This window comes from Haloplanus aerogenes (assembly GCF_003856835.1).
Taxonomy (GTDB): domain Archaea; phylum Halobacteriota; class Halobacteria; order Halobacteriales; family Haloferacaceae; genus Haloplanus; species Haloplanus aerogenes.
In genome coordinates, this window is record NZ_CP034145.1 from 1 (window position 1) to 221,747 (window position 221,747).

General features: G+C 67.2%; 230 protein-coding genes, 1 tRNA gene and 6 pseudogenes. 120 read left to right on the forward strand and 117 right to left on the reverse strand.

The genetic code is table 11. The features are described from left to right. Positions 1–110 precede the first annotated feature (110 nt). Positions 111–503, forward strand: coding sequence for a winged helix-turn-helix domain-containing protein (locus DU502_RS00005; protein WP_121921308.1), 393 nt, complete (start codon positions 111–113; stop codon positions 501–503). A gap of 505 nt (positions 504–1,008) precedes the next feature. Then, complete coding sequence (locus DU502_RS00015) at positions 1,009–1,884, forward strand: outer membrane protein assembly factor BamB family protein (RefSeq protein WP_449271745.1); 876 nt, start codon at positions 1,009–1,011, stop codon at positions 1,882–1,884. A 525-nt stretch (positions 1,885–2,409) separates the two neighbouring features. Here the strand turns inward: DU502_RS00015 and DU502_RS00020 are convergent. Then, entirely contained in the window at positions 2,410–4,518 is a 2,109-nt protein-coding gene (locus DU502_RS00020) for a (Fe-S)-binding protein (protein WP_121921306.1), read from the reverse strand. Between the two features lie 88 nt (positions 4,519–4,606). Here DU502_RS00020 and DU502_RS00025 point away from each other — a divergent pair, with 88 nt between their 5' ends. Together DU502_RS00025 and DU502_RS00030 are read left to right on the forward strand one after the other, a co-directional pair. Beyond that, complete coding sequence (locus tag DU502_RS00025) at positions 4,607–4,825, forward strand: DUF7557 family protein (RefSeq protein WP_121921305.1); 219 nt, start codon at positions 4,607–4,609, stop codon at positions 4,823–4,825. Continuing rightward, positions 4,825–5,223: a PIN domain-containing protein gene (locus tag DU502_RS00030; RefSeq protein WP_121921304.1), complete on the forward strand. Its 399-nt coding sequence runs from the start codon at positions 4,825–4,827 to the stop codon at positions 5,221–5,223. The genes DU502_RS00025 and DU502_RS00030 overlap by 1 nt, the downstream gene beginning before the upstream one ends. Positions 5,224–5,226: 3 nt before the next feature. On the opposite strand, the gene DU502_RS00035 is transcribed toward DU502_RS00030, so the two are convergent. The 3 genes from DU502_RS00035 to DU502_RS00045 are packed head-to-tail and all read right to left on the reverse strand — an operon-like array spanning position 5,227 to position 7,207. Beyond that, a complete protein-coding gene (locus DU502_RS00035) occupies positions 5,227–5,931 on the reverse strand; it encodes an energy-coupling factor transporter transmembrane component T family protein (protein ID WP_121921303.1) in 705 nt (234 codons plus the stop codon). Further along, a complete protein-coding gene (locus DU502_RS00040; RefSeq protein ID WP_121921302.1) occupies positions 5,928–6,626 on the reverse strand; it encodes an energy-coupling factor ABC transporter ATP-binding protein in 699 nt (232 codons plus the stop codon). The genes DU502_RS00035 and DU502_RS00040 overlap by 4 nt, the downstream gene beginning before the upstream one ends. Then, entirely contained in the window at positions 6,623–7,207 is a 585-nt protein-coding gene (locus DU502_RS00045; RefSeq protein WP_121921301.1) for a biotin transporter BioY, read from the reverse strand. The genes DU502_RS00040 and DU502_RS00045 overlap by 4 nt, the downstream gene beginning before the upstream one ends. A gap of 93 nt (positions 7,208–7,300) precedes the next feature. Between DU502_RS00045 and DU502_RS00050 the strand changes: the two genes are divergently transcribed. From DU502_RS00050 to DU502_RS00085, 8 genes are all read left to right on the forward strand, one after another. After that, complete coding sequence (locus tag DU502_RS00050) at positions 7,301–7,810, forward strand: conditioned medium-induced protein 4 (protein ID WP_121921300.1); 510 nt, start codon at positions 7,301–7,303, stop codon at positions 7,808–7,810. 61 nt (positions 7,811–7,871) lie between these two features. After that, the gene (locus tag DU502_RS00055; RefSeq protein ID WP_121921299.1) at positions 7,872–8,648 is read left to right on the forward strand and encodes a class I SAM-dependent methyltransferase; all 777 of its coding nucleotides are present in this window, start codon (positions 7,872–7,874) and stop codon (positions 8,646–8,648) included. Positions 8,649–8,698: 50 nt separating this feature from the next. Further along, positions 8,699–12,943 carry an LAGLIDADG family homing endonuclease gene (locus tag DU502_RS00060; RefSeq protein ID WP_121921298.1) on the forward strand — a complete coding sequence of 1,415 codons (4,245 nt, stop codon included), beginning with the start codon at positions 8,699–8,701 and terminating at the stop codon, positions 12,941–12,943. After that, the gene (locus DU502_RS00065) at positions 12,943–13,224 is read left to right on the forward strand and encodes a DUF7854 family protein (protein ID WP_121921297.1); all 282 of its coding nucleotides are present in this window, start codon (positions 12,943–12,945) and stop codon (positions 13,222–13,224) included. Before DU502_RS00060 ends, DU502_RS00065 begins: the two co-directional genes overlap by 1 nt. A 52-nt stretch (positions 13,225–13,276) precedes the next feature. Beyond that, entirely contained in the window at positions 13,277–13,615 is a 339-nt protein-coding gene (locus DU502_RS00070; protein ID WP_121921296.1) for a DUF7855 family protein, read from the forward strand. A gap of 6 nt (positions 13,616–13,621) precedes the next feature. Continuing rightward, positions 13,622–14,452 (forward strand): DUF7856 family protein, encoded by an 831-nt coding sequence (locus DU502_RS00075; RefSeq protein WP_121921295.1) that lies wholly within the window; start codon positions 13,622–13,624, stop codon positions 14,450–14,452. Positions 14,453–14,469: 17 nt separating this feature from the next. Continuing rightward, positions 14,470–15,174 carry a DUF7857 domain-containing protein gene (locus DU502_RS00080; protein ID WP_121921294.1) on the forward strand — a complete coding sequence of 235 codons (705 nt, stop codon included), beginning with the start codon at positions 14,470–14,472 and terminating at the stop codon, positions 15,172–15,174. Beyond that, a complete protein-coding gene (locus DU502_RS00085) occupies positions 15,171–15,845 on the forward strand; it encodes a P-loop NTPase (protein ID WP_121921293.1) in 675 nt (224 codons plus the stop codon). The genes DU502_RS00080 and DU502_RS00085 overlap by 4 nt, the downstream gene beginning before the upstream one ends. Positions 15,846–15,892: 47 nt before the next feature. Here the strand turns inward: DU502_RS00085 and DU502_RS00090 are convergent, their stop codons facing one another. Continuing rightward, a complete protein-coding gene (locus DU502_RS00090) occupies positions 15,893–16,756 on the reverse strand; it encodes a transcription initiation factor IIB (RefSeq protein ID WP_121921292.1) in 864 nt (287 codons plus the stop codon). A 161-nt stretch (positions 16,757–16,917) separates the two neighbouring features. On the opposite strand from DU502_RS00090, the gene DU502_RS00095 reads away from it, so the two are divergent. Further along, on the forward strand, positions 16,918–17,433 hold the full coding sequence (locus DU502_RS00095) for a DUF7858 family protein (protein ID WP_121921291.1): 516 nt from the start codon (positions 16,918–16,920) through the stop codon (positions 17,431–17,433). Positions 17,434–17,496: 63 nt separating this feature from the next. Beyond that, entirely contained in the window at positions 17,497–18,495 is a 999-nt protein-coding gene (locus DU502_RS00100) for an Acg family FMN-binding oxidoreductase (protein WP_121921290.1), read from the forward strand. Positions 18,496–18,504: 9 nt separating this feature from the next. On the opposite strand, the gene DU502_RS00105 is transcribed toward DU502_RS00100, so the two are convergent. Next, the gene (locus tag DU502_RS00105) at positions 18,505–19,242 is read right to left on the reverse strand and encodes a DUF2270 domain-containing protein (RefSeq protein ID WP_121921289.1); all 738 of its coding nucleotides are present in this window, start codon (positions 19,240–19,242) and stop codon (positions 18,505–18,507) included. A 230-nt stretch (positions 19,243–19,472) separates the two neighbouring features. Between DU502_RS00105 and DU502_RS00110 the strand changes: the two genes are divergently transcribed. From DU502_RS00110 to DU502_RS00125, 4 genes are all read left to right on the forward strand, one after another. Continuing rightward, complete coding sequence (locus DU502_RS00110) at positions 19,473–19,697, forward strand: hypothetical protein (protein ID WP_121921288.1); 225 nt, start codon at positions 19,473–19,475, stop codon at positions 19,695–19,697. Between the two features lie 72 nt (positions 19,698–19,769). Continuing rightward, entirely contained in the window at positions 19,770–20,558 is a 789-nt protein-coding gene (locus DU502_RS00115) for a hypothetical protein (protein ID WP_121921287.1), read from the forward strand. Positions 20,559–20,648: 90 nt separating this feature from the next. After that, a complete protein-coding gene (locus DU502_RS00120; protein WP_121921286.1) occupies positions 20,649–21,095 on the forward strand; it encodes a peroxiredoxin in 447 nt (148 codons plus the stop codon). Beyond that, the gene (locus DU502_RS00125; RefSeq protein WP_124896980.1) at positions 21,092–21,358 is read left to right on the forward strand and encodes a hypothetical protein; all 267 of its coding nucleotides are present in this window, start codon (positions 21,092–21,094) and stop codon (positions 21,356–21,358) included. The genes DU502_RS00120 and DU502_RS00125 overlap by 4 nt, the downstream gene beginning before the upstream one ends. A gap of 252 nt (positions 21,359–21,610) precedes the next feature. On the opposite strand, the gene DU502_RS00130 is transcribed toward DU502_RS00125, so the two are convergent. Continuing rightward, positions 21,611–22,357, reverse strand: a complete 747-nt coding sequence (locus tag DU502_RS00130; protein ID WP_121921284.1) for a P-loop NTPase family protein — start codon at positions 22,355–22,357, stop codon at positions 21,611–21,613. Positions 22,358–22,455: 98 nt separating this feature from the next. Here DU502_RS00130 and DU502_RS00135 point away from each other — a divergent pair, with 98 nt between their 5' ends. The 4 genes from DU502_RS00135 (at position 22,456) to DU502_RS00150 (ending at position 25,003) form a co-directional block, all read left to right on the forward strand. After that, positions 22,456–23,010, forward strand: a complete 555-nt coding sequence (locus DU502_RS00135; protein WP_121921283.1) for a TlpA disulfide reductase family protein — start codon at positions 22,456–22,458, stop codon at positions 23,008–23,010. A gap of 2 nt (positions 23,011–23,012) precedes the next feature. Continuing rightward, on the forward strand, positions 23,013–23,747 hold the full coding sequence (locus DU502_RS00140) for a cytochrome c biogenesis CcdA family protein (protein ID WP_124896981.1): 735 nt from the start codon (positions 23,013–23,015) through the stop codon (positions 23,745–23,747). Continuing rightward, positions 23,744–24,514, forward strand: coding sequence for a DUF7537 family lipoprotein (locus tag DU502_RS00145; protein WP_121921281.1), 771 nt, complete (start codon positions 23,744–23,746; stop codon positions 24,512–24,514). The genes DU502_RS00140 and DU502_RS00145 overlap by 4 nt, the downstream gene beginning before the upstream one ends. 252 nt (positions 24,515–24,766) lie before the next feature. Beyond that, on the forward strand, positions 24,767–25,003 hold the full coding sequence (locus DU502_RS00150; RefSeq protein ID WP_121921280.1) for a TrmB family transcriptional regulator: 237 nt from the start codon (positions 24,767–24,769) through the stop codon (positions 25,001–25,003). 544 nt (positions 25,004–25,547) lie between these two features. On the opposite strand, the gene DU502_RS00155 is transcribed toward DU502_RS00150, so the two are convergent. The 8 genes from DU502_RS00155 to alaS form a co-directional block, all read right to left on the reverse strand. After that, complete coding sequence (locus DU502_RS00155) at positions 25,548–25,967, reverse strand: HIT family protein (protein ID WP_121921279.1); 420 nt, start codon at positions 25,965–25,967, stop codon at positions 25,548–25,550. Between the two features lie 67 nt (positions 25,968–26,034). Further along, the gene (locus DU502_RS00160) at positions 26,035–26,685 is read right to left on the reverse strand and encodes a uracil-DNA glycosylase (protein ID WP_121921278.1); all 651 of its coding nucleotides are present in this window, start codon (positions 26,683–26,685) and stop codon (positions 26,035–26,037) included. An 8-nt stretch (positions 26,686–26,693) separates the two neighbouring features. Next, positions 26,694–27,542, reverse strand: coding sequence for a ribose-phosphate diphosphokinase (gene prs, locus DU502_RS00165; RefSeq protein ID WP_121921277.1), 849 nt, complete (start codon positions 27,540–27,542; stop codon positions 26,694–26,696). 37 nt (positions 27,543–27,579) lie between these two features. Beyond that, positions 27,580–28,368, reverse strand: a complete 789-nt coding sequence (locus tag DU502_RS00170) for an HVO_0234 family beta-propeller protein (protein WP_121921276.1) — start codon at positions 28,366–28,368, stop codon at positions 27,580–27,582. A gap of 55 nt (positions 28,369–28,423) precedes the next feature. Next, positions 28,424–29,116 carry a type 1 glutamine amidotransferase gene (locus DU502_RS00175; protein ID WP_121921275.1) on the reverse strand — a complete coding sequence of 231 codons (693 nt, stop codon included), beginning with the start codon at positions 29,114–29,116 and terminating at the stop codon, positions 28,424–28,426. A 32-nt stretch (positions 29,117–29,148) separates the two neighbouring features. Beyond that, the gene (locus tag DU502_RS00180; protein ID WP_121921274.1) at positions 29,149–29,916 is read right to left on the reverse strand and encodes an alpha/beta fold hydrolase; all 768 of its coding nucleotides are present in this window, start codon (positions 29,914–29,916) and stop codon (positions 29,149–29,151) included. A 36-nt stretch (positions 29,917–29,952) separates the two neighbouring features. Next, positions 29,953–30,204, reverse strand: coding sequence for a hypothetical protein (locus DU502_RS00185; RefSeq protein WP_121921273.1), 252 nt, complete (start codon positions 30,202–30,204; stop codon positions 29,953–29,955). A 140-nt stretch (positions 30,205–30,344) separates the two neighbouring features. Further along, positions 30,345–33,116: an alanine--tRNA ligase gene (gene alaS, locus DU502_RS00190; protein ID WP_121921272.1), complete on the reverse strand. Its 2,772-nt coding sequence runs from the start codon at positions 33,114–33,116 to the stop codon at positions 30,345–30,347. A gap of 183 nt (positions 33,117–33,299) precedes the next feature. Here alaS and DU502_RS00195 point away from each other — a divergent pair, with 183 nt between their 5' ends. Further along, the gene (locus DU502_RS00195; RefSeq protein WP_121921271.1) at positions 33,300–38,501 is read left to right on the forward strand and encodes a tetratricopeptide repeat protein; all 5,202 of its coding nucleotides are present in this window, start codon (positions 33,300–33,302) and stop codon (positions 38,499–38,501) included. Between the two features lie 12 nt (positions 38,502–38,513). Here the strand turns inward: DU502_RS00195 and rfc are convergent. From rfc to DU502_RS18585, 3 pseudogenes are all read right to left on the reverse strand, one after another. After that, positions 38,514–39,128, reverse strand: a pseudogene (gene rfc, locus DU502_RS18945) (replication factor C small subunit); the annotation flags it as partial. 3 nt (positions 39,129–39,131) lie between these two features. Further along, positions 39,132–40,430, reverse strand: a pseudogene (locus DU502_RS00200) (NUMOD3 domain-containing DNA-binding protein); the annotation flags it as partial. A gap of 3 nt (positions 40,431–40,433) precedes the next feature. Then, positions 40,434–40,790: pseudogene (locus tag DU502_RS18585) on the reverse strand (AAA family ATPase); the annotation flags it as partial. 86 nt (positions 40,791–40,876) lie between these two features. Here DU502_RS18585 and DU502_RS18005 point away from each other — a divergent pair. After that, a complete protein-coding gene (locus tag DU502_RS18005; protein WP_166033591.1) occupies positions 40,877–41,053 on the forward strand; it encodes a hypothetical protein in 177 nt (58 codons plus the stop codon). A gap of 121 nt (positions 41,054–41,174) precedes the next feature. After that, entirely contained in the window at positions 41,175–41,849 is a 675-nt protein-coding gene (gene upp / locus DU502_RS00205; RefSeq protein WP_121921269.1) for a uracil phosphoribosyltransferase, read from the forward strand. Between the two features lie 101 nt (positions 41,850–41,950). On the opposite strand, the gene DU502_RS00210 is transcribed toward upp, so the two are convergent. Both DU502_RS00210 and DU502_RS00215 read right to left on the reverse strand, forming a co-directional pair. Then, the gene (locus tag DU502_RS00210) at positions 41,951–42,556 is read right to left on the reverse strand and encodes an IMPACT family protein (protein WP_121921268.1); all 606 of its coding nucleotides are present in this window, start codon (positions 42,554–42,556) and stop codon (positions 41,951–41,953) included. Next, entirely contained in the window at positions 42,556–43,056 is a 501-nt protein-coding gene (locus DU502_RS00215) for an amino acid-binding protein (protein WP_121921267.1), read from the reverse strand. Before DU502_RS00215 ends, DU502_RS00210 begins: the two co-directional genes overlap by 1 nt. A 135-nt stretch (positions 43,057–43,191) precedes the next feature. Between DU502_RS00215 and DU502_RS00220 the strand changes: the two genes are divergently transcribed. Genes DU502_RS00220 through DU502_RS00230 form a run of 3 tightly spaced genes read left to right on the forward strand, consistent with a single transcriptional unit; the run spans position 43,192 to position 46,128 of the window. Beyond that, on the forward strand, positions 43,192–43,500 hold the full coding sequence (locus DU502_RS00220) for a hypothetical protein (RefSeq protein WP_121921266.1): 309 nt from the start codon (positions 43,192–43,194) through the stop codon (positions 43,498–43,500). A 3-nt stretch (positions 43,501–43,503) separates the two neighbouring features. Continuing rightward, positions 43,504–45,114, forward strand: coding sequence for a methyl-accepting chemotaxis protein (locus tag DU502_RS00225; protein WP_121921265.1), 1,611 nt, complete (start codon positions 43,504–43,506; stop codon positions 45,112–45,114). A gap of 51 nt (positions 45,115–45,165) precedes the next feature. Further along, positions 45,166–46,128, forward strand: a complete 963-nt coding sequence (locus DU502_RS00230) for a C-terminal binding protein (RefSeq protein ID WP_121921264.1) — start codon at positions 45,166–45,168, stop codon at positions 46,126–46,128. Here the strand turns inward: DU502_RS00230 and DU502_RS00235 are convergent. The 3 genes from DU502_RS00235 to hisA all read right to left on the reverse strand — a co-directional run bounded on the left by DU502_RS00235 (position 46,125) and on the right by hisA (position 47,793). Next, positions 46,125–46,364 carry a hypothetical protein gene (locus DU502_RS00235; protein ID WP_121921263.1) on the reverse strand — a complete coding sequence of 80 codons (240 nt, stop codon included), beginning with the start codon at positions 46,362–46,364 and terminating at the stop codon, positions 46,125–46,127. The two genes, DU502_RS00230 and DU502_RS00235, sit on opposite strands and share 4 nt — an antisense overlap. Before the next feature lie 79 nt (positions 46,365–46,443). Then, entirely contained in the window at positions 46,444–47,028 is a 585-nt protein-coding gene (hisB, locus tag DU502_RS00240) for an imidazoleglycerol-phosphate dehydratase HisB (RefSeq protein WP_121921262.1), read from the reverse strand. Positions 47,029–47,070: 42 nt separating this feature from the next. Then, positions 47,071–47,793 (reverse strand): 1-(5-phosphoribosyl)-5-[(5-phosphoribosylamino)methylideneamino]imidazole-4-carboxamide isomerase, encoded by a 723-nt coding sequence (hisA, locus tag DU502_RS00245; protein ID WP_121921261.1) that lies wholly within the window; start codon positions 47,791–47,793, stop codon positions 47,071–47,073. A gap of 95 nt (positions 47,794–47,888) precedes the next feature. Between hisA and glmM the strand changes: the two genes are divergently transcribed. Continuing rightward, entirely contained in the window at positions 47,889–49,250 is a 1,362-nt protein-coding gene (glmM, locus tag DU502_RS00250) for a phosphoglucosamine mutase (RefSeq protein WP_121921260.1), read from the forward strand. Here glmM and DU502_RS00255 read toward each other — a convergent pair. The 6 genes from DU502_RS00255 to DU502_RS00280 form a co-directional block, all read right to left on the reverse strand. Beyond that, the gene (locus tag DU502_RS00255) at positions 49,247–50,371 is read right to left on the reverse strand and encodes a DUF7118 family protein (protein WP_121921259.1); all 1,125 of its coding nucleotides are present in this window, start codon (positions 50,369–50,371) and stop codon (positions 49,247–49,249) included. The genes glmM and DU502_RS00255 overlap by 4 nt on opposite strands. Then, entirely contained in the window at positions 50,368–50,736 is a 369-nt protein-coding gene (gene hisI / locus DU502_RS00260) for a phosphoribosyl-AMP cyclohydrolase (protein ID WP_121921258.1), read from the reverse strand. The genes DU502_RS00255 and hisI overlap by 4 nt, the downstream gene beginning before the upstream one ends. A 62-nt stretch (positions 50,737–50,798) precedes the next feature. Continuing rightward, positions 50,799–51,803, reverse strand: a complete 1,005-nt coding sequence (locus tag DU502_RS00265) for an A24 family peptidase (RefSeq protein ID WP_121921257.1) — start codon at positions 51,801–51,803, stop codon at positions 50,799–50,801. 102 nt (positions 51,804–51,905) lie between these two features. Continuing rightward, positions 51,906–52,295: a ferredoxin Fer gene (gene fer / locus DU502_RS00270; RefSeq protein WP_121921256.1), complete on the reverse strand. Its 390-nt coding sequence runs from the start codon at positions 52,293–52,295 to the stop codon at positions 51,906–51,908. 171 nt (positions 52,296–52,466) lie between these two features. Further along, complete coding sequence (lpdA, locus tag DU502_RS00275) at positions 52,467–53,891, reverse strand: dihydrolipoyl dehydrogenase (RefSeq protein WP_121921255.1); 1,425 nt, start codon at positions 53,889–53,891, stop codon at positions 52,467–52,469. Between the two features lie 64 nt (positions 53,892–53,955). After that, positions 53,956–55,863, reverse strand: a complete 1,908-nt coding sequence (locus DU502_RS00280; RefSeq protein WP_121921254.1) for a methyl-accepting chemotaxis protein — start codon at positions 55,861–55,863, stop codon at positions 53,956–53,958. A gap of 216 nt (positions 55,864–56,079) precedes the next feature. Between DU502_RS00280 and DU502_RS00285 the strand changes: the two genes are divergently transcribed. Beyond that, entirely contained in the window at positions 56,080–56,469 is a 390-nt protein-coding gene (locus DU502_RS00285; protein WP_121921253.1) for a hypothetical protein, read from the forward strand. Positions 56,470–56,567: 98 nt separating this feature from the next. On the opposite strand, the gene glyA is transcribed toward DU502_RS00285, so the two are convergent. The 7 genes from glyA to DU502_RS00320 form a co-directional block, all read right to left on the reverse strand. Further along, the gene (glyA, locus tag DU502_RS00290; RefSeq protein ID WP_121921252.1) at positions 56,568–57,821 is read right to left on the reverse strand and encodes a serine hydroxymethyltransferase; all 1,254 of its coding nucleotides are present in this window, start codon (positions 57,819–57,821) and stop codon (positions 56,568–56,570) included. A gap of 63 nt (positions 57,822–57,884) precedes the next feature. After that, the gene (locus DU502_RS00295; protein ID WP_121921251.1) at positions 57,885–58,358 is read right to left on the reverse strand and encodes a hypothetical protein; all 474 of its coding nucleotides are present in this window, start codon (positions 58,356–58,358) and stop codon (positions 57,885–57,887) included. A 58-nt stretch (positions 58,359–58,416) separates the two neighbouring features. Beyond that, positions 58,417–59,877 (reverse strand): aminomethyl-transferring glycine dehydrogenase subunit GcvPB, encoded by a 1,461-nt coding sequence (gcvPB, locus tag DU502_RS00300; protein WP_121921250.1) that lies wholly within the window; start codon positions 59,875–59,877, stop codon positions 58,417–58,419. After that, complete coding sequence (gcvPA, locus tag DU502_RS00305) at positions 59,874–61,202, reverse strand: aminomethyl-transferring glycine dehydrogenase subunit GcvPA (protein WP_121921249.1); 1,329 nt, start codon at positions 61,200–61,202, stop codon at positions 59,874–59,876. The genes gcvPB and gcvPA overlap by 4 nt, the downstream gene beginning before the upstream one ends. Before the next feature lie 72 nt (positions 61,203–61,274). Beyond that, on the reverse strand, positions 61,275–62,444 hold the full coding sequence (locus tag DU502_RS00310) for an iron-containing alcohol dehydrogenase family protein (RefSeq protein WP_121921248.1): 1,170 nt from the start codon (positions 62,442–62,444) through the stop codon (positions 61,275–61,277). A 189-nt stretch (positions 62,445–62,633) separates the two neighbouring features. Then, positions 62,634–64,103 carry a M81 family metallopeptidase gene (locus tag DU502_RS00315; protein WP_121921247.1) on the reverse strand — a complete coding sequence of 490 codons (1,470 nt, stop codon included), beginning with the start codon at positions 64,101–64,103 and terminating at the stop codon, positions 62,634–62,636. Continuing rightward, positions 64,096–65,550: an aldehyde dehydrogenase family protein gene (locus DU502_RS00320; protein WP_166033593.1), complete on the reverse strand. Its 1,455-nt coding sequence runs from the start codon at positions 65,548–65,550 to the stop codon at positions 64,096–64,098. The genes DU502_RS00315 and DU502_RS00320 overlap by 8 nt, the downstream gene beginning before the upstream one ends. A 198-nt stretch (positions 65,551–65,748) precedes the next feature. On the opposite strand from DU502_RS00320, the gene DU502_RS00325 reads away from it, so the two are divergent. Next, complete coding sequence (locus tag DU502_RS00325; RefSeq protein ID WP_121921246.1) at positions 65,749–67,071, forward strand: glutamine synthetase family protein; 1,323 nt, start codon at positions 65,749–65,751, stop codon at positions 67,069–67,071. Here DU502_RS00325 and DU502_RS00330 read toward each other — a convergent pair. From DU502_RS00330 to lipA, 10 genes are all read right to left on the reverse strand, one after another. Beyond that, positions 67,068–67,781, reverse strand: a complete 714-nt coding sequence (locus tag DU502_RS00330; RefSeq protein WP_121921454.1) for a helix-turn-helix domain-containing protein — start codon at positions 67,779–67,781, stop codon at positions 67,068–67,070. The genes DU502_RS00325 and DU502_RS00330 overlap by 4 nt on opposite strands. 109 nt (positions 67,782–67,890) lie before the next feature. Beyond that, positions 67,891–68,697: an ABC transporter permease gene (locus DU502_RS00335; protein WP_121921245.1), complete on the reverse strand. Its 807-nt coding sequence runs from the start codon at positions 68,695–68,697 to the stop codon at positions 67,891–67,893. After that, a complete protein-coding gene (locus tag DU502_RS00340) occupies positions 68,694–69,629 on the reverse strand; it encodes an ABC transporter permease (protein ID WP_121921244.1) in 936 nt (311 codons plus the stop codon). Before DU502_RS00340 ends, DU502_RS00335 begins: the two co-directional genes overlap by 4 nt. Next, a complete protein-coding gene (locus DU502_RS00345; RefSeq protein WP_121921243.1) occupies positions 69,629–70,690 on the reverse strand; it encodes an ABC transporter ATP-binding protein in 1,062 nt (353 codons plus the stop codon). The genes DU502_RS00340 and DU502_RS00345 overlap by 1 nt, the downstream gene beginning before the upstream one ends. A gap of 99 nt (positions 70,691–70,789) precedes the next feature. Continuing rightward, positions 70,790–72,022: an ABC transporter substrate-binding protein gene (locus tag DU502_RS00350; protein ID WP_121921242.1), complete on the reverse strand. Its 1,233-nt coding sequence runs from the start codon at positions 72,020–72,022 to the stop codon at positions 70,790–70,792. 172 nt (positions 72,023–72,194) lie between these two features. Next, positions 72,195–73,412, reverse strand: coding sequence for a threonine ammonia-lyase (ilvA, locus tag DU502_RS00355; RefSeq protein WP_121921241.1), 1,218 nt, complete (start codon positions 73,410–73,412; stop codon positions 72,195–72,197). A gap of 132 nt (positions 73,413–73,544) precedes the next feature. Beyond that, entirely contained in the window at positions 73,545–75,140 is a 1,596-nt protein-coding gene (locus DU502_RS00360) for a dihydrolipoamide acetyltransferase family protein (protein ID WP_121921240.1), read from the reverse strand. Next, positions 75,137–76,129, reverse strand: coding sequence for an alpha-ketoacid dehydrogenase subunit beta (locus DU502_RS00365; protein WP_121921239.1), 993 nt, complete (start codon positions 76,127–76,129; stop codon positions 75,137–75,139). Before DU502_RS00365 ends, DU502_RS00360 begins: the two co-directional genes overlap by 4 nt. A gap of 1 nt (position 76,130) precedes the next feature. Continuing rightward, the gene (gene pdhA / locus DU502_RS00370; protein ID WP_121921453.1) at positions 76,131–77,264 is read right to left on the reverse strand and encodes a pyruvate dehydrogenase (acetyl-transferring) E1 component subunit alpha; all 1,134 of its coding nucleotides are present in this window, start codon (positions 77,262–77,264) and stop codon (positions 76,131–76,133) included. 58 nt (positions 77,265–77,322) lie between these two features. Further along, positions 77,323–78,249 carry a lipoyl synthase gene (lipA, locus tag DU502_RS00375; protein ID WP_121921238.1) on the reverse strand — a complete coding sequence of 309 codons (927 nt, stop codon included), beginning with the start codon at positions 78,247–78,249 and terminating at the stop codon, positions 77,323–77,325. Positions 78,250–78,358: 109 nt separating this feature from the next. On the opposite strand from lipA, the gene DU502_RS18010 reads away from it, so the two are divergent. Then, positions 78,359–78,532, forward strand: a complete 174-nt coding sequence (locus DU502_RS18010) for a DUF5786 family protein (RefSeq protein ID WP_158601183.1) — start codon at positions 78,359–78,361, stop codon at positions 78,530–78,532. 1 nt (position 78,533) lies between these two features. On the opposite strand, the gene DU502_RS00380 is transcribed toward DU502_RS18010, so the two are convergent. Together DU502_RS00380 and DU502_RS00385 are read right to left on the reverse strand one after the other, a co-directional pair. After that, positions 78,534–79,247: a DUF7530 family protein gene (locus tag DU502_RS00380; protein WP_121921237.1), complete on the reverse strand. Its 714-nt coding sequence runs from the start codon at positions 79,245–79,247 to the stop codon at positions 78,534–78,536. Continuing rightward, positions 79,244–80,146 (reverse strand): NAD(P)H-binding protein, encoded by a 903-nt coding sequence (locus DU502_RS00385; RefSeq protein ID WP_121921236.1) that lies wholly within the window; start codon positions 80,144–80,146, stop codon positions 79,244–79,246. The genes DU502_RS00380 and DU502_RS00385 overlap by 4 nt, the downstream gene beginning before the upstream one ends. A 220-nt stretch (positions 80,147–80,366) precedes the next feature. On the opposite strand from DU502_RS00385, the gene DU502_RS00390 reads away from it, so the two are divergent. The 4 genes from DU502_RS00390 (at position 80,367) to DU502_RS00405 (ending at position 83,703) form a co-directional block, all read left to right on the forward strand. Then, the gene (locus DU502_RS00390; RefSeq protein WP_121921235.1) at positions 80,367–81,275 is read left to right on the forward strand and encodes a hypothetical protein; all 909 of its coding nucleotides are present in this window, start codon (positions 80,367–80,369) and stop codon (positions 81,273–81,275) included. 38 nt (positions 81,276–81,313) lie between these two features. Next, complete coding sequence (locus tag DU502_RS00395) at positions 81,314–81,523, forward strand: DUF7561 family protein (protein WP_121921234.1); 210 nt, start codon at positions 81,314–81,316, stop codon at positions 81,521–81,523. A 29-nt stretch (positions 81,524–81,552) separates the two neighbouring features. Then, entirely contained in the window at positions 81,553–83,397 is a 1,845-nt protein-coding gene (locus DU502_RS00400; RefSeq protein ID WP_121921233.1) for a helicase C-terminal domain-containing protein, read from the forward strand. Positions 83,398–83,520: 123 nt separating this feature from the next. Next, positions 83,521–83,703: a hypothetical protein gene (locus DU502_RS00405; RefSeq protein WP_121921232.1), complete on the forward strand. Its 183-nt coding sequence runs from the start codon at positions 83,521–83,523 to the stop codon at positions 83,701–83,703. Here DU502_RS00405 and DU502_RS00410 read toward each other — a convergent pair. Further along, positions 83,700–84,803 (reverse strand): 60S ribosomal export protein NMD3, encoded by a 1,104-nt coding sequence (locus DU502_RS00410; RefSeq protein ID WP_121921231.1) that lies wholly within the window; start codon positions 84,801–84,803, stop codon positions 83,700–83,702. The genes DU502_RS00405 and DU502_RS00410 overlap by 4 nt on opposite strands. A gap of 82 nt (positions 84,804–84,885) precedes the next feature. Here DU502_RS00410 and htpX point away from each other — a divergent pair, with 82 nt between their 5' ends. The 6 genes from htpX to DU502_RS00440 all read left to right on the forward strand — a co-directional run bounded on the left by htpX (position 84,886) and on the right by DU502_RS00440 (position 89,733). After that, complete coding sequence (htpX, locus tag DU502_RS00415; protein WP_121921230.1) at positions 84,886–85,758, forward strand: zinc metalloprotease HtpX; 873 nt, start codon at positions 84,886–84,888, stop codon at positions 85,756–85,758. Positions 85,759–85,762: 4 nt separating this feature from the next. Next, positions 85,763–86,374: a PspA-associated protein PspAB gene (pspAB, locus tag DU502_RS00420; RefSeq protein WP_121921229.1), complete on the forward strand. Its 612-nt coding sequence runs from the start codon at positions 85,763–85,765 to the stop codon at positions 86,372–86,374. Positions 86,375–86,493: 119 nt separating this feature from the next. Then, complete coding sequence (gene radA, locus DU502_RS00425; RefSeq protein ID WP_121921228.1) at positions 86,494–87,525, forward strand: DNA repair and recombination protein RadA; 1,032 nt, start codon at positions 86,494–86,496, stop codon at positions 87,523–87,525. Between the two features lie 203 nt (positions 87,526–87,728). Next, positions 87,729–87,965, forward strand: a complete 237-nt coding sequence (locus tag DU502_RS00430; RefSeq protein WP_121921227.1) for a sulfurtransferase TusA family protein — start codon at positions 87,729–87,731, stop codon at positions 87,963–87,965. 1 nt (position 87,966) lies between these two features. Continuing rightward, positions 87,967–89,106 carry an NAD(P)/FAD-dependent oxidoreductase gene (locus DU502_RS00435; RefSeq protein WP_121921226.1) on the forward strand — a complete coding sequence of 380 codons (1,140 nt, stop codon included), beginning with the start codon at positions 87,967–87,969 and terminating at the stop codon, positions 89,104–89,106. A 9-nt stretch (positions 89,107–89,115) separates the two neighbouring features. After that, positions 89,116–89,733: a DUF1641 domain-containing protein gene (locus DU502_RS00440; RefSeq protein WP_121921225.1), complete on the forward strand. Its 618-nt coding sequence runs from the start codon at positions 89,116–89,118 to the stop codon at positions 89,731–89,733. A gap of 43 nt (positions 89,734–89,776) precedes the next feature. On the opposite strand, the gene sufU is transcribed toward DU502_RS00440, so the two are convergent. Further along, complete coding sequence (gene sufU, locus DU502_RS00445) at positions 89,777–90,196, reverse strand: Fe-S cluster assembly sulfur transfer protein SufU (RefSeq protein ID WP_121921224.1); 420 nt, start codon at positions 90,194–90,196, stop codon at positions 89,777–89,779. Positions 90,197–90,288: 92 nt separating this feature from the next. On the opposite strand from sufU, the gene DU502_RS00450 reads away from it, so the two are divergent. Further along, positions 90,289–92,004, forward strand: a complete 1,716-nt coding sequence (locus DU502_RS00450) for an adenosylcobalamin-dependent ribonucleoside-diphosphate reductase (RefSeq protein WP_121921223.1) — start codon at positions 90,289–90,291, stop codon at positions 92,002–92,004. Positions 92,005–92,013: 9 nt separating this feature from the next. On the opposite strand, the gene DU502_RS00455 is transcribed toward DU502_RS00450, so the two are convergent. Both DU502_RS00455 and DU502_RS00460 read right to left on the reverse strand, forming a co-directional pair. Next, complete coding sequence (locus tag DU502_RS00455; RefSeq protein WP_121921222.1) at positions 92,014–92,997, reverse strand: transcription initiation factor IIB; 984 nt, start codon at positions 92,995–92,997, stop codon at positions 92,014–92,016. Between the two features lie 266 nt (positions 92,998–93,263). Then, on the reverse strand, positions 93,264–94,007 hold the full coding sequence (locus tag DU502_RS00460) for a DNA polymerase sliding clamp (RefSeq protein ID WP_121921221.1): 744 nt from the start codon (positions 94,005–94,007) through the stop codon (positions 93,264–93,266). A gap of 175 nt (positions 94,008–94,182) precedes the next feature. Here DU502_RS00460 and DU502_RS00465 point away from each other — a divergent pair, with 175 nt between their 5' ends. The 3 genes from DU502_RS00465 to DU502_RS00475 all read left to right on the forward strand — a co-directional run bounded on the left by DU502_RS00465 (position 94,183) and on the right by DU502_RS00475 (position 96,169). Beyond that, a complete protein-coding gene (locus DU502_RS00465; protein ID WP_158601182.1) occupies positions 94,183–94,833 on the forward strand; it encodes a helix-turn-helix domain-containing protein in 651 nt (216 codons plus the stop codon). Between the two features lie 82 nt (positions 94,834–94,915). After that, positions 94,916–95,278, forward strand: a complete 363-nt coding sequence (locus DU502_RS00470; RefSeq protein WP_121921219.1) for a DUF7344 domain-containing protein — start codon at positions 94,916–94,918, stop codon at positions 95,276–95,278. A 120-nt stretch (positions 95,279–95,398) separates the two neighbouring features. Next, positions 95,399–96,169 (forward strand): 23S rRNA (uridine(2552)-2'-O)-methyltransferase, encoded by a 771-nt coding sequence (locus tag DU502_RS00475; RefSeq protein WP_121921218.1) that lies wholly within the window; start codon positions 95,399–95,401, stop codon positions 96,167–96,169. Here the strand turns inward: DU502_RS00475 and DU502_RS00480 are convergent. Together DU502_RS00480 and DU502_RS00485 are read right to left on the reverse strand one after the other, a co-directional pair. Next, on the reverse strand, positions 96,166–96,921 hold the full coding sequence (locus DU502_RS00480; protein WP_121921217.1) for a queuosine precursor transporter: 756 nt from the start codon (positions 96,919–96,921) through the stop codon (positions 96,166–96,168). The two genes, DU502_RS00475 and DU502_RS00480, sit on opposite strands and share 4 nt — an antisense overlap. Next, on the reverse strand, positions 96,918–97,094 hold the full coding sequence (locus DU502_RS00485; RefSeq protein ID WP_121921452.1) for a ribbon-helix-helix domain-containing protein: 177 nt from the start codon (positions 97,092–97,094) through the stop codon (positions 96,918–96,920). Before DU502_RS00485 ends, DU502_RS00480 begins: the two co-directional genes overlap by 4 nt. 116 nt (positions 97,095–97,210) lie before the next feature. On the opposite strand from DU502_RS00485, the gene DU502_RS00490 reads away from it, so the two are divergent. After that, positions 97,211–98,515 (forward strand): PAS domain S-box protein, encoded by a 1,305-nt coding sequence (locus tag DU502_RS00490; RefSeq protein WP_158601181.1) that lies wholly within the window; start codon positions 97,211–97,213, stop codon positions 98,513–98,515. A 1-nt stretch (position 98,516) separates the two neighbouring features. On the opposite strand, the gene tatC is transcribed toward DU502_RS00490, so the two are convergent. Further along, positions 98,517–100,682, reverse strand: coding sequence for a twin-arginine translocase subunit TatC (gene tatC / locus DU502_RS00495; RefSeq protein ID WP_121921215.1), 2,166 nt, complete (start codon positions 100,680–100,682; stop codon positions 98,517–98,519). A 393-nt stretch (positions 100,683–101,075) separates the two neighbouring features. Between tatC and DU502_RS00500 the strand changes: the two genes are divergently transcribed. Both DU502_RS00500 and DU502_RS00505 read left to right on the forward strand, forming a co-directional pair. Beyond that, the gene (locus tag DU502_RS00500; RefSeq protein WP_449271755.1) at positions 101,076–102,272 is read left to right on the forward strand and encodes a twin-arginine translocase subunit TatC; all 1,197 of its coding nucleotides are present in this window, start codon (positions 101,076–101,078) and stop codon (positions 102,270–102,272) included. 83 nt (positions 102,273–102,355) lie between these two features. Beyond that, a complete protein-coding gene (locus DU502_RS00505; RefSeq protein ID WP_121921213.1) occupies positions 102,356–102,985 on the forward strand; it encodes a histidine phosphatase family protein in 630 nt (209 codons plus the stop codon). 83 nt (positions 102,986–103,068) lie between these two features. Here DU502_RS00505 and larE read toward each other — a convergent pair whose 3' ends face one another. After that, positions 103,069–103,935 (reverse strand): ATP-dependent sacrificial sulfur transferase LarE, encoded by an 867-nt coding sequence (gene larE, locus DU502_RS00510; RefSeq protein WP_121921212.1) that lies wholly within the window; start codon positions 103,933–103,935, stop codon positions 103,069–103,071. A gap of 101 nt (positions 103,936–104,036) precedes the next feature. Here larE and DU502_RS00515 point away from each other — a divergent pair, with 101 nt between their 5' ends. The 5 genes and pseudogenes from DU502_RS00515 (at position 104,037) to DU502_RS00535 (ending at position 109,354) form a co-directional block, all read left to right on the forward strand. Beyond that, positions 104,037–104,282 carry a hypothetical protein gene (locus DU502_RS00515; RefSeq protein WP_121921211.1) on the forward strand — a complete coding sequence of 82 codons (246 nt, stop codon included), beginning with the start codon at positions 104,037–104,039 and terminating at the stop codon, positions 104,280–104,282. 42 nt (positions 104,283–104,324) lie between these two features. After that, positions 104,325–106,328 carry a helix-hairpin-helix domain-containing protein gene (locus tag DU502_RS00520; RefSeq protein ID WP_121921210.1) on the forward strand — a complete coding sequence of 668 codons (2,004 nt, stop codon included), beginning with the start codon at positions 104,325–104,327 and terminating at the stop codon, positions 106,326–106,328. A gap of 57 nt (positions 106,329–106,385) precedes the next feature. After that, positions 106,386–106,742: pseudogene (locus DU502_RS00525) on the forward strand (YegP family protein); the annotation flags it as partial. 43 nt (positions 106,743–106,785) lie between these two features. Further along, on the forward strand, positions 106,786–107,910 hold the full coding sequence (locus DU502_RS00530) for an ORC1-type DNA replication protein (protein WP_121921209.1): 1,125 nt from the start codon (positions 106,786–106,788) through the stop codon (positions 107,908–107,910). Positions 107,911–107,968: 58 nt separating this feature from the next. Then, entirely contained in the window at positions 107,969–109,354 is a 1,386-nt protein-coding gene (locus DU502_RS00535) for a PQQ-binding-like beta-propeller repeat protein (protein WP_121921208.1), read from the forward strand. Here DU502_RS00535 and DU502_RS00540 read toward each other — a convergent pair. Genes DU502_RS00540 through DU502_RS00550 form a run of 3 tightly spaced genes read right to left on the reverse strand, consistent with a single transcriptional unit; the run spans position 109,351 to position 111,073 of the window. Next, on the reverse strand, positions 109,351–110,079 hold the full coding sequence (locus DU502_RS00540; protein WP_121921207.1) for an SDR family NAD(P)-dependent oxidoreductase: 729 nt from the start codon (positions 110,077–110,079) through the stop codon (positions 109,351–109,353). The two genes, DU502_RS00535 and DU502_RS00540, sit on opposite strands and share 4 nt — an antisense overlap. Before the next feature lie 42 nt (positions 110,080–110,121). Then, the gene (locus DU502_RS00545) at positions 110,122–110,634 is read right to left on the reverse strand and encodes a hypothetical protein (protein WP_121921206.1); all 513 of its coding nucleotides are present in this window, start codon (positions 110,632–110,634) and stop codon (positions 110,122–110,124) included. Next, positions 110,627–111,073 carry a hypothetical protein gene (locus tag DU502_RS00550; RefSeq protein WP_121921205.1) on the reverse strand — a complete coding sequence of 149 codons (447 nt, stop codon included), beginning with the start codon at positions 111,071–111,073 and terminating at the stop codon, positions 110,627–110,629. Before DU502_RS00550 ends, DU502_RS00545 begins: the two co-directional genes overlap by 8 nt. Before the next feature lie 81 nt (positions 111,074–111,154). Between DU502_RS00550 and rpiA the strand changes: the two genes are divergently transcribed. Further along, complete coding sequence (rpiA, locus tag DU502_RS00555) at positions 111,155–111,850, forward strand: ribose-5-phosphate isomerase RpiA (protein WP_121921204.1); 696 nt, start codon at positions 111,155–111,157, stop codon at positions 111,848–111,850. A gap of 136 nt (positions 111,851–111,986) precedes the next feature. Here rpiA and DU502_RS00560 read toward each other — a convergent pair whose 3' ends face one another. After that, complete coding sequence (locus DU502_RS00560; protein ID WP_049937578.1) at positions 111,987–112,154, reverse strand: DUF1931 family protein; 168 nt, start codon at positions 112,152–112,154, stop codon at positions 111,987–111,989. A gap of 152 nt (positions 112,155–112,306) precedes the next feature. On the opposite strand from DU502_RS00560, the gene larB reads away from it, so the two are divergent. The 3 genes from larB (at position 112,307) to DU502_RS00570 (ending at position 113,756) form a co-directional block, all read left to right on the forward strand. Further along, positions 112,307–113,065 carry a nickel pincer cofactor biosynthesis protein LarB gene (gene larB / locus DU502_RS00565; RefSeq protein ID WP_121921451.1) on the forward strand — a complete coding sequence of 253 codons (759 nt, stop codon included), beginning with the start codon at positions 112,307–112,309 and terminating at the stop codon, positions 113,063–113,065. 184 nt (positions 113,066–113,249) lie between these two features. Continuing rightward, positions 113,250–113,399 (forward strand): DUF7563 family protein, encoded by a 150-nt coding sequence (locus tag DU502_RS19150; RefSeq protein WP_251342124.1) that lies wholly within the window; start codon positions 113,250–113,252, stop codon positions 113,397–113,399. 105 nt (positions 113,400–113,504) lie between these two features. Continuing rightward, complete coding sequence (locus DU502_RS00570) at positions 113,505–113,756, forward strand: GIY-YIG nuclease family protein (RefSeq protein ID WP_121921203.1); 252 nt, start codon at positions 113,505–113,507, stop codon at positions 113,754–113,756. Here DU502_RS00570 and DU502_RS18015 read toward each other — a convergent pair. Continuing rightward, complete coding sequence (locus DU502_RS18015) at positions 113,743–113,904, reverse strand: FmdB family zinc ribbon protein (RefSeq protein ID WP_158601180.1); 162 nt, start codon at positions 113,902–113,904, stop codon at positions 113,743–113,745. The genes DU502_RS00570 and DU502_RS18015 overlap by 14 nt on opposite strands. 172 nt (positions 113,905–114,076) lie before the next feature. Here DU502_RS18015 and DU502_RS00575 point away from each other — a divergent pair, with 172 nt between their 5' ends. Together DU502_RS00575 and DU502_RS00580 are read left to right on the forward strand one after the other, a co-directional pair. Beyond that, complete coding sequence (locus DU502_RS00575) at positions 114,077–115,444, forward strand: phosphoglucomutase/phosphomannomutase family protein (protein WP_121921202.1); 1,368 nt, start codon at positions 114,077–114,079, stop codon at positions 115,442–115,444. Positions 115,445–115,522: 78 nt separating this feature from the next. Then, complete coding sequence (locus DU502_RS00580) at positions 115,523–116,221, forward strand: DUF7546 family protein (protein WP_124896982.1); 699 nt, start codon at positions 115,523–115,525, stop codon at positions 116,219–116,221. Here the strand turns inward: DU502_RS00580 and DU502_RS19155 are convergent. Then, positions 116,210–116,539, reverse strand: coding sequence for a GNAT family N-acetyltransferase (locus DU502_RS19155; RefSeq protein WP_121921450.1), 330 nt, complete (start codon positions 116,537–116,539; stop codon positions 116,210–116,212). The genes DU502_RS00580 and DU502_RS19155 overlap by 12 nt on opposite strands. Positions 116,540–116,596: 57 nt before the next feature. Beyond that, positions 116,597–116,797: pseudogene (gene samp2, locus DU502_RS19160) on the reverse strand (ubiquitin-like small modifier protein SAMP2); the annotation flags it as partial. An 82-nt stretch (positions 116,798–116,879) separates the two neighbouring features. Here samp2 and DU502_RS00595 point away from each other — a divergent pair. The 4 genes from DU502_RS00595 to DU502_RS00610 all read left to right on the forward strand — a co-directional run bounded on the left by DU502_RS00595 (position 116,880) and on the right by DU502_RS00610 (position 118,153). Then, positions 116,880–117,200, forward strand: a complete 321-nt coding sequence (locus tag DU502_RS00595; RefSeq protein WP_121921200.1) for a hypothetical protein — start codon at positions 116,880–116,882, stop codon at positions 117,198–117,200. A 16-nt stretch (positions 117,201–117,216) separates the two neighbouring features. After that, positions 117,217–117,627, forward strand: coding sequence for an SRPBCC family protein (locus DU502_RS00600; protein ID WP_121921199.1), 411 nt, complete (start codon positions 117,217–117,219; stop codon positions 117,625–117,627). 25 nt (positions 117,628–117,652) lie between these two features. Next, positions 117,653–117,856, forward strand: a complete 204-nt coding sequence (locus tag DU502_RS00605; RefSeq protein ID WP_121921198.1) for a hypothetical protein — start codon at positions 117,653–117,655, stop codon at positions 117,854–117,856. A 75-nt stretch (positions 117,857–117,931) separates the two neighbouring features. Beyond that, positions 117,932–118,153 (forward strand): hypothetical protein, encoded by a 222-nt coding sequence (locus DU502_RS00610; RefSeq protein ID WP_121921197.1) that lies wholly within the window; start codon positions 117,932–117,934, stop codon positions 118,151–118,153. Here DU502_RS00610 and DU502_RS00615 read toward each other — a convergent pair. Further along, a complete protein-coding gene (locus tag DU502_RS00615) occupies positions 118,150–119,529 on the reverse strand; it encodes a CobW family GTP-binding protein (RefSeq protein WP_124896983.1) in 1,380 nt (459 codons plus the stop codon). The two genes, DU502_RS00610 and DU502_RS00615, sit on opposite strands and share 4 nt — an antisense overlap. Positions 119,530–119,628: 99 nt before the next feature. Between DU502_RS00615 and DU502_RS00620 the strand changes: the two genes are divergently transcribed. The 3 genes from DU502_RS00620 to DU502_RS00630 all read left to right on the forward strand — a co-directional run bounded on the left by DU502_RS00620 (position 119,629) and on the right by DU502_RS00630 (position 122,814). Beyond that, positions 119,629–119,925, forward strand: coding sequence for a hypothetical protein (locus DU502_RS00620; RefSeq protein WP_121921195.1), 297 nt, complete (start codon positions 119,629–119,631; stop codon positions 119,923–119,925). Beyond that, a complete protein-coding gene (locus DU502_RS00625) occupies positions 119,925–120,875 on the forward strand; it encodes an ArsA family ATPase (RefSeq protein WP_121921194.1) in 951 nt (316 codons plus the stop codon). The genes DU502_RS00620 and DU502_RS00625 overlap by 1 nt, the downstream gene beginning before the upstream one ends. A gap of 115 nt (positions 120,876–120,990) precedes the next feature. After that, positions 120,991–122,814, forward strand: coding sequence for a carbon starvation CstA family protein (locus tag DU502_RS00630; protein WP_121921193.1), 1,824 nt, complete (start codon positions 120,991–120,993; stop codon positions 122,812–122,814). Here the strand turns inward: DU502_RS00630 and DU502_RS00635 are convergent. The 3 genes from DU502_RS00635 to DU502_RS00645 all read right to left on the reverse strand — a co-directional run bounded on the left by DU502_RS00635 (position 122,811) and on the right by DU502_RS00645 (position 124,586). Then, on the reverse strand, positions 122,811–123,482 hold the full coding sequence (locus DU502_RS00635) for a DUF6517 family protein (protein ID WP_124896984.1): 672 nt from the start codon (positions 123,480–123,482) through the stop codon (positions 122,811–122,813). The genes DU502_RS00630 and DU502_RS00635 overlap by 4 nt on opposite strands. Before the next feature lie 79 nt (positions 123,483–123,561). After that, positions 123,562–124,218, reverse strand: coding sequence for a hypothetical protein (locus DU502_RS00640; RefSeq protein WP_166033595.1), 657 nt, complete (start codon positions 124,216–124,218; stop codon positions 123,562–123,564). Further along, complete coding sequence (locus DU502_RS00645) at positions 124,215–124,586, reverse strand: cupin domain-containing protein (protein WP_121921191.1); 372 nt, start codon at positions 124,584–124,586, stop codon at positions 124,215–124,217. Before DU502_RS00645 ends, DU502_RS00640 begins: the two co-directional genes overlap by 4 nt. Before the next feature lie 102 nt (positions 124,587–124,688). Here DU502_RS00645 and DU502_RS00650 point away from each other — a divergent pair, with 102 nt between their 5' ends. The 4 genes from DU502_RS00650 to DU502_RS00665 all read left to right on the forward strand — a co-directional run bounded on the left by DU502_RS00650 (position 124,689) and on the right by DU502_RS00665 (position 128,428). Beyond that, positions 124,689–124,910 carry a hypothetical protein gene (locus DU502_RS00650; RefSeq protein WP_121921190.1) on the forward strand — a complete coding sequence of 74 codons (222 nt, stop codon included), beginning with the start codon at positions 124,689–124,691 and terminating at the stop codon, positions 124,908–124,910. 45 nt (positions 124,911–124,955) lie between these two features. Then, positions 124,956–125,642, forward strand: coding sequence for a DUF5828 family protein (locus DU502_RS00655; RefSeq protein WP_121921189.1), 687 nt, complete (start codon positions 124,956–124,958; stop codon positions 125,640–125,642). Positions 125,643–125,680: 38 nt separating this feature from the next. Then, positions 125,681–125,923: a ferredoxin gene (locus DU502_RS00660; protein WP_121921188.1), complete on the forward strand. Its 243-nt coding sequence runs from the start codon at positions 125,681–125,683 to the stop codon at positions 125,921–125,923. 75 nt (positions 125,924–125,998) lie between these two features. Continuing rightward, entirely contained in the window at positions 125,999–128,428 is a 2,430-nt protein-coding gene (locus tag DU502_RS00665) for a DEAD/DEAH box helicase (RefSeq protein WP_121921187.1), read from the forward strand. Here DU502_RS00665 and DU502_RS00670 read toward each other — a convergent pair. Further along, on the reverse strand, positions 128,425–128,991 hold the full coding sequence (locus DU502_RS00670) for an Sjogren's syndrome/scleroderma autoantigen 1 family protein (RefSeq protein ID WP_121921186.1): 567 nt from the start codon (positions 128,989–128,991) through the stop codon (positions 128,425–128,427). The genes DU502_RS00665 and DU502_RS00670 overlap by 4 nt on opposite strands. A gap of 147 nt (positions 128,992–129,138) precedes the next feature. Here DU502_RS00670 and mdh point away from each other — a divergent pair, with 147 nt between their 5' ends. After that, positions 129,139–130,053 carry a malate dehydrogenase gene (gene mdh, locus DU502_RS00675; protein ID WP_121921185.1) on the forward strand — a complete coding sequence of 305 codons (915 nt, stop codon included), beginning with the start codon at positions 129,139–129,141 and terminating at the stop codon, positions 130,051–130,053. A gap of 141 nt (positions 130,054–130,194) precedes the next feature. On the opposite strand, the gene DU502_RS00680 is transcribed toward mdh, so the two are convergent. Next, the gene (locus DU502_RS00680; protein ID WP_121921184.1) at positions 130,195–131,931 is read right to left on the reverse strand and encodes an excinuclease ABC subunit C; all 1,737 of its coding nucleotides are present in this window, start codon (positions 131,929–131,931) and stop codon (positions 130,195–130,197) included. Between the two features lie 110 nt (positions 131,932–132,041). Here DU502_RS00680 and DU502_RS00685 point away from each other — a divergent pair, with 110 nt between their 5' ends. The 4 genes from DU502_RS00685 to DU502_RS00700 all read left to right on the forward strand — a co-directional run bounded on the left by DU502_RS00685 (position 132,042) and on the right by DU502_RS00700 (position 135,704). After that, positions 132,042–133,598 carry a methyl-accepting chemotaxis protein gene (locus tag DU502_RS00685; protein ID WP_241966823.1) on the forward strand — a complete coding sequence of 519 codons (1,557 nt, stop codon included), beginning with the start codon at positions 132,042–132,044 and terminating at the stop codon, positions 133,596–133,598. 41 nt (positions 133,599–133,639) lie between these two features. Next, on the forward strand, positions 133,640–133,906 hold the full coding sequence (locus DU502_RS00690) for a hypothetical protein (protein WP_121921183.1): 267 nt from the start codon (positions 133,640–133,642) through the stop codon (positions 133,904–133,906). A 62-nt stretch (positions 133,907–133,968) separates the two neighbouring features. Continuing rightward, complete coding sequence (locus DU502_RS00695; protein ID WP_121921182.1) at positions 133,969–134,883, forward strand: ABC transporter ATP-binding protein; 915 nt, start codon at positions 133,969–133,971, stop codon at positions 134,881–134,883. After that, complete coding sequence (locus tag DU502_RS00700) at positions 134,880–135,704, forward strand: ABC transporter permease subunit (RefSeq protein WP_121921181.1); 825 nt, start codon at positions 134,880–134,882, stop codon at positions 135,702–135,704. The genes DU502_RS00695 and DU502_RS00700 overlap by 4 nt, the downstream gene beginning before the upstream one ends. Positions 135,705–135,708: 4 nt before the next feature. Here the strand turns inward: DU502_RS00700 and DU502_RS00705 are convergent, their stop codons facing one another. Beyond that, positions 135,709–136,821, reverse strand: a complete 1,113-nt coding sequence (locus DU502_RS00705; protein ID WP_121921180.1) for a pyridoxal-phosphate-dependent aminotransferase family protein — start codon at positions 136,819–136,821, stop codon at positions 135,709–135,711. Between the two features lie 92 nt (positions 136,822–136,913). Further along, positions 136,914–137,570: a hypothetical protein gene (locus tag DU502_RS00710; RefSeq protein WP_121921179.1), complete on the reverse strand. Its 657-nt coding sequence runs from the start codon at positions 137,568–137,570 to the stop codon at positions 136,914–136,916. Positions 137,571–137,711: 141 nt separating this feature from the next. Here DU502_RS00710 and DU502_RS00715 point away from each other — a divergent pair, with 141 nt between their 5' ends. The 8 genes from DU502_RS00715 (at position 137,712) to DU502_RS00750 (ending at position 146,418) form a co-directional block, all read left to right on the forward strand. Further along, complete coding sequence (locus DU502_RS00715) at positions 137,712–138,977, forward strand: O-acetylhomoserine aminocarboxypropyltransferase/cysteine synthase family protein (protein WP_121921178.1); 1,266 nt, start codon at positions 137,712–137,714, stop codon at positions 138,975–138,977. Next, positions 138,974–140,197: a homoserine O-acetyltransferase MetX gene (gene metX / locus DU502_RS00720; protein ID WP_121921177.1), complete on the forward strand. Its 1,224-nt coding sequence runs from the start codon at positions 138,974–138,976 to the stop codon at positions 140,195–140,197. Before DU502_RS00715 ends, metX begins: the two co-directional genes overlap by 4 nt. A 195-nt stretch (positions 140,198–140,392) precedes the next feature. Beyond that, entirely contained in the window at positions 140,393–141,658 is a 1,266-nt protein-coding gene (locus DU502_RS00725) for an ABC transporter substrate-binding protein (RefSeq protein ID WP_121921176.1), read from the forward strand. Between the two features lie 67 nt (positions 141,659–141,725). Beyond that, positions 141,726–142,667, forward strand: coding sequence for a branched-chain amino acid ABC transporter permease (locus DU502_RS00730; protein ID WP_121921175.1), 942 nt, complete (start codon positions 141,726–141,728; stop codon positions 142,665–142,667). Positions 142,668–142,673: 6 nt separating this feature from the next. Continuing rightward, on the forward strand, positions 142,674–143,537 hold the full coding sequence (locus tag DU502_RS00735) for a branched-chain amino acid ABC transporter permease (protein ID WP_121921174.1): 864 nt from the start codon (positions 142,674–142,676) through the stop codon (positions 143,535–143,537). Next, entirely contained in the window at positions 143,534–144,298 is a 765-nt protein-coding gene (locus DU502_RS00740) for an ABC transporter ATP-binding protein (RefSeq protein WP_121921173.1), read from the forward strand. Before DU502_RS00735 ends, DU502_RS00740 begins: the two co-directional genes overlap by 4 nt. Beyond that, positions 144,298–145,014, forward strand: a complete 717-nt coding sequence (locus tag DU502_RS00745) for an ABC transporter ATP-binding protein (RefSeq protein ID WP_121921172.1) — start codon at positions 144,298–144,300, stop codon at positions 145,012–145,014. Before DU502_RS00740 ends, DU502_RS00745 begins: the two co-directional genes overlap by 1 nt. Before the next feature lie 111 nt (positions 145,015–145,125). After that, positions 145,126–146,418, forward strand: coding sequence for an O-acetylhomoserine aminocarboxypropyltransferase/cysteine synthase family protein (locus tag DU502_RS00750; protein WP_121921171.1), 1,293 nt, complete (start codon positions 145,126–145,128; stop codon positions 146,416–146,418). Here the strand turns inward: DU502_RS00750 and DU502_RS00755 are convergent, their stop codons facing one another. Then, on the reverse strand, positions 146,419–147,378 hold the full coding sequence (locus DU502_RS00755; protein WP_121921170.1) for an asparaginase: 960 nt from the start codon (positions 147,376–147,378) through the stop codon (positions 146,419–146,421). An 83-nt stretch (positions 147,379–147,461) separates the two neighbouring features. On the opposite strand from DU502_RS00755, the gene DU502_RS00760 reads away from it, so the two are divergent. Further along, the gene (locus DU502_RS00760; RefSeq protein ID WP_121921169.1) at positions 147,462–147,731 is read left to right on the forward strand and encodes a hypothetical protein; all 270 of its coding nucleotides are present in this window, start codon (positions 147,462–147,464) and stop codon (positions 147,729–147,731) included. Here the strand turns inward: DU502_RS00760 and serB are convergent, their stop codons facing one another. Continuing rightward, on the reverse strand, positions 147,732–148,367 hold the full coding sequence (gene serB, locus DU502_RS00765) for a phosphoserine phosphatase SerB (protein ID WP_121921168.1): 636 nt from the start codon (positions 148,365–148,367) through the stop codon (positions 147,732–147,734). It lies immediately after the preceding gene. A 76-nt stretch (positions 148,368–148,443) separates the two neighbouring features. On the opposite strand from serB, the gene DU502_RS00770 reads away from it, so the two are divergent. Both DU502_RS00770 and serA read left to right on the forward strand, forming a co-directional pair. Next, entirely contained in the window at positions 148,444–149,490 is a 1,047-nt protein-coding gene (locus DU502_RS00770; RefSeq protein WP_124896985.1) for a histidine kinase, read from the forward strand. A 46-nt stretch (positions 149,491–149,536) separates the two neighbouring features. Next, positions 149,537–151,123, forward strand: a complete 1,587-nt coding sequence (gene serA / locus DU502_RS00775; protein ID WP_121921166.1) for a phosphoglycerate dehydrogenase — start codon at positions 149,537–149,539, stop codon at positions 151,121–151,123. On the opposite strand, the gene DU502_RS00780 is transcribed toward serA, so the two are convergent. The 5 genes from DU502_RS00780 to DU502_RS00800 all read right to left on the reverse strand — a co-directional run bounded on the left by DU502_RS00780 (position 151,120) and on the right by DU502_RS00800 (position 154,136). Further along, positions 151,120–151,446: a hypothetical protein gene (locus DU502_RS00780; RefSeq protein ID WP_121921165.1), complete on the reverse strand. Its 327-nt coding sequence runs from the start codon at positions 151,444–151,446 to the stop codon at positions 151,120–151,122. The genes serA and DU502_RS00780 overlap by 4 nt on opposite strands. Positions 151,447–151,618: 172 nt before the next feature. Beyond that, positions 151,619–151,891, reverse strand: a complete 273-nt coding sequence (locus DU502_RS00785) for a cupin domain-containing protein (protein ID WP_199722737.1) — start codon at positions 151,889–151,891, stop codon at positions 151,619–151,621. Positions 151,892–152,149: 258 nt separating this feature from the next. Next, a complete protein-coding gene (gene thrC / locus DU502_RS00790) occupies positions 152,150–153,415 on the reverse strand; it encodes a threonine synthase (protein ID WP_121921163.1) in 1,266 nt (421 codons plus the stop codon). 49 nt (positions 153,416–153,464) lie between these two features. Then, positions 153,465–153,845, reverse strand: coding sequence for a helix-turn-helix domain-containing protein (locus DU502_RS00795; protein WP_121921162.1), 381 nt, complete (start codon positions 153,843–153,845; stop codon positions 153,465–153,467). A gap of 54 nt (positions 153,846–153,899) precedes the next feature. Further along, the gene (locus DU502_RS00800) at positions 153,900–154,136 is read right to left on the reverse strand and encodes a hypothetical protein (RefSeq protein WP_121921161.1); all 237 of its coding nucleotides are present in this window, start codon (positions 154,134–154,136) and stop codon (positions 153,900–153,902) included. Between the two features lie 92 nt (positions 154,137–154,228). Between DU502_RS00800 and DU502_RS00805 the strand changes: the two genes are divergently transcribed. The 4 genes from DU502_RS00805 (at position 154,229) to DU502_RS00820 (ending at position 159,463) form a co-directional block, all read left to right on the forward strand. Then, positions 154,229–156,493 carry an ATP-dependent DNA helicase gene (locus DU502_RS00805; protein ID WP_121921160.1) on the forward strand — a complete coding sequence of 755 codons (2,265 nt, stop codon included), beginning with the start codon at positions 154,229–154,231 and terminating at the stop codon, positions 156,491–156,493. After that, a complete protein-coding gene (gene cgi121, locus DU502_RS00810) occupies positions 156,490–156,993 on the forward strand; it encodes a KEOPS complex subunit Cgi121 (protein WP_121921159.1) in 504 nt (167 codons plus the stop codon). Before DU502_RS00805 ends, cgi121 begins: the two co-directional genes overlap by 4 nt. Positions 156,994–157,137: 144 nt before the next feature. Then, positions 157,138–158,853: a formate--tetrahydrofolate ligase gene (locus DU502_RS00815; RefSeq protein ID WP_121921158.1), complete on the forward strand. Its 1,716-nt coding sequence runs from the start codon at positions 157,138–157,140 to the stop codon at positions 158,851–158,853. A gap of 292 nt (positions 158,854–159,145) precedes the next feature. After that, on the forward strand, positions 159,146–159,463 hold the full coding sequence (locus DU502_RS00820; protein ID WP_121921157.1) for a hypothetical protein: 318 nt from the start codon (positions 159,146–159,148) through the stop codon (positions 159,461–159,463). Here the strand turns inward: DU502_RS00820 and DU502_RS00825 are convergent. After that, a complete protein-coding gene (locus tag DU502_RS00825) occupies positions 159,460–159,813 on the reverse strand; it encodes a hypothetical protein (RefSeq protein ID WP_121921156.1) in 354 nt (117 codons plus the stop codon). The two genes, DU502_RS00820 and DU502_RS00825, sit on opposite strands and share 4 nt — an antisense overlap. Before the next feature lie 79 nt (positions 159,814–159,892). Here DU502_RS00825 and DU502_RS00830 point away from each other — a divergent pair, with 79 nt between their 5' ends. Then, a complete protein-coding gene (locus DU502_RS00830) occupies positions 159,893–160,549 on the forward strand; it encodes a precorrin-2 dehydrogenase/sirohydrochlorin ferrochelatase family protein (protein ID WP_121921155.1) in 657 nt (218 codons plus the stop codon). A gap of 1 nt (position 160,550) precedes the next feature. Here DU502_RS00830 and DU502_RS00835 read toward each other — a convergent pair whose 3' ends face one another. The 6 genes from DU502_RS00835 to DU502_RS00860 all read right to left on the reverse strand — a co-directional run bounded on the left by DU502_RS00835 (position 160,551) and on the right by DU502_RS00860 (position 165,292). After that, positions 160,551–160,889 (reverse strand): ferredoxin, encoded by a 339-nt coding sequence (locus DU502_RS00835; RefSeq protein ID WP_121921154.1) that lies wholly within the window; start codon positions 160,887–160,889, stop codon positions 160,551–160,553. Positions 160,890–160,922: 33 nt separating this feature from the next. Continuing rightward, complete coding sequence (locus DU502_RS00840) at positions 160,923–161,939, reverse strand: anthranilate phosphoribosyltransferase (RefSeq protein ID WP_121921447.1); 1,017 nt, start codon at positions 161,937–161,939, stop codon at positions 160,923–160,925. 22 nt (positions 161,940–161,961) lie between these two features. After that, positions 161,962–162,801 (reverse strand): uroporphyrinogen-III C-methyltransferase, encoded by an 840-nt coding sequence (gene cobA / locus DU502_RS00845; RefSeq protein WP_121921153.1) that lies wholly within the window; start codon positions 162,799–162,801, stop codon positions 161,962–161,964. After that, the gene (locus DU502_RS00850) at positions 162,798–163,076 is read right to left on the reverse strand and encodes a DUF6360 family protein (protein ID WP_121921152.1); all 279 of its coding nucleotides are present in this window, start codon (positions 163,074–163,076) and stop codon (positions 162,798–162,800) included. Before DU502_RS00850 ends, cobA begins: the two co-directional genes overlap by 4 nt. 2 nt (positions 163,077–163,078) lie before the next feature. Further along, complete coding sequence (locus DU502_RS00855; RefSeq protein ID WP_121921151.1) at positions 163,079–164,857, reverse strand: nitrite/sulfite reductase; 1,779 nt, start codon at positions 164,855–164,857, stop codon at positions 163,079–163,081. Positions 164,858–164,959: 102 nt separating this feature from the next. Continuing rightward, positions 164,960–165,292 (reverse strand): hypothetical protein, encoded by a 333-nt coding sequence (locus DU502_RS00860; protein WP_121921150.1) that lies wholly within the window; start codon positions 165,290–165,292, stop codon positions 164,960–164,962. A gap of 228 nt (positions 165,293–165,520) precedes the next feature. On the opposite strand from DU502_RS00860, the gene DU502_RS18020 reads away from it, so the two are divergent. Beyond that, the gene (locus DU502_RS18020) at positions 165,521–165,679 is read left to right on the forward strand and encodes a hypothetical protein (RefSeq protein ID WP_166033597.1); all 159 of its coding nucleotides are present in this window, start codon (positions 165,521–165,523) and stop codon (positions 165,677–165,679) included. A 65-nt stretch (positions 165,680–165,744) separates the two neighbouring features. Here the strand turns inward: DU502_RS18020 and DU502_RS00865 are convergent, their stop codons facing one another. Continuing rightward, the gene (locus DU502_RS00865; protein ID WP_121921149.1) at positions 165,745–166,857 is read right to left on the reverse strand and encodes a glycosyltransferase; all 1,113 of its coding nucleotides are present in this window, start codon (positions 166,855–166,857) and stop codon (positions 165,745–165,747) included. 73 nt (positions 166,858–166,930) lie between these two features. On the opposite strand from DU502_RS00865, the gene DU502_RS00870 reads away from it, so the two are divergent. Genes DU502_RS00870 through DU502_RS00895 form a run of 6 tightly spaced genes read left to right on the forward strand, consistent with a single transcriptional unit; the run spans position 166,931 to position 173,009 of the window. Further along, a complete protein-coding gene (locus tag DU502_RS00870; protein ID WP_121921148.1) occupies positions 166,931–168,916 on the forward strand; it encodes an aldo/keto reductase in 1,986 nt (661 codons plus the stop codon). After that, positions 168,913–169,644 (forward strand): CDP-alcohol phosphatidyltransferase family protein, encoded by a 732-nt coding sequence (locus DU502_RS00875; protein ID WP_199722736.1) that lies wholly within the window; start codon positions 168,913–168,915, stop codon positions 169,642–169,644. The genes DU502_RS00870 and DU502_RS00875 overlap by 4 nt, the downstream gene beginning before the upstream one ends. A 53-nt stretch (positions 169,645–169,697) precedes the next feature. Further along, positions 169,698–170,750: a zinc-dependent alcohol dehydrogenase gene (locus DU502_RS00880; protein WP_241966822.1), complete on the forward strand. Its 1,053-nt coding sequence runs from the start codon at positions 169,698–169,700 to the stop codon at positions 170,748–170,750. 29 nt (positions 170,751–170,779) lie between these two features. Then, positions 170,780–171,157, forward strand: coding sequence for a 6-pyruvoyl trahydropterin synthase family protein (locus DU502_RS00885; RefSeq protein ID WP_121921146.1), 378 nt, complete (start codon positions 170,780–170,782; stop codon positions 171,155–171,157). Beyond that, a complete protein-coding gene (locus DU502_RS00890) occupies positions 171,157–171,966 on the forward strand; it encodes a class I SAM-dependent methyltransferase (RefSeq protein WP_121921145.1) in 810 nt (269 codons plus the stop codon). The genes DU502_RS00885 and DU502_RS00890 overlap by 1 nt, the downstream gene beginning before the upstream one ends. Further along, a complete protein-coding gene (locus tag DU502_RS00895) occupies positions 171,963–173,009 on the forward strand; it encodes a lysylphosphatidylglycerol synthase transmembrane domain-containing protein (RefSeq protein ID WP_158601179.1) in 1,047 nt (348 codons plus the stop codon). The genes DU502_RS00890 and DU502_RS00895 overlap by 4 nt, the downstream gene beginning before the upstream one ends. Here DU502_RS00895 and DU502_RS00900 read toward each other — a convergent pair. Then, on the reverse strand, positions 172,991–173,347 hold the full coding sequence (locus tag DU502_RS00900) for a DUF7475 family protein (RefSeq protein ID WP_121921143.1): 357 nt from the start codon (positions 173,345–173,347) through the stop codon (positions 172,991–172,993). The two genes, DU502_RS00895 and DU502_RS00900, sit on opposite strands and share 19 nt — an antisense overlap. An 81-nt stretch (positions 173,348–173,428) precedes the next feature. On the opposite strand from DU502_RS00900, the gene DU502_RS00905 reads away from it, so the two are divergent. Beyond that, complete coding sequence (locus DU502_RS00905) at positions 173,429–174,151, forward strand: glycosyltransferase (RefSeq protein ID WP_121921142.1); 723 nt, start codon at positions 173,429–173,431, stop codon at positions 174,149–174,151. A gap of 84 nt (positions 174,152–174,235) precedes the next feature. Here DU502_RS00905 and DU502_RS00910 read toward each other — a convergent pair whose 3' ends face one another. Both DU502_RS00910 and DU502_RS00915 read right to left on the reverse strand, forming a co-directional pair. Further along, positions 174,236–174,475: a hypothetical protein gene (locus tag DU502_RS00910; protein WP_121921141.1), complete on the reverse strand. Its 240-nt coding sequence runs from the start codon at positions 174,473–174,475 to the stop codon at positions 174,236–174,238. 166 nt (positions 174,476–174,641) lie between these two features. Continuing rightward, on the reverse strand, positions 174,642–174,851 hold the full coding sequence (locus DU502_RS00915) for a hypothetical protein (RefSeq protein WP_121921140.1): 210 nt from the start codon (positions 174,849–174,851) through the stop codon (positions 174,642–174,644). A 115-nt stretch (positions 174,852–174,966) separates the two neighbouring features. On the opposite strand from DU502_RS00915, the gene DU502_RS00920 reads away from it, so the two are divergent. After that, complete coding sequence (locus DU502_RS00920; RefSeq protein WP_121921139.1) at positions 174,967–175,959, forward strand: type II glyceraldehyde-3-phosphate dehydrogenase; 993 nt, start codon at positions 174,967–174,969, stop codon at positions 175,957–175,959. A 45-nt stretch (positions 175,960–176,004) separates the two neighbouring features. Beyond that, a pseudogene (locus tag DU502_RS00925) lies at positions 176,005–177,318 on the forward strand (putative PEP-binding protein); the annotation flags it as partial. A 168-nt stretch (positions 177,319–177,486) separates the two neighbouring features. Here the strand turns inward: DU502_RS00925 and DU502_RS00930 are convergent. Continuing rightward, entirely contained in the window at positions 177,487–177,930 is a 444-nt protein-coding gene (locus tag DU502_RS00930) for a hypothetical protein (protein WP_121921137.1), read from the reverse strand. Positions 177,931–178,108: 178 nt separating this feature from the next. Next, positions 178,109–179,536, reverse strand: coding sequence for an Nramp family divalent metal transporter (locus tag DU502_RS00935; RefSeq protein WP_121921136.1), 1,428 nt, complete (start codon positions 179,534–179,536; stop codon positions 178,109–178,111). Positions 179,537–179,881: 345 nt separating this feature from the next. On the opposite strand from DU502_RS00935, the gene DU502_RS00940 reads away from it, so the two are divergent. Further along, complete coding sequence (locus DU502_RS00940; RefSeq protein WP_121921135.1) at positions 179,882–180,301, forward strand: universal stress protein; 420 nt, start codon at positions 179,882–179,884, stop codon at positions 180,299–180,301. On the opposite strand, the gene DU502_RS00945 is transcribed toward DU502_RS00940, so the two are convergent. Next, on the reverse strand, positions 180,298–181,503 hold the full coding sequence (locus tag DU502_RS00945) for an MFS transporter (RefSeq protein ID WP_199722735.1): 1,206 nt from the start codon (positions 181,501–181,503) through the stop codon (positions 180,298–180,300). The two genes, DU502_RS00940 and DU502_RS00945, sit on opposite strands and share 4 nt — an antisense overlap. 34 nt (positions 181,504–181,537) lie before the next feature. Next, entirely contained in the window at positions 181,538–181,927 is a 390-nt protein-coding gene (locus tag DU502_RS00950; protein WP_121921134.1) for a hypothetical protein, read from the reverse strand. A gap of 101 nt (positions 181,928–182,028) precedes the next feature. Between DU502_RS00950 and DU502_RS00955 the strand changes: the two genes are divergently transcribed. Genes DU502_RS00955 through DU502_RS00965 form a run of 3 tightly spaced genes read left to right on the forward strand, consistent with a single transcriptional unit; the run spans position 182,029 to position 186,179 of the window. Next, positions 182,029–182,697 (forward strand): ABC transporter ATP-binding protein, encoded by a 669-nt coding sequence (locus DU502_RS00955; RefSeq protein WP_121921133.1) that lies wholly within the window; start codon positions 182,029–182,031, stop codon positions 182,695–182,697. Continuing rightward, positions 182,697–183,533, forward strand: a complete 837-nt coding sequence (locus tag DU502_RS00960) for an ABC transporter permease (protein ID WP_121921132.1) — start codon at positions 182,697–182,699, stop codon at positions 183,531–183,533. The genes DU502_RS00955 and DU502_RS00960 overlap by 1 nt, the downstream gene beginning before the upstream one ends. A 51-nt stretch (positions 183,534–183,584) precedes the next feature. Then, positions 183,585–186,179: a GAF domain-containing protein gene (locus tag DU502_RS00965; protein ID WP_121921131.1), complete on the forward strand. Its 2,595-nt coding sequence runs from the start codon at positions 183,585–183,587 to the stop codon at positions 186,177–186,179. Here DU502_RS00965 and DU502_RS00970 read toward each other — a convergent pair. The 6 genes from DU502_RS00970 to DU502_RS00995 form a co-directional block, all read right to left on the reverse strand. Further along, positions 186,176–186,649, reverse strand: a complete 474-nt coding sequence (locus DU502_RS00970) for a redoxin domain-containing protein (protein WP_121921130.1) — start codon at positions 186,647–186,649, stop codon at positions 186,176–186,178. The two genes, DU502_RS00965 and DU502_RS00970, sit on opposite strands and share 4 nt — an antisense overlap. A gap of 49 nt (positions 186,650–186,698) precedes the next feature. Then, a complete protein-coding gene (locus tag DU502_RS00975) occupies positions 186,699–187,202 on the reverse strand; it encodes a hypothetical protein (RefSeq protein WP_121921444.1) in 504 nt (167 codons plus the stop codon). Positions 187,203–187,307: 105 nt separating this feature from the next. Then, on the reverse strand, positions 187,308–187,664 hold the full coding sequence (locus DU502_RS00980; RefSeq protein ID WP_121921129.1) for a DsrE family protein: 357 nt from the start codon (positions 187,662–187,664) through the stop codon (positions 187,308–187,310). A 62-nt stretch (positions 187,665–187,726) separates the two neighbouring features. Continuing rightward, positions 187,727–189,037 carry a TRAP transporter large permease gene (locus DU502_RS00985; RefSeq protein ID WP_121921128.1) on the reverse strand — a complete coding sequence of 437 codons (1,311 nt, stop codon included), beginning with the start codon at positions 189,035–189,037 and terminating at the stop codon, positions 187,727–187,729. After that, positions 189,034–189,606 carry a TRAP transporter small permease gene (locus DU502_RS00990; protein ID WP_121921127.1) on the reverse strand — a complete coding sequence of 191 codons (573 nt, stop codon included), beginning with the start codon at positions 189,604–189,606 and terminating at the stop codon, positions 189,034–189,036. Before DU502_RS00990 ends, DU502_RS00985 begins: the two co-directional genes overlap by 4 nt. Positions 189,607–189,616: 10 nt before the next feature. After that, entirely contained in the window at positions 189,617–190,903 is a 1,287-nt protein-coding gene (locus tag DU502_RS00995) for a TRAP transporter substrate-binding protein (protein WP_124896986.1), read from the reverse strand. A 457-nt stretch (positions 190,904–191,360) separates the two neighbouring features. On the opposite strand from DU502_RS00995, the gene DU502_RS01000 reads away from it, so the two are divergent. Next, on the forward strand, positions 191,361–192,335 hold the full coding sequence (locus tag DU502_RS01000; RefSeq protein ID WP_121921125.1) for an endonuclease/exonuclease/phosphatase family protein: 975 nt from the start codon (positions 191,361–191,363) through the stop codon (positions 192,333–192,335). Between the two features lie 9 nt (positions 192,336–192,344). Here the strand turns inward: DU502_RS01000 and DU502_RS01005 are convergent, their stop codons facing one another. Beyond that, a complete protein-coding gene (locus DU502_RS01005) occupies positions 192,345–193,259 on the reverse strand; it encodes a DUF5995 family protein (protein ID WP_121921124.1) in 915 nt (304 codons plus the stop codon). Positions 193,260–193,368: 109 nt separating this feature from the next. Between DU502_RS01005 and DU502_RS01010 the strand changes: the two genes are divergently transcribed. Continuing rightward, positions 193,369–195,438, forward strand: coding sequence for a PAS domain S-box protein (locus DU502_RS01010; protein WP_241966820.1), 2,070 nt, complete (start codon positions 193,369–193,371; stop codon positions 195,436–195,438). Positions 195,439–195,443: 5 nt separating this feature from the next. On the opposite strand, the gene DU502_RS01015 is transcribed toward DU502_RS01010, so the two are convergent. The 4 genes from DU502_RS01015 to DU502_RS01030 form a co-directional block, all read right to left on the reverse strand. Next, on the reverse strand, positions 195,444–196,589 hold the full coding sequence (locus DU502_RS01015) for a pyridoxal phosphate-dependent aminotransferase (RefSeq protein WP_121921123.1): 1,146 nt from the start codon (positions 196,587–196,589) through the stop codon (positions 195,444–195,446). Positions 196,590–196,689: 100 nt separating this feature from the next. Next, positions 196,690–198,933 (reverse strand): catalase/peroxidase HPI, encoded by a 2,244-nt coding sequence (katG, locus tag DU502_RS01020; protein ID WP_121921122.1) that lies wholly within the window; start codon positions 198,931–198,933, stop codon positions 196,690–196,692. A 115-nt stretch (positions 198,934–199,048) separates the two neighbouring features. Further along, complete coding sequence (locus tag DU502_RS01025; RefSeq protein ID WP_121921121.1) at positions 199,049–200,152, reverse strand: DR2241 family protein; 1,104 nt, start codon at positions 200,150–200,152, stop codon at positions 199,049–199,051. Position 200,153: 1 nt separating this feature from the next. Beyond that, complete coding sequence (locus DU502_RS01030; protein WP_121921120.1) at positions 200,154–201,026, reverse strand: CbiX/SirB N-terminal domain-containing protein; 873 nt, start codon at positions 201,024–201,026, stop codon at positions 200,154–200,156. 140 nt (positions 201,027–201,166) lie between these two features. On the opposite strand from DU502_RS01030, the gene DU502_RS01035 reads away from it, so the two are divergent. Next, positions 201,167–201,847: a TIGR00266 family protein gene (locus DU502_RS01035; protein ID WP_121921119.1), complete on the forward strand. Its 681-nt coding sequence runs from the start codon at positions 201,167–201,169 to the stop codon at positions 201,845–201,847. Positions 201,848–201,884: 37 nt separating this feature from the next. Next, entirely contained in the window at positions 201,885–202,082 is a 198-nt protein-coding gene (locus DU502_RS01040; protein WP_121921118.1) for a hypothetical protein, read from the forward strand. 36 nt (positions 202,083–202,118) lie between these two features. On the opposite strand, the gene DU502_RS18820 is transcribed toward DU502_RS01040, so the two are convergent. After that, positions 202,119–202,241: a hypothetical protein gene (locus tag DU502_RS18820; RefSeq protein WP_277872148.1), complete on the reverse strand. Its 123-nt coding sequence runs from the start codon at positions 202,239–202,241 to the stop codon at positions 202,119–202,121. 87 nt (positions 202,242–202,328) lie between these two features. Here DU502_RS18820 and DU502_RS01045 point away from each other — a divergent pair, with 87 nt between their 5' ends. Continuing rightward, on the forward strand, positions 202,329–202,565 hold the full coding sequence (locus DU502_RS01045; protein WP_121921117.1) for an antitoxin VapB family protein: 237 nt from the start codon (positions 202,329–202,331) through the stop codon (positions 202,563–202,565). Further along, on the forward strand, positions 202,562–202,948 hold the full coding sequence (locus tag DU502_RS01050; RefSeq protein WP_121921116.1) for a PIN domain-containing protein: 387 nt from the start codon (positions 202,562–202,564) through the stop codon (positions 202,946–202,948). The genes DU502_RS01045 and DU502_RS01050 overlap by 4 nt, the downstream gene beginning before the upstream one ends. Before the next feature lie 60 nt (positions 202,949–203,008). Here the strand turns inward: DU502_RS01050 and DU502_RS01055 are convergent. Both DU502_RS01055 and DU502_RS01060 read right to left on the reverse strand, forming a co-directional pair. Further along, positions 203,009–203,081 (reverse strand) — tRNA-Gln (locus DU502_RS01055). 83 nt (positions 203,082–203,164) lie between these two features. After that, positions 203,165–203,638 carry a FlaD/FlaE family flagellar protein gene (locus DU502_RS01060; protein ID WP_121921115.1) on the reverse strand — a complete coding sequence of 158 codons (474 nt, stop codon included), beginning with the start codon at positions 203,636–203,638 and terminating at the stop codon, positions 203,165–203,167. 89 nt (positions 203,639–203,727) lie between these two features. On the opposite strand from DU502_RS01060, the gene DU502_RS01065 reads away from it, so the two are divergent. Next, positions 203,728–204,303, forward strand: a complete 576-nt coding sequence (locus DU502_RS01065; protein ID WP_121921114.1) for an IMP cyclohydrolase — start codon at positions 203,728–203,730, stop codon at positions 204,301–204,303. Positions 204,304–204,352: 49 nt separating this feature from the next. Here DU502_RS01065 and DU502_RS01070 read toward each other — a convergent pair whose 3' ends face one another. Further along, entirely contained in the window at positions 204,353–205,990 is a 1,638-nt protein-coding gene (locus DU502_RS01070) for a thiamine pyrophosphate-binding protein (RefSeq protein WP_124896987.1), read from the reverse strand. A 350-nt stretch (positions 205,991–206,340) separates the two neighbouring features. On the opposite strand from DU502_RS01070, the gene DU502_RS01075 reads away from it, so the two are divergent. Continuing rightward, the gene (locus DU502_RS01075; RefSeq protein ID WP_121921112.1) at positions 206,341–207,018 is read left to right on the forward strand and encodes a metallophosphoesterase family protein; all 678 of its coding nucleotides are present in this window, start codon (positions 206,341–206,343) and stop codon (positions 207,016–207,018) included. A 40-nt stretch (positions 207,019–207,058) separates the two neighbouring features. On the opposite strand, the gene DU502_RS01080 is transcribed toward DU502_RS01075, so the two are convergent. Then, a complete protein-coding gene (locus DU502_RS01080; RefSeq protein ID WP_121921111.1) occupies positions 207,059–208,240 on the reverse strand; it encodes an aspartate kinase in 1,182 nt (393 codons plus the stop codon). A 245-nt stretch (positions 208,241–208,485) separates the two neighbouring features. On the opposite strand from DU502_RS01080, the gene fdhF reads away from it, so the two are divergent. After that, a complete protein-coding gene (gene fdhF, locus DU502_RS01085; protein WP_121921110.1) occupies positions 208,486–210,570 on the forward strand; it encodes a formate dehydrogenase subunit alpha in 2,085 nt (694 codons plus the stop codon). Positions 210,571–210,626: 56 nt separating this feature from the next. Beyond that, positions 210,627–210,890: a DUF7553 family protein gene (locus tag DU502_RS01090; protein WP_121921109.1), complete on the forward strand. Its 264-nt coding sequence runs from the start codon at positions 210,627–210,629 to the stop codon at positions 210,888–210,890. Positions 210,891–210,967: 77 nt separating this feature from the next. Here the strand turns inward: DU502_RS01090 and DU502_RS01095 are convergent, their stop codons facing one another. Both DU502_RS01095 and DU502_RS01100 read right to left on the reverse strand, forming a co-directional pair. Continuing rightward, entirely contained in the window at positions 210,968–211,582 is a 615-nt protein-coding gene (locus DU502_RS01095; RefSeq protein WP_121921108.1) for a transcription antitermination protein, read from the reverse strand. Positions 211,583–211,968: 386 nt separating this feature from the next. Next, positions 211,969–212,835, reverse strand: a complete 867-nt coding sequence (locus tag DU502_RS01100; RefSeq protein ID WP_121921107.1) for a sulfurtransferase — start codon at positions 212,833–212,835, stop codon at positions 211,969–211,971. Between the two features lie 231 nt (positions 212,836–213,066). On the opposite strand from DU502_RS01100, the gene DU502_RS01105 reads away from it, so the two are divergent. Next, a complete protein-coding gene (locus tag DU502_RS01105) occupies positions 213,067–213,858 on the forward strand; it encodes a sulfurtransferase (RefSeq protein ID WP_121921106.1) in 792 nt (263 codons plus the stop codon). Positions 213,859–213,876: 18 nt separating this feature from the next. Here the strand turns inward: DU502_RS01105 and DU502_RS01110 are convergent, their stop codons facing one another. Continuing rightward, positions 213,877–214,878 carry an AI-2E family transporter gene (locus DU502_RS01110; protein ID WP_121921105.1) on the reverse strand — a complete coding sequence of 334 codons (1,002 nt, stop codon included), beginning with the start codon at positions 214,876–214,878 and terminating at the stop codon, positions 213,877–213,879. Positions 214,879–215,055: 177 nt separating this feature from the next. Between DU502_RS01110 and DU502_RS01115 the strand changes: the two genes are divergently transcribed. Both DU502_RS01115 and DU502_RS01120 read left to right on the forward strand, forming a co-directional pair. Beyond that, on the forward strand, positions 215,056–215,514 hold the full coding sequence (locus DU502_RS01115; protein WP_121921104.1) for a DUF2391 family protein: 459 nt from the start codon (positions 215,056–215,058) through the stop codon (positions 215,512–215,514). 60 nt (positions 215,515–215,574) lie between these two features. After that, complete coding sequence (locus DU502_RS01120; RefSeq protein WP_121921103.1) at positions 215,575–216,168, forward strand: DUF7090 family protein; 594 nt, start codon at positions 215,575–215,577, stop codon at positions 216,166–216,168. 1 nt (position 216,169) lies between these two features. On the opposite strand, the gene DU502_RS01125 is transcribed toward DU502_RS01120, so the two are convergent. The 5 genes from DU502_RS01125 to DU502_RS01140 form a co-directional block, all read right to left on the reverse strand. Beyond that, the gene (locus DU502_RS01125; RefSeq protein ID WP_121921102.1) at positions 216,170–216,955 is read right to left on the reverse strand and encodes a DUF7089 family protein; all 786 of its coding nucleotides are present in this window, start codon (positions 216,953–216,955) and stop codon (positions 216,170–216,172) included. Further along, positions 216,955–217,044, reverse strand: coding sequence for a hypothetical protein (locus DU502_RS19165; RefSeq protein WP_449271746.1), 90 nt, complete (start codon positions 217,042–217,044; stop codon positions 216,955–216,957). Before DU502_RS19165 ends, DU502_RS01125 begins: the two co-directional genes overlap by 1 nt. Positions 217,045–217,498: 454 nt before the next feature. After that, positions 217,499–218,161 (reverse strand): OapC/ArvC family zinc-ribbon domain-containing protein, encoded by a 663-nt coding sequence (locus tag DU502_RS01130; protein ID WP_121921101.1) that lies wholly within the window; start codon positions 218,159–218,161, stop codon positions 217,499–217,501. 2 nt (positions 218,162–218,163) lie between these two features. Further along, the gene (locus DU502_RS01135; RefSeq protein ID WP_121921442.1) at positions 218,164–218,556 is read right to left on the reverse strand and encodes a DUF2073 domain-containing protein; all 393 of its coding nucleotides are present in this window, start codon (positions 218,554–218,556) and stop codon (positions 218,164–218,166) included. A gap of 5 nt (positions 218,557–218,561) precedes the next feature. Next, on the reverse strand, positions 218,562–219,203 hold the full coding sequence (locus tag DU502_RS01140; protein WP_121921100.1) for an Era-like GTP-binding protein: 642 nt from the start codon (positions 219,201–219,203) through the stop codon (positions 218,562–218,564). A 900-nt stretch (positions 219,204–220,103) separates the two neighbouring features. Here DU502_RS01140 and DU502_RS01145 point away from each other — a divergent pair. Further along, the gene (locus DU502_RS01145; RefSeq protein WP_241966819.1) at positions 220,104–221,624 is read left to right on the forward strand and encodes a Cdc6/Cdc18 family protein; all 1,521 of its coding nucleotides are present in this window, start codon (positions 220,104–220,106) and stop codon (positions 221,622–221,624) included. Positions 221,625–221,747: the final 123 nt, after the last annotated feature.

Consider the following 221,747-nt stretch of genomic DNA (forward strand, 5'->3'; position numbering starts at 1 on the left):
CTCGCCTCGGCGTTTCGACTCAGTAGTATATAAATCTCGGCGTTTTCAAAAATGTTCTACTAGAGAATATCTAAGTAGATGGCGCCCCTGGTCCAAGACAGAGCAACCAGATGGTAGAAACCGATCGACGAACGGAAAAGGGGGTCCGTAAACCGACGCCACTACTGCCCGATGACAGTGGCCTCACGCTGGAGGAGTATCTGGCGATGCAACAGGCAATTGGTCATCCCACGCGATTTCGCATCCTACGTACGCTCACCGCAAACGACGAGTTGAGTGCTACTGACCTCAAATCCGCCGTCGATGTGGAATCCCACAATTTCCACTACCATCTCGACGAGCTCGTCGATGTCGGACTCGTCGACAAACGCCAGCGACGAACCGCGAACAGCCAGGGATTTTACACGTATTATCGGCCGACTGCGATGGGTCGTGGAATCCTCGAATACGGTGTTGAGGAGTTAATGCGGCGTGAACGGGAGTTTAACGAGGCGTACTCCTGAGCGGCTTCACGAATCTCAAAGAGGAGGCCGACTCATGACATGGTGACAGGCAACCCACGAGGAGATTTATGCTTGCTACGCCGAGGAATTCCCCCACTACGTCGACAACCTCCCCGAATTCAGAACGTTTACTAGGCTAGCAAAAATGAGGCTGTTTTATGAATGAAATGTCACGCCGCCAAGCAATTAGTCTGCTTGGCGCGGGGGCAGTGACCGGATTAGCGGGTTGTAGCTCGAATGGTGAATCCACATCGACCGAGACAGCGACTGATGTGCCACCAACCAGTCCGACCGCGACACAGACGGCAACGCCAACGGCTGTGCCACAAACAAAGGATGAAATCACTACTCCTGAGGGGAACAAGAATAAACTATCGACTGGAAAACTACGGACTTCCCAGAAGATATCGCGTCTCTCAGCGTCCACAGAGATACTGTTTACGTTGGTTTGTTTGACAGCACGCTGCGTGCTCTCGACGCGGCGAGTGGCAAAGAGCAGTGGTCGGTGGAACTGGATAACTGGGAGACGTTGTTGGAAGCAACGGAAAGTGGCATTTATGCTGGTGCTGGCTCCTATTTAAACAGCGTCAACACAGACGGAACAGTTGAATGGGTGATCCACGCAGACGATCAGCTTAGGGGCATCACCGTTAATAATGGCACTGTATATGGCAGTGACGACGCAGGCTACGCTTACGCTGTTGACATTGGCGGGACTCTTCACTGGAAGACTGAGTTGATGTTCAGTACGGTTAGCGATGGCCAGAGGACAACCCACTTCGGGTCTCCCCTGGGAGCTCCAATTGTTCAGGGGGATACCGTGTATGTCACTGGAGGGAACTACCTCTGGAGTTTAGGAATTGACGACGGGTCAATTACGTCTCATCTAAAATTCGGCGAATCTGAAATCACGACGCAAGTTGTTGCAGCGGGCAATCGGCTGTTCTATGGCGGAGGGCCCACTGTTATCAGGGCTGTGAATCCTGATGACGGTTCGAGTGAATGGACGTTCACCCCGGAGGACGCTCGAGCGGCTGGAGCAGCGGCTCCGCCAGTTATTACCGGTGACAGTATGTTCGTCGCTGCGAACGAAGTGCGAGACAGTACGCCAATCCCCGCGATGTATCGTCTTGACACCGCTGACGGGGAGGTTGACCAGCGGACAGTTCTTCCGGGGCCGACGACGTGGCTCAAGTTCATTGATGGATTGTTGTATGCTCTCATCGACAAGGACGTGTATATTCTCGATTCCGAGACGATGTCGGTAGCAGGGTACTTCAGTCCCGACACTGAAAGCCGTCACTTCCTTCTGGTGCCCGCAAATGAAGAACTGTATTTCACTATGGGGAAGACGCTCTACCGACTGTCGACATCCGTATGACCACATCGTCATCCGCGGCTGTTGCCGCTGGTCTCCCCGACGAGTTATGCGGAAGGCCCCACGCACACCTATTTCCACGGTCTCCAGATGCAACGAATGTTCATCGGCACCGCCACTCACTGCTCACTGATCACAACGCCATCTCGACCAGAGCGACTATCGAATAGATATCTACGGATACTGTTCAGATTAGGATTGGATGTGGACCCCTCGAAAGCCCCCGGCGGCCGGTCGGCCAGCCGATGCGGGCGGGACTGAAAGGGGCGACTCGCTGGAGTCGGGGCTTTCGAGGTGGTCCCAGTGTCACCTGCTTATCTGAACACTACCACCGTGAGTACCGAAATGAAGCGTGACTATACTCGGTCCAGAACAGCGGGGAGTCGGGGGGGCGCAGTATGTCAGAGGCACCCGTTCCCCCTGTTGGCTATCGCTCCGCAGCTGGATATACCCTGTCTGTTCCCCAGATAATAAACAATCTACCAATATCGGGACACCCACGGAGGTGAACAGTTACGACGACCCGTATCAGTCCGCCGCAGCGCCCGTCCGACCAGTGTCGTCCGCGCCGTCGATGGCAGCTGCCTCCATCGCCTCCACCAACAGTTCGGTCAGGTCGACGATCTCCAGATCCTCCTCGTACCCGCCCGTCTTGCGGCCGTCCTCGAACATCGTCGTACACATCGGGCAGGCGACGACGAACTGCTCCACCGCGCCGTCGGTATCTTCCACCGCTTCGCGGAGGCGCTCCTCACTCGGCTTTCGCTCCTCCTCGACTTCGGTCCAGACGCCGCCGCCACCGCCGCCACAGCAGAAGGAGTCGGCCCGGTTGCGCGGCATCTCCGCGAGCGTCGCGCCCGTCGAGCGCACGAGATCCCGGGGTGCTTCGTACACGTCGTTCATGCGCCCGAGGTGGCAGGGGTCGTGGTACGTGACGGTCTGGCCGAGTGCGGGTGAGAGGGGGAGTTGTCCCTCGCGTACCAGCCGCTCGACCACCTCGGTGTAGTGGGAGACGGGGTAGTCGAACTCCTCGGCCATCTCGGGGTACTCGTGGGTGAACGTGTTGTAGCTGTGCGGGTCGGTGCAGACGATTTCGTCGAACTGAGCGTCGGCGAAGGCGGCGGCGTTGTCCTCGACGAGCATCTCGTAGAGGCCCTCCTCGCCGACGCGGCGCACGTCGTTGCCGTCGTGTTGCTCGTCCTCGTAGAGGATGCCGTAGGAGACGCCCGCCGCCTCGAAGATGCGGGCGAGCGACTGCGCGACGCGCTCGTTGCGCTCGTCGTAGGAGGGGTAGTCGCCGACGTACCAGAGCAGGTCCACGTCCTCCTCGCGGGCGTCGGGCACCTCGAACTCCAGTTCGTCGGTCCACTCCGGGCGCTTGCGCGCAGGGTCGCCGAAGACGTTGCCCTGCTGGAAGACGTTCATCATCGCGTCCTGCACGTGCGGGTCCATCTCGCCCGACTCGGTGAGCCGGCGGTTCATCCCCGTGAACTGCTTGACGTGTTCGATGTCGACGGGGCAGGCGTCCATACAGGCCATACAGGAGAGACAGGCGTGCATCGACTCGGCGTCGATGACGCTCTCACCCCCGTCGGCGACGATGGGCACCTCCTCGGCCTCGCCGGCCGCCCGCTCCTCGCGGTAGGCCTTCAGGTCGAGGATCACGTCCCGCGGGTCGAGGTTGCGGCCCACCTCGTTGGCGGGACAGACGGACGAACACCGGCCACAGGTGGTACAGGCGTCCTGATCGAGGCGTTCGCGCCACGTGAAGTCGTCGACCGAGCCGGTGCCGATTTCGTCCGGCGGCAGGTCGGCGGGGACGCCCGGCAGACGCTTGCCCGCCTGCTCGTCGCGGGTGACGATATTCGCCATCGAGGTGAGCATGTGGACGGGTTTGGCGTAGGGGAGGAGGGCGACGAAGCCGAGCGCCAGCAACGAGTGACTCCACCAGACGGCGGCGTAGACCGTCTCGGCCGTCGCGGGCGAGATGCCGGCTTCCTGCCCCAGGAGGGCGAGGGCGTAGCCGACGAAGCTCACCGTCTCGAAGTCGGGGAAGCCGGTGCCGAGGATGCGGAGTGCCTCGACGACGTAGCCGCCGACGCCGAGGGCGAAGAGCGTCCAGACGAAGGCGTCGTCCTCCAGGTCGGTGTGTTTGCCCCAGAGACGGGACTCACGGACGCCGTAGCGCCGCCAGAGCGCCATCCCGACGCCGACGACGAAGAGGAGGCCGAGTGCGTCCATCACCAGCGAGTACGAGAGGTAGAATCGGCCGACGAAAAAGGAGGGCTGACCCAACAGTTTCGTCCAGATGTCCATGTCGATGGCGAGGATGGTCGTCCCGATGAGCAGTGTGAGAAAGCCCCAGACGAGGAACGTGTGCATCACGCCGGCGTAGGTGTCGCGGTCGAACTGCGCCTCGTTGGAGAGGAGGAGTCGAGTCGCGCGGGCGACGCGGCCGGGCAGGTCGTCGAGACGGTCGAAGGGGTCCGCCGGCGCCGCGGCGTACTCCGAAATCCGGGCGTAGACGCCGTACAGGAAGACGAGGATGGCGACGGCCGCGAGGTAGTAGAAGGCGGCCTCGCCCACAGGGCCGATGGTCCAGAACGTCTCCCGCGTGACGGTTTGGAGGACGGGCATACGTAGTGGGCGGCGCAGGGGCGGGTTAAAGGTTGTCACACCCGTCCACCGAAGATTGATACGACATCGGAGTATACATCGTGTATACATGGCCGACAAGACCATCCGCATCTCCGAGGAGAACTGGCGTCGGCTGGAGGAACTGAAAGAGGAGGGTGACTCTTTCGACGACGTCGTCACCCGCCTCACGACCGGCGACCGCTGGAGCGGGTTCGGCGCACTCGCTGACGTGGGTATCAGCGAGGGAATGGCCGACGCCCACGACCGGTTGCGCGAGGAGATGGATCGGCGCGTCGACGAGTCCTGATGCTGTGTTTCGACACTAATCTCCTCGGTGACTACCTCGACGGCATCGCCGCCGCGAAGGTGTTTCTGGAGGGATACGAGACGGAGCCGTGGGCGGTTCCGAGCCTCGTGCTCTTCGAGGCCTATATGGGTGCAATCTACGGGCGACCACGCGGGACGATAGAGGACGTGTACGCGGCGACCCGCGAGTTCGAGGTGCTGGACATCGGTGACGACACCGTTCTCCGAGCGGCTCGCTTGCAGAAAGACCTCGAGTCCTCGGGCATCGAACTCGAATCCGTCGACGCGCTCCTCGTCGCCAGTGCCGACGAACACGGCGCGACGTTCGCCACGAACGACGGAACGCTTCTCGAACCGGCGGTGGGGGAACGCATCGATGTCATCGAGTACCCGCGCTAACGGTCAGAGAACGGCCCACACCACCAGCCCAACCCCCGCCAGCATCGCCGGCCCGTCCCGCCACGTCGCGTTCAACGGCGGCAGCGTCGGGTTCCACGCGAAACACCGGGCCTGCAGGGCGAGCGCGAAGCGGTCGGCGCGGTGGAACACGCGTCGGAGACCCGTCACACCGATCAGCCGGATTCGCTCGCGGAGCGAGCGCTCCGAGCCGAGGCGGGCGTCCATCGCCTGCCGAATCGTCGAGAGGTCGTCGCGGAGCAGGGGGAGAAATCGGAGGACGAAGCCGACGCCGGCACCGAGAACGACGCCCGCGCGGCCGGGGAGGAGCCACTGGATCGCCGCCCGCGACTCCCGGACGCGCGTGGTGCGGATGTACGCCGTCGAGACGAGCAGGAGGAGGACGACCCGATAGCTCGCCAGCGCGGGCGTGACGGCGTCGGCGGGGACGAACCACGGAGTCCCGAGCGTCGCGCCCTCCACGAGCGGCCCGGCGACGAGGAAGGGCAGGAAGGCGCGGTAGGAACGCAGACTGGCGAGAAGGGGCGTCGCGGCCAGCCAGCAGACGCCGAGGACGAACGCGGAGAGGAGAAGCAGGCCGCGAGGCGACGTGTGGGCGAAGGCGGCGACGGCGACGGCGGCCTGCACGAACAGCTTGGTCCGCGGGTCGAGGCGGTGGATCGGGGTGTCGCCCGCGACGTAGGTGATCATGGCGGGCGGACGCCGAGCGTCTCTAGCTCCTTCGGCGACGGGTCGTCCGAATCGAGCGCCACCTGTCCGTCCGAGAGGACGACCGTCCGGTCCGCGAGCGTCGAGAGGTCGCGCAGGTCGTGGGTGACGACGACGACGCTGACGCCGTCGTCGTTGAGTGCGCGGAGGCGGTCGAGCACCGACTCCCGCGCGCGCAGGTCGAGTCCGGTGAACGGTTCGTCGAGGACGAGGTGATCGGGGTCCATCGCCAGCGCGCCCGCGATGGCGACGCGTTCGCGCTCGCCGCCGGAGAGTTCGTCGATGCGGTCCTCGTGCCGACCAGCCATGCGCACGGCGTCGAGGGCGTCGTCGACGCGGCGGTCGATCTCCTGCCGCTCCAGCCCCAGATTCTCGGGGCCGAAGGCCACGTCGCCGCCGACCGTCGCGGCGACGAAGCCGTCACGAGGGTCCTGAAACACCATGCCGACGCTGGCGCGGGCGGCGACGAGGTCGTCGGTGACGGGCGTGCCGTTCACGCGGATTTCGCCGGCGTCGGGCGTCAACAGGCCGTTGAATCCGCGGACGAGCGTCGTCTTCCCCGAACCGTTGGGGCCGGCGAGGACGAGGAACTCGCCGGCCGCGACGGTGAGGGAGACGCCGTCGACGGCGAGTGTCTCCTCGCCGTAGCGGTACGTGTAGTCCTCGACGGATATCATCGAGCGACGAGCGCGTCGCTGCGGACGATGGCGACCGTCGCGGCGACTTTCAGCCCCGCAACCGGGAGGAAGGGGACGACCACGGCCGAGACGGCGGCGACGAGGCCGATGGCCTGCACGAGCGAGTAGCCGACGGCGCCGGCGGCGTAGACGACGGCGGTGCCCGCGAGTAGCGCGCCGACGAGCCGGGGGACCGGAATCTCGGACGGCGGCGTCAGCCCGTCCGTGCCGTGGGCGACGGCACCGATAGACATCGCGGCGAGGGGGAAGCCGATGAGGAAGCCGCCGGTGGGACCGAGGATGACGCCGAGACCGGCGTTGCCGCCGGCGAAGACGGGCAGGCCGATCAGGCCGGCGAGGAGGTAGAGGGTGAACGCGACGCCCGCCCACAGGGGACCGAGGACGATACCCGCGAGGTACACCCAGAGCGTCTGGAGCGTGATTGGCACGTTCGGCGCGAGGGGATGGACCATATCGACTGGCGCCGTAGCGCTGGTCGCCGCCGCGAACAGCACCGCCCGGGCGACGTTGCTCGTCGCCTCGTCGCCCACCAGTTCGACGGAGTCGGTCGATGTCGACATACCAACCACTCTCTCGTAAACCACTTAGTAGGTGTGGGTTGACGCAGGGCGCGCCGATGGATTTTTGCCCGCGAACGGCATCGTACACGTAGTATGGACGACAAGACCGCGGAGCTACGGGACATCTTCCTCGACGCGACGGGTGGTGAGGAGACGGTGACGGAGCGACAGGCCGAGCGCCGCGGGTCACTCGTCGACGGCGACGCCGACCCCGACGCGGTCGACGCACGCCTGCGCGAACTCGTGGCGACCATGCGCGAGCGCTACGAGTTCGACACCGACCTCGACCCTGACGCGTACGTCAGCCTGATTCGGGGGTTCTACGACGGCGCGGACGACGCGGCGCTCGCGGACGCGCTCAATCTGTCGGCCGATACCGTCCTGCAGGCACGTCTCGACTGTCACCTCGCCCGCGAAGACGACGACGAGACGCCCGCCGTCGAGGCGAGTCGGGAGCGCGCCGTCCGCGCCAACCACCGTTTCCGGGACGCCTTCGTCGAACTCCTGACCGACAAGGATCTGTCCGACCGCCTCGCCAGCGACTCTCGCGAGGACGGACTGCGGGAGGCGACGGAGGACATCGAGACGGACGTGTCGTTCTAGCAGTCCGTCCCGACCCAACGCTGAATATCGTCCCGTTCGGGGTTCCGGATCGACGGTCCCCATGCGCGACACCCGAACGACGAACCAGCGACTCTGGAACGAATGGAGCGACGCCTTCCAAGCGCTCTGGAACGCCGACACCGACGAGGGCGGCCTCCCGCCGGCTCCGTGTCCGTTCGCGTCGGACGCGCCGGGCGGGAGTCAGCCCGACCTCCTCCCGTCGGTGTCGGGGATCGACGTCGTCGAACTGGGGTGTGGCGGCGGGCAGGCGAGCGTCGGCACCGCGGTGGAAGGCGCCGAGACGGTCGTCGGCGTGGATTTCTCGGCGGCGCAACTCGAACACGCCAGGTGGCTCCGGGATCTGTACGGCGTCGAGGTGCAGTTCGTCGAGGGCGACGTCACCCGACTGCCGCTGGCCGACGACACCTTCGACGTGGCCTTTTCGGGCTGGGTCGTGCAGATGATCGAGAACTTCGACGCGTATCTGACCGAAGCCAGACGCGTCCTCCGGGCGGACGGAGTGCTCGTGTTCGACGTGCCCCACCCGTTCTACGAGTGCTTCGATCCAGCGACGGAATCCCTCGAACGGAGTTACCACGACGCCGGGCGGCGGGCGATCACCATCGACGAGGAGTACGACGCGGATCTGACCGTCTTCGACCGGACGGTGAGCGACCTCCACAACGCGGCGGTCGACGCCGGCTTCGACGTGCGCCGGGTGCTCGAACCCGGGAGTCCCGATCCCGACGACTACGACGACGACCCCCTCGACAGCAACCGGCCAGCGTTGATGGCGAAGGTGCCGCGGACGCTCCGATTCTGGGCCGTCGTGCGGTGAGCGGCGGCCCAAACGAAGACTCTTAGGTCATCCCGCGCAAGGGAATTGCAATGGCGCAGTCGTCGCCGAATCAGGAACTGGTCGACCGCTTCGTCCGGTTCTACCGGAACTACTACCGCGACGCAATCAGCCAACTCGCCCAGCGGTATCCCAACGAACAGCGTTCTCTCCACGTCGACTACGACGACCTCTATCAGTTCGACCCCGACCTCGCCGAAGACTTCATCGCACAGCCCGATCAGTTGCAGGACTTCGCGGAGGAAGCCCTGCGGGTGTACGACCTCCCCGCGGACGTGTCGCTCGGACAGGCCCACGTCCGCCTGCGGAACCTGCCCGACAGCATCGACATCCGGTCCATTCGTGTCCACGACAACCACGTCGGGCGCATGATCGCCGTCTCGGGCATCGTCCGCAAGGCCACCGACGTACGCCCGAAGATCGTCGAAGCCGCCTTCGAGTGCCAGCGCTGCGGCACGATGACCTACATCCCCCAGTCCGACGGCGGGTTTCAGGAACCCCACGAGTGTCAGGGGTGTGAGCGACAGGGACCCTTCCGGGTCAACTACGACCAGAGCGAGTTCGTCGACTCGCAGAAACTCCGGGTGCAGGAGTCGCCGGAGGGGCTCCGCGGCGGCGAGACGCCCCAGAGCATCGACATCGACATCGAGGACGACATCACCGGCGAGGTGACTGCGGGCGACCACGTCACCGTCACGGGCGTCCTCCACATCGATCAGGTGACGGACGGCAACGAGAAATCCCAGCTGTTCGACCTCTATATGGATGGCGTCAGCGTCGAAATCGAGGACGAACAGTTCGAGGACATGGAGATCAGCGAGGCGGACAAACGCGACATCATCGAACTCTCCAACCACAAGAACATCTACGACGAGATGGTCGCCTCCGTCGCACCCTCCATCTACGGCTACGATCAGGAGAAACTCGCGATGATCCTCCAGCTGTTCTCGGGCGTGACCAAACACCTGCCCGACGGGTCGCGGATTCGGGGGGACCTGCATATGCTCCTCATCGGTGATCCTGGTACGGGAAAATGCCAGAAATATAATACTAAGGTCGTTCTCGGAGACGGGACGGTTCGAATGCTCGGAGAACTCGTCGAATCGCGGCTGGAAAATCCTGTATCGGTCGACGACGGAGTATACGAGTCGGTCAATTTCTCCGTCCAGACGGTGACTGCCGACGGGAACATCACCGTCGGAGAGGCGACGAAGGTGTGGAAACGGGAAGCGCCCGAGCGGATGTACCGCATTCGCACCAAATCCGGCCGCGAGGTGGAGGTAACGCCGTCACACCCTCTGTTCGTTCCGGATGGAGGACACATGGATGCGATCAGAGCCGACGAACTCGAAGTCGGTGATCGTATCGCAGCAAGTGGAAGCGGCGTAGTTGACGGCGCGGAGAAGGAATCGACAACGCCGACTTCCGCTGTCCCGGACGGTGGTTCGACGACCGTCGACGGAACGGGTGGTCACGGCGGCGTCCACTGGGATCGCATCGAATCGATAGAAACCGTCACCCCCAACTACGACTGGGTGTACGACCTCGAAGTCGCCGAAACACACACGTACCTCGGCAACGGCATCGTCTCGCACAACTCACAGCTCCTGTCCTACATCCGCAATATTGCGCCCCGATCCGTCTACACCTCCGGGAAGGGATCGTCATCGGCCGGGCTCTGTGTGACCGGCGATACGCTGATCCACACGGCAGACGGGTTCGAACCGATTCGTGAGCTGGTCAAGCCGCACCATCCCGAGCCAGTTACTACGGAGACATCCGAACCAGCCGAGTACGATCTCTACACGTTCGACCGGACGAGCGGTGAGATGACCCAACGGACCAGTTCCTACGTCTGGCGAATGCCCGAAAAACAGTGCCGCCGAATCGAGACAGCTCACGGAAAAGAACTGGAAACGTCGACGAATACGCCAGTCCTCATCTGTGGCGACGATGGCATCGAGTGGCGCGAAATATCGGAAATCGAGGCCGGCGATTTCGTGGCCGTGCCGAAATACGAAGATCCTGAACGCTCGACGCTGTCACCGCGAGCGTTTTTCGAGTTCTCGGGGGAGAAACTGAAACCGGACGAGGAATCGATCACCTTCCTTCGGCGGCGCCTGCGTGAGCAGTTCGGTACCCTTCGGGACGCGGCCGCAGAACTGGAACTCACCGAAGATTTCATCTACGATTCGCTGTCGAACCGACACCTGCCGCTCTCACGACTCGATCGAATACTCGAAGCTATCGACGCCGACCGTTCGGACATCAACGTAGCGCGGTCGATGCTCGGTCACGGCAACAGCATCACCATTCCGGACTCGTTCGACGAGGATCTCATGTATCTCATTGGTCTCGTGTTCGGCGACGGCGACATCATGCTGTCTCGCCGTGGCGAAAATCGTGGGCACGTTCGCCTCTCCAACAGCGACGAGGAGCTACTTCGAAAAGCCGCACGGATCGTCGAGGAAACCTTCGACAAGTCGGTCGAGATCGAGAAACAGGACGAACGTGTCCCCTGTATTCGTATTCACAGTGCGACGATCGCTCGCTTCTTCCGGAATCTCGGGATGGAAACCCCGAAAGACGGCCTCAGTCTCGATCCGCGGTTGACGACCGCAGAACACGCCGATGCGTTCCTCCGTGGCCTGTTCGACGCGGATGGATCGGTCTCCGCCCGCGACGACGGCGGATCGAGTATTCAGTTCTCGACGATCAGCGACGAGTTCGCTCGCCAAGTCCAGTTGATGCTGGAGACGTACGGCGTTCGAGCGCGTCGGCGCGAGCGTGACAGACGTGGGACGTACGAACTGGAAAGTGGCTACGAAATCGAATCGAAGGCCGTACAGACGCATCTGGCGATGTACGGGCAAAACGTCGATGCCTTCGCCGAACGGATCGGATTCGAATCGGCGGCGAAGACCGAGGCACTCGACGGCATCGTTGGCGACGCAACCCGACGAGGCGAGCGGCTTCCGGTCGGGAGAACACTTGCGGCTGTGACCAGATCGGCCGGCGCCTACTACCAGAATATCCATCGTGGCGACAATCCGAGCCGAAAACGGGCACGGGCGATGCTCACGGAGCGTGACCTCGGACCCGTCGAATCGGCTGTCCGGGAGGCCGTCGACGCGAATCTCGTGTGGGACGAAGTCGTCGCCGCTGTCGATACGGAGGAGAAGGAGCTGTTTGACCTCACTGTCCCCGAGACGAACAACTTCGTCGGCAATGGCATCGTTACGCACAACACGGCCGCCGCCGTACGCGACGACTTCGGTGAGGGACAACAGTGGAGTCTCGAAGCCGGGGCGCTCGTGCTGGCTGATCAGGGGATCGCGGCTGTGGACGAACTAGACAAGATGCGCGCGGAGGATCGATCGGCCATGCACCAAGCGCTCGAACAGCAGCAGATTTCGATTTCCAAGGCCGGAATAAACGCCACCCTCAAATCCCGCTGTTCCCTCCTCGGCGCCGCCAACCCGAAGTACGGCCGGTTCGACCAGTACGAACCCATCGGCGAACAGATCGACCTCGAACCCGCACTCATCTCGCGGTTCGACCTGATCTTCACCGTCACGGACCAGCCCGATCCGGACGAGGACGCCGCCCTCGCGGAGCACATCCTGCGCACCAACTACGCGGGCGAGTTGAACACCCAGCGAGAGCAGGTGGCGAACTCGAATCACAGCCAAGAGGAGGTGGAGTCGGTCACCGACACAGTCGACCCCGAAATCGACCCGGAGCTCCTGCGGAAGTACATCGCGTACGCCAAGCGCACCTGTTTCCCGACGATGACCGACGAGGCGAAGGCGGCCATCCGCGACTTCTACGTCGATCTTCGCGCGAAGGGGGCGGACGAGGACGCGCCGGTGCCCGTCACGGCCCGGAAACTGGAGGCGCTGGTGCGACTCGCGGAGGCGAGCGCGCGGGTTCGGCTCTCGGACACCGTGGAGCGCGACGACGCCGAACGCGTCATCGAAATCGTCCGCTCCTGCCTGCAGGACATCGGCGTCGACCCCGAGACGGGCGAGTTCGACGCCGACGTGATCGAGACGGGCACCTCGAAGAGCCAGCGCGACCGCATCAAGAGCATCAAGGACGTGATCGAGACGGTCGACGCCGAGTACGAGGGCGAGGCGGGCGCGCCCATCGACGCCATCGTCGAACGCGCCGAGGCGGAAGGTATCGACGAGGACAAGGTGATGGATCAGATCGAGCAGTTGCGCCGGAAGGGCGACCTGTACAGCCCGAAACAGGACCAGTACAAGGTGGTCTGATGGACCGCATCTCCGCGATCCGCAACGTCGAAGACGCGCTCCGGGCGTTCGAGGAGGGAGAGACCGACCTCGCGGCGACCGAGGAACGCGTGTTGGCGACGCTCCGGACGTACGCCACGGAGTTCGACGACGAGACGGCGCTGGCGGCGTACGTCGGGAAGGGCGACGAGGCGGTCGAAGGCGTCGTGGTGGTTGCGTCGTCGCGCGCCGAGGCCCGAGAGCGGATTGCCGACCACGCCGTGGACGCGCCCGAGACGTTCGAGGTCGACCGACTGGAGTAGGAGACTGCCGGTACCGATACTGTTAGGTTATCCCTGTCGACATGGCAACGCGTTGCTACTCGTCGTCACGTACTCGCAGGGCGCTCGAACGACGCTCCGCAACGTCTGTCGGACCCACGAGTCGGCGGTCGTCCGGCGACTGGGTCGCGCAGCGCTTTTCGCGGAGACGGAACTGGGTGCGTTTCTCGCGCTCCGGCTCCGCGCGAAACACGGTGACGATGTACAGATCGAGCGCACACGTCCGTTCAACGAGTTCGACACGGTCCCCGAGTCGGTGCGGGAGGCGGCCGCAGCGTACGAGGACCGCGAGACGGCGAGTACGCCGTACGCCAAATTCGCCGCAGGGACCGACCATCCCGATCCCGAAACGATGCGCGATGCCGATCTGTGAGTAACGATGCGCGTACGAATCGACGGTCGGATACGCGAAGGGCGAGCGATCGATCTGACAGAGACAGACGTGTCCGCGGCGGCCGTCGTGCGTGCAATCGACGGCGAGAATGGTCGAATCCGGATCGACTGCCCGCCACCGAGCGATCCACACGACCACGTCGCACGCCTGCCGCCGATGACGTTCGACCGGCGGGCGGCGCTCGCCACCGCGGCGCGGGCGCTGGGGCACACGTCACCTGCCGAGTCACAGCTCGAAGCGACGCGGACGGAACTGGCCGATCTGTCGCCGCCGTCCGTCGACGTGGCGGCAGCGCGGCGACGCGTCGCCGAGACCGGCGCGGCGGAAGACCGACTCCGCGAACGGGTCGCCGAACTGCGTGGCCGACTACAGGCACGCCGGGAGACTGGCGCGGACACGACGGCCGTCGAGGCACAGCTGGACGAGGCGGTGAGTCAGCTCTCGGCGGCCGAAACCGAGCGTATCGCGGCTGAACAGGCGCTCGACCGGGCGGAGGAAGCGGCGCGAGCGGCGCGTGACCGCCGTGACCGTCGCCTCGAACTCGAAGACCGGGTGGCGAATCTCGAACGCGAGGTGCGGCGTGATCTGGCGAGCGCCGTGTGGGAGCGGTTCCGTGCGGCGCTCCGGGCAGTCCCGGGCGACGGGACGGTAGGGCCGTCGCCAGGAGCGTACGACGGCGACCCGGTGACCGCCGCGCTCGCCGTGGCTCGGCTCGCACCCCTCGACGCGCCGGTCGTCGTCGACGGAGTGGAACGGCTCGACGGCGCCGAGGCGGCCGCGTCGACGCTCGACGCGCCGGTGATTTATATCGGGTGACGCGGCCACTCCCGGCCATGGAATCCGACTGGTCAGTGACGCCGCTCGATGGCCACGACGGTGTGGTCCTCGTGACGGTCGACCTGCGGAACCCGTCGCCGGTCGACCGCCGCGTCCGCGTGACGAACCGTCTGGACGGTCCCGTCCTCCCGCCGCGACGGCAGGGCGTGCCCGAATCCGGTTGGAACGACGACGGATTCGCGGGCGTCGTCCCGGCCGACGGCCGCCGAAATCTCGGCTACGCCTGTCCAGCCCCGGCGACTCGGCCGCCCGTCTCGGTTGCCGACGAGGGGAGAGCCGATGGCGGCGATTCGGCCGACACGCCGGCCGCCGCCGTCCGGGAACTCGGCGATCCACGACCGCCGATCGACGCTATTCCGGGCGGCAGGGAAGTCGACGAGGACGATGGGGACCCTCGGAGGGAGTCGTCGGAAGGGATCGATGGCGACGGCAACGGGGGCGCCGACGCCGTCCCACCGGCAGTCGACTCGTGGCTGACAGCGGCCGCGGAGCGGATCGAACGCGGGGAGCGACTGACGGACGCATCGGTCGACACGGCGGCAGCGGCACTCGAAGCTGACGGAGGAGCGGTGTCCGAACTGGAGACGCGACTCGCCGACGACGCGGCCGCGCTCGAAGCGGTCGCGGAGCGATCGGCGGCGCTCGCCGATCGGGCGGCGGCAGTCGACGTGCCGGTCGACGCCCTTCGGAGGTTGGTATGATCGTCGCCGTCGCGGGCGGCAAAGGTGGCGTCGGGAAGACGACGGTCGCCTACAACCTCGGGGCGGCGCTCGACGCCGTCGTCGTCGACGCCGACCTCGGGATGGCGGATCTGCCCCGTGGCCGCGGGCCGGATCTGCACGACGTACTCGCGGAGCAGGCGGAGGCGACCGAGGCCATCCGCGGCAGCCCGGTGTCGATCCTGCCGTGCGGGCGGTCGCTGGCGGGGGCGCGCGGAGCGGACGTGGGGAAACTGGCCGACACGCTCCGGACAGTGGCGGACGAGCGGGGCGACGTGGTGGTGGACTGTCCGGCGGGCATGCGAGCGGACGTGGGCGTCCCGCTCGCCGTCGCGGACGCCAGCGTACTGGTGGCGTCGCCACGGCAGTTCGCGCTGGCGGATGCGGTGCGGACGCGCGAACTGGCGCGCGAACTCGACGCCGGACTGGTCGGCGTCGCGCTCAATCGAACGACGGATGCCGACGACCCGCCAGTCGACGTGTTTCGGCGGGTACTCGGCGCACCAATCTCGACGGTGCCAGCCGATCCGCGGGTGGGTCGATCCGTCGACGAGGAGCGGCCGGTGGTGACGGCGGCACCGGAATCGGTCGCGGCGGATGCGGTTCGCTCGCTCGCAGACGGCGTTCGGAAGGCACATCGACCGCGTCCATAGCGACTCGACGCCAGAAGAGCGAGTATCACTCGTGAGGGAACTACCGATCAGTCCTGTAACAGCTGGTAGGTGTTGCGGACGGTGACGGGCGTGACGCCGGCCACGTCCGCGGCGGCCTGCTGGGTGAGCGAAGCACCGGCTTCGCGGGCGGCAGTGTAGAGGCAAGCAGCGGCAACGCCGCTCGGATTCCGACCCGCGGTCTCGCCCGATTCGCGGAGACGGCGGGCGTACGTCTCGGCCCGCTGGCGGACGGTATCGCTCACGTCGAGTTCGCTCGCGTAGCGCGGAATGTACTCGGCGGGGTGGATCGGCCCGGTCGGGAGGTCGAGTTCCCGATTCAGCGCGCGGTAGGCCGCCCGGTGTTCGTCTTCGGTGGCCTTCGCGGCGTCGACGATTTCCTCGACGGTCCGGGAGACCGAACACGTCCGGCAGGTGGCGTACACCGTCGCGGCGGCGAACCCCTCCAGCGACCGCCCGCGGAGCAGGTCGGCCTCCTGCGCTGTGCGGAACAATGAACACGCCGCCTCGCGGACGTGCGTCGGGAGCGAGAGCGAGCCGACCAGCCGCCGAATCTCGGTGAAGGCGTACACCTGATTGCGCTCGCGCTTCGTCGAAATCTGAGCCCGGTTGTGCTGGGTGCGCATGCGCGACAGCCGCCGCCGTTTCCGGCCTTTCACGCGCGTCGACCGACCGATGTCGGTCGAGAGACCACGGTCGTGCCGCGAGTGGGTCAGCGGCGCCCCCGTTCGCTCCGGGTTCGTGTCGTCGTCCGCGAACGACCGCCACTCCGGACCGTGATCGATCCGGTACTCGTCGACGACGAGACCACACTGCCCGCAGACGGTTTCGGTTCCCTCGGTGTTCAGTCGACCACTGCACTCCGGACACTCGACCGCACGTGCCTGACTCATCACAGTCGAAACTTGGTCCCGATAGGGTATTTAAACGAGGGCGAGATCGGGGTGAATCGCCGCCGAACGCCGCGCCGAACGTACCGGTAACCGGTACGTTCTCGCCGCTGTCTCCCGATCAGGGCTAGCTTTTACATGGATCGGATCGGGAATGTGGGTCGATGGGACTGTCGGATATCGCCGCGGGGATCGAGGTACACGACCGCCAGCGTGATCGAGGGGTGCCGACCGTGGACGCGACAGGGGGGGATCTGGTCGGTCGTCTCGAAACGCACGCTGACGCGCTGCCGTGTACGCCCGAGGCTGCGGCGTCGGTCCTCGAAACGTACGCTGCGGGGACGAGCGTCGGCGACTGTGCCCGCGAGGCAGGCATCCCGCCGATGACGGCCGCCAAACTCCTCCACCGGTGTGGCATCACGGGCCTGTCGCCGCTAGCGCCGACCGCCCGCGACATCGTTCGCGACTGGCTGAACGGTGACCTCCCGCGCACCGAGGCCGTCGAACTCGTCGGCGCCGACGAGGCGGACTTCGCGCTGGCGACGTACGTCGAGACGCACGACCCCGTGCCCGAACTGGCCGACGCCGTCGCAGGCGTACTCGAACCCGAATCGAACGCGACGGTCGCCAAACGCGACGCGCTGGCGGAGACGATGAGTTCGGTCGGGGACCTGCGATAGCGGCGTTCTTCGTCACCGACGGCCACCCTCTGGAGTTATGTCGAATCGTACTGATGAACACACATGTCCGCTGCGGAACTCACGCGGTCCGTCTGGGACGTAGACGCCGACGACTTTCCCGGGAACGCAGGGATAGACGAGCAGGCTCGGTTTCTTCTGCGATACGCGATACTGGCGCCGTCCAGCCACAACTCGCAGCCGTGGCGGTTCCGGATCGACGGGAACGCGATCCACGTCGCCGCCGACGAGTCGCGGTGGCTGGCGGTGGCCGATCCGGACGAGCGCGAACTGTTCGTGAGTCTCGGTTGTGCCGTGGAGAACCTCGTCGTCGCTGCGGAGCGGTTCGGTCTCGATCCGATGGTGACGTATCCCGAGAAAGGCGGGGAGCGGGTGGCGACGGTGACGCTCGGAGGGAATGGAGACGGCGACGACGCGTCACCCCTGTTCGACGAACTCACCGCCCGGCGGACGAGTCACGACCCGTTCGATGGGGAGTCACTGGACGTGACGGCGCGGGAACGGATCGTGGCGGCCGCTGACGCGGACGCTGTTGCCCTGTCTCTCGTCGCCGGTGAGACGAAACGCGCCGTCGGCGAGTTGCAGGCGAAAGCAGATCGCCTGCAGATGGAAGATCCGGCGTATCGGAAGGAACTGGGCCGCTGGATCGGTCTGGGCGTGCTCGGACACTCGTGGCTCGCGGCCCGCGTCGGACAGGCCGTGGTCAGTCACCTCGATCTCGGTGATCGGGAGGCGGCGAAGAACTCGACGCTCGTCGAAAGCGCCCCTCTGATCGGCGTGCTGACGACCGAGACGGACGATCCGGTCGCTCGTGTCGAGACGGGACGTGTGTTCGAACGTGTCGCCCTACGCGCCAGTGCCGAGGGGGTCGCCGTCCACCCCATGAGCCAGATTCTGGAGCGCCCCGACCTCCGGGGACAGCTCGCGGACGAACTCGACCCCGGCGGGGCGAAGCCACAGCATCTCTTCCGACTGGGCTACGCGGACGAGATGCCCGAACACACCCCCCGGTGGCCGGTTGCGGTGGTGCTCGACGAGGGGTGAGGCGGTCGATCAGGGCGGGTCCGATCGATCCCGCCGGAGATCCTTCTCCCGAAGTTCGTCGCTCGCGTGCCACGTCCGCGGACGCAGACTCACGAGGGCCGCCCCGAGCATGAGGACGACGACGAGTCCCGTGACGACGGCACCCGGAAGGACACCGACGCGCGCGCTCGCGGGCCAGGTGGCGTCGGTGAACGCCGTCACGCGAAGCAACCACGCCCCGTTCAGGATGGTAAAGAGTGGGAGGTACACCCGGCGGAGCCGGTGCGCGATTGCCTCCTCCATCGTGATCTTGAGTGTCGGCTGCGCGTAGTCCGCCGCGAGATTCCGGCGCCACTCGTCGTCGGCAAGTGGGCGCGTCGGGTCGAGTCCGGGCGCCCAGACGTTCTGCTGGAGCGAGCGGACGCGACTCCGCCAGATATCGTACGCCCGGTACCGACGGGCCTCGATAGTGAGAAAGAGCACGACGGCGGCGTTGCCGATGAGGATGACGTAGTGCGGGTTCGTCTCGTTCGAGAACGCCCACGTCAGAATGGCGGCCATCAGCAGAACCGCCCAGTTGGTGGTGCGGTCGAGCCGTTCGCGCCAGAGCTTCATGCGGTGGATTTCACCGCGGTAGAGGTGTGCGAGCGCCGAACTCGGCCCCATCTCGACGTCGAGGAGCCCCCTCCCGACGTACGGATCGGCGGGACCGGCAGCCGCCTCCTCGCGATCCGACCCCGGCCCGGTCTCGTCGTCGATCGGTGTCATGTCCACGGATACCGCGGTCGGCTCGAAAAGGGTTTTCAATACTGTGCAATACTACCAAAACAATTGGGCGTCGTGAGAACGACGACAAGACCCCTGTCCCAGTCACTCAGCTTCACGGACGATGACCGCGTGGTCCGATCCGACCGACGAGATGGCGTCCCGAGACGCTGTATCTCCTGCTGGCGGCCGAACTCGGGACCGAACGTGACCGCGAACACCTCCTGCCGTCGATGGGTCGGCTACGGGGACGATACCTCCCGTTCGCGCTGCTCGGCGGGGTCGTCCTGCTGGTTCCACTCGGTATCCAGCCGGCGCTGGTGTTCGCGTACCCATTCGCGTTCGTCGCGGCGGCGGCCGCCGACCGGGAGGAGCGCGCACTCGACGCCGTGGTGCGACCGGCGACGCTCCCGGCGCTCCTCGGAGCGATCATGCTGATCGTGGCGCTCCGGGGCTGAGAGCCGGTATGGCCGCAGCACCAGTGATCGGGGCAGAAGACCTATGCGTCGGTCGGGGAAACGCGCCGGGCGATGGATTCCCGCAAGCTGACCCTCCTCGTCGCCGTCGGGCTGGTCTGTCTGCCAGCACCGCTGTATCTGAGCTGGGCTGGGCAGGCGACGGCACCGCCACCGAAGACGTCCCAGATCTACGTCGCCGAACCGCTCGACCCGACGAACGAGTCGGACCGTGACGCTATCGTCGAGCAGTATCGGACGACGGTCGCGCTCTCGGTTCACCAGGTGTCGGAGCGATACTCCGCGGGCGAGTATCGGACGCCGAACGCGACCCGAGCGGCGTTGACGGCGGCGATGGAGACGGGGCAGTCGCGGGCGACCGACGCCGGGACGAAAGCCGACCTCCGGGCAATCGCTCGCAACGAGACGTTCGTCTACGACGCGTATGGCGATCACGAGCGGTACTACCGACTCCGAGTCGTCGAGAACGGATCCGTCGTTCGAGCCGAGAACGTCTCCCGCGACCGGGTGGCGGCCGCCATCCTCGACGAACACGTCTATCGGTACGACCGCCTGTCACCGGGCGCCCAGCGGACGGTCGACCGCATCCTCGACAATTCGTCGGCCGACGGTGATGGATACCGTCCACGGGTGAACGATCCGTTCGTCGACCGTCTGCCCGCGCTCGTCGAGAAAGACGAACGGCTGTACAGCCTGACCGTCTACGGACACGTCGACGACTTCGGCCCGGGATTCACGTGGTTCGTCCGTGGACTCCTCGTGACCGGTGTGGGCGTCCTCCTGTTGCTCGTCGCCGGCGGGAGGTACGCCTACGGGTGGTGGCGCGGGCAGTCGGTGGAGTGAGGCCGGACCGTCGGTCGTCTATCGCGGCGACCGCGGGCCGTAGACGACTGTTCCCCACCCCATTATCACCGTCGCGCGCGAACCGCGACCATGCTCGCACCCGGCGACCCGGCACCGGACGTATCGACACGCAACCAGGATGGCGAGACGGTCACGCTCGCGTTTTCGGACCCGACGGTCGTCTACTTCTACCCCAGAGACTTCACCGGCGGCTGTACCACCGAAGCTAGCGAGTTTCAGGCGGCGCTCGCCGAGTTCCACGAACTCGGCGTCTCCGTCTACGGCGTCTCGACGGACGACGTGGCGACCCACGCCGACTTCGCGGCGGCAGAAGGGCTCCAGTTCGACCTGCTCGCCGACCCGGACGGATCGGTCGCGTCGGCGTTCGGCGTGGACGTGGCGGACGGCGCGGCCGAACGAGTGACCTTCCTCCTCGCGGACGGCGAGGTGATCGAGCGGTACGAGCAGGTGGACCCGGACGGCCACGCCCGCGAGGTGTTGACCGACGCCCGACGCGAGTTCGTCGCCGGTGGGTGAGCTGGGCGTGGTGTGGAAACTCGGGACGCTACGGGCCGTCGGTCCGGCCGGTCGCAACGGGCGGTGAGGACGCCGTCGACCGGGCCGCGGCGCGTGCGCGGAGCGCGCGGACGCCACGGACGACGACGGTCACGGCGGCGATGACCAGCGCCGTCGGCAGCGGGTTGCTGACCGCCCAGATCACGGCCGGGACGCTCGCAGCCAACAGCAGGCTGACGGCCGCGCTGGACCGGTGTGGGCGGGAACGATACGACTGTCGCTGAGACGGGTGATCGAACATCGGTGGCGGGGTGCGAGGGGCGGTCGGTGTATCGCCGGGTAGAGGCGAGACGAACCGCCGTCGCAGACAGCCTCGGGAAGCGGTCGAACGACCGTACGGTCGGAGAGCCCCCGCCGGAGGACATTCCTCACGACTGGGCTCGCGCTCAGTCAATAATACGGAGGGTCATTGCACTCCTGACAACCGATCGAAACATTATAACTATTGTTCAAGTGGTGGTACCGAACCACACGGCTCATCGGGAGACGAAGTCGCCGACGGAATCGAGCAGGCCCGGACCGTCACCGGTCGAGGGATCGGCGTCGAGGACGACGCTGGCGACGGTGGCGACGGCGGCCGCAGTCGAGCGTTCCGTCAGACAGGTCGGCGCGGCCGTCACCTCGGCGTCGGTCTCCGGGACGGCCGCATCGGCGACCGATAGCTCTCCGCGCGTCGTGACGACGGCGTCGACATCGACGTCGAGATCGTCGAGCCGGCCGGTCGTGCGCTGGACGGCGTCGCGACCGCGGGTCGTCGCCGGCGCGATCAACACGGTCCGTGACGCGGCGTTCACTGCGCCGACCGACTGGTTGGCGGCCACGGGCGGCGTGTCGACGAGGACGTGATCGAACGTCTCGGCTGCCTCGTCGATGCGGGCTTCGAGCGCCTGCGCGGCCGCGGGCGTCTTCGCGCGAGCCAGCCGCTCGAACGGGGCGACGGCGGGACAGCACGCCAGCCGTCCGGTCGCGTCGTCGAGCGAGAAGTCGACCAGCCCCGCCGAGAGGGGCGTGTCACGCTCGTCGGTGAGGAGGGTCGTCAGATCCGGATCGATGCGGCCGGAGAGGTAGTCGGAGAGTCCCTGTGTCGCGAACGCGGCGTCGAGGACTGCCACGTCCCGCCCGTCGTTCGCGAGGAGTGCGCCGAGTTCGACCGTCAGCCGTGTCGTCCCTGCCCCGCCGGTCGCGCCGACCAGCGCCGCCGTCTCGTCGCCAGCGTCTGCCATACCCCGGGATGGAGACGGCTTCGGATTAAAACTCGGGGGCGGCGCGGGTCGGAAGTCACCGGCACTTATGTGAGAGCGGAAAGAACCCTCGGAGTTGCATGCCCTCCAGACAGCGTCGGCTCTTCCTGAGAGCCATCGGTACAGCGATGAGCGTCAGTATCGGCGGCTGTGCGGGCCAGTTAGGTGGTGGTGCGACGGACGAGACCGCGCCGACGACGGCGACGGACGATCCGCTCACCCTCCCCTCGGCGGTCACGACCGGTGACCTGCCGGACGGCCAAGTCCGCCTCAAGGCACCGGAGACGGTCACTTTGCTGAACTTCTTTACGACGTGGTGTCGGCCGTGTCAGCGCGAGATGTCCGAGTTTCGGAAGCTCCGAGCCGAGTACGACGCCGACGCGCTCCACATGGTGTCGATCACGCCGGAGGTGGACGAGACGCTCGTCGAGGAGTTCTGGGCGGAGTACGAGGGAACGTGGCCGGTCGTGATGGATCCCGCCCTGACGGCCACCGAGCGGTGGAACGCCAACCGCTACCCGACGAACCTGCTGTTCGACGCCGACGGCGACCCGGGGGGCGACGGCCCCCGGGTCCGGGCGCGGACCTTCGAGGAGTTCGACGCCCTGATCGAACCCCTCGTGGCGGAGGCGTGACGATGACCGGTCTCACTCCACCCGCCCTGCTCGCCCTCGCGTTCTCCGCGGGCACCGCGACCTTTTTCGCCCCGTGTGCGTTCCCGCTGCTCCCGGGCTATCTCTCCTACTTTCTGGGAGATACCGTCTCGATGGCGACGGAGGAGACGGGGACGCCAGCCCGCCCACACACCGACCGCGTACGCGGTCCGCTGGCGCGTGCGGGACTCGTCGCCGTTGTGGCGAGTCTCGGCATCACGCTCGTCTACGTCGGCCTCGCGGGGACGACGGCCGCACTCGGCGCGCGAGCGCTGGCCGACATCGCGATACTGGAAGTCGTCGTCGGTGGCCTGTTCGTCGTCGCGGGGACGGCGATGGCGGCCGGCTGGAAAGTCTCCCGCTCTATCGTCCGGTTGCCGAAGCGCCGACGGTCGGTCGTCGGGTTCTTCCTCTTCGGCGTGTTGTACGCGGGCGCCGCCGCGGGCTGTACGGCGCCGCTGTTTCTCGCCGTCGTGGCACGGGGGCTGACCGCAGGCCCGCTGTTCGGCGTCGGCATCGCCGCCGCCTATGCGGCCGGGATGAGTGCGGTGCTGGTCGTCGTGACCGGCGTGTCGGCGGTCGGTAGTTCGTCCGTCGTCTCCGCCCTCGCCGGCTACACGGAACGAATCTACCGGGTCGCAGGCGCACTACTCGCACTCTCGGGGGTCGCGGAGCTCTACTACTACGCCTACGGCTTCCCGGAGGTGTGGCCCCAATGACGCCGCGCCGTCGGGTGGCCGCCGTCGTCGTCGGCCTGTTGCTCGTCGGCGCGGGCTGTGTGGCACCGACGAGTCAGTCGGCACCGCCGCCGGGTCTCGACGACGACGCCGTGACGGACGCGAACGCACTCGTTCGAGCGCACACGACAGCGCTCGAATCCCAGTCGTTCACCATCCACGCGACGACGACCTCCCGACCGACCGATGCGGACTACCGTGTCGTCACGAACCGGACGTGGCGTGTCGATCCGACGGGGACGATCAGGGGGTCGGTCGTGAGTACCTCGAACGCCGTCGGCGACGCGCCAGCGCGATACGCACGCCGGCCGGACGAGCGGGCGTCGTGGCGCGAGGGGACGACCACCTATCGACGCGTCGACGCCGACGGGAACGCCACGTATCGCCGCGTCGACCTATTCAATTCGTCGGTGAAACTGAGTGCAGCCATCCAGCGACAGACGCTGTATCGGCTGAACACGCGCACCGCAGCGACGGTTACCCCGGTACTGCGGGACGGCGCCCGCCGGTATCGCATCGACGCCGAGTTGAACGACACCGCGGTGACGACGAACGCGTCCATGACGCTCCTCGTGGACACGAACGGGATCGTGCGGACGATGCGGACGACACGGACCGTCCGGTACCGGTCCGGAACCCGCGTCGTCACGCGGACGGTGCGGATCGAAGACGTCGGCAACACCACCGTCGAGCGGCCGGACTGGTATCCAGCGGCAGTCGAGGCGACTAGAATGGAGACGGACGGCTAACCGCCGACGGCGCGCCGCTCCTCCACCGAAAGAATATCATTATTATGGTACATTCGATCAGAAGTGAATGAACGATCATTGGGATAATTCGATTTTGCGAATAACGAAAAGAGGCCTTTGAGCGGCCTATAGGCGTATATAGTACGACTTTTGTACACGTACCACACCCCATCAGATGATTGTTCCCCATCGATCACAACATATCACATCACAGAAACATTTATGCGTCTGGCAGTTGACAAACAGAACAAGATGAGCGCCACCCAGTTCGACACGCCCGACACCGGCATCGACGTTCCGGACGACCTCACGTCCGCCGAATCGAAACTCGTCTACCTGTTTCTCACCGCGACGGACGGCGCGTCGATAGACGAACTCCACGACGCCCTCGACATCCGCAAAATCTCGCTCTTTCCGGTGCTCCGAACGCTGACCGAACGGGACGTGATCGCTCGCGAGGGAGCGATCTACGTGCCGAGCGCGTCGTAGGACGAGTAAGTACGTCGGACGTGGGGACTGGCCGCGCGAGGATCAGCCTCGTCACTCCGACGAGGCGCTGTGGTACGTGGCATTAAACAGGGTGTATTGCTCCCACCGGGAGCAGGGCGGGAGCGTTGGCCATGGACGAATAGCCGGTCAACCGTCGGTCGTAGACGGAGCAACCGGGTGATCGCTCCGATCGATAGCGACGGTCGACGGTACAGGGTAGCATTTCCCAGTGTAACACCCTGGAGACTGACCGTCTCGTGTGGCTGTGACGACAGCGGGATCGGGGACCGATACGTCGGTCGCGCGGTGGTGTGTTCGTAGCTCGATCACCTCATCCACTGAATTGAACGCACTTCCAGTATATATTCTTTAAGGTGCGTTACCTAGTACACTTTTATCGGATTAATCAACATATGGAGATAATTCCGTTCCTATTCCCCAAATATGGAATTTTTAATCTATTCGATGAGAGCGGGCGTACCGCGCGGTGTCGGACGACGATAGCAGTCGCTGCGCGGGGGAGCCGACACGGTGACGGAACGGGTCAGTCGGCGCGGATGGCCTCGGCCACGTCACCGAGTTCGTCGTCGTCGACCTCGGGCGGATTCTCGATCAGCGCGTGGATGGGGCGTCCGCCGTCGGCCTCGTCGCGGGGGACGATGTGGGCGTGGACGTGGGGGACCTCCTGCCCGGCGGCGGCCCCGTTGTTGACCGCGATAGTCGTCGCCTCGGCGTCGACGGCGTCCTCGACGCGGTCGGTCAGGTCGTGGACCGCGGCGAACACGTCCGCGGCCAGGTCGGCGGGCAGGTCGTTGACGCGTTCGTGGTGAGCCTTCGGGATGACGAGGGTGTGCCCGCGCGCCAGCGGGTTGGCGTCGAGGAAGGCCATCACGGTGTCGTCTTCGTACACGGTGTAACTGGGGATGTCGCCGTCGACGATGGAACAGAAGATGCAGTCGCTCATACCTGTACGATCGCTGTCCCGTCTGAAAAGCGTCCCGGAGACGGCGATATCGACACATACGCCGGCATCAGTCGGTGGCGTCGACACCACACGACCGCAACGCCGCCGCCAGCGCCGCGCGATACGAGTCGCGGTCGTACCCCAGACGCGACCGCCACACGTCCGCGTAGGAAGGATGGAGCAGGGGGATCACCGTCGCGCCCAGCGTCGGCGCGTCGACGGGGTCGAGGACGTGATCGAGGAAGCCGTCGAGTTCCCGTCCCTCGGCGACGAGAAGCGTCGTCGTCGCGTGCTTGCCAGTCGGGAGGACGACCGTCGGGCCGACGGCGTCGAGTTCCGCTCGGAGGTGGTCGCGGCAGTTCGACCGTTCCTCCGGTGTCGGCTCCCGGTTCGATCCCTCCCCATCCGGCGGAAAGCATTTCACCGCGTTCGTGTAGAACGCGTCGTCGATGCCGACGGCTGCGAGCAGGGAGCGAATCCGTCGCCCGGAGTGACGCGAGGTGTACGCCAGCCCCGAGCGGTTGCCGCCGGGCCACTCGGGGTCGTCCGGATCACCCGCCGCCGGCGCCTCCCCGACCACCATCACGTCGGCGTCCCGCGGTCCGTTCCCCCACGCGATGCGGTCGCGAGCGTCGGCGAGGGCGGGACAGCGGCGACAGTCGGGGGCGAGGACGAGGGCGTCGTCGAGGGCGGGCGGTTCGGGCGTCGGGTCTGACATCGCCCCGGTTAGAGTACGTCGGCGACGACGGGCGCGACGGAGGTGGCGGTCACGTCGCGTTCGACCGTATCCGTCGCGTAGATGGCCGACACACCGGCGCGTTCGAGTTTCGTCCGCGCGTTTCGGGCGAAGAGGGGGTGGATGCAGGTGACGATCACGCTCGCGGCGCCTCGGTCGTTGAGGACGCCGATGGACTCGCTCATCGTCGATCCGGTGGCGACGATGTCGTCGACGACCACCACGTCCCGGTCTGCGACGGCGGCGTCGCTCGGCGTGATCTCCACCTCGGTCCCCGAGTGACGCACCTTCTCGAAGTAATCCACGTCGCCGCGACCGTAGGCGTCGCGGGCCGACTCCGCGAGGGCGATAGCGCCCGCGTCGGGCGAGAGGAAGAGCGGATCGATCAGCTCCGGGGGGAGCGGGTCGGCCAACTGCGCCGCGGCGTCGACGACCGTACAGGGGACGGTGAAGAAGTCGGTCACCGACGCCTCGTGCGGGTTGACGAGGATGACCCGGTCGGTGCCGGTCGAGATGGCGCGGGCCATCGCTCGCGCGGAGACGGGTTGGCCCGCCTCGAAGGCGCGTTCCTGCCGGCCGTAGCCCATGTAGGGGAGGACGGTCACTACCTCGTCGGCGCCGGCCTCGCGGACGGCGTCCTGTAACTGGAGGAGTTCGACGTGGGCCGCGTCGGTGGTCGTCGCGGCGACGACGATTGCCCGGTCGGTGTCGTCCATCGTCACCGACGCCATCAGTTCGCCATCGGGGAACCGCTCGTAGTCGACGGCGGCGAGCGAGTGTCCCGTCTCGGCAGCCAGCGCCGCGCCGAGCGCCTGCGAGGCGGAACCGGGTACGATCATATGCGGTGGTCGACGGCCGCCCCGAAAACCGTTTCCGTTATCGCTGAATCGCCACCGCCGCGACGCCCGAGACGCCCAGTTCGCGGCTCCGCCAGCCGTCGCCCGCGTCGGCCAAGAGCGTCCCCCCAGCCGCCACCACAACCGTCGCCGCGTCGGTGTAAGCCACGTCGACGGGGTCGGCGGTCGGCACGTCGACGGCCGTCCACTCGCCGACCGCCTCGCGGGCGAACAGCCCCGCCTCACTCGCGGCGTGGGCGCGATCGTCGTCGTCATCCGCACTGACGACCCAGAACGCGCCGCGCACGTCGTCCATCCAGCCGTTGCCGAGGCGGTAGAGGCCGTCGTCGGTCGCCGCGAGCGGCATCCCCCGGCCGTACACGTCGTGGACACCCTCGAGGCCGACGTTCCGCAAGCCGTCGTCGACGACCTGGTGGACGCCGCTCTCGGCGGCGATCATCCCGCCGTCGATGGCGCGCGGGGTGTCGACCTCCCCCAGCGTCGTCCACGTCTCGTCGAGGCGGGCCACCCGGCCGTTCGGGCTGGCCGCGAGGAGTGCGTCGTCGTGGAAGCCGACGGCGACGGCGGGGCCGAAGTCGGTCGGATCGTAGTCGCCCACGAGGACGTCCGCGTCGGTGGCGACGGCGCGGCGGTCGCTGGCGGTGGCCACGTCGCGGACGGCACCCCGGTGGTCGAGGCCGAACTCGCCGACGCGGTCGTCGGAGAGCGACGCGACGACCACGCCCTGTTCGGCGGCGATCAGCACCTCGTCGGCCCCCGTCCGGTCGGCGTAGACGCGTTTCTCGTCGATCGTCAGATCGTGGTCCATACCGGCATTCCGGGAGCAGCCCCCATAAGGGTCGTTGTACGTCGTTACCGACGATTTAGTCGTCGGCCGCGACCGCCCGTCGCTCGCGCACGTAGTCGGTGAAGTTGTCGAACAGGCGCTTGGTCCGGCAGGCGGCGGCGTAGTTGTCGTCGTCGATGTCGTCGACGACGGCCCGAATGCGCTCCGCTGGCAGATCCTTTCCCTTCGTCACGCGTTCGGCGCTCCCCCGATCGTACTCGGGGTGGAACTGCACGCCCCAGCAGTCGTCGCGGCGGAACGCCTGCACGCCGCGGTCGTTCTCGGCGAGGAGCGTCGCGCCGGGCGGCAGGTCGACCACGCGGTCCGAGTGGGTCTCGAAGGCGACGAAGGGGGTGTCGATGCCGTCGAGGAGCGGGTCGTCGACCAGCCGCTCGATTTCGCGGTAGCCGAGTTCGATGTCGTCCATCGCCTCGACCCGGCCGCCGAGCGCCTCGGCCAGCACCTGGTGGCCGTAACAGACGCCGAAAACGGGCAGGCCGCGCTCGGCTGCCCGCGCCACCCAGTCGACCAAGTCGTCGATCCACGCCTCGTCCCAGTAGACGGAGGAACGCGACCCGGTCACGACGACCCCGTCGTAGTCGAAGTCGGGAGGGAGGTCGCCGCTGGTCACGTCGAACTCCGCGAGGTCGGCGTCGAGTTCGCGCCGGAAGTTTCGGCGCGTGTGGTCCGTGCCGTGCGAGGCGTCCAGCAGGGCGAGCCGCAAGGTCATTACTTGCAGCAGGCCGGCGAGCAGTTAGTCTCTTACGCCGATTCGAAGAAGCCGAACAGCCGGTCGTTCACCTCGCGGGAGCGCTCGATGCCGATCAGGTGGCCGCCATCCAGTTCGACGAACTCGCCGCGCGGGAGGTTCTCGGCGAGGCGTCGTCCGTATTCGAGCGGCCAGACGGCGTCGTCGCGACCGTGGAGCACGAGTGCCGGGCAGTCGACTTCGTACAGGCGGTCGGTGATGTCGAACGCCTCGACGGCGGCGGCCTGGGCGTCCCACGCCTCGCGGGTGGCGTCCTCCGCGGCGCGCCAGTCGACGATCCGTGCGACCTCGTCGGGGTGCGCGTCGAGGAAGTCCCGTGAGAGGGCGGCCGCGAGCGACGACTCCAGTTCGTCGGGATCGGCCGGCGACCCGAACAGCGGATCGAGCGTCAGGTCGGCGCCTCCGGGCGCGGTGCCGAGGAGGCCGAGCGACGCAGGCCGGGTCGAGATCCGGGCGAGTTCGAGCGCGACCATCCCACCCAGTCCCGCGCCGACGACGTGAACCGTCCGCTCGCCGTGGTCGTCGAGGACAGCCTGCACGTCGGCGACGAAGTCGTCGACGGCGTAGGGACCCGGCGGCGCGTCGGATCGTCCCGCGCCCCGGAGGTCGGTCACGAGCGTCTCGAACGGTCCCGTCAACCCGGCGTGTTGCCAGCCCCACTGCCAGGCGCCGTAGCCCACGTCGCCGAGGAAAACCACCGTCTCCCCCTCGCCATCGGTCTCGTAGTAGCACGACACGGACCCGTTCGATGCAGTCGGCATAGTCGACCGTACGACCGCGAGACAGTAGGGCGTTTCTCAATACACGCGTGCGACGAGAAGGACTAGCCCGATCACGGTGGCCGCGAACCCGATGAAAAACAGGCCACCGGTGTAAGCCAGCGACGGCAGATCGATGGGACTCACCCCCATCAGAAGATCCAGCAACGTCACCTCCCGGAACAGCGATTGACCGGGAATGGAGACGCTCGTGAGCGCCGCGATGCCGATGACGAGGAGACCGGCCACCGTCAGCAGCGACGCACGCGAGACACGGGAGGGCGACTTCACACCGAGTCTGTTTCCGGAATGGCATATGAAGCTTCGTCCGAGAACTTCAGCAGTGAGATTTTCGCGATTGATCGATTACATCGGGCTGCGCGAGGCTACGGCCGTCGTAGCGGGACACGAAATCAGACAAGCGAACCGAATCAGGCGTTCTTGATCGCTCGGAGTACGTCGGGCGCGTCGTCGAGAGCGTCGCCGAGGGCGTCCACGTCGGGGCCGCCGCCCTGCGCGAAGTCCGGCGGGCCGCCGCCGCCGCCACCCACCTGCGCGGCGAGGCGACCGACGACCTCCCCGGCGTTGATGTCGACGTCGTCGGGGACACCGACGACGAACTGCGCGCTCCCACCCTGGGCGCTCCCGAGGACCGCCACGGATCCCTCGTCGACGATGGCGTTGGCGGTGGCGCGGAGTTCGTCGGCGTCGGCGTCCATCCGCCGGACCACAGCGGTGACACCCTCCGCGATCTCGACCTCGTCGGCGTCCGCCGCGGCCGCCCGCACCTCGGCGAGTTCCTCCTTGAGGCGGTCGATCTGCTTGCCCCGTTCTTTCCACTCCTCGAAGAAGCGCTCGGCCGTCTCGGGCACCTCCGTCGGGGACACGTCGAGGATATCCGCCGCGTCGTAGAGGGCGTCCTCGGTGCGCTGGGTCGCCTCGATGGCCGCCTCGCCCGCCGCGAAGACGATGCGCTCGACGCCGTCCTGAATCGGCTCGGTCTTGAGTATCTTGATCGCGCCGATGTCGCCCGTGCGGGAGACGTGGGTGCCGGCACACGCCTGCACGTCCTCCTCGACGTGGATGAGGCGGATCTGCTGGCCCGGCGGGACGCCACCCTGATACAGGTCGAAGCCGTGTTTCGCCTCCGCCTCGTGTCGATCCGGCCACTCCTGCGTGACCGGGCGGTTGTCCCGCACCACCTCGTTGGCGACGCGTTCGATCTCTTTGACTTCCGACCGACTGATGCGCCGGAAGTGGCGCACGTCGAGACGGGACTGGTCCGTCCCCTTCTGGGCTCCGGCCTGCCGGACGTGCTCGCCCAGTACCTGCCGGGCGGCGTAGCCGATGACGTGTGTCGCCGTGTGGTGACGCATCAACGCGTAGCGGCGCTCGGCGTCGACCCGCCCGCGGACGAACTCACCCTTGCCGGGGTTGCCGTCGGTGCGGTGGAGGACCACCCCGTCACGGCGCTGCACGTCGGTCACTTCGACCGTCGTCTCGTCCGTCGAGAGGGTTCCCGTGTCGGCCGGCTGGCCCCCTCCTTCGGGGTAGAACATCGTCTGGTCGAGCACCACGTCGTAGCCGTCCTCGCGTTCGAACACGTCGAGGACGACCGCCTCGAACTCCGTGCGCTCCTGGTCGTCGTAGAACAGGCGGTCGGTCTCGGGCAGGTCGTCGAGACGGTCGTCGCGTTCGTGGGCGGCCTCGCTCGCCCCCTCGCCCTCGTGGCGGGCGGCGACCAGCCCGTAGAAGTCGTCGGGCACGTCGACGGCGGCGCCGTAGTCTTGGGCAATCTCCGCGACCATGTCCGGCTGGATGCCGTGGGAGTCGTAGAGTTCGATCAGCGTCTGACGGGGGATCGGCTCGTCGCGTTCGGCGTACTCCTCCGCGATGCTCTCGACTTTGCGCCGGCCGCGTTCGAGCGTCCGGCGGTACTTCCCCTCCTCCGTCCGCACCATGTCGCGGATGGTGTCGCGGTTGGTGTAGCCCAGCCGCTCGGCCTGCATGTCGACGAGTTCGTCGAGCGGCGCGTCGATTCCGAGCCCGTCGACGAGGCGTTTGGTCCGCCGGAGCACCATCCGCGCCAGATAGCCCGTGCCGACGTTCGAGGGGACGATGCCGTCGCCAAGCATGTACGCCAGCGTCCGGCAGTGGTCCGCGATGGCGTAGATGTCTTCGAGGGGTTCGAGCAGGTCGGTGAGACGGTCGGCGTCGACGCCGAGTTCCTCGGCCACCTCCGCCCGCGCGGACGCGAGGTCCTCGATTTCGTCGATGTCGAGATAGCCCGAAAGACGGGCGGCCTCGCGGATGAGGTCCTCCTCCGCCGCGGAGTGCTCGATGCCCGCGTGCTCCATGAGGAAGTCGATCATCTCGGGGTAGACGGCTTCGTAGACCGTCGGCGTCCCCTGCGTCATCCACGTCCACCGCTCCAGCCCGTAGCCCGTGTCGACGATGTACGTGTCCATCGGGCTGTAGCGGTTGCCGTCTTTCATCTCGTACTCGCCGTCGGGGTCCTGCTCCATGGACATGAAGACGAGCGTGGCGAGTTCGAGGCCACGGTAGATCACCTCGAACGCCGGGCCGGCGTTGCCGCCGCCGACCCACGGGTCCTCGATATACGTGATCTCCGCAGGATCGGCACCCATGTGCTCGAAGAACTCGTCGCAGTACTGGACCGTCTCGTCTTTCCAGTACACCTCGCCCTCGTAGGCGTAGTCGTCTTCGGCGTCCTCGCGGGTGTTGAACGCGTGGTGGGCCATCATCTCGAAGGCCATCGTGTGCCGGCCCGTCTTGCCCACGTTGTCGATGTCCTGCATCCGGATGCAGGGCTGGCTGATCGTCAGGGGGTTGGCTGGCGGCGGCGTCTCGCCGGACGTGACCAGCGGCTGGAAGTCGTAGATAGAGGCCTGCGTCAGGAGCACGTCGTCGCGCCAGCGGTTCGCCGCGACGGGGTACGGGTCGATGCGCTCGTGACCGTTCTCCTCGAAGAAAGAGAGGAAGGCCTCGCGCATCTCCTCCAGCGTGTACGCCTCGTCGAAGCCCGGATTGCCGATGAACGTGTAGTCGTCACAGGGTGGCTCGCCGCAGGTGTCGCGCTCGATCCGCGACCAGAAGTGGGCGCCACAGGAGGCACACTCCTGTCGAGTGAACCCCTCCTCCTCGAAGTAGTCGAGGCGATAGGCGTCTTCGAGTTCGCTCATTACCACCTCTTTGGCCCGTCTCCGGGTAAAACAGTTCCGGGAAGGCGGAGTTACCGATAGCCGAACGGGACGCGTGTCACGATTCTAACGTCGGATCGAGTGGCCGAGGCGCCTCGAAGGCGGGCGAAACGAACCGAATCCGGCGAACGATTTATTAGTAGTACTGACAGATTCCGAGACGTCATGCTCAGCGGCGTCGCCGCCAGTCTGATTGCGACCGGACTGGTTGCTGGAACGGCCGCTGGGCGGCAGTTCGTCGTTCGTGATCTCCGAGATCGGCGGTATTCGACCGACCTCGACCCGCTCCTCACACAGTTCCACACCGAACTGGAGGACCAAATTCGGGAAGAGGCCCGAAGACGGCAGAACTGGACGCTTCTCGACGTCGTCGACGAGTGGGATGCCGTGGCGACCGAACTGGAGGGTCTGGAGATGGTGTACGGGGACGTAGACGACGCCGTCGACGCCGTCGTCGAGACGGTGGCGACGGAGACGAACTCCGATCTGGACGACACCACCCGCTCGCAACTCCGTGAAGTCGTCGCCGAGACGTATCAGGACGCCGTCGAAGCCTTTCAGCAGACGGTCGCGAACGACGAGACGCTCAGGCGACAGCTCGAAACGGAACTCGACATACAGACTACGGCGCGGTTGCGGGAGCTACGGGAGCGCCTCGACGACTACGTCGAACAGCTGGGCCCGCCCAGCAGGCTCGTCCACTACGACGCGGACGACACCGAGGAAGTCGTGGACCAGCTCCTGCCCCCGAATCCGGTGCCCTACGTGCCACGCCCGGACCTGAGAGACGTCCCCGACGCGAACAAGCTCCTCCTGGTCGGGCCGGCGGGCGCGGGGAAGACACGCGCCCTGGCCGCGCTCGTCCAACGGCGGCGGCGCGGTGTCGAACACATCGTCCACCCCGAGGATCTCACGCAGCCACAGGATCAGTACGCCTTCGAACGCCGACAGTACGACGGAGACGTCCTGCTCGTGTGGGACGACATCCATCGCATCAACGAGAACCGGGAAATCGCGGTGTTCGAGGACGTGGTCACGAAACTCGAGACGACGCTGGATCGGCAAGGACACGCGCTGCATCTCCTCACGGCGGCGCGGTCGGGCGAGCTGGACCGCCTCGGGGACACGGTCGCGGCCGTGCGGACGATTCAGCGGCGTGAAGAGGGACTCTGGGGCGACATCGAACCCGTCGAACTGGAGCCGCTCAGTCACGAGAAGCTGAAAGAGATCGGCCGGCGCATGGCCGAGAAATACGGCGCGAGGATCGAGCAGGATATCCTCGAAGACCTCGTCGAGGCGGCGGAACACGAATCCGCGCCGGTGTATCTGGACGCCGTCCTCCGCGAGGGCGGAACCGTGACGGGCGACGACGTGCAGGCGCTGCCCGAGACGGCGGCGGAAATCTGGGCGGAACGGTACGACGAGGTGCTGGCCGGTGCCGACGACCCGGCGCTGGACGTACTCAAAGCGTGCAAACTCGTCTTCGATCTGGGCTACTCCCGCTACTACTGCCGGCTCGTCTGGGGGTTCTACCAGCAGGTCATCGGCGGCGGGTCGAGAGGGATGGGCGACTTCTTGGAGGCGGTTCAGTCACTCGTCGATCGGCAGTGGATCGACACGGCCGGCGACGACGTGTACGGACCGGAAGTCGAGTACAGCCTCCACGACACGCAACTCGAAGCCGTCGCCATCTTCGAAGAGACGGATCACGGAGTCCGCACGTACGCCGACGCCGTGTCGGAGTTCCTGCTCGACGGGCTCGACGAGCAGTACATCCCCTCGACCGATCACCAGTGGGTGTTACAGCTCAACGCACGGTTCGCCTTCAGGGTCAAGGAGAGTGACGTGTCTCGGCCGCAGTTGGCGAAGCGACACCTAGACCACTGCAAGGAGATAGATCCGGAGCATCCGGGGGTTCATCTGTTGTACGCGAGCATTCTGGAAGACCAGTTGGACTCCGAAGAAGCGGAGGATCACTACCGAGAGGCGCTAGCGCTCAGTTCACCCTCCGACGACATCCTCGAATCCGACAACGAAACGGCACACCGCGAGTACGCCATGTTGTTGAACAACGATCTCGACCGTCCCGGGGACGCCGCCGACCACTTCCGCCGCGCCCTCGAACTCACCTCCCCCACCGACGACATCCTCGACTCCGACAACGAAGCCGCACACCGTAACTACGCCGTCCTTCTCCGCGACGACCTCGACCGACCCGAAGACGCCGCCGACCACTTCCGCCGCGCCCTCGAACTCACTTCCTCGTCAAGGGACCCACTCGACTCCGACGACGAACCCGTTCACCGTAACTACGCCGTCGTCCTTCGCGACGACCTCGACCGACCCGAAGACGCCGCCGACCACTTCCGCCGCGCCCTCGAACTCACCTCCCCCACCGACGACATCCTCGACTCCGAGGACAGAGACACACACGGGTCGTACGCTATTCTCCTGCGCCACCACCTCGACCGCCCCGAGGACGCCGCCGACCACTTCCGCCGCATCCTCCAACTCACCTCTCCTACCGACGACATCCTCGACTCCGACGACGAAACCACCCACCACAACTACGCCCTCCTCCTCCGAGACGACCTCGACCGACCCGAAGACGCCGCCGTCCACTTCCGCCGGGCGCTAGCGATCAACGCTCCCGGCGACGAAATCCTCAAATCTGACAACGAGGGCGTACACCGACACTACGCGCTCAACCTGTACAACGGCCTGGGTCGTCCCGAGGACGCCGCCGCCCACTTCCGACGCGTCCTCAAACTCACTTCTCCCACCGGCGACATCCTCGACTCCGACGACCGAGACACCCACCGTAACTACGCCGTCATCCTCCGCGACGACCTCGACCGCCCTGAAGACGCCGCCGCCCACTTCCGACGTGTCCTCGAACTCAATTCCCCCTCCGACGATCCTCTCGACGCCGACGACAGGGACCGCCACGGGGCGTACGCCCTTCTCCTTCGGGACGATCTCGACCGACCCGAAGACGCCGCCGACCACTTCCGCCGCGCACTGGAGATCACTGCGGACGGTGACGATATCCTCGACTCCGACGACGAAACTACCCACCACAACTACGCCGTCCTTCTCCGCGACGACCTCGACCGCCCCGAGGACGCCGCCACCCACTTCCGCCGCGCCCTCGAACTCGACTCACCCTCGGACGATCCCCTCGACGCTGAGAACGAGAGCGTACACAGGGCGTACGCCATCCTCCTGCGCGATTCGCTCGACCGCGCCGACGACGCCGCAGCTCACCTCCGGCGCGCTCTCGAACTCGATTCCCCCTCCAACGATCCCCTCGGCGCCGACGACAGGAATCTGCACGGCGCGTACGCCCTCCTTCTCAGGCAGGACCTCGACCGATACGCGGACGCCGCCACACACTTCCGGCGCATCCTCCAACTCACCTCCCCCACCGACGACATCCTCGACTCCGACGATCTGACGACCCACCGCAACTACGCACGGCTCTTGCACCACGAACTCGACCGCACCGAGGACGCAGCCCCGCATTTCCGCCGTGCCCTCGAACTCGACGCCGACACCGAGGATCCGCTCGAATCGGACAACGAGATCATCCACCGCAACTACGCGGCTGTCGCCTACGACCTCGACCGCTCCGACGACGCCGCCGACCACTTCCGACGCGCCCTCGAACTCACCTCTCCCACCGACGATATCCTCGACTCCGACGACGCGACGAGCCACCGGCAGTACGCGTCTCTCCTCCGCGACGACCTCGACCGCCCCGAGGACGCCGCCACCCACTTCCGCCGCGCCCTCGAACTCACCTCCCCCTCCAACGATCCCCTCGGCGCCGACGACAGGGATCTGCACGGTGCGTATGCCCTCCTCCTGCGACACCACCTCGACCGCCCCGCGGACGCTGCTGCCCACTTCCGCCGCGCACTGGAGATCACCGCGGACGGTGACGATATCCTCGACTCTGATGACGAAACCACCCACCGCAACTACGCACAACTCCTGTACCGCGACCTCGACCGGCCCGAGGACGCCGCCGACCACTTCCGCCGAGCGCTCGAACTCGAATCCGCCACAGGAGACCCCCTCGACGCCGACGACAGGAATCTGCACGGCGCGTACGCCCTTCTCCTCGACCACGCACTCGACCGACCCGAAGACGCCGCCGACCACTTCCGACGCGCCCTCGAACTCACCTCTCCCACCGACGACATCCTCGACTCCGACGACGAAACCACCCACCGCAACTACGCCGTCCTTCTCCGCGACGACCTCGACTGTCCCGAGGACGCCGCCGACCACTTCCGCCGAGCGCTCGAACTCGACGCGTCGTCGACGAACATCCTCGACGCAGAGAACCGAATCACGCACCAGAACTACGCACGGCTGCTCCGGCACGACCTCGACCGCCCAGAGGACGCCGCCGATCACTTCCGCCGGGCACTAGAGATCACCTCCCCCTCCGACGATCCCCTCGACGCCGAGAACGAGAGCCTGCACCACAACTACGGTTCGCTCCTCGCCGAAGAGTTCGGCCGGCCCGAGGACGCCGCCGACCACTTCCGCCGAGCACTAGAGATCACCTCTCCCTCCGACAACCTCCTCGACTCCGACAGCGAGTCCATCCACGGCAAGTACGCCCTCCTCCTCCGTGACGAACTCGACCGGCCCGAGGACGCCGCCGATCATTTCCGCCGCATCCTCGAGATGACCGCCCCCAGTGACGACATCCTCGACTCCGAGGACGAGACCACCCACCGCAACTACGCCACGCTCCTCCGTCATGGCCTCGACCGGGGCGAGGACGCCACGCCTCACTTCCGGCGCATCCTCGAACTCGACTCCCCGACCGGGGACCCACTCGACTCCGAGGACGAGGCCGTCCACCGCAACTACGCCACGCTCCTCCGAAACGAGCTGAATCGCCCCGAAGACGCCGCCACACACTTCCGACGCACCCTCGAACTCACCTCACCCACCGACGATATTCTCGATTCAGACGACAGGATCGCCCACGGCGAATACGCGCTCCTCCTCCGGCACAGTCTCGACCGCCCCGAAGACGCCGCCGCACACTTCCGACACATCCTCGAACTCACGTCCGACAGCGACGACATCCTCGACTCCGAGGACGAGACGACGCACCACAACTACGCCCTCCTCCTCCAAGACGACCTCGACCGCCCCGAGGACGCCGCCGCGCATCTCCGACGCACCCTCGAACTCACCTCACCCACCGACGATCCACTCGACTCCGAGGAGGCCATCGTCCACAACAACTACGCGAGCCTCTGCAGGCGAACGGGCCAGCGAGAAGAAGCGGCGAACCACTACCACCGCGTGTACGAACTGATGACGGACGCGAAAGAGTGAGCGCCGACGTGACTACTCCTCTTCCAGCGCCAGCGCCGCCAGCATCGCCTCCAACTGCACCCGCTCGTTCGCCCCCTCCGTGATGCGGTAGTCGGCCTCGCCTAACCGCTCCATCAGCTGGACGGTCCGGCGCTCGTCGAGGTCGAACTCCCACGCCGACCGATGCAGTTGGTCGATCACGTCGCCGCCGGCCATCCCCGAGTCGACGAGGAGCGTTTCGAGCGTAGACCGCGCCCGCGGGAAGTCGCCCTCGATGGCCGCCTCGACCATCGACTCGATCTCCTCGGGTCGGGCAGTACTCGTCACCAGATACACCGCTTCGTCGTCGACGACATCGCCCGTCGTCGCCGCCGCCTGAAGGGTGTTGATCACCCGTCGCATGTCGCCGCCGGCGGCGTAGACGAGGGCGTCGAGACCATCCTCGGTCATCTCGATCCCCTCGGCCTCGGCAATCTCGCGTGCCTGTGCCGCGATGGCCTCGTCCGGCAGCGGCGAGAAGCGGAAGACTGCACACCGCGACTGGATCGGGTCGATGATCCGACTGGAGTAGTTACACGAGAGGATAAAGCGCGTGTTGTCCGCGAACTGCTCCATCGTCCGGCGGAGCGCTGACTGGGCGTCAGAGGTATTGTGGGTCAAAACCCCATTAGCGAGCATGAAGTTCGGCGTTCCCTCCATGCTGATGTTGTAGGCCTTTCCACGGTGACTGTACCCGATACGGCTGATCTTCGCGGTTTTGACGGTTTGGAGGCCCCCGTCGGAAAGGACAGCCGGCTCGAACTCCGCCCGGTCGTAGTGTTCGTGATGGGGGAGACCCCCATCGCCGACGACGATGAACGTGTATTCGTCACCGTAGCTGTCGAGGAACTCCTCTACCTTCTCCGTCTGTCCCCACAGTTCGGCGACGCCTTTGACCTCGATTACCGTATCGCCGACCAGGAAGTCGGGATGGTACACCGACTCGGACAGTTCGAACGACGGTTCGTACTCGTATTCGATGCCCGCGTCCTGTAGGGACTTCCCGACTTCGTACTCCCAGTCGGATCGGACGAGATGACCGAGCTCGTCGCTGTGTCTGACATTGCCGCCAGTCGGTTCGTGTCCCTGCAGTGCGTCCGAAACCTTCTGTGCGACCTCAGGATCACGCATCGGGTTGTCGTCGCCGGTGATATCACAGACCGGATAATCACAGTTCTCGACGCTTTTCTCGATGAGCGCCGCTTTCTCGTCGTCGTCAAGACTCGCCCACCACTCGGCGGAAGAATTCCCGATGTCTGCTTTTACCCGCTCGGGATCGGCGTCGACGACCCACTCTTCCCAAGAGGTCCCCGACCGCATCTCGCTTATCGTTTCGCGGACCCGCTCGACCGTCTCCTCGTCCATCTCCCAGACGTGGACGCCGTGGAACTCCCCTCCGTAATTCGGGTTGTTTTCGCCTGCGAATCGTCCATCCGAGAGCTTCTCGACGATCTTTCGTCGCCGCTCGTCCGACCATGTCGTCCCATACATCGGGTTCTTTTCGCCACGCATCTCGCGGCTGTGTCCCTCGTTCTTGCAGTCGACGGAACAGAACCGCCCGGCGGTCCAAGCGTCACAGACTTCGCACCGTGACACGCCAACGTCGTCTTTGAAATCCGCGATTTCGTCCCCCGGTGACAGCTCCCGTAGCTCCTTTTCGACGAGTTTCCCGTCATCGTCGACCACGAAGAACGGGTGAGTCAAACTCGCTAACATCGTCCGCCCGTCCTCCAGTTCGATCTCGAAGAAGTCCGCGACGCCGGAATCGACAAGTTTCCCCTTGTCAGATTGTATTTCGTTCGTCTCGAAGTCGACGGAGGGGATCGGCTCACCGTCGTGGCTTACCTCCTCTATCGGCTTCACTTCGGGTTTGGACGGATACCCTGTCACCACTTCAGTTCCCGGCGGCACGCACAGCGAGTCGGCCTCGTCGAGAAAGATGACCCGATAGTCGAAGCCGCCAAAGGACGACCGCGCGAAGTTCTTGATCCGGTCGCGTACCACGTCGATCCCCCGCTGGTCGGAGGCGTTGAGTTCGAGGAAGTTGCCCCGCCAATCGTCGCCGTACACTTCGCGGGCGATGGCCGTGGCGCAGGTTGTTTTTCCCACGCCGGCAGGCCCCGAAAATAAAAGGTGCGGCAGGTCCTCCTGGTCGATGTAGCTCCGCAGGCGGTCGACGATGTCGTCCTGTCCTTTCACGTCGTCGAGGGTCTCCGGGCGATACTTCTCGATCCAGATCTCGCGTCCCGTCGCCCCCTCGGCCTCGCTCATACCGTATAGAAGGGGCCGGTCCGCACATAAACTCCCCGAGACGGGATACCCAACGGTTTAATTTCGACGCCGGAACATCACCGCGTATGGCGTCTCAGGGCGACCCGCGCGTGCTCTTCGTGATGAATCTCGTCCTCTCCTCTCTCTTCGCGTACGGCGTCATCTGGGGACTCGAACTCGTCGGTCTCGTGAGCGTCACCGTCTGGAACGTCGCCTCGCTCACGCTCCTGTTGATGGCGGTGACGTACGTGGTGACGCGGTGATATAGGAGCGTTTGGAACGGTTTGCACAGCCGATCGCCAGACGGCGTACGATCGACTGTGCGATGACTTACGAACGCTACTATAGCGCGTTTTATTAGCCTCGGCTCGCCGAATAGGGGGTATGACCATCGAGGACCGCGACGACGCGTATCTCGTCACGCACGCACTCGCCAAGGACACGCTCTCGAAGATCCGCGACGTGGAGACCGAACAGGTGGCGTTCCGGAAGGGGCTCGTGAAACTCGGGCGCATCTGCGGCTACGAGATCATCGACGGCGCGATGGACACGGAGTACGTCTCGATCGAGACGCCGATGGCCGAGACGACCGGTGAGCGCGTGAAAGGCCTCGACGACGTGGTGATCATCAACGTCCTCCGCGCGGCGACGCCGTTCGTCGAGGGGCTTCTGAAGGCCTTCCCCCGCGCCAAACAGGGCGTCATCAGCGCCGGCCGCGACGAGGAGGCCGGGATGAACGAGGACGGCGAGTTCCCGATCACCATCGACTACGTGAAACTCCCCGAAATCCGCGAGCAGGACACCGTCATCGTCGCCGATCCGATGCTCGCCACTGGGTCGACGATGTGTGCCGTCCTCGACTACGTCCTCGACGGGGCCGACCCCGAGAACCTGTTCGTCCTGTCGGCGGTCAGCGCTCCCGACGGCCTCCTCCGGGTGGGCGAGGCCGCCCCCGAGGCGGACCTCCTCACCGTCGCCATCGACGACCACCTCGACGAGGACGGCTTCATCGTCCCCGGCCTCGGCGACGCCGGCGACCGTGCCTTCCGGACGAAGTAACCCCTCTCTTTCACGTCGAAAACCGCCAGACAGCGGTCGAACGACGCGATATAAATCTCCACAGAACCGGACCCATCGAGTGCTCAGTACGTCGCCGTAGCTCACCCCAGTTCGACCCGGCCGCCGGTCGCACTGCGGAGGCGGTCACGCAAGTCGGCGGCGTCGTCGACGGGGACGCGCACCTCGAACGTGACCCGTGCTTCGTAGGCGGCGTCGAATTCGACGCCCGCGCTCTCCAGAATGCCGCGGACGGTGCCGGAGTCGTCGTAGTCGACGGCGATGTCGATCCGTTCGTGCGGGCGTTCCTCGACCACGCCCGCGGCGTCGACGGCGTCGCTCACGCCGCGAGCGTACGCCCGCGCCAAGCCGCCGACACCGAGGTTGACGCCGCCGTAGTAGCGGGTCACCACCGCGACGACGTTCCGCAGGTCGCGCTGGACGAGGACGTTCAGCGCGGGCTTGCCCGCCGATCCCGTGGGTTCGCCGTCGTCGCTCGCCCACTCGCGGAGCATGTCGCCTTCCGGAACCCGGTACGCGGGAACGTTGTGGGTCGCGTCGGCGTACGCCTCGCGTACCTCGCCCACGAACGCCTCCGCCTCGTCGACCGAATCGGCGGGCGCGACGTGGCCGATGAACTCCGAGCCTTTCACCTCGAACTCCGCTTGCGCGCGCTCCGCGACGGTCAGGTACGCCTCGGCGTCGGCCATCAGAATTCGACCCGACGGACGTAGGGCAGTTCGCGAATCTCGACCAGCAAGTCGCCGGGGAGGGCCGTGTCGGTGATGACGTAGAGTTTGGGGTCGTCGACGAACTCGGGGTCCTCGCTGATGACCTGCCGGATGGAGATGTCGCGCTCGGCGATGGCAGCCGTCACGTCGGCGACGATGCCCGATTCGGTCTCGTCGTCGACCCAGATGGTGAGGACGGTCAGATCGAGGACCGGCGCCAGATCCATCAGGCTGGGGATGGCCGTGATGTTCTGGAAGATGCGGCGGAGTTCGGGGTCGTCGAGGATGGCGTCGGTCGTGGAGTCGACCACCCGGCGGTCGACGTCGATTTCGCGGGCGATCCCCGTGTTGGGGATCTCGATCCCGCCGGAGACGACCCGCCCCTTGTCGTTGACGGAGAACCCCCGTTCGAGCAGGAGTCGGATCACCGCCTGCTGACTGGGACTCCCCTCGAACTTCTCCATGATCTCGTCGAACATTCGTCGTCGATGCTTGAGCGGGACGGTTCATATATATTGTCGACCCGGCCGAAACCGGCAAAATACCACGGTTGAGAATGGGGACGATAGATTATAGCGCTCATACGTGGCAGGTCACGAGGAGAGGTACCCAGAATGGCAACCGTATTCGGCGTGTTCGGGGCGCAGTCGCTGGTCGTCCTGATCGTCGCCGTCGTTGGGCTGATTCCCGTCGTACTGTACTACCAGAAAACGCCGCGGTGGTTCGTCGCGGCCTACGGCTTCCTGTTCGTCGCGGCGTTCGCGACCAACTTCGAAGACCTGTTCCTGCCGACAGCGTTGAATCTGGTCGAACACTTCATCGGCAACCTCGGCGCTGGCATCGCGTTCGCCGTGGCGGCGTACGCGTACCGGAAGAAGCACATCGAGGGAGACGATGACGTCGCCGCCGCACCGGAGGCCTGACCGATGGTACTCGAGACGATCATCCCCTTTGTCGACGCGGTGGCGACGCTCGGCTTCCTCGTCGCCGCCGGGATCGGGATCCGAAATTATCAGGATACGGATCTGGAGCGGACGTTCTGGGCGAGTTTCGTGCTGGTCGCCGTGACGGGCACCCTCTGGATGGGACTCGTCACCGTCGAGTGGTTCGGCATCAGCGGGCAACTCATGGACACGCTCAACACGTCGCTGCAGGCGATCGTGCTCGGCGTGTTCTCGATCGGCTCCATCGGGACGATGGCCGTCGTCGCGGACCTCAAGGAGTCGCAAGCGGAGATGAATCGGCGACGGGCGGAAGCGGAGCAGGCCCGGACGGAAGCGGAACAGTCGCAACGTGACGCCGAGACGGCGCGCGAGGAGGCCGAAACCTCGCGCGCAGATGCGGAAGCGGCACGCGAGGAAGCCGAAGTCCTCAACATGCACCTCGAGGAGAAGGCGACGGCGTTCAGCACGACGATGAACCGGGCCGCAGACGGCGACTTCACGCAGCGGATGGATCCCGAGAGCCGGAACGGCTCGATGACCGACATCGCGGAGGCGTTCAACGCGATGATGAGTCAACTCGAAACGACGGTGGCGCAGATCCGATCGTTTGCCAACGACGTTGCGGCGTCGAGCGACGAGGTGACGACCGGAGCCGAGGAGAGCCAGAACGCGAGCGAGCAGGTGAGCGAGTCCATTCAGAAAATCTCCGCGGACGGCGAGGCGCAGTCGGACAACCTGCAACAGGTTGCCACCGAGATGCAGAGCCTCTCCGGGACGGTCGAGGAAGTGGCGTCGTCGGCCGACGGCATCGCCGAAACGTCGCGGGTGACGGCGGAACTCGGTCGGGACTCCCAGGAGGCCGCGGCCGCTGCCATGGACGAGATGGCGACGATCGAGACCAAATCCGAGGAGACGATCGACGAGATGGAGACGCTCGCGTCCGAAGTCGACGAAATCGGCGAGATCGTCGACGTGATCACCGACATCGCCGACCAGACCAACATGCTGGCGTTGAACGCCTCGATCGAGGCGGCACGGGCCGGCGAGGCTGGCGAAGGGTTCGGCGTCGTCGCCGACGAGATCAAGCAACTGGCCGGTGAGGTCGCCGCGGCGACCGAAGACGTGGAGGGGCTCATCGGCGAGGTCCAGTCCTCGACGGATACCACCGTTTCGGACATCCGGGAGATGGGGTCCCGTGTCACCTCGGGCACGGAGACCATCGAGGACGCCCTCGACTCGCTCGACGAAATCGCGGACAACGTCGAGGAGTCCGACCGGAGCATTCAGGAGATCAGTACGGCCACCGACGATCAGGCCGCCTCGACGGAGGAGATCGCCAGCATGGTCGACGAGGTGGCGGACGCGGCCGAACAGGTCAGCACCGAATCCGAAAACGTCTCCGCGGCCGCCGAGGAACAGACCTCCTCGCTCACGCAGGTCGCCCAGAACACGCGAACCCTCGCGGAGCAGGCCACGGAACTCCGAAGCAAACTGTCGCAGTTCGAGATCGACGCCGGTGTCGGACCGGGCGTCGACGCGCAGGGACAGGCCCGAACCGCGGCCGACGGCGGGACCGAGACACGGCGCCGGTGAGACCGCGGCCACGTCCCAATCCTTACGAGACCCACCGACGTTCGTGCGCGTATGAGCGACGCAACTGTCGTCTTCACCGACCACACCTTCGACGACCTCGACCTCGAACGCGAAATTCTCGCCGAGATCGGCGCCGACCTGATCGACGCCGAAGCCAGCGACGAGCCATTGGAGGCCCTTCTCGCGGACGCCGACGGCGTCATCGTGATGTACGAGGAGGTCGACGGCGACCTGCTCGACGCCATGCCGAACTGCCGGGTCGTCTCCCGGACGGGCATCGGCTTCGACAACGTCGACCTCGACGCGGCCACGGAGCGCGGCGTCTACGTCACGAACGTCCCCGACTACTGCATCCCCGAAGTGTCCAGCCACACCATCGCCCACCTGCTCGCGCTGGAGCGCAAGATCGTCGAGTACAACGACCGGATCAAATCGGGCGAGTGGGACGTGAACGCCGGGCGGACGATGCACCGCCTCGACGGCCAGACGCTCGGCCTGATCGCCTTCGGCGACATCGCCCGGGCGGTGGCGGAGAAGGCGTCCGCGTTCGGGATGGACGTCCTCGCTCACGACCCGTACGTCGACGAGGTGACGGGGGACGTACGGCTCGTCGACGACCTCTCGACCCTCCTCGCCGAGTCGGACGCCGTCTCGATTCACAGCCCGCTCACTCCCCAGACGCAGGGGATGATCGGCGCGGACGAACTGGCACAGATGAAAGAGTCCGCCTTCCTCGTCAACACCGCCCGCGGCGGCATCGTCGACGAGGACGCGCTGGCCGAGGCGATTCGGGAGGGCGGTATCGCCGGCGCCGGCCTCGACGTCCTCGCGGAGGAACCGCCGGCTGACGACTCGCCGCTCCTCGATCTCGAGAACGTGATCTTGACCCCCCACGCCGCCTACAACTCCGCGGAGAGCGTCGTCGAACTCCGGACGAAGGCGGCGCGAAACGTCGCGCAGACCCTCGCGGGCGACGTGCCCGACTACGTCGTGAACGACGACGTGCTGGACTAGACGAGCGGCCGGCGGTCCGGCAGCGATCCCGCATCCTCGGCCAGCACGACCCGGTCCGAACCCTCCAGTCGACGAACCAGTCCCTCCTCGTCCAGGTGGCGAACGGTCGCCAGTACGGTCAACAGGGGCAGTCGGAGCCGTTGCGCGATCCGATCCGGCGTAGCGTCCCCGACGCGCTGGAGGTACAGCACGACCAGTTTCGAGGTGTCGCTGTCGAGCCTGTCGAACGCCTGCATACCCCTCCGCTCTCACCCCATTATCAAATAATTAACGACGCGTGTCGAAGCCGGATACGACAGGAGTTGTATCCGATCACTACAGTTCGCCTTTCGTGCTCGGCGTGTCCGACCGCCGGTCGTCGATTCGGGTGGCGTCGTCGAGCGTGCGCGCGAGCGCCTTGAACAGCGCCTCGACCTCGTGGTGGGCGTTCTCCCCCGTCACGTCGACGTGCAGGGTGAGCCCCGCCTGCATCGCCAGCGACCGTGCGAAGTGTCGCGCCATGACGCTCGTGAACTCCCCGATCCGTTCCTCGGAGAACTCGCCCTCGAAGCGAAAGAGAGGGCGGCCGCTCACGTCGAGGACGACGCCCGCGACGGCCTCGTCGAGGGGGACGCGCCGGTCCGCGAATCGGCGGATGCCGCGCTTGTCACCGAGGGCTTCGTCGAACGCCGCGCCGAGGACGAGCGCCACGTCCTCGACGGTGTGGTGGTCGTCGATCTCCAGATCGCCGTCACACTCCACCGTCAGGTCGAACAGGCCGTGTTTGGCGAAGGATTCGAGCATGTGGTCGAAGAAGCCGATGCCGGTGTCGATGCGGGCGTCGCCATCGCCGTCCACGTCGAGCGTCAGATCGATGGTCGTCTCCGCGGTTTCACGGGAGACGGCGGCGGTGCGGTCCATACGCGACCCTCGCAGGGCGTGCGTAAGTCGGTTTTGGGGCGATCAGGCGTCCATCGCCTCGGGAAGGGTGAACGCCCCCTCGTACAGCGCGGTGCCGACGACGACGGCCGCGGCACCCGCCTCGCGGCACGCCCGCACGTCGTCCAGCGTGGCGACGCCGCCGCTGGCGATGATCGGAATATCCACCGCGTCCGCGAGACGTTCGATCCGGTCGGTCCGCACCCCTTCCAACCGCCCCTCCACGTCCACGTCGGTAAAGAGGATCGCGCCGGCACCGAGGTCCGCGTACCGCCCCGCGGCCTCCACGGGGTCGAGACCCGTTCCTTCGGTCCACCCCGAGACGACCACCTCGTCACCCTTGGCGTCGAGGCTCACGACGACGCTCCCCGGCCGCTGCTCGCTGATCTCGGCCACGATATCGGGCTGTTCTACCGCGGCGGTGCCGAGGATGACGCGGTCGACGCCCCGGTCGAGAAGCGAGAGCGCGTCGTCGACGGTACGGATGCCGCCGCCGAGCTGGACCGGCACGTCCACTGCGTCGACGATGGCCTCGACCGCCGGGGCGTTGGCGCGTTCGCCCTCGAAGGCGCCGTCGAGGTCGACCAGATGGAGGGTTCGGGCGCCCGCGTCGACCCACCGTCGCGCCGCCTCGACGGGATCACCGTATCGCTTCTCGGTTCCGCGCTCCCCCTGCACCAGTTGCACCACCTCGCCGTCCTGCATATCGACGGCGGGGATCACCTCGAACTCCGGGAACTGCGACATACCGAGGGAAAGGGGGTGGCGGGGTAAAGGCCGACCGATCCAGCGGTAGCGGATAGACGCAACGGATTTGTGGCCCCGGTGACGACCTCCTGCCGATGGAACTGTTCGGTTCGAGCGGTACGCGCGGGGTCGTCGGCGAGGAGTTCACGCCGGAACGCGTCCGGCAGGTCGCGGCGGCCACGGCGGCCGTCTGGGACGCCGACCGGGTCGCCGTCGCCCGCGACACCCGCCTCTCGGGCGGCCCCTTCACCGACATCGCGGCGGGCACCCTCGCGGCCGCCGGGGCCGACGTGGATCGACTGGGTGTCCTCCCCACGCCCGGCGTCGCCTACTACTGCGAACGGGAGGGCGTCCCCGCCGTCCACGTCACCGCCTCCCACAATCCGCCCGAGTACAACGGGATCAAACTCCTCGGCGACGACGGGACGGAACTCGGCGTCGACGCGTACGAACGGGTGGAAGCGCAGGTGTTCGCCGAGGGCAACGCCCTCGCACCGTGGGACGAGGTGGGCACGGCCCGACGGATCGACGGCGTCGAGGCGGACTACCGCGCGGACTTGCTGACCGGGATCGACCGCGAGACCGTCGCCGCGGCGGATCTCACCGTCGCGGTCGACCCCGGCCACGGTGCCGGCTCCACGATTTCGCCAGCCTTCTTCCGCGAACTCGGGTGTGCGGTCCGAACCGTCAACGCCGATCCGGACGGTCGATTCCCCGGCCGCGACCCCGAACCGGTGCCGGAGAACCTGACCGCCCTCCAGCGCCTCGTCCGCTCGACCGACGCGGACGTGGGGATCGCTCACGACGGCGACGCCGACCGCGCCATCTTCGTCGACGAACGCGGCGAGGTGATCGACGGCGACACCTCGCTCGCGGCGCTGGCGGCCGCGGCAGTGGCGGGAGACGACGTCGTCGTCGCCGCGGTCAACGTCTCCCAGCGACTGGTCGACGCCGTCGCCGACGCGGGCTCCAAACTCGACCTCACCCCCATCGGGTCGACACACATCGTCACGCGGGTTCGGGAACGCCTCGCGGCCGGTGATCGCGTCCCCATCGCCGGCGAAGGGAATGGTGGGGTGTTCTTCCCCGAGTACCGCCTGACCCGTGACGGCGCGTACGTCGCCGGGAAGTTCCTCGAACTGCTCGCCGACACGGGGGCCACCGCGAGCGAGATCGCGGCCCCGTACGCCGACTACCACTTCATCCGCGAGAACGTCGACTACGCCGACGCCGCGGAACGCGACCGCCTCCTCGGCGCTGCCGAGGGGTACGCCCGCGAGGCCGACGCCGACCTCGACACCACCGACGGCTACCGCCTCGACTACGGCGACGCGTGGCTGCTCGTCCGACCGAGCGGTACCGAACCCAAGATCCGTATCTACGCCGAAGCGCGGGACGAGAGCCGGGCGGCCACCCTCGCGGACGACCTGCTCGCTCACCTCGAATCGGCGCGCTAGGCGTCCGCAGTCTCCGAGAGCGCCGCTTCGATCCGCTCGCGTTCGTCGCGCGCGGCGGTCAGTTCCGCCTCGACGGCCCCTCGTTCGAGCCGTTCGCGTTCCGCCTCGTCGAGTTCGTCGCGGGCGAGGGCCGTCTCTCGCAGGCGCTCGTAGTCAACCTCGTCGGGCAGTCGCCGGAGCCGGCGCGCCTGCGCGACTACCGCCTCGGGCGCGAAGCGAGCGACGACCGAGACGAGTTCCGACGCCCGATACCGGAGACGCTCGGCCGACGGCGGCGGCCACGACACCGTCAACGGCTCGGCGTCGAGGCGTTCGAGGTAGGTCCGGTGGGTCGCCACGCGCGTCCGGAGCGCCCCGGGGTCGTCGACGTAGTGTGAGAGCTTCGAGGACGAGTAGTCCGCGTACTCTAGCAGGGTGGGGATGGACTCTTCGCCGGCGGGAGACGTGGTCACGTACTCGCGGAGATCCGGGGGGAGTGGCTGGAAGGCCGCGAGCGGGTACGCCTGACTCGCCTCGACGACGCGGAACACCTCGCGGGCGCTCGCCTCGCGGCGGAACTCGGTCCACGCGTCGGTGACGGCGTCGTCGTACGACTCGATGGGGTCACGCAGGCGTTCGACCGGGGCGTCGAGATCGGCCTCGCCCAGTCGCTGCAGGCGTTCGAGGTGGTCGATCCGCTCGTCGAGGTCACGCAGACGCTTCCGAGCGTCGCGGCGAGCCGTCTCGTACCGGTCTTCCGCCCTCTCGCGGTCCGCGAGGAGGGCCGCGCGGTCGGCCACCGGCCGGAGCGTCTCGCGTGCCTCCTCGAAGTCGTCCTCGCCGAGGCGGCGCTGGTCGAGGTGGTCGTTGGCCTCCTCGAACGCGTCGCGGGCGGGCAGATCGTCGTCCAGTCCCTCGACGAGTTCGACGAAGGCCTCCTGAAACTCGACGAAGGCGGCGAAATCGCCCGTCCCGGTCGCCCGCCCCTCGTAGCGGTCGAGGAGGTCGGTCGCCTCGCGGTAGGCGTCTCGCACGGCCGCCAGCCGCGCCTCGCCAACCTCGTCGACGGCGTCGCGGGCGTCGGCCAGTTCCTCGCGGGCCGACCGGAGTCGGTCGAGGTAGTCGTCGCCCTCGTCGCTCATCCGTCGTCGTACACCTCGTCGGGGTCGAAGACGCGGTCACCGACGGCCTCGCCCTCGACGGTCCGGTAGAAACAGGAGCGGTAGCCGGTGTGGCAGGCGCCGCCCTCCTGGTCGACGAGATAGAGGAGGGCATCGCCGTCACAGTCCACCCGTACCTCCTCGACGTGCTGGACATGGCCACTCGTGGCGCCTTTCTCCCAGAGTTCGTCGCGGCTCCGGGAGTAGTAGTGGGCGTGGCCCGTCTCGCGGGTGCGTTCCAGCGCCTCGGGCGAGACGTACGCCAGCATCAACACCTCGCCGGAGTCGGCGTCCTGTGCGACAGCGGGGACGAGGCCGTCAGAGCCGAAGTCCACGTCGACGGTCATGGCCGATGCAGGATGGCTCGACCGATAGGTCTTGTGTCACCGGGCGCGTCGTCGCCGTCGGCTCACACGGCGCCGACGGCGCGAAGCAGGCCGAACAGGAGGTCGCCGTAGATCAGTGCGATCACCAGCCCGAGGAAGACGGGGACGATGAAGGGCACGCCGGGCGAGAGCCACACCGTCTCCCGGGTCGTCACGACGCGCAGGCCCTCGCGGAGCCCCTCGGGTGTCGTGCCGTAGGCGTTCCCCTCGATGTCGTCGAGGAAGCGCTCGGCCGCCCACGGGTCGTCGTAGTCGCCGTCGAAGTCGGGGACTGTGTCGGGGTCGTCGGCGTCGCCGCCAGCGTCGACGGCGGCCGCGCCGACCGCTCCGTCCGTCGGGTCGTGTGTCTCCCCGACGCTCTCGGGGTCGCGGTACGTCTCGGGGTCGCCCCGGAGTGCCGCGAGGCTGGTTCCCCGCCAGCGCAGGTACATCCGCAGGGCGTCGACGTCGAGGCCGTGTCGGGTGAAGCCCTCGGTCGTCTCGAACAGGCGGCCGTGTTCGGTCGGGAGCGCCGCGACGGCCGTGCGCCGGCCGACGAACATGATGGGCGAGATATCGCCGCGGAGGGCGTTCCGGACGCCGAGATAGAGGGGGTAGGCGAGGCCGACGAGAACGGCGTTCGTCAGGATCGTCAGGGAGAAGACGCCGAGGTTGCTCGCCACGAGCGGATAGGCGTCGCCGGGCAGGTAGAAGACGGGGTAGGTCGGAAAGAGGATGGCGAGGGTCATCAACGCCTTGGCGTCGGCGCCGCCGAAGCCGCCGACCCACCAGAGGGCGTACGCGAGCGGGATCAGGATCAGGACGCTGACGCCGACCCGGACGAAAAAGAGGCGATCGTCGACGGTCGTCATCGGGAGGTGGCCGACGGCGTCGACGGCGAGGGTGAGGAGGCCGATGGCGACGAGCGGCGTCCACAGTCGGTTCGGGAGTCGTCGGGTGCGTACGTCGCGCCAGGCCGCCCAGCCGAGCGCCGGTACTGCGAGGAGTCGCAACAGGTCCGGCAACATGTCCGTCGTCGCCCCGAGCATTGTTGGCTACGGACACGGCAGGGTATTGGGGTTTCCGGATCGAGAGAGCGGTCGCTCGGCGGGTGGGTGCGAAAAAATTCGGGATCTGCCGGGAAACCGGCGTTAGATGACGCGGTTCTGGAGGTAGTCGAGGTGCTTCGCGTTGTAGACGAGCTTCACTTCGTCAGCCGTCGGGCTGCCGATACAGGTCAGCCGGACGTTCTTCTCCTCGACTTCCTCGTCGGAGAGGATCTGCTGCATGTCCATGTCCAGATCGCCCTCCATGACGATGGCCGCGCAGTTCGCACAGGCACCGGCACGGCACGAGAAGGGCCAGTCGTAGCCCTGTGCCTCGGCCGCTTCGAGGACGTACTCGCCCTCGTTGACTTCGAGCGAACCGTAGTCCTCGTCGCCGAGGTCGGCGTCAGCGGCCTTCTCGAAGAGGTCGTCGTCGTCCATATCCCAGCCGTGATCGTCCAGTACTTCGTAATTGAGGTATTCTACCGTGGGCATCAACGGAGTTGTTGAGCCGCCACCCCATTAGACTTTGCTGTTCGGCAAAGCCTTGTCGGCGTCTCCATCCCCGTCAGCGAATGTGTTCGATCGCGGCGCCGTCACCGAATATCGCCAGCTACGTGACAGAGTCCGAATAGCTGTGTCCGAGTGGACACGCCGGCGTCTCGGCTATCGGTTCAGCGTGTGAATCGCCTGCCCGAGCGCGTTCTCCGCGGCCTCCATCACCGCCTCCGCGAGCGTCGGGTGGGTGTGGATCGTCGCCGCCACGTCCTCCAAGGTCGCCCCCATCTCGATGGCGAGGGTTGGTTCCGCGATCAGTTCCGACGCCTCGGGGCCGACGATCTGTGCGCCCAGCAGGAAGCCGTCCTCGCTGGCGACCACGCGGACGAAGCCGTCGGTCTCGCCCGTCGTCAGCGCCCGCCCGCTGGCGTTGAACGGCATCTCGCCGACGACCGGATCGAACCCCTCCGCCTCGGCTTCGGCCTCGGTCAGCCCCACCGTCGCGATTTCGGGATCGGTGAACACGGCCGCGGGAATCGCGTGCGTATCGAACGCCGACGGTTCGCCCGCGATGGCCTCGGCGGCGACGATGCCCTCCGCCGACGCCGTGTGCGCGAGCATCGGTTCGCCCGCCACGTCGCCCACGGCGTAGATGCCGTCGACGTCGGTCGCACACTGGCTGTCCGTCTCGAAGAAGCCGTCGTCGGAGGGTTCCAGTCCGACCTCCTCGGCGTCGAGGGTGTCCGTGACCGGTTCCCGACCCACCGCGACGAGCACCCGGTCAGCGCCGTAGGTCGACTCCTCGCCGTCCTCGGTCTCCGTGGTGACGACGATGGCGCCGTCGGCGGCGTCGCGCCACCCGGTCGCCCCCTCGCCGAAGTTGAAGTCGACGCCCAGTTCCTCGGCGCGCTTGCGCACCACGCGCGACACGTCGTCCTCGTAGCCCGGCAACACGTCGTCGAGCATCTCGACGACCGTCACGTCACTCCCGAGCGTGGCGAAGACCGTCGAGAGCTCCATCCCGATGTAGCCCGCGCCGACGACGACGAGGCGGTCGGGGACGGCATCGAGGTCGAGCAACTGGGCCGAGTCGAGGACGGGGTCGTCCGCGAAGTCGAAACCGGGAATCGAGAGGGGGCGACTCCCCGTGGCGACGATGCAGTGTTCGAAGGCGACGGTTTCGGCACCCTGCCCTTCGCCACCGTGTTCGACTCGGACCGTCTCCGAATCGACGAACTTCGCCGTGCCCTCCATGAGGCTGACGCCGTTGGCCTTACAGAGTTTCTCGACGCCACTCGTGAGGCGGTCGACGACTCCCTCCTTCCACTCGCGCATAGTCGTGAGGTCGATAGCGGGGTCGGCGTAGACGCCCATCTCCTCGGCGGTCGCGGCGTCGTGGGCGACGCCCGTCGCCGTGATGTACGCCTTCGAAGGGATACAACCCCGGTTGAGACAGACGCCGCCGTAGGCGTCGCGTTCGACCAGCGTTACATCGAGACCGCGCTGGGCGGCGCGGATGGCGGCGACGTAACCGCCCGGCCCCGCGCCGATGACCAGTACCTCCGTCCCAGTAGTGACATCTCCGACGACCATGGATGCACGTCGCGAGGGCCGCGGGTATAAAGACTGGCGGGGATCGGCGGGCGCTTATAGCAGCTTACTCGCTCAGTTCGTCGACACGCGCCTCGAGTGCCTCCACGGCTTCCTGCTGGGTCGCCGTCTCGTCGACGACGGCGTCGGCCGTCTCGGCCACCAGATCGGTCGCCTCCCGCGCCTCACGGATCATCGAGGTGACGCCCTCGATGCGCACCGCCTGATCGTCGTTGGCGTCCGCGACCTCCTCGATGTCGATCGCGGCGGTCTCGACGGCGTCGGAGATCTCCTCGAACGCGCCGACGGTCCGTCTGATCTCGGTGTCCACCTCGTCGACCTGTTGGTGTGAGGCCTCGACAGCGGAGACGGTCTCCCTGGACTGGGACTTGATCCGCTCGATGTGGCCGGCGATTTCGTCCGTGTGGGACTGCGTCTCGTCCGCGAGATCCTTCACCTGGTCGGCCACGACGCCGAACCCGCTCCCGGCCTCGCCCGCCCGCGCCGCCTCGATATTGGCGTTCAGGGCGAGCAAGTTCGTCTGGTCCGCCACGTCGGCGATCACCTCGACCACCTGCTCGATTTCGTCCATGCGGGCGGAGAGTTCCGACACCGTGTCAACGAGCTCCTCGCTCGTCTCGTTGACCGCGTCCGCGACTTCGCGGGCGTCGCGGGCGGACTCGATGCCCGTCTCCACCTCCGACCGGGCCTGTTCGGCCGCCGTCGCCACCTCGTTCGACGTGGCGGCGATCTCCTCCATCGTCGCGCTGAAGTCGTCCATCTCCTCGGCGGCCTCCTGGAGCGAGGCGTTCTGCTCGTCGAGCTGGTCGTCGATGCGCTCTGCCGCCTCGGCCGCCGCCTCGATGGAGTCGGCGAGATCCTCCGTCCGGTCGTCGACCTGCCCGACCAGCGACTGGAAGTTCCCCGCCATCTCGTTGACGGCGCCGACGATGTCGAGGAGTTCGTCGTCGACCACCTCGGCCTGCCCGTCGAACGCCGCACGGGCCGTGAGTGAGCCATTACCGAGGTCTTCGAGCGTCGCCGTCACCTCGCCGACCAGCGACTCCATCGCCTCCTTCCGCCGGACCTCCTCCGTCCGGTCGTCGAGCATCTCGAACACGGCGAGCAGATTCCCGTCGTCGTCGAACATCGGTACCGCCCAGAACACGATCTCGATCTCCTCCTCGTCGAGCGTCGACGCCGTGCTCGTGTCCTTGTAGACGTGGTGGTCACTGTACGGCGTGTCCACCTTTTCCACGTCGAACTCCTCGTGGGCGCGATACGGCGCCTCGATCACCTTGTCGGCCAGCGTCAGTTTCCGGGCGCCCGCGCTGTAGGTCGCTTTGACCACGCTCTCCTGGGCGGTCTTGCCGATGGCCTCCTCGCGGTCCATCCCCACGAGCGCGGTGTGGCCGTAGTTCCAGCCGATCACGCGGTTGTTCGCGTCCAGCATGTAGATGGGGTACGGGATGGCTTCGAGCACCGCCTCTATCGTCAGGAGGGCGTCGGCGTACTCGGCGTCCCCGTCGGCCAGTTCGTCGTACACGGTCAGCCCAGAGACGGCGTCGGAGAGTGTGGCGTCGAGTCCGCGCCGGAGCGCCTCCTCCGCCGCCTCGACCTCCCCGTCACGGACCATGTCGAACGCGGCCGTGACCAGTTCGTCGACCGCACCGCCGTACGACGCCGCGAAGCCCGACGCCCCGACGCCCGCCGTCGCGTACTGTTCCGCGAGGTCGCGGCTCTCGTCGGCGTCAGTCTCGCCCGCGGCGACTGCCGCGAGGTGGTCGGCCTGGGCCGCCCGGAGGTCCTCGCGGACGGCCGGTACGTCGTCGCCGGCCAGCGTCGCCGCGTTGAGCGTCACGTCCAGTGACTGCGGTTCGTCGACCGGGTCGACCGTCACGCCCGCGGCTCCGCCGTCGGTGCGGGCGTCCCGGGCCGAGGAATCGGTTCCGAAGAGGGAGTGCAACCACGACATTACCGCGCGCTTCTTGGGACCCCGTATTGAACCTGTGCGTCAGATTTTCGACTTTGATAATCGACGGGCTGAAGTGAGAAGCGATGGCCGCAGTGACGGTCGACGGGACCCGTCGCGGCCGAGCTGTCGGTGTAATAGTACCAATAGTAACGGTACTAACAGCGTATTACTCAATCACGGGTGGTCCCTACGTAGAGATGGAGACGAAGAAGACAGATGCTCACTGATGCAATTTCGATCGTGTGTGAAGAGGCGGCCGGGACGCTCTGTGGACTGCCGCCGGGGACGGTGACCGCGGCGAAGGCGATGGGTGCGGGGGTCGCAGCGGGGTCGGCGGGCTCGACGGTCGAGCAGAACACGGCGCAGCTCACCGACGAGGAGAAGCAGATCGTCGCCACCGCGGTCCACAATGTCGCGGTGACGGCGGCCCGGGACAACCCGACCTGGTCGGAGGCACAGGCGAAGGAGTTCGGGATGTCGCTGGTGCTCGCGGCGAGTCAGATCTACTCGGGCGACGCCCTGAAGCAGGCGATGCTCGACGCGGTGAGCGCCAATCGGCAGCGTCACCACCGACTCATCGTGAACGTGGCCAAATCGCTCCGCTGATACGGTTTATTGTAAGTCAGTACCAGTGGTTCGCCGAACCGTCTTGGCGAACCACCGGTACACAGTTACAGTAATCCGTATGAAACGGACGGCCCTCGTTACTCGTACACCGGGAACTCGGCGCAGAGCCGGTCGACCTCGTTCCGAATCTCGCTCGCCACGTCGGCGTCGTCGGGGTTGTTCAGCCGCTCGACGATGAGTTCGCCGACCGTTTCCATGGCGTCCTCGTCGAAGCCGCGGGTGGTGAGTGCCGGCGTCCCGACGCGGATGCCGCTGGTGACGAAGGGCGAACGCGTCTCGCCGGGAACCGTGTTCTTGTTCACCGTGATGCCCACGTCGTCGAGGGCGTCCTCCGCCTCCTCGCCCGTGAGGTCCGGGTGGGATTCCCGGAGATCCAGCAGGAGGAGGTGTTTGTCCGTGCCGCCGGAGACGGGCTGGATGCCAGCGTCGGTGAACACGTCCGCGAGCGTCTGCGCGTTGGCGACGACCTGTTCGGCGTGGTCGACGAAGTCGGGTTCGAGCGCCTCGCCGAAGCCGACCGCCTTGCCCGCGATGTTGTGCATCAGGGGGCCGCCCTGTCCGCCGGGGAAGATGGCCTTGTCGACGGCGTCGGCGTGCTCCTCGCTCGTCATGATCATCCCGCCGCGGCCGGCGCGGATGGTCTTGTGCGTGCTCCCGGTGACGAAGTCGGCGGAGCCGACCGGCGAGGAGTGGACGCCCGCGGCGACGAGGCCCGTGATGTGGGCGATGTCCGCGAGGTGGTAGGCGTCGACGTCGGCCGCGATGTCGGTGAGCCGCTCCCACTCGAACTCGCGGGGGTAGGCGGAGGAGCCGCTGACGATGATATCGGGGTCGAACTCGGCGGCCTGTTCGGCCACCTCGTCGTAGTCGATGTACCCCGTCTCGGGGTCGACACCGTACTGTTCGACTTCGTAGAACTGGCCGGAGAAGTTGACGTGGTGGCCGTGGCTCAGGTGGCCGCCGTGGTTCAGGTCGAGCGACATGATCTTGTCGCCCGGTTCCAGCATGGCGAAGTAGACGCCCATGTTCGCCTGCGTCCCGCTGTGGGGCTGGACGTTGACGTGTTCGGCGCCGAACAGCTCCTTCGCCCGGTCGATGGCGAGGTTCTCGACGGTGTCCATGTGTTGACAACCGCCGTAGTACCGCTCGCCCGGATAGCCCTCGGCGTACTTGTTCGTCATGACGCTGCCCTGGGCCTCCATTACCGCCTCGGAGACGTGGTTCTCCGACGCGATCATCTCCAGATTGTTCTCCTGCCGGCGCTCCTCGCCCGCGATGGCTTCGGCGACCGCCGGATCGGTCTCCCGAAGGTGCGAATGGCTCGATGTCACGGGTAAGCTCACGGAAAACAGGCAAATAAGTAGCGTGGTCCGTCACAAACTTTCCCGCGGAACTTACCGCATCACGCTCCCGCTCCCACCACAGACGCCGCAGACGGTGTAGCCGCCGTTGCAGAAACACCCTACCCACTCGTCGCTGTACATCGGATTGTAGTCGTAGTCGTAGGTGACGCGCGACTCGTAGCGTCCGCCCATGCCGCCACAGGAGGAACAGGTCGTCCGCCCCGATCCGTAACAGACCGAACACTGGCGGTAGCGGTCGGGGGCGAGGACGTGGACCGCCGTCGACGGCGGCAGGCCGTTGTCGTCCTCGTGTGCCCGCAGAAAGCCGACGACCAGTTCCTGTGCGTCGGGCGTCACGCGGTCCAGGTTGGCCACGAGCGCCGCGTACAACTGCGCGGTCAGCGCGTCGTCTACCTGCCCGCGGGACGGATCCCACACCTGCCGCATCAGCGTGCTGACGAACGGTCGGTCGAGCAGGCGGCCGGCCCGTAGTTGCACGTCCATCTGGGGAACGAAGTGGTTCATTCCCTCTCAGACGCGCCGCAAGATATTAAACTCAGATGACAGGAAAGACGGCTGCGCTCTACTCGTCGAGCGCGTGCCACGAGAGCCGCGGGTTGCGGGCCGCAGTCGCCTGGTCGATCCGCCGGGCCGTCGTCTCCGTCGGCGTCTCCGCCAGCGACTCCTCGTCCATCGCTGCCACCGCGTTGAACGCCGCCGCGAGGTCGTCGAGCCGCCGTTTGGACTCCGTTTCGGTCGGCTCCGTCATCAGCGCCTCGTCGACGATTTCGGGCCACTTCGTCGTCGGCGGGTGGACGCCGTGGTCGAGCATCGCCTTCGCCACGTCGCCCGCGTCCGCGTTCGCGCTGGCGACGAACTCGTGATGGAACGGGCCGTAGGGCACGTCGTACTCGATCTGTGAGGCGAGGTAGTTGGCGTTCAACACGGCCGTCTCGCTCACGTTCTCCAGCCCCTCGTCGCCGTGGCGCAGGATGTAGGCGTACGCCTTCACCAGCACCAGCCAGTTGCCCATGAACTCGTGGACGCGCCCGATGCTGTGGGTGGGTTCGTACGTCTCGTAGCCACCCTCGGCCTCGCGCACCTGCGGCGTGGGGAGGAAGGGCGCGAGGTCTTCCCCGACGCCGATGGGGCCCTGTCCCGGCCCGCCGCCGCCGTGGGGCGTCGCGAACGTCTTGTGCAGGTTGAAGTGCATGATGTCGAAGCCCATGTCGCCGGGGCGGGCCTTCCCGAGCAGGGAGTTGAGGTTCGCGCCGTCGTAGTAGAGCAGACCGCCAGCGTCGTGGACGATTTCCGCGATGGCCTCGATGTCGCGTTCGAACAGGCCGAGGGTGTTGGGGTTGGTGAGCATCAGGAGGGCGGTGTCGTCGCTCACCGCCGCTTCCAGCGCGTCGACTTCGACCCGACCCTCCTCGTTCGAGGGGAGTTCGACCACGTCGTAGCCGGCCATCGCCGCGCTGGCGAAGTTGGTGCCGTGGGCGGATTCGGGGACGATCACCTCGCTCCGGTCGTCGCCGTTTGCCTCGTGATACGCTTTGGCCACCTGAATACCCGTGAACTCGCCGGCCGCGCCCGCCGGGGGTTGCAGGGTCACCGCGTCCATCCCGCCGATGGTCGCCAGCGTCTCCTGCAGTTCGTACAGCAGGTGGAGGATGCCCTGTTTGTCCTCGTCGGCGCGGAGGGGATGTACCCGGTTGCCCGGGTGGGCCGCCACGTCCTCCGTGAACGAGGGGTTGTACTTCATCGTACACGACCCCAGCGGGATGGGCCCGGACTCGATGCCGTAGTTCATCTGCGAGAGCCGGGTGTAGTGGCGGGCCACCTCGGGTTCCACGAGCGACGGGAGTTCGAGTTCGTCCCGCGTCAGGTCGTCGGGGAGCGACGAGTCGACGTCGACGGATTCGGACGACTTCTCGCTCAGGAGCGGTTCGTACTGCCCGCCCGCGTACCAGCGCGCCTGCTGGTGGGGGGCTTCGTCGGGCGCCGTCGCCTCGTCGTCGGCCCGCTCCCGTCCTTCTTGGCTCATGCTGCACCTCCGTACCCCGCGAGCGCGTCGACCAACGCGTCCACCTGCTCGCGGTTGGTGTCGGTCACGCAGACGGCGAGTCGCTCCGTGTCGCCGTCCTCGACGGTACGGAGGGCGAGGCCGGCGTGTCGGCAGTGATCGACCACGTCGGCCGCGGGGGCGTCGGTGTCGACCAGCGCCTCGCGGAAGTGGTGACCGTCGTAGACGGGGGCGGTGAAGCCGTCGAGGGCGTCGATCCGTTCACAGGTCTCCCGAACCCCTGCGACGCACTCCTCGGCCAAGTCGACGAGGCCGTCGGGGCCGAGCCACGCGGCGTGGATGGCCGCCCGGAGCGCCAGCCACGCCTGATTGGTACAGATGTTGGAGGTGGCACGCTCCCGCCGGATGTGCTGTTCGCGGGTCTGGAGCGTCAGCGTGTACGCCCGATTCCCCGCGGCGTCCTCGCTGGTGCCGACGAGGCGGCCGGGCACCTGCCGGAGGAAGTCCTCGCGGCAGGCGAAGAGGCCGAGCCCCATGCCGTACGTCGTCGGTAACCCAAGCACGCCCGCGTCGCCGACGACGATGTCCGCGCCGTACGACTCGGGCGGTTCGAGGACCGCCAGCGCGACGGCGTCGGAGCCGACACAGAACAGGGCGTCGTGCTCGTCGGTGAGGTCACCGACCGCGTCCAGATCAGGTTCCAGCAGGCCGCGCGCGTTCGGCGTCGCGGCGTACACCATCGAGGTGTCGTCGTCGATGCGCTCGGCCAGCGCGTTCACGTCGACGGTGCCGCCGGTAGTGGGGTAGGTGTCGACCGCGATCCCCGGCCCGTCCGTGTAGTTCTCTAGGACCGAGCGCATGCGGTCGGAGATGGCGTCGGGCACCAGCACTGTCTCGCCGCTAGTGGCGCGCACCCGGTCGGCGAGGAGCGCCGCCTCTCCCAGCGCCGTCGCTCGGTCGTACATCGAACAGTTGGCGATGCCCAGCCCCGTCAGTTCCACGACGAGCGACTGGAACTCGAACAGTGCCTGCAGGAATCCCTGCGTGATCTCCGGTTGATACTGCGTGTAACTCGTGAGAAACTCGGAGCGCAGGGAGAGGTGATCGACTACCGAGGGGACGTAGTGGTCGTAGTGACCGCCGCCGAGGAATTCGGTCAGGTCGGGTGACTCGTCGAGGATACCCTCGACCGTCGACCGGGTCGCCCGCTCCGATCGCGCCTCGATCTCGTACTCGCCGTCGAACCGGACCGATTCGGGGATGTCGAACAGGTCGTCGGGGTTCGATACCCCCACCGCGTCGAGCATCGCCGACCGTTCCGCGTCGGAGTGAGTCACGTACGGCATACTAGGCGTACTCGGGCCGCTCGACGTATATATGCGGCGCTGTTGGTCGGTTTTCGTGGTCGATCATGCGGGTTAGGCTCCCGTCTCGAACCGGCCGTCGAAAGCGCGTTCGAGGATGGTCGCCAGGTCGTCGACGTCGGTCGCTCGCGGGTTGCCGGTGAGCGAGCCGTCGTCGATCGCCTGCTCCGCCAACTGCGGGATGGCGTCCCGTTCCGCGGCCGTCTCTGCGAGCGTCTCGGGAATACGCACGTCGGCCGCGAGGCGGCGCACCGCCCGCACCGCCTTCTCTCCCTCCGTCCGCGCCGGCTTCGACGGGTCCACGTCCTCGCCCAGCGCCGCCGCGATAGACACCATCTCCTCCGGCACCTGCGGGAGGTTGTACTCCATCACGTACGGAAGGAGGATGGCGTTCGCGAGGCCGTGGGGCACGCCGAAGGTGCCGCCGACCTGGTGGGAGATGGCGTGGACGGCGCCGAGGCCGGCACCGTTGAAGGCCATACCTGCCTGCGAACTCGCCTTCGCCATCTTCGACAACGCCTCGCGGTCCTCGCCCCGATACTCCACGGCGCGGGGGAGATACTCCCCCACCTTCTCGATGGAGTCGAGTGCGAGCGCCGAGGTCTGGCTCTGGGCCTTGATCGAGACGTACGCCTCGACGGCGTGGGTCAACACGTCCATACCCGTCGCAGCCTTGACCGGCGCGGGCGCACTCGCGGTCAACTCGGGATCGACGATGGCGAGATCCGCCAGCAGGCTCACGTCACCGATCTCCTCTTTGATCGACGTGTCGGAGTCTTTGACGATGGTCCAGTGGCCCACCTCGCTGCCCGTGCCCGCAGTGGTGGGGACGAACACGCTCGGCGGCGGATCGTTGGGGACGTTACCGCTTCCCTCGAAGTCGAGGATGTGGCCGTCGTTGGTCGCGAGGATGCTCGCCGCCTTCGCGGTGTCGATGGAGGAACCGCCGCCGACGCCGAGAATCAGGTCGGCACCCGCCTCGTCGTAGGCCGACGCCGCCTCGTGGACGATCACGTCCGTCGGGTCCGGTTGCACGCCGTCGAAGATGGTGTACGAGCGACCCGACGCCTCGATGGCGTCGAGGAGGGGGTCGAGGACGCCCGCCGCGCGCACGCCCTCGTCGGTGACGACGAGCGGGTGATCGGCATCGAACTCGTCGAGATACTCGCCGAGTTCGGTCACGGAGCCCCAGCCGAAGAGGATCCGATTCGGTACGTTCCACATCTGGTGAGTCGCTGTCATAATGGGTGTGAATGTCTGTCATTGCCCGTGGCCTACGGCCACGGAGTCGGTCGATCGATTCGACGGCACCGACTGTCGAAGGAGCCGCCGCGTATGCCATACGTTCCCGTTTCGGCGCAAGGCCGTTGTGTCACATATCGACGGGCAGTTAAGTCCGCCCTCGGCGAGCGGCTACACCTCGTCCAGCGGGTAGATGGGCCGCGGAACGTGGTCGTAGTCGAACGCCGAAAGATCCGGGCTACAGAGCCCCGGCGTCGCCACCTCGCGCACTCCGCCGACGAAGGGTTCGAACCCCGCGCGGTAGTGGACGGTGCTCTTGAGGACGAGGACGCGCCGCCGTTCAGGCGTGATCCCCTGACTCCGGAACGCCTCCGGATCGTAGGGTTGCTGGCGGTGAGAGCCGACCAGTACGTCGATTCCATCCACGTCGAGAAGCGCCGTCCGGCCGAAGGAGACGGCCAGTCCCGTCGACATCGGTCCCTGATTCCGGTAGTCGCCGTCGGAGAGCAGGCGGACCCGACCCGTCACGTCGAGCGGGTCGCCGTTCTCGCCGCTCCGCCCGCCGAGCGCCAGCGACACCTCCTCGCCGATGCCCGCGTCGACGGCCGCCTCGACCGCTTCGGGGTCGTAGATGGTCGCCAGCGCCGCGTCCTCGACGCCGGCGTCGAGGAGGGCACGGAGCAACACCACGCCGTCTTGTGCGCTCCCGCCGCCGGGATTGTCGGAGATGTCGGCGAGGAGGAGTGGCGCGTCGTCGTCCCACGCCGCCGCCTCCGCCGCGGCGTCGTCGACGCTCGTGTAGTCGCGGTCGAACTCGCCGCGTCGATCCACCGCCTCGTCGGCGAGGGCGCGACAGGTCGCGCGCGCGTCGTCGGCCACCGAGCGATCCGCGACGCCGACGACCGAGAAGCCGGCGTGGTCCACGTCGGCGTAGGCGAACCCGCCGAACACCGACACGTCCGGCACCTCCTCCCCTTCGGCGTCGGCCGACGACGCGAGCAGTGAGGCCATCGGCTCCGTCTCGGTCCGGAGTTCCGGGAGCGGCGGGAGCAGGGGGGCACGCTCCACGATCACCTCGGGGTCGAGGTCGCCACGGAGCGTCGCCGCCATCGCCCGCGCCGCCGTCTCGCCCGTGTCCCCGATGTCGACGTGCGGGTAGGTGTCGTAGCCGAACAGGCCGTCCGCGTGGGTCGCCATCCGCTCCGAAATGTTGGCGTGGAGGTCGAGCGACGCCATCACCGGAACGTCCGGCCCGACCGCGCGGCGCACGCGTTCGAGGATGTAGCCGTCGCCGTCCGGCGCCGCTTCACTCACCATCGCGCCGTGCAGGGCGAGGAGGACGCCGTCCGGGTCCGAATCCTCGATGCCCTCCAGTACCGCCTCCAAGAGCGTCTCTCGGGCGTCGGCGGTAACGGTCCCGCCCGGCGTCGCGTCGGCGGCGACGGTCGGCACGACGTCCCAGTCCGCTTCGTCGGCCACCCGCAGGAACCCACCGACGGCGGTGTTGGTCCCCTGCAGGTCGTCGATCACGTCGTCGCCGTAGTGGAGCGACGCGTCCGCGAACTCGGTCATCCCCGTGGGAAGCGCCGAGAACGTGTTCGTCTCGTGTTCGATCTGGCCGACGAGCACCGTCTCACTCATACGGCTCACCCATCTCGTCGTGTTCGATCACCACGCTGTCGACGGTGGTGAACGCCTCGACGCCCTCCAGTCCACCCTCACGGCCGATGCCGCTCTCCTTGTTGCCGCCCCACGGGCTCTGGGGCATGGAGACGGGGAAGGTGTTGATAGCGACGAGACCGTGGTCGAGTCGGTCGGCCAACTGCGTGGCGTCGATGGACTCCGTCCACAGCGACGCCGCGAGGCCGAACGGCGAGTCGTTCGCCACCTCGATGGCTTCCTCGGCCGAGGAGACGGTGACGAACCCCAGCACGGGGCCGAAAATCTCCTCGCACGCGATGGTCATGTCCGGGGTCACGTCGTCGAAGACGGTCGGCTCGACGAAGTGGCCGTCCGCGAGGTCCGGGTCGTCGGGGACGCTCCCGCCGGTCAGGAGCGTCGCGCCCTCCTCGACCGCGGAGTCGACGTAGTCCAGCACGTCCGCCTGCGCGTCCGCGGAGATGACCGGGCCCATGTCGGTTTCGGAGTCCCGCCCCTCTCCGAGCGTGATCCGCTCGGTCTTCTCCACCACCGCCTCGACGAGTTCGTCGTGCACGTCCTCGTGGACGAGACACCGCGAGGTAGCGACGCAGTTCTGGCCGGCGTTGGAGAAGATGCCGGCGACGACGCCCCGAGCGGCGTTCTCCACGTCCGCGTCGTCGAGGACGATGGCCGGCGCCTTGCCACCGAGTTCCACGTCGACGGGCGTGATGTGTTCGGCGGCGGCTTCGAGGACGCCTCGACCGACACCGGTCGATCCGGTGAACGTGATGGCGTCGACGCCCCCACTGCTGGCGAGTTCCGCGCCCACCTCGCTCCCGGGGCCGGGAACGAGGTTGACGACGCCGTCCGGGGTTGCGTCCGCCATCACTTCGCCCACCCACATCGTCGACAGTGGGGCGAGACTCGGCGGCTTGACGACCAGCGTGTTGCCCGTCGCCAGCGCACTGGCGAACCCACGCGTCCCCAGCAGGAGGGGGTAGTTCCACGGGACGACGTGAGCGGTGACGCCGTACGGCGAGCGCTTGGTGTAGTTGAACCGATTCTCGGCAGTGGGGATGGTGTCGCCCCGGACCTTGTCGGTCACGCCCGCGTAGAAGCGGTACTGGGCGATGGTTTCGGCGACTTCACCCTCGGCGGTCGGGAGGGGTTTGCCCGCCTCGGCCGAGAGCAGTGCGGCCAGGTCGTCGGCCTCGGCTTCGATCCGGTCCGCGATGGTTCGGAGGGAGGCCGCGCGGTCGGCAGGGGAGGACCGTGCCCAGTCGTCGGCCGCGGCGGCCGCGGCGTCGATGGCGGCCGCCGCGTCGTCGGCGTCGCCGCTGGCTACCCGTCCGACCAGTTCCCCGGTTGCCGGGTTCTCGACCGACAGGGTCGACGCCGCCGCGCGTCGCTCCCCGTCGATAACCATGTCGTACTCCTGTTGCTCCATGCGGCGACTCCCCGGCGACTCCGCCTAAGCGTTGTCCACCGGATGTGTGGTCGTTTATAACACATTACGGGACTGGTTCGCAGCGCGGACGGTCACGAACGCGCGCCGACGGCCGGTGGCCCCCGCGCCCTACTTAGTCACTCGTAAGTCGCCGGGTGAATCGCTATGATGTGGTAGACGCCTTGTTACGCTGTTCCAATGACTGAGTACGAACGGGTGCGACTGTTCTGGACGGATCTGAACGGCGTCGCGCGCGGCATCTCCCTGCCGGCGGGCGAGTACGAGGCAGCAGTGGAGGAAGGAGTCGGCTTCGCCAACGGCGTCGCGGAGTTGACGCTCGAACCGGGCCTGCTGGACGACCCGCGATACGGGGCGGAAGGGGGCGACATGATGGCCGTCGCGGACCCCGACTCGCTCCGCGAGGTGGCGTGGGCCGACGACACCGCCGCCGTCTTCTCTAGCCTGACCAACGTCGACGGGACGCCCTTCGATCTCTGTGCGCGCGGCGCGCTCGAACGTGTCGTCGACGACCTGCAAAGCGAGGGCTTTCACCCCTTCGCTGGCGTCGAGGCCGAGTTCTCGGTGCTCAAACCCGACGGCGACGACGGGTGGGAGCCGTACAACACCCGGTGTTCGTACGACATGAGCGCCGTCGACATGGCCGACGACCTCGTCCGCGCGTGGTCCGGCGCGATGGAAACTGCCGGTTCGTCGATGCTGGGCGTCCATCAGGAGTCCCAGCCCGGGCAGTACGAGGTGAACATCCAGTACGACGACGCGCTCACGACGGCGGACTCGCTCATGTTCTTCCGCCACGCCGCGAAGGCCATCGCTCGCGAGCAGGGGTACAAGGCCTCCTTCATGCCCCGACCCTACTCCGGCGAGGACGCCAACGGCCTCCACTTCCACCTCAGCCTGTGGGACGAGTCCGAGTCGGAGAACCTCTTCGCCAGCGAGACGGGCAACCTCCAGTTCCCCGCGGGCAAACACCCCGAAGGCGAGTCCGGTCTCTCGGACACCGCCCGCCACTTCATCGGCGGCCTCCTCGATCACATGCAGGGGCTCACGGCCATCTGTGCGCCGACGGTGAACTCCTACAAACGTCTCCTGCCGGGCATCTGGGCACCCGTCAACGTGGCGTGGGGGCCGGACAACCGCTCGACCGTCCTCCGCGTGCCGCCGGAACTCGGCCACGCGGCCCGCGTCGAACACCGGGTGCCCGACTCGGCGTGTAATCCCTACCTCGGGCTGGCGGCGACGCTCGCGGCGGGGCTGGACGGCATCCGAAACGAGACCGACCCGGGCGACCCGACGCTCGGGAACGCCTACGAGGAGGAGTACGACAGTCTCCCGCGCACCCTCTGGGCCGCACTCGACGAACTCGAAGCCGACGACGTGTTGATCGAGGCACTCGGCGAACCGCTCGTCGAGGAGTTCCTGAAGCTCAAACGCGACGAGTTCGACCGCTACATGGACTCGGTCACGGAGTGGGAAGTCGAGGAGTACCGCGACGAGTTCTAGTCGCGTCGGTCGGCGCTACTCTGGTCCAGCATCGCTCCCACCGCCTCCAGAATCTTCGCCTCCGACCGCCGGAGGTGTTCGCCCACGGTCGACGTGTTCGCGGAGTCCATCTCCGCGAGTTCCTCGATGTTGCACCCGCGGGGCGAGTCGTAGTAGCCGTGTTCGATGGCACGGGCAAGCACCTCCGTCTGTCGGGGCGAGAGATCCTGGACGGCCTGTTTGATCTCCGTGAGCCCCGTGAGCAGCCGACCGAGTTCGGGTTGGCGGAGCGCGTCCACCTCGACGGAACCGATGTCACGGAGTTCGTCGTGGGTCGTACTGACCTCTTCGTGGGTCGAGGCGAGGACGCTCCAGTGTTCGCGGCCGTTGGAAACGGTGGCCGGGATGGTTGGAAAACAGTTGTTCCGCAGGAGGACGTTCAGCACGGGTTCGGTGTCGGTGCGGTAGTCGCCTTCGAGACTGATGAAGGCCGTCTCCCGCGTCTCGTGGTAACTGACCAACTGCGCCGTAGTCATGACTTCGTGGTCACCCAGCCATTCGACGAGTTCGTCGACCCGGTCCTCGTCGATGCCCGTCGCCTCGATCATGGTGATGCTCGTCCCGGTCAGCCGGTACGAGTAGATGATCGTCGCCGAGACACCCGGAAACGCGTCGGCGACCGTCTCGGTCCAACACCCCTTGTGCCTGATTCTGAATGTGTATTCGAGCATCGTCCCACTCCCACGTGGTTCCCGTCGCTTGGCAGCCCACATATTTACGGGTTGTGCTAAAAACCCGGATATGTGCGGGTCGTCGACAGGAAGGAAAGGTGAGTAGCAGTCAGCCGCTCTCCTCGCGGAATTCGACGACGAAGGCGGCGACGACCAGCAGGAGCGAGACGTAGAAGATCAACGACGCGACGGCCGGGACGACCGGCGTGAACCCCTGCGTCATCCGGCCGTGGATCCACGTCGTGATCGTGCTCTGCGCGCCGGAGAGGTAGGAGACGATGTAGTAGTTGTTCCACGACAGGACGAACGCGAAGATGGCGCCGGAGACGACGCCGTCCTTGATGAGGGGGAGCGTGATCTCGCGGTAGAGCGTGATCGTGTCGGCGCCGAGGTCACGCGCCGCCTCCTCGACGTTGGGGTCGATCCCCAGCGCCGTGATGGAGACGACGAACATCACGATGGGCGAGATCCAGACGAGTTCGCCGATGATCGAGGGGACAATGCCGTAGCCGAGTCCGATCACGCTCGCCCACATCGACATCCCGAGTCCGAGGAGGATGAGCGGGAAGAAGATGGGGAGGAGCGCGAGGAGTTTGAACTGCTCCTGCCACGGGAACTCGTAGCGCGTGTACGCGATGGCGCCGCCCGTCCCGATGATCGTGCTGAGGATGGTCACCGGCACCGAGATGCGGACAGTGTTCATGAACGCGGAGCGGATGCTCCCGGACGCGAGCGCCGCCCGGTACCAGTCGAGCGAGAACTCGTAGTCGACGATAGAGAAGAAGCGCCCGTCGTAGAACGAGGCGATCACGAGCGAGAACAGCGGCATGAGGAAAAAGAGCGCGACGAGCGCGACGTAGGCGTACCACGCGCCGGCGCCGAGGCGGTCGGTCAGACTGCGGGATTCGACGCTCATGCGTCACCCCGCGACGCGATTTCCTTCAGGTTGATCGTCCGGAGGATGATGATCCCACAGATCACCGTGATGATCAGGAGGCCTACGGCCTGTGCGGAGCCGAGCGGCCAGTTCTGGCTGTACCCGAACGAGTAGTTGATGTTGCTCGCCATGGTGAAGATGGAGCCGCCGCCGAGGATCTGTGCCTCCACGTCGGCGCCGAGGCTGAGGATGAACACGAACAGCGAGCCGATGATGACACCGGGCTTGCTCAGCGGGAGGATGATCCGCCGGAAGAGCGTCCACCGCCCCGCCCCGAGGTCACGCGCGGCCGCGAGCGTCTCGTCCTCGATGGAGAGCATCGACAGATAGATCGGGAAGAGCATGAACGGCATGTAGACGTACGTCGTCCCGAGGATGATCGTCCAGCGCTGATACATCATCGTGGGGTAGTTCGACACGCCGAACAGGGTCACGACGCTGTCGAGCACGCCGTTTTTGACGAGAAAGAGCGCCCACCCGAACACACGGATGTTGACGCTGGTGAACAGGGGGATGATGAGCACGAGCAGAAAGACCGTCTTGTACCGGTCGATCTTGCGCGCCAGCGCGTACGCTGCGGGGTAGGAGAACACGAGCGTCGCGACGGTCGTGACGGCGCTCACCGCGGTGGTGTTGACGAGTACGTCCCCGTAGACGCCTTCGCCGCTCACCATGCCGCCGATGATCTCGGCGTAGTGATCGACCGTCCACATCGACGGATTCAGCGAGATGGCGTTGCCCGTCTGGAACGAGAAGACGATGATGGCGAGCATCGGCCCGACGAACATGACGAGCAGGAGGATCGAGATGGGAAGCAGGAACACGTACGGCGGGCGGAGCAGCGCCATCAGAGGGTTGTCGCTCTCGGTCGCCGCGCCGACCCGGCCGCGGAGGGTATCTATCGTCGACATTACTCTGGTACCAGGATGGATTTCTCGGCCTCCCACTGGAGGTACGCGGTGTCACCGACCGCGACCGACGCTTCCTCGAAGTGGTCGTAGTCGACTTCGGCGACGTAGTCCTCGTCGGTCGTCGTCGACGAACACTCGACGAGGACGGTGTTCCCCCGCACGAGGATGTTGTCGACGTGGACTTCGGCGCCAATTGGCCGGCGAAGCTCCGCTTCGACCACGCAGTCGTCGTGCCGGACCACGAGGTGACTCGGTTCGTCGTCGACGTGGGTGGGGACGGTCACGGAGCCTTCGAACTCGTCGCTGGTGACGGTCGCCGCCCCCGCGTCGAACTCGACGAGGTCGACGCCGAACACGTTGGCGTCGCCCATGAACTCCGCGATGAACTTGTTGTTCGGCTCCCGGTAGATTTCCTCGGGCGGCCCGGTCTGGATCAGGTCGCCCTCGTCGATGACGAACAGTTTGTCGCTCATGACCAGCGCGGCCTCCAGCGAGTGCGTGACGTAGACGAACGTCATGTCGAGTTCGACGTTGAGGTCGGCGAGTTCGCGCTGGAGCTGTTTCTGCAGCACGTAGTCGAGCGACGCGAGCGGTTCGTCCAGCAGGAGGATGTCGGGGTCGTACGCCAGCGAGCGCGCGAGGGCGACCCGCTGGCGCTGCCCGCCCGACAGCTCCGAGACGTTCTTGTCCGCCTGAATCTCGGGGTCGAGCTGGACCTGTTCGAGCAGTTCCTCCACCTGCCCGTCGACGCTCCGGCCCGTGGTGCGGATGGGGAACTCGATGTTCTCGCGGACCGTCATGTGGGGAAAGAGCGCCCACGACTGGAAGACGAGACTCGTGGGGCGCTCCTGTGGCTTGGTGTCGGTGATGTCCGTGCCGTCGAGCGTGATGCGCCCGCCGGTCGGCTCGAGATGTCCCGCCAGCATATGCAGTAGCGTACTCTTCCCGCTCCCCGACGGCCCGACGATAGTTGCGAACTCGCCGGTCTCGATCTCGAGGTCGACGTCGTCGACCGCGACGAGCGAGCCATACTCCTTTCGTAGATTGGTTGCCTGTAACATTGATAATCGTCGCGGCGCGAGGCCGCTCGTGGTCACGGTCGTAAGTCCATACCAGTGCGACCATACGCGCGCATCGGTAAAGAATTACGACCGTCGCTGTTAGAGCCGGCTCTTCGCCTGCCGCCAGATCGGTTCGAACTTCTCCAGATCCGGAATCCCGGTGTAGAACACCGACCGGTCGATGATATCCCGAACCTCGTCGACACGCAGCACTTCGCGCTGTCGGTCGTTGTAGTTCTCCCACGCCGTCTGGTGCGGGACGACGTTCGTCCCGCCGGAGGTGGGCCAGGAGAGCTTCAGCGCGTTCTCGCCTTTCTGCATGTACGCGAGGTAGTTGTCGGAGACGGTGGGCTGGTCGCCCTTGACGAAGGCCGTCGTCTCCACCCAGATCACGCTCCCTTCCTCGGGAACGATCGCCTGGAACTGGAGGTTGCCGCCGCGGCGGAGCGTCCCGTTGATCCAGTTGCCGGAGATGAAGCCAATGTCGATCTCGCCCGACTTCATCGCCTGATTCATCGACGCGAAATCGGGGAGAAGCGTCTTCGCGTTGTCGAACAGTTCGAACGTGGCCTGCTTGACCTGCTCGACTTCGGCCTCGGTGTGCTCCTTGAACGGGTCGATGCCCTCGCGGAGCATGATGATCTGGATGCCCCAGAACATCAGGTCGTAGACGCCGACGTTGTACTCGTCGGACCACGCGGCGTCGTAACTCATGTACGCGTCCTCGGGGACGGTGTCGGTGTTGACGACGAACGACGCCCACCCGAATCGCTGGGGCGCGCCGTACATCGTGCCGTCGATGTCGAACGTGTAGTCGTCCTCGTTGACGAACGCGTACTTGTACCCGTTCTCCCGCTTGAACAGGTCGATGTACTGGTCGAACGTGTACGGCTTCCAGTCCTCGTAGCTGATGGGCCGGATCAGGTCCGCCTCCGCCAGTCGCGGAATCCACGCCATGTCGAACGTGGCCTGGTGGAACTGCTGCCACTCGCCGGACTGGAGGCGGTTGAACGCCTTCGGGTTCGACGTGAACAGATCCAGTTGCGTCTGACAGTTGAACCGCTCGCGGAACGGGTCCTGGACGTTCGAGGCGTCGTACCCTGTCCACGTGAGGTGGTTGATCGTCTCGCCCGTCTCGTCCTCCTCGGTGGGTTCATAGAGCGCGCCGTCGCCCGGCGCCGGCACCATGGCGAGTTCCTGTGTCCGCCAGCTGTTCCCCTCGCTACCGCCGCCACCGCCGCCGCCGAGACAGCCGGCCGCACCGGCCATCGCGGCACCAGCGGTCGCCGCCTTCAGGTATCGCCGCCGCGTGAGATCGTGATCGTTGGTCATGGTGGGTGGTCGACTCGCGACGAGACACGAACCTCGTCTCCCGCCGCGTCACGATAGGGAATGCAACAGTGTCACAAATCACCATTACGCTGGCTATGTGCGGTCGTTTAAGTTATCGGGAGAGAATCGTCGCTTCGTCTGCCTAATTGGCAAATAGTTGTACGTTTGATCGTCAGTTCACGCGTTCGACTTCATATCCAGCGTCCTCGATGGATTTCATCACCGTCTTTGCGTGATTTTCACCACTCGTGACCACCTGGAAGACGAGATACGCGTCGCCGACGTGGAGGTCGCCGACGGCGCGATCGTGACGCACCGTCCGGATGTTCGCCCCTTGCTCGCCGATGATGCCCGAAATCTTCCCCATCTCGCCGGGTTGATCGTGGATGCGGATGCGCAGGTGAAGGAGCTGATTCCGGTCGGTCAGCGCGTGGGTCAGCACCGTCTGGAGCATCGACATGTCGATGTTCCCGCCACAGAGTAGCGGGACGACCGTCTCCCCCTCCACGTCAACCTGATCGCTCAGCATCGCCGCGACGGAGGCCGCGCCCGCGCCTTCGACCAGTTGCTTCGCGCGTTCCAGCACCGTGAGGATGGCGCGCGCGATTTCGTCGTCGCTCACCGTCACCACCTCGTCGACGTACTCCTCGATCAGGCCGAGCGTCAACTCCGAGATGCTCCCCGTGGCGATGCCGTCCGCGATGGTCTTCGGGGATTCCTCGTCGACCGGCACCCCCTTCCGGAGACTCTCGTGGACCGTCGACGCCAGTTCGGCCTGCACGCCGATCACGCGCACCGAGTCGTCGAGCGACTTCAGCGCCGTGCTGATGCCGCCGATCAACCCGCCGCCGCCGATGGGGACGATCACCGTATCTACGTCCGGTACCTGCTCGTAAATCTCCAGTCCGAGCGTCCCCTGCCCGGCGACGATGTCGGGGTCGTCGTACGCGTGGACGAACAGCATCCCCGGCTCCTCGGCCATCGCCTGTGCGTGCGACATCGCCTCGCCGAAGTTCGATCCGTGGAGTTCGACCGTCGCGCCGTAGCTCCGGGTGGCGTCGATTTTCGCCTGCGGGGCGTTCTCCGGCATCACGATGGTCGATTCCAGCCCGACCGTCGTCGCCGCCAGCGCGACACCCTGCGCGTGGTTGCCCGCGCTCGCTGCCACGACGTGTTTGTCGCTTCCCGCCTCGGCTTCCTGTTTCAGTTTGTTGTACGCACCTCGGGTCTTGAACGACCCCGTGCGCTGGAGATGCTCCATCTTCAGGTGGACGTCCCCGCCGGACATCTCGCTGAGCGAGCGGTTCGTCTCGATGGGTGTCTGCCGGACGATGGCCGGGTCGTCGAACCGGTCGCGTGCGGCCTCGATGTCCGCGAGCGTGACTGTCATGAACTATCCTCTCTCGCAGGGACGGAATAAATGGCGTGTTTACCGCAAAAGGTGGTTAAGTCGGGGCGGCACGTGGTGGGGCCGATCGGTCATACTATCGGCTGTAACGGTACGGACGTACAGCCGGCAGTATCAGCCGACCAGCAACCGCGCGGGCGCCGAGAGCAACTCCATCACCCGGTTGGTGAAGCGGGCGGCGACCGCGCCGTCGACGACGCGGTGGTCGACCGACAGGGAGAGCGGGAGGGTGTAGCGGGGCACCACCTCGCCGTCGATGACGCGGGGGCGCTCCGCGATCCGACCGAGGGCGAGGATGGCCACCTCGGGGTAGTTGACGATGGGCGTAGCGTACTCGCCGCCGATGACGCCGACGTTGGTGATGGTGAAGGTCCCGCCCTGCATCTCCTCGCGGGAGATGGAGCGGTCGCGCGCCCGGTCGGCTTTGTCCGCCGCCTCCGCGGCGAGTTCGAGCAGCCCCTTCTCGTCGGCGTCCTCGATCACCGGCACCATGAGTCCCGCATCCGTCGCCGTCGCCACGCCGACGTTGTACTCGTCGTGACAGACGATCACCTCCTCGTCCTCGTCCAGCGTGGCGTTGACCTGCGGGAACTCCGCGAGCGCCCGCGTCACCGCCCGCATCACGAACGGGAGGTAGGTGAGGTCGACGCCCTCCTCCGCGGCGTACGGTTCGAGATCCGCTTTCGTCTCCACGAGCGTCGTCACGTCCACCTCGTCGGTGTGGGTGACGTGCGGCGCCGTATACTTCGAACGCTCCATCTGTTCGCCGATGGATCGACGGACGCCGCGGTAGGGGATGCGGTCGCCGGGCTGGGGGCCGACCACGGGCGAGGGTTCGCGGGCAGGTTCGTCGGCGGCCGTCTCGACCATCTCGTCGCTCGGTTCCGCGCTCGCCGCCGCGGCCGTCTCGCGCTGTCGCTCCGCGTACTCGTGGACCATCGCCGGCGTGACGAAGGCCACGCCGTCGCGGGCCTCGTCGGTCGGCACCGCGTCGAGGTCGACGCCGAGTTCGTCCGCGAGGCGGCGCGTCGCCGGCGCGGCGAGGGTGCGGTCGCGGGTCTCGTCGAGCTGGCCCGCCGCGGCCGCGGCTTGCTCGACGGCGTCGGCCGATTCCCGGTGTTCGCCCACGTCGTCGAGGTCGGTCGTCCCGTCGTGTTCCCGCATCACGCTCGTGGCGTCCGCGTCGGCGGCGCGAGGCGTCGGCGTTCCGTCCCCCGCCTCGGCCGCCGCCCGCACGTCCGTGTCGGTGACGCGCCCGCCCGGGCCGGAGCCAGCCACCTGCCCGATGTCGACGCCGAGTTCGCGTGCCAGCCGGCGGGTGTGTGGGGGCGCGAAGACGCGGCCGTCGGGGGGGCTGGCGGCGGTGTCAGCGTCAGTGTCGGCGGTGACTTCGGCGTCAGCCGTGTCTTGGTCGTCCGCGCCAGCCGTCTCGGGCACGTCCGCGGACGCCTCCTCGGCCGCGTCGTCGCCGTCTACCTCGATAGAGACGAGGGCGCTGCCGACGGGCACCATCTCGCCCTCCTCGGCGTGGCGGTCGGTGACCGTCCCCGCGAAGGGGGATGGAAGGTCGACCAGCGCCTTGTCCGTCTCCACCTCCGCGAGCGGCTGATCCTCGTCGATTTCCTCGCCCACGTCGACCAGCCACCGGACCAGTTCCCCCTCCGCGACGCCCTCGCCCACGTCGGGGAGTTTGAACGTCTCGACGGTCATGGGAAGTCGACCACCTCCCGGATACCGTCCTCGATGCGCGTCGGGGACGGGAGGTAGTAATCCTCCAGCGCGTACAGCGGGACGGGCGTATCGAAGCCAGTGATTCGCTCGATTGGGGCTTCCTGATAGAGCAGCGCTTCTTCCTGCAGGATGGCGGTAATCTCGCCGCCGAGGCCGCCAGTCCGGGGCGCCTCGTGGACGACGGCGGCCCGACCCGTCTTCTCGAAGGAGTCGACGATGGTCTCCCGATCCAGCGGCGAGAGCGTCCGCAAGTCGATTACCTCGCAGTCGACGCCCTCGGCGGCCAGATTGTCGGCTGCCTCCATCGTCGGCCGGGTCATCGCGCCCCACGTGTAGACCGACACGTCGCTTCCCTCGCGCCGGACGGCGGCCTCACCGAGCGGGACGGTGTGGTCACCCGTGGGCACGTCCTCGCGGAACGCGCGGTAGATGAGTTTGGGTTCGAGGAAGATCACGGGGTCGGGGTCGCGGATGGCCGAGGCGAGGAGGCCCTTCGTATCCGCGGGCGTGGAGGGAATCACTACCTTCAGCCCGGGTTCGTGGACGAAGAACGCCTCCTTCGACTCGGAGTGGTGTTCGGGGGCGCGGATACCGCCGCCGTAGGGGGCGCGGATGACCATCGGACACGTGAAGCGCCCCCGGGTACGGGTGCGCAGGCGCGCCGCGTGGCTGACGATCTGATCGAAGGCCGGGTAGATGAAGCCCATGAACTGAATCTCGGGCACCGGGCGGAGGCCGTAGGCCGCCATGCCGATGGAGGTGCCGACGATGCCCGACTCCGCCAGCGGCGTGTCGATGACGCGGTCGTCACCGAACTCCTCGTAGAGGCCCTCGGTGGCGCGGAAGACGCCACCGTTCTTGCCCACGTCCTCCCCGAGGACGATCACGTCCTCGTCGCGTTGCATCTCGGTCCGGAGGCCGTCACGGACCGCCTGTACCAGGGTCAGATTCTGCGTCTCAGTGCTCATATTACTCTTTCAGGAACGCGTCGTCGCCGTGTCGGTCGCGCAGTCGGTGCAGATAGGCCTGCTGGGCCCGGAGTTCGGCGGACTGCTCGGCGTATACGTCCGCGAACATCCGGTCGGGATTGGGACGAGGGGTGTCTTCGGCCCGGTCGATAGCCTCGGTCACCTGAGTTCGAATCGAGGCTTCGATGTCGTCGATCCGGTCGTCGTCGAGGCGGCCCGTCTCGCGCAGGAAGCGTTCGAGACGGGGGATGGGGTCCCGTCGCCGCCACGCTTCGACCTCCGCCTCGTCACGGTAGACAGTGGGGTCGTCCGCAGTGGTGTGGGCGCCGAAGCGATACTGCACCGCCTCGATCAGGGTGGGTCGCGAGCGGTCGCCGGGAGTGCGGGCCTTCTCGACCGCTGCACGGGTGACCGCGTAGGTCGCCAGCGGGTCCATCCCGTCGACCTGCACGCCGTCGATGCCGTAGGCGGCGGCCTTGCCCGCGAGCGTCGGACTCGCCGTCTGGCGCTCCCGTGGTACGGAGATGGCCCAGCCGTTGTTGTTGCAGACGAAGACCGCGGGCACGTCGAAGACGCCGGCCATGTTCAGCCCCTCGTGGAAGTCGCCCTCGCTGGTGGCGCCGTCGCCGAAGTAGGCACAGGCGACGGCGTCACCGGCGTTGCCGGTTTGCCGAGGACTCTCCGAGTCCTCGCCCCGGAGTTTCGACGCCAGCGCCAGTCCCGTCGTGTGGGGAATCTGCGTCGCGATGGGCACCGCCGCGGGAAGGACGTTCGCGTCCGTGTCCCACCCGCCCGCGCCGTGACCCATCCAGTACAGCAAGATATCGGACAGCGAGAGGCCGTGGACGTGGACGGCGGCGTGTTCGCGGTAACTGGGAGCGATCCAGTCGCCGTCGTCGAGGGCCATGGCACTTCCCACCTGTGCGGCCTCCTGTCCCGCCAGCGGGGGGTAGGTGCCCATCCGTCCCTGTCGCTGGAGGTTCACCGCGCGTTCGTCGAAGTGGCGGGCGAGGCGCATGTGGCGGTAGAGAGCCACCAGTTCCGAATCGGAGAGGTCGGGCAAGTCGCCGACGAGTTCGCCGTCCGCGTCGAGTACCTGGATCTGGTCGTCCGGGTCGCGGTCGAACACGCTCACGACGGCCACCTCACCATGGTCAGGCACTCTCGCGCCCGTCCCTTAGCCGTTCGGGGCATCACGCCGCGTGGGCCTCGCGGCGCGCCTCGTCGACGCTCCGACCGTCGCGGAGGACGGCGTCGACGAACAGTTCGCCCGCCCGGTACGACGACCGGACCATCGGCCCGCTGGCACAGTAGAGGAAGCCGAGTTCCTCCTCCGCGACCCGGCGCCACGTCTCGAAGGCGTCGGGGTGGACGTACTCGTACACGTCGAGGTGAGAGCGGGAGGGCTGGAGATACTGACCGAGCGTGATCACGTCGACGCCGGCCTCGCGACAGTCCGAGAGGGTCTGATATATTTCGTGGTCGTACTCCCCGAGACCGAGCATGAGGCTCGTCTTGGTGTACACGTCGGCGGTGTCGTCGACACGTTCGAGGACCGAGAGCGACTGCGCGTAGCCGGCGCGGCGGTCCCGGACCGGCCACTGGAGGCGTTCGACCGTCTCGATATTGTGGGCGATCACGTCCGGCCCGGCGTCGACGATTCGGTCGACGAGTTCGGGGTCGCCCTGAAAGTCGGGGATCAGGACTTCGACCAGAATCCCCGGATCGCGCTCCTTGATCGCCTCGATGGTGCGGGCGAAGTGGCCGGCGCCCTGATCCGGCAGGTCGTCGCGGTCGACGCTCGTGAGGACGACGTAGTCGAGGCCGATTTCCGCGACGGCGTCGGCGACGTTCTCGGGTTCGTCCGGGTCGAGCGCCTCCATCCCACCCGTCTCCACGTCACAGAAGTTACAGCCCCGGGAACACCGGTCGCCCATGAGCATGAACGTGGCCGTGCCGGGGCCGTTGCGACCGCTCCAGCATTCACCCAGATTCGGGCAGTTCGCTTCCTCGCACACGGTGTGAAGATCGCGGTCCCGGAGCGTCTCCTTGATCTCCGTGAACCGCTGGCCCGACGGGGGCCGCATCCGTAACCAGTCGGGCTTGCGTTGCCGTGCCATACTCTCTCCTTCGGCCTAGCGGGCAAAAACGTGTGGGCTCCGGGCGGCCGATCACCATCCAAATCGTCCGTTACATATATATTCGGAGGTATCCAAGCCAACTTGTACCATGTCAATGGGTGCCTATGACGAAGACGAGCACGAGCGCCGCGCGGAGAAAACGGGGCAAGTCGACGCGGAGTTCGACGACGACCGGTCGCAGTTCCGAGGGACCCTCTCGTACGAGTCCGGTGACTCCACGGAGGCGCTGTTGGATCAGTTCAAACAGCTACAGGGCGAGTAAATCAGGGGAGCTCCGTTCTGAGTAGCAGTGTCGCCGCCGCCGAGACGACGGTCACGGCGACGACGTGGCCGACCAACGCCCCGACGGCGAGTGCGTCGTCCGCGACGACGGGGAGCAGTCCCAGTTCGAGGAGCGCGAAGCCGACGTTGGCAGCGTCGATGCGCCGACACCCTCGCGCGGTGTCGGGCGTGACGCGAATCCGGAGCGACCGCCACAGCGACACCAACGCCGTCCACCACGAGACCCCGATCCGGTAACAGAGATCCCAGAGGATCAGCAGCGTCACGAAAACGACGGGGGCGGGCGGCCGAGCGCCCAACAGCGATTCGAACGGCGTCGGGAGTCCGGTGAGCAGGTACGTCACGGCGGCAACGAACCCGAGGACGCCGAAGAGAACCTCGACGCTCGACCCGAACAGGAGGCGGCGGTGGGCGACGGGCAGGTCGAGGCCGCGTGTCGCGGCGCCGATGTAGAGCATGGCGACGCTCCCCGCGGCCGCGACGGCGACGGCGATGGTTCCCGCGACGACGGCCGACCGGGGAAGGCCGTAGTAGGCCGCGAGGCCGACGACGAGCGTCTCGAAGAGGGCGAACTGGACGCCGATGGCCTGCGTGGTCGAGAGGTGGAGGCCGGGAATACCGCGGACGAGGCTCTCGTAGACCCACGTGTCGCCGAAGGTGGGGTCGTCGACGGCGGCGTCGTGATCGCCGCTCACGCCTCGATCCGCTCCCCGCGGTCGGCCAGCGCCCGGCGAACCGCCTCGTCGAACGGGGTCGACTCGACGGGAACGAGGTGCGCGAGTCGGTCGTCGCGCACCACGACCGGATTCTTCAGCCCCTCGATCAGCGGGCGGGCGACGCTCCACGGCACGTCGGTCATCAGTCCAACCCAGTAGGCGGAGAGCCGCGGCGTCAGCACCGGTACGGCGAGAATGATCGGTTCGTGACCCAGGTGGCGGCCCGTCCGCCGCAACATCTCGGCGTAGGTCAGCACCTCCGGGCCGCCGATGTCGTACGTCTCGCCCGCCGTCGCCGGCACGTCGAGGACGCCGACGAGGTAGGCGATCACGTCGTCGACGGCGATGGGCTGACACGGCGTCCGCACCCACCGCGGCGTCACCATCACGGGAAGCCGGGAGGCGAGCTGGACGACCATCTCGAAGCCGGCGCTCCGGGGGCCGACGACGATGGCCGCCCGGAGCGTCGTGAGGGCGTAGTCGCCAGTCGCCAGCACCCGTTCGACCTCGCGCCGGGATTGGAGGTGGGTCGAGAGGTGATCCTGCTCTTCGCCCAGCCCGCCGAGGTAGATGACGCGCGGCACGCCCGCCGCGCTCGCGGCCCGAGCGAAGTGCTCGGCGGCCCGACGGTCGCGCGTTTCGAAGTCGTCGCGGGCGGTCATGGAGTGGACGAGATAGTAGGCCGCGTCGACGTCGGTGAGGGCGTCGTCGAACGAGCCGGGGTCGAGCAGGTCACCGGTGACGACCCGGACGCCGGGTGGCGGGTCGTACCGCTGGGCGTCGCGAACGAGGGCGGTCACCGTGTGACCGGCGTCGAGGAGCGCGGGGACGAGGTGGTGGCCGACGAACCCTGTGGCGCCGGTGACGAGGACGTGCATACCCGGTTATGGGCGCGGAGCGGGATTAACGGTCGTGGTCGGTCGAGGGGCAAATCGGCTTCAGGCTCACCCTGAGCCGTCAGGACGAGCCATCCACGCGAGCTAGTATCCGATTACCTATGATCCCCCGGGGGGTAGAGAGGGTCGTGAACACCATCCCGCTCCTGCAGCCCGCGACCCTCCAGACGGAACGGTGGCTCGACGCTGCCGGTGACTTCTCGTGAGCGGCGGCCCCGACGAGGAGGAAGACTCGTCACGCCGTCGCGTCCTCGCACTGCTCGCCGCCGCCCTCCTCGCGCTCTTCGGGGCGGGGACCGGGAACCTCCTCGGCGGCAACGACGGCAACGACGGCAACGGCGACGGTGGATTCGACCTCTCGGTCGACTACTCGGTGACGCCAGACGAACCGAGCCCGACGCCGACGCCGGACCCGTCACCGAGCAGTAGCGGTGGCGGTGCCCCGAACCCCGACGACGCCGCCGACTCACCCGAGCAGTCGGACACGACCACCGACGGGTCGGAGAGCGATCCGACGACCACCGACGAGCCGTGGCGCTTCGACGACCCGGACGACGACCGTCGTTCGGTCGGGACGGAGACGAAGACACCGACGGACACGCCGGGGAGCGATCTGGTCACCTCCTCGATCCCGCCGGTGTCGGTGAGCGACATCGAACCCGGCGACGGTGGTGTGGTCGATCTCTCGCTCACGCTGTCGGGGTCGCCGGCCCGGCTCTGGGTCCGCGGTGTCGCGACCGACTTCGAAGAAGGCGGCGTCGTCGAGGCCGAGCGGAGCGCCGGCGACACCGGCGAACCCGGCGAGTTGCAACAGTACGTGGAGGTGCGCCTGTGGTACGACGCCGATGGCGTGGAGCCACGCTCCACGGAGAGCCGGACGCAGTCCGGCGACGGCACCGTCAGCGACGGCGACAATCTGGTGTACGAAGGGACGCTGGCCGACCTCGACGGCGGGGATGGCTGGGCGCCGCTGACCGCGGCCTGCGTGCCGCCGGGAACCCACACGGCCCGTTTCCGGTGGGATCTGCCGGCAGATGCCCCGAACACTGTCCAGACGGACGGCGCCTCGTTCTCGCTCAGTGTGGCCGCGGACGCGAGCACGTGTGAGTGACGGTAGGTCTTTCCCGTTCGGCCCGCTCGGTCGTACCGATGAGCTCCGATCCCTGTGACGGCTGTGGCGAGGAGGTGCCCGTCGCGGGCGGTGTCGGCAACTTCTGGACGTTCGAGGCGGAGGCGACCGGGGGGATGACGCTCGAACTCGCCGACGGCACCGAACACTTCCTCTGCTTCGACTGCATCGAACGCCTTCCTGACGACCGCGAGGTGACGGCGGCGGACGTGGAAGCGCTGTCCGAATAATTTACTTGCGGCGACCGGCTGATTCAGCCGTGGACCCCGACCGCATTCTCCCGTCGTTTCCGGCCCCCTCCTTCCGCGGGAACCAGCGCGAGGCGCTCGAAGCGATCAGCGACGCCTTCGCCGCGGGCAACGACGCCGTCCTCGTGCGGGCGCCGACGGGGAGCGGGAAGTCGCTCCTCGCGCGCGCCGTCGCCGGCGCGGCCCGCACGCCCGAGGAGGCGGCGCCAGCCGAGGCAACCGGCGCCTACTACACCACGCCGCAGGTGTCCCAGCTGGACGACGTGGCCGAGGACGACCTGCTCTCGGATCTGAACGTGATCCGGGGGAAGAGCAACTACACCTGTATCCTCCCCGACGAGACGACGACGCCGGTCGACCGCGCGCCCTGCGCCCGCGAGTCGGGCTACGACTGCTCGATTCAACACCGCTGTCCGTACTACGCCGACCGCGCCATCGCCTCCAACCGCTCGATTGCGGCGATGACGCTCGCCTACTTCATGCAGACCGCGGGGTCGGAGGTGTTTGGCAAGCGGGACGTGGTCGTCATCGACGAGGCCCACGGCCTCGCGGAGTGGGCGGAGATGTACGCCACCGTGGATCTGCGCCCCCGGACCGTCCCCGTCTGGGACGATGTGGGGGTGCCGGACGTGGCCGACGCCGACGACCCGCTGGACCGCACGGCTCGGTTCGCGGAGACGCTCGCCGGCGTCTGCGAACGGGCGGCGGAGAACCTCGTGGCGAGTCAGGACCTCACCGCCGCCGAGGCCGCCCGGCGGGACCGCCTGCAGGATCTCCGCTCGGAGTTGAAGTGGTTCGTTTCGGACTACCGCGACCCGACGAGTACGACGACGTGGGTGGTGGATCAGCCGGACGGCGAGGGGACGCCCATCACGATCAAGCCCATCGACCCCAGCCGGTATCTCCACCACACCGTCTGGGACCGGGGGAACAAGTTCGCCCTCCTCTCGGCGACGATTCTGGACAAAGAAGCCTTCTGCCGTGGCGTGGGGCTCGATCCCTCGAACGTGGCGCTCGTCGACGTACCGCACACCTTCCCTCTCGACCATCGCCCGCTCTACGACGTGACACAGGGGAAGATGACCTACGAACACCGCGACGAGACGCTGCCGAAGGTGGCGCGACTGCTCGTCCGCCTGATGGCCCAGCACCCGGACGAGAAGGGTATCGTCCACTGTCACTCCTACGCGATTCAGGAGCAACTGGCGGATCGGCTGGAGAACTTCGGCGTCTCGCCCCGTGTCCGCGTCCACAACCGGGAGAACCGAGACGCGGTGCTAGAAGAGTGGAAGGCGACCGACGACACCGACGTGTTCCTCTCGGTGAAGATGGAAGAAGCGCTGGATCTGCGCGGCGATCTCGCCCGCTGGCAAGTGCTGTGCAAGGCACCGTACCTCAACACGAGCGACTCGCGGGTCGCCCGGCGGTTGGAGGAAGGGCAGTGGGCGTGGTACTACCGGGTCGCGCTCCGGACGGTGATTCAGGCAGCGGGGCGCGTCGTGCGCGCGCCGGACGACCACGGCGCGACCTACCTCGCGGATTCGAGCCTGCTCGACCTGTTCGACCGCGCTCGGAGCGACATGCCGGACTGGTTTGCCGACGCGGTGGACGAGATGACCCGACCCACGCTCCCCGAGTTCGAACCCGCGGCGGCACTCGCGGGGACGGACGCGACGCCCGGGGCACGAACCGGTGGCCGGACCGGCGGGCGGACGCGGTCCGGATCGCAGTCGGCCGGTCACTCGGGATCGCGATCTCGCACGGCGTCCGGTGCGGGGAATACGGGAGAGGGGACGAACGGCGGGGGCGAGGATGGCGACGACGACCACCCCCTGTCGGACGTGTGGGGCGAATGAGGCGTGGTACCACGCCCCGGATTAGAAGTTGTGTTTCTTTCTCAGCAATTTAGTGGCTGTATATTCCAATTTAAATCTAGAAAGACTTACGTGCTGTCGTGTATTACTCTGATATGTACCCAAATGCCCACTCATTCGTTCGAATCGTCGGTGATCCTGTATCGTAGCGGGACGCTCACGCTCTCGCAGGCGGCACGGCACGCGGGCTGTTCGGAGGCAGAGATGGCCGCGGCAGTGGACGTAACCCCGCAGATGCGGGTCGACGCCGGCGTGGATGCCGGTGCGCGGTCGGTCGATCCGGTCTAGTCCGGCAGAATGTGGAGGCCCGCCCGCGTCTTGACGACCGGCGTCGTCTCCGCGTCGGGATCGAAGAAGTCGGGACGCGGGACGGTCTTGGCCTCGTACGTCTCGGGGTCGAGCACCTGCACCGCGTGGTCGTCCTCCACCGTGACCACCGTCGTCTCGACGGCGTCGTCGCGGGTGGCGAGACGCCGGCCCGCCGTCTCGTCCTCGAACGGTTCCTCGTACGGCTCACCCGACGTGAGGCGCACACCCTTCAGGTTCCCGCTGACGTTCCGGACGAGGACCGGCCCCTCGTCGTCACCGGGGTCGATCACGTCGCCGGGCGTGAACTTCGGCAGGCGCACGGCGTAGGTCACGCGATAGACCTCGTTGCCGTCGCCATCTTCGGTGACGAGCGTGGGATAGCTCTCGACGCTCCCGCCGAGTTCGCGCGTGATGCGCCGGGAAACTTCCTCGCCGAGGCGGTTGGTCGAAAGTTTCACGTCCGGGCCGTCCTCGGTCTCCATCACCTCCGTGACGAACGCCTCGCGGTCGCCGTCGCCCTCCTTGCCGGCGACGTGGGATTCGGCGATTTCGACCGCACGGGACCGCTCCTCGGGGGTAGGCGTGCGGTCGGTCGCCCGCACCTGCACGGTGCTGGCGTAGTAGCCGCCGGCGATGCGGCCACAGCGGTCGCAGGTGCCCCGCGAGATTTTGACGGGGACGACCACCGACTCCTCCAGCGGCGTCTCGCGAACGACGCCGGTGAAGTGACAGTGCATCCGGATGGTGTTCTCGTCGACCTGTTCGGGATCGACCGCCCACGTCACGTCGCGGGCGTTCACGTGGACGCCGAGGGCTTCGCTCACCTCGTCCACCGCCACGTCGGTGTAGTCGCGGGCGTCGACGTCGACCCAGCGGTTGCCGCGGTGGACGGCGCCACAGCCGGAACAAACGAGGACTTCGATCCGATCGGGGGCGTCGACCATGTCGTAGTCCTCGAAGTAGCAGGCGTCACAGAGGCGGGCGTCACGGTCGCGGGGGACGCCGGGGAGCGGCTCCGCTCGCGCCGGCACCGGATCGCCACAGCGGGGGCAGAACTCCCGGGACTCGCTATCGCTCATTGGCCGCCGGTAGTCGGTCGCGGCGGTTAAGCCCCGCGACATCGAGCGATACTGTTTACCTTCGCGGGCAACTACTCCGGATATGGAGTGGAAAGCCGACTGGGGACTTCGGGGCCGGATGGTCCTGACGATGTTCCTGCTCTTCGTCCTCTATATCGTCTTCATCGCCATCCTCTCGCAGTACATGGGGCTGTTCGGTGTCGTCGTCGTGATGGGCCTGTTCTCGCTGGGGCAGTTCTTCTTCAGTGACCGCCTCGCGCTGTACAGCATGGGCGCGTCGAAAGTCGACGAGGAGGAGTATCCGCAACTGCACGCGACGATCGGTCGTCTCTCCCAGCAGGCCGACCTGCCGAAACCGACCGTCGCCGTCGCGGAGACGCGCATGCCGAACGCGTTCGCGACCGGGCGGTCGCCGAAGAACTCGACGGTGTGTGTCACGAAGGGTCTCCTCGAAAGCCTCGACAAGGACGAACTCGAAGGCGTCCTCGCCCACGAACTCGCCCACGTCAAGAACCGGGACGTGATGGTGATGACCATCGCCTCTTTCCTCTCGACTATCGCGTTCATGATCGTTCGCTGGGGGTGGCTGTTCGGCGGGAACCGCAACCGGCAGGGCGGGGGCGGCATGATGGTCGCCATCCTCGTTTCGGTGGTGGTCTGGATCGTCTCGTTCGTGCTCATCCGGACGCTCTCGCGCTACCGCGAGTACGCGGCCGACCGAGGCGGGGCGGCGATTACGGGCAAACCGACCGCGCTCGCGTCCGCCCTCCTCACGATTTCGGGACGGATGGACCGGGTGCCACAGGAGGACCTCCGCGAGCAGTCGGAGATGAACGCCTTCTTCGTCATTCCCATCCGGAGCGGATTCGTCGGCCGCATCTTCTCGACGCATCCGCCGACCGAGAAGCGTGTCGAACGACTCCGCGAGATGGCCGCGGAGATGGAGCGACGGTAGCGACATGGGCCTGTTCGACTCCATCCGCTCCGTGTTCGGTCTGAGCGCCGAGGCGGACGCGACACGCGATGCCGATCCGGACGACCTGTTTGGGATGTCGACGGCCTACATCACGATGGAGGCGAACCTCGATTTCGTCCCGGCGGGCGCCGCGGCGCTCTGTTTCTCCTCCGTGGACAGCACCGACTTCGCCGCCGCCGTCGACGAGGTGGAGACCATCCTCCACGCGGGCGAGGAAGACACCGGGACGACCTTCCGCCGTCACGAGGACGACCACGGCTACCACTGGGTCGTCCTCGCGGACAGCGACCCGGAAGATCTGGTGACGAGCGTCCACTTCGCGGCCGACACGTTCGTCGAAGAGGGGTACGGCTCCCGGCTACTGGCCGCCGTCTTCGGCTTCGAACGCCCCCGCGACGGCGCCCACGCGTACTGGATCTACTCGTTCCGCCGCGGGGCGTACTACCCCTTCGCCCCGTCGGGACGCCACGAACGCGACAACCGACTCGAGTTCAAACTCCAGTCCGTCCTCGACGGCGAACTCGACGTGGAGGACGACGAGGGGTACTGGTACCCGCTGTGGCCCGACGACCCGGACGGCCACCCGTGGGAGTAGCGCGTCACCGCCTTTGAACCTCGGTGTGCCGTGGGAAAGAGAGGCACGCCGTCGGCCCATTTCACTTTCACCACGGTGTTAACGAGACTTTATGTGGGGAGGGGCACAAGCAGAGTCACATGGCAGAAGACGACCTCGAAACCCTTCCGGGTGTCGGGCCGGCGACGGCGGACAAGTTGGTCGAAGCGGGCTTCGAAAGCTACCAGAGCATCGCGGTCGCCAGTCCGGCCGAACTCTCGAATACGGCGGACATCGGTGAGTCGACGGCGAGCGACATCATCAACGCGGCCCGCGACGCCGCGGACGTGGGCGGCTTCGAGACGGGCGCGGCCGTCCTCGAACGCCGCGAACAGATCGGGAAGCTCACCTGGAACGTCCCCGAAGTCGACGACCTCCTCGGCGGCGGCGTCGAGACCCAGTCCATCACGGAGGTGTACGGCGAGTTCGGTGCCGGGAAGTCACAGGTCACCCACCAGCTCTCGGTGAACGTGCAGCTCCCCAAGGAGTACGGCGGCCTCCGCGGGAGCGCCATCTTCGTCGACAGCGAGGACACGTTCCGACCGGAGCGTATCGACGACATGGTCCGTGGCCTCGACGACGAGATCATTCAGGCCACGATGGACGACCGCGACATCGAGGGGTCGCCGGGCGACGAGGAAGCGATGGAGGCACTCGTCACCGACGTCCTCGACAAGATCCACGTCGCCAAGGCGTTCAACTCCAACCACCAGATCCTGCTGGCGGAGAAGGCGAAGGAACTCGCGAGCGAACACGAGGACAGCGAGTGGCCCGTGCGACTGCTCTGTGTCGACTCGCTCACCGCCCACTTCCGCGCCGAGTACGTCGGCCGGGGCGAACTCGCGGAACGCCAGCAGAAGCTCAACAAACACCTCCACGACCTGATGCGGATCGGCGACCTCTACAACACCGCCGTCCTCGTCACGAATCAGGTCGCCTCCAACCCCGACTCCTACTTCGGCGATCCGACCCAGCCCATCGGTGGGAACATTCTCGGGCACACCTCGACGTTCCGGATGTACCTGCGGAAATCGAAGGGCGACAAGCGGATCGTCCGCCTCGTCGACGCGCCGAACCTCGCGGACGGCGAGGCCGTGATGCGGGTGCAGGACGCGGGGCTCGTGCCCGAGTGAGGCCCTCGGCCGACGACCCGTAATCCGTCGTTACAGTTCTCACGATTTTGGAAAAATCATACAAGACTATCTCCCCGTAGACCGTATCTTCGGTCGTGAGACACCATGACTGACTGCACTCGGCCCTCTGTACGCCTGCACGACGGCGATGGACCGAACGAACCGCTCGCGGGCTACGTGGACGTGGTCGTGAGGTGATCGCGATGAGCGAACACACTCCCGACGTGACGGTCGACGCGCGCGGTGCCGGCTGTCCCGGCCCCCTGATGGATCTCATCGGGAAGGTCAAGACGGTAGACGAGGGCACCGTCATCGAACTCCAGACGACGGAATCGGGATCGAAAAACGACGTTCCCGAGTGGCTGGAGAAGGCAGGACACGAACTGCTCGACATCGTCGACGAGGGCGACTACTGGAGCATCTACGTGCGGAAGGCCTGAGATGCAACGAATCCTCATCGTCGGTGGCGGCACCGGCGGCACGGTACTGGCGAATCGCCTCTCGAAGAAACTCGGCGACGAGATAGATGCGGGCGAGGTAGAGGTGCGACTGGTCAACGACGGCCCGAACCACGTCTACAAGCCGGTCTACCTCTACGTCGCGTTCGGTCAGCGAGAGCCCGACGACGCGCTCCGACCGCTGTCGGACCTCGTGAACTCCCGAGTCACCCTCGACGTCGACCGGGTGACCGACGTCGACACCGACGCGAAACGGGTGACGCGCCGCGACGGCGGCGAACTCGACTACGACTACCTCGTGTTGGCGACGGGCGCGACCCTCGTTCCCGAGGAGACGCCCGGCCTCGTCGAAGGTGGCCACCACTTCTACGGCCCGGAGGGGGCCGCGGCCCTCCGCGACACCCTCGCGGACTTCGAGGGCGGGCGCGTCGTCCTCAGCGTCGTCGGGACGCCGCACATGTGCCCCGCCGCCCCCATCGAGTTCACCCTGATGGTCGACGACTGGTTCCGCGAACGTGGGATGCGCGACGAGGTAGAAGTCCACTACACCTACCCGATCATGCGCCTCCACGGCAAGCAGTCCATCTCGGACTGGGCCGAACCCCGCTTCGCGGACCGCGACATCGAGACGCACACCTTCTTCAACGTCGAAGAGGTCGACCCCGAGGCGCAGACGCTCCACACGGTCGAGGGCGAATCCCTCGATTACGACCTGTTGGTCGCCATCCCGCCCCACCGCGGCGACGACCTGATCGTCGAGTCGGGACTCGGCGACGACGGCTGGGTCGAGGTGGACCGCAACACCCTCGAAGCGGCCGCCGCGGAGGACGTGTACGCCATCGGCGACACGGCGGCCGCTCCCGCACCGAAAGCGGGGAGCGTCGCCCACTACGAGGCGGGCGTCGTCGCGGAGCGACTGGCCTCGTCGGTCCACGGTCACGTCCCGACGGCGACGTACCACGGCAAGACCATCTGCTTCATGGAGGCCGGGATGGACGACGCCACCTACGTCTCCTTCGACTACGAGAACGAACCCGTGATGCGCGACGAGAACAAGTTCGTCCACTGGGCAAAACTCGCGTACAACGAGTCCTACTGGCTCACCGCGAGGGGGCTCCTGTGAGGTGGGTCGATGAGTGACACCGATCAAGAGGAACTCGAACGTGTCATCGCGGAGAATCCCGAGACGGTCGCTCGCTTCGTCGACCACCTCGACGCGGTGAACGAACTCCTCGACGTGGTGGAGCTCGGCGGCGACGCGCTGGACGACGAGATGGTCGCCTCACTCGCGGGGACGGCGACGACGCTGGCAGAAGCGGGCGACGGCCTCGCCACCGACGAGACGGTCCGCCTCGCGGACACCGTCGGTGAGAACGCCGACGACCTGAACGACGCGCTGGAGTCGTTGCTCGCCCTGCAACGGTCGGGGACGCTCGCTGATCTCGTCGCCGTCGCCGACGTCGTCGCCCTCGGTGCGGACGCCATGGACGACGAGATGGTGTCGTCGCTCGCGGCGACGGGCAGTTCGCTCGGCGAAGTCGCGGACGAGGCGTCGGACCCCGACACCGTCCGCGGGATGCGGACGCTCCTGCGCGCGATGGGCCACGCGGGCGACTCCGACGTCGACTACGCGCCGGTCGGTGCGGTCGGACTCCTGCGTGCGCTCCGGGATCCGGAGGTCAAACACGGGATGGCCTTCCTCGTCGGACTGGCGCGAGGGATCGGGCGAGAAATAGACGAAACGGCCTGAACTGCCTCGGGAACCGTCACGACAGTGCGCCGCCGGTAGACGGCTACTCCTCGGTCGTGGTCTCTTCGATCTCTAGCTCCCCGTCGTGGATCTTCGCGCCATCCTGTACGACCTTCTCCGCGAGGACGGCACACTTGATCCGCATGGGACTGATGTCGACGCCGAGCATCTCCACCACGTCGTCGGTGTCCATCTCGGCCAGTTCGTCGAGCGTCGTGCCGGGGAGCTGCTGGGTGAGCATGCTGGCGCTCGCCTGACTGATCGCACAGCCGTCGCCGGAGAAGCTGACGTACTCGATGGTCTCGCCGTCGTCGTCGAGGCGGACGTCCATCCGGATGGTGTCGCCACACGACGGATTCTCGCCGACGTGAGAGAACGTGGGGTCCTCGAGTTCCCCGTGATTCCGGGGGTTCTTGTAGTGATCGAGGATCTGCTGTCGGTACATATCCGAGCCCATTCCCATAGTTGCGTCCGGGTAGGGTACTGCCGAGTAAAAGGATTCCGTTGCGGCGAACCGAGCGACGGGTTTTCCCCATCGAGCATCAACCATGTGACATGGCAACGCTCGACGAGGTAGCACGGACGGTCCTTCGCGAGCGGTATCTCCGGCAGGACGAAGCGGGTACCGTGATCGAAACGCCCGACGAGCTCTTTCGTCGTGTGGCGGACGCCGTCGCAGCGGCGGAAGACGACGATGTGGAGGGGACGGCGGATCGCTTCTACGACGCGCTCTCGGCGCTTGAGTTCCTGCCCAACTCGCCGACGCTGATGAACGCCGGGACGGACCTACACCAGCTGGCGGCGTGTTTCGTCCTGCCGATCGAGGACTCGCTGGTGTCGATATTCGAGACGTTGAAACGGACCGCGCTGATCCACCAGAGCGGCGGCGGCACGGGGTTTTCGTTCTCGAAGATCCGCCCCGTGGGCGACGTGGTGGCGAAAACGGGTGGCGTCGCCAGCGGGCCGGTGAGTTTCATGCGCATCTTCGACGTGGCGACTGAACAGATCAAACAGGGCGGCCGCCGCCGCGGGGCGAACATGGGCGTCCTCGACGCCTCTCACCCGGACGTGCGGGCGTTCGTGACGGCCAAGCACGAAGCGGACGCGTTCCGGAACTTCAACCTCTCGGTGGCTACCGACGCGGCGTTCTGGGACGCCGTCGAGAGCGGCGAGCCGTACGATCTGGTCAACCCGCGGACGGGTGAAACTGTCGACCGGGTGGACGCCGACGCGATCCTCGACCTGATCGCCGAACTCGCGTGGGCGACGGGCGATCCCGGCCTGCTCTTTCTCGACGAGATCAACACCCACAACCCGACGCCCGCGCTCGGCCGGATCGAGGCGACGAACCCCTGTGGAGAGGTGCCCCTGCTCCCCTACGAGGCCTGCATTCTCGGTTCGGTCAACCTCGGCGAGATGACCGACGGCGACAAAATCGATCGGGAGAAACTGGCACGTACCGTTCGTCTGGGAGTCCGCTTCCTCGACGATGCGCTCGATGTCTCGACGTTTCCGGTGGCCGACATCGAGCGTGCCGTCTCCCGCACCCGAAAAGTCGGGGTGGGAGTCATGGGATTTCACGACATGCTCGTCGATATCGGCGTCGCGTACGACAGCGACGAGGCCGTCGCCGTCGCCGACGAAGTGATGCAACTCGTCTCGGAGACGGCGTGGGAGACATCACGGCGCCTCGCCGAGGAGCGTGGCCCCTTCCCGGTGTGGTCGGAGTCGGTCTTCGACGATCCCGTCCGTAATGCGACGACCACGACCATCGCGCCGACGGGCACCATCTCGATGATCGCCGGAGCGACGGCCGGCATCGAACCCATCTACAACGTCGTCTACGAGAAGCAGGTCCTCGGCGGGCTGGAGATGGTGAACGACCGGTTCGTCGAGATAGCGAAGGCACGCGGCTTCTACGACGAGGATCTGCTGACCGATCTCAAGGACCGAACGTCGATTCAGGACGTGGACGCGATTCCCGCGGACGTGAAACGTCTCTTCCAGACGGCACACGACGTACCCCCGGAACGACACGTCGCAGTGCAGGCCGCATTCCAGCACCACGTCGACAACGCGGTCAGCAAGACGGTGAATCTCCCGTCAGACGCCAGCGTCGACGACGTGCGGACGGTGTTCCTCGCGGCGAGAGATCAGGGGTTGAAAGGGATCACGGTCTTCCGGAGCGGCGCACGTCCGGAGCAAGTGCTGGGCGACGATCCGTTGAAAGAAGAGTGTGTCGGCGAGTGCGAGTACGCCGGGAGGGAGTGACCGATCGGATCAGGCCGCGACTGCGCCCATCTGCTCGTACGCGTTGAGAAGTTCGCGGTAGCGGTTGCGGATAGTCACTTCCGAGATGTCGGCCACCTCGCTGACTTCCTGCTGGGTGACCTGCTCGTTGGTGAGCAGGGGGGCAGCGTAGACGGCGGCGGCCGCGAGGCCGACCGGGTTCTTACCGCTGTGGATGCCCTGTTCCTTGGCGGCGTCGAGCATCTCGCGGGCGAGGCGTTCGGCCTCGTCCGAGAGGTCGAGTTCCGACGCGAACCGGGTGACGTAGCTCACCGGATCGGCCGGGGCGACTTCGAGGTTGAGTTCCCGCACCACGTAGCGGTAGGTGCGTTTGAACTCCTCCTCGTCGACGCGGCTGACGCGGGCCACCTCGTCGATGGTCCGGGGGACGCCGGCCTGTCGGGCCGCGGCGTAGAGCGCGCTGGTCGCGACGCCCTCGATCGAACGGCCGGGCAGGAGGTCGTCCTCCAGCGCCCGTCGGTAGATGACAGACGCGGTCTCGCGGACCGTCTCGGGGAGGCCGAGCGCCGAGGCCATGCGATCGATTTCGCCGAGCGCCTGCCGCAGGTTGCGCTCCTGGTGGTCGCGGGTCTGGAACCGGCGGTTCCAGGTGCGCAGACGCTGCATCTTCTGGCGCTGGTCGGCCGAGAGCGTGTTGCCGTAGGCGTCCTTGTTCTGCCAGTCGATGGTGGTCGACAGACCCTTGTCGTGCATCATATTCGTCGTCGGCGATCCGACGCGGGCCTTCTCGTCGCGTTCGCGCGAGTCGAAAGCGCGCCACTCGGGACCGCGGTCGATGCCGTCCGCCTCGACGACGAGGCCACACTCGCTACAGGCCGTCTCGCCGTGTTCCTCGTCGGTCACGAGCGCACCGCCACACTCGGGACAGACGTGTTCCTGTTCGGTCTCCGCCGTCGATTCCTCCCGTTCGTCGAGTGCCGTCTCGCTGGCCGTCCATACGTGTGTTTCAGTCATGATGAGGGGTGGACGCCACTGCCAACTGAGCGGGGGGACCAGTCGGGTGGCGCTTCTTAACCAAGTGTAAGGCCGATAAGCTTATAAATGTTTCGCTGAATCCGCCGTGGGAATATATACCCATCGAAATATACAACAATAATTACTGACATATCCGGCGCCGAGTCGTTCTATAGCATATAACTACTTTGGTCATCGCACACACGGACCGAACCCGTGGCTGGGGGAGTCGGAACGAGAGAAATGGCGGCGTGAGCGCGAGTCGACTAGTCGCTCTGAATCCGCGGTGCGAGCATGAAGGTCACGTTACCCAGCCCTTCGGCGAACTCGTAGTGGAGTTTCACCGGGAACTCCTCGCCCAGTTCGATGGTCACCTCGGCGTCGCCGGGGATGGCCTTGTTCATATCCTTGAGGTAATCGAGCGAGAACAGCGAGTCCGCGGGACCGGCCTCCAGATCGATGAGGTCGTTGGGGCCCATCTCGAAATCCACGTCGTCGGTGTCGCCTTCGGCTTCGATGTGGAACGTCTCGGCGTCCTCGTCGACGCGGAGGTTGATGTGATCGGACACCATGTCGGCGGCCGTGATCCCGCGGTCGAGCTGGTTGCCTTCGACGACGATCCGAGCCGGCAGGTCGAGGTCGGGGATGTCCGGCTCCTGGCGGATCGAGTCGGGATCGATGAGCGCCAGCGTGTAGGAGAGCCCGTCGATCCGGATGTGGAGCTTTCGCGTCTCCTCGTCGAGTTCGAGATGGACCAGGTCGCCGGCGTTGCCCATACCGGCGATGTCCTCCAGTCGTGCGAGGTTGACGCCGATGACGCCACCGTCGGCCTCGTAGGATTCGAAGGCGGCCGCATCGAGCGACAGATCGACCATCCCCACGTTCGCCGGATCGACCGCGCGGATCGACAGGCCGTCCTCGTTGAGTCGCACCTTACACTCGTCGACCAACACGCTCACGGAGTCGAGGGCGTCCCGGAGCGTCGACGCGCTCACGATGGCCTTGAACATGTATCCAGTGGTACGCCCCGGGCGTTAAAAATACCCGCTGTTCGTCGCGGCCGGGCGCGCGGTGGCGCGCGGCCCGGGTCAGCGTTTATCACGGATATTACCGTGACGAACGAAACTTGGTTAACCAAGCATACCTGCTATGACCCCCCGTGGACAATTCCCCGACGCACTATCTATGGGTGTCATTGTAGACGTACGGATACCGGCCCATCAGTTCGAACTCGGCCGACGCCTGCCGTTTCACGACGGCGACAGCGCCGAACTCGAACGGGTGGGGACGGTGGGGGGCGGCGACGTTTCGGTCTTCTCGCTCTCGTGGATGCTTCCGGACGGCTGCGTCGAGAACCCGTTCGTCGACGCGGACGGCTATCGGCTCGAAGTGCTGGAGCCATTCGACGGCCAGGAACTCTACGTATTGGCGTGGGAACCGACCGCTGACCCGTTCTTCGGGTTGATCGACGACTACGGCGGATCGGTGCGGTGCGGTACCGGCACGTCGGACAGCTGGACGTTCGAGACGCGATTCCCTAGCCACGACGCGTTCGCGTCGTTTCGGTCCTCCTGCGAGGCGACCGAGATGGGGGTGGACGTGGAGCGAGTGTACAACCCTACCAGACGGGGGACCGGCGCCTGGTACGGGTTGACGCCGCGACAGCGCCGAACGCTCGAACTCGCCGTCGAACGGGGATACTACGACATCCCCCGGCGGTGTACGACCATCGAACTCGCCGACGAACTCGGGATCTCCGATCAGGCGGTCACCGAACGACTCCGTCGCGGTATCGTGACCTTCGTCACCAACGCCTTGCTGTTCGAGGAGGGGTGACAGAGAACATGACAGTTTTCGTAGTCAACAACTTCATGAATGTTCCCGTCGAACACCTGTTCGCACTGCAGGGGGGGAGAGTATGACCACATCGAATGTCAATCAGCGTGAAGACACCACAGCCGGCGAATCGAGGGGGAATCGGCGCCGAACGAACGAAGAGCAGCTCGATGCGGTGTTCGAGGTTCTAGCGGACGCGCGACGACGACGCATCATCCGTATCTTGCGGACACAGGACGGCGACACGGTACCCGTACCGGCGCTCGCACAGACGCTCGCCACCCGTGAACCGACCGATCCGGAGCCGGACCAGCTCGTCATCTCGCTCAGACATGTCCACCTGCCGAAACTCGACGCGACCGGTGTGATCGAGTACACCGCCGAGCGGTCACAGGTTCGATACTGCGGCCCGTCACTCGTCGAACGACTGCTGGATCAGGTCTGAGCGTCACGGCGGTCGGGGTGCCACCGGATCCGACGTGTCTTTCCGGATCGACCGCGTGTGACCAAGTATGAACGCAGCATCACCAGTTACACGTGTCGCGGAGCGTCGGAGGCCCCAGCCATGACGGGAAAGGACGAGTACTACAACCGCTCGAAACAGGAGGGGTATCGCGCCCGGTCGGCCTACAAGCTCAAACAGCTCGACGAGGCGGCGAACCTGTTTTCGCCGGGCGATGCGGTGGTCGACCTCGGCGCCGCGCCCGGTGGGTGGCTTCAGGTCGCCGCCGAGGCGGTCGGTGAGGGAGGCACCGTCGTCGGCGTCGACCGCCAGCGCATCCGACCGCTGGACGCCGAGAACGTCGAAACCGTCCGCGGCGACATGACCGAGGAGGCGACGGTCGAGCGCCTCCGAGACGCGGTGGATGGGACCGGTATCGACGTCGTCGTCTCCGACATGGCACCGAACATGACCGGGGAGTACAGCGTCGACCACGCACGATCGGTCCACCTCGCCCGACAGGCGCTCGGCGTCGCCCGGGACCTCCTCGACCCCGGCGGCGACCTCGTCGTCAAGGTGTTCGACGGGCCGGATCTGGCCGACCTCCGGAGCGACATGGAGGAGTCCTTCGAGTACGTGCGGTCGATCCGGCCGGACGCCTCGCGGGATTCGTCGTCGGAACTCTACCTCGTCGCCAAAGGGTATCTGACCGCGCCGGTGAGCGCCGGCGACGAACTCACGGTCGAGATTACGGACGAGGGGCGCGAGGGTGACGGCATCGCCCGCGTCGACGACTTCACCGTCTTCGTCCCCGACACCGAGGTGGGCGAGAAAGTCGCAATTCGGATCGAGGACGTGAAACCGCGGTTCGCGTTCGCGGCGCGGCAGGATTAGAACTCGTCGGTGGTCGACTCGCGCTCGCGCTCTCCCGCGGCGGCCGCGGCCGCCGCCTTCGCCGCATCGTCGGCCCGCGACCGCACGACGCCAACGACGGCGTAGACGAAGGGCGTATCCACCAGCGCGATGAGCAGTTTCAGGAGGTACTGCCCGATCATCAGCGAGACGACGACGTTCCACGGCGTCGGACTGCCGATAGAGACGTACTGCGGCAGGAGGTAGAAGGCCACGCCGATGAAGATGACCGTGTCGAGAGCCTGACTCGTCGCCGTGGAGACGATGTTACGGAGCCAGAGGAAGTCGCCCTCGGTCGCGTCACGGAGACGGTGGAAGACGATCACGTCCCAGTTCTGGCTGACGAGGTAGGCGAGCAGACTCCCGGCGACGATGTTGGTCGCGGGGGCGAGGACGCCCGCGAACTGCGCCGCGAACTCGGGATTCCGCGCGGGGGCGAGGATGGTCGACCACACCAGCGCCAGCAGGACGAAGTTCATCACGAAGCCGACGTTCACCATCACCTGCGCGTCTCGCCGTCCGTAGAGTTCTCCGTAACAGTCGGAGGCGAAGAAGGTGAGCGCGTACGCCAGCGCCGCCCCCGGCAGGAAGATGGTGCTCCCAACCCGGGGTACGGCGGTTGGCAACGGGATCGCCAGCACCTTCGACGCGGTCAACTGCGCGGTCACTAGCGCCGTGACGAACAGCGACAGGATGGCGACGCGGCCGACCGGCCAATCGTCGCCGGCGCTCATTCGTCGGACTCCAGCCGACCGTGCCGGGCGTCGATCTCGTCCAGCACGTCGAGCGTCTTGCGAATCGATGCCCGGACGGCGTCGCTCCGATTCACGAACTTGCCGTCGTCACCGACGTGGTCGTCCAGATCCTCGAGCAGTTCGTCGGGAATCTCGACGCTTATCTTGGCCATATTTTGGTATTACGCAGCGAATATCTACCTCTTACGCTTTCGGCCGCGGGACTGTCGACAGATCGACGCCAGCCGGGTCGCAAAGTACTTTGAAGCGCTATCGAATGCGCAATACGATGACAACGCTGGCGGCGTTCGTCGTGTTCTCGACTCTGCCGCTGGTCGCTCTCACGCTGGCCATCGGGTACTCGCTCGTCTCGATCCGACGACTCGACGACCTCCGGCCACTCGTCCTCGTGACACTGTTGGCGTTCATGGCGACCCACCAGTTGACCGAACTGGCGGCGTTCACCCAGGGGGAACTCGTGGTGAACTACGGAGGCGAACTAACCGAGACGAGCGCCAACCTGCTCGCGAGTTTCGCGTCCTACTTCCTGCTCGATTTCGTTCGCGAGGAGCACCGGCTGAACGAGCGACTCAGGACCCAGCGTCGCGAACTGCGGCGGACGAGGCGCGCTATCGAGGCATCGGGGCACGCGGTGTGTATTAGCGACGCGGATGGCCGGATCGACTACGTGAATCCGGCGTTCGAGGAGATGACGGGGTACTCGGCCGACGAGGTTCGGGGCGAACACCCCGATATCCTGGTGACCGACGGAACGGTCGAGTACGGAGACAACGAACACGTCCTGCGGCGCAAGGACGGCGAGCGCTACTACGTCCAGCAGACGAGCGCCCCAATCACCGACGAGGACGGCAACTACGAGGGGTTCGTCTCCATCCAGACTGACATCACCGACCGTAAGCGGCTGGAGAACGACCTCCGTGAGAGCCTCCGGCAGTTGCAAGTGTTCGATCGAATCCTGCGCCACAACTTCCACAACGGCATAAACGTGATCAAGGGGTACGCGGAGACGATCCAGTCGTCGAGCGACGGCGACGTGGCCGACTATGCGAGCATCGTCGTCGACCGGAGCGAGACCCTGTTGCACACGGTGGACAAGGAACACGAGATCACGAAGCGGCTGGCGAACCCCAAATCACCCGAACCGCTCGAACTGGCGCCACTGCTCGATGCGGCCGTCTCGGCCGTCGAGGAGGCCGATCACGGCGCCGATATCACTGTCACACAGCCACGGGACGTGCGCGTCAAGGCGACGACGGACGTTCGACGCGCGGTCGAGGAACTCGTGACGAACGCCGTGATACACTCGGACCGCGAGTCGCCGACCGTAACCGTCGACGTGACTATCGAGGGTGACGAGGTCGCCGTCAGCGTTGCGGACGACGGGCCGGGGATTCCGGAGATGGAGCGGAAGATTCTGACGAGCGAGCGGGAGATAGAACCGCTGTACCACGGGAGCGGGATCGGCCTCTGGCTCGTCACCCTGATCGTCCGGCAGTTGGACGGCAGCCTCTCGTTCCACGAGAACGACCCGCGCGGGTGTGTGGTGACCGTTCGGCTCCCGCTCGCCGACTAACCTACGCGTTCGCAGTCCACCGCGAGAGGTCCCGCCGCCCGCCGAACGTCACGAAGAACAGGACGACGAGGCCGGCGCCGTACGCGAACATCAGCGGAATGGTGACGAGGAACATCGTCATCACGTCGGCGGGCGTGGCGACGGCGGCGAAGGCCATGATGCCGACGGTGACCTCGCGCCAGCGATCACGCATCGTCCGGTACGAGACGCCGGCAGTGTTGAGCAGGAGCATGAGGACGGGAACGTCCGCGAGGATGCCGATGCCGGCGGTGGTGAAGAAGATGAGCCAGAAGAAGTTGGTGATGCGGTAGGCGATGATCATGTTCGCTCGCACGCCGTCAGCGACGAGATAGGAGATGACCGTCGGCGCGACGGTGGTGTAGCCGAGGACGAAGCCACCGAAGAGGCCGAGGACGAGCGCGGCGGCCCACCCGAAGATGATGTTGCGGTTGCCGCGGACGAAGCCCCGTTCCCGCAGCGCCGGCCACGCGTAGTACATGACGATGGGGAAGGTGACTGCGGTGGCGATCAGCGTCGAGAACTTCACCTCGAAGATGAGCGCTTCCATCGGGTGGAGCGCGACGACGTTGATGCTCTCCGGCGTCACCTGACTCGGCAACTGCGAGAGGAACTGTTCGAACACGCGGCCGATACCGCCGGTGTAGAGCCACCCGAACGTCGCCGCGAGGACGATACCGAAGACGGCGGCGATACGGAACGCCCGCGAGGTGAGGCTATCGAGGATGAAGGCGATATCGGTGTAGTAGCCGCCGATGTCGTCCTCGTCTTTCTCGCCGTCGGTGAACTCGTCGAGGAAGGTGCCGCTGGCTCGACTCGCCCGATCGCCGATCTCCTCCGTCGTCGACTGCGGCGCCGACGACTCGGCCTCGCGCACTTCTTCAGCCTCGTCGAACCGTTCGAGGATGGCCCGCGCTTTCTCCTTGTCGCCGTCGTCCATCGCGTCGCCCGCCATCGACACGGCGTCGTCCTCGCTCAGGTCGGCGAACGCTTCCGGCGGCGCGGCCCGAATCCCGGCCGCGTCGAGTTCCGAGAGGTCGATGTCGGCCGGGTCGCTCACCGCGATGGGAGCGGCCGCGTCGTCGAGTTCGGCGTAGACGTAGTACATGAACGCGACGAGGCCGGCGAGGAGGATGCCGAGGGTGGTCCAGAGCGCGAGGCCGACGGTCCGGGAGACGGGCAGGGAGGCACCGGGCTGGGAGAGCCGTCGACTGCTCCCCATCCACGCCAGCAGGTCGTTGGCGACGGGGAGGCCGCCGCGGGCGAAGAAGGCGTACACGAGGAGCCCGCCGACGATGCCGATCCCGAGGATGACGTTCCAGTGACCGGCGGCGGCCGCTTTGATGCTGATCTGCTCGCTGCCGCGTTTGGCCGTCATCACGACTTTCGTGAGATAGAGGCTGAAGCCGTAGAGGACCAGCATAGGAATGGCCCACATGATCTGCGTGAAGGGGTCCGGCGGGGTGAACAGGGCGCCGAAGGCGAACATGGCGACGACGGCGTAGCGCCAGCGGTCGCGGAACGTCTCGTACGGCACGATTTCGGCGTAGGCGAGGCCGCTCATCGCCAGCGGCAGTTGTGCCGCGAGGCCAAAGGAGAGAGTGAGCAGGAAGATGAACTGCGCCCAGAGGACGATGGAGTACGTGGGCGTAAAGCCCGCGGAGAGGGCGTTGTTGGCGAGGAAGGCGAACATCACCGGGAAGAAGACGAGGTAGCCGTAGGCGAGGCCGGCGAAAAAGAGGACGGTCGCCAACAGGGCACCGAGGGCGAGTTTCCACCGCGAGATCGGTGACGAGGGCCACATCCCTCGGTCCCGCAGCGCGTCACGGGAGAAGTAGATGAAGACCGGCAGACCGAGGATGATGCCAGCGACAAGACCGATCTTCGCCTGCAGGAGGATCACGTCGAACGGCGTCTGGGCGATGATCTGGAGTTCGCCCGACGTTGCCGCGTCCATCTGGGAACGGGTGATCCGTTCGAGGAAGCCCCAGACGTAGAGCCGTAGGGCGTAGAAGGAGCCGATGAACCCGACGAGGAAGACGATGAACACCTTCTGGAGGTCCTTCTGCGCGGACCGGAGCATCGCGCCGGCGGTCTCGCGGCCGGCGTCCAGGGTCTGACGGGTGTCCTCATCGAGCGCGCTCGACATGCGTTATCGAAGCCGTCTCGCTGTCATCAATCTTTTCTCTCCGTCGCCGTCCGTGGAGAGCGGTCGGAGCGCGGCGAGATGGAAAAAGGCCTATAACAGCACGGGAGATATGTCGGGTGAATGGCTGAGGAACCGGAGTCGGAATCACCGGCCGGTACGACGGCGGACGACGATCCGCCGACCGATGGCTCGTCGGACGCGGAGGCCGACAGCCACGAGGCCGCGGCCGACTCCGAGCGCGAGTCGGACGACGGCGACGTCGACACCGGGAACGGCGCCTTCGATCCGGAGACGGACACGGTCGCCTCGCCGGACGACGACGACATTCCCGGCGGCACCATCGAGGACTACATCGACGACGAGTCGGTCATCGCGGCGGACAAGCAGGCACCGATGGGGGCGACGGGGACGCCGGATCCGTTCGACGAGGACGAACGCCAGAGCGTCTCCGACGCCATCGGCGCGCCAGTCCCCGACTCCGAACTCGAAGAGGACCCGGAACTCGAACTGGATCCGAGCGTGGTGACGACCGGCGACGGAGAGCGTGACGCCGACGCATCCTCGGGCGCGCCCCCCGACGGCGACGGCACGCCGAGTGACGGCCGCGACCAGATCCCGGCGGACGCACCCATCCATCGGAGCGAGGACACGGACGGATCGGATGCCGACTCGGTCATCGAATCGAATTCCGACTCGGTCGTCGAAACCGACGCCAACCCGTCGGCGGACTCCGTGATCGAATCCGAGACGGACGACGCGGCGACCGAACCGTCGGTCGAGGAGAGCGAGACCCCGGAGACCGATCTCACGGCGGCCGACGACGATCCGACCGACAACCTCGACGACGGCCTGATCGGAGAGGGACCGGCCTCGGACGAGGAAATGCCGCTCGCGGCCCACATCGAGGAGATGGTGCGTCGACTCGCCGTCGTCCTCGTCGTCGGCGGCGTCGTTGCCCTCGCCGTCTTCCCCATCGCGGACCAGGTGATCAACTTCCTCTGGAACTCCCACATCCCCGGTGCGGAGACCATCACGGACCGGCGCCCGCGGCTCTACGGCCCGCTCGAACTCCTCCTCACGGAGCTGAAGGTCGCGGCGCTGGCCGGCTTCGTCGTCGGTCTCCCCGTCGCAGTCTACGAAACGTATCTGTTCATGCGTCCCGGTCTCTTCCCGCGCGAACGCCGCTACTACCTCGCCGCCATCCCGACCAGCCTCGTGTTGGCGTTGATCGGCGTCGCCTTCGCTCACTTCGTCGTCCTCCCCGCCATCTTCGCGTACTTCACCGCCTACACGACGGGCACCGCCGTCGTCGCGTTCGGCCTCAAGGAGACGTTCAGCCTCATTCTCGTCCTCATGGGCTACATGGCGCTCGTCTTCCAGATTCCCCTGTTCATCATGCTCGCGATCATGATGAATCTCACCACGCGGATCTGGTTGGAGGACCGTCGCCTCCTGTTCTGGGGCGGCTTCCTCGGCGTCGCCTTCCTCGTCAGCCCCGATCCGACGGGGATGGCCCCCATCATCGTCGCCGCGACGATGATTTCGCTGTTCGAGGGGACACTGGCACTCCTCCGGTGGACGGGGAACTAGGTTCTAGTCCCCACGGACTACTGGGGAGCAGTACGGAACCGTACCGAGGAACGCTCTTGTAGGGGTGCGCTCTACCGTCACCCATGCCGACCCTCCTCCTCGCCCGGCACGGCGAGACGACGTGGAACCGAGACGGCCGTCTGCAGGGCTGGGCACCGACACCGCTGACCGACCGCGGTCACGAACAGGCGCGGGCGCTCGCGGCCGCCGTCGACACCGAGTACGACGTGGACCGCATCGTCGCCTCCGACCTCCGGCGCGCCAGACAGACGGCGTCGTATCTCGCCGACCGCGTCGGGCGTGAGCCGACGTTCGAGTCGTCGTGGCGCGAACGCGACTTCGGCCGGTATCAGGGGCTTCCCCACGAGACGGTGTTCGAGGACCACGAGCGATTGTCGCTCAAGCGCGCCGGCCGGGAGGCCGTCGACGCCCGCCCGGAGAGCGGCGAGAGCCTCCGCGACGTGCGCGAACGCGTCCTCGCGGGCTGGAACCGGCTCCTCGCCGACAGCGGCGCCGACGAGACGGTGGCCGTCGTCGCCCACGGCGGGCCGCTGTATCTCCTTCTGGGCGCCGTCGAGGACCGCAATATCGTCGACGCGGTGACGGAGAGGACCCAGCACAACTGTGCGCTGAACGAACTCCGCGTGACCGACGGGGCGCCGACCGTCGTCTCGGAGAACCGGACGGACTTCCTCGACGAAGTGCGCACGTGAGTCGGGCGGATCGTTGTAACTGTGTCCCGGCGGTCGTCACTCCCCGATCGGTGACTGCCGGAACTGACTCACAACGGTCCGCCTCAGTCCTCGCGGACGGGATACTCCTGTTCGAGGTCCGGGGCGGTCGACTCCGCGTTCTCGCCCGCAGGACTCACGCTCCCGGTCCGGTACCCGTGTAGGTCGAGCGTAACGTGATCGAAGCCGGCGTCGGTGAGGTGTTCGCGGGCGGCGCGGGCGAAGTCCCGGTCCAGCGCCGCGTCGAGTTCGTCGGGCGCGACTTCGATGCGTGCGAGGCCGTCGTGGTCGCGGACGCGGAACTGCGAGAACCCCCACGTCCGAAGGAGGCGTTCGGCCTTCTCCACGCGCGTTAGTTTCTCCTCGGTCACCTCCAGCCCGGTCGGGATGCGCGAGGAGAGACACGCCATCGAGGGTTTGTCGGCGACGGAGAGGCCGTAGCGCTCGGCCGCCTTCCGCACCTCAGCCTTGGTGATGTCGTGTGCGAGGAGGGGCGAAAAGACTTCGAGTTCCTCGACCGCACGGAGGCCGGGGCGATGCCCCTCGCCGGGGTCGGAGGCGTTCGTGCCGTCACAGACGGTCGAGAACCCGAGGTCGCGGGCCACGTCGTACATCTTCCCGAGACGCATCGTCCGGCAGTGGTAACAGCGCTCGCCGTCGTTTTCGACGAAGTCGGGGTTGTCGAGTTCGGAGAACGTCACCGTCTCGTGGCGGATGCCGATCTCGTCGGCCACGCGGCGGGCGTCGTCGAGTTCCTCGGCAGGGAGCGTCTCGCTTCGGGCCGTACACGCCACGGCGTCGTCGCCGAGGGCGTCGCGGGCGAGGGCGGCGACGACGCTGGAGTCGACGCCGCCGGAGAAGGCGACGACGACGCCGTCACGCTCGGCCAGGGCGTCGCGGGCGGCGTCGAGTTTCGCGTCGAGGGCAGTCATTGCCCGCCCCTACCGTACCGACGGGCAAAAGCGCGTTGTCTGGGTCGGCGGAGAAAGATTCTTTCCGCTGTGCTGACCACTCGTCGACCGGGGAGACGGAAATGCCTGCCAAAACGGGGACCTCACACGCGCTCGCGGCGTTCGTCAGTCTCGTTGTCGGATCGATGCTCTCGAAATACGTGTGGACGTACACGCCACCGCTCGCGGAGGCGGGAGCGACCATCGGCCGACAGCTCGAACCGCTGATCGGCGCGCCGCTGTCGCAGGAAGTGACCGGCGGCCTCGTCCTGATCCTCGCGCTCTCGTTCGTCTGGGGCGTCGTCTACCACCTCGGTCGCCACGGGTAGGACCCGCAACGTTTTGCCGGATGGGGCGATACACTGCCCCGAATGGAACTCACGGCCATCCCGGGCGTCGGCGAGAAGACGGCGGCCGCACTCGCCGAACTCGACGACGCCGAGCGAGCGCTCCGGGACGGCGACGTGGCGGCGCTGTCGCAGGCGCCCGGCATCTCCGCCGGGCGCGCGGCGGCCATCGCCCGCGCAGCCATCCGCTACGAACACGGCGCCGACGGCGACTTCCTCGCGACCGACCGCGCCCGCGACATCTTCGAGGACGTCCTCGCTCTCCTGCAGGAGCGGACGGTCACCGACTACGCCGCCAGACGGGTGGAGACGTTCGTCCCCACCGGCGCCGAATCGCGGATCGTGGAGATGCGCGAGCTGGTGGAGCGGGCGACGAGCCGCGACGTCGACGAGGCGACCCTCGACGCGCTGGCGGAGGTGGAACCGCTCACCGACCCGCCGGCGACGCGAGTGCGCGACCGCTGTCTGGCCACGACCGACGCGGAGACGTACGCCGCGGCGACCGACGCCTTCCCCGAACTCTCCGTCGAGGTGGTCGACGACGCGCGCGGCCTCGCGGAACTCGCGCGGTCGTACGCGACGGTGATCGCCCTCGACGAGACCTTCGCGGGCGTCGACGTGGCCGGCGACGTACGGGTACGGCCGGACGCCTTCGACCATCCCGCGGACGTGGTGCCCGAACGCCTCCTCGCCTTCTTCGCGGCGAACCGCGACTCCCTGCTCGCGGCCGCTCGCGTCCACGAGACGGCGGGGATGGAGCCACCCTGCGACCTCGACGCGCTCCGGAATGCCCTCGCCCGCCTCGACGACGACGGCACGCCCGTCGGTGACGACGAACTCGACCGGCTCATCACTGCCGTCGACGACCTGGACGCCGCCGTCGGCACGGCCGAATCGGTCGCCAACGACCACCTCCGGGACGTGATCCGCGAGCGCGACGTGACCATCGAGGGGACGGACTTCCTCTCGCTGGTCGAACAGGGCGCCCGCGTCGACGCCCTCCTCTCCCGGGAACTCGCCGACGAGTTCGACCGCGCGGTCGAGAAGGCACGCGACCACCTGATCGACAGCCTCGACCTCGGCGACGAGGCGGATCTGGCCGAACGCGTCTTCAGCGACGACCCCACCTTCCCGGTCGAGCGCAACGAGGAAGCCGTCTCCCGCCTGCGGACGGAACTGAAAGCCGCTCGCGACCGCCGGGCGGCGCGGCTCAAATCCGATCTGGCGGCCGACCTCGGCGCCCTCCGTGACCCGGTCGACGACCTCGTCCGGGCGGCGCTGGAGCGCGACGTGGAACTCGCGCTCGCCCGCTTCGCCGCCGACTTCGACTGTACGCTCCCGCGCATCGACGACGAGGTGTCGGGCGTCGCCGTCGAAGCCGGGCGCTCGCCCCTCCTCGACGTGGCTTTCGAGGACGTGGAACCCGTCGACTACGCCGTCTCGGGCGTGACGCTCCTCTCGGGGGTCAACAGCGGGGGGAAGACCTCGACGCTCGACCTGCTGGCGCTGGTGACGACCCTCGCGCACATGGGCCTGCCCGTGCCCGCCGAATCGGCGCGGGTCGAGCGCGTCTCCGAACTCCACTACTACGCCAAGAGTCAGGGGACGCTCGACGCCGGGGCGTTCGAGGCGACGCTCCGCGATTTCGCGACCCTCGCGCGAGGGACGGACTCGCGGCTCGTTCTCGTGGACGAACTGGAGAGCATCACGGAACCCGGCGCGAGCGCGAAGATCATCGCGGGCATCCTCGAAGCGCTAGACGGGCAGGCGGTGACGGCGGTGTTCGTCTCCCACCTCGCGGGCGAGATTCGGGACGCCGCGGGCATCGACGTGGCGGTCGACGGTATCGAGGCCGTCGGCCTCGTCGACGGCGAACTCCGGGTGAACCGCTCGCCGGTGACCGACCACCTCGCGCGGTCGACGCCCGAACTCATCGTGGAGAAGCTAGCGACGGAAGGGGACGGCGCGGGGGTGGCGGACGGGGGCGATGGCGACGACTTCTACGGCCGTCTGCTGGAGAAGTTCTAGCGCCGACCCCCCACCTATACGGTCGTCCCCCGAGAGCGACGACACATGCCAGTGACCTTTCAGGTGTTCGAGGACGCGGCCGAGGAGTGGCGGTGGCGTCTCGTCGCCGCCAACGGGGAGATCATCGCCGACAGCGGCGAGGGCTACACGTCGCGACACGAGGCACGGGAAGCGGCCGGACGGGTGCAGGCGTACGCGCCCGACGCCGACGTCCTCGACGTGGACGACGCGGCGTTCGAAGTGTACGAGGACGCGGCAGGGGAGTGGCGGTGGCGACTCCGCCACCGGAACGGCGAAATCGTCGCGGACAGCGGCGAGGGGTACGCCTCGCGGAGCGGCGTCCGCGACGCCGTCCAGCGCGTCAAACGGCGTGTGACCGGGGCGACGGTCGAAGAACTGGACGACAGCGACTAGCCCGCGGCAACCATTAAGTAGTCACACGAGCGAGGTGAAAGTGATGACAGAGGACCCCGAGGAGGGGATGCTGTCGTGGGACGAGTCGGTCTTTCGGGACGAGCACGTCTTCGAAATCGACTACGTGCCGGAGACCTTCGACCACCGGGAGACGCAACTGGAGAACCTGAAGTACGCCCTCCGGCCCGCGGTGCGGGGCTCCCGCCCGCTCAACACGATGGTCCGCGGCCCGCCCGGGACGGGCAAGACGACGGCGGTGTTGAAGCTGTTCGGCGAGCTATCCGGACAGCCGGGGGTGCGGACGGTCCGGGTGAACTGCCAACTCGACTCGACCCGGTACGCCGTCTTCTCCCGCGTGTTCGAGAACGTCTTCGACTACGAACCGCCCTCCTCGGGCATCTCGTTCAAGAAACTGTTCGGGCAGATCACCGACCGTCTCGTCGACGACGACGAGGTGCTGGTGGTCGCGCTCGACGACGTGAACTACCTCTTCTACGAGAACGAGGCCTCGGACACGCTCTACTCGCTGTTGCGTGCTCACGAGGGGTCGGCGGGAGTCCGGATCGGCGTCATCGTCGTCTCCTCCGACCTCGGGCTGGACATCATGGACGACCTCGACGGCCGGGTGCAGAGCGTCTTCCGGCCGGAGGAGGTGTACTTCCCCGTCTACGACGCGGACGAAATCGTCGACATCCTGCAGGAGCGGGTCGATCGGGGCTTCCACGACGGCGTGATCGGCCCGCAAGAACTCGACCGGGTGGCGGAACTCACCGCCGAGAACGGCGACCTGCGGGTCGGCATCGACCTGTTGCGCCGAGCGGGGCTGAACGCCGAGATGCGCGCCAGCCGAACCATCAGCGTCGACGACGTGGAGGAGGCGTACGACAAGTCGAAGTACGTCCACCTCTCGCGGTGTCTGCGCGAACTCACCGAGTCGGAGCAGGCGCTCGTGGAGACCATCGCCGAACACGACGGCCAGCAAGCCGGGACGGTGTACGAGGCGTTCCACGAGTCGACGGGGCTGGGCTACACGCGCTACTCGGAAATCGTCAACAAACTCGACCAGTTGGGGGTGATCGAGGCCGACTACGCCGAGGTGGACGGCCGGGGCCGGTCGCGTTCCCTCACGCTCTCGTACGACGCCGACGCGGTCCTCGACCGCCTGTAAGAGCCATACATACTTGGCGGAACACATTTAGTCACAGGGTCCTGCTTGGGGATAGAGCATGCCACGGGAAACGTTCACACGGCGCAAATGGCTCGCGGCAGTTGCAGGGGGGCTGACCGCGGGTTGTGGGGGGCGGGCCGGCGGAGGTGAGACGCCGACGGCGACGGCCACGCCCCCACCCGACACGACGACGCCACCCCCGGCGACGACATCGTCGGGATCGGCGGGTGAAATCGAGGACACGATGGCAACGGGCAGCACCTCGTTCGAGCAGGGGTCGGGCACCTGCGCGCTGGAAGCGGACCCGATCCCCGACGGGACGTGGCCGATGCCCCACCACGATCCTGCGGGGACGAACGCCGCGCCTGCGGCCAACGGCCCGACGGGCTTCCCGCTCAACGAGCGCTGGACCATGTCCGCGCTGGAGGCGCAGGTCACGTTCCCGGTGGCCGACGACAACTTCGTCTACCTCGTTGCCGCCGATCCCGACTCGCCCCCCAGCGTGCCGACGGCGGCCGTTCTCTGTCACGATCCGCGGCGCAACGGCGAGATCCAGTGGCGATACAAGATCGACGCCATGCCCATCGGCCCGCCGGTCGCCGCCGCGGGCATGGTGTACGTCCCCTTCGGCCCGCGCGGGGACGCCCGCGTCCTCGCCATCGACCGCACGAACGGCCAACTCCGCAACGCCTACGATCTCCCCGGGCGGTTCGTGGGCGAACTGGGCACGGCGGGGACGAGTCTGGTGATGCCCAGCGAGGACGCCTACCGCGTCGTCGACGCCCGCACGGGCGAGTTCTGCTGGTCGTTCGCGCCGAACGAAGTTCGCCGGAGCGAACGCCGGGATCGGAAGATCCGCGCCGCGGCCGTCGGTGACGGCGTCGCCTACATCGGCACGGGCTACCCCGACGGCGAACCGACGACCGAAATCGGCCACCTGTACGCGGTCGATCCGTCCATCGCCGGGATGCGGTGGCACGTGCCGCTCAGCGGGCCGGTCGGCCGGATCGCCGTCGCCGACGGCGTCGTCGTCGCGACGACGGGCAACGGCGTCGCCGGGTTCGATCCCGCGACCGGCGAAGCGCTGTGGACCGCGACGGCCGACGCGTCGGTCCGTCCCGCCACCCTCGCGGTGTCGGGCGACACCGCCGTCTACGGCACCCGGCGGACGCTCCACGGCCTCGACGTGAAGGCGGGGACCGAGCGCTGGTCGCTCCCCTTCGGCGTCCGGGGCGACGTCATCTTCGTCGGCGACGTGCTCTACGCCGTCGGCCGGAGCGACCCGACGAGTCAGCGCATCCTGCTCGCCGCCGTCGACGCCCCGTCGGGTAAACTCCGGTGGCAACAGGAAATTTACGACCCTATCGTCGACGTGATGGCCGCCAACGGCTACCTCTACAGCATCACGGACGACGGCCGCCTGTTCGCGTTCACGAGCGTCTAGACGAACTCCGTCTTGCCGCCCGGCCCGTTCGTGAGATGGATCTCGAACGGCATCGTCGCGGGGTCGGCGGTCACGAGGTCCCAGTACCGCCCCGCGATGTCGTCGGGATCGAGGTGCGTCGGCGGGTCGGACGGGACCACGTCCGGCGGCCGGATCGACCCGTCGAGGACGACGTGGGCGACGTGGACCCCGTCGGGCCCGAGTTCGCGCGCGAGTGACTGCGCCATCCCGCGGACCGCGAACTTCGCGGCGGAGAAGCCGAGGGCACCCTCGCGGCCCCGGGTCGAGGTGGTCGCGCCGGTGAAGACGATGGTGCCGGCCTTGCCGTCGCCCGCGTCAGCGTCGCCGTCGACCATGTCGGCCGCCGCCTCCCGCGCACAGAGGAGCGCACCACGCGGCCCCGTCGCCAGCGCGTGATCGAACGCGTCGAGCGAGATGTCGACACCCTGCCACGGCGCACCGCTCGCGTTGTAGACGAGGGCGTCGGTCGGTCCCCATTCCGCTCGAATCGTCTCGAACGCGGATTCGACCGCGTCGGCGTCGGTCAGATCGGTCGGGACGGCGAGTCCCGCGCCCGCCGTCCCGTCGAGGTCCGCGGCGAGCGTGTCGAGATACGATTTGGTGCGAGCGAGCAGCGCCACCCGACAGCCCTCGGCGGCGAACCGGCGGGCGACGGCGGCGCCGAGCCCCGGTCCCACGCCAGCGACGACGGCCATACGTGTCATGGGGGTGACGTGGGGCGGCCCGGGCAAAACGCTTCGGACGGGTCAAGCCGTTCCGAGTCGCCGGCCCGCCGCGACGATCAACAGGTCGAGAACCGCGAACCCCGCGCCGACGAGGCCGCCGACGAGCGCCGCGATGGGCGTCCCGACGAGCGCGAGTGCCGCCACGAGGACGGGTTCGCCCACGGTGACGCCCACGACGCCCACCAGCACAAGCAGGAAGCCGACGCCGGTGACGCCGCCCCACGTCACCCCCGGCAGGACCGCGCTCCAGTCGTCGAGTCGCGTCCGAGCGAGCCAGCGGCGGTTCGTCCAGAACGTGAGTCCCCAGAGCGCGAGGTAGAGACCGAGCCCCGTCGCCGTGTGGACGCCCTGCAGGAGCGAGCCGAGGGCATCGACGGCGTAGAGGAGAAGGAGGGGCGCGACGAGGAACGTCGTGGTGTGAAACGACGCGAGCGTCCACGCGAGGACGGGATCGGCGGTGGTGTCGGGTGGCGGCGACTCGTCGGCATCCGCGTCCGCAGTGTCGACGCCGGCCGCCGCGTCGTCCTCAGCCATGCGCCATCACCGCCGCGAGCGCGACGAGCGTGATCAGCGCGAGCGTCGTGAGCGCGTAGCCGCGTTCGAGCGTCGTCGTCGCGGGCGTGGCCGCGTCGCTGGCGGCCCGAACCGTCGTCGTGCGGACTGCCGAGCCGATCAGTACGACGAGGAGCAGACCGAGTTTGACGACGAAGGCCGCACCCCACCGACCGCGGGGGATGGCGGGAGCGAGGGCGCCGAGGTTACCGACGCCGGTCATCACGAGGACGCCGAGCGCTCCCCAGAACGCGACTTCGTAGGTCGTGGCGACGGTGAGGGTCGTTTCGGCGTCGGCCGCGTAACTCACCCCCCACGCGAGGACGCCCCCGCCGAGAGCGACGGCCATGGCGAGGACGTGGAGCCAGCGGACGAACAGGTGGGTGGCAGTGGCGAGCGGAACGGGGAGGACGGGGACCATATCGGAGCCGACGGCCGTCAGGACCGTATAGCTACGGCCCGGACCGGGCCGCTTTTGTCGCCGCCGCTGGAGCGTACGGGCATGAAGACACCCGGCGGATCGGACGCAGCGAAGCGTCGCGCGGGTGAACACGCCGCGGACCTCGTGACCGACGGCGACACCGTCGGCCTGGGAACGGGCAGCACCGCGGCCCACGCCATCCGCGCACTGGGGCAGGCGGTCGAGGACGGCCTCGATATCCGGGGCGTCGCCACCTCCTACGCCTCCCGCGACCTCGCTCGCGAGGTGGGGGTGCCGCTAGTCGACCTCGGCGCCGTGGAGCGAATCGACGTGGCCATCGACGGCGCCGATCAGGTGAGCGACGACCTCGCGCTGATCAAGGGTGGCGGTGCGGCCCACGCCCGCGAGAAGGTGGTCGACGCCGCGGCAGAGCGGTTCGTCGTCGTCGCGGACCCCTCGAAGGAGGCGTCGCTGCTCGACCGCTCGGTGCCGGTCGAGGTGTTGCCGGACGCTCGGGGGACCGTCCGGCGGGCGATCCGCGAACTGGACGGGACGCCGACGCTCCGGGCCGCCGAACGCAAGGACGGCCCCGTCGTGACCGACAACGGCAATCTCGTCCTCGACTGTGAGTTCGGTGCGATCAGCGATCCGGCGGCGCTGGCGACGGATCTCGCGACGCTCCCGGGCGTCGTCGAACACGGCCTATTCGTCGATCTGGCCGACGAAGTCCACGTGGGCCACGCGGACGGCGTGACCGTCCGACGGGCGGACGAGTAACTGAGAGGGGGTACCGGGAATCATCGTAGATTCTCGCCGGACCGTCCCGGCCAGAATCTATCGACAGGTGCGATACGTCCGATGAACGTCGTTACTCACCGGGTGGATAAATGAGAAGACTGCAGTTGGGACCGACTTACAGGTCGCGCGGCTGGACGGTCTTTCGGTCGTTCTGCTCGGCACGCCGGGCGGCGTCGGCGAGCAGTTCCTCGACTTCCTCGTCGAGAGCGTCGTAGAAGTCCGAAGCGACGTTCTTGTCCTGGAGCGCTTCCTTGACGGCGGCTTTGACGATAAGGTCTGCCATACGACCTACACATGCTGACCCTTATTAATAAGATTTCCCAAATCGGCCGCACGTACCGCCACAGGAGCCGTTCTCCCGCGTTTCGCCCCAACTATATAAATACTGGGGCCGAAAACCGACACCTACGAGTGTCTGACGACCGGATGGCGGGTATGCGCGACATTCTCGACGCGGTAGCGAGCGGCGATCTCTCGCCCGCCGAGGCGGAGGCCCGGCTCGTCGGTTACGCGACGACCGACGCCGGGCGGTTCGACGCCGCACGCGAGCGCCGCCGGGGGATTCCCGAGGCGGTGCTCGCGGACGGCAAGACGCCCGCCGAGGTGGCGTCGATGGCGATGGCGGCACTGGAGACGACGGGCCGGGTGCTGGTCACCCGAGCCGACGACGCCCACGTCGCGGCCGTCACCGACGACCTGCCGGCGGACGCGACGGTGGACCACGACGAACGCGCGCGGACGCTCGTCGTCCACGCCCCCGACTTCGAACCCCCCGACCTCGACGCGACGGTCGCCGTCGTCACCGCGGGTACCTCGGACGCCGCGGCGGCGGGCGAGGCGACCGTCCTCGCACGTGCCGTCGGCGCGACGGTCGACCGGATCGACGACGTGGGTGTCGCCCACCTCGGTCGGATCGTCGACCACCTCGACACCCTCCGGGCGGCCGACGTGGTGGTCGTCGCCGCCGGGCGCGAGGGGGCACTGCCGACGGTCGTCGCCGGCCTGATCGACACGCCGGTGATCGGGCTTCCCGTGTCGACGGGATACGGCTACGGGGGCGAAGGTGAGTCGGCGCTCGGCAGTATGCTCCAGTCGTGTACCGTCCTCTCGGTCGTCAACGTCGACGACGGCTTCACCGCAGGCGCACAGGCGGGGTTGATCGCCCGGGCGATCAGCGGCGCGCGCGACGAGTGATTGTTTACCGTCGGTCGCCACTTGACGGCAACAGCCGGAATGATTCGCGACGATCTGTGCGAACTACGCCGGTTCTGTGCGTTTGTTTTGGACGTTCGTGAACTCATCACGCACGCGCGCGATGCCCATTTAGGTGTGTGTGCCCAACACAGGATCGCCGGCACGGGTGGTAGCCGGCACAATCATGGCACGCTGCGATCACTGTGGGTCTCACGTCTCGGAGCGCTTCGCGCGGGTGTTCGCCGACGCGAGTGGGCGCATCCTCGCCTGTCCAAGCTGCTCGGCCAACGCCGGCATCGCGGAGGCATCGAGGCGTCGGACCCCAAACGCGTAACCACTGCAGCGACGTTCGACCACCACGCGAAGCCACCTTCCACGCACACCGCACCGTGACGGTCGGTCGACGACTATAGGTGCGGCCGGCGTGTCGACCCGACGGATGCATTACGTCTACGTCCTCGAGTGTTCGGACGGCTCTTACTACACGGGCTACACGACGGACGTGGAGCGCCGGGTGGCCGAACACGACGCCGGCGAGGGGGCGAAATACACCCGCGGACGGACGCCGGTCGAACTCGTGCACGTCGAGGAGTACGACACGCGGTCGGCGGCGATGAGCCGCGAACACGCGATCAAGTCGCTGTCACGGCGGCAGAAAGAAGGGTTGGTCGACAGTGCTACACGCGATTGATCTGTCGTACCTCGGTCGACTCGCACGCGGTACACGCCGGATCGTCGACGCTCGACCCTACATCGAACGTCTCCCCACACGCGTCGCACCGATAGACGATGCGTTCGTCGGCGCTGAACATCGATTTCAGGGTGTCGACGAGTGACATACGTCTCCCCCCAGTTTGGGGCTACTGTGTCACCACCTAACATGGTTTCGCTCGGTTCGTAGAAGTGAACGTTCGTCCATCACACCCGACCAGTCGGGCGATCGTGGGTGACGACGGGGCGGTGCCAGCGGACGACGCCCACCTTTTTCTCGCCCGCAGGGGATGGGAGCGTATGGACGCCATCTCCTTCGGCACCGACGGGTGGCGCGCCCGTCTGGACACCTTCACCGACGAGCGGGTGCGGATGGTCGGACAGGCGGTCGCGGACTATCTCGCCGACACCGGCCACGACGCCCCGGTCGCCGTCGGCTACGACGCGCGGGCCACCTCCGAGGGGTTCGCGGAGTCGCTCGCCGATGTCCTCGCAGCCAACGGGTTCGACGTCCTCCTACCCGAGCGGGACTGCCCGACGCCCGTGGTCGCGTGGGGAATCGTCGACCGCGATCTCGCCGGCGCACTCATGGTCACCGCCTCGCACAACCCACCGGAGTACAACGGCGTGAAGTTCCTCCCCGCCGACGGCGCGCCGGCGCTCCCCGACGTGACCGACGCCATCGAGGAACGCCTCGCGGAACCGCGCGCTGATGGCCCGCGCGGATCGGTCGAGCGCGTGAATCTGGTCGACTCCCACGCCGCGCAGGCCCGGGAACTGGTCGGGCCGGACTGCGAGGGGCTGACCGTCGTCTACGACGCCATGCACGGGAGCGGGCGGGGCGTCACCGACGCCCTCCTCGAATCGGCGGGCACGACGGTTATCTGCCGGCGCTGTGAGCGGGACACCTCGTTCGGCGGGGGGTCGCCCGAACCCAGCGCCGACCATCTCGCCGGCCTCGTCGACGCCGTCGAGGCCCACGACGCCGACCTCGGCATCGCGAACGACGGCGACGCCGACCGCCTCGCCGTCGTCACCCCCGAGCGGGGCTTTCTCGACGAGAACCTGTTTTTCGCCGCCATCTACGACGAGTTGCTCGAAGACGACTCGGGGCCGGCAGTGCGGACCGTCTCGACCACGTTCCTGATCGACCGGATCGCCGCCGCCCACGGTGAGGACGTGATCGAGACGGCGGTCGGGTTCAAGTGGGTCGCGGAGGCGATGGTGGAACACGACGCGTTGATGGGCGGCGAGGAGTCCGGCGGCTTCTCCATCCGCGGGCACGTCCCCGAGAAGGACGGGGTGTTGATGGCACTGGTCGCGGCCGACGCGGCGGCGGCCGAACCGCTCGACCACCGGGTCGACCGCTTGCTCGACACCCACGGCGACATCGTCGCCGACAAGGTGAGCGTCGACTGCCCGGACGACCGGAAGGACGCGGTCGTCGACGCGCTCGGTAATACCATCCCCGACGAAGTCGCCGGCGAAGGCGTGGAGAAAGTCGTCACGCTCGACGGCTTCAAACTCCTCCTGACGGACGGGTCGTGGCTCCTCGTCCGTCCCAGCGGCACCGAACCGAAGATGCGAGTGTACGCCGAGGCCGGGAGCCGCGAGCGGGTCGACGAACTGCTCGCCGCCGGGCGCGACCTGGTCGAAAGCCACCTGTAGTCGAAGCGTCCATAGTCCTCCGCACGGAGTATCGGATATGAGCGGCACTGGCACGCGAAGTCGGATGGAGGTGATCGCTTGAGCGAAGCGTACGGCCCGCTGTCGCGGGTGCGACGGGTCCTCCTCGCGGAGACGGCGGCGATCCGGTGGTGGAGCCTCGTCATCGCCGCCGAACTCGCCCTCGTCGCCGCGTACGTCGCCGCGACGGACGTGATAATCACCGAACCGCGATACGTTATCTACCCGTTCGTCTGGATCAACGTCGGCCTGTGGGCGATGATCCGCACCGACCTCCCGGGCGTCGAGGGGCGCCAGCGCACCATCGCCACCGCGCTGGCCGGGGGCTACCTCCTCCTGCTCTCGTGGGCGGGCGGCATCCTCCTCCTCGGCCTCTCCGGCCCCCTCCCCGGCGGCGCCGTCTCCTCGATCCACTGGAACATCCCCGGCTGGGGACCGACCGTCATCGTCGGCACGCCGCGGGTTCGGCTGTCGATCATCCCGTTCAAACTCGTCGGCTACGTGGCGATGACCTACCTCGTTTACGCCCGCTTGCTCGACGCGACGCGGGCGGTGCTCTCGGGCGTCCTCGGCCTCGTCTCCTGTGTCGGCTGTACGTTCTCCATCCTCCTCCCCCTGATCGGCGCGACCACGCTGTTCGGGTCGACGCTGACCGGCCTGTCGTGGGACCTCTCGACGGTCGTCTTCCTCGTCACCGTCGCCCTCCTCTACTGGGCCGACGAGGTGGGCGCGGCCGTCTCGCGGCGGCTAGACCTCTAAACGGCCACAAAACCGTTCCTCGTCATCCTCGACGGCCTCGATGTCGAATCCCAGCGACTCGTAGAAGGGTCGCACGGCCGGGTCGAACTCCGCGACGAGACGACCCCGGTCGTCGAGGGCCTGCGACACCAGCGCCGTGCCGACGCCCCGGTCACGGTAGCGTCGCCGGGTCGCCACCGCGGTCACGCGGTCGCCGTCGCGGACGAGGGCGCCGACCGGTCGGCCCGAAATCGTCGCCACCAGCACCGCGCCGTCGTCGATACACTCGCGCACCGTCTCGGCGTCGGCCGAGAGCATCGCGCCGTCGACGAGACGCATCACGTCGAGGTGATCGTCGGGACGGGCGCGGCGGACGGTGACGGCCGCCTCGGCCGCGCCGCCCTTGACCAGTCGGAGCACCCGGACCCGGTCGGCGTCGACCCGGCGGTCCTCGGGGACCGGCGTGTCGTCGACGAGGACGGTCGCCTCGTGAGGGCTGAACTCGAGGGCGGCGAGCAGGTCGCCGTAGGTGGCGTCGGCGTCGAGACGGAGGTCCCGCGTCCCCTCGCCCACCACCTCAGCACGCACCGTCGGCATGGGCGGAGGAAGCGGGCGGACAGCCCTGAACCTTCCGACCCTCGCCACGCGAGTTTTTGTCATCGAGCCATACACTACGGATATGCCCCTCCGGAACCGCGACGGGACCGCCGTCGACGCCGTCCCCTTCCTCGTCGTGACGGCGATGGCCGTCCTCGTCTGTTTCTCCTTCGGGCCAATCTACGCCATCGCCATCGGACTGGAGGGCCCGGCGGTGTTCGGTCTCCCGACGGTCGCCTGCGTCGCGACCGTCGGCGTCGCCTACCACCGTCTCGTCCACACGGCTCGACCGGAAATACGGGGCGAGGTACCGGCCGAACAACGCCTCCGTGGGCTGTTCTACGCCGCCATCGTGGGGACAGCGGTGCTGGTTGCCCTGTCCCTCCCGCTTTTGGTGCGGTGACCCGAACGCCGGGACGATGCGCGAGGTCGAGGTCTCACGGTTCGTCCAAGCGACGCCAGCGACGGTCGAACGCGTCCTGACGCCAACCACGGTCGTCGAGAGCGAGGGAAGCTTCACCGTTCGAGACGTGACCGAGACGGACGACGGAACGCTCGTCACGGCGGGCGCGCGGGGACTGGAACTCACCCTCCGGTTCGAGGAACGCCCGAACGGACTCCACTACACACAGGCGGGGTCGGCGGGGCCGTTCGACGCCATGACGACCGATCTGACCGTCGAGGCGGAGAACGAGGGGTCGCGCGTGACCGCGCGGTCGGCGGTGAGTCTCGGACTCCCCCTGCCGGCGTTGACCGATCGACTGGCGACGTGGAAACGCCGGGGCGAACTGAACCGCCTGCTCGATGCACTGGCGGAGGCGGCGACCTGAAGTATCCGGCGACCCACAGACACCTATGGACTGGCGGGACCTCGTGACCATCGCTCTCGCCGGCGTCTTCGGGATGCTGGGAGGGGTCTTCGGCCCGGTCGGCATCGTCGCCGGTATCGTCGTCGGGGCGGCCATCGGCGCGCGGTGGGCCGCCCGCTCCGACCGTCTCGAAGCTCTCGAACGCCGGGTCGCGGAACTCGAATCCGCGCCCGACGACGACGAGATGTGAGCGGCTGCGAGCGCCCGTGCGCCATCCGCGGACAACTGACCGAGTCTTTACCTGTCGGCGCTCGGACCGTCTACCATGGGACTGTTCAGCACGATCACCGACACGCTCAAGGCCTCCTCGTCGTCGACGAACCGCGGCGACGGCACGAGCGAGTCGAAGGGGGCGTACTGGTGTCACGACTGTAGCGAGCGAATCCTCGATACGAAGGTAGACGGCGACGACACCCCGGCGTGTCCGGCCTGCGGCGAGCCGATGGAGTTCGAGCGCTCGCCCGGGTCGACCGGGTGTGCCTGCTAGCGGTTCACTGCCGGTTCGGTGACCACGACCTCGTCGCCAGCCTCGGTCGGGAACGGGTTCTCGAAGCCGTCCCACGACGCGTCCATCTCCTCCTCGGTGAGCAGGCAGTCGTCGAGCGCCGCGATCAGTTCCGCCTCGTCCATTGCCCGGCCGATGAAGACGAGTTCCGTCCGGCGGTCGCCCCACTCCTCGTCCCAGTCGAGATTCGAGCGGTTGCGCCGGTAGGCGTCCTGTTCGAATTCGGGGAGGCTGGCGATCCAGGGACCGGCGGCCTCCATCCGAACCGAGGGGCCGGCCTGCCCCATCGTGTAGGAGCAGTCGGCGCCGGTGGCGATCCAGCAGGTGCCCTTCGAGCGGACCACTGCTGGGGGCAAGTCGGCGAGGACGGTGCGGAGGCGCTCGGGGTGGAACGGACGACGACGGCGGTAGGTGAAGGAGGTGACGCCGTAGACGGCTTCGGGGTGAGCGTGGTCGTGGTCGTGGTCGTGGTCGTGGTCGTGGTCGTGGTCGTGATCGGCGTGGTCGGCGTGGTCGTGATCGGCGTGGTCGTGATCGGCGTGGTCGTGATCGGCGTGGTCGTGATCGGCGTGGTCGTGATCGGCGTGGTCGTGATCGGCGTGGTCGTGATCGGCGTGGCCCTCCCGCTCCGCCTCATCTTCCTCCAGCGCTCGCTTCCAGCCCGCCTCGTCGGCGGTTGCGGGATCGTACCGCGCCTGCAGGACCGTGTCGGGGTCGACCCGGCTGTGTTCCGTGCGGACCACCGCAGCGTCGGGACGGAGCGCCTGCACCATCTCCTCCACCTCGTCGAGTTCCTCGGGCGTGACGAGGTCCGTCTTGTTCAGGAGGACGAGGTTCGCGAACTCCACCTGTTCGACGAGGAGGTCGGAGAGGGGACGGTCGCCGTCCTCGTCGGTATCACCACGGCGTTCCGCGATCCCCTCGGCCCCGAAGGCGTCGTGGAACTGTCGGGCGTCGACGACGGTGACGACCGACGCCACGTCGTAGCGGGCGGCGGCCTGCGACCCCGTCGTGAACAGGCGAGCAACGGGCCGGGGTTCGGAGATGCCCGACGCCTCGACGACGAGGTGGTCGAAGTCGCGGTCGCGGGCGAGTCGGACGACCGCAGTGTCGAGGTCGTCCTGCAGTTCACAGCAGATACAGCCGTTCGAGAGTTCGGTCACGCCGCCGTCGACGGCGAGGTCGGTGTTCTGGCTCACCAAGTCGGCGTCGACGTTGATATCGCCCATGTCGTTGACGAGGACGGCGATGTCGCGGTCGCCGGCGGTGGAGAGTAGGTGGTTGAGAAGCGTCGTCTTGCCGGCGCCGAGGCTCCCGCTCAGGATGGTGACGGGGATGGCGTCGCGGTCGCGGGGCATGGTGACACGTCGGGCGGACGCCCATTTAAGCCCGCGGACGTGCGACCAGTGCGACCGACCGACGACACCCTTTTCTCTACGCCGCCGGGAGACGAGGGTATGGATCTCGCGGAACGGATCGAGCGCTTCCGGCGGGTCGCCATGGAGTGGCTCCGTGGCCTGTATCACGGCCTGGTGACCCACCCGGCGTACGAGAAAATCGAGAAGGAAGCCGAGGATCAGGAGGACACCTTCATGCTCGCGTGTTTCCCCGACGCCTTCGGCATCCCGAGTCCGGTGTCGTACTACACGGCCGAACTCCTCCCGTATCTCGAAGACGAGTTCGAGGCGTGGGAGCGTCGGATGTGGAATCGGGGCTCGCTGCTCGAACGCAAGGGCGAACAGTACCACTTCTGATGGAGCGCTTCGTCTTCTTCGGCGGCAAGGGTGGCGTGGGCAAGACGACGATGTCGAGCGCCTACGGCCTGAAATGTGCGCGGTCGGGGCTGGAGACGCTGATCGTCTCGACCGACCCCGCCCACAGCACCGCCGACGTGTTCGATCAGGAGTTCGACGACGAACCCCGCCCGGTGCAGGGGATCGACAACCTCAGCGTCATGGAAATCGACCCCGACGAGGAACTCGAACGGCACCTGATGGAGACGAAGCGGGCCATGGGCGATCAGGTGAGTCCGGCGATGGTCAACGAAATCGACCGACAGATCGAGATGGCCCACCAGACACCGGGCGCCTACGAGGCGGCGCTGTTCGACCGCTTCATCGACGTGATGCGCGATGCCGACCCCTACGACCGGATCGTCTTCGACACCTCGCCCACGGGTGGCACGCTCCGCCTCCTGAGTCTCCCGAAATTCCTGCATGGGTGGGTCGAACGCCTCCTCCACAAGCGCCAGCAGAGCGTCAAACTGTTCGAACGGGCGGCCATCGGCAACCAGGAGCCCCGGCGGATGATGGAGGGCGACCCCATCATCGCCCGCCTGCAGGAGCGCAAGGAGATGTTCGAGTTCGCGAATGAGACGTTGCAGGAGGAGGCGGCGTTCTACCTCGTCGTCAATCCCGACCAACTGTCGATCCGCGAGACGCGACGAGCCATCGACGGCCTCGCGGACCACGGCCTGACCGTGCGGGGGCTAGCGGTGAACAAACTGACGCCGGAACCCGACGACGACGAGAACGGCCGCGGGGGCCGATTCCTCAGGGAACGGGTGGCGACCGAACGCGAACGCCTCGAAGAACTCCACGGGACGTTCGATCCGCCGGTGGTCGCGGAAATCGAAACCCGCGTCAGAGAGGTGAAGGGGTCGCTACTCGACGAGGTGGCCGCCGAACTCGACGTGGCCGTGTAGCACCGGTAGCTGATGGGTTTTTGACACGCTCGCGCCCCGGGCCCGTGCGTGTCGGGTGGGCAGATGCCCAACGTTTAAGTAATAATTTTTCGTGATTCCACATTGGGTCACACACATGGTACAGGCTATTACAGTGGTGGTTCTCACGCTCGTGTCGTTCACGGCCGCGTATCTTGGGTACTCACGGTACCTCGCACAGTTCGTCGACCTGGACGACGAGCGGGAGACGCCAGCACACAAGTATCAGGACGGACAGGAGTACGTCCCGTCCAAGAAGCCGGTGTTGTTGGGGCATCACTATTCGAGTATCGCAGGCGGGGCGCCGATCGTCGGCCCGATCACGGCGACGGTCGTCTGGGGATGGGTGCCGGCGTTCCTGTGGGTGGCAATCGGGAACCCGCTCTTTGGCTCCGTCCACGACTTCATGGCGCTGACATCGAGTATGCGCCACGAAGGGAAGTCGATCGGGTACATCATCGGGGAGTACGTCGGCGAACGCGGCAAGGATATGATCCTCTGGTTCGCGTTCCTGACGATCATCCTCGTCGTGGCGGTGTTCGCGCTGGTGATCGCGCTGGTGTTCAACGCGTATCCCCAGGCCGCGACGGCGTCACTCGTCTACATCGCCCTCGCACTCGTGTTCGGGGTGTATCTCTACCAGTTGGACCTGCCCTTCCTGCCGGGGACGCTCACGTTCATCGCGGCCGTCTTCGCCGGCGTCTGGGTCGGCGTCCAGTACCCCCTCGCGCTGGTGCCGGGCGACTACCCCGCGGGGACCATCGTCCTCCTAGCAGGGAGCCCGCTCCCACCCGTGCTGGGCAGTGTCAACATCGCGACGTGGATTCCGGTGATCCTCGTCTACGGCTTCATCGCCAGCGTCCTGCCCGTCTGGGTGCTGCTCCAGCCGCGTGACTTCCTCACGTCGAGCCTGCTGTACGCGGGCGTCGGCGGGACGTTGCTGGCCGTCATCGTCGGCACGTTCACCGGCGGCGCGTCCCAGTTAGTCATCGACGTGCCCGCCTACGCCGGCTTCTGGGGCGGCGCACTGGTGGACACGACCTTGCCGCTGTTCCCACTGCTTTTCGTCACCATCGCCTGCGGGACGATCAGTGGGTTCCACTCGCTGGTCTCCTCTGGGACGACGGCGAAACAGCTGGACAAAGAGTCCGACGCGCGGACCATCGGCTACGGCGGCATGCTCGGGGAGGGCCTGCTCGCGACGGTGGCCATCGTCACCGTCGCGGTGTACGCCGAGGTGCCGACCGGCGGCGGCATCGGCCTCGCCCTGCCCAACTTCGCGTCCGGTGGTGGGCTCATCCTCAACGTCGGCTTCGGCATCTCCGAGGCCATCGCCGCGCCGTTCATGGGCCTCGTGCTCGTGAGTTTCCTGCTCACCAGCACCGACACGGCGGTGCGACTCGGCCGCTACATGGTCGAGGAACTCGTCGGGACGCCCGAGACGCAGGTACAGGAAGTCGCCGCCAACCGCTACGTCAACGCCTTCCTGCAGGTGGCGCCGGCGTACGTCCTCGTCGCCTCCGGCCGGTGGGCCGACCTCTGGCCGCTCTTTGGCGGCGCGAACCAGACGCTCGCGGCGCTCGCGCTCCTCGTCGCGACCATCTGGCTCGCCAACTGGGACGACCAGAAACAGCTCATCTCGACCGGCGCGCCGATGGCGTTCATGCTGGTCATCACGACGACGGCGCTGCTGTATCTGGCGCTGTATCAGAACCTGTACCAGAAGTTCGTTCAGGGCAACTGGGCCGGCGGCGGGACGACCATCGAGATGGCCTCTGCGGGGGTCCAGATCGTCATCGCGCTGGTGTTGATCTGGCTGGCCCTCTCGCTGGCCTACATGGGCATCAACAACATCCGCAAAGCCCGCGGCACGGGCGCAGCCGTCGCCGACGGCGGCGAACCCGCGGAGACGGACGACTAATCGCGACGCGGCGACTCCGTTTTTTCGTGACGCACTGCCTCGACCAGTCGGACTAGCGGCGCATCCCGTCCCCGTGGCGTCACGACGGCGGCCGTCACGTAGTCGTCGCCGTGAGCGACGGTGACGACGGCCGCAGTGACGGGCCGGTCGGTGCCGTTGGCGGTCGCCATCCCCTCGTACTGCGTGAGCGTCGCGTCGGTACCCAGTAGCGTCACGGATCGCTGGCCCGTCTGCGAGAGGTCACGCACGTCGTACACCGTCTGGGCGCGCGTGAGCACGTCGGCGGTCGACAGCCCGGTGGCCGGATTCTTTCGCAGATCGGCGTTCTCGAACGGTTGGACGGCGGGGACGGCGTAGAGTCCGACGACCACGGAGCCGTCGGGCGTGGCTCGGCCGTACACCCGGCGGGCGGTCGTCGCGCGCACGTCACGGGTGGTCTGTAAGGTCACGTCACCCTCGATCCGGGCCGTGATCGTCGTGTTCAGGGGCGGGGTGTCGGCGTGGCGTTCGGTGTAGCCGGTCGCGTCGAGTGTCGCCGGGTCGAGGGTTGCGGGGGTGGCCGTGGCGCGGAGCGGGGGGTCGTCGGTCGGTGTCCCGTCGCCGCCGCCCGCACAGCCTGCAGCGAGGACGAGAACGAGCACGCCAAGTGTCACCGCGAGCCGAGGCATACGAGTTACTCGTCGGGCGCGATCCTTCAGTGACGTGTCGGTCGTGCGCGAGTAGCGGACGACCGTCTCGTGCGCCGCGTCAGCCGAGCAACCGGCGTTTGAGCCGTTCGAGCGGGCCGGGTGGCGTGGTGTCGATCGGTTCCCACACGGTGAGTGCGTCGCCCACGTCGGCACGCTCGCTCGTCACGACGGCTTCCCGGTCAGGCGCGACGACCGCGAGATGGATCTCGTAGTAACCGTTGTAGCCGTACTTGAGCATCGTGCGGTCGCGGAACGACGAGACGAACGCGCGCACGTCGTCGGGAATCTCGGGGGCGACGACGACGAACGTGAACTCGGTGGCGTAATGTTCCTCGTCGGCTTCGATCCAGCGGTCCACGAGGTCGTTCGCGAGGGCGACGAGGCGTTCGAGTTCGGCCACTCGGATGCCCTCCGTCCGGCGAAGGAACAGATGCTCGTAGGATTCGTGGTGGCCGTAGGTGATCGCGGGGTGGAAGAACTTCTTCTGGGTGTGGATTTCGAGGCGGCCGTAGAGGTCGAACGCCTCGCCGTCGACCCAGTAGTCGCGGTCGAGGTCGTAGTTGTACATGAGGCGGTCGCTGACCCGGTCGACGTACTCGTCGTCCCACTCGGGGACGTCCTCGGGGATGTCGCCGGCGACATCCGGATCCGAGTCGTCGCTCTCGACGCCGGTCTCGACCTCGTGTTCGCCCTCCGGCGTGGCCTCGTCGCTCACGGTTCGTAGGGTTTGGCGTCGCCCTCGACCGGCGGCGCGCCGATGGCGATCACGTCGACGGCCTCGTCCGCATCCTCGGGGTTGTACGCGAACTGCGGACTCTCGGGCTCGACGGTGAGCAGGGTGTCGGGACCGGCCTCCAGCGTTCCCTCGGGCGTCTTCACGTGGAGCGTCCCGGAGAGGACGTAGAAGGCCTCCTCCTGCTCCTCGTGATAGTGGTACGCGAGCGGGAGTTCCTCGCCCGGCGCGGCCGTGTAGCGGTTGATCGCCATCTGGGAGAGGTTACCAAGCTCCGACAGCGACCGGCGCGTGCAGGGGCGGTCGGGGTCCGGCTCGACTTCGTCGGTGTCGACGACGTGGTAGCCCATACCCGTTCACTGTGCCGACGGGACAAAAAACGCGTCGTCACGCCCGCGAGAGTCACGCCCACGGCAAGCTTTAATCGGCTCGTGGCCGTACGCGTGGGTACGATGGGTGGCAAAGAAACCGAAGCGTGTGGCCGCTGTGCCATGAGTTCGGTCGTCGGCGTGACGGCCGAATCGGACGACGACGAGCGGGAGCGCGACCCGTTCGCCGGCGACCGGATCGAGGTCGACGAGCGGCAACTCAAAGCCGTCTCGCCGGCCGCGTGGCTCGGCCGCGTCAAGCGTCGGATCGACGACTACGCGACCCGGCTCACGTACGGCCGGTAGCACGGAACCGTTTTGTACGCCGACACCGTGGGAGCCTGACAAGCGATGGAAGAGAGCGTGTCCGGTTTCAAACGCCGGGGAACGTGGGCGGAAATCGTCGAACACGGCGAGCGGATCACGCGCGCACTCCGCGACGCCGGCGCCGAAGGCGAGGCGTTCGAGGAGTGGGACGAGTGGCGTCCCAAGTCCCACGAACGGCTCGGCGAGGACGTGAACGAAAAGACCGCCGAGCAGGCGAGCGTCAGCGAGGGTGAAGGGGAGAAAGCGGGGAAAGAACCCGACGAGGACCTGCGAACCGCCGGCGAGAAACTCTCCGAATCCTACAAACGCGTCGAGGAGGGCGACAACGAAGGGGCCGTCGAGCGCTGGCAGGACTCGATCAACTACGTCGCCCGCGCCGCCGACTCCGCCGGCCGGAAGGCGCTCCGAGCCGTCGAGGACACCGTCTACCGCAAGGTGATGACCCAGCTCGCGCCCTACTACTTCGACAACGAACTCGTGAGCGCGAACGTCCAGAAGACGGCTCGCGGCGGCGACGAGGATCAGTTCATCTTCGAGGTGAACGTCAACGACGACGACCTCAAGACGGCCGTGAGCGACCGACTTGCCGACTACGAGGACGCCGTCGACCGCTGGCACGTCGACACTGAGAAGGAGACCGAGGTGGCCGAAGTCGTCGAAGGTGTCGAGCCCCCGCCGAACGGCGGCGACTCGAAGTCGACGACGAACTGAACACCACACCTTTCTCGCCGCCCCGTCTACGTCCGTTCATGCACGTCGAATTCGACCGCGACACCTGCATCGGGATGTTTCAGTGTGTCGACGAGTGGGACGCATTCGAGGAGAACCGGGACGACGGGAAGGCCGACCTGCAGGGGAGCGAGGAGACCGAACCGGACCTGTTCGTCCGCGAGGTGCCCGAGGACGCGGAGCTGGACGCGGAGTTCGCCGCCCGCACCTGCCCCGTCGACGCCATCCGCCTGTACGACGACGACGGCGAGCAGATCGTCTGAGACCAGTTCCCCGTCCGGCTTCACTTTCACCACGCTTCGCCAACCCTTAACCACGCCGCCGCCCAAGCACGGCCGATGGCGGCCACCGACGAGGACGCGTACGTCGAGCACCCCTTGCTCGAACCCGGATTTATCGAGCGGCGTCGCTACCAGATGGAGCTCGCGTCCGATGCGCGCGACGCCCACACGCTCGTCTGTCTCCCGACCGGACTCGGCAAGACGACGGTGAGCCTGCTCGTGACCGCCGAACGGTTGCACGAAATCGGTGGGACAGCGCTCTTTCTCGCGCCGACCAAACCGCTGGTCCAACAGCACGCCGACTTCTACCGCGAGGCGCTCACCATCCCCGACGACGAGATTACGGTCTTCACCGGCGAGGTGCGCCCGGACGACCGGGCGGCGCTGTGGGAAGACAGCCGCATCGTCATCGCGACGCCGCAGGTGGTCGAGAACGACCTGATCGGCGGCCGCATCTCGCTTTCGGACGTGACCCACCTCACCTTCGACGAGTGTCACCGCGCGACCGGCGACTACGCCTACGTCTACATCGCGGAGCGCTACCACGCCGACGCCGAATCGCCGCTCGTGACGGGGATGAGCGCCTCGCCCGGCGGCGACGAGGAGGCGATTCTCACTGTCTGCGAGAACCTCGGCCTCTCGGAGGTGGCGGTGATGACCGAGGACGACGCCGACGTGGCGGAATACACTCACGACACGGAGGTGGAGTGGGAGCGGGTGACTTTGCCCGATCCTGTCCTGGAGATTCGGGACGCGATCAACGAGGTGATCAAAGACCGGCTGGAGCAACTGAAAGAACTCGGCGTCACGAACACGACGAGTCCCGACCTCTCCCAGCGCGACCTGAACAAGATGCGCGGGCAGTTACAGGACCTCATCGACGCCGACCAGTCGGAGGGGTACGAGGGGATGTCGATCCACGCCGAGGTGATGAAACTGCGGCGCGCGGTCGAACTCGCGGAGACGCAGTCCGTCGAATCCCTGCGCCGCTACTTCGAACGCCAGCGCAACGCCGCTCGCGCCTCCGGCGCGTCGAAGGCGAGCCAGCGCCTCGTCTCCGAACCGAAGGTTCGGGAAGCGATGCGGAAAGCCGAGGCGTTCGACGACCTCCACCCCAAGTTCCGCCAGACGCGCGTCCTCCTCGCCCAGACGCTCGGCATCGGCGGCGGCGAGCGTGTCATCGTCTTCACCGAATCGCGCGACACTGCCGAGGCACTGACCGACTTCCTGAGCGAGAGTTTCGACGTGCGCCGGTTCGTCGGCCAGGGCGACAAGGAGGGCTCGGACGGCATGAGCCAGAAGGAACAGGGCGAGACGCTCGACGCCTTCCGGGCGGGCGAGTTCGAGGTGCTGGTCTCCACCTCCGTCGCGGAGGAGGGGCTCGACGTGCCCGAAGTCGACCTCGTCCTCTTTTACGAACCCGTCCCCACGGCGATCCGGTCGATCCAGCGGAAGGGTCGGACGGGGCGACAGGACGAGGGGCGCGTAGTCGTCCTCATGGCCGAGGACACCCGCGACGAGGCCTTCTTCTGGATCTCGCGGCGGCGCGAGCAGGAGATGGAAGACGAGTTGAAGGAACTGAAAGGCGTCGCGGAGGAAGTGGAGGCGGAACTCGACGACTCCCAGACGGCGCTGGATTCGTTCGACGGAGCCGGAACGGATACGGCGGCGACGGATGGCGCCGAAGCAGGCGCCGACGCGGCGGAGGCCGACGGCGGCGCGACGGCCCAGCCCGGCCTCGCCGAGTTCGGGACGCCGGACGACGCGGACGCCGAATCGGAGGACAGCCCCGACGACGACGCCGTCGTCGCCACCGCAGGCACGGACGACGAGGGCGACACCGTCGAAATCGTCGTCGACCAGCGGGAACTCGACTCGGCCATCGCCCGCGACCTCTCGACCCGCGAGGGGGTGGCGACGCGACTGGAGACGCTGGCGGTGGGCGACTACGTCGTCTCCGACCGCGTGGCCGTCGAGCGCAAGAGCGTGTCGGACTTCCTCGACACCCTCACCGGAAGCGACCGGTCGCTGTTCGAGCAAGTGGGTGACCTCGCGCGCCACTACGCCCGGCCGGTCGTGATCATCGAAGGCGGCGGCCTCTACGAGGAGCGCAACGTCCACCCGGACGCCATCCGTGGTGCGCTGGCGTCGCTCTCGGTCGATTTCGGCGTCAGCGTCCTGCGGACCGAGGACGAGAGGGACACCGCGGACCTCCTCGCCGTCCTCGCGGGCCGGGAGCAGACGACGCGGGACCGGTCCGTCAGCGTTCACGGCGAGAAGAGCGCCAAGACGCTGGCCGAACAGCAGGAGTACGTCGTCGGCGCCATCGCAGACATCGGCCCCGTGACGGCGCGGTCGCTTCTCGAACACTTCGGGAGTGTCGAGGCCGTGATGACGGCCCGCGAGGAGGACCTGTTGGCGGTCGACGGCGTGGGCGAGGTGACCGCCGACCGGATTCGGGACGTGGTGGGGAGCGAGTACCGTTAGCGATTCAGCGCCGCCAGCGTCTCCGCCGCCTCGCGCGCGGCGGCGAGCAACTCCTTGGCCCGCCGCGGATCATCGGTCTCCTCGGCCGCGCGGGTGTAGCGAGCGAGCGTCCGCGAGAGCGACGCGCGGATGTCGTCGAGGTCGGCGGTGTCGGCCGACGGTGACGGCCGAGTCGGCGGCTCTCGGGTGGGGCGAGGCTCTGCGGCGTCGGTCGGCGGTTCGCCGCCGGCGCTCGACGGGGCACGACGGTCGCGGGGCGCGTCCGGGGACGTGGGTGTGGCCTCGGCTGTCGACTCCGTGTCGGGGGTGGCCGCGTCGTCCGCCTCGGCTCCGTCCTCGGCGTCCGCGGCCGCTTCCTGATCGGCCGCCTGACACGTCGGACAGAACGTCTGGCCGTCGTACCGGAAGAGGGGGTCGCCACAGGTGTCGCAGTGGCTGTTGGTCATCGTCGCCCCTTTGAGTAGCAGTTCGCTCATGCGCTGGGTAGCCGCCCGCTTCTCCTGGTCCTGTTCGTACTTCTCCCGGAGTCGCTCGCGTTCGGCCTCCTCGTCGAACCCGCTCATGGATCGAGGAAGGCGGTCGAGGTCGAAAAAGCCCACGGGGTCGGGCCGAGGATTTTCGACACGAGTCGAACGGTCGTACGCCGACTGCGGGCCGAATTCGGGCCTTCCGAAGCGTTTAATCGGTGTCCGTCGCCATCGGTACGTGATATGACGAAAGTGAGCGTCATCGGCGCGGCGGGAACGGTAGGTGCCGCGGCAGGCTACAACATCGCGCTTCGGGACATCGCGGACGAACTCGTCTTCGTCGACATTCCGGACATGGAAGCCGAGACGGTCGGACAGGCGGCCGACGCGAACCACGGCATCGCCTACGACTCGAACACGGTCGTCCGGCAGGGCGGCTACGAGGCGACAGAGGGCTCCGACGTGGTGGTCATCACGGCGGGCATCCCCCGAAAACCGGGGCAGACCCGCATCGACCTTGCGGGCGACAACGCGCCGATCATGGAGGATATCGGCTCGTCGCTCGCGGAGTACAACGACGACTTCGTGTCGATCACTACCTCCAATCCGGTCGACCTGCTCAACCGTCACCTCTACGAGACGGGCGACCGCGACCGGCACGCCGTCATCGGTTTCGGCGGCCGCCTCGACTCCGCGCGCTTCCGCTACGTCCTCTCCCAGCGGTTCGACGCGCCCGTGCAGAACGTCGAGGCGACGATTCTCGGCGAACACGGCGACGCGCAGGTGCCCGTCTTCTCGAAGGTGCGAGTCGACGGCCGCGACCCCGAGTTCACCGCGGACGAACGCGAGGAGATCCTCGGCAACCTGCAGGAGTCCGCGATGGACGTCATCGAACGCAAGGGCGCGACGGAGTGGGGCCCGGCGACGGGTGTCGCCCACATGGTCGAGGCCGTCATCCGCGACACGGGCGAGGTCCTCCCCGGCAGCATCGTGCTCGACGGCGAGTTCGGCTACGAAGACACCGCCTTCGGCGTCCCCGTCAAACTCGGCTCGAACGGCGTCGAAGAAGTGGTGGAGTGGGACCTCGACGACTACGAGGCGGATCTGATGGACGACGCGGCCGAGAAACTGGGCGAACAGTACGACGAAATCGCCTGAGATTCAAATACGAACCCGCGGCCAGCCATCCCGTGACCTGAGTTCGGTCGCGGGGCGCTCGCGGGTGTGTGGCGCCACGCCCCGCGAGCGTGGCTACTGCCACGGAGCGGCGCGGCGAAAGCCGCGCCCGGCGCCACCTGTTCACAACCGTCGCGCCAGCGCGTCGGCCGTCTTCTCGCCGACGCCCTCCACATCCCGCAGATCCGCGACCGACGCCTCGCGCACATTCTCGACACTCCCGAACCGCCGGAGGAGTCGCCGGCGCGTCTCGGGACCGACGCCCGGCACCTCGTCGAGCGCCGTCGACACCTCGTCGCGGACGGCCCCGTGGTACTGGACCGCGAAGCGGTGGGCCTCGTCGCGCACCCGCTGGAGGAGATGAAGGTGGGATGCGTCGGCCGGCCAGTCGTGGACGCCGTCTGGCGTGATCACCCGCTCCTCGGCTTTCGCCAGCGCGATGGTGGGTACGTCCCACCCCGTCTCTCCGAGAGCGTCGCGGGCGGCAGCGAGTTGGCCGTCGCCGCCGTCGATCAGGAGGAGATCGGGATCGGGGCGGTCGTCCGTCCCGTCGACGGCGCGAGCGGCACGCCAGCGCACGAGTTCGCGCATGTTCGCGTAGTCGTCGTTGCGCTCGGTGAGTTTCTTCCGGCGGTAGGCCGACTTCTCGGCGCTCCCGTCGACGAAGCAGACGTTGCTCCCGACGACCGCCTTCCCGCCGGCGTGGCTCACGTCGAACCCCTCGATGCGCTCGGGCGGCGTGTCGAGGCCGAGTTCGTCGGCGAGGCGCGCGGCCGCGTCGTCGCCGCCCGTCCGTCGACGGGCGTTCTTCAGCGCGAGGTCGACCAGTTTCGCCTCGCGGCCGGCACCGGGGACGCGCACGGCGACGCCCTCGCTTTCCAGCCACGCGAGCACTTCGTCGTCGTCCGGGCGCTCCGAACACAGGATGGCGTCTGGCAACTCGCGGTCGGCGTAGTACTGCGGAACGAAGGCGGCGAGGAGAGCGCCGGCCCGGTCCTCGCCCTCGGGCGCGTCGAGTCGGTGCCGCGAGCGGTCGACGAGTTGCCCGCGCTCGCTGTGGAGACGGGCGACGGTCGCCCGGTCGCCTTCGACGACGGCGCCGAGCACGTCGACCGTCCGCTCGTCGGCGGGGGAAGCGACGGCGTCGCCGCCGGTGCCGTGGAAGGATTCGACCGTCTCCAGTCGATCCCGGAGGTTAGCGGCGCGCTCGAACGACTGCGCCTGTGCCGCGGCCTCCATCTCGCGGCGGAGCGGGTCGGCCAACACGCCCGTCTCTCCCTCGAAAAAGCGGACGGCTGCGCGCACGTCCTCGGCGTACGCCTCGGCGTCGATCTCGCCGGTACAGGGGGCGCTGCACAGCCCCATCTCGTAGTCGAGACAGGGACGGTCTCGCCCCCGATATTTGTGGTCGGAACACCCGCGGAGGCCGTACGTCTCCCGGAGCGCCTTCACGATCGTTTCGACGCGACCCTTGTCGGTGAAGGGGCCGAAGACCGTCGCCCCCTCGTCGGGGTCGCGTGTCACCTCGATCCGCGGGGCGTCGTGGGCGGTGAGTTGGACGAGCGGGTAGGACTTGTCGTCCTTGAGCCGGACGTTGTACCGTGGCTGGTGGCGCTTGATGAGGTTCGCCTCCAGCAGGAGCGCCTGCGTCTCGGTGTCGGTGACGGCCACGTCGATCCGGTCGGCGCGGTCGACCATCCGTCGGATGCGGTCGCTCCGCGGGTCGGCGTAGGAACGCACCCGGGCCCGGAGGTCGACTGCCTTGCCGACGTAGCGGACGCTGTCATCCTCGTAGAAGAGGTAGACGCCCGGATCGCGCGGCAGATCAGCCGCCCGGTCGCGCACCGCAGTCGCGTCCATCACCGATGCCGTAGCCGTCGCGCGCCAATGAGCCTGACGCGTTGCGCCGGCGTTTTCAGGCGTGAGAATCGCTAGCAACGGTTAAGAGGGGCGCTATCGACCGCTGGCGTATGAATCCTGGTCCCGAATCGCACGAATCGAAGCGCGCGGCCGGCGAGTCGCCGCATGCACTCGAATCGGACGGCGGTGTCGAGGCGGATGCCGTCGCTTTCGAGGAATCGGACGGTACCGACGCGGTAGAGCTGAACATCGACGACGACGTGCTCATCGACGGGGTCGGAATGCCCGTGTTCGTCCTCGGGCCGGAGGGTGCGGTAGTGGCGTGGAACCACAGCATCGAGCAGTTGACGGGGAACGGCGACGACGCCGCCATCGGCTCGACACGACCGAGTACGGTGTTTTACCCCGATGGCCGCGAGACGGAGATGCTGGCACAGACGGTGCTCGACGCGCCGGCATCCGCCGACGACCGTGACGGCGTCGAACTCGAAGACGAGACGCTCTCGCTGTACGCGATGGAGGAGACGATGACCGACCGGCAGGGCGAGACCAGGCATCTCCGCCATACGTCGATGCCGCTGTACGAAGACGGCGAGTTCGTCGGCGCCATTCAGGCGATTCGGGACCGGACAGCGGAGGTGAGACGGCAGGAGGCCGTCGCGGATCTCGTCGACGAGGTCCGGGGGACGCTCCACGAACTCGCGGAGGGGCGTCTCGGCGCTCGGGCGGCGTTCGACGCCGACGAACGCGAAGTCGACGACCGTCTCGCGGAAGTCGTGACGGAGTTGAACCGAACCGCGGCGGAGTTCGAACACCTCACCGAACAGGTCGACGACGAGACGCAGTCGCTGGCGGGGGCTATCGACCGCACCGCATCGGCGGCGGACGCCATCGCCGAGAACGTCGACGAGCAAAACGACCTGCTCGCGGAAGGGGCCGACGAGATGCAGTCGTTCAGCGCGAGCATCGAGGAAGTCGCGGCGACGACGGACGAGGTGGAAACGGCGGCGAGCGAGGCCCGGACAGCGGCGGCGGAGGGTCTGGACGCGAGCGAGGACGCCCGCGAGGCGACCGAGAGCGTCGTCGACGTGGGTGAGGAACTCGTCCACGACGTGACCGCCCTCGGGGAGCGGATGGACGACATCGAAGCGGTCGTGGAAGTGATTTCGGAAGTGGCGGACCAGACGAACTTGCTCGCGCTCAACGCCAACATCGAGGCGGCGCGGGCGGGCGAGGACGGCGACGGCTTCGCCGTCGTCGCGGACGAGGTGAAGTCGCTGGCCGAACAGACCCACGACCACACCGAGTCGATCACCGACGACATCCAGGCGCTCCAGGCTCAGACGGGCGACACGGTCGACGCGGCGACCCACTCGGTCGAGCGAATCGACGAGGCGAGCGACCGGATCGGAGCGGTGCTGGAGACGTTCGACGACATCGCCTCGACGATCGAACAGGTCGCGAACGGCGTCGCGGAAGTGTCGCGCACGGCGGACGATCAGGCGGCGACGGCCGAGGAACTGACGGCGACGATAGAGAACCTCCGGGATCGGGCGGAGGAGACGGCGACAGCGGCGGATCGGATCGTCGCCGCCGCCGACGAGGCCGGCGACGCTGTCGGGGAACTCGAACGGAGCGTGGCCGAACTCCGGGCGGACGGACAGTGAGGAGGGCGAGGGTATAACACTCGGCGCGTCGATGCCCGGACATGGCCGAGACGGAACGACTCTGGCTGGTCGAGCGCACCTACGACGACAAGGGACTCATCTCGCTCGCGTACGCGACGACCGACGGCGAGTCGGTCCGCCGGATCGAACGAGCGCCCATCGCCGTCGAGCGGTCCGGCGGCGTCACCGCAGCCGTCGACACCGAACCGGACGCCCTCGAACCGGTCGCGGACGCAGACCTGCGCGAGCGATACGCGACGGAAGCAACACGGATGGCGGAGCGCCACGACCCCGACGAGACGGTGTGATCGGGACGACGGCGGCGTCCGACACCTAAACCCTTTAACCGAGACTGGACCAACGGGTTTCCATGGTCGCAATCGAACTCGACGGCGTGACGAAACGCTTCGGCGACGTCACGGCCGTCTCGGACCTCGACCTCACGGTCCCCGAGGGCGAGGTGTTCGGCTTTCTTGGGCCGAACGGTGCGGGGAAGTCGACGACGATCAACATGTTGCTCGATTTCGTCCGCCCGACCAGCGGCGACGTACGGGTCCTCGGCATGGACGCGGGCACCGAGAGCGTCGCGGTGCGCCGTCGAACCGGCGTGTTGCCCGAAGGCTACGACGTGTACCACCGCCTCACCGGGCGCAAACACGTCGAGTTCGCCATGCGCTCGAAGGAAGTCGACGGCGATCCCGACGCTGTGTTAGAGCGAGTGGGCATCGCCGACGCCGCCGACCGGAAGGCCGACGGCTACTCCAAAGGGATGCGCCAGCGACTCGTCCTCGGCATGGCGCTGGTCGGTGATCCCGACCTGTTGATCCTCGACGAGCCCTCCTCCGGTCTGGATCCGGGCGGCGCCCGCGAGATGCGCGACATCGTCCGCGAGGAGGCAGAACGTGGCACGACCGTCTTCTTCTCCAGTCACGTCCTCGGGCAGGTCGAGGCGGTGTGTGACCGCGTGGGCATCATGCGCGAGGGCGAACTCGTCGCCGAGGATAGCATCGAAGGCCTGCGCGACGCCGTCGAGGGCGGCGAGACGCTGGTCATCACCGTCGACGCCGCGAGCGAGGAGGATCTGGAGGCGGTCAGAGCGCTCGACGGCGTGTCGAACGCGGCAACCGACGGCGGAACGGTGACGGTTACCTGTGACCCCGACGCCAAGACCTCGGTCATCGGGGCGCTCGAAGACGAGGGGGTCACCGTCAAGGATTTCCAGACGGAGGAAACGTCGCTCGAGGACCTGTTTCTCGCCTACACGGAAGGGGAGGTGTCGGCATGACGTGGACGGCGGTAGCCCGCAAGGACTTCGAGGACGCCATCCGCTCGCGGTGGGTGGCGGTCCTTTCGGCGCTGTTCGTGCTTCTCGTGTCGGCCGCGGCGTATCTGGTCCGCCCCGCGCCGGGCGAGACCATCAGTTCGAACCAGATCCTCAACTCGCTGTTCGTCCGTGACGCGCTGGTGACGACGCTCGTGCCCCTGATCGCGCTGATCGTCGCGTACAACGCCATCGTCGGGGAGCGGGAGTCGGGGTCGCTGAAGCTCCTGCTCTCGCTCCCGCACTCACGAGCGGACGTGGTGTTCGGGAAGGTGATCGGCCGGTCGGGCGCCATCGCGGCCCCCATCGCCGTCGGCTTCCTCCTGCCGGCGCTGATCTTCCTCGTCGTGCCAGCAGTGAACTTCGACGTGCTCTCGTATCTCGGCTACACCCTGCTGACGGCGGTTCTCGCCGTCTGCTTCGTCAGCATCGCGGTCGGATTCTCCACCGCCGCGGCGTCGAGCCGTCGGGCCATCGCCGGCGCCATCGGCATCTACTTCCTGTTCGTCCCGCTGTGGGGCGCGGTGCGCTTCCCCCTCCAGTTCTATCTGGGGATGGGCGGCGGGCCGTCGTGGCTCCCGCTGTCGGGCCAGCAGGTGTTGCGGATGCTCACACTCATCAACCCGACGGGCTCGTTCAAGACCGTCTCGAACGCGTTCATGCAGGGCGCGCTCTACACGCAGGGTGACGTGAACATGCAGGTGTCCGCGACGCTCATGCTGGTGGTGTGGATTCTCGTGCCCCCGCTCCTGGGGCTGCTGTGGTTCCAGGAAGCGGACCTCTGATCCCTTACAGCCCCGCCACGTCCTCGATAGCGTCGGTCAGCGCCTCGATGCTCTCGACGGTGTGTTCGCCCATGTGACCGATACGGAACGTCTGCTCCCCCAGCGAGGACCCGTAGCCGTTCGAGAAGACCATGTCGTACTTTTCGGACACGGCGTCGATGGTCGCCGCCACGTCGATACCCTGCGTGTTCTCGATACAGCTCACGGTCTGTGACTCGTAGCCCGCCTCGGGGAACATATCGAAGTGTTCGCGTGCCCACTCGCGGGTGTACTCGGCCATCTCGCGGTGGCGCTCGTCGCGAGCGTCGTGCCCCTCGTCGAGCATGTGTTTCATCTGCTGACGGTAGGCGAGCATGATGGGGATGGCGGGCGTGGAGTGGGTCTGCCCCTTCCGGTCGTAGTAGTCGAGACAGCGCTGGAAACCGCCGTACCACGACGCGGAATCCTTCTCGCATTCGCGCTGGTAGGCGTCCTCGCTGACGACACAGACGGCGAGGCCGGGCGGCATGGCGAAGGCCTTCTGGGTCGACGCGAAGATCACGTCGATGTCGTGGGCGTCGACATCGATGTAGTCGCCGCCGAGCGCCGACACCGCGTCGACGACGAAGTAGGTGTCCGGATACTCGGCTACCACGTCACCGATCTCCTCGATCGGGTTGCGCACGCCGGTCGAACTCTCGTTCATGACGCAGGTGACCACGTCGTACTCGGCGTCGCTGGCTTCGAGCGCCTCCCGAACGTCCTCGGGCTTGACTGCCTTGCCCCAGTCGTATTCGAGACGGTCCACGTCCTTGCCCAGTCGCTCGGCGACGTTGGCGTGGCGCTCGCTGAAACTGCCGCAGGTCGGCACGAGCATCCGGTCGTCGACGAGGTTGAGCGTCGATGCCTCCCAGAACTCCGTGCCGGAGGCGGTGAGGACGATCACGTCGTTGTCGGTGCCGAGGAAGTCCTTCGTGTCCTCGACGATAGTGGTGTAGAGGTCCGTCATCCGGTCCATCCGGTGACCGAACATCGGCTCGCACATCGCCTCGATGACGTCCTCGCGCACCTCGGTCGGGCCGGGGATGTAGAGGGTCTTGTCGGGGTAGTCGCCCGTGTACTCGCGTTTCTTCGTCATGGAACCACCTGGGTACGGGCTAGCGGGGGGCGAGACGGCATGGTCCTTTTGATGCCAGGCAGGCGGCATCTCACCGGATGCGATCGGCCGAATCAGTCGGCCACGGCCGCGAGGTTGGCGGCGAGGCCGCTGAACAGCAGAAGGACCGTCACGCCGAGGTTCGCGGCGTCGTTGGCGAAGACGGCCGGGACCAGCGCGATCTGGTCGGCGAACCCGTGGAGCACGCCGCCGATGATGAGCGTGACGCCGACGAGGCCGAGGATGAGGCTACCGATGGTCCCGAACCGGTGTTGCGTGTCGTCGGTGGGAGTCGCGTCTTCGATGGCCTCGTGAACCGTCTCGCGGATGCTGTCGCTGACGTACTCCTGGAGCGTCCGCTCCTTCTCGTCGAGTTCCTCGGCCCGCAGCTCGAGCTCGCGTTCGCGCTCCTCGATGGCCACTTCCCGGTCGTCGAGTTCCGCCTCACGTTCCTCGATCCGCTGTGCCCGCCGGTCGAGTTCCGCCTCGCGTTCGTCGAGTTGCTGGCTTCGATTCCGGAGTTCGCGCTCGCGTTCGTTCAGTTCGGCCTCGCGCTCGTCCAGTTCGTCGGCGAAGTCCGCGAGGCCGCGCTTGCGCTGGGCTAACTCCCGTTGTTTGGCTTCGAGACGCTCCGCTTCGGACAGCTCCGTTTTGGGCGTCTCCGTGTCGAGACGGTCGTCGTCCGCCGGATCGACGGGGTCGGCGTCGGAGAACGGATCGTCGTCGTTCATGCTAGATAATTCCACTCACGACATAAATATTGTCGTACCAACATTTCTGTCGCCAGCCGTGGAGACGGCGACGAGGCTGCCCACCCAGACCGGTAGCGTAACTACTGGTTATAAGTTATTTCAGGAATATGCACCGTACACATGACCGACGGCTTTCACACCCGAAGCCTCCACGCCGGGCAGGACCCCGATCCGGCGACGGGTGCGCGCGCGCCACCGATCTATCAGACCACGTCCTACGTCTTCGACGACGCCGAGGACGCCGCCGAACGGTTCCGTCTCGATGTCGAGGACAACATCTACACCCGGTTTTCCAACCCGACGATCCGCATCCTCGAACGCCGGCTGGCGTCGCTGTCGGCGGGGACGGACGCCGTCGTCACCGCGGCGGGGATGGCCGCGCTCGACGCGGGAACGAGCATCCTCGCGGAGGCGGGTGACAACGTCGTCGCCTCGGCCGATATGTACGGCGGCACGAGCACCTACTTCTCGAAGATGGCCTCGCGCCGGGGCGTCGACTTCCGCCCCGTCGACACGCTCGACTACGACGCCTACGCCGAGGCCATCGACGACGACACCGCCTTCGTCCACGTCGAAACGCTCGCCAACCCGTCGCTGGTGACGCCGGATTTCGAGCGCCTCGCGGAGATCGCTCACGACCACGCGGTCCCCCTCGTCGTCGACAACACCTTCGCCACGCCGTACCTCTGCCGTCCCGTCGAACACGGCGCGGATATCGTCTGGGAGTCGACGACCAAGTGGATCCACGGGTCGGGGACGACACTGGGTGGCGTCCTCGTCGACGGCGGGACGTTCCCGTGGGATCACCCCGACGCCGACTACCCCGAACTCGCCGGCGAGAACCCGGCGTACGGCTTCGACTTCACGGAGCGGTTCGGTGATCGAGCGCTCGCGGCCACCGTCCGATACCGCTCGCTCCGCAGTCTCGGCAACGCGCAGTCGCCGTTCGACGCGTGGATCACCCTGCAGGGGCTGGAGACCCTGCCCCTGCGGATGGACCGCCACTGCGAGAACGCCGAGGCCGTCGCCGAGTTCCTCGACGACCATCCGGCGGTCGGGTGGGTGAACTACCCCGGCCTCGACTCGCACGAGACCCACGACGAGGCCACGGAGTATCTCGACGGCTACGGCGGGATGGTCACCTTCGGTCTCACAGAGGGCTACGAGGCCGCCAAGAACCTGTGTGAGACCGTCGAACTGGCGAGCTTCCTCGCCAACATCGGCGACGCGAAGACGCTCGTCATCCACCCCGCCTCCACCACCCACTCGCAGTTGACCGAGGAAGAACAGCGTGCCGCGGGCGTCACGCCCGACATGATCCGCCTCTCCGTGGGCCTCGAAGACGAAGCCGACATCATCGCGGACCTCGAACGGGGACTGGAATGACCTCGGTCGAGAGCGGTACCCGACACTTGGGCGAGTTCACCTTCGAGTGCGGGGAGTCCATCGACGACCTGCAGGTGGCCTACGAGACGTACGGCGACTTCGAACCGGAGGGCGAGGGGAGCAACGCCGTCCTGATCTGTCACGCGCTCACGGGGAGTCAGAACGTCGCCAGCGAGGGCGTCGCGGGCACGTCCGGGCAGGCCCGGGCGTGGTGGAACGACATCGTGGGGCCGGGGAAGGCCATCGACACCACGAAGTACTACGTCGTCTGTGCGAACGTCCCCGGATCGTGTTACGGCACCTCCGGCCCGCCGGCTGAGAATCCCGAAACCGGTGAGCCGTGGGGGACCGACTTCCCGCCGGTCACCATCGGTGACTGGACGCGCTGTCAGCGTCGCCTGCTGGACGAACTCGGCGTCGGCCGTCTGCACGCCGTCGTCGGCGGGAGCGCCGGGGGGATGAACGTCCTCGACTGGGCAGTCCAGTATCCGGACGACGTGGCGCGGATCGTCCCCGTCGCCGCGGCGGCCCGCCTCGACGCGCAGTGTCTCGCCCTCGACGCCGTCGCCCGCCGCGCCATCACCAGCGACGACGACTGGCAGGGTGGCGACTACTACGGCGGCACGAATCCCACGGACGGCCTCGCCCTCGCCCGTCAGATCGGGCACGTGATGTACCTCTCCAAAACGTCGATGGAGGAGCGGTTCGGCCGCCGGGCGGCCGGCCGCGACGCCGTTCGCTCGTTCCCCGCCGACCGCGCCGCCGGCTACTTCCCGTACCGCGAGGTGGAGTCCTACCTCGACTATCAGGCCGAGAAGTTCGTCGACCGGTTCGACCCCAACTCCTACCTCTATCTCACCCGCGCGATGGACGACTACGACCTCAGCGAGGGGTACGAGAGCGACGCCGACGCCCTCGCCGCCTTCGAGGGCGAGACGCTGGTCATGTCCTTCACCGGCGACTGGCATTTCACGGTCGCGCAGTCGGAGTCGCTGGCCGAAGCCTGTCGGGCGTCGGACGTGCCGGTCGCCCACCACGTCGTCGAGTCCGACCACGGTCACGACGCCTTCCTCGTCGAACCCGAGAAGGTCGGGCCACCGCTTCGGGATTTCCTCGCCGACGGGCTGGCGGGGCGAGCGATCCACGACACCGTCGAGGACGACGACGGGACGGAGGAGGCGGACTTCGCGCCCGTCCACAACTCGCTGTTTGGTGGGTAGCGCCCTGTTCGGCCGCCACAGCGGGTCGAAGAACGGATCGCCACCGAACAACGGCGCTTGATAGTCTCCGATTGAATCAGTTTTCATTATTCATTAATGATAAGATAAATGTAAGATTATCTTCATATGTCCCCTGTTTTCACAGTCCAATACCACAATAGTTAATGTGGGTGAATTGCCCCATTTTGAACTGGTATGTCTGACCGTAGCGTACGGCGACGGCGGTTCGTCAAAGCAGCAGGTACCGCAGGTATCGTTGGCCTCGCCGGTTGTTCCGGCGGTGGCGGCGGTGACGGTGGCGACGGTGGCGGTGGCGGCGGTGACGGTGGCGACTCGATTCTCGTCGGCACGCTCGCGCCGTTCAGTCAGGGCCTCGGCTGGGTCGGCGGGAACGCCGCCCGTGGCCGCGACGTCGCCCTCGCCGACATCAACGACGCCGGCGTCGTCGGTAGCGAGGTCGAAATCAACGAACAGGACACGGAGACGACCCCGCAGGCGGCCGTCTCCGGGTTCACCACACTGGACCAGGCCGGCGTCGTAGCCATGCTCGGCCCGTCGAGCACCGTGATGCCGAACCTGTTCCAGCCGATCAAGGACGCGAGCCTCCCGACGCTCTCCGTCTCCGCGGGGACGACCCAGATGGACGACGTCGGCGGCCCCGACGAATACCTGTGGCGGACGGTGCCGAGCGACTCCATTGCCGGGCGCGCTCAGGGACAGTACGCCCTCGACAACGACTACACCAAGATGGCGGTTACGTACAAGGACGACAAGGGCTCTCAGAGCTTCTCGGCGTCGGTGGCCGACTACTTCACCAGCCAGGGCGGCGAGCAGGTCGCGGACGTGGCCCTCGGTGTCAACGCCGACTCGTACCGTAGCGAGATTCAGGAGATCGCCGACTCCGGCGCCGACGTCATCTCCATGACCGCCGGGACCGAGGTATCCGCACTGTTCATGCGGAACTACCTGGAGGCCGGCCTCGACATCCCCATCTTCATCGGGAACGACGTCATCACCCAGAGCTTCATCGAACGCATGGGTGCCGACGCGATGGCCGAGGCACCGATCTTCGGGCAGGCACCCGCACCCGGCCCGGCCTACGACCAGTTCCAGCAGGCCCACCAGGAGATGCACGGTGAGGCACCCGGCACCTTCTCGGCCGCCGGCTACGACGCGATGAACCTGATCGCGCTGGCGGCCCAGCGCGCCGGCGAGGCCACCCGTCAGGCCATCACGGATAACATCAACCCGGTGGCCCGTCCCGAGGGGACCGAGGTGTCGACGTTCTCGGAGGGCAAAGAGGAACTCGAAGCCGGCAACGAGATCAACTACCAGGGCGCCTCGAACCCACAGAACTTCGACGACGACGGCGACCCCGTCGGACCGTTCTCCGTCCTCGAAGTCTCCGGGGGCGAGTGGACCGAGCTGACGACGTTCTCGGCCGAAGAGCTGACCGCCTGACGACCGTCTGCGAGCGTCGCAGACGACACATCAACTCCAATATTCAACATATGCACCACACCGAACTATGGCACTTGTAGACCTCCTGCTGGTCGTCGGCGTCATCGCCGGCGTCTACTCGTTGTTAGCGATTGGAATGAACATGCACTGGGGCGATACCGGCCTGTTGAACTTCGCGCACGCGGCCTTCTTCGCGGTCGGTGCGTACACGTCGGCGATCCTCACGACACCGCCGGCGACGGGCGATCTTGCGACGCGCGTCGTCGGGTTCGACTTCCCGATCGTCGTCGGACTACTCGCGGGGACCGCCCTCGCCGGTCTCGTCGGGGTGTTGATCGCCGTCACCAGCGTCCGCCTCGAAGGCGACTACCTAGCGATGGTGACGCTGAGTTCCGCGGAACTCATCCGGCTGATGATCCACAACGAGGCGTGGCTAACGACAGGGGCCCAGACGCTGAAGAACATCCCCCGCCCGCTCAGCGGGGTGGTTCCCGTCAGCTACGACATCTTCTATTTCGTCCTCGTGTGGACCATCGTCGGCGTCTGCTACCTGCTGTTCACGCGGCTCTCGCACAGCCCGTTCGGGCGGGTGCTCCACGCGATCCGCGAGAACGACGACGTTCCGCTCGCACTCGGGAAGAACATCACCGTATTCAAGCTGAAATCGTTCGGCATCGGCGCCGCTATCGCCGGCCTTGCCGGCGGTCTGTGGGCACACTACGTCTACGCCATCTCGTCGATCATGTTCCTGCCCAGCATCACCTTCCTGATCTGGGCGGCGGTCATCATCGGCGGCGCTGGGAGCTACGCCGGCGCAGTCGTGGGCGCCAGCGTTATCGTCTTCCTCCGGCAGATTACGCGGTTCATTCCCGGAGATGTGCCCTTCGGCGACCAGCTCGCGTACATCCGTCTGATGGTCGTGGGCGCGGTGTTGATCCTCGTCCTCTACTACCGACCAGAGGGACTGCTCGGCGACGCCGAACGACTGCAAGCCGGTACTTCGGAGTGATCATCGATGGTACTTGACCCACAACTTGTCTGGAACGGACTGGTCGTCGGAAGCATCATCGCCGTTTCGGCGCTCGGACTGACGCTCATCTTCGGCATTCTCAACTTCATCAACATCGCGTACGGCGACTACATGGCCGCCGGCGCGTACGTCGCCTGGGCGGTCAACGCACAGGTCGGCCTCCCGCTCGGGGTCGCCATCGTCGCCGGCATCCTCACCATGTCGGTCGGCGCGGTCGTCCTCGACAAAATTGTGTTCCAGCACTTCCGCACCCGGAGCCCGATCACGCTACTCATCGTCTCCATCGGACTGGCCTTCATCATTCGGAACCTCATCCGTGCCATCTGGGGTCCGAGCGGCCACTTCTACGACCTGCCGATGGAGGCCAACCCGTCGTTCCTGGGCGTCAGATTCAGCGTCGAGCAGGTGGCCATCATGGTCGTGAGTATCCTCCTGTTGCTCGGCGTGTACGCCCTGCTCCGGCGGACTCGAATCGGTATCGCGATGCGAGCGGCGTCCGACGACCGGATGCTCTCCCGCATCCGCGGGGTCGACACCGAAAAGCTCGTGCTGTACGTCTGGTTGATCGGCGGCGCCATCGCCGGGCTGGGCGGCATCATGCTCGGTCTCGACGCCCAGCTCCGACCGAACATGGGCTTTACCGCCCTGATTCCGATCTTCGCGGCGGTCATCCTGGGTGGCATCGGTGACCCCAAGGGTGCCGTCGCGGGCGGGTACACCATCGGCGTCGCACAGGAAGTGAGCGTGGCCGTGATTCCATCCGAGTACAAGTTCGGCGTCGGACTCGTGGCACTGATCGTCGGGCTGCTCACACGTCCGGACGGCCTATTCGGGGAGGCGACGCGATGACGCTGCTCGAAGCCAACGGTCTCCGGAAGACGTTCGGTGGTATCGTCGCGGTCGACGAGGTTTCCTTCGAGGTCAACCGCAAGGAGATCGTCGGCGTCATCGGCCCGAACGGCGCCGGCAAGTCCACCATGTTCAAACTGCTCGCCGGCTTCCACCGACCCGACGAGGGGACCGTGGTGTTCGACGGCGAGGATGTGACGGAGCTCGCACCCAACGAGCGGACTCAGCGTGGCCTCGTGCGGACCTTCCAGATCGCACAGGAACTCACGGGGATGCGAGTGATGGACAACATGCTGCTCGCGGCACAGAACCATCCCGGCGAGAAAGTGCTCGCTGCGGCCGCCAACACCGGGAGCGTCCGCGACTACGAGAGTGACGCGCGCGACCGTGCGGAGGAACTACTGAAGTTCCTCGAACTCTGGGACCTGCGCGAGGAGTACGCCGGGAACCTCTCCGGCGGCCAGCGGAAGCTACTGGAGCTCGGGCGGGCGCTGATGGCGGACCCGGACCTCCTACTGCTCGACGAGCCGATGGCTGGCGTCAACCCCGACCTGACCGATCGCCTCCTCCAGCGCATCATGGACCTGCGCGACGAGCGAGACATGACGTTTCTCGTCGTGGAACACGACATCGAGGCGATCATGCGAATCTCCGACACCGTCATCGGCATGCACGACGGCAGGGTGCTCTCGAAAGGAACCCCGGAGGAAGTACAATCCGACGAGCGGATGCTCGAAGCGTACCTGGGAGGCGAAGTCTGATGCTACTTGAACTGGAGAACGTCGTCAGCGGCTACGGTGACGCGATCATCGTCCACGGCGTCGACATGGAGATGTCCGACGGGGAGATGGTCACGATCATCGGGCCGAACGGTGCGGGGAAGTCGACCCTCCTGAAGACTATCGTCGGCGTGGTCGAGCCCCGGGAGGGGTCGGTCGTCTTCGAAGGCACCGACCTGGCCGGCAAGCCACCGGAGGATATCGTCAAACACGGCGTCTGTTACGTCCGCCAGAACGACAACATCTTCCCGAACCTCTCGGTCATGGAGAATCTGAAGATGGGGGCGTGGCCCGCCGAGGGTGAGGACTGGTTCGACTTCGACGAGCGACTCGAAGAAGTGTACGAGCAGTTCCCCGTCCTCGAGGAACGTGCCGACCAGCGTGCGGGGTCGCTCAGTGGCGGACAACAGCAGATGGTTGCGATGGGGACCGCGATGATCCTCGATCCCGACCTACTCGTCCTCGACGAGCCGTCGGCGGGGCTGGCTCCCCAGCTCGTCGAGGAGATGTTCGAGAAGATCGTCGACATCAACGACGCCGGAACGCCGATCCTGATGGTCGAGCAGAACGCCCGGGCGGCGCTCAAGCGGTCGGACCGCGGCATCGTCCTCGATATGGGCGAGAACCGGTTCCAAGGAACCGGCGAGGAGTTGCTCGACAGCGACGAAGTCGCCGAACTCTACCTCGGCACCGACTGAGCCGAGCGGCGACGCTCCCGCGACACCTCGACTCCCGCAGACGGCGTTGCAGACACCGGCAGTCCCTGCTTCTGTCCCGGGTTTTACCACCACGTACCCGGACATCAGACTATGCCAGACGACGATCAACCCGGATTCCACACGCGAAGCCTACACGCCGGCCAGTCGCCTGACCCCTCGACGGGTGCGCGCGCGCCACCGATCTATCAGACCACATCCTACGTCTTCGACGACGCGGACGACGCCGCCGGACAGTTCGCCCTCGAGAAGGAGGGGCACATCTACTCGCGGCTGATGAACCCCACCGTCGGCACGTTGCAGGAGCGACTCGCCTCGCTCGAAGGCGGCGTCGGCGCCGCCGCCACCGCGTCGGGGATGGCCGCGCTCGACCTCGCCACGTTCCTCCTCGCGGAAGCGGGCGACAACATCGTCACCGCCTCGGCGCTGTACGGCGGCACCTACACCTACTTCACCCACTCCGTCGAGCGGCGCGGGATCACGACGAAGTTCGTCGACACGCTCGACTACGACGCCTACGCCGAGGCCATCGACGACGACACCGCCTACGTCCACCTCGAAACCATCGGCAACCCGGCGCTCGTGACGCCCGACATCGAGCGCATCGCGGACATCGCCCACAACCACGGCGTCCCCCTGTTCGTCGACAACACCTTCGCCACACCCTACCTCTGTCGCCCCCTCGAACACGGCGCGGACCTGGTGTGGGACTCGACGACCAAGTGGCTCCACGGGTCGGGATCGACGGTCGGCGGCGTCCTCGTCGACGGCGGCACCTTCGACTGGGGCGAGTACGCCGACGACTACCCCGAAATCGGGCAAGACAACCCCGCCTACCACGGCGTCAACTTCCACGAGACGTTCGCCCCCGCGGGCTTCACCTACGCCGCCATCGCCCGCGGCCTGCGCGACCTGGGCAACACGCAGTCGCCGTTCGACGCGTGGGTCACGCTCCAGAAGCTGGAGTCGTTCCCGATGCGGATGGAGCGCCACTGTCAGAACGCGATGGCCGTCGCGGAGCATCTGGAGGACCACCCCGACGTGAGCTGGGTGAACTACCCCGGACTGGAGAGCCACGAGACCCACGAGACGGCCAGCGAGTATCTCGAGGGCGGCTACGGCGGCATGATCACCTTCGGCCTCGACGCCGGCTACGAGGCGGCGAAGGGGACGGTGAACAACGTCGAACTCGCCTCGCTGCTCGCCAACGTCGGCGACGCGAAGACGCTCGTCATCCACCCCTCCTCCACCACCCACCAGCAGTTGACCGAGGAAGAACAGCGCGCCGCGGGCGTCACGCCCGACATGGTCCGCCTCTCCGTGGGCCTGGAGGACGTGGACGACATCATCGCCGATCTGGATCAGGCGATCGACGCGGCGACCTAGTCACGGCGCCTCGAACGCGTCGTCGAGTCGGTCGGCGGCGTGGGCGACGATAGCCCGGATACGGGTCTTCTGGAGGTTCAGATCCGCGTACCGACAGCCGAGGCGCCGGAGCGTCCGTTCGCTCCCGCGGAAGCCGTACGTCGACCGCGCCAGTCGCCCCTCGGGACACCGGGTCGTGACGATCACCGGCACGTCCGCCGCCCGGAGGGTTTCGAGGGCGTCCACGAGTTCGCCGGTCAGATGCCCCGCGCCGGTCGCGGCGAGACAGACCGCCGTCGCGTCGGCGTGCGCCGACAGATGGGAGGCGGGCGCGTCGGCCGTGACGTACACCGCGGCCACGTCGTTCGTGAGGCGGTCAGGGTCGGGATCGAACGTCGGATCGGGGTTCTGAGCCCGGCGGCGCCACGTGACCGACCCCTCCTCGACGACGCCGAGCGGGCCGAACTCCGGGCACCGGAACGTATCGACCATCTGCGAGTGGACCTTCGTCGCCTCGCGAGCGGGGAGGACACGCCCGGCGAAGGCGACGAGGACACCCCGGCCACGGGCGTCGGCGTCGCCCGCCGTCCGGACCGCCGCCAGCAGATTCGCCGGGCCGTCGGGACTGGCCAGCGAGGGGTTGCGCATCGCCCCCGTGACGACCACGGGCGTTTCGCCGTCGTAACAGAGGTCGAGGAAGTACGCCGTCTCCTCCAGTACGTCCGTCCCCTGCGTGACGACGACGCCCTCGACCCCGCTGTCGGCGTCGAGGTCGCGGACGAGGGCGGCGAGGTCGTACATCCGCTCGACGGTGAAGTGGGGACTCGGAACCTTCGAGAACTCCTCGGTGCGGACGGACACGTCGCCCAGACCGGGAACGGCGGCGACGAGGTCGGCCCCGTCGAGCGACGGGGCGGCGTCCCCGCCGCGGTCCTCGGTCGACGCGATGGTGCCGCCAGTGGAAACGACGACGACGGTCATAGGCTATCGAGCGGCGACCGGGCGAAAAAGATTCGGCCGCTGGCGAGCGCAGTTTTATTTCCACGCTCGAAGATATGTCGGGTATGGTAGAGGAGTCGTTCACCGATCCCGAGGAGACCCACGAAGAGTGGATCGACGTGCGGATGACCGACCCCGACGAAGGAGAGTGGGATATCGACGTGGTCGTCGTCGAGGGACAGGTCGAGTACGTCGACCTGCGGATCAAGCCCGAACTGCTGGCGGCCTTCGTCGACTGTCTGGTCGAGGACGTGGGTGACGACCGGGCCGAAGCGGTGCTGTCGACGGTCGCGGAACGGAACGGGATCGACCTCGGAGACAGCGGGGAGGAGTAGCTACAGCAGGCCCCGTTCCTCGAAGATGCGCCCGAGGCGATCCATCGACGCCACCACCACGTCACAGGACGGGCGCACCGCGGGCTTGGGGAGGAAGCCGACCGAGAGCCCCGCCACCTCCAGCATCGGGAGGTCGTTCGCGCCGTCACCGACGGCGACGGTACGGGACATGGGTATCCCGACGTCGTCCGCCAGCGACTCCAGCGCCTCGTCTTTCGTCCCCTCGATCAGCGGCCCCTCGACCTCGCCGGTGAGGCGGCCGCCGCTCGCGGGGAGGCGGTTGGCGACGATGGTGTCGACGCTCGCTCCCGTGCGGTCGAGGGCGCGCTCGACGCCACGCTCGAAGCCACCGGTGAGAATCGCAGTGTGGTGGCCCGCGTCGTTCAGGCGGGCGAGGAGGTCGCCGGCCCCCTCGCGGAGACGCACCTGCCCGAACGCGTCCTCCGCGTCGTCGAGCGAGAGCCCCTCCAGCAACGCCGCCCGCTCGCGCAGGCTCTCGGCGTAGCTGATCTCGTCGTTCATCGCCCGCTCGGTGATGTCGGCCATCCGGTCGGCGACACCGCACTGCTCACCCAGCAGGACCGTCATCTCGGAGTCCGAGAGCGTGCCGTCGAAGTCGAACGCGACGAGTCGCATATCGGTCCGTCACCGGCCGAGAATTTGAATCCCCCGACAGCGGCGGCAACGCTTATCACGGTGCCGGCAGGGGCTAGTGACAATCGGTCCCCGCACGACGATGGTCTCGCTCCCTCGATGGCTGAAACGGTGGTCGCTGGCGATCACGGCGATCACGCTGGCGGTGGCGCCGGCGGCGCGACTGCTGGTCGCCACGACTCCGACGACGCTGGTACTCGGCGGCCTCGTGCCCCTGCTTCTGCTCACGGGCGTGACGTACGCGGGGTGGGCGTACGCACGCCGGGAATCCCCGGCGTTCACCGCCATCGTCACGGCGTGGACGCTGTCGGTCGTCGCGGGGATGGTCGTCGTCGCCGTCTGGGTCGTGACACTCGCCCGCCTCGCCAGCACCGGACTCTCCTTCGCGATGCTGTCGCCGGTCGTCACGTCCGCCGGTGCCGTCACCGGTCTCTGGCTGGGGACGAGCAACGCTCGCTGGCGGGAGCGCGACGCCACTCTCCGCCGGGAGCGCGAGCAACTCGACTTCCTGAACGAACTGCTCAGACACTACGTGCTGAACGCCGCGCAGGTGATCGTCGGGCGGGCGGACCGGCTGGCCGAGCGGACGGGCGACGACGACGCCGTCGAGATCAGCCGGTCAGGGCGCCGGATCGCCCGCCACGTCCAGCAGATGCGGGCGCTCGTGACGAGCGACGACTCGTGCTGGCCGGTCGACCTCACGGCGGCCGTCGAGCGGGCGCGGACGAGTGTCGACGAACAGGAGGTGCAGCTCGTCGTCGACCTGCCCGAGACCTGTCCGGTCGTCGCCGACGACGCGCTGGACGTCCTGGTCGAAGCGCTCCTCTTCCGGGCCGTCGACCGCACCGAGGGCGACTCGGTGACGGTCCGACTCGATGCGGTCGAGGAGGACGACGGCGTGCGGCTCGTCGTCGTCGACGACGCGGGGTCGCCACGGGTCGAGTCGGTCGATCCCGAGTCCATCGACACGGACCACGGCGTCTTCGAGTTCCAGTGGTATCTCGTGATGACGCTGACCGAGCGGTACGGGGGGCAGGTGACGGTGACGGACCGCGACGACGGCGCGCGCGTCGAGGTGTGGCTCCGGACACCGGACGGCCGGTGAGACGCGTTTGGAAACCCTTAACAGCCGTCCTCGGGTCGGTTCGAGTATGAAGGTACTCGTCACGGACCCGATCGCAGATGCGGGGCTCGACCGCCTTCGAGAGGCGGGCTACGAGGTGGAGACGGCCTACGACGTGGAGGGGGAGTCCCTCCTCGACGCCGTCTCCGACGCCAACGCCCTCGTGGTGCGGTCGGGGACGGACGTGACCGAAGCAGTGTTCGAGGCCGCGCCAGACCTCGTCATCGTCGGCCGCGCGGGAATCGGCGTCGACAACATCGACATCGACGCCGCGACGGATCACGGCGTCATCGTCGCCAACGCGCCGGAGGGGAACGTCCGCGCCGCCGCGGAACACACCGTCGCCATGGCCTTCGCCACCGCTCGCTCCATCCCGCAGGCCCACGTCCGCCTGCGCGCCGGCGAGTGGGCGAAAGGTGACTACCTCGGCACCGAACTCAACGGCAAGACGCTCGGCATCGTCGGCCTCGGCCGTGTCGGGCAGGAGGTAGCCAAGCGGCTGGGATCGCTGGGCATGGAACTCGTCGCCTACGATCCCTACATCGGGCAGGAGCGGGCCGAACAGCTCGGCGCCGAACTCGTCGACTTCGAGGCCTGTCTCGAACACGCGGACTTTCTGACGGTCCACACCCCCCTGACGCCCGAGACGGAGGGGATGATCGCGGAAGACGAACTCGCGCTCATGGAGGGCGGCTACGTCGTCAACTGCGCGCGCGGTGGCGTCGTCGACGAACCGGCGCTCGCGGCCGCAGTGGAGGACGGCACGCTCGCGGGCGCGGCAGTCGACGTGTTCGCGGACGAACCCGTCGACGCGGACAACCCCCTGCTCGCCGTCGAAGACATCGTCGTCACGCCCCACCTCGGCGCTGCGACGGAGGCCGCACAGGAACACGTCGCCACGAGCATCGCGGACCAGATCGTCGCGGCGTTCAACGACGAACCCGTCGCCAACGCGCTGAACGCCCCCTCCATCGACGAGAGCGCGTTCCCCCGCGTCCAGCCGTACATCGAACTCGCGGAGACGGCGGGCAAGATCGCGGCCCAGATGTTCGACGGCCGCGTCTCCGAGGTGCGCGTGCGCTACGAGGGCGACATCGCGGACGAGGACGTGGAGTTCGTCACCGCGAGCGCGCTCAAGGGCGTCTTCGAGCCACTGGAGTGGCAGGTGAACGCGGTCAACGCACCGAAAATTGCGGAGGAGCGCGGCATCGAAGTGACCGAGGAGAAGACGCGCCAGAGCGAGGACTTCCAGAGCCTCGTCACCGTCACCGTCGGCGACGGCACGGATTCGATTGGCGCCTCGGGCTCGCTCTTTGCCGGCGACGATCCCCGGATCGTCCGCCTCGACGGCTACCGCGTCGACGCCGTCCCCCACGGACAGATGCTCGTCGTGCGCAACTACGACCGCCCCGGCGTCCTCGGCCTGATCGGCACGGTCCTCGGCGACAACGACGTCAACATCGCGGGGATGTTCAACGGCCGCGAAACCGTCGGCGGCGAGGCGATGACTGTCTACAACCTCGACGAACCGGTGCCGGACGACGCCGTCGAACAGATCCGGACCGACGAGCGGATCATCGACGTGAAACAGATCACGCTCGGTAACGACGACTAGAGGCCGAAAAAGCGCGCGACGCGGCCCAGCGCGTCGCCCTCGGGCGCCGATGACGGCGACTGCGTCGTCGTCGTCGGTTCGTCGTCCGTCGTCGTATCCTTCCCCGCCCGCTCCTGTTCGAGTAGCCGTTCGTACCGCTCGACGATCCGCTCGTTCTCGCGTCGCTGTTTTTCGACCGCGGCGCGGAGGGCTTCGTTCTCCCGCTTCAGTTCGGCGATGCGCGTCTCGGGGTCGGCGTCGGGTGTCCGGTCGCGGTCCGGACCCGTGTCCGATCCGGGCCGCCCGCTGCTCACCGTGCCGGTGGGAAGACCGCTCAGGTTCATGCATGGGAACACGTGGCACGCGTGCAAAAAGACCCGTCAGACCACCGTCAGACGGCACGTACACCGGACGCAGAACCCACTGCTCGCCCCCGAGCGACGATTTCGAGGACGACGGCGCTTCGCCCACCGGAACGGCTCCTACTGCCGGCCGTCGGCCGTGGTGGACCGATCGTCACTCCTCCGGCATCCGGTACTCGCCGAAATCGTCGACGGTGCCGAGCGGCGGGGCCCCGAACATGAGCCACGTCTGACTCCCGTCGGCGGTATCGTTGTGGACGCTCCGAACAGCGTCCGGGCCGCAACGAACGAGCCCACCCGCCGGCACCTCGTATTTCGTCCCGTCGATCCGGACGTGCCCGCCGTCGAGGGCGACGTACACCTCCTCCTGCCGGTCGTGCGCGTGCGGGGCGGTCGATTCGCCGGGATCGAGCGTCACCGTGTTCACACGCATCTCGGTACAGCCGAGCGCCGCCGTGAGTTTGCGGTGGCGGATGCCCGACTCGGGGAACGGTTCTCGATCGACCGTCTCGGGGTCGACGACGCCGAACGCGTCATACGGATTATTGTAACTGTGTTCCGGTAGTTCGCCGGACCGTCTCGGCGAACTACCGGTACTGACTTACAGTAAACCGTATCAGTCATAGGAGAACGATGGGAGAATCCAACAATAAGCGTCCGCGTTCACCTATCGACCCGTTTATTCCTACTCCGCGAGGTGCGCTAGCACCGCGTCGGTGTCGTTCGGCACGGGTTCGGGGTCGTTGCCCGCGGCGAAGGCCGCGTCGGGATCTTTCAGCAGGTGCCCCGTCGTGAGACAGACGACCTGCTCGTCGTCGTCGACGACACCCCGCTCCCGGAGTTTGCGGAGGCCGGCGATAGAGGCCGCGGAGGCGGGTTCGACGCCGACGCCCTCGGCGGCGAGCGCCCGTTGTGCGTCCGTGATGGCCTCGTCGGAGACGGCGACGGCCGTGCCGCCCGTGTTGCGGATGCCCGGGAGCGCCTTCGGCGCGTTCACCGGGTTGCCGATGCGGATGGCGGTGGCGATGGTCTCCACCTCGGGCCAGCGGCGCACCTCGTCGTTCCCCTCCTCGATCGCTTCGACCATCGGCGCCGCGCCCTCGGCCTGCACGCCGGTCAGTTTCGGCACGTCGTCGGGGTCGAGCGCGCCGCTCTGGACGAGTTCCCGGAAGCACTTGTAGAGCGCCGCGGTGTTGCCCGCGTTGCCGACGGGGAGGACGATGCGGTCGGGGTAGGTGCCGTGGTCGGCGTGGAACTCCTCTAAAATCTCCAGTCCGATGGTCTTCTGGCCCTCCAGTCGGAAGGGGTTGAGCGAGTTGAGCAGGTACGCCTCGCCCTGCGCCGCGAGGTCCTGCACGATGTCGAGACAGTCGTCGAAGTTGCCGTCGACTTCGAGGATGCGGGCGTCGTGGAGAGCGGCCTGAGCGATTTTTCCGGCGGCGACTTTGCCGGCCGGGAGGAGGACGAGCGTCTGCATCCCGCCGCGGGCGCCGTAGGCCGCGAGGGCGGCGCTCGTGTTGCCCGTCGAGGCGCAGGCGAGTCGACCCACGCCGAGTTCCTTCGCGACGCGGACGCCGACGGTCATGCCGCGATCCTTGAAACTCCCGGTCGGGTTCATCCCCTCGTGTTTGACGCGGAGGCGTTCGACCCCCACCTCCTCCTCCAGTCGGGGAACGTGGTGGAGCGGCGTCGCGCCCTCGGGGAGCGAGACGCCCATCTCGAAGGGGAGCGCGTCGGCGTAGCGCCAGACGCCACGCCCCTCGAAGTCGTCGAATGTCGGCGGATCGGCGTAGCGGACTTCGAGCAAGCCGTCGCAGTGGTCGCAGGTGTAGCGGATGGACTCGAAGGGAGCGAACGTCTCACCACACTCGATACACGCGAGCCAGACGCCGTCGTCGGCCTCGCCGGGTGCCGAGGGGGCGGCCGCGGTCAGGTCGAGGCTGGTACTCATTGACGGAGGGTGGGGCCGCGACGTGAAAAACGGGCCGGGTTCGAACTCGTTAGTCGCCGAACTCGTCGATGGCGTCGTGGACCTTCTCGACCCACGTGTCGAGCGTCCGGTGCATCATCTCCTTGGCCTCGGGGAGCGGGGTGGCGGTGTACTGGTAGACGTAGCCGCCGGGGTCGAGCAGACGGCGCTCCCGGTCGGCCAGCCCCTTCTCCAGCAGCGTCGTCAGCGACCGGTTGACGTTGCTCCGGTCACGGTCGAGTTCCGTCGCGAGTTCCGCGACCGTACTCCCCGGGTTGTCCAGCAAGACGAGGTAGGTGCGGCTCTCGTGGTCCTGAATCCCGAATACACAGGAGAGAACGTGCTGAAAACTCGGCTCCTCGACGCCGACGAGTTCCTCGATGTCGGGGGCGTCGGAGTCGGTGTCGGACATACCCTCCGTTTAGTCCGGCCGACGTTAAAACTGCGGCACCGCCTCGTCACTTGCCTATTCGTCTCGACTGTACCCCATCTTCTCGATACACGTCCGCATCTCGTCGACCGACTGGTGTTTGTGAAGCGTCGTGGGCGTATCGCAGTAGTAGATGGTGCCGTCGTGGCGGAGCGTCACCTCGTGGACGCCGCCGAGCATCTCGACGCGGACGACGACACGCTGACCCGACTCGAGAGCGTCGAGAATCTCCGACGCCGTGAGTTCGCCGGCCTCGACCGTGAGGGTTGACATAGCGGGACGTGGGACGCCGGAACTAAAGTTTCCGCCGGTGTCGCGAGTCCGACCCGACAAGTTAAACGCAGGGACGCGCCAAGGCGGAATAGATGAACCCTGCGGACATTCCCGGCCTCCCGCCGGGCGTCCCCGAGTTCCTCCGCGAGTCGGGGATCGAGGCGCTCTACCCGCCACAGGCCGAGGCGGTCGACGCCGGCATCACCGAGGGCGAGAGCCTCGTCGCCAGCGTCCCCACCGCCAGTGGCAAGACCCTGATCGCGGAACTCGCCATGCTGTCGAGCGTCGAACGCGGCGGCAAAGCCCTCTACGTCGTCCCCCTCCGCGCCCTCGCGAGCGAGAAGAAAGCCGAATTCGAACGCTGGGCCGACTTCGACGTGGACGTGGGCATCTCCACGGGTAACTACGAGTCGAGCGAGGAGTGGTTGGCCTCCCGCGACATCGTCGTCGCCACGAGCGAGAAGGTGGACTCGCTGGTGCGCAACGGCGCCCCGTGGATCGACGACCTCACTTGCGTCGTCGCGGACGAGGTCCACCTCGTCGACGACCCGAACCGCGGCCCGACGCTGGAGGTGACGCTCGCGAAACTCCGGCGCATCAACCCCGACCTGCAGGTGATCGCGCTCTCGGCCACCGTCGACAACGCCGACGAGGTGGCCGACTGGCTGGACGCCGCGCTGGTGAAGTCGGACTGGCGGCCGGTCGACCTGCGGACCGGCGTCCACTACGGCGGCGCGATCACGTTCGACGACGACAGCCAGCGTGAGGTGCCCGTCGGTCGGGGCGAACGCCCGACGGCGGCGCTCGTCGACGACACGCTGGACGAGGACGGGTCGTCGCTCGTCTTCGTCAACTCCCGGCGGAACGCGGAGGCGGCGGCGCGACGGCTGGCGGACGTGACCGCCGATCACCTCACCGACGAGGAACGCACCGAGTTGGCCGCCCTCGCCGACGACATCGAGGGCGTCTCCGACACCGAGACGAGCGACGACCTAGCGGCGGTGGTGGCCAAAGGCGCCGCCTTCCACCACGCCGGCCTCGCCGCCGAACACCGGTCGCTCGTCGAGGACGCCTTCCGCGACCGGTTGCTGAAGGTGATCAGTGCCACCCCCACGCTCGCCGCCGGCGTCAACACCCCCAGCCGGCGAGTGATCGTCCGCGACTGGCGGCGCTACGACGGCGAGTTCGGCGGCATGAAACCCCTCGACGTGCTGGAGGTCCACCAGATGTTCGGCCGCGCGGGGCGACCGGGACTCGACCCGTACGGCGAGGCGGTGTTGCTGGCGAACGACCACGACACCATGGACGAGTTGTTCGAGCGGTACGTCCACGCCGACCCGGAGCCGGTGCAGTCGAAACTCGCCCGGGAGCCGGCGATGCGGACCCACCTGCTGGCGACGATTTCGTCCGGGTTCGCTCGCACCCGCGACGGCCTCCTCGACTTCCTCGACCGGACGCTCTACGCCACGCAGGCGAACGACACCACGCGCCTGGAGTCGGTCGTCGACTCGACGCTCGACTACCTCGTCGCCAACGACTTCGTGGACCGCGAGGGCGACGAGATTACGGCGACCGGTCTCGGCCACACCGTCTCCCGGCTCTATCTCGATCCGATGAGCGCCGCCGAAATCGTCGACGGCCTGCGCGAGGCCGAGGACCCCACGCCGCTCGGCCTGTACCACCTCGTCTGCCGCACGCCGGACATGTACGAACTCTACCTGAAGTCGGGGGACCGGGAGACGTACACCGAACTCTGTTACGAGCGCGAGGCGGAATTTCTGGGCCGCGTCCCCTCGGAGTTCGAGGACGTGCGCTTCGAGGAGTGGCTGTCGGCGCTGAAGACGGCGAAGTTGCTGGAAGACTGGACGCGGGAGGTCGACGAGGACCGCCTCACCGACCGCTACGGCGTCGGTCCCGGCGACATCCGGGGGAAAGTCGACACTGCGGAGTGGTTGCTCGGTGCCGCGGAGCGACTGGCGACCGACCTCGAACTCGACTGCGTGGTCGCAGTCCGGGAGGCGAAAAAGCGCGTCCAGTACGGCGTCCGCGAGGAACTGCTGGATCTGGCGGGCGTGCGCAACGTGGGCCGCAAGCGTGCCCGCCGCCTGTACGAAGCGGGTGTCGAATCTCGGGCCGACCTGCGAGAGGCGGACAAAGCAGTCATTCTCGGTGCGCTTCGGGGGCGCGAGCGGACGGCCGAGCGCATCTTGGAGAACGCCGGGCGACGCGATCCCTCGATGGACGACGTGCGCGCCGAGGCGGACGCCGACGCCGGCGCCGACGGGGACGACACGACGACCGACGACCGATCCCGCGACACCGCCGGCGGACAGGCTAGCCTGGGTGATTTCGAGTGAGACTGATCGAGGGTGACGCCGAAATCGACGATCTGGACGCCTTCCTCGACGACCTGAACGCCGTCGCGGCCGACCACGGCGTCACGGTCCAGGCGTTCGACGCGCGCTACGTCGTCGGGCGGACCCACCTCGAACGCGCGGTCGAACTCGCGGATCGGGCCATCGCCCGCGGCGAGAACGTCGCACGCGAGCGCGGCGTCGAGATCCTGCTCTACGCGGCCGGGCGCCGGCAGATCGACGACGCGCTGGCGATGGGGGTGAGCGAGGGGAAGACGCCGGTGGTGGTACTCGTGAGCGACGCCGACGGCGACGGCTCCGCGGAACAGGCGGCCGCGGAAGCCGTCACCGAGTTACTCGACCCCGGGGAGACACTGGAGACGACCGACGCCGAACGGGTGCGGTCGTTCTTCGATATCACCGAGGCGGAACTCGCGGCCGTCGACGGTGATCTGGCCGATCTGGTGGCGGAGCGCGTCGCGTTGCTCGACGTGGAGAAGTGAGCACGCCGCGGGAGACCGCAACTACGGGACACCGTCGCGACGGACGAGGCAACGGGGGGAGAGAACGGCACCTGTTGTCAAAAAATGATGTGAAAATCGCCCGGGTCGCGGCTTACATATGAGGCGGTCTTGTATCTCTACCGGATGACTTCGGACGAATCCGACGGCGAGGAAGTACCGACGGACATGGAGATCGCACGAGCGGCCGAGACACGTCCCATCGACGACGTGGCGGCCGACATCGGTCTCTCCGTCGAGGATCTCGACCCCCAAGGCAAGGGCATCGCGAAGATCGAACAGGACGCGATTCAGCGGACGCTCTCCGACGCCGACGAGGGGAAACTCATCCTCGTCACGGGGACGACCGCGACGCCGAAGGGCGCGGGCAAGACGGTGACGACGGTCGGCCTCGGGCAGGGCCTGAACCACCTCGGCGAGAAAGGCATCGTCGCGGTCCGTGAACCCTCGCTTGGGCCGGTGTTCGGCATCAAGGGTGGCGCCGCGGGCGGCGGTCACTCGCAGGTCCTCCCGATGGAGGACATCAACCTCCACTTCACGGGTGACCTCCACGCGCTGACGACGGCGCACAACCTCGTCTCCGCGACGCTCGACACCAAGGTCCACTACGGAAACGACCTCGACGTGGACGTGGATCAGGTGAGCTGGCAGCGCGCGCTCGACATGAACGACCGCGCGCTCCGCGAGGTGGTCGTCGGCCTCGGCGGCGAGACCAACGGCCCGCCCCGCGAGGACGGCTTCCAGATCACGGCCGCCTCCGAGGTGATGGCGGTGCTCTGTCTCGCGGACTCGCTCGCCGACCTGAAAGAGCGCCTCGCGCGGATGATCGTCGCGTACGACTCGACGGGCGACCCCGTCACCGTCGCCGATCTGGGCATCGAGGGTGCGATGGCGATGCTCCTGAAAGACGCCCTGCGGCCCAACCTCGTCCAGACCATCGAGGGCTCCCCCGCCTTCGTCCACGGCGGTCCCTTCGCCAACATCGCCCACGGCACCAACTCCCTGGTGGCGGACAAACTCGGCCTCGCGCTGGGTGACTACCTCGTGACCGAAGCGGGCTTCGCCGCCGACCTCGGCTTCGAGAAGTTCGGCGACATCGTCTCGCGGCGGGGCGTCTCGCCCGACGCCGTCGTGCTCACGACTGCCGTCCGGTCGATGAAATACCACGGACTGGAGATGTGGCCGGTCGACTACGACGAACTCGACGAACCGAACCCCGAGGCGGTGAGCGACGGCATGGTGAACCTCGACCACCACGCCGGCATCATCGAGAAGTTCGGCGTCCCCTTCGTCGTCGCCATCAACCGCTTCCCGACGGACACGGACGAGGAGATTCAGGCCATCATCGACCACTGCGAGGAACAGGGCTACCCGGTCGTCGTCAGCGAGGCGTTCGACAAGGGCGGCGAAGGCGCCGCGGAACTCGCCGAGACGGCGAAGGATCTGGCCGACAGCGACGAGGGCGCATTCGAACCGCTGTACGATCTGGACGCGAGCCTCGAAGAGAAGATCCGGACGGTCGCGACCGAGGTGTACGGCGCCGAGGGCGCTCACTTCACCGAGAGCGCACAGGACGATCTGGAGCGACTCGAAGAACAGGGCTACGGCGACATGCCGGTCTGCCTCTCGAAGACGCAACACTCGACGACCGACGATCCGACGCGGAAGGGTGCGCCGAAAGACGACTGGACGCTCACAGTGCGGGAGTGCTACCCGGACGCTGGCGCTGGCTTCGTCGTCGTCCTGACCGGCGACGTGCTCACGATGCCCGGCCTCCCCGCCGAACCCGCGGCGGAGGGAATGGACGTGGACGCGGAGGGTAATATCAGCGGGCTGTTCTAACGCAGTCCCCCGATTATCGGCGTCTCGCCGCCCCTCCTTCCGGATGCGATTTGGCGGCGAGGTGGAATGAAAAAGATTACCACAATCGGATTCCAGTAGTATCCTGTCCGCCGGTCAGTGGAGGCACCCCACACGTCGATCTCTCGTCGTGCCGGTGGACAACTGATCGCCGATTGTGGATCGTGGCGTCCCCCCCTGCCACGATCCCTCCCCCTTTCTGCGGAGAGTTGTCCGTGACACCGATCCGTATCGATGTGGCACGTTCAAGAGCGTCCCGACCGTAGCCGGGCGCGTGTCAGAGAACGACCCGACCGTCTCCTGTGAGCGGTGTGGCCGGCAGTGGACACTGTCGTACGAACTCGACGAACTGATGGCGGGCAACCGGGCAGTCGAACAGTTCGCGCTGGATCACGAACGCCACACCGGCCACTATCCGGACGGCGTGTCGACGTGGCGGGCGACGTGTCGGCAGTGTCCGGACGGCGTCGAACGACTCTCGGAAGACGCCGCCCGGCGCTGGGCGCGTACCCACGCCCGCCACACCCGCCACGACGTGACGCTCCATCACGCCGAGGGCGACGAGACCAGCCTGATCGAAGGCGAAGATTAGCGCGGGTCGCTCTCCCACCGATACCCACACGAACACGCGGCGAACTCGGTGTCGCGGCGCGTCTCCGGGTAGAACTCGAAGTCGTCGATCCGCGACCCACAGTCCGGGCAGACCGCGCAGTCGGGAACGAGAACACCCTTAAACGCCGTGTGACAGTCGGGACACGTCACCTGTTCGTCGGGACCGACACCCTCGATAGTCGCGTCGCACTCGGGGCACGTGTACCGGCGGGTCGGGCCGTCGCCACCGTACTCGATGTCGGGATCGGTCCACTCCAGGTCGCCGGAGTCGTCCGACCCGTCCGCGTCGTCACCCCCGATCCCGAGCCACCCGAGCACCCGTCCGAGCATGGATCGGGATACGGCGGCGAGAACTAAACAATTCGGACCCCGCCCGACGGCTTTTCACCCCCGCCCACGAGGAACGCGTGTGATCCCGCTCGTCCACGACTTCGACGGCGAGGTGGTGCTGGTGTTCGGTGGCGGCGCCGTCGGCGCGCGGAAGGCACGGCGCTTCGCCCGCGAGGCCCGCGTCGTCGTCGTCAGCCCCGACTTCGCGGACGCCGATTTCGGCGCGAGCGAGTTCGTCCGCGCCGCGCCCGACCCCGACGACGTGGGCGCGTGGCTCGACGCCGCCGCCCCCGCCCTCGTCGTCGCCGCCACCGACGACGACGCGCTCAACGCCGCCGTCGCGTCGGTGGCACGGGAGCGGGGTATCCTCGTCAATCGCGCGGACCGCAGCGGGGAACGGGAGTCGGGAAGCGTCGTCGTCCCCGCGACCGTCGACGACGGTCCCGTGACCGTCGCCGTCACGACGAGCGGCACGAGTCCGGCAGTGAGTCGACACCTGCGCCGCGAACTGGAGTCGGTCGTCGACGGCGCGGGAGTGGTGGCAACCGTCGTCGGCGACCTGCGGGGAGAGCTGAAGGAGCGGGGCGTCGATCCGGAGCGGCGGCGGGAGGCCATTCGCGCCGCGGCGGCGGATCGGGTGGTGTGGTCGGCCGCCAAGGGAAGCGGGGACGCGGACCGTGTTCGCAAAGCCGCGGCGCGAACGGTCGAGGAAGTCCTCGACGGCGGGGACGAGTAGCCTACCAGTCGACGCTCAGACTCCCGTCGCCGTCGGGGTCGGGCGCGAGTTCCTCGTCGGTCCGGCGGTCGACGACGTGGATGACGCCGCGCCCTTTCTTCGCCGGGCAGACCGCCGCGGCGCGAACGTTGTGGTCCAGATCCGCCTCGTCGACGTAGTACGTCTTCGGGCGCGCCAGTCCGGTTTCGAGGTCGAGATCCCAGTTCGCAGAGACTTCGGCACACTTCCCCGTCCCGATACATTTGTTCGCCTCGAAGATGATCTTGTACGGCTTCTCGGCCACGGGCGGCGCGTCGGAGTCGCCCACGTCGCTCGGGCGGATCACGTCGTCGTCGGTCATGTGGAGGCAGTCGTGGTGCGGAGGGAAAAGCCCTCAGAACGCCCGCAGATCGTCGAGTACCGCGGCGGCCGACCCGTCGTCGATGGCGGCGCGCGCGGCGTCGAGACCGGCATCTAGCGAGTCGGCGTCGCCGCCGGCGTAGATGCGGAACGCGGCGTTGAGGGCGACGGCGTCGTACCAGTGGTCGGTGCGGTCGCCGGCGACCACGTCCTCGGTGAGGCGGGCGCTGTCGGCGGCCACGTCGTCGACCTGCAGATCTTCCTCGTCGAAGTCCATGCCGTAGTTGGCGGTCTCGATCTCGTAGTCGTCGAAGTCGCCGTCGGCGGCCCAGTCGGCCACCTTCGTGTATCCGGGGCGGATGTCGTCGTAGCCCTCCATCCCCTGAAACATGATGACGCGGTCGAGGTCGTGGAACTCGCTGTGCTGGAACGTGTCGACCACCTTCTTCGCGAAGGCGAGATGGTAGAAGGAGCCGAGGTGGACGCTCGCGCCGGCGGGGTTGGCGAGCGTCTCGACGGTGTTGACGAACGTGCGCACGCCCATCTGGTCGCGGCGGTCGAACAGGTCGGCGACGGCGGGGTTGAAGGCGGGCTGGTAGTAGAAGCCGAAGCCCGTCTCGTCGACCATGTCCGCGGAGTCCTGCGGGGTGAGTTCGGTCGCCACGCCGAGTTCGTCGAGGACGTGCTTGTACGCGTCCTGTTTCTGCGTGGGCACGCGGTCGCCGGAGTGGGCGACCACCGGGGTCCCGGCGCCGGCGGCGACGACGCCCGCGGCGACGCCGAGGATGGCGGTCCGGCCCTTGCCGTCGTAGTTGGCGCCGCAGTCGACGGGGTCGGCGTCGGGCGTCGCGTACTCCACCCGCTCGCACATCTCGTCGGTGAAGGCCGCGAGTTCCTCGGGCGTGTTACGTTTCCAGCGGTTGGCGAGCCAGAAGGCACCCAGCGTAGTGGGATCGGGGTCGCCGTCGAAGATGCGGCGCATGGCTTCGCCGGCCTGCGCGCGGGTCATGTCGTCGGCGGATTTCGTGCCCGAGCCGACGACGTCGGTCATGAGGCGCTTGAGCGGCCAGTCGTCAGTCACTGTCGGTCACCCCCACGACGCCCTCGGCGCTGGCGAGAATCGGTGCGTCGGCCAGCGCATCCGACCCCCCGAGACAGTGGGCGACCGTCTCGCGAACGCCGACCACGTCGCCGACGACGGTGACGGCCGGGGGTTCGATCCCCGCCTCGTCGGCGCGGTCGACGATGGTGGAAAGCGTTCCCGTGACGACCCGTTCGTCGGGGAGGGTGGCGCGTTCGACCATCGCGACGGGCGTGTCGGGAGCGACGCCCGCCGCCCGGAGCGCGGCCGTGTTGTCGGGAAGCCGGCCCACGCCCATCAGGATCACCAGCGTCCCGCCGGCGGTGACGAGGCTGGACAGCGCGTCCCAGTCGAGGGCGCTGTCTTCCTTCGTCGGGTCTTCGTGTCCCGTCACGACGGCGAGGCTGGAGGCGTGGTCGCGGTGGGTCGGGGGAATGCCGGCGACGCTCGCCCCGGCGACGGCGCTGGTGATGCCGGGAACGATGTCGAAGGAGATGCCGTGGCGGGCGAGGTGTTCGGCCTCCTCGCCCCCGCGGGCGAAGATGGTCGGGTCGCCGCCCTTCAGGCGGACGACCTCGTGGCCCGTTCGGGCCTCCTGCACCAGTCGCTCGTTGATCTCCGCCTGCGGCGTGCGTTCGCCGTCGGCACGCTTGCCGACGTTCTCGACGCGGACGCTCTCGGGGATGGAGTCGACGACGGCGTCGCCCACGAGCGAGTCGTGGAGGACGACGTCGGTCGAATCGAGCAGGCGCCGGGCCTTCACCGTCAGGAGGTCGGGGTCGCCCGGGCCGGCACCGACGAGATAGACCGTGCCGGTCGTGCTCATGGTCATTCGTTCCTCTCGATCCGCTCCGCGGCCTTCTGTAGTTCGGTCGCGAGCGTGCGCGCCTCCGCGGCCGAGAGCGTCACGCGGTCGGCGTGGGGCGGAACCGACTCCAACTCGGTGTTGTCGAGTTCGAGTTCGAGCGTGATCTCTTCGGGCGCCTCCCGGGCCGTCCGCACGTTCAGCGTCGCGAACGCCTCCTCCTCGAAGCCGTGGCCCTCGACGCTGGCGTCGAGCAGATCGAACGTCGTGAAGGCGTTGACCTTCATCACGCGGTCGGCCATGGTCAGTCGTCGGAGGGGAGCGGTTCGCCCTGCCCGTTCGTCGGCGCGGGCGAGGCGTCCATCGCCGTGTCCTCGGCGTAGGGGTACCACGTCATCTTCGTGTTGCCGAGGTACGGATCCTCGTAACTCGTCTCCTCGGCCTCCGCGAGAGCGGCGAGTTCGTCCTCGTCGCGGTCGGCGACGAAGTCACGGAAGGACTCCTCGGGGCCCGCACGCTCTTCCTCGTACGTTTCGAGGAGATTGGCGATGTAGCCCGGCACCTCGTCGGCGGGGACGCGCATCTTCACCCAGTCGGCGAACTGCGGGTTCTCGCCGAGGCCGCCGCCGAGGCCCACGTCGAACGCCTCGACCGCGTCGCCGTCCTTGCGCGTCTTCATGCCGCGCAGGCTGATGTCGGCGATCTGTGGCTGGGCACAGGACGCGGTACAGCCGGAGAGGTGGATGTGGAAGTCCTCGACCCCCTCGGGGACGGGCACGTTGTCGCGGAGCCAGCGCCCGTACCGCACCATCCGATTCTTCGTCTCGACGATGGAGAGCGAGCAGTACTCGGTGCCCGTACAGGCGATGGAGCCACGCATGAACGGGTGCGGGTCCGGCGAGTGTTCCTCGAGCAGATCCTCGGCGAGGAAGTCGTCGAGGTCCTCGTCGGCGATGTCGCCGACGATGACGTTCTGACGCTGGGTCAGCCCGATCATCTCGGAGCCGTAGTCCTCGGCGAGGTCGGCGAGGTCGATCACGTCGTCCGCACCCATGCGGCCGACCAGGACGGAGAGGCCGACGAAGTTCTGGCCGTCGTTCTGGTCGTGGACGCCGATGTAGTCGCCGGCGGCGTCCGCGCGGCCGGCGTTGTAGTCGTACTCGTCGCGCAGGTCCTCGCCAGCGGTCGGGAGTTCGTAGTCGACGTACTCCTCCTGCAGGACCGACCGAACTTTTTCGGGGCCCCACTCGTCGACGAGGAACTTGATGCGAGCGTTGAAGCGGTCCTCGCGGTCGCCGTAGTCGCGGAAGAGTGCGGAGAGCCCGGCGGCCACGTCCGTGGCGTTCTCGGGGCGGCAGAACACGTCGATGTCGCGGGCGAAGCGGGGTTCCTTGCGGGCCAGGCCGCCGCCGACGTTCACGTTGAAGCCGGCGACCTCTTCGCCATCGATCTCTTTCACTGCGGGTTCGAAGGCGAGGTCGTTGATGTCGCCCTGACCGGAGCCGCGGCGGTCGCCGGTCATCGCCACCTTCCACTTCCGGGGCAGGTTAGAGTAGAGGTCGTTGCCCTTGAACGTCTCGTGGAGTTCCTGCACGACCGGCCAGACGTTGATGAGTTCGTCGGCGTCGCGGCCGGCGACGGGGGAGCCGACGATGTTGCGCCACGAGTCACCACAGGCCTGAATCGTAGAGAGACCGACGGATTCGAGTTCGTCCCAGATGTCCGCGATATCCTCGACTTTGATCCAGTGGAGCTGGATCGACTGGCGGGTGGTGAAGTCGGCGTAGGCGTCGCCGAACTCGGGGTTCTCGACGGGACCGGTGGCGTACTCCTTGGCCACCTCTCCGACGGTCCGGAGCTGTTCCGGCGTCATCCGGCCCATCGGCGTCCCGATGCGCATCATGAAGTAGCTCTCCTGTCCTTTCCGCTGGTGGTACAGGCCCCACCACTTGAACCGCTCGAACCACGCGTCGTGTTCGTCCTCCGGGATGGCGTCCCACCCTTCCTCCGCAAATCGGAGGAGGTGGTCGCGTACCTCCATCCCGTAGGTTTCGTCTTTCCAGCTCTCGACCTTAGACGGCATAAATCGCTAGAATAGGCCCGAACATATACGGTCGGGCACGTCGTCAACCTTCCCCGGCTCTCCGGGGACCCGACAACATTTGCCGGTATGTGGACCGCCGTCCTAGGGCGTTGCCAGCCGGTAGCGTCGCCCCGGTACGTGGACGCTCTCGGGGACGACGGGGCGGAACGTGCCGGTCTCGGGGTCGACGCGGCCGAGCGTCAGCCAGTCGGTGACGCCGCTCGTGCCACACTGGATGCACTGGCCGGCGACGCGCGCTTCCACGTCGGCCCCGTCGGGCGCGACTTCCACGAACCCCTCCGCCAGGAAATCCGCGAGCCGACAGGAACAGAAATCGTGGCGAGCGAGCCGCCAGAGGTCGCTGACGTTCACCTCACGGGAGTCGTTGACGCTGACCCACGCCCCGTCGTCGAGCTGGTGAACCGAAGTCGTCATGGACGGGCCTTGACCCCCGACGGCGGTAAGCCCGTCGCCGGCCGTCACGATTGCCGGTCCTCGGACGGCGATTTCGGGGTGAACGGCGAGGGGATCGCGGGACGGGAGCGGATCGCTCCCGAAACTCGGCCGTCACGGATACCGGAAAGGCCCGCCTCCATACGGGAGAACGGGTAGCGATTACGGCCGAAAACGGCCTTATACGGCCGTACTGTCTACAGATATTCGATGACCGAGAACAGCGAAGTTCTGAAGCAGCCGTCGGACGCCGAGGCAGACGCCGAAGATGACACGCGAAACCACCTCTCCGACGTCGAAGCCGGTGCCGGCTGCACGGAAATCTGGGAGCATCTGAGCGAGAGCCGCGACGGCGCGACGCAGGACTGACCGTCCTCTCTTTCGTCGTTCCGTCCAACGGTCCCCGCGACGCCGGCTGATCGCACCCCGACCGCTTACCCGTCGAGCATCGCATCGACGCCGTCCCGGATCGCGGCGTGGAACCGCTCGCTCGCGTACCGGTCCCGGGGGAGCGCCGGGCGGTCGTCCCCGTCGATGGCCGCGCTGATCGTCGCGACGGCGTCGGCGGTGGTGGTGAACAGCCGATCCGCCCGCCAGTCCAGCACCTCGCGCTGCCCGCCCGCGTCGGGCGCGAACGCGACCATCCCCGCCGCGACGTACTCCGCGACCGCCATGCCGAAATGTTCCTCGGGCTTGCAGTTCAGCCCGTAGCGGTGCGTGGCGAGCAATGTCTCGACCCGTTCGCGAGCGGCGTCGCGGTGGAGGTGGACGTACGACCGCTCGGCCGCCGCAGCCGCGACCCGCCGGGCGTAGTCGGTGTAGATGGACGACGACGACCCGACGAGGTGGAGATGCAGGTCGTGGCCCCGAGCGCGGATGCCGTCGACGATTCGAATCGCCCGGAGCGGTCGCTTGTCGGGAGCGAGGCGGCCGAGGACGACGACACCCGCCTCCCGCTCCGCCCACGGCCGCGGGTTCGGCACGAGGTCGACCGGCGGGTGACACACCGCCGGCCGCCGGCCGTAGATGTCCGCCACCGCGTCGGCCGTCCACGCGGAGTTGGCGTAGAGGCGAGCGTCGTCGGGGAGTACCCGGTCGCCCACGCCGGCCAACCGACTCCACAGCGGGTCGAGTTGGGGCGTCTCTCCGGCCGTCGTGTATCGGCAGTTGAACTGCGGGAAGTGGATATACTGCAGGGAGGGGAGGGGCAAGTCGAACTCGTTGGCGGTGCTGACGGCGGCGTCGAAATCGGCGGCGTGGGGGGCGAACAGCCGCCGGAGGAGGACGCTCCGCGCCGCCAACTGCGGCCCGAACCGGTCGGGCAGGGCGTCGAACGCCCGGCAGACGAGGCGGGTGCCCGACGGCCGGTGGACGGGGACCTGTGCCGCCGTGTCGAACAGGGCGTTGAGATCGGAAAGCGACGACCGCGAGAGGGTGAACAGGGTCACGTCGTGGCGGTCCTGCAGCGCCTCGCAGACGTGGAGGCAGACGGCGTCGGCCCCGCCGCGCCCGTCGAGCGTGTTGTGGAGGACCGCCACCCGCGCCATGCGGGTGGGTCGGGGACGCCCCCTATTATATCACGCCCCCGGGACTTTTCACGACCGCACCCCGCCGAGGGGTATGGAGTGTGCGTTCGTGGGGTGTGGGGCGGTCGCCCGGAAGTACGCACGGGGCCTCGACGCTGCCCCGCTTTCGGTGACGGCCGTCTGTGACCGGGACGCCGAGCGCGCGGCGACGCTCGCGGCCGACCTCGACGCGACGACGTACGCCGATATCGACGCCCTGCTGGACGCCGAAGACGCGCCGCTGATCCTGAATCTCACGAGCCACGAGGCGCACGCCGACGTGACCGAACGCGCCCTGCGGGCGGACCGCCACGTCTGGAGCGAGAAACCGCTGGCGCTCGACGTGGACGTGGCGCGAGACCTCGTCGCCCTCGCGGAGCGCCGCGGCCTCGCGCTCGGCTGTGCGCCCATCAACCACCGATGCGAGGCCCAGCGACACGCCCGAACGGCGCTCGCCGACGGCCGCCTCGGGACCGTCCGACTGGCCTACACCCACGCCCACGTCGGCCGGGTGACCGAGTGGCACGACGCTCCCGACTCGTTCCTCCGGGTCGGGCCGCTGTACGACGGCGCGGTCTATCCGCTCTCCCTCCTCGTGGCGTGGTTCGGTCCCGTCGAGCGGGTGCGGACGGCCGACGCCGCGACCCCGTGGCCGGATCGCGAGGCACGCCGACCGGAGCGGCCGAGTCACGTCGAGACGACGCTCGATTTCGCGTCGGGACCGCTAGTTCGCCTGACGGCGAGTTTCTACGCTCCCCACCGGAGCCGGGAGTTCACGAGCCTCGAGTGTCACGGCGACGACGGCTCGCTGTACCTCGACGACGCTGGCGACCTCGGCGGCGAACCGGGCCACCGCGTCGCCTTCGGGCGGCAGGGGCGGGCGTACACGCCGATGCCCCTCCAGCATCCTTCGCGCCGGACGCCCTACCTCGCCGGGCCGGAACGGCTGGCCGCGAGTGTCCGGCGGGGGCGTCCGGCGCGGGACACCGCCCGTCGCGCTGCCCACGTCGTCGCCGTCTGTAACGCGGTGGAGCGGGCCGCAGAACGAGGAATGGCCGTCCCCGTCGACGGCCACGGCGTCCGCCGCCCCGACCGGCGGCTGGCGGTGTGGGGCCGAGGTGGCACGGACGAGGGTGACGGCCGATTCGTCGGCCCACCCGACGCCGCGCTCCGCCTCCCGCCAGTCGGGTTCGGCTGTTCGCGCTACCGCGACGGGGAGTACGTCGACCGCCGCGACTCCATCGAACGGGCGCTCGACGCCGGCTACCGTTTCCTCGACTCCGCGGAACTGTACGGCAACGAAGCGCGGCTCGGGGAGATTCTGGCCGCGCCGGGGAGCCCCGACCGTGAATCGCTCTTGCTCGCGAGCAAGGTGTGGAACACGAACCACGCCCACGTCGCGGAGGCCTGCGAGACGACGCTAGCGGACCTCGGCGTCGACGCCCTCGACTGCTACCTGCTCCACTGGCCGGACGCGTGGGCGTACACGGGGCCGCTGCGTCGCCTCGCGGAGTTGCCAGTCGAGAAGCAGGAGGCGCTGACATTCCCCGAGGACGCCGACGGCGAGCGAGCGACCGCGGACGTGAGTCTGGCGGCGACGTGGCGACGGATGGAAGCGCTCTACGACCGCGGCCTCACGGCGTCGCTCGGGGTCTGCAACGTCGACCGGGCGACGCTCGCGGCCCTCGTCGACGAGGCGCGCGTGCCCCCGGCGGTAGTGCAGGTGGAGTGTCACCCGTATCGCCCCCAACGTGACCTCGTCTCGTGGTGCCACGAACGGGGAATCCGGGTCGTCGCCCACTCGCCGCTGTCGGCGCCGGGGCTCCTCGACGACCCCGCCGTCCGCGAGACAGCGGACGAGATGGGCGTCTCACCCGCGGCGGCGGTCCTCGCGTGGCACGTCGAGCGCGGGGTGGTCCCCATCCCGTCGAGCACCGATCCCGACCACGTCGTCGAGAACCTCGCGGCCGCCAGTCATCGTCTCCCGGACGAGGGGCGCGAGCGGCTGGCGGCGCTCGAAGATCCGGAGTTCGAGCGATGAGGGAGTACGTCTACGAACGGCGGTGGGTGGCCGCGACGGGGACAGTCGGCGTCGTCGCGGCCAGCGTCGCCGTCGGCGGGTGGATGCTCGTCGCCGGAGCGGTCGACCACACCGCGGCGAACCGCTGGGTGCTGGTCGCCGGCGTCGTGCTGGCGTACGAAGTCGGCTACCTCGCGTACCACCTCGACGACGGGACGGCCGCGCTCGCCCTCCCGAACCTCGTCACGCTGGTCCGCGGGGGGTTGTACGCCGCGGCGGCGGGCTTCCTGCTCGTTCCGCCCGCCCCTGCGGTGCGGTGGGCGCCAGCAGTCTGTTACGGGACGGGCATCGTCCTCGATCTCGTCGACGGGCGCCTCGCGCGGCGGAGGGGGCGAACGACCGACCTCGGCGCGAAACTCGACCTCGCGTTCGACACGCTGGGCTTTCTGGTCGCGCCGCTGGTCGGCGTCGCGTGGGGGCGGCTCCCGGTCGCGTATCTCTCGCTCTCGGCGGCGCGGTACGTCTACCGCGCCGGGATCGGCTGGCGGAAGCGCCGGGGACAGCCGGTGAGCGACCTGCCCGAGAGTCGAGTGCGACGGCCGCTGGCCGCCCTCCAGATGGGCTTCATCACCGTCGCGCTGGCTCCCGTCCTCCCCGTGTCGGTCGTCCACCCGCTCGCGCTCGTCGTCGTCGCCCCGTCGCTCGCGGTGTTCGCGCGGGACTATCTGGCCGTCACCGGCCGCAGATAATGTGGATTGGTATCAGGCGGCAGTATGAAGTGACCGGCGCCGCTAGAGCGGGCGTGACAGGAAGCGTCGAGGGCGGGCGATCTGGGGTCGATCCACCGGCGAGCGGCCGATCACTCTACTTCGCAGGGCCGCGGACCGTCAGAGTCGAAGGGGAGGCGGTTCCCGACCCTGCGCCGGACGAGGTGCTCGTCGAGGCGCGCGTCTCGGCGGTGAGTTCGGGCACCGAACTCCTGATCTACCGCGGCGAGATGCCCCGCGGCCTCGCGGCCGACGAGACTATCGACGCCCTCGACGGCGACCTCACCTATCCGCTCAAGTACGGCTACGCGACGGTGGGCGACGTGGTGGCAGTGGGTGCGGCGGTCGACGACGCGTGGCACGGGCGGACGGTCTTCGCGTTCAACCCCCACGAGAGCCACTTCACCGCCGAGCCGACCGAACTCGTCCCCGTCCCGGAGGATCTGTCGCCGTCGACGGCGGCGCTGCTCCCCACCGCAGAGACGGCGACGACGCTCGTCATGGACGGTCGGCCGCGGGTGGGCGAGCGAGTCGTCGTCTTCGGCGCGGGGATGGTCGGTCTCGTGACGACGAGCGTCCTCGCCGCCTTTCCGCTGGAACGGCTGACGGTCGTCGAACCCGTCGCCCACCGGCGGGAGATGGCGGCGACGTTGGGTGCCGACGAGACGCTGACGCCCGCCGAAGCGGCGCAGGTCGGGAAGCGTGGCGACCCGCCGGGAGCCGATCTGGCGTACGAACTCTCCGGACGGCCGTCGACGCTCGACGACACCATCGACGCCGTCGGCTACGACGGTCGGGTCGTCGTCGGGTCGTGGTACGGGCGGAAACGCGCCGAGACCGACCTCGGCGGCTTCTTCCACCGCAACCGGATCGACATCTCGTCGAGTCAGGTGAGCACGCTCGCACCCGACCTCCGGGGACGATGGACGAAGGAGCGGCGACTGGACGTGGCGTGGGAGCGCCTGCGCGACGTGGCGACCGAGGAACTCGTGACCCACCGGATCGCCTTCGAGAACGCGTCCGAGGCGTACCGCCTGCTCGACGGCGGACCGGAGAACGCGCTACAGGTGTTGCTGACGTACGAGTGATATAAGTCGGTCGCCTGCCACGAACGGGTATGTACCGGCTCTCGGTCTCGCGGGATTTCGTGGCGCAACACTTCCTCACCGTGCCCGACCCCGGCCCCGAAGGCGAGGTGCACAGCCACCACTTCGAGGTGGCCGTCCGCCTCGCCGGTCCCGACCTGAACGAGTACGGCTACCTCGTCGACATCGACGCCGTCGACGCCGCGCTGGACGAGTTGGAGGCCCGGTATCGCGACGCCCTGCTCAACGACCTGCCGGAGTTCGAGGGGAAGAATCCGAGCGTCGAGCGGTTCGCCCGCCTGTTCGGCGACCGGTTCGTCGAGCGAATCCCGACCGACGTGCCTACGGAACTGACCGTCCGCATGTGGGAGGACGAGGACGCGTGGGCGAGTCACGAACGGCCGCTGTGATGGCCTACGACGGGCGGTATCTGGAGGCGAAACGCACCGTCGACGACCGCGCCATCGACCGTCGGGTGCGCGACCGGACGCTCGACGAACTCCCCGAGGCGCCGCTGATCGTGGAGGCCGGCGCCGGCACCGGTGCCACCGTCCCCCGACTGCTCGACTGGGGCGTCACTGCCGGCACGTACCGGGGAATCGACCGCGACGACGACGTGATCGAACTCGCACGGGAGCGACGGGCGGACGAGTGCGGCGGGGAGCGGACCGAGGCGGGGTTTCGGGTCGACGATCTGAGCGTCCGGTTCGAGCAAGGTGACGCGCTCGCGGCGACGGTCGACGACCCCGTGGACCTCGTCGTCGCGCAGGCGTTTCTCGACCTCGTGCCTCTCGACGACGCGCTGGACGCCTTCGCGTCGCTGCTCCGACCCGGTGGGCTGGTGTACGCGCCGATCACCTTCGACGGCGAGACGGTGTTCCAGCCCGACCACCCGGTGGACGACGCCGTCGTCGCCGCGTATCACGACGCCATCGACGCCGAACCGGGCCGGGACGCTCGCGCGGGGCGACACCTCCTCGACCGGTGCCGCGAGCGTGACGGCGACCTGCTGGCGGTCGGGGCGTCGGACTGGGTGGTCTACCCGCCCTATCCGGCCGACGAGCGCTACTTCCTCGGGGCGATTCTGGATTTCGTCGCGGACGCGGTGACGGATCGGGTCGACGGCGCGGACGACTGGCTCGACGTCCGCCGTCGCCAACTCGACGCGGGGTGTCTGAGCTACGTCGCCCACGGGTACGACGTGCTCTACCGGCCGTGACCGACCGCGGACGGCACCGATGGCGCACGGTCGGGTGGACGGTCGTCGCCGTCGGCGGCCTCGTGCTCTACCTGCGGACCGTCGGTGTCGACGCCGTCGCGGCCGCGCTCGGACGACTCACACCCACGGACGCCGCGGTCCTCGTCGGTCTCGGGTGGGTTCCGATCCTGCTGTGGGGCGGGTCGCTCCACCTCGTCCTTCGACGGCTCGACGCGCCGACGACGCTCTCGGCGTCGATTGGCCTGTTCGCAGCGTCGAGTTTCCTGAACAACGTCACGCCGTTCGGACAGGCAGGCGGCGATCCGGTGAGCGGGGCGCTCGTCGCACGCGTCGAAGGCGTGCCGTTCGAGCGGGGGTTCGCCGCTATCGTGAGCGTGGGCGCGGCGAACGCCGTCGCCGTCGTCGCTCTCGGCGTCGTCGGCGTGGGCGTCCTCGTCGGGACGGCAGCCGTCGACGACGCCCTCCTCGTCGCGGTGGGAGCGGGGACGGTGGCCGCGGCGGTGTTGGGCGTCGTCGCCGTCGTCGCGTGGTGGCGGCGTGAGCGGGTCGTCGACCGTATCGGCGGCGCGCTGGGCGGGGTCCTGTATCGCGTCGGTCGGCCGATACCGGGCGTCGAATCGCCGGCGCCGGATGCGGTCGTCGCGCGTGGTCGAGGATTCGTCGCGGCGCTGGAGCGGGTGGGCGACTCGCGGCGGCGACTCGCGATCGTCCTCGCTCTCGGTGTCGCCGGGCATCTGGCGGTGGCGACGACGCTGTGGCTGTCGCTCGCGGTGCTCAACGCCCCCGTCTCGCTCGCGCGAGTGTTGGTCGTGGTGCCCGTCGCCCGACTCGCGGGGGCGTCGCCGACGCCGGGCGGCACGGCGAGCGCCGAGGCGCTCCTGACGGGGTTGCTCGTCGCCGTCGGTGGCGTGGAGACGCCCGTCGCCGCCGCCGCGGCGCTGCTCTACCGCGCCGCCGCCTTCTGGATTCCGACGCTCGGGGGCGGGGTCGTCACCGCGCTTCTGGTCGTGACGAGTGGGGAAACCTACGACTCCCGGCGGTAGAGGACGACGAGGACGGCGATCAGCGTCACCTGCACCACCTTGTCGCCGATGCCGCCGGGGTTGAGCACGTCCGGCCAGTTCAGGACGAAGTAGAGGACGACCTGAATCCCCGTGAACGGAATTCCGACGAGATAGAGGAGTCGGCGGCGGAAATCGAGGAGAAAGAGGAAGACGGCGACGAAGAAGGCGATGCCGGCGAGGACGAAGCTCACCCCCTGCATGGTGTTCAGCGCGAGGACCCCGAAGTAGAGGTGAACCGCCCCCGTGATAATCGCCAGGACGATGCCAAGCCAGTGGAGTCGGGTGAGCGACGCCGTCTCGAACGTGGAGCTTCCCATGTTCTACGGTATCACGCCACTCGATAATATCGGTTGGGTCGGGGCGTACGCTTATCGGCCGCGGGTTCTACGAACGCGGATATGGGGATCGAGTACGTGCGGCGGGCGGCGACGCCCGCGATATCGGTCGTCGTCCCGTCGGTGCCGGCGTACGATCACGAACCGACCATCACCCGTCTGGAGAGACAGGAACTGGACGCCCCCTACGAAATCGTGCTGGTCGACGACGGAGAAATCGACCGGTCGGCGGCACGAAATCGGGGGCTCGAGGCGGCGTCGGCCGACGTGGTCGCGCTGACGGACGACGACACGCGGCCGCCGGACGACTGGCTGGCGACCGCGCTGGCGGCGTTCGAGGCCGATCCCGATCTGGTCTGTCTCGAAGGGCCGGTGTACGGCGGGTGTCGGAGCTTCGGTCCCCGCCACTACGTCGGCTGTAACCTCGCGGTGCGGCGGGGGGCGGCGATCGATGTCGGCGGCTTCCGATCGACGTTCTCGGAGTGGCGCGAGGACGTCGAGTTCGGGTGGCGAATGGAGGCCGAGGCCGACGGCCACTGTCGGTTCGAGCCGTCGTTCCGGATGTGTCATCCGGAGGTGCCGCGGACGGCGTTCGACGCGGCGCTGGAGCGACGGCTGAAAGGCGAGTATCCGGAGCGGTACGCGGCGGTGATGGACGTGACGCTGACCCGGCGGCTCTACCGGCGGGCGCGGGCGGCGGGGATCACCCAGCCGATCCAGCGGGTGCGAAACGCGGTCGGGCGACGAATCTGGGGCGAGTGTCGCGGAGCGGGGCGGTTCGACTGATACGGTTTTATAACTGTGTACCGGCGGTTCGTCGGGCCGTCTCGGCTGACCGCCGGTACTGACTCACAACAAGCCGTATGAGAGTCAGCGACGGAGTCCGCCGCCGTAAATCGAGCAGTCGGTGAGGGGCGTGCGAAGGGCGGACACGAGCACGAACGGCGTCATCGCGGCGGCGGCCTTGGCGCCGGCGGCCGGACCGATCAGATACATCGCGGCGGCGACGACGGCGATAGTCGCCACCATCACGGCGCCGAGTACGACCCGGGCGTCGTCTACGGTACCACCCGTCTCGGAACCCCACTCGTTCAGGTCTGCAGCGGCCATTAGTCTGATTGCAAATTATGGCTGGACCCCAATATATTTAACGAGGTAATTATCGATCATTATTAAAATGAACGATGCTGAATGATACTGCCGGAGAAGTAACTGAACGATACTGAAGGATTCGGGCGCGGGGGCTACCGGACGGGGCAGGTAGCGGGGACGAGAATCAGGGTTCGAGGTTCGCCATGTAGTTGGTGTGGAGGCGGTAGAACAGCACCATCCCGCCGAGCCAACTGACGACGCCGTAGGCGACGTACGCGAGTACGGGGAGATCCATGTAGAAGTATATGTACGACCCGATCAGGAGATACACGAGGACGAAGAGTCCGAGGATGCGAATGCCACGACTGGAGACCTGTTGTTTCGGATTGACCATGGGCGTCGCCTACGGCTGACACTCCCTCTCCGTACGCTCGCTCTTTAAATATGAAAGTTCATGCAAAATATGCGCGGTGCGTCGACTCTATATGAGGGAGAGATCAACCGCCTGTATGATCCGCGTAGGCGTTAATGGGTACGGTACCATCGGTAAGCGCGTTGCCGATGCAGTGAATTCGATGCCCGACATGGAGTTGGTGGGCATCGGCAAGGCCAGTCCGAACCACACGGCGGACGCAGCCGCGGACCGGGGCTACGACATCTACGTCCCCGACGGGCGGGAAGACCGCTGGGAAGACGTGGGCATGGACGTCGCGGGCGACATCGAGGCCCTGATCGACGCGAGCGACATCGTCGCGGACGCGACGCCGGCGGGCATGGGCGCGGAGTACCGCCCCATCTACGAGGAGCACGACACCCCCGCCCTGTTCCAGGGTGGCGAGGGCGCGGACGTGGCGGAGGCGAGCTTCACCGCCCGTGCCAACTACTCGGAAGCGACGGACAAGGACTACGTCCGCATCGTCTCCTGTAACACGACGGGTCTGAACCGGATGTTCGCGCCGCTCCACGAGGAGTACGGCGTCGAGCGCGCGAGCATCACGCTCGTCCGCTGTCGCGGCGAGCACGCAGTCATCTCCGCGGACCCGGTCACGCTCCCCTCGCACCACGGCCCGGACGCCCTCGAAGTCATCCCGGACATGGGTCCGATCACGACGATGGGCATGAAGGTGCCGACGGTGCGCCACCACTTCCACGGCATCAACGTGGAACTCGGCGCGGAGCCGAGCGCCGAGGAGGTCCGCGACCTGCTCGCCTCGCAGTCGCGCATCCACGTTATCGACGGCGACCTGGGCATCGACTCCGGCTGGGAACTGCAGGAGTTCGCCCTCGACCGCGGCCGGGACCGGATGAACCTCTACGAGAACCAGATCTTCGAGGACTCCATCAGCATGGACGGCCAACAGCTCCACCTCTTCCAGTCCATCCACCGCGAGAGCGACGTGGTTCCGGAGAACGTCGACGCCATCCGTGCGATGATGGGCGAAGCCGACGCGGAGGAGAGTATCGAACTGACGAACGAAGTGATGGGCATTGGCGACATCTAAATGACGGCAAACGAGACCGAGGCAGTCGACGAGGAGTTGGAACCGGGCACGGAACTGACGTCGGGCTACGGATCGAGTCCGGGGGTCGCGACAGGACCCGTCAAGATTATCGAGGACATCGAGGAAGCCGACCGGATCGACGAGGGTGACGTGATCGTCACCGAGATGACGGCGCCGGACATGGTGCCCGCGATGAAGCGCTCGGCGGGCATCCTCACCGACGAAGGTGGAATGACCTCCCACGCGGCCATCGTCTCGCGCGAACTCGGCGTGCCGGCCATCGTCGGCTGTGGCGACGCGACCGACGTGCTGACCGACGGCCAGCGCATCACGCTCGACGGCCAGAAAGGCACCGTCGTCGTCGCCGAACCCGAAACCGAGACGGTCGAAGACGCCGAACCCGAGGGGGACCGCGAGGTCGAGGGCGGCAGCGGCGGCCCGCCGACCACGGCGACCGAGGTGAAAGTGAACGTCTCCATCCCGGACGCGGCCCAGCGCGCCGCCGACACCGGCGCCGACGGCGTCGGTCTCCTCCGACTGGAGCACATCCTCCTCTCGACGAGCAAGACGCCCGAGAAGTACGTCGCCGACCACGGCGAGGAGGCGTTCGTCAAGGAGATTTCCGAGGAGATCCGGAAGGTGGCCGACGCGTTCTACCCGCGGCCGGTCCGCGCTCGGACCCTCGACGCGCCGACGGACGAACTCGCCGAGTTGGAAGGTGGGGAGAACGAACCCCACGAACACAACCCGATGCTCGGCTACCGCGGCATCCGCCGGTCGCTGAAAGAGCCCGAGATGTGCAAACTCGAACTCCGCGCGTTCAAGCGCCTGCACGACATGGGCTACGACAACGTCGAGGTCATGTTCCCGCTCCCCAACGACGCCGAGGACGTGCGTCGGGCGCGGGAACTGATGGAAGAGGTCGGCATCGACCCCGAGAAGCGCCGCTGGGGCGCGATGATCGAGACGCCGGCCAGCATCCGATCCATCGACGAAATCCTCGACGAGGGCATCGACTTCGTCGCCCTCGGGACGAACGACATCGTCCAGTTCATGCTCGCGGTGGACCGCAACAACGCGAACGTCGCGGACCGCTTCGACGACTTCCACCCCACCATCCTGGAGGCGATGGCGAACGTCATCGAGGCGTGTAACGAACGCGACGTGGACACGACGATCACCGGCCAGTCCGGCTCCCACCCCGACATGGCGAAGTTCCTCGTCGAGAAAGGCATCAGCTCCCTCTCCTCGAACATCGACGCCGTCGGCGAGGTGCGCCGCGTCGTCGCCCGCGCCGAGCGGAAACTCCTGCTCGACGCCGCCCGCGAGAACCTCGACGACGACCCGCAGATCGACTGACCCGTATCGGTCCGTGAACTCGTCGGTGATCGTCGCGTCCGACGAGTTCGCCATCACGCTCCGGAGGCGCTTCAGCGGGTGTGTTTTGTATCCCCCGCCGCCGCAGCGTGCGGGGATCGACGACGATCAGTGGTCGTCGTAGTCCGTCGGTGAGTACGCGCCACAGTCCTATCCGTTCACCGTCGAGTTCGTGCCGTCGAAGGTCTCGTCGACGTCGCCCGTGACGATCGCGTCCTGCAGTTTGACGCCATCGCTGGAGACGACGTCCCCCGACACCTCGCTGGAGCGCGCCTTGACCGGCTTGAGTTCGCTCTCGGCGTCGCCGCCGACGGGACGCCCGCCGACGACCCCGACCGTCCGTTCGGACGCGACCGAGCCACCGACCGTTCTGCTGTCGATTTTGGCGCCTTCGGACCGGACAGTCACCGATTCCGCGAGAAGGCCGTCTTGCGCCACGTCGACGCTGCCGAAGATGTGCGCGTCGTCGGCGTCGAGGAGTTTGTCGTTGCTCGTCACGTCGCAGTCGACGACGGTCCCGCTGACTGTGACGGAATCGACCCCGTCGTTCGACTCGTTTGCGACCCACGGATACCCCACGTCGACCGACGGCACGTCGAACGTGGGGTCGACGGCGGTCTCTCGGACGATGTAGCTGGTCCCGTCGGTGCCGAACCAGACGACACGCGCGAACGCACGGAACGGACCGACGTAATAGTTGATTCGCGATGGCCGTCCGATCGTGATCGATCGACGACCGTGATCCGAAAAAAGTCCGACTAGGGGGCGTGAGCTACCCGAAGAGACCCATGAGCGTGGGGTAGACGTCGTAGGCCGCGGTGGCGATCAGCGCGATGGCGGCGAACAGGGCGAGTGCGACGGCCCACTTCCGCTCGGGCACCAGACCGGGCTGATCGATGTCCGTGTAGGACATGTAGAGTGCGGCGAGGTACATCAGGCCGACGGCCGGCGCGAAGAGGATGCCGGAGAGGGCGAACAGGAACAGCGGCGCCTCGAACACGAGGTTGAGGCCCAGCGGAATCGCCGCGAAGAGAACGACGGTGAGTCGGAACACCGTGTCGCGGGTGACGTCGAACTTCTCGAACAGGCCGTGCATGGCGAAGGCGTCCTCCCAGAGCCGGGACATGCCGTACAGCGGGCCGATGAGCGTCGAGAAGAGCGCGGCCATCACGGACAGCAGGAAGATGCCGGCCGACCACTCACCGTAGACGCTGGTGAAGATGACCGCCATCTGCGGGATGACCTCGAAGCCGCCGAGTTCGCCGGATTCGACGATCTCGGTGCCGTGGAGCGTCGCGGCCGCGGCCGTCCACATGAAGAAGGAGAAGACGGCGAGGATGACCGACGAGATCATGTTCTGCCAGAGCACCATGTCGCCCCAGCCTTTCAGCCGCTTGATCTCCTCGTCGGTGAGGTCCTTCTTCGAAATTTCGGTGCCGTTGGCCTTGGGCTCGAACATGCCCATGACCTTGTCCTTGGCGAACCAGACGTAGGAGACGGTGGGGCCGAAGCCGGCACCGATCCAGCCGAACATCGTCGCCACGAAGGCCATCCCGCCGACGCCGAGGCCGTCGACGTAGCCGGGGACCGAGGGGATGAGACCCTGCGCGAGGCCACCGGCCCACTGGTCGGCGGTGAGCAGGGAGACGGCCGCGATGAGCGTGAGGAACACCCACAGCAGCGTCGTCGACAGCTTCTCGATGAGGCTGTACGAGCGCATGAGGACGACGGCGAGTCCGGCGAGCACCGTCACGATCATCCAGAAGCCCGTGCCGTTGAGGGCGCCGATGGACCCGACCGGAACGAGGGTCTGTGCGGCGCCGGCCGTCTCGCCGAGGTGGCCGGAGAGGCCGATGGCGTACACGAGACCACCGAGGAACACGTAGTAGAAGATCCACTTCAGCCACTTGGGCTGTCTGTACAGCGCGTCGAGGAACGTATCGCCGCTCATCACGCCGTAGCGGACGAGGAAGTACTGTCCGAAGATCTTGGTGAAGGTGATCAGGGGGATGAGCCAGATCGCACGCATCCCGAGGTAGGCGCCCCCGACGGGGACGCTCAGGGCCTCACCGCCGCCGATCTGCGAGGCGGTGAACACCCACGCCGGACCCATGTAGCTGAAGAACTCCTTCAGCGTCTGAGGCGGCTGGGAGATGCGATGCTCGCCCGCCTCGGCCGCCTCGGCCGTGCCGGTACTCACGTCGGATCACCGCCCGTGTGGGCACCGTGTGAACCTGGCTGGAACTGTGCGATACGCTCGGAAGTGCCGACGAACGTCGACGCGGAAGTGAATCGTGGTGGTCTCTGCCGCATATCCAATCCGATGAAAGATAGTGAACATGGTATAAACGAGGAAAGGCGCACTTTTTGCATTATTTATCATGAGGACCATATTCCTTAAGGTCATTTAACACGCCGTCGACGTAGATAATCGATGGACTGAACGGCGACACCGGGAATCGGTGGGGCGAGGGGGGCGAAATTCGGGCAGTAATGAATGACGCGGTCGAAAGCGCTTTAATTATCGTTAGGGATTACTGATAGCATGGTGATACTGACAGCCATTGACAGAGATCCCGGATGCAAGGGGGTCGTCGAGACCGCGTACGACCTCGCGACGAAGATGGATATGAAACTCGTGATTCTCCACGTCGTGCCCGAAGACGAGGACGAGGAGGCCGCACGCCGGGAGATAGAGGACATCGTCATGTCCGTCATCGGCGATCTGGAGGGCATCGACCTCCGGATCATGCCGGAGCAGACCCGGCGTGACCTGCCGACGGGCCGAACGGCGAACCACATCCTGCAGGTGGCCGAAGAACTCGACCCGGACTACATCGTCATCGGGTCGCGCAAGCGCACGGGTCTCGGAAAGATCCTGCTCGGCAGCGTCTCGAAACTCATTCTGGCGAACGCGGACGTGCCCGTGGTGACGGTCGAACAGACGCGGAAGGCAGAGGCCTAGCCCCGCGAGTAGAGGAGGTAGCCGCCACCGGCGACGGCGGCCACGGCGCCGGCGACGACGAGGAGGGCGCGGTAACCGGCGACGGTGCTCGCGAACCCGGCGTCCGCCGTGGCGGTGAAGGCGACCGGGCCGACCGTCTGCCCGAGTCGGAGCACGCTGGTCCGGAGGCTCATCACCCCGGCGCGGAGGTCGTCGTCGACGAGCGTGACGACCGCGGTGTCGATGGAGGGCATCACGACGCCGAAGCCGACGCCGAAGATCAGGAGCGCGACGGCGATGCCGACCGGCGACGGTGCGAGGCGGACGCCGAACAGCCCGAGGCCGTAGGCGACGAACCCGACCGCGACGAGCCGTGGCGCCGCCAGCCGGTCGGAGAGGCGCCCGTACTGCGAGGAGACGGCGGCGCTGGCGAGCGCGACGGCCGACAGCGTCACGCCGATCCGACCGGCACCGAGCGCGTAGGCGTCACGGAGGAGGAGCGGCAGGGCCGTCAGGATGGCGCCGTAGAATATGAAGAAGGCAGCAAAGAGCGCGACGAAGATGGCCATCGCCTGCGGGAGGACGGCCACGGTCCGAAGCCGACCGAGATACGTCCGCACGTCCGTCGACCGCTCGGCTTCGGGTTCGACGAGGGCGACGGCGGCGAAGAGGCCGACGAGCGCGCCGACGCCGAAAAACAGGAACGGCGCCGACCAGCGAATCCCGGCGAGCGCGCCGCCGAGGAGCGGGTAGAACGCCGCCCCGGTGCCGATAGTGCTCCCGTTGACCCCCATCACCGCGTCGCGGCGGCGATCCTCGTACACGTCGCCGATGAGCGTCACGGCGAGGGTGATGAGCGCGCTCGCACCGATCCCCTGGAGGAATCGGAGGACGATAACCTCGGTGAAGGTGCGGGCGAAGGCGACGCCGGCGCCCGCGATAGCGAACAGAAAGAGGAGCGGGACGACGACCCGCCGCCGGCCGAATCGGTCGGCCACGAGACCGACGAAGGGTGTGACGACGATGCCCGGCAGGGTGTAGGCGGTGATCACCAGTCCCACCTGCGCGTCGCTCACGCCGAAGACGGGCCGGAGGTCGGGCAGGACGGGGCTGACCAGCGAGACGCCCATCACGCCCATCAGCGAACACGAGAGGATGACATAGAGCGTGCGCGAGCGCCACGGAACGGCCGCTAGCCCACGGTCGCCGTCGAGAGCCACCACGGTGACAGCGTGTGGCCGCGACCGTATTATAGTCCTAGAACTGCTCGGCGGTGTCGATGCCGACGACGACGCCGGCCTCGTCGGGCGTGAAGCGGTCGTCGGCGTCGACAGCGGTGGTAAAGAGGAGACGCGCCTGTTCGGTGTGAGTGATGCGGACGGCCGCCGCCATCGGATCCTCGAAGTCGAACTCGTCGATCAGGGTGGCCCACTCGTCGCGGTCGATCCGGTAGGCGCGCGTCCCGTCGACGGTGACGTAGTCGGCGGTGCGTTCGAACTCGGCGTGACGGCCGAGCAACTCCGCGTTGAGTGCGAGGAGCGCGTCGGCGATGGCCGGCGCATCGGGGTCGACCCCTTCGGCCACGCGCTCGACGACCGCCCCGGAAATCGGTGCCTCCCCGGTGTCGACCGTCGCGTCGTTCGTCATGTGATAACTATTCGCATAGATGGCCCTTCGGTCTTTCGGGGGCCGAACGTTCATGCGGAGGGGAGTATTACGGGCGATACGGGCACGCTACCCGCCGATCCATGACGAATCTGCGCGCCGACAATCTGGGTTTCGAAGTCGAGGGCGACCGCATTCTCGATGAGGTGTCGCTCGACGTCGCGAGCGGGGAGACGATCGCCATCGTCGGCCCCTCCGGCGCCGGCAAGTCGTCGTTGCTCCGCCTGCTCGACCGGCTCGACGAGCCGACCGAGGGGACGGTGTATCTCGACGGGACCGACTACCGGACGCTCGACCCCCAGCAACTCCGAAAACGGGTGGGGCTGGTCCCACAGAATCCGGCGCTCCGGTCGGGGACCGTCCGCGAGAACGTCACCATCGGGCCGCGGCTCCGCGGCGAGACGGTGAGCGAGGAGCGGTTGGCGGACCTGCTCGACGCCGTCGGTCTCGCGGGCTACGCCGACCGGGAGACGAGCGACCTCTCGGGCGGGGAGGCCCAGCGTGTCGCCATCGCTCGCACGGTCGTCAACGACCCCGAGGTGATCCTGCTGGACGAACCGACCGCGAGCCTCGACAGCGCGGCGGAAGCGGAGGTCGAACGACTGCTGTCCGACCTGCTCGCGTCGGGCGGGCGGACGGTCGTCCTCGTCACACACGACGAACGGCAGGCCGAACGGCTGGCGGACCGCGTGGTGCGGATGCGCGACGGGCGCATCGTCGACGTGGGGACGCCCCGGGAGGTGATCACGTGATGGTGCTCCCGGACCGGCTGACCGACCCCGTCGTGATCGAGGGCCTGTTTCAGGTCGCGGCGGCGACGACGCTCGCGGCCGTCGTGATCGGCATCTCCTCGCTCCGGAATCTGGGGCTGGAGCGGGAACTCGGCGGCTCCTTCGCCCGCGGATTCGTGCAAGTGCTGGCGATGGGCGCGCTCATCGGCGTCCTCTTTACCATTCCGCTGGCCTACTCCGGCCTCCTGCTCGCGGCGATGGTCTGTTACGCGGCGTGGGAGTCACGCAAGCGAGGCGACGGCGTCCCCGACGCCTTCCGCATCTCCGTTATCTCGCTCGGCGTGGGGTCGGCCGTCGTCATCGTGACGATGGTCGCCGCGGGCGCCATCGAGTCGACCGTCCGCAACCTCGTCCCCGTCGGCGGGATGATCATCGCGAACGCGATGAAGACGAACTCGCTGACGCTGGATCGCTTCCAGGGGGAAATCGAGTCGAACCGGGACGAAATCGAGGCCGTCCTCGCGCTGGGCGTCCCGCCCGAACGTGCCATCTCGGAGTTCGTCACGGAGTCGGTCCGCGCGTCGCTCATCCCCGTCGTCGACGCGATGCGGACGCTCGGGCTGGTGTACATCCCCGGGATGATGGCGGGGATGATCCTCGGCGGCGCGAACCCCATCTACGCCGCCGAATACCAGTTCGTCATCATGGGCATGATCTTCGCCGCGGGCGGCCTGACCAGCATGACGGCGAGTCTCCTGCTCGGGCGGGCGGCCTTCACCGACGCCGCCCAACTCCGCCGATTCGAACCCACCGATCCCACGCTACTGGCGACGCTCCGGTCGGCGCTGAATCGGTGACGAGTGGCAGGAGCGGACTTATCCGTTTTCTCCCCGAGAGGTGAGGTGTAGATGGGTTCCAGAACCGAAACGATCCGAGTGCTGCACGTCGACGACGCTCCCGCCTTCGTCGACATGGCAGCGACCTTCCTCGAACGTGAGGACGACCGGATCGAGGTGATCACGGCCACGAACGCCGACGAGGGGCTGCAGATCCTCGACGAGGCGGCTATCGACTGTGTCGTCTCCGACTACGATATGCCGGGGCTGAACGGCGTCGAGTTTCTCGAACGCGTCCGCGAGACGTACGGCGACTGCCCGTTCGTCCTCTTTACCGGCAAGGGGAGCGAGGAGGTGGCGAGCGAGGCAATTTCGGCCGGCGTGACCGACTACGTCCAGAAGTCGCCGGAGAGTGAACAGTACGAAATCCTGATCAATCGGATCGTGAACGCGGTCGATGCCGCGCGGTTCCGCGAACGGGCGGCCAGACAGGAGCACATCAACACGCTGATCAGGGAGATCAACCGCCGACTCGTCGCGGCCGAAACCGTCGACGACATCGAACACGCCGTCTGTCGGACGCTCGCCGACGCCACCCCGTTCCGGTTCGCCTGGATCGGCGAACCCGATGCGGACAGCCCCCGGATCGTCCCGCGAACGTCCGTGGGCGACGCGGACGACTATCTCGACGAGGTGACCCTCTACTACGACGACAGCCCGCGCGGACGGGGGCCGGGCGGCCGGGCGATCCGAACGGGAGAGCTACAGGTCGCCCAGCGCATCCGGGACGATCCGACGTTCGAACCGTGGCACGAGGTGGCCGATCGGTACGGCTACGAGTCGGTGGCCGTCGTCCCACTCTCGTACGGCGGGGGCCAGACCGGCATGCTGGCGATTTACGCCGGGCATCCCGACGCCTTCGACGAAATCGAGTTGAGCGTCCTCGAAGAACTCGGCGAGACGATCAGTCGGGCGCTCCAAGCGGCCGAAATCCGACAGCGCCTCGAATCGCGGCAGGCGGCGGAGACGACGCAGACGGAACGGAACTACCGCACGCTCATCGACGCCCTGCCAAACGGGGCAATCGCGCTCTTCGACACCGACCTCCACTACACGGTCGTCGGCGGCGCGGTGTTCGGGCAACTATCGCTCTCGCCGGCCGAGATGGAGGGCCGGTCGCTGACGGCCGTCCACTCGGCCACGTTTCGGGACGCGTATCTGGACCACTACCGGGCGGCGCTCGACGGCGAGCGGCGCTCCTTCGAGTTCACGTACGGAGACCGGACCTTCGAGGCCCACGTCGCTCCCGTCCGGAACGAGGACGGCGCCGTCGTCGGCGGCTTGGCGATGTCACAGGACGTGACCGACCGAATCCGTCGCGAAGACGAACTGGAGCGGCGGGAACGGGTGCTCCGCGAGATGTACGAGGCCGTCTCCGACCCCTCGCTGTCAATCACGGAGGGGATCCAAGAACTGCTCCGAATCGGGGCGGATGCCCTCGGCGTGCAGTACGGCGTCCTCGGGCAGATAGATGGCGACGACCTCGTCCTCGAACTCACCGACAGGGCGGACGGACGGGAACTCGGCGACGGTGACCCGGCGGAAGGCGACGCGGTTCCACGGGACGTGACGTACTGCGAGCGGGTGGTCCGGAACACGGAGACGGTGGCCGTCGGCGACGTGAGCGAGGATCCCGAGTTTTCGGCGCGACCGCCCTACACCGAGGGAGGCTTCTCGTGTTACGTCGGCGCGCCCGTCGTCGTCGACGGAGACGTGTACGGGACGTGCTGTTTCTACGGCGAGGACGCACGACCGGCGGACTTCTCGGAGTGGGAGGTGACCCTCGTCGACCTGCTCTGTCGGTGGGTGGGCGCCGCGCTCGACCGCCGAGAGACCAACGCTCGGCTGCGGGCGCAGAACGAACGGTTCCGCGAGTTCACGAGCATCGTCACCCACGACCTCCGGAACCCGCTCGGGGTGCTCGGCGGGGCGCTCGAACTCGCGGAGATGACCGGGGAGAAAAAGCAGTTCGACCGCTGTCGGCGAGCGTTAGCGCGGATGGACGCCCTCGTCGACGACCTCTCGACGCTCACGCGTGAGGGAGCGGTCGTCGACGGCACCGAACCGCTGGCGCTGGGGCGGATAGCGCGCGAGTGCTGGTCGACGGTCGAAACCGACGGCGCCGAGTTACGGATCGACGACGACGCGACGATCCGGGCGGACGAGAACCGTCTCCGACAGTTGTTGGAGAACCTGTTTCGGAATTCGGTCGAGCACGGCTCGACCACTCCCCGCTCGAACACTCGCGGGGATAGCGTGGAACACGGTTCCACGGATAGTCGGCCAGAGGCCGACGACAGCGTCGAACACGGCGCCACGAACAGCGAGGGCAGCGGGCCGGAAACCGACACCGCCGATCCACTGACTATCCGGGTCGGCACCCTCTCGACCGACGACGGCTTCTACGTCGAAGACAACGGGATGGGGATTCCCGAGGAGCGGCAAGGCGACGTGTTCGAGCAAGGCTACTCCACGGCCACGTCCGGGACGGGCCTCGGCCTCTCCATCGTCGAGAAGATGGCCGCGGCCCACGGCTGGACCGTCACCGTGACCGAGGGACGCGAGGGCGGCGCGCGGATCGAAGTCCGCGGCGTCGAGCGCGTCTAGGCCGCGTCGACGGCGTCGAGAATCGCGTCGTAGTCGGGTTCGTTCGTCGGATCGTCCGCCACCCAGCGGTACGTGACGACGCCTTCGTCGTCGATGACGAACACGGACCGGTTCGCGACGCCGTAGAGGCCGAGGTCGGGGATGTCCATCGTCAGGCCGTACGCCTCGATGGTGTCGCCGTCCATGTCGCTCACGAGGTCGAACTCCAGACCGTGCTCCTCGCGGAACGCACCCTGCGAGAACGGCGAGTCGGCGCTGATGCCGAAAATCGTCGCGCCGGCGGCGTGGAAGTCGGCGAGATGCTCCTGCAGGCCGAGCATCTCGTTCCGACAGGGGGGCGTGAACGCACCGGGGAAGAAGGCGAGGACGACCGGACCGTCGCCGAGGTGTTCCTCGAGGTCGAACGATTCGTGTTCGGCCGTACCGACCGTCTCGGTGAACGTTGGGGCAGTGTCGCCAGTCGAAACCATGGGCGAACGAACGGTCGCCGGGAAAATAAAACCCGCCACGAACGGGTCGCTACGCGCGCCCGTTGAGCGGACAGATGAAGTAGTTCGGTGGGCCGAAGCCCGGCCGTCCGAGCGTCACCTCGATGTACGGTTTGTCGAGGACGGCATCGGCGTTCGTCAGCGGGGCGTCGGCGTTGAACGCGTCGATGTCGGTCACCTCCGCGGCGAAGTGCGTCCACTTCCCGCCGTTCCAGTCCCGATCACCGGGAGCCGATTCGGAGACGAACGGCGACTGCTGATCGTCGCTCGCGTCATCGTTGTCGACGATCGCCCCCTCGCCGTCGTGGAGGAAGTAGATCCTGTCTTCGGGATCGGGACGCTCGTCCAGCGTCTTCACGGCGTGTGTGCGCCAGAGTACGTCGTTCGCGTAGACGCGCCCGAACGCCCGGCCGTTCCCGCGTTCGTCGCCCTTGCCCGGATTCGCCGCGACCGGGCCGGCGAGCGTCAGTCCGCCCACGCCGAGGGCGACGCCCGACCGAAGTACCCGTCGTCGAGTCGGTGTGTGTCCTGTCATGGTTCTCCGGAAGCACCGTGCTTCCACCTCTCTCCGCGTCGGATTAGTAAAAGAACATTTTTCAGACTCCGGGGGGAGTCCACGCAAAGTCGGTCTAGAGTGTCTCTAGAAGGTGAGCGTCGTCTCGTGGGGGGCCGCGACACGTGACACCGCGCGCTCGTCGTCCATCGTTGCCCAGTCGGCGAGATCGGCTTCGTCGATGTCGCGGGCCACACAGCAGTCGCGCAGGGCGACGGCGTCCGCGAGGGCATCCGCGTCGCGAAGGCGCTCAATCGTCCGCCCGACGGTCGGGAGTCCCGACGCGTCGAGGGCGTGCAGGTCGGCGTCGGCAGTCAGGAGGTGGACGGCGTCGGCCATCGCCACGATGGACACGTCGTCGCCGTCGGCCAGTGCGCCCTTGGCGGCGACGAAGGGCAGAGCGGCGTCCGGGTCATCCGGCCCCGCAGTCAGCAACAGGAACATGGCTCACGTTCGGCCGGTCGGGCACATATATCTCTCGTCGTGGAGCGCGTCCCCGCGGGCGGTCAGCCCGCGGCGAGGACGTTCGCTTCGGGGAAGACGAAAAACAGGACGAGCACCGAAGTCAGCACGACGAAGTAGGGGAAGGCGGCGCGGGCGATTTTGATGTAGTCGATGTCGGTGATGCTACTCATGATGTAGAGGTTGAGCCCGTACGGTGGGGTGATGAACCCGATGGCGTCGCTGATCATGAAGATCACGCCCCACATGAGCGGCGAGATGCCGAGGGTGAAGGCCGCAGGCGCCAGCAACGGCGCGGTGAGGATCATGTTCGGAATCGACGCCAGCACCGATCCGCTCAACAGCATGACGACGAGGAGGGCGACGCCGACGAGGATCGGCGAATCGAGCGCCAGAATCGCGTTCGACACCAGATCCTGCAGGTTGAGAAAGGAGAGGCTCTGCTGGATCATGATCGACGTGATCAACACCGGGATGATGATGCCGACGAGGTAGACGGTGAGTTGCACGGACTCGGTGACAAAGTCGATCCCGTCGATGTGGCCGGAGAGGAACTCCGCGGTGACGACGAAGAGGATGGCGATGGAGGCGGATTCGGAGGGCGTGAAGATTCCGGTGAAGATGCCGCCCAGGAGGACGGCGATGGCGAGCAACGAGTTCCGCGCCCGGAACGTCGACCGGAGGATCGAGGTGAGGCTGAACGAGTAGGTAGCGGTGCCGTAGTCGCGCCGGTGGGAGATGAGCGTCGCCGTCACGATCAACCCGCCGAGCATCAGGAGGCCGGGGATGATGCCGGCGACGAACAGGTCCGAGACGGAGAGGTTGAACGTGACGCCGTACAGAATGAACAGGACGCTCGGCGGGATGATGATGCCGAGCGTCCCGCCCGCGGCGATGGTGGCGGCGCTGAAGACGGGGTCGTACCCCTCCTCGTCGAGTTCGTCGGTGAAGGCTTCGCCGACGGAGGCGGTCGTCGCGGCGTTCGACCCCGTGATGGCGGAGAAGACGCCGGCGGTGAGGAGTGCCGTGTTCGCCGAACTGCCGGGGAGCCACCCAGCGATCGAACGGGACATGTCGATGATGTCGCGGGCTATCTGGAGCTGGTTGACCAGTGCGCCGACGAGGATAAAGAGCGGCACGGCCGTCAGGGGGAACGTCCAGAGCTGATAGTACGAGACCAGCGCCATGTTCCGCAGGCTGAAGACGGGGAAGATGACGGTGAAGCCGATGGCCCACGTCGAGAACACGAGCAGGATCGGCACCCCGACGACGAACAGGAGGATCGAGAGTCCGGTCAGGAGGGCGAGGGCGACGCCGGGATCGAGGCCGGCGAGCCCCGCCTGCAGGGGGATCACTCGCCCACCACCTCGCCGTCCGCGTAGGTGATGTCGTCGCCGCGGCGGAACGCGTACGTCACCCAGAGGATCTGCTCGATCACCCGAAAGAGCACGAGGCCGACGCCGACGGTCACCGCCAGATAGGTGACCGCGTCGGGAACCGGCGTGCCCGTGATCGTCGCCCCGCGGCTGAGGAAGCCGCCGAAGACGGGGAGGGAGTAGACGAACACGACGCCCGCGAAGCCGATCCAACAGAGCCACTCGATCCAGTAGACGACGTACCGGCCGGTGTTCGACAGCCCCGAGAGGACCATCGTAAAGCGGAGGTGGTCCTCGTTGCGGATCACGTAGGCCACGGAGAGCCACGCCACCCAGACGAACATCCCGATGGCGCTCTCCTGTGCCCACAGCGCCTGCTGGCCCGTCAGGGTGCGCTGGATGACCGAAAACCCGATCACCAGCCCGTAGACGACGAGAAGCGTCCCGCCGAGATACAGTTCGAGGTTGCGTTCGAGGGGGCCGAGACGCGTCTCTCGGAGACGATCCGGATCGAGGAACGTGCGGAAATAGTGGGATAGAGAAGCCATCGGCAACGAATTACATCTGATCCAGATAGTCGTCCCACCACGCGTCGAGCGTGAAGTTCTCCGACTTATCGGGCACGCCGCTCTCGCGGGCGAGGTCGTGTAGCCGGTCGAAGAAGCCGTCGGTGAACTCGTCGTGGACCCGGCCGATGGCGTCGCTGTAGAGGTCACGGTTGTCGACGGGGTTGACGGGGGCGCGCCACGCGTCGAGGTCGTCCTCGCTCAGCCAGTTGACCTGCACCGGGTCGCCGTCGGGACCCTCGGTGTAGAAGTTCGACCCCTCGACGGGCGCGTCCGGGCTCAGCCCCTGGAAGCGCTCGTACATCCGGTCGGTGCGCTGGATGCTCTGCTCGGCGAGGGAGGCCGTGACCTCCGCGAAGGCCGACCGTTCGGCGTCGGAGAGGCTCTTGAGGAAGTCGACGCGGCACCAGATGGGGTCGAGACCCGGCGCCCACTGGGTCAGCGTCACCTGCGCGGTGATTGACGTGATCTGGGCGGCGACGGCGTAGGGCGTGATGATCTCGAGGCCGTCGACGACACCCGATTTCATCCCCTGCAGCGTGTCGGCGAAGGAGATGGTGATCGGATTCATCCCGAGTTCGTCGAACGCCGTCGAGATGACCTCGCTCTGCGTGGTGCGGATCTTTCGGTTCTCGAAGTCGGCTGGCGAAGTCACCGGCGTCCCGGGGTCGCTTCCCGTGCCGATGAGGTGTGCGCGGTAGCCCGGCGGGTCGAACCCGACCGGGACGACGTTGTACTTCTTCGCGAACGGCACCCAGTACTCCTCCCACGTGGTCGGGTGGACGAAACTGTAGCCGATGGAAGCCCGCTGATGAACCGGGAACGTGTACGGGATGCTCCAGATCTCGTTTTCCGGCCAGATCTTCGCCGAGTTGGCGACGGAACTGCTCCCGAGTTGGATCACTCGCGAGTCCAGTTTCGACATGCAGGACTGCTCGCTACAGAGTTCTTTGCTCCCCACGAGCGCCATGTTCGGGGCGTCGTCCCGTTCGTCGAGGCGGCGTTTGAGCTCGAAGACGGGGTAGACCAGTCCACACCCCTCCGGCCCCTCGGGCAGGCTCTCGTCGAAGTTCCAGCACGTCGTATCGGGGTTCTGGGTGCCGGCCCACCGGGCCGTGGTGCCGCCGGAACCGCCACCGCCGCCGGTGGCCGTTCCGCCGTCCGTGCCGCCCAGACAGCCCGCGAACCCGGCCGCGAGGGCGCCGAGCGGTGCCGTCTTGAGCACGTCACGTCTGGAGCGGGTCGATGCGATGCGGTCGTCAGTGTTGGTGTCTCTCATAATCGGATGGTGGCGAATGTCGCCCGTCGAGTCAGTCTCGGCGTCCCCGGCATCGGAGACGACCACGGGCGAAGCGTCAGCCGTCAGTGAAACGGCGTACGGCCGAGTGGGTCATTCGTCTGTTCCTCTCGACACCATTTTCCGAGACGCGTGACGCTCTGCGCGGGCGTAGACGCCGGACGACTCGGCATTCGTCCACAGAATTGCCTCCAAAACGCACTAGTTCTACGGATTCGTTGATTTATCGGCGTTTTCGGTACAAATACGTCCAGCAACGGACGCCGAATCCGGCGTGGGGACGCCCCGGGAAAAGAGCAACAATTGCCGGTTGTGGCGGTCGCAGCCGCCGACACGGTAGCCCTAGACGTGTCAACGGCTATGTAGTCGCGGCGCGAGTCGTCCCTATGGTGTCGACGAGAGGCGTGGCGGTGGCAACCGGCGGGAGGCACGACTGACCGTGCCCCACGTCACCGACACGCCGCCCGAGGCGGTTCGACGCGACCTCGATGGGCTTCGGGCGGCGCTCGACGACCGCCTGCCGGCGCGGACGCTCGACCGCAACCTGTTGATCGGGACGTGGAACGTCCGCCACTTCGGCGGTCTCACCGAGCAGTGGCGCGCGAGCGACGACGACAGCCCGAAACGCGACCTGCACTCGATCCGCGTCATCGCGGAGATCATCCGCCGGTTCGACGTGGTGGCGGTGCAGGAGGTTCGCGGTGACCTGAAGGCACTCCGGCACACGATGAAGGCGCTCGGGCCGAACTGGGGGTTCATCCTCACGGACGTGACCCGAGGCGACCCTGGCAACGACGAGCGCCTCGGCTTCATCTTCGACCGGCGGACCACCCGGATCAGCGGCCTCGCGGGCGAACTCGTCGTGCCGGCCGACGAGTTCGACCAGATCGACGCCGACGCGCTCGACCGTCAGTTCGCCCGGACGCCCTACGCCGTCGCCTTCGAGTGTGGCGGGAAGACGTTCATCCTCGTGACCCTTCACGTCCTCTGGGGGGACCACCCGGACGAGCGGACGCCGGAACTCCGGGCTATCGCGGCGTGGCTCGACGAGTGGGCTCGCGACGTGAACGCGTGGGATCACAACCTGATCGCCCTCGGCGACTTCAACATCGACCGCCGGGGCGACGAGCGCTACGACGCCTTCGTCTCGACGGGCCTGACGGTGCCCGCGGATCTCCACGCCGTCCCGCGGACTATCTTCGCGGACCCCGCGGAGCCGACGGAGCACTTCTACGATCAGATCGCGTGGTTCACGGGCGAACACGGCCAGCCCGCCCTTTCGCTCCCCTACCGGCGCGGCGGCACGTTCGACTTCGTCGACGTGGCGCTCCCGCGCCGCGACCTGACGCGCACGTCGCTCTCGTGGCGCATCTCGGATCACTATCCCCTGTGGGCGGAGTTCGGATTGCGATGAGGACAGGGATCAGCGGCGCGCGTCCAGTGCCGTGCCGAGACGGCCGAGTACGTCGTCGAGTGACTGCCCCCGTTCGACCCGTCGGAGCGCCGCCAGAAGCCGGGGATCGACCGGAGGCGACCGGACGAAGACGGCGCCGCCAGTGGCCGTCGCCCGGAGGAGCCAGCGGGCGTACCGCCGGGCGAGCGACCAGCGCACGTCGGTCAGGACGGTCGCGATCCGCCACGCCTGCGCTCGACCCTCGGTCATCGAGAACAGGGAGAGCGCCTCGTCGAAGCGGCCGAGCGTGGCGTCCACGTCCGCGAGGCCCGGGGCGTAGAGGTCGGCGAGCGCCATCTGCTGTGCGTCGATCAGGTCGGTCAGGACGACGTTGATCTCGCGGTGGTCGGCGCGCTTGCGGCGGCGGTCCGGGTCGATCCCCACGTCCCGGAGCGTCAGCGCGAGGTCGTAGTTGATGTGGGCATTGATGCCGAGAAAGGCGTCCTGCGCGACGAGGGCCGATCCCTCCACGGCGGTCCCGAACGCGACGATCCACGAGTCGGGGACGACGTCGAGATTCCCGCGTTCGAAGTCGAGGAAAGCGCGGCGGTAGTAGTCCGCGAAGGCGACAGTGTAGCGGCGCATCCAGTCGGTGTCCGTGAACCGATCGCTCTCGATAGCGTCGTGGACGGAGGCTGTCATCCGGGTGTAGATGGTCAGGAAGACCGCCCGGCGGTCGTCCGCCGCGCGGAGGCGGGTTTCGAGTTCGCGCAGGCGGTCGAACACGTCGGCCACGCCGTCGAAGGGTCGCTCGGTCAGGGCGACGAGTGCCGGGTCGGGCTCCCGATCCGGGACGCTCGCCGACGGATCGGCCCGGAGTGCGAGGCCGACGGCCCGGAGCCGACGACCGTCGAGCAACCGGGGGAGTGTGGCGTAGCCGGCCATAGCGGGGCGACGGGGAGCGACGAAAAATAGCTGGCGACGGGCAACGTGTTGCTCGGGTGACCGACGAGGGCGCAACTGCTTTGGTCGGAGGGTACTGAACGGAGAGGGAATGAGCGAGCAGATCCGGGTCCTGCACGTGGACGACGAACCGGATTTCGCCGACCTCACTGCAGACGCACTCGAACGTGAGGACGACCGATGCACGGTCGAGACGGCGACGAGCGCGGACGAAGGGCTGGCCCGACTCACCGACGCCGTCGACTGTGTCGTCTCCGACTACGAGATGCCCGGCCGGAACGGCATCGACTTCCTGGAAGCCGTCCGCGAGCGGTATCCGAACCTCCCGTTCATCCTCTTTACGGGCAAAGGGAGCGAGGAAGTCGCCAGCGAGGCGATTTCGGCCGGCGTGACCGACTATCTGGAGAAGCAGGGCGGCCTCAGCCAGTACACCGTCCTCGCCAACCGGATCGCCAACGCGGTCGATCAGTACCGCTCGAAGCGGGCGCTCGAAGCCAGCCAACGCCGTCTGTCGCTGTTTTTCGAACAGTCGCCGCTCGGTGTCATCGAGTGGAACGAGGACTTCGAGGTGGTCCGTCTGAACGACGCGGCCGAGGACATCCTCGGTTACGCCGAAGCCGACCTGCGCGGCGCGTCGTGGGAGCGAATCGTCCCCGAGTCGGAGGCGACAGCGGTCGGGGGAGTCGTCGACGCACTGTTACAGAACCGTGGAGGCTACCGGAGCGTCAACGAGAACGTCCGCGCCGACGGCGAGGTGATCGTCTGCGAGTGGCACAACCGAGTCGTGACCGACGACAGCGAGGAGCCACGCTCCTCGGGCAGTCGGCCACAGGCCGACGACAGCGAGGAGCCACGCTCCTCGGGCAGTCGGCCACAGGCCGACGACAGCGTCGAACACGGTTCGACGAGCAACCGGGCAGAGCCCGGTGACAGCGAGGCGTCGGAGACGCCTCGGGCAGAGAGGGACGACGTCCCTCAGGCCACCGGACGCAGTCCGGTGACAACCGGCGAAGCCGGCGACAGCGACGTGGTCGCTATCTTCTCGCAGTTCCAGGACATCACCGAACGGATCGAACGCGAGCAACAGCTCGAACGGAGCACGGCCCGACTCGAAGCGCTCTTCGAGAACTCGCCCGACATGATCAACGTCCACGACACCGACGGAAACATCATCGACCCGAACCCGCGGCTCTGCGAACGGACGGGATACGACGCGTCCGAACTCGTCGACATGAAGGTGTGGGACGTCGACGCGCGGATCGACCCGGCGGAGGCGCTGGCGATCTGGGAAGAGATGGCCGTCGGCGACAGACACCGACTGGAGGGCGTCTACCGGCATCGGGACGGATCGACGTTCCCGGTCGAAATTCACCTCCAGCGACTCGATCTGGCGGGCGAAGATCGATTCGTCGTCATCAGCCGGGACATCTCGGAGCGGAAGGCACGCGAGCGCGAACTCCAGCGACAGAACGAGCGTCTCGAGGAGTTCGTCGGCGTCGTCTCACACGACCTCCAGAACCCGCTCAACGTGGCCGGGGGCCGCCTCGACCTCGCGCGAGAGGAGTACGATAGCGAGCATCTCGACGCCGCCGCGCGGTCGCTCGACCGGATGGACGAGTTGATCGCGGACCTGCTGAAACTCGCGCGGGGTGGGAAACGCGTAAACGAAATCGAGCCCGTCGCGCTCGCGGACGTGGTCGAGGAGTGCTGGCACAACGTCGCGACGGGGGACGCGGCACTCGTCGTCGAGACGGACCGGACGATCCGAGCCGATCCGGGGCGACTCCAGCACTTGCTGGAGAACCTGCTGCAGAACAGCGTGGGTCACGGCACCACGAGCAGCCGGCGCACCGAACACGCTGACGACGGCGTGGAACACAGTTCTGCGGAGAGCGAAGCCAACGGCGGCAGGGGCGACCACGTCACGATCACCGTCGGTGGCCTGGACGACGGCTTCTACGTCGAAGACGACGGCACCGGGATTCCCGAGGAGAAGCGGACGGCCGTGTTCGAGAGCGGCTACTCGACCGCGCCGGACGGCACCGGATTCGGCCTCGCCATCGTCGAGGAAGTCGTCGAGGCCCACGGCTGGTCGATCCAGGTCACCGAGGGTGCCGACGGCGGGGCACGATTCGAGATTACCGGCGTCGAAGTCGAGTGAGCGCCCTACCGTCGCTCGACCGTCGCCAGCACCCGGTCGATCCGCTCGATTGCCGTCTCGATGGCGTCGGCGTCCGTCGCGTAGGAGAAGCGGAGGTAGTCGGCCGCCTCGTCGCCGAAGTCGACGCCGGGCGTGACGGCGACGCCGGCGTCCAAGAAGAGGTCGGCCACGTCGAGAGCGTCGCCCGGCAGGTCGCTCACGTCCGCCAGCAGGTAGTACGCCCCCTGTGGCGTGTAGCCGAGGTCGAGTCCCCACGCTTCCACCGCGTCGACCAGCAGGTCCCGGCGCTCGCGGTACGTCGTCCGAATCTCCGCCAGTCGCTCCGGCGGCGTCTCCAGGGCCGCGACGCCCGCGTCCTGCACGAAGTTCGGGGCGCAGATGAGCAGGTTCTGTGCGAGACGATTTACCACGTCGACGTAGTCGGGCGGGACGATCACCCATCCCAGCCGCCACCCGGTCATCGCGAACCGCTTGGAGAAGCCGTTGAGGACGAACGCGTCATCCGTGTATTCGAGCATCGTGTGCTCGGCCACGTCGTAGGAGAGGCCGTGGTACACCTCGTCGACGACGGGCGTCGCGTCGTGGGCGGCCGCCACGTCCGCGAGACCTGCGAGCGTCTCGCCGTCCATCACCGCGCCGGTCGGGTTGGCGGGGGAGTTGAGGAGGAGGGCGCGGGTGTCGTCGGAGACGGCGGCCTCGAAGTCCGCGATTCGGGGCTGGAATCCCTCGCTCGCGCGGAGCGGAACCGTCCGAACCCGCCCCTCGACCATCCGTACGAAGTTGGGATAGCAGGCGTAGTGCGGGTCGGTGAGGACCACCTCCTCGCCGGGGTCGACGAGGGCGGCCATCGTGAGCAAGAGGCCGGGCGAAGTGCCGGGCGTGATGACGACCCGGTTCGGGTCCACGTCGACCCCGTACTCGCGGTCGTAATGTGCAGCGATGGCGCGGCGGAGTTCGGGTTTCCCCCGCGCGGCGGTGTAGTTCGTGTTGCCCGACCGGAGCGAGTCGACGGCCGTCTCGATCACCCGGTCCGGGGGCGCGAAATCCGGTTCACCAACCTCCAGATGGATCACGTCGTCGAGTTCGTTCGCCCGTTCGAGCACGTCCATGGCGATGAACGGGGTCACGTCGGCGCCACGTTGGGAGACCATCGGTGCCGCGTTAGGAGAGGGGAACAGGAATACGCTCCGGTCGACTATCGGTGTCGAAACCGGGTTCGGGTGGCGCGAAAATCGACCGCCGCCTGCGAGGTTATTCGAGGTCGAAGCGGTCGAGGGTCATCACTTTGTGCCACGCGTCCACGAAGTCGTCGACGAACTTCTCCTCGCCGTCGGCGGCGCCGTAGACTTCCGCGATGGCGCGGAGGCGGGAGTTCGAGCCGAAGACGAGGTCGAAGCGGGTCGCCTCCCACTCGGCCTCGCCCGTCTCGCGGTCGCGGATCTCGAAGATCCGGTCGTCGTCGGAGACGGACACCCACTCGTCGTCCATGCCGAGCAGGTTCGCGAAGAAGTCGTTGGTCAGCGTCTCCGGTTCGTCGGTGAGGACGCCGCGGTCGGAGTCGCCGTAGGTCGCGCCGAGCGTGCGCATGCCGCCGACCAGCACCGTCATCTCGGACGCCGACAGGCTCAGCAGTTCCGCCTTGTCGACCAGCAGTTCCTCCGGCGTCGGTTCGTAGTCGCCGCCGAGGTAGTTACGGAACCCGTCCGCGTCCGGTTCGAGCACCTCGAAGGACTCGACGTCGGTCTGGTCCTGCGTGGCGTCCGTCCGACCGGGCTCGAACGGAATGTCGATGTCGTAGCCGGCGTCCGCGGCGGCCTGCTCGACGGCGACGTTGCCACCGAGGACGATCAGGTCGGCGAGCGAGACCCGCACGTCGTCGTTGCGGGAGTCGTTGAACTCCGCCTGAATCTCCTCGTAGGTCTCCAGCACGGATTCGAGCTGTTCGGGCTCGTTGACCTCCCAGCTCCGCTGGGGTTCGAGGCGGATGCGGGCGCCGTTCGCGCCGCCGCGCTTGTCGCTGTGGCGGAACGTCGACGCCGACGCCCACGCCGTCTTCACGCGCTCGGCGATGGAGAGGTCGGAGTCGACGATCAGCTCTTCGAGTTCCGCGATTTCCTCCTCGCCGACGACGTCGTAGTCGGCGTCGGGGAGGGGGTCCTGCCAGAGCATCGTCTCCTCGGGGACTTCGGGACCGAGGAACCGCTCGGGCGGGCCCATGTCACGGTGGATGAGCTTGTACCACGCCTTCGCGAAGGCTTCCTGGAACTCCGCCGGATCCTCCTGGAACTCCTCGAGGACCGCTCGGAAGTCGGGGTCCTTCTTCAGCGCGACGTCGGTCGTGAGCATCATCGGGTCGACGAATTCGTCGGGGATGTGGGCGTCCGGCACGGCGTCCGGCAGATCGTCCGCCGGTCCGCCGTCGGCCGGGCGCCACTGCCACGCACCGCCGGGGCCGAGGTGCGCTTCCCACTCGTAGTCGAGCAGGTTGTCGACGTAGCCCATGTCCCACTGGGTCGGCGCGCTCGTCCACGGGCCCTCGATGCCGCTGGTGATCGTGTCGGGGCCCTTGCCCTCGCCGAATTCGTTCTCCCAGCCGAGACCCTGCTCCTCGATGGGGGCGGCTTCGGGCTCGGGGCCGAGATTGTCGCCGGAGTCGGCACCGTGGACCTTGCCGAAGGTGTGGCCGCCGGCGATGAGCGCGACCGTCTCCTTGTCGTTCATCGCCATGTGGCTGAACGTGTCGCGGATGTTCTTCGCGGAGCCTTCGAGGTCCGGTTCGCCGTTCGGGCCTTCCGGGTTCACGTAGATGAGGCCCATCACGGTGTTGCCGAGCGGGTGCTTGAGGCGGCCCTCCTCGTCGAACCGCTCGGTGGAGGTCATCTCCCAGTCTTCCTCGGGACCCCAGTCGACGGCGTCGTCGCCCTTGAAGTCGTCATCGCGGCCGCCGGCGAAGCCGAACGTCTCGAAGCCCATCGACTCCAGCGCGACGTTCCCGGCGAGGACGATCAGGTCAGCCCACGAGAGCTTGCGGCCGTACTTCTGCTTGACCGGCCAGAGCAGGCGGCGTGCCTTGTCGAGGTTGACGTTGTCGGGCCAACTGTTGATCGGTGGGAGGCGCTGGTGACCGCCGGCCGCGCCGCCACGGCCGTCCTTGGTGCGGTACGTGCCGGCGCTGTGCCACGCCATGCGGATGAACAGCGGACCGTAGTGGCCGTAGTCGGCGGGCCACCAGTCCTGCGAGGAGGTCATCACCGCTTCGATGTCCGCCTTGACCGCCTCGAAGTCGAGTGACTCGAACGCCTCGGCGTAGTCGAAGTCCTCGTCCATCGGCCCGACGTCGCCAGCGTGGGCATCGAGGATGGACAGATCCAGCTGATTCGGCCACCAGTCTCGGTTGGATTTCTTCGTATGTCGGATCGCCTCGCCACCATCGGTCGTCAGCGTGTCGTCGTGGTCCGTGTCTCCCGTTTCGGAGGGGGGTGAGTCGTCCGTCATTAGACAATCGCGTGTTGGGCAGCACAATATAAATCATTGCGGGTATCGCAATTTTGATTCGTCTTATGCTAACCGATTATTCATAAGGGGGCATCGAACGATTCCGTGACGGACACTATCGGTCGTCCCCGTCCGTCGGCACGCCACACAGGTTCCCCTCGTCGTCGAACAGTTTGGCGCGGAGGTAGCGCGCCCGGTAGCGATTGGCGCCGTCGCTCGTGTCGGCCTCGCGGATCTCGTCGATCCGACCGTCGGCGACGGCGTCGATGATCGTCTCGATCTGCTCCTTTTCGCTCGGGGTGAGGTCGAACTCGTAGGTGCGGGACTGCTCGGATTCGAGGCGCGTCCACTTGCGCGCGGTAGCGATGACCAGCGAACACGGCTCGCGACACGGAAAGACGCCGTCGCCGCGTGCCACGTCGAGTGGCGTCTCGGCGTCGTAGTCCCACTCGCGACGCTTGAGGCACTGCGAGTCGACACAGCAGGCCTCCGCGACCCGGTTCACGTGGTCGTGACCTTCCCCCCGGTCCCACGTCTGCACGACGCCGTAGATGCCGGTCTGGCGCGAGACGGTCTCGTGCCAGTGGGTCACGTCGAGGTCGCCCTCGCGTTCCCGGTGCCAGTTCGCGACCGTCGCGGGGTAGAATCCCTCGGCGGCCCGGACGAGGGCGTCGGGATCGAGGTCGACGAACGCCCACCCGTGCGCCAGCGTCGGCGCCGTCGACAGCGGCCGGTAGTCGCCGTCGTCGTCCGTCTTCCGCAGGCGCCGCGCCTCGTAGGGGTCGGTGTAGGTGGTGAGGTCGTCGAGGGCGGTATCGTCGACGTGTCGCAGCTCGTAGCGGCGTCGGCCGTCCTCGATATGCGCCTCGATGGCGAGTTGGCCCCACTCGCGGTCGAGGCCGCCGTCGCGGAGGCGGTCGTGTCGCTCGGGGACGGACAGGTCGTCGGCGTGTTCGACCCACCGGAGGAACGCCCACTCGGCGGGGTTCTGGGGCGCGTGCTGGTGCCAGAACAGCCAGTTCTCGGCGTACGCACGGTGACGCTCGACCGCGTCGTCGAATTCGGCGGCCGAGAGGCCGTCGTAACTCGCCTCGGGCACCGCGACGCGGAAGCCGTCGTCGTCGCGCGCCGCCCGGAGGCCGTCGAAGTCGACGCCGTCGGCCGCGGCGGCCTCGCGCAGGGCGTCGGCTGGCGTCGGATCGGCCCTCGCGCCCGCCATCTCAGTCACCGTCGGCGGGCATCGTCGTCGTCTCCCCGGTCGTCGGGGCGTCAGTTCCGGTATCGGCGCCCGCGTCGGCCGTGCGTTCGAGGATCACGTCGGCCATGAGCGGTTCCGTCCCGATGGCGCCGGCGTACCAGATGTCGTGGCCGTCGACGCGGGACGGCACCGCGTAGCCCTCGCGGCCGTCGTCGGTGAGGCCCATATCCTCGGGAATGTCCTCCTGCGTGTGGTAGCCGTCGGCAATAAAGAGCGGGACGACGACGATGTCCTCGCTCTCGAAGTGGTCGGTCACGTCGTCGACTTCCGGCGCCTCGTCCATGAACAGCGCGCGTACCTCCGCGAACCGGTCGCGGTCGCGCACCCGGTCGGCGTGGTACTCCACCGCCTTCGCGGAGTTCTCGTTGCGCTTGGTGCCGTGGCCGACGACCGCCAAACCGACGCCCGCGCCCACGTCGGGATCACCCGTCACCGTCTCCGCCCGGCGAACGATCACGTCCGTCATCGCGTCGTGGGTGCCGACCGGGCCGCAGTAGTGGACGGTCTTGTCCACGTCCGACGGGGAACAGGTGGCGAAGTCGGCGCTCGTCCCGTCGGAGTTCCAGTCGGCGGCGTCGAACTCCAGTCGAAGTTCCCGCGGGATCACCTGCTCGGTGAAGTAGCCCTCGCTGATGAAGAGGGGAACGACGTACACCTCGTCGGCGGTCACCGTCCGGAGGGCGTTCCGGAGCGACGGCTCCTCCTTCCAGTAGGCCTCCCGAACCTCGTCGAACGCCCCGGACGCCCGGATCGTGTCGGCGTGGTCCTGTGCCGGCGCGCTCGACCGGGGATTCAGATGGGAGCCGTGGGCGACGAGCAACAGCGCCTCTGTCATTGGTGTCCCTATGGCTCGTCGGACTCTTAGGCCCTCCGTCCGCCCGGTGGCGGGCAGGGCGGCCTCGACCGGGGCCGTCGGCGTGGGCTGAGTGCAAACCTGTCGCCACATCTATACGTTAATTGAGAGAACGAAGTCGTATGGACCACGACATCACCCACCGCCCGTCCTACGCCCAGCTCACCCTCTCGCTCGACGCCGGCGAATCGGTCCGCGCCGAAGCCGGCGCGATGGTGAGTTACACCGGCGACGTCGACGTCGAGACGCAGGCCGAAGGGGGCCTGTTGAAGTCGCTCTCGCGGTCGGTGTTCGGCGGCGAATCCTTCTTCATGAACACGTTCACCGCGAACGGCGCGAGCCAGCTCGAACTGGCTCCGGCGCTGTCCGGCGACGTGCAACACCACCAGCTAACCGACGAGACGCTGTTCGTCCAGTCCACGTCCTTCGTCGCCTCGGACCCGACCATCGACGTGGACACGAAGTTCGGTGGGGGCAAGACGTTCTTCGGCGGCGAGGGGCTGTTCCTGCTGAAACTCTCCGGGACGGGACCGACCTTCATCTCCAGTTACGGCGCCATCGACGAACACCGCGTCGAACCCGGCGAGACGCGTATCGTCGACACCGGCCACATCGTCGCGTTCGAGGAGACGCTCGACTTCGAAGTCAAACGCGTCGGTGGCCTCAAATCGACGCTGTTCAGCGGCGAAGGCCTCGTCTGCGAGTTCAGCGGGGAGGGGACCGTCTGGACCCAGACGCGGAGCCCCGACGCCTTCCTCGCGTGGCTCATCCCGAAACTCCCGACGCAGAACAGTTCGAACTGACCGGAGCCTTATGACACAGCGTCGCGGTAGTTCGCCCATGGCAGACCGAAGCATCATCGACCTGATCGAGGACTGGCAGACGGGCTTTTTCGTCGTCCTCGGCTGTATCGTCGTCGGCGTGCTGGTCGGGCTGGCTCTCCGGTCGGTCGCGGGGCCGCCCGGCTTCGTGATCGGCATCCTCGTCGGGGCGCTCTGCGGCTTCGTCGCGTACTCGTATCTCCGCTACGGGCGATAGGTGGCAGTGACGACGGGTGGCTGAGCGCCCGACACCTTACCCCGGCGTCGGGACGCCCGGCCCCGTCGGATTCTCGTCTTTCGGATCCTCGCGGTTGAGGATGGCGTCGCGGATGCGGTCGAACGCTGATCGGTCCGTACGGACAACGGGCACGTGCATAGCCCGCGTCCGTGTTAGGGTTTGACACACTTGGGTCTGGTGGGGGTAGACCGTTCTTCTAAGTAGTCCGAAGTATACGCTGTATACATGGGGAGCAAGACGATCCGTCTGGACGAGGACGTCTACGAGCGCCTCCGGGAGAACAAGCGGGACGACGAGACGTTTTCGGAGGCAGTCGAGCGACTGATGGGCGGCCGCTCGCTCGCGGAACTGGGCGACGTGCTCGACGACGGGAGTCGAGTCGAGCGGATGGAAACGGCGATAGCGGAAGCCGACGAGGCCGACGTCCACGAGGTCGACGAAGTGCTCGATCAGTTCGAATGATCGCCGACACGGATTTCCTCATCGACCTGATGAAGCGGGATACCGGTGCTCGCCAGAAACTCCGCGAACTCGAAGCCGAGGGGATACCGGTCAAGATACCGGCGATGGCGGTGCTCGAACTCTACATCGGGGTTGGAGCGGAGATGAGCGACGACGAGGAACGGGAGGTGCGCGAGATCCTGCGCCCGCATCCGTTCGTCCCGATGAGCGACGAAATCTCCCGAATCGCCGGGCGGCGAATCGGAGAGGGAGACACCTCGAAACTGAAAAAGAACAAGGGCGACGCGGCTATCGGAGCGACGGGGGAAGTGGAAGGAGAGGCCGTCCTCACGCGGAACGTCGACGACTTCGAAGCGTTCGGGTTCGACGTCGAGACGTATTAGCGCCGGTCGACTCTGTCCGATGTGCGGGTCTCGCTTCGGTTTTCTAAAAGAAGTGGAGAATAGTCCCACCAGGATTCGAACCTGGGTCGAAGCCCCCAGAAGGCTTCAGGATTGGCCGCTACCCCATGGGACTGCGACTCCGGGACGGGAGTCATCACTCTATACCCGCGAATCGCATATGAGTGTTGCGAAGTCCGAGCACCGGCGGCGGGCGCGCTACCGCGTCGCGATACCGAGCAACCGGACGACGTGCGCGAAACTCAGCAGGTGGTCCGCGCGGTCGAGGTCGTCGTCGCCCGGCTCCAGCACTGCCACCGCGTCGTCGACCCGGGCGTCGAGCGTCGCCGCGGCGTCCTCGCCAAGCCACCCGAGCGCGCGGTAGCGGGCGATAGCGTCGCGGGTCGCCCCCTCGCCCGCCGTCCGCACGAGATAGACGATCCAGTCGCGGCCGATCCGTCGCCCCTCCGGTACATCCGGAAACGTGGGGAGATACGGCCGCTCGCCGAGCGCCTCGGGGTCGACGCCGCCGATAGCGACCAGCATCTCGCACTGCTCGTGGGAGGGTTCGTCCGGTGCCGCGGGTCGGTACTCCGACCCCTCGACGCGCGGGAGGCTGACGCCGATTTCCGGGTCGTCCACGTCGGCGAGCGACCGAAGTTCCCGCGGATCGTAGTCGGCCGGGTCGATCACGGGAGGAGTTGGGCGGGTGCGCTCAAGGCTCTTTGGGCGGGCGCGGCAGAACGGAAAGACGTACGTGGTCGGTGGCTGAACGGCGAGACATGTACGTTGGCCGCTTCATCGTCGTCGGCCCGGGTATCGGCGCCTACCGCGTCTCCTCCCGGTCGTTCCCGAACCGACAGATCGTCGAGCGCGAGGGTACCCTGACCGTCACCCCGACGCCGGACGCACCGGAGACGGACAACCCCTACATCGCCTACAACTGCGTGCGGGAGAGTGAGGGGCGGGCGGTGCTTGGCAACGGTTCGCACGTCGACCCCGTGACCGAAAAGCTGGACATGGGCTACCCCGCCCGCGACGCGCTGGCGACGGCGCTCCTGTCGCTGGATTACGAGAAAGACGACTACGACACGCCGCGGATCGCAGGTGTCGTCGAGGCCGAGACGGCGACGGTCGGCATCGTCCGCCGTGACGCCCTGCTGGTCGAGGAAGTCGACGAACCGACGCTGGTCGCCACCTACGAGGAGGACCGCCCGCGCGCGTTCGACTTCGACGCGACGGACGCGACGGGAGCGGCCCGGGAGGCGTACGATCTGGACTTCGAACACGCGGTCTGTGCGGCCGGGATGGCCGTTGACGGCGACGGCGTGACGACCGGCATCGTCAACGGGGAGTGAGGGCGCGACCGGGACGCGGACACGTCGACGCATCGGGGCGCTCGCCGCCTCACAGGTCGTCACCGGCGGGCACTACCTCGGGGTCGAGGTGAACGTCGACCACCGATGGTCCGTCGACGGCCAGCGCCGCTTCGAGCGTCCGCTCGACCCCGTCGGGGTCGTTGAGGCGGAACCCCCGGGCACCGAACACGTCGGCGAGCACGTCGAACTGTGGGTCTCCGGCGCGATGCGGTGCCGTCCGGGCCGATCCGGGAGTGGCGTCGTGCAAGACGACCACCGTCAGATCGAGGGCCTCGCGGACGGCGACCGCCAGTTCCTGCTGCGTCGTCAGGAACGAGTCGGCCCCCTCGATACAGACGACTGGCCGGTCCCCGCCAGTGGCCACGCAGGCGCCGATGGCCGCGGGCAGGCCGTAGCCCATCGTCCCCAAGTGCGTGGAGAGCCACGTCCGCGGCCGTCGGAACGTCCAGTATCGCATCGCCCACCACTGGTGTCGGCCGCCGCCGGTGGTGACGAGCGTGTCGTCGGGCGTCAGTTCGTCGAGTCGTTCGACGACCGCCCGCGGCGTCAGCGGCCCATCCGCGGGCGCGTCATCGGGGGCGGACTCGCGCCGCCACGCGTCGGTCCGACCCCGCCACGCCGCCGCGTCCGGGGATCGAGGCATCGCGTCGAACAGTTGCTCGAGGGCCGTTCCAACGTCACCGACCAGCGGATGGTCCGCTCGGGGCATCCCGGTGGCGTCGAGGTGGACGCTCTCGGCGTCGGGAGCGACCGTCTCGACGCCGCCGGTGCTGCCGTCGAAGTCCGCTCCGACCGCGAGCACCGCGTCGCAGTTAGCTAGCGCCCGGTTCGCGCACGCGGTGCCGTGTGTCCCCGCGACCGAGAGCGAGAGCGGGTGGTCCTCCGGGAACGATCCCAGTCCAGGTACGGTCGTGGCCACCGGGATGCCGTGGGCGGTCACGAACGCACGGAGTTCGGCGCTGGCGTCGCCCGCGATCACGCCACGGCCCGAGAGGACGACCGGACGGTCGGCGCCCGCGAGGGCCTCGGCGGCCGCCGACACCGATTCCGGATCGACGCGCTCGGGGGCCTCGGAGTCTACCGACGGGGACGGAGCGGTCGGCGACCGGTCGGTCGTCGCCAGCGTGACGTCCTTGGGGAGGTCGACCAGCGTCGGGCCGGGCCGCCCTGCACGAGCGAGCGCGAACGCCTCGGCGACGGTGTCACCGACCACGTCGACGTCGGTCACCAGGTAGTTCGCCTTGGTAACCGGTCCGGTCACGTCGACCGTGGGGGCCTCCTGGAACGCGTCCCGTCCGATGAGGTGGGACGGCGCCTGACCGGTCAGAGCGAGGAGGGGCGCGTCGTTCGCCGCGGCGTCGGCCAGTCCCGTGACTAAGTTCGTCGCCCCGGGCCCGGAGGTCGCCAGACAGACGCCGGGTGTGCCGGAGACGACGCCGTAGGCGTGGGCCGCGTGGGCCGCGCTCCGCTCGTGAGCCATGGTGACGTGGCCCATCGTCGAGTCGTAGAGGGCGTCGTAGACGGGCATGATCGCCCCGCCCTGGACGCCGAACAGGTGTTCGACGCCCGCCCGTTCGAGTGCCGCGGCGACCGCCTCGCCGCCGGTTCTGGGGGTCGCTGTCGATACGTCGTCCGCGTACTGCGTCGTTGCCGATCGGTGTGACATCTGGTGAGTGTGGGGTGGAAGGTCGGGAGCGTCGCCGTAGCCACGACGGACCGGCGGCGTCACTCCGAAACGATTCGAACGGGCCGAGGAGAGGGGTGATGAGGTGGGGCGTTACTGGGCGGCCCCAATAATGGCGACGCGAGCGACGCCGACGGCCCCGCTGCTACGGGTGGACGAACCCGTCCGTGCAGCGAGCCGTTGCATACGCCGTCAATCCCCGCGTGGCATATTAACTATTCCGCCGCGACCCAAAAGGGACGGTCGAGTGGGAGGTGGCCGTGGGTCGCGGTGGGGCCCTAAGCGTTCGCGCTCACGACAAGGCCTAACCCCCGGGAGCCGCAAGCGACGCCATGCGCCTCGGCGTCATCTCCGACATCCACGCCAACCGAGTCGCCCTCGAAGCCGTCCTCGACGACATGCCCGACGTGGACCAGTTGGTCTGTGCGGGCGACGTGGTCGGGTACAACCCGTGGCCGGCCGACTGCGTCGCGGCGGTGCGGGAGCGATCCATCCCGACGGTGATGGGCAACCACGACCGGGCCACCGCCAGCGACACGCCCTTCCGGTTCAACGCGATGGCGACGGCGGGCGTCGAGTACGCGAGAGACGAGCTGGACGACGACGCGCTGTCGTGGCTGGCCGACCTCCCACCGGAGCGCACTGTGGCGGACGGCCGCGTCAAGATCGTCCACGGCCACCCCGACGACCCGGACCGCTACACCTACCCCGAGGAGTTCTCGCCGCGAATGTTGCGCGGCGAAGACCTGTTGATCACGGGCCACACCCACGTGCAGGGCCACCGTGTCTTCGACGAGGGGGTGGTGATGAATCCGGGGAGCGTCGGCCAACCGCGGGACGACGACCCGCGGGCGGGCTACGCAGTGGTCGAGTTGGACGAGGGGGCGGGCGGGGACACGGTGACGGTCGAGGAGCGCCGGGTCGAGTACGACGTGGACGCGGTCATCGAAGCGGTGGAGGAGGCGGGGCTGCCGACTCGGATCGGGACGCGACTGCTGGACGGGCGCTGAACTGAAGGGTGGGCGCGTCGGGAACCGCGAACGGCGTGGCTCAGATCGTCTGTTCCTGCACGATTTCGAGCGTCTCCTCGCGGTCCGCCCAGTTGACGAAGATGGCGACGGAGGTGGCGGACGTGATGAGGTCGTGGATGTTGATGCCGGCCTCGGAGACGGGCTGGACGATGTCGAGGATGATGCCGGGACGGTTCGGGAGTTCGCCGCCCGTGACCCGGATGACGGCGAACTGGCTCTCCACCGTGACCGAGGAGAGCGTCTCGTCGTCGACGACCTGTTCGTGGAGGATGTACTCCGCGTCCTCGGCGAGGTCGTCGTTGACGTAGAAGGTGACCGAATCCATGCCGCTGGCGACGGCATCGATGTTGATGTCCTCGCTCCGGAGCGCCTGCGCGAGGTCGGCGAGGATGCCCGGGCGATTGCGGAGCGCGCGCCCCGCGACGGTGATGCAGGCGAGGGGTTCGTCCTGCATGTCGATGAGGTTCTGGAACTGCCCCTCGATTTTCGTGCCGCCGGTCAGCAGGTCGCCGTGTTGGTAGTGGACGACGCGGACCACGAGATCCTCGTCCTTGTAGGAGAGGGCGCTGGGTGCGACCACCTCGGCGCCGCGGAAGGATAGATTGCGGAGTTCGTCGACGGTGATATGGCCGACGTTGCGGGCGCCTTCGACGACTCGCGGGTCGCCGGTCATGACACCTTCCACGTCGGTGACGATGACGACTTCGTCGGCGTCCATGAACTTCCCGAGCATGACCGCGGTGGTGTCGCTGCCGCCGCGGCCGAGCGTCGTCACCTTGCCGTCGATGGTCTGGGCGAGGAAGCCGGTGATGACGGGGACGACGTTATCGAGGTCGGCGGCGAGCGACTGGGAACGCTTCAGCGTCTCCTCGGCGTCGACCTCGCCGTACTCGTCGGTGATGATCGGCCAGATGTCGCTCCCGGGTTCGACGAAGGTGGCGTTGACGCCGCGGGAACCGAGCGCCGCCTTGAGCATCCGGACGCTCGTCCGTTCGCCCATGCTGACGATTTCGGCGCGGTCGGCGTCGTCCGCGTCGAACGTGATTTCTTCCAGCAGTTCGTCGGTCGTCGACCCCATCGCGCTGGCGACGATAGCGACTTCGTGGCCTTCCTCCACTGCTTTCGCGACGGTGTCGGCCGCGCGTTCGATGCGGTCGCCGCTCCCGAGCGACGTGCCGCCGAATTTCGCGACTACGCGCATCGTGGGCCCTCCACGTGGTCAGACGGATGTTCAGGCATGGCCGGTGGTAGCGAGATGGACGGTAATAACTGTGTTCACTTGCCACGCGCCCTCGTGACGAACTGATAGGGGTTATCGTAACTGTCCATAGATTCTCGCCGGGACGGTCCGGCGAGAATCTCTGACGACTTCCGATGATCCCTATGAGTCCGCAGGAGCCCTTTTGTAGACAGAAGTCAATAGGATAACACTTGAGGTAATCACAGATGAGCGAGCAAACCAAGACGATCTGTCCGTACTGTGGGGTGGGGTGTGGCATCGCGGTCACCGAAGATATGCGGTTCGCGCCGTGGGGTGATGCACCGGTCAATAACGGGCGCATCTGCATCAAAGGGGGCGCAGCGATGGAGGTGGTCGAGCACGAGGACCGATTGAAGACGCCCCAGATTCGCGGCGAGGACGGCGAACTCCACGAGGCGACGTGGGACGAGGCGTACGACCGAGTGGTGAGCGAGATGGAGCGCATCCGCGACGAACACGGCCCGGATGCGGTGGGCTTTTTCGGGTGTTCGAAGTCGATGAACGAGGAGAACTACCTCCTCCAGAAACTCGCGCGACGGTACGGCACGAACAACGTCGACAACTGCACACGGATGTGCCACGCCTCGACGGTGTACGCTCTCCGGCGAAGCCTCGGCGCCGGCGCGATGACCAACAGCATGCAGGACCTGATGGAGTCGGCCGACGTGCTGTGGATTCAGGGCGCCAACCCGGCCGAGCAACATCCCATCGCCAACAGCGTCTACTTCCGACAGGCGGTGCTCGATGGCGCGACGGTGATTCAGGTCGACCCCCACGCCAACAAGACGACGCGGTCGTTCGACATCGAGGGGACGGAGCGACACCAGCATCTTCAGGTGGAGCCGGGCACCGACATCCCGCTCCTGAACGTCGTCATCAAGACGGTTCTGGAGAACGACTGGGTCGACGAGGAGTTCGTCGCCGAGCGAACCGACGGGATCGAGGACCTCGCGGAGACCTTGGAGGATTTCGACAAGGAAGCCGCTGCCGAGACGTGTGGCGTCCCCCTCGAAGACATCGAACGCGCCGCGGAGGCGTACGCCACCGCCGAGAACGCGGCCATCTTCACCGGGATGGGGATGAGCCAGCACACCTGCGGTGTCGACAACGTCCAGAACGAGATCAACCTCGCCCTGATCACCGGTAACCTCGGCCGACCGGGCACGGGCGTCAACCCGCTCCGTGGCCAGAACAACGTCCAGGGAACTTGTGACGTGGGTGCGATGCCGAACACCCTGCCCGGCTACCAGAACGTCGAGGACGACGAGTTGCGGGCGGCTGTCGAGGAGGTGTGGGGGTTCGAGGTGCCGCCGGAAGCGGGGCTGACGAACGTCGAAATCTCCCGAGCGGCCGGGGACACGATCCACGGGCTCTACGTGATGGGCGAGAACCCGATCATGAGCGAACCGGACGCCAACCGGGTCGCGGAACGGCTGGCCGACCTAGAGTTCGTGGTGGTACAGGACATCTTCCCGACCGACACCGTTGCCTACGCGGACGTGGTGTTGCCCGCGACTTCGTGGGCCGAGCGCGGCGGGACCGTCGCCAACACCGACCGGCGCGTCCAGCTGATGCGCGGGATCGATAAGGTCTACGAGGACACGAAAGACGACCTCGAAATCCTCGCCGAGATCGGCACCCGGCTGTTCGGCGACGGCACCTTCGACTTCGACGGTCCCGAGGCCGTGTTCGAGGAACTCCGGCAGGTGTGTCCCATCTACTACGGCATGACCTACGAGTTGCTCGGGACCGAAGGGCTCCACTGGCCCTGCCTCGAACTCGGCGACGAAGGCGACCCCTACCTGTACGAATCGGCGTTCACGACGCCGGACGGACTGGGGCACATCGAGGGTGTGCGCCACCAGCCACCGAAGGAGGTGCCCGACGAGGAGTACCCGTTGATCCTCACGACGGCGCGACTGATCGAACACTACAACACGGGGACGATGAGTCGACGGTCGCCGACGCTCAACCGCCAGCATCCCGAGAACTTCGTCGACGTGCATCCGAAGGATGCCGAGCGATACGACATCGCGGACGGAGAGACCGTGACACTCCGGTCACGACGAGGCGAAATCGAGGTACAGGTGCAGGTTACCGACGATATCAAGGAAGGGACCGTGTGGACGACACCCCACTTCGCGGCGTCGTCGGCGAACCGCCTCACGAACGACGTACTCGACGAACGGGCGAAGATCCCGGAGTACAAGGCTGCAGCCGTCGCCATCGAGCCGAGTGGTGGGGAGCCGGAGACGGCGGCTGACGACTGATCGACGGCCGGGAACGTTGGGACAGGAACTTGTCCCCCCCGTCCGTAGCGCCACTCATGGCACACGAGCAACTCCAACGCGCGAGCGACGAACTGACCGCCGCGGCCGAACTGGCCGCCGGCGACGAAAGCGACCGACTCGAACGACAGGCCGAGCAGTTCGCGAATCTGGCCGAGACGGGCGCCGATCACGGCCGCCTCGCCCGCCACGAGAACGCACTCCGTGAGATCAAGGCGGCGACCGACGACGACGTGAACGAACGGATCGACGCGGCGATGGACGCGATCACCGCCTACCGCGAGACGATCGAAGGCGTGTGAGAACATCTCCCGAACCCCTTCGCTTCGAGTGGAGATCGGGGCCGCCAGAAGCAGCGAAAGCTAGCGAATAGCCCGGCTCAGCAGACGTTTTTCGGCTTGACGCCCATCGATTCGAGCGTCTCCACGTAGTCCTCGTACGTCGCGTCGACGACGGCCGTTGCAGCGGCGGTCGCGCGGTCCCATCGGTCGTCGTCGTCCGCACAGAGGGTATCGAGCGTGTCGACGACGTGGTCCTGTGCGTCGTCGATCCCGCTCCGCAGGTCGCGGAACTGGTTGGCCGTCGAGGGGTCGGCGTCGCCGACGAAGAAGCCGACCATCTGGCCCATGGTCCGGTCGAGGACGAGCGCGTAGCCGAGGGCGCCGCCGGCGCGGTCGACGGGGTCGTCGAGGCCCGCGAGCGTGTCGTAGGTGCGGCGGTCCGCGGCGTCGGCGTCCGCATCGAGCGCGTCTCGGCGGTCCGCGGCGTCGGCGGCGAGCGCCTCGAACAGTGCTTCCGCGTCGCCGTCGGCGTCGGCGGCCCACGTCTCGAACGTCTCGGCGGCCGCGGCGGCGTCGGTGGCCGCGGCGGCCCGAACCGCGTCGCCGGTCATGTCGCCGTCGGTGAGTGCGTACAGCCACTTCGAGGAGCCGAGTCGGGATAGCTCCGTCTCCAGGTCGTCGGTCAGGGTGTCGACGAGCGTCGTACCGTCCATATCTCGCGGTACGACAGCCCGATGTTTGTATGCATCGGGATCGGGGACGGGCGGAAAAACGAATCGTGATGGTCACGCGCGACGCGTGGAGGTCGCTGTCGGCGGCGTCGGTCGGGCTGTCGTTCGCTACGAGGCTTCGTGTTACTCAGCCTCGCCCTTCTCGCGGGTCGTTCCTCCCCGCTCGATTCGAGGCCTCGTGTTACTCGGCCTCGCCCTTCTCGCGGGTCGTTCCTCCCCGCTCGATTCGAGGCCTCGTGTTACTCGGCCTCGCCCTTCTCGCGGGTCGTTCCTCCCCGCTCGATTCGAGGCCTCGTGTTACTCGGCCTCGCCCTGCTTCACGGCTCGCTACCGCTCGCCGTTCCGCCACGAGGCTTCGTTCCCTACGGTCACTCAGCCTCGCCTTTCTCGATCGGGACACCAACGAGGTTGCCCCACTCGGTCCAGGAGCCGTCGTAGTTGATCGTGTCCTCGTAGCCGAGGAGTTCGTGGAGCGCGAACCACGCGACCGACGAGCGCTCGCCGATGCGGCAGTAGGCGACGGTCGTGCCCTCGCCGTCGATGCCTTCCTCGGCGTAGAGCGACTCGATCTCCTCGCGGGTCTTGAACGTGCCGTCGTCGTTCGTGACCGCGGCCCACGAGATGTTCTTCGCGCCGGGGATGTGGCCGCCGCGCTGGGCCGTCTCCTGCAGTCCCGGGGGCGCGAGGATCTCACCCTTGAACTCCTCGGGCGAACGCACGTCGACGAGCGGCAGGCCGCGCTCGATGGCGTTCTCCACGTCCTCGCGGTACGCGCGGATGCTCTCGCGGGGGCCGGCCGCCTCGTAGTCGACGACGGAGAAGTCCGGCTCCTCCGTCGTCAGCGGGTAGTCGTGTTCGAGCCAGTAGTCCCGGCCGCCGTCCATCAGGCGTACGTCGTCGTGGCCGTAGTACTTGAACTGCCAGTAGGTGTAGGCAGCGAACCAGTTGGAGTTGTCACCGTAGAGGACCACGGTGGAATCCTCGGCGATACCGTGACTTCCCAGCAGGTTCTCGAAGTCCTTCTTCGAGAGGATGTCGCGGGTCGTCTGATCCTGTAGCTGGGTCTCCCAGTTGAAGCCGATGGCGCCGGGGGCGTGGCCCTCGTCGTACGCCTCCGTGTCTACGTCGACTTCTACGAGACGATAGTCCGGGTCGTCGCTCTGGAAGTCGTCGAGGTGGTTCTCGACCCAATCCGCCGAGACGAGAACGTCCTTCGCGTACCCTGTGTCTGACATAGCAGATGTCCATACGCCACCCTCCCCTATAATCCTCACACAACGGGCAGACACGGCCATTCCTCGCCTTAACCGGAAAATGTTGCCACTGTTTGGACGGATCGACGGGCGTGGGCGACGACTGGGACGGGTGGGACGGGGAGATTCGGGAATGTAGCGGCAAATATTGTCGCCGGATGCGACGGCGTCCGGAAGCGCCGCCACTAAATCTGCCGGGGCTGTACGGCCGATATGACCGAGGACATCGTCGTGTCCATCGACTGGCTCGCGGACCGTCTGGACGAGGTGCGCGTGGTCGACGTGCGCGACGCGTGGGAGTTCGACGGCATCGGCCACGTACCGGGCGCGGTCAACGTGCCCTTCGACCGCTTCCGGAGCAGCGAGGGTGACGAGGGGATGCTCCCCGGCGCGGACCGGTGGACGGCACTGATGGAGGACGCGGGGATCGCGCCCGACGACTGCATCGTCGCCTACGACGACGAACACGGCGTGTTCGCGGCGCGCTTTCTCGTCACCGCTCTCCTCTACGGCCACGACGACGTGCACCTGCTGAACGGCGACTTCAGCGCGTGGAGCCGGAGCCACGAGACGACGACGGACGCGCCGTCGGTCGAGCCCTCGACCTACGAGGTTCGGGAGCCGACGGCGTCGCCGCTGGTCGACTTCGAGACGGTACGGGACGCCCTCGACACCGACGCGGTGATCGTCGACACCCGCGAGGCGTGGGAGTACGAGGAGGGCCACCTCCCGGAGGCCGTCCAACTCGACTGGCGCGAACTCGTCGATCAGGAGACGCGGGGACTGAAACCCGACGACGAACTCGAAGCGCACCTGTCGGATCGGGGCATCACGCCCGACCGTCGGATCGTCCTCTACTGCAACACCGCTCGACGGATCAGCCACACCTACGTCGCGCTCAAACACCTCGGGTACGACACCGTCGACTTCTACGAGGGGAGCCTCACGGAGTGGAAAGAGCGGGGTGGGCCGCTGGTCGAAGGGGACGCCGCGGACGACGCCTGATCGGTCAGACGAGCCGTCTCAGTCCTCCGAAACCGCGACCTGATTGAGTTCGTCCGAGAGGAGATCAGCCATCTCGATGACGAGGGCGACGGCGAGCGGACCGGCGATGACGCCGACGGGCCCGAGCGTCAGGAGGCCGCCGACGAACCCGACGAAGTAGAGACTGCCCGGGAGGTCGGCCGTCTCGCGGGCGAGCCGAGGCCGGATCACCACGTCGGGGAGCCACGCCACGAGGATGCCACCGAGGACGAACACGAGCGCCGCCCGAGCGGGGTCACCGACGACCAGATGGGCGACGGCGAGGAGCCCGATCAACAGCGACGGGCCGACGACCGGCAGGAACTGGAGGATGGCCGAGAGGACCGCCAGCGTGAGGAAGTAGGGGTAGCCGAGGAGAAAGAAAAGCACCAGCGCGACGACGAACGTCCCCGCCGCCGTCGCCGCCTGGAGGACGTAGATGGCAAAGAGGGTGGCACGGGTCCGGCGACTCAGCGCCCGCACCACGTCCCGGTACGAGGGGGGTACGAGGGCGATCAGGGCGCGGTGGGTCTCGGCAGTGTGCGAGAGGAGAGCGAACACGACCATCACGAACACCGTCAGTTTGAGCGCGAGGACGGGCACGACCGTCGCGAACGAGCGGGCGAGTTGGCGGCCGTAGGCGACGGCGACCGCCCGCGCATCGGCGAGCGTAATCGTCGCCGAGAGGCCGTAGATGTCGACAGTGAGGGTAGGTGGCAACGACAGAAGAAAGGAGATGACGGCGTCGAGACGACCGGCGACGACGACGACGAGCGGCAGAGCGAGGGCGACGACGGCGAGGACACCCGTCGCCGTCGTGCCGAGACTGGCCTGCCACGCCGAGAGCCCCCGACGTGTCAGTTCCTCGCGGAGCGGGGAGAGCAGGTAGGCGACGGTGACGGCGAAAAAGACCGTCGCCAGAATGTCGGCAAGCATGACCGCGGCTCCCAGCGCCAGCAGACCGAAAATCCCCCCCAGCACGTACCGGCGGTCGAGCGTCACGGCGTCACCTGTGACCGGTACGGGCAAAACCGTTTCCCGAACCGGTACGGACACTGACTGGTCAGAACGTGCAGACGAAACGGAGGGGTTGCGTGTGTGTGTGGGACGGGACCAAGGGTAGGGGAGGGACCGTGTCGAACACCACGCCTTTACCCCGACGGCTCCGATGGGTGGTCCATGGTCGGGCCACGGCGACGCTTCAAGTTGGCGGACACCGCCCAGCAAGTCGTCGGTGGCTTCCTCCTCGCCGGGCCGTTCGTCGTCACGGAAGAAGTGTGGACGCTGGCCGCGGATATGACGTGGATACAGACGCTGATGACCGTCGCCATCGTGTTCGGCATCGGCTACGGCGCCCTCTACAAGGCCGACGACCGCGACCCCGAGACGGAGACGGACGTCGGGGGTGTCCCGCTCCGATTCGTCTCGCTCATCCTCGTGTCGTACTGCTCGGTCCTCGTCCTCGCCCTCGCGTTCGGGGCGCCCGGGACCTTCCTCGCGGACACGAACGGCGGGCGGACGGTGGGCGTCGCCGGCATCCACGTCACCATCCGAACCATCGAAGTGACGATCAAGGCGGTGAGCGTCGGGGCGGTATTCAGTGTCATCGGCGCCGCGACGGCCGACTCGCTGTTCTGACGCCGGCCGCCGAACGGCCCTCACCCGCAGTCTTAAGTCCGTCCGGTCGCAGAGACGGATATGGATTACACGCTCGCCATCGATGGCGCGCCGGCGACGATCCCCGGCGGGACGGGGGTCCTTCTCCTCCATCCGAGCATCGGCGAGACTGACCGTATCGACACCGACTTTCTGAAGACCGACACCGACAACTTCCTCGTCATCTCGACCCGAACGACTGCCCGCGAGGTCGAACAGAAACTCGAACACTACGACGTTGACGAATCGCGAGCGGACATCCTCGACACGCTCTCGGTCGAGCGGGGCTACTCACGACGCCCCTCGGATCGCGTCCACTACGTCGCTTCGCCCGACGATCTGGACGGGATCGTCTCCAAGACCGAAGCGTTCCTCGACTCCCACGGCGGGAAACGGCGCGTGAGCGTCGACTCGCTCACCGAGATGGCGTACTACGCCGACGAGGAACGGGTGTACGAGGCGACGAAACGACTGCTCGATCTGCTGGCCGAGTACGATGCGGTGGGGCTGTTCCACCTCTCGAAGGAGGTCCACGACGAGGCGACGCTGAATCGCTTCCGGGACCTGTTCGACGGCGTCCTCGATCTCGGCGTCGACGGAGACGTATCCGCCGAGTTCGCTGACGCGTCGGAGTAACTTACGCGTCGCCGAGCGACTCGAACGTCTTCCCGGCCCACTGCACGGCGTAGTCTGACCCGTAGTCCACGTAGGCCGTCGTGTCGAGTGCCGCGAAGGGCGCCGGGAGATCGAGGCCGTGTTTGATCGCGGCGCAGGCGAGTTCGGTCGCATCGGAGAAGTCCGTCTCGCCGCGGGCCACAGCGCCGGGGAGACCGTCGACCCGGTCACGGAGTCGGTCGCCGGCGTCGACCCACGCGTCGTAGAGATGTGGGTGGTCGTCCGCCCAGTCCTCGAAGATAGGGCGGGTCTGGAGGCCGAGCCACCCGTCGTACAGCGCGGCGGCCATCTGGTAGGTCGCGGCCGGATCGAGCGGAACTGCAGCGTCGAGGTCGGGATAGCTATCACCGAAGAAGGGGAGGAACGATTCGGGCACGTCGAGGCCGACCTGTACCAGCGCCTCGGCGATCAGGAAGTCGAGGAAAGCGTCGGGCGTACCCTTCGCCCGGGCCTTGCAGAAGACGACCGGCGGGTCGGTCTGGCGGGTCCACGTGACCGTCCCGTCGCCCGGCAGGCCGATGGTGAACGCCGATCCGACGTATCGACGGAGGGGTTCCGGTGCGTCGTCGGGCACCCAGTCGTCGGGGTACGTCGCCGGATCGAAGGAATCGACCAGGAGGCCGAGTTCTTCCGCGGTCGCGGGGGGAAGCGTCTCGAAGTCACTGTCCACGTCGAGCACTATCGACTCCGGCGCGTGTTCGGCCCTGACAGCGGCCAACTCCCCGGAAAGCGACCGGCGCTCGAACATCAGCCGAGGAGGATTCCGACCACGAGGGCGGCCGCGAGGATTCCCGAGATGCCAACCGTCCCGACCACGATTTTGGTCGCCTGACTCATACCCGAACGCTCGGCGCGGCGCCGCATAAACATTTCAATCTCGGCGACCGGACGCGACGATTCGATCCGCCAGTCTCGTTGGGTGGGGAAGGCCGACACGCCGTGATCGCGGACACCGAATCCGAACCACTGTTTCTTTTCCAGCGAAAAATGGCGTCACATGTACGCTATCGCGGGTTGAGGTCTGAATTACAGAAGAAACGAAGGGGTGTGAATCTCGGGTCTGGGACGCTCCGGCGTGGCGTCCCCGATATCGAACACGACGAACAGTGACCGGTGGGAAGTAAAATAGTATCGACCGAAGGCGAGCCGCGACGGCGGGTGTGGGTGAGTAGGTGCGGATGGGCGTGGAGGTGAAACGGCGGCGTGCGACGGATCGAACGTGGATCGGACGCGCCGACGCTTACGAGTCGTCAACGTTTACGAGTCGTCAACGTTTACGAGTCGCCGACGCTTACGAGTCGCCGTCGCGCCACGTGTCGACGACTTCGATGACGTAGTGGCCGTCCTCTTGCAGGGAGATGATACACTCCTGCCGGTCGTACAGCTCCATCAAGTTGAGTTCGTACTGACCGGGCTCGACGATTTTGATACTCTCGAACTGATCGTTGAGTTCCGCACGGAGGTCCTCGATATCCGGCTGATCGTCCGCCGTCGAGGAGTCGGGCGGAATCGTTCGGGCGGCGTCGTCGGCGGATGGCGGAGGCGAGGCCACCTCGTCGAGTTCGTCGCGGGTGACCACGTCGCGGCGGGCGTCCGCCTGTGCCGTGTCCTCCGACTCGTCGAGGACGCTCGGGTCCGACTCCGCCTCGATGTAGTCGGCGTCAGTGTCCGTGGTGGTGGGCGCGGATACGGACGGGGAACCGCCCGTGGACGCGTCGGGAGAGCGGTCCGACGACGGTGATGGGGACGGATCGGGTGACGACGGCGTGTCCTCGGCAGGTGCGGTGTCGGCGGAAGTGTCGGACGACGCGTCGTCGTCACCGAGTGTCGGCGTCGGCGTCGCGGAGTCGGGCTTGAACTGGAACTTGTTCCCGCCACAGTCCGGACAGCCCGAGAGCATCTCCTTGGAGCCGTCGGGGAACACCCGCTCGCAGTTCGTGCACTGGTGGGGCATGGCTACTTGCGCGAGACGAGCGCGCTGATGAGGTTTTCGTCCTTGTGGAGCGTCTGGATCTGGTTGGCCGGGCCGATAACGGTGAGTTTCTTCGTCGACTCCCGCCCCATCAGGCGGTCGAGGAAACTCCGGTCGGCCGTCTCCGAGCGGGGGTAGGTTTCGATCTCGATCCCGTTGAACTCGTCGGGGCTGATCTCGGTCATCGTCACCTCGATGAGTTTCGACTCCTCGTCGGGCGAGAGTCCCTCCTCCAGAATGACGATGTTGCCGTCGCGAACGCCGTCGAGGATGAGCCGGATCTTCTCCATGCTCGCGAGGTCCTCCATCCGGGCGCCGCTGATGAGATCGATCTGGACGCCGTCGCCGTCGGGATCGGTCGGGGTGGCTTCAGGCATCTCCATCACCCGAAGTACTCCGCGATCTTGTCGTACACTTCGTCCATGTTGTCGCCTTCGAGCGCCGACAGCGGGATCGTCGTGTGCTGGGGGAAGGCGTTCTCGATGCGCTTGACGTTCGAGTCCTCGAGGTCCGTCTTGTTCGCGAGGATGAGCACCGGGAGGTCCTGGCTCTCGATGATCCCGATGAGCATCGTGTTCACCTGCGTGAACGGATCCTCGGTGCTGTCGAGGACGTAGATGACGCCGTCGACGTCCTCGCGAAGCCAGTGCATCGCCTCAGCGACACCTTCCGTCGCCTCGCGGGAGCGGCGGACGGCGTCCTCCTCGTCGATGTCGTGTTCGAGGAACTCCTTGTAGTCGACTTTCGTCGTGACACCCGGCGTGTCGACGATGTCGATGGTGACGGTGCGACCGTTGCGTTCGATTTCGACGTTCTCCTTGCGCCGGGCGCGCCGGGTCTCGTGGGGGACGTGGCTCTCCGGGCCGATGGCGTCACCCGTCCAGTCGCGCGCGATGCGGTTCGCGAGCGTCGTCTTCCCGGCGTTCGGCGGGCCATAGATCCCGATGCGCTTGGGATCGCTGGCCGAGAACAGTCGTTCTGTAACTCGTGCGATGCTGTCTCTGAGTCCTGTGAGCAGTCCCATCCTATCCTCCCGCACCTCCCGTCTATCGCCGCGAGAGGGGCGTATGCGGGATGAAGGTCACGCCGTTCACTTAAGTGTGCGTCAGACAACCATAAGGGACCTGTCAGTAGTTGTCGAGGTCCGCGGCGGCCGGGGGCGGGTCGAGAGGCCGTGAGCGGCGTACTGCAAGCGACCGGTGGGCGGAGATAGGGCGTTCCGGTGAGACGGGAGTCGATGTGGAGATAGCCACTGCGAACACGGTGGCGACAGAGCCAACTCACGGGGACTGCCAACTCATGGGAACTGCCAACTCATGGGAACTGCCAACTCATGGGAACTGCCAACTCATGGGAACTGCCAACTCACGGGGACCGACCTGCCTGTCCACCGCCCTCGGGTGCCCCCCACCCCTTCGTTTCGAGTGGAACACGGTGGGAGGGTGGTGTGAACGAGGTGGCGGCGTCGGTATCGAGGCTAGTTATCCTAACTACTCCTAGTGAAATAATATATTCTACTGCAGTACGGACAAAGTTGTGATTGTATTGTCTTATAGATTTCCCTCACTAGAACAGGGAGCGGCACCGCTCCCCCCTCCCCCCTCTTTTCCCCGTTCCACCCGAAACGAAGGGGTGGGGGGGTTCGGTCGTCGTGGCGGTCCGTCGGGGTGGAGACCGACCTGTCGAGTGTCCGGCGACTCGCTCGTTCGGTTCGTCTTCGAGGGTTCGACGGCGAGCCGATTCCCTCCGTCCGAATGGCCCGGATCGAGCCATCCGTTGCGTCCCGAGGGGAAGGTTTTTCTATCACCCCATCCTCTGTTTCCTCTGGATCATCTCGACGCGCTGAACCGGCACGAGGGTGGGGACAATCGAATTTCCGGGGTACGTCGCGCGTCTTCCACTCGAAACGAGGGGGTCTCAACGAATGGATTCGAACGACACACCGCCCGACGATCACGCCGAGGGTCCCGAGGATAGGGATTTCCGCGCCCCCGCACGTGACCGAACGGCCGACATCTCCCGCGACGTCGACATCGACGACGTCCTCGACGACGAGGACGACAGTCAGGGACTGTTCGACGATCTTCTCTCCGGCGAACCGATCTTCGAGAACAAGGAGGTTCTCCGCCCGTCCTACACGCCACACGAACTCCCGCACCGCAACGAACAGATCAACCAGATGGCGACGATTCTCGTCTCCGCCCTTCGGGGCGACACTCCCTCGAACATCCTCATCTACGGGAAGACGGGGACCGGCAAGACGGCGAGCGCGAAGTTCGTCAGCAAGGAACTCGAGTCGACCTCCCAGAAGTACGACGTCCCCTGCGAGGTCGAGTACATCAACTGCGAGGTAACCGACACGCAGTATCGCGTGCTGGCCCAGCTCGCGAACAAGTTCATCGAGAAGAATCAGGCCGTTATCGACGACCGACTCGACGACTTGACCGACCTCCGGTCGGCGATCACGAACGGACAGACGACGATTTCCCAGTGCCCGTTCGACTCCACCGACGCCCTCGAGGAGCGGATCGGAACGCTCGAAGCGGACCGGGAGGAGATGGAGGCCGTCCCTATGACGGGGTGGCCGACCGACCGCGTGTATAGCTCCTTTTTCGAAGCGGTCGATTACCACGAACGCGTCGTCGTCATCATGCTCGACGAAATCGACAAACTCGTCGAGAAATCCGGCGACGACACCCTCTACAACCTCTCGCGGATGAACTCCGAACTCGACAACTCCCGCATCTCCATCATGGGCATCTCGAACGACCTGAAGTTCACCGACTTCCTCGACCCTCGCGTCAAGTCGAGCCTCGGTGAGGAGGAAATCGTCTTCCCCCCGTACGACGCCAACCAGTTGCGCGACATCCTTCAGCACCGCGCGGACGTGGCGTTCAAGAGCGGCGCGCTCACCGAGGACGTCATCCCGCTCTGTGCCGCCTTCGCGGCGCAGGAACACGGTGACGCCCGCCGGGCGCTCGATCTCCTCCGAACCGCCGGCGAACTCGCCGAACGCGGCCAGGCCGACACCGTCGAGGAGGAACACGTCCGGCAGGCCCAGGACAAGATCGAACTCGACCGCGTGGTCGAGGTGGTACGCACCCTCCCGACCCAGTCGAAGATCGTCCTCTTCGCCATCATCCTCCTCGAGAAGAACGGCGTCCACAACATCAACACCGGCGAGGTGTACAACATCTACAAGCGTCTCTGTGAGGAGATCGACGCCGACGTACTCACGCAACGCCGCGTCACCGACCTCATCTCCGAACTCGACATGCTCGGCATCGTCAACGCCGTCGTCGTGAGCAAGGGTCGGTACGGCCGAACCAAGGAGATCAGCCTCTCGGTTCCCGTCGAGGAGACCGAGGCCGTTCTCCTCTCGGACTCCCGTCTCGGCGACATCGAGAACGCCCAGCCGTTCGTGCAGGCGCGTTTCGACAACTGATAGAACAGCGTGCCGTTTCCGGTCGGCGTCAGCAACGCTGCGCGAGAGACACAGCGCGAGTCTTGCGGACGGAAAGTCAGTGGCCGCTTCCCGGACCGGCGTGCCAGTTCGACGACGTATAGA

Excerpts from the sequence above, each read along its gene's own strand:
- DU502_RS01010 (WP_241966820.1), top strand. The coding sequence starts at position 193,369 with ATGAGCGAGCAGATCCGGGTCCTGCACGTGGACGACGAACCGGATTTC.
- DU502_RS00055 (WP_121921299.1), top strand. The coding sequence starts at position 7,872 with ATGCGCGACACCCGAACGACGAACCAGCGACTCTGGAACGAATGGAGC.
- DU502_RS00900 (WP_121921143.1), bottom strand. The coding sequence starts at position 173,347 with ATGGGAAGCTCCACGTTCGAGACGGCGTCGCTCACCCGACTCCACTGG.
- DU502_RS00430 (WP_121921227.1), top strand. The coding sequence starts at position 87,729 with ATGAGCGAACACACTCCCGACGTGACGGTCGACGCGCGCGGTGCCGGC.
- DU502_RS00605 (WP_121921198.1), top strand. The coding sequence starts at position 117,653 with ATGGACTGGCGGGACCTCGTGACCATCGCTCTCGCCGGCGTCTTCGGG.
- DU502_RS00035 (WP_121921303.1), bottom strand. The coding sequence starts at position 5,931 with ATGATCACCTACGTCGCGGGCGACACCCCGATCCACCGCCTCGACCCG.
- DU502_RS00940 (WP_121921135.1), top strand. The coding sequence starts at position 179,882 with ATGGTGATACTGACAGCCATTGACAGAGATCCCGGATGCAAGGGGGTC.
- DU502_RS00215 (WP_121921267.1), bottom strand. The coding sequence starts at position 43,056 with ATGTTCGACGAGATCATGGAGAAGTTCGAGGGGAGTCCCAGTCAGCAG.
- DU502_RS00595 (WP_121921200.1), top strand. The coding sequence starts at position 116,880 with ATGCCCCTCCGGAACCGCGACGGGACCGCCGTCGACGCCGTCCCCTTC.
- DU502_RS00365 (WP_121921239.1), bottom strand. The coding sequence starts at position 76,129 with ATGAGCACTGAGACGCAGAATCTGACCCTGGTACAGGCGGTCCGTGAC.
- hisA (WP_121921261.1), bottom strand. The coding sequence starts at position 47,793 with ATGTCGCAGTTCCCGGAGTTCGAGGTGATCCCCGCCGTCGATATGCAG.
- DU502_RS00520 (WP_121921210.1), top strand. The coding sequence starts at position 104,325 with ATGGAACTCACGGCCATCCCGGGCGTCGGCGAGAAGACGGCGGCCGCA.
- DU502_RS19155 (WP_121921450.1), bottom strand. The coding sequence starts at position 116,539 with ATGCGTCTCGTCGACGGCGCGATGCTCTCGGCCGACGCCGAGACGGTG.
- DU502_RS00360 (WP_121921240.1), bottom strand. The coding sequence starts at position 75,140 with ATGACCGTCGAGACGTTCAAACTCCCCGACGTGGGCGAGGGCGTCGCG.
- DU502_RS01145 (WP_241966819.1), top strand. The coding sequence starts at position 220,104 with ATGGATTCGAACGACACACCGCCCGACGATCACGCCGAGGGTCCCGAG.
- DU502_RS00975 (WP_121921444.1), bottom strand. The coding sequence starts at position 187,202 with ATGACAGGACACACACCGACTCGACGACGGGTACTTCGGTCGGGCGTC.
- DU502_RS00685 (WP_241966823.1), top strand. The coding sequence starts at position 132,042 with ATGAATCCTGGTCCCGAATCGCACGAATCGAAGCGCGCGGCCGGCGAG.
- DU502_RS01070 (WP_124896987.1), bottom strand. The coding sequence starts at position 205,990 with ATGTCACACCGATCGGCAACGACGCAGTACGCGGACGACGTATCGACA.
- DU502_RS01125 (WP_121921102.1), bottom strand. The coding sequence starts at position 216,955 with ATGTTCGAGCGCCGGTCGCTTTCCGGGGAGTTGGCCGCTGTCAGGGCC.
- DU502_RS00410 (WP_121921231.1), bottom strand. The coding sequence starts at position 84,803 with ATGAGCGATAGCGAGTCCCGGGAGTTCTGCCCCCGCTGTGGCGATCCG.
- DU502_RS00990 (WP_121921127.1), bottom strand. The coding sequence starts at position 189,606 with ATGGCTTCTCTATCCCACTATTTCCGCACGTTCCTCGATCCGGATCGT.
- DU502_RS00865 (WP_121921149.1), bottom strand. The coding sequence starts at position 166,857 with ATGGCGCGGGTGGCGGTCCTCCACAACACGCTCGACGGGCGCGGCGGG.
- DU502_RS00340 (WP_121921244.1), bottom strand. The coding sequence starts at position 69,629 with ATGTCGACGATAGATACCCTCCGCGGCCGGGTCGGCGCGGCGACCGAG.
- mdh (WP_121921185.1), top strand. The coding sequence starts at position 129,139 with ATGACGAAAGTGAGCGTCATCGGCGCGGCGGGAACGGTAGGTGCCGCG.
- DU502_RS00080 (WP_121921294.1), top strand. The coding sequence starts at position 14,470 with ATGGAATCCGACTGGTCAGTGACGCCGCTCGATGGCCACGACGGTGTG.
- DU502_RS18005 (WP_166033591.1), top strand. The coding sequence starts at position 40,877 with ATGGCGTCTCAGGGCGACCCGCGCGTGCTCTTCGTGATGAATCTCGTC.
- DU502_RS00100 (WP_121921290.1), top strand. The coding sequence starts at position 17,497 with ATGTCCGCTGCGGAACTCACGCGGTCCGTCTGGGACGTAGACGCCGAC.
- katG (WP_121921122.1), bottom strand. The coding sequence starts at position 198,933 with ATGACGGACGACTCACCCCCCTCCGAAACGGGAGACACGGACCACGAC.
- DU502_RS00835 (WP_121921154.1), bottom strand. The coding sequence starts at position 160,889 with ATGACCGACGACGACGTGATCCGCCCGAGCGACGTGGGCGACTCCGAC.
- DU502_RS00095 (WP_121921291.1), top strand. The coding sequence starts at position 16,918 with ATGGGACTGTCGGATATCGCCGCGGGGATCGAGGTACACGACCGCCAG.
- DU502_RS00615 (WP_124896983.1), bottom strand. The coding sequence starts at position 119,529 with ATGCCCCGCGACCGCGACGCCATCCCCGTCACCATCCTGAGCGGGAGC.
- DU502_RS00735 (WP_121921174.1), top strand. The coding sequence starts at position 142,674 with ATGGTACTTGACCCACAACTTGTCTGGAACGGACTGGTCGTCGGAAGC.
- DU502_RS00815 (WP_121921158.1), top strand. The coding sequence starts at position 157,138 with ATGACTTCGGACGAATCCGACGGCGAGGAAGTACCGACGGACATGGAG.
- DU502_RS00905 (WP_121921142.1), top strand. The coding sequence starts at position 173,429 with ATGGGGATCGAGTACGTGCGGCGGGCGGCGACGCCCGCGATATCGGTC.
- DU502_RS00265 (WP_121921257.1), bottom strand. The coding sequence starts at position 51,803 with ATGCTCGGGGCGACGACGGACATGTTGCCGGACCTGTTGCGACTCCTC.
- DU502_RS01090 (WP_121921109.1), top strand. The coding sequence starts at position 210,627 with ATGGCACACGAGCAACTCCAACGCGCGAGCGACGAACTGACCGCCGCG.
- DU502_RS00005 (WP_121921308.1), top strand. The coding sequence starts at position 111 with ATGGTAGAAACCGATCGACGAACGGAAAAGGGGGTCCGTAAACCGACG.
- DU502_RS00150 (WP_121921280.1), top strand. The coding sequence starts at position 24,767 with ATGAGCGCCACCCAGTTCGACACGCCCGACACCGGCATCGACGTTCCG.
- ilvA (WP_121921241.1), bottom strand. The coding sequence starts at position 73,412 with ATGACAGTCACGCTCGCGGACATCGAGGCCGCACGCGACCGGTTCGAC.
- prs (WP_121921277.1), bottom strand. The coding sequence starts at position 27,542 with ATGATCGTACCCGGTTCCGCCTCGCAGGCGCTCGGCGCGGCGCTGGCT.
- DU502_RS00560 (WP_049937578.1), bottom strand. The coding sequence starts at position 112,154 with ATGGCAGACCTTATCGTCAAAGCCGCCGTCAAGGAAGCGCTCCAGGAC.
- DU502_RS00220 (WP_121921266.1), top strand. The coding sequence starts at position 43,192 with ATGGCAACCGTATTCGGCGTGTTCGGGGCGCAGTCGCTGGTCGTCCTG.
- DU502_RS00695 (WP_121921182.1), top strand. The coding sequence starts at position 133,969 with ATGGTCGCAATCGAACTCGACGGCGTGACGAAACGCTTCGGCGACGTC.
- DU502_RS18020 (WP_166033597.1), top strand. The coding sequence starts at position 165,521 with ATGACCGAGAACAGCGAAGTTCTGAAGCAGCCGTCGGACGCCGAGGCA.
- DU502_RS01105 (WP_121921106.1), top strand. The coding sequence starts at position 213,067 with ATGACCGAGGACATCGTCGTGTCCATCGACTGGCTCGCGGACCGTCTG.
- DU502_RS00670 (WP_121921186.1), bottom strand. The coding sequence starts at position 128,991 with ATGAGCGGGTTCGACGAGGAGGCCGAACGCGAGCGACTCCGGGAGAAG.
- radA (WP_121921228.1), top strand. The coding sequence starts at position 86,494 with ATGGCAGAAGACGACCTCGAAACCCTTCCGGGTGTCGGGCCGGCGACG.
- DU502_RS00910 (WP_121921141.1), bottom strand. The coding sequence starts at position 174,475 with ATGGCCGCTGCAGACCTGAACGAGTGGGGTTCCGAGACGGGTGGTACC.
- DU502_RS01130 (WP_121921101.1), bottom strand. The coding sequence starts at position 218,161 with ATGCCCCACCAGTGCACGAACTGCGAGCGGGTGTTCCCCGACGGCTCC.
- DU502_RS01080 (WP_121921111.1), bottom strand. The coding sequence starts at position 208,240 with ATGCGCGTAGTCGCGAAATTCGGCGGCACGTCGCTCGGGAGCGGCGAC.
- DU502_RS00455 (WP_121921222.1), bottom strand. The coding sequence starts at position 92,997 with ATGACTGAAACACACGTATGGACGGCCAGCGAGACGGCACTCGACGAA.
- DU502_RS19150 (WP_251342124.1), top strand. The coding sequence starts at position 113,250 with ATGGCACGCTGCGATCACTGTGGGTCTCACGTCTCGGAGCGCTTCGCG.
- DU502_RS00135 (WP_121921283.1), top strand. The coding sequence starts at position 22,456 with ATGCCCTCCAGACAGCGTCGGCTCTTCCTGAGAGCCATCGGTACAGCG.
- DU502_RS00180 (WP_121921274.1), bottom strand. The coding sequence starts at position 29,916 with ATGCCGACTGCATCGAACGGGTCCGTGTCGTGCTACTACGAGACCGAT.
- DU502_RS00115 (WP_121921287.1), top strand. The coding sequence starts at position 19,770 with ATGGATTCCCGCAAGCTGACCCTCCTCGTCGCCGTCGGGCTGGTCTGT.
- htpX (WP_121921230.1), top strand. The coding sequence starts at position 84,886 with ATGGAGTGGAAAGCCGACTGGGGACTTCGGGGCCGGATGGTCCTGACG.
- DU502_RS00540 (WP_121921207.1), bottom strand. The coding sequence starts at position 110,079 with ATGACACGTATGGCCGTCGTCGCTGGCGTGGGACCGGGGCTCGGCGCC.
- DU502_RS18010 (WP_158601183.1), top strand. The coding sequence starts at position 78,359 with ATGTCAATGGGTGCCTATGACGAAGACGAGCACGAGCGCCGCGCGGAG.
- DU502_RS00610 (WP_121921197.1), top strand. The coding sequence starts at position 117,932 with ATGGGACTGTTCAGCACGATCACCGACACGCTCAAGGCCTCCTCGTCG.
- pspAB (WP_121921229.1), top strand. The coding sequence starts at position 85,763 with ATGGGCCTGTTCGACTCCATCCGCTCCGTGTTCGGTCTGAGCGCCGAG.
- thrC (WP_121921163.1), bottom strand. The coding sequence starts at position 153,415 with ATGAGTACCAGCCTCGACCTGACCGCGGCCGCCCCCTCGGCACCCGGC.
- DU502_RS00085 (WP_121921293.1), top strand. The coding sequence starts at position 15,171 with ATGATCGTCGCCGTCGCGGGCGGCAAAGGTGGCGTCGGGAAGACGACG.
- DU502_RS00350 (WP_121921242.1), bottom strand. The coding sequence starts at position 72,022 with ATGACCAACGATCACGATCTCACGCGGCGGCGATACCTGAAGGCGGCG.
- DU502_RS00575 (WP_121921202.1), top strand. The coding sequence starts at position 114,077 with ATGGACGCCATCTCCTTCGGCACCGACGGGTGGCGCGCCCGTCTGGAC.
- DU502_RS00745 (WP_121921172.1), top strand. The coding sequence starts at position 144,298 with ATGCTACTTGAACTGGAGAACGTCGTCAGCGGCTACGGTGACGCGATC.
- glmM (WP_121921260.1), top strand. The coding sequence starts at position 47,889 with ATGGAACTGTTCGGTTCGAGCGGTACGCGCGGGGTCGTCGGCGAGGAG.
- DU502_RS00730 (WP_121921175.1), top strand. The coding sequence starts at position 141,726 with ATGGCACTTGTAGACCTCCTGCTGGTCGTCGGCGTCATCGCCGGCGTC.
- DU502_RS00405 (WP_121921232.1), top strand. The coding sequence starts at position 83,521 with ATGCCCACTCATTCGTTCGAATCGTCGGTGATCCTGTATCGTAGCGGG.
- DU502_RS00460 (WP_121921221.1), bottom strand. The coding sequence starts at position 94,007 with ATGTTCAAGGCCATCGTGAGCGCGTCGACGCTCCGGGACGCCCTCGAC.
- tatC (WP_121921215.1), bottom strand. The coding sequence starts at position 100,682 with ATGTCGAGCGCGCTCGATGAGGACACCCGTCAGACCCTGGACGCCGGC.
- DU502_RS00535 (WP_121921208.1), top strand. The coding sequence starts at position 107,969 with ATGCCACGGGAAACGTTCACACGGCGCAAATGGCTCGCGGCAGTTGCA.
- DU502_RS00295 (WP_121921251.1), bottom strand. The coding sequence starts at position 58,358 with ATGAACCACTTCGTTCCCCAGATGGACGTGCAACTACGGGCCGGCCGC.
- serA (WP_121921166.1), top strand. The coding sequence starts at position 149,537 with ATGAAGGTACTCGTCACGGACCCGATCGCAGATGCGGGGCTCGACCGC.
- DU502_RS00280 (WP_121921254.1), bottom strand. The coding sequence starts at position 55,863 with ATGTCGTGGTTGCACTCCCTCTTCGGAACCGATTCCTCGGCCCGGGAC.
- DU502_RS00630 (WP_121921193.1), top strand. The coding sequence starts at position 120,991 with ATGGTACAGGCTATTACAGTGGTGGTTCTCACGCTCGTGTCGTTCACG.
- DU502_RS00235 (WP_121921263.1), bottom strand. The coding sequence starts at position 46,364 with ATGCAGGCGTTCGACAGGCTCGACAGCGACACCTCGAAACTGGTCGTG.
- DU502_RS00570 (WP_121921203.1), top strand. The coding sequence starts at position 113,505 with ATGCATTACGTCTACGTCCTCGAGTGTTCGGACGGCTCTTACTACACG.
- DU502_RS00890 (WP_121921145.1), top strand. The coding sequence starts at position 171,157 with ATGGCCTACGACGGGCGGTATCTGGAGGCGAAACGCACCGTCGACGAC.
- DU502_RS00255 (WP_121921259.1), bottom strand. The coding sequence starts at position 50,371 with ATGAGCGACGAGGGCGACGACTACCTCGACCGACTCCGGTCGGCCCGC.
- DU502_RS01035 (WP_121921119.1), top strand. The coding sequence starts at position 201,167 with ATGGACCACGACATCACCCACCGCCCGTCCTACGCCCAGCTCACCCTC.
- DU502_RS00955 (WP_121921133.1), top strand. The coding sequence starts at position 182,029 with ATGACGAATCTGCGCGCCGACAATCTGGGTTTCGAAGTCGAGGGCGAC.
- DU502_RS00530 (WP_121921209.1), top strand. The coding sequence starts at position 106,786 with ATGACAGAGGACCCCGAGGAGGGGATGCTGTCGTGGGACGAGTCGGTC.
- DU502_RS01095 (WP_121921108.1), bottom strand. The coding sequence starts at position 211,582 with ATGGACGGTACGACGCTCGTCGACACCCTGACCGACGACCTGGAGACG.
- hisI (WP_121921258.1), bottom strand. The coding sequence starts at position 50,736 with ATGACCGTCGACGTGGACTTCGGCTCTGACGGCCTCGTCCCCGCTGTC.
- DU502_RS00650 (WP_121921190.1), top strand. The coding sequence starts at position 124,689 with ATGGGTGGCAAAGAAACCGAAGCGTGTGGCCGCTGTGCCATGAGTTCG.
- DU502_RS00385 (WP_121921236.1), bottom strand. The coding sequence starts at position 80,146 with ATGCACGTCCTCGTCACCGGCGCCACAGGGTTCGTCGGCCACCACCTC.
- DU502_RS01140 (WP_121921100.1), bottom strand. The coding sequence starts at position 219,203 with ATGGGACTGCTCACAGGACTCAGAGACAGCATCGCACGAGTTACAGAA.
- DU502_RS00800 (WP_121921161.1), bottom strand. The coding sequence starts at position 154,136 with ATGTCAACCCTCACGGTCGAGGCCGGCGAACTCACGGCGTCGGAGATT.
- DU502_RS01100 (WP_121921107.1), bottom strand. The coding sequence starts at position 212,835 with ATGTCAGACACAGGGTACGCGAAGGACGTTCTCGTCTCGGCGGATTGG.
- DU502_RS00040 (WP_121921302.1), bottom strand. The coding sequence starts at position 6,626 with ATGATATCCGTCGAGGACTACACGTACCGCTACGGCGAGGAGACACTC.
- DU502_RS00335 (WP_121921245.1), bottom strand. The coding sequence starts at position 68,697 with ATGAGCGTCGAATCCCGCAGTCTGACCGACCGCCTCGGCGCCGGCGCG.
- DU502_RS00485 (WP_121921452.1), bottom strand. The coding sequence starts at position 97,094 with ATGGCCAAGATAAGCGTCGAGATTCCCGACGAACTGCTCGAGGATCTG.
- DU502_RS00860 (WP_121921150.1), bottom strand. The coding sequence starts at position 165,292 with ATGACGACTTCGGTTCACCAGCTCGACGACGGGGCGTGGGTCAGCGTC.
- DU502_RS00515 (WP_121921211.1), top strand. The coding sequence starts at position 104,037 with ATGCCTGCCAAAACGGGGACCTCACACGCGCTCGCGGCGTTCGTCAGT.
- DU502_RS00700 (WP_121921181.1), top strand. The coding sequence starts at position 134,880 with ATGACGTGGACGGCGGTAGCCCGCAAGGACTTCGAGGACGCCATCCGC.
- DU502_RS00160 (WP_121921278.1), bottom strand. The coding sequence starts at position 26,685 with ATGTCAGACCCGACGCCCGAACCGCCCGCCCTCGACGACGCCCTCGTC.
- DU502_RS00980 (WP_121921129.1), bottom strand. The coding sequence starts at position 187,664 with ATGTTCCTGTTGCTGACTGCGGGGCCGGATGACCCGGACGCCGCTCTG.
- DU502_RS00805 (WP_121921160.1), top strand. The coding sequence starts at position 154,229 with ATGAACCCTGCGGACATTCCCGGCCTCCCGCCGGGCGTCCCCGAGTTC.
- DU502_RS00345 (WP_121921243.1), bottom strand. The coding sequence starts at position 70,690 with ATGTTACAGGCAACCAATCTACGAAAGGAGTATGGCTCGCTCGTCGCG.
- DU502_RS18820 (WP_277872148.1), bottom strand. The coding sequence starts at position 202,241 with ATGCACGTGCCCGTTGTCCGTACGGACCGATCAGCGTTCGACCGCATC.
- DU502_RS00740 (WP_121921173.1), top strand. The coding sequence starts at position 143,534 with ATGACGCTGCTCGAAGCCAACGGTCTCCGGAAGACGTTCGGTGGTATC.
- DU502_RS00680 (WP_121921184.1), bottom strand. The coding sequence starts at position 131,931 with ATGGACGCGACTGCGGTGCGCGACCGGGCGGCTGATCTGCCGCGCGAT.
- sufU (WP_121921224.1), bottom strand. The coding sequence starts at position 90,196 with ATGGGAATGGGCTCGGATATGTACCGACAGCAGATCCTCGATCACTAC.
- DU502_RS00620 (WP_121921195.1), top strand. The coding sequence starts at position 119,629 with ATGGATCTCGCGGAACGGATCGAGCGCTTCCGGCGGGTCGCCATGGAG.
- DU502_RS00090 (WP_121921292.1), bottom strand. The coding sequence starts at position 16,756 with ATGAGTCAGGCACGTGCGGTCGAGTGTCCGGAGTGCAGTGGTCGACTG.
- DU502_RS00840 (WP_121921447.1), bottom strand. The coding sequence starts at position 161,939 with ATGACCGACGTCGTCGGCTCGGGCACGAAATCCGCCGACGACATGACC.
- lipA (WP_121921238.1), bottom strand. The coding sequence starts at position 78,249 with ATGGCACGGCAACGCAAGCCCGACTGGTTACGGATGCGGCCCCCGTCG.
- DU502_RS00395 (WP_121921234.1), top strand. The coding sequence starts at position 81,314 with ATGAGCTCCGATCCCTGTGACGGCTGTGGCGAGGAGGTGCCCGTCGCG.
- DU502_RS00065 (WP_121921297.1), top strand. The coding sequence starts at position 12,943 with ATGGACCGCATCTCCGCGATCCGCAACGTCGAAGACGCGCTCCGGGCG.
- DU502_RS18015 (WP_158601180.1), bottom strand. The coding sequence starts at position 113,904 with ATGTCACTCGTCGACACCCTGAAATCGATGTTCAGCGCCGACGAACGC.
- rpiA (WP_121921204.1), top strand. The coding sequence starts at position 111,155 with ATGAAGACACCCGGCGGATCGGACGCAGCGAAGCGTCGCGCGGGTGAA.
- alaS (WP_121921272.1), bottom strand. The coding sequence starts at position 33,116 with ATGAGCGAACTCGAAGACGCCTATCGCCTCGACTACTTCGAGGAGGAG.
- DU502_RS00475 (WP_121921218.1), top strand. The coding sequence starts at position 95,399 with ATGACGGGAAAGGACGAGTACTACAACCGCTCGAAACAGGAGGGGTAT.
- DU502_RS00550 (WP_121921205.1), bottom strand. The coding sequence starts at position 111,073 with ATGGTCCCCGTCCTCCCCGTTCCGCTCGCCACTGCCACCCACCTGTTC.
- DU502_RS00665 (WP_121921187.1), top strand. The coding sequence starts at position 125,999 with ATGGCGGCCACCGACGAGGACGCGTACGTCGAGCACCCCTTGCTCGAA.
- DU502_RS00145 (WP_121921281.1), top strand. The coding sequence starts at position 23,744 with ATGACGCCGCGCCGTCGGGTGGCCGCCGTCGTCGTCGGCCTGTTGCTC.
- DU502_RS00825 (WP_121921156.1), bottom strand. The coding sequence starts at position 159,813 with ATGCTCGGACGGGTGCTCGGGTGGCTCGGGATCGGGGGTGACGACGCG.
- metX (WP_121921177.1), top strand. The coding sequence starts at position 138,974 with ATGACCTCGGTCGAGAGCGGTACCCGACACTTGGGCGAGTTCACCTTC.
- DU502_RS01040 (WP_121921118.1), top strand. The coding sequence starts at position 201,885 with ATGGCAGACCGAAGCATCATCGACCTGATCGAGGACTGGCAGACGGGC.
- DU502_RS00885 (WP_121921146.1), top strand. The coding sequence starts at position 170,780 with ATGTACCGGCTCTCGGTCTCGCGGGATTTCGTGGCGCAACACTTCCTC.
- DU502_RS00965 (WP_121921131.1), top strand. The coding sequence starts at position 183,585 with ATGGGTTCCAGAACCGAAACGATCCGAGTGCTGCACGTCGACGACGCT.
- DU502_RS01050 (WP_121921116.1), top strand. The coding sequence starts at position 202,562 with ATGATCGCCGACACGGATTTCCTCATCGACCTGATGAAGCGGGATACC.
- DU502_RS00020 (WP_121921306.1), bottom strand. The coding sequence starts at position 4,518 with ATGCCCGTCCTCCAAACCGTCACGCGGGAGACGTTCTGGACCATCGGC.
- DU502_RS00195 (WP_121921271.1), top strand. The coding sequence starts at position 33,300 with ATGCTCAGCGGCGTCGCCGCCAGTCTGATTGCGACCGGACTGGTTGCT.
- DU502_RS00490 (WP_158601181.1), top strand. The coding sequence starts at position 97,211 with ATGACAACGCTGGCGGCGTTCGTCGTGTTCTCGACTCTGCCGCTGGTC.
- larB (WP_121921451.1), top strand. The coding sequence starts at position 112,307 with ATGCGCGACATTCTCGACGCGGTAGCGAGCGGCGATCTCTCGCCCGCC.
- DU502_RS00480 (WP_121921217.1), bottom strand. The coding sequence starts at position 96,921 with ATGAGCGCCGGCGACGATTGGCCGGTCGGCCGCGTCGCCATCCTGTCG.
- DU502_RS00545 (WP_121921206.1), bottom strand. The coding sequence starts at position 110,634 with ATGGCTGAGGACGACGCGGCGGCCGGCGTCGACACTGCGGACGCGGAT.
- DU502_RS00025 (WP_121921305.1), top strand. The coding sequence starts at position 4,607 with ATGGCCGACAAGACCATCCGCATCTCCGAGGAGAACTGGCGTCGGCTG.
- DU502_RS00500 (WP_449271755.1), top strand. The coding sequence starts at position 101,076 with ATGGGGGCGACGGGGACGCCGGATCCGTTCGACGAGGACGAACGCCAG.
- DU502_RS00140 (WP_124896981.1), top strand. The coding sequence starts at position 23,013 with ATGACCGGTCTCACTCCACCCGCCCTGCTCGCCCTCGCGTTCTCCGCG.
- DU502_RS00050 (WP_121921300.1), top strand. The coding sequence starts at position 7,301 with ATGGACGACAAGACCGCGGAGCTACGGGACATCTTCCTCGACGCGACG.
- DU502_RS01115 (WP_121921104.1), top strand. The coding sequence starts at position 215,056 with ATGGTCGGGCCACGGCGACGCTTCAAGTTGGCGGACACCGCCCAGCAA.
- DU502_RS00625 (WP_121921194.1), top strand. The coding sequence starts at position 119,925 with ATGGAGCGCTTCGTCTTCTTCGGCGGCAAGGGTGGCGTGGGCAAGACG.
- DU502_RS01135 (WP_121921442.1), bottom strand. The coding sequence starts at position 218,556 with ATGCCTGAAGCCACCCCGACCGATCCCGACGGCGACGGCGTCCAGATC.
- DU502_RS01030 (WP_121921120.1), bottom strand. The coding sequence starts at position 201,026 with ATGACAGAGGCGCTGTTGCTCGTCGCCCACGGCTCCCATCTGAATCCC.
- DU502_RS01120 (WP_121921103.1), top strand. The coding sequence starts at position 215,575 with ATGGATTACACGCTCGCCATCGATGGCGCGCCGGCGACGATCCCCGGC.
- DU502_RS00645 (WP_121921191.1), bottom strand. The coding sequence starts at position 124,586 with ATGGGCTACCACGTCGTCGACACCGACGAAGTCGAGCCGGACCCCGAC.
- DU502_RS00230 (WP_121921264.1), top strand. The coding sequence starts at position 45,166 with ATGAGCGACGCAACTGTCGTCTTCACCGACCACACCTTCGACGACCTC.
- DU502_RS00870 (WP_121921148.1), top strand. The coding sequence starts at position 166,931 with ATGGAGTGTGCGTTCGTGGGGTGTGGGGCGGTCGCCCGGAAGTACGCA.
- DU502_RS00225 (WP_121921265.1), top strand. The coding sequence starts at position 43,504 with ATGGTACTCGAGACGATCATCCCCTTTGTCGACGCGGTGGCGACGCTC.
- gcvPA (WP_121921249.1), bottom strand. The coding sequence starts at position 61,202 with ATGCCGTACGTGACTCACTCCGACGCGGAACGGTCGGCGATGCTCGAC.
- DU502_RS00660 (WP_121921188.1), top strand. The coding sequence starts at position 125,681 with ATGCACGTCGAATTCGACCGCGACACCTGCATCGGGATGTTTCAGTGT.
- DU502_RS00155 (WP_121921279.1), bottom strand. The coding sequence starts at position 25,967 with ATGAGCGACTGCATCTTCTGTTCCATCGTCGACGGCGACATCCCCAGT.
- DU502_RS00750 (WP_121921171.1), top strand. The coding sequence starts at position 145,126 with ATGCCAGACGACGATCAACCCGGATTCCACACGCGAAGCCTACACGCC.
- DU502_RS00210 (WP_121921268.1), bottom strand. The coding sequence starts at position 42,556 with ATGGCCGACGCCGAGGCGTACCTGACCGTCGCGGAGCGCGCGCAAGCG.
- DU502_RS00310 (WP_121921248.1), bottom strand. The coding sequence starts at position 62,444 with ATGTGGAACGTACCGAATCGGATCCTCTTCGGCTGGGGCTCCGTGACC.
- DU502_RS00075 (WP_121921295.1), top strand. The coding sequence starts at position 13,622 with ATGCGCGTACGAATCGACGGTCGGATACGCGAAGGGCGAGCGATCGAT.
- cobA (WP_121921153.1), bottom strand. The coding sequence starts at position 162,801 with ATGACCATGAGCACGACCGGCACGGTCTATCTCGTCGGTGCCGGCCCG.
- DU502_RS00320 (WP_166033593.1), bottom strand. The coding sequence starts at position 65,550 with ATGGAGCAACAGGAGTACGACATGGTTATCGACGGGGAGCGACGCGCG.
- serB (WP_121921168.1), bottom strand. The coding sequence starts at position 148,367 with ATGCGACTCGTCGCGTTCGACTTCGACGGCACGCTCTCGGACTCCGAG.
- DU502_RS00330 (WP_121921454.1), bottom strand. The coding sequence starts at position 67,781 with ATGCTCGAATACACATTCAGAATCAGGCACAAGGGGTGTTGGACCGAG.
- DU502_RS00995 (WP_124896986.1), bottom strand. The coding sequence starts at position 190,903 with ATGAGAGACACCAACACTGACGACCGCATCGCATCGACCCGCTCCAGA.
- DU502_RS00780 (WP_121921165.1), bottom strand. The coding sequence starts at position 151,446 with ATGAACCTGAGCGGTCTTCCCACCGGCACGGTGAGCAGCGGGCGGCCC.
- DU502_RS00030 (WP_121921304.1), top strand. The coding sequence starts at position 4,825 with ATGCTGTGTTTCGACACTAATCTCCTCGGTGACTACCTCGACGGCATC.
- upp (WP_121921269.1), top strand. The coding sequence starts at position 41,175 with ATGACCATCGAGGACCGCGACGACGCGTATCTCGTCACGCACGCACTC.
- DU502_RS00110 (WP_121921288.1), top strand. The coding sequence starts at position 19,473 with ATGGGTCGGCTACGGGGACGATACCTCCCGTTCGCGCTGCTCGGCGGG.
- DU502_RS00325 (WP_121921246.1), top strand. The coding sequence starts at position 65,749 with ATGACTGAGTACGAACGGGTGCGACTGTTCTGGACGGATCTGAACGGC.
- fer (WP_121921256.1), bottom strand. The coding sequence starts at position 52,295 with ATGCCCACGGTAGAATACCTCAATTACGAAGTACTGGACGATCACGGC.
- DU502_RS00755 (WP_121921170.1), bottom strand. The coding sequence starts at position 147,378 with ATGACCGTCGTCGTCGTTTCCACTGGCGGCACCATCGCGTCGACCGAG.
- DU502_RS00600 (WP_121921199.1), top strand. The coding sequence starts at position 117,217 with ATGCGCGAGGTCGAGGTCTCACGGTTCGTCCAAGCGACGCCAGCGACG.
- DU502_RS00175 (WP_121921275.1), bottom strand. The coding sequence starts at position 29,116 with ATGACCTTGCGGCTCGCCCTGCTGGACGCCTCGCACGGCACGGACCAC.
- DU502_RS01065 (WP_121921114.1), top strand. The coding sequence starts at position 203,728 with ATGTACGTTGGCCGCTTCATCGTCGTCGGCCCGGGTATCGGCGCCTAC.
- hisB (WP_121921262.1), bottom strand. The coding sequence starts at position 47,028 with ATGGACCGCACCGCCGCCGTCTCCCGTGAAACCGCGGAGACGACCATC.
- DU502_RS01075 (WP_121921112.1), top strand. The coding sequence starts at position 206,341 with ATGCGCCTCGGCGTCATCTCCGACATCCACGCCAACCGAGTCGCCCTC.
- DU502_RS19165 (WP_449271746.1), bottom strand. The coding sequence starts at position 217,044 with ATGAGTCAGGCGACCAAAATCGTGGTCGGGACGGTTGGCATCTCGGGA.
- DU502_RS01005 (WP_121921124.1), bottom strand. The coding sequence starts at position 193,259 with ATGGCCGGCTACGCCACACTCCCCCGGTTGCTCGACGGTCGTCGGCTC.
- DU502_RS00450 (WP_121921223.1), top strand. The coding sequence starts at position 90,289 with ATGGCAACGCTCGACGAGGTAGCACGGACGGTCCTTCGCGAGCGGTAT.
- DU502_RS00725 (WP_121921176.1), top strand. The coding sequence starts at position 140,393 with ATGTCTGACCGTAGCGTACGGCGACGGCGGTTCGTCAAAGCAGCAGGT.
- DU502_RS00045 (WP_121921301.1), bottom strand. The coding sequence starts at position 7,207 with ATGTCGACATCGACCGACTCCGTCGAACTGGTGGGCGACGAGGCGACG.
- DU502_RS00705 (WP_121921180.1), bottom strand. The coding sequence starts at position 136,821 with ATGACGAAGAAACGCGAGTACACGGGCGACTACCCCGACAAGACCCTC.
- DU502_RS00950 (WP_121921134.1), bottom strand. The coding sequence starts at position 181,927 with ATGACGAACGACGCGACGGTCGACACCGGGGAGGCACCGATTTCCGGG.
- DU502_RS00795 (WP_121921162.1), bottom strand. The coding sequence starts at position 153,845 with ATGTCCGACACCGACTCCGACGCCCCCGACATCGAGGAACTCGTCGGC.
- DU502_RS00970 (WP_121921130.1), bottom strand. The coding sequence starts at position 186,649 with ATGGTTTCGACTGGCGACACTGCCCCAACGTTCACCGAGACGGTCGGT.
- DU502_RS00060 (WP_121921298.1), top strand. The coding sequence starts at position 8,699 with ATGGCGCAGTCGTCGCCGAATCAGGAACTGGTCGACCGCTTCGTCCGG.
- DU502_RS00130 (WP_121921284.1), bottom strand. The coding sequence starts at position 22,357 with ATGGCAGACGCTGGCGACGAGACGGCGGCGCTGGTCGGCGCGACCGGC.
- DU502_RS00715 (WP_121921178.1), top strand. The coding sequence starts at position 137,712 with ATGACCGACGGCTTTCACACCCGAAGCCTCCACGCCGGGCAGGACCCC.
- larE (WP_121921212.1), bottom strand. The coding sequence starts at position 103,935 with ATGACTGCCCTCGACGCGAAACTCGACGCCGCCCGCGACGCCCTGGCC.
- DU502_RS00915 (WP_121921140.1), bottom strand. The coding sequence starts at position 174,851 with ATGGTCAATCCGAAACAACAGGTCTCCAGTCGTGGCATTCGCATCCTC.
- DU502_RS00285 (WP_121921253.1), top strand. The coding sequence starts at position 56,080 with ATGCTCACTGATGCAATTTCGATCGTGTGTGAAGAGGCGGCCGGGACG.
- DU502_RS00655 (WP_121921189.1), top strand. The coding sequence starts at position 124,956 with ATGGAAGAGAGCGTGTCCGGTTTCAAACGCCGGGGAACGTGGGCGGAA.
- DU502_RS00710 (WP_121921179.1), bottom strand. The coding sequence starts at position 137,570 with ATGAACGACGACGATCCGTTCTCCGACGCCGACCCCGTCGATCCGGCG.
- DU502_RS00120 (WP_121921286.1), top strand. The coding sequence starts at position 20,649 with ATGCTCGCACCCGGCGACCCGGCACCGGACGTATCGACACGCAACCAG.
- DU502_RS01045 (WP_121921117.1), top strand. The coding sequence starts at position 202,329 with ATGGGGAGCAAGACGATCCGTCTGGACGAGGACGTCTACGAGCGCCTC.
- DU502_RS01025 (WP_121921121.1), bottom strand. The coding sequence starts at position 200,152 with ATGGCGGGCGCGAGGGCCGATCCGACGCCAGCCGACGCCCTGCGCGAG.
- DU502_RS00760 (WP_121921169.1), top strand. The coding sequence starts at position 147,462 with ATGGTAGAGGAGTCGTTCACCGATCCCGAGGAGACCCACGAAGAGTGG.
- gcvPB (WP_121921250.1), bottom strand. The coding sequence starts at position 59,877 with ATGAGCCAAGAAGGACGGGAGCGGGCCGACGACGAGGCGACGGCGCCC.
- DU502_RS00850 (WP_121921152.1), bottom strand. The coding sequence starts at position 163,076 with ATGGCCGACCGCGTGATGAAGGTCAACGCCTTCACGACGTTCGATCTG.
- DU502_RS00505 (WP_121921213.1), top strand. The coding sequence starts at position 102,356 with ATGCCGACCCTCCTCCTCGCCCGGCACGGCGAGACGACGTGGAACCGA.
- DU502_RS00435 (WP_121921226.1), top strand. The coding sequence starts at position 87,967 with ATGCAACGAATCCTCATCGTCGGTGGCGGCACCGGCGGCACGGTACTG.
- DU502_RS00170 (WP_121921276.1), bottom strand. The coding sequence starts at position 28,368 with ATGGACCACGATCTGACGATCGACGAGAAACGCGTCTACGCCGACCGG.
- DU502_RS00465 (WP_158601182.1), top strand. The coding sequence starts at position 94,183 with ATGGGTGTCATTGTAGACGTACGGATACCGGCCCATCAGTTCGAACTC.
- DU502_RS00855 (WP_121921151.1), bottom strand. The coding sequence starts at position 164,857 with ATGCCGTCTAAGGTCGAGAGCTGGAAAGACGAAACCTACGGGATGGAG.
- DU502_RS00315 (WP_121921247.1), bottom strand. The coding sequence starts at position 64,103 with ATGAGTGAGACGGTGCTCGTCGGCCAGATCGAACACGAGACGAACACG.
- DU502_RS00470 (WP_121921219.1), top strand. The coding sequence starts at position 94,916 with ATGACCACATCGAATGTCAATCAGCGTGAAGACACCACAGCCGGCGAA.
- DU502_RS00635 (WP_124896984.1), bottom strand. The coding sequence starts at position 123,482 with ATGCCTCGGCTCGCGGTGACACTTGGCGTGCTCGTTCTCGTCCTCGCT.
- DU502_RS00690 (WP_121921183.1), top strand. The coding sequence starts at position 133,640 with ATGGCCGAGACGGAACGACTCTGGCTGGTCGAGCGCACCTACGACGAC.
- DU502_RS00105 (WP_121921289.1), bottom strand. The coding sequence starts at position 19,242 with ATGACACCGATCGACGACGAGACCGGGCCGGGGTCGGATCGCGAGGAG.
- DU502_RS01015 (WP_121921123.1), bottom strand. The coding sequence starts at position 196,589 with ATGGTCTCCCAACGTGGCGCCGACGTGACCCCGTTCATCGCCATGGAC.
- fdhF (WP_121921110.1), top strand. The coding sequence starts at position 208,486 with ATGAGCGAGCAAACCAAGACGATCTGTCCGTACTGTGGGGTGGGGTGT.
- DU502_RS00875 (WP_199722736.1), top strand. The coding sequence starts at position 168,913 with ATGAGGGAGTACGTCTACGAACGGCGGTGGGTGGCCGCGACGGGGACA.
- DU502_RS00920 (WP_121921139.1), top strand. The coding sequence starts at position 174,967 with ATGATCCGCGTAGGCGTTAATGGGTACGGTACCATCGGTAAGCGCGTT.
- DU502_RS00440 (WP_121921225.1), top strand. The coding sequence starts at position 89,116 with ATGAGTGACACCGATCAAGAGGAACTCGAACGTGTCATCGCGGAGAAT.
- DU502_RS00960 (WP_121921132.1), top strand. The coding sequence starts at position 182,697 with ATGGTGCTCCCGGACCGGCTGACCGACCCCGTCGTGATCGAGGGCCTG.
- lpdA (WP_121921255.1), bottom strand. The coding sequence starts at position 53,891 with ATGGTCGTCGGAGATGTCACTACTGGGACGGAGGTACTGGTCATCGGC.